This is a genomic window from Pseudarthrobacter sp. NPDC058196 (assembly GCF_042882685.1).
GTDB lineage: Bacteria > Actinomycetota > Actinomycetes > Actinomycetales > Micrococcaceae > Arthrobacter.
This window is the reverse complement of the sequence record NZ_JBHVVN010000001.1, coordinates 397810-589191: the sequence shown is the minus strand read 5'-3', so window position 1 is coordinate 589191 and position 191382 is coordinate 397810. Positions and strand designations below refer to the sequence as shown.

General features: G+C 64.2%; 182 protein-coding genes (1 of these 182 only partly in view). 64 read left to right on the top strand and 118 right to left on the bottom strand.

The genetic code is table 11. The features are described from left to right. Positions 1-42 precede the first annotated feature (42 nt). The 5 genes from ACFVVC_RS02750 to ACFVVC_RS02730 form a co-directional block, all read right to left on the bottom strand. Positions 43-390 (bottom strand): RNA polymerase-binding protein RbpA, encoded by a 348-nt coding sequence (locus tag ACFVVC_RS02750; protein WP_018761356.1) that lies wholly within the window; start codon positions 388-390, stop codon positions 43-45. A gap of 236 nt (positions 391-626) precedes the next feature. Beyond that, positions 627-1571: an SPFH domain-containing protein gene (locus ACFVVC_RS02745; RefSeq protein WP_387448839.1), complete on the bottom strand. Its 945-nt coding sequence runs from the start codon at positions 1569-1571 to the stop codon at positions 627-629. Positions 1572-1593: 22 nt separating this feature from the next. Beyond that, a complete protein-coding gene (locus ACFVVC_RS02740; RefSeq protein WP_018761358.1) occupies positions 1594-2067 on the bottom strand; it encodes an NfeD family protein in 474 nt (157 codons plus the stop codon). 128 nt (positions 2068-2195) lie between these two features. Next, entirely contained in the window at positions 2196-3077 is an 882-nt protein-coding gene (locus ACFVVC_RS02735) for a methyltransferase domain-containing protein (RefSeq protein WP_387448835.1), read from the bottom strand. A gap of 69 nt (positions 3078-3146) precedes the next feature. Then, a complete protein-coding gene (locus tag ACFVVC_RS02730; protein WP_387448833.1) occupies positions 3147-3827 on the bottom strand; it encodes a peptide deformylase in 681 nt (226 codons plus the stop codon). 52 nt (positions 3828-3879) lie between these two features. On the opposite strand from ACFVVC_RS02730, the gene ACFVVC_RS02725 reads away from it, so the two are divergent. Then, the gene (locus ACFVVC_RS02725) at positions 3880-4290 is read left to right on the top strand and encodes a nuclear transport factor 2 family protein (RefSeq protein WP_387448831.1); all 411 of its coding nucleotides are present in this window, start codon (positions 3880-3882) and stop codon (positions 4288-4290) included. Between the two features lie 22 nt (positions 4291-4312). On the opposite strand, the gene ACFVVC_RS02720 is transcribed toward ACFVVC_RS02725, so the two are convergent. Genes ACFVVC_RS02720 through ACFVVC_RS02710 form a run of 3 tightly spaced genes read right to left on the bottom strand, consistent with a single transcriptional unit; the run spans position 4313 to position 7401 of the window. Then, positions 4313-5470, bottom strand: a complete 1158-nt coding sequence (locus tag ACFVVC_RS02720) for an FAD-dependent oxidoreductase (RefSeq protein WP_387448829.1) — start codon at positions 5468-5470, stop codon at positions 4313-4315. After that, complete coding sequence (locus ACFVVC_RS02715) at positions 5463-6149, bottom strand: class I SAM-dependent methyltransferase (protein WP_387448890.1); 687 nt, start codon at positions 6147-6149, stop codon at positions 5463-5465. The genes ACFVVC_RS02720 and ACFVVC_RS02715 overlap by 8 nt, the downstream gene beginning before the upstream one ends. A 22-nt stretch (positions 6150-6171) precedes the next feature. Continuing rightward, positions 6172-7401 carry a type III polyketide synthase gene (locus ACFVVC_RS02710; RefSeq protein WP_387448826.1) on the bottom strand — a complete coding sequence of 410 codons (1230 nt, stop codon included), beginning with the start codon at positions 7399-7401 and terminating at the stop codon, positions 6172-6174. Positions 7402-8005: 604 nt separating this feature from the next. On the opposite strand from ACFVVC_RS02710, the gene ACFVVC_RS02705 reads away from it, so the two are divergent. Beyond that, the gene (locus ACFVVC_RS02705; protein ID WP_387448823.1) at positions 8006-8407 is read left to right on the top strand and encodes a DUF3054 domain-containing protein; all 402 of its coding nucleotides are present in this window, start codon (positions 8006-8008) and stop codon (positions 8405-8407) included. 129 nt (positions 8408-8536) lie between these two features. Further along, positions 8537-8818, top strand: coding sequence for an Lrp/AsnC family transcriptional regulator (locus ACFVVC_RS02700; protein WP_018761366.1), 282 nt, complete (start codon positions 8537-8539; stop codon positions 8816-8818). A 6-nt stretch (positions 8819-8824) separates the two neighbouring features. On the opposite strand, the gene trpD is transcribed toward ACFVVC_RS02700, so the two are convergent. Then, positions 8825-9880, bottom strand: coding sequence for an anthranilate phosphoribosyltransferase (gene trpD, locus ACFVVC_RS02695; protein WP_387448820.1), 1056 nt, complete (start codon positions 9878-9880; stop codon positions 8825-8827). 208 nt (positions 9881-10088) lie between these two features. Between trpD and ACFVVC_RS02690 the strand changes: the two genes are divergently transcribed. The 4 genes from ACFVVC_RS02690 (at position 10089) to ACFVVC_RS02675 (ending at position 14360) form a co-directional block, all read left to right on the top strand. Next, positions 10089-10667 (top strand): heme-copper oxidase subunit III, encoded by a 579-nt coding sequence (locus ACFVVC_RS02690; protein ID WP_081624118.1) that lies wholly within the window; start codon positions 10089-10091, stop codon positions 10665-10667. 86 nt (positions 10668-10753) lie between these two features. Continuing rightward, on the top strand, positions 10754-11542 hold the full coding sequence (locus ACFVVC_RS02685; protein ID WP_387448817.1) for a cytochrome c: 789 nt from the start codon (positions 10754-10756) through the stop codon (positions 11540-11542). A gap of 99 nt (positions 11543-11641) precedes the next feature. Beyond that, positions 11642-12712 (top strand): ubiquinol-cytochrome c reductase iron-sulfur subunit, encoded by a 1071-nt coding sequence (locus tag ACFVVC_RS02680; protein ID WP_285246119.1) that lies wholly within the window; start codon positions 11642-11644, stop codon positions 12710-12712. Beyond that, positions 12690-14360: a cytochrome bc complex cytochrome b subunit gene (locus tag ACFVVC_RS02675; RefSeq protein ID WP_387448812.1), complete on the top strand. Its 1671-nt coding sequence runs from the start codon at positions 12690-12692 to the stop codon at positions 14358-14360. The genes ACFVVC_RS02680 and ACFVVC_RS02675 overlap by 23 nt, the downstream gene beginning before the upstream one ends. Positions 14361-14474: 114 nt before the next feature. Here ACFVVC_RS02675 and ACFVVC_RS02670 read toward each other — a convergent pair whose 3' ends face one another. Further along, a complete protein-coding gene (locus ACFVVC_RS02670; protein WP_387448809.1) occupies positions 14475-15245 on the bottom strand; it encodes a GntR family transcriptional regulator in 771 nt (256 codons plus the stop codon). 161 nt (positions 15246-15406) lie between these two features. Here ACFVVC_RS02670 and ACFVVC_RS02665 point away from each other — a divergent pair, with 161 nt between their 5' ends. After that, positions 15407-15709: an HPr family phosphocarrier protein gene (locus ACFVVC_RS02665; protein ID WP_387448806.1), complete on the top strand. Its 303-nt coding sequence runs from the start codon at positions 15407-15409 to the stop codon at positions 15707-15709. 62 nt (positions 15710-15771) lie between these two features. Here the strand turns inward: ACFVVC_RS02665 and ACFVVC_RS02660 are convergent, their stop codons facing one another. The 5 genes from ACFVVC_RS02660 to ACFVVC_RS02640 form a co-directional block, all read right to left on the bottom strand. Further along, positions 15772-16173 (bottom strand): cytochrome c oxidase subunit 4, encoded by a 402-nt coding sequence (locus tag ACFVVC_RS02660; RefSeq protein ID WP_018761374.1) that lies wholly within the window; start codon positions 16171-16173, stop codon positions 15772-15774. Continuing rightward, the gene (ctaD, locus tag ACFVVC_RS02655) at positions 16170-17897 is read right to left on the bottom strand and encodes a cytochrome c oxidase subunit I (RefSeq protein WP_387448803.1); all 1728 of its coding nucleotides are present in this window, start codon (positions 17895-17897) and stop codon (positions 16170-16172) included. Before ctaD ends, ACFVVC_RS02660 begins: the two co-directional genes overlap by 4 nt. Before the next feature lie 10 nt (positions 17898-17907). After that, positions 17908-18780 carry a cytochrome c oxidase subunit II gene (gene coxB, locus ACFVVC_RS02650; RefSeq protein WP_387448800.1) on the bottom strand — a complete coding sequence of 291 codons (873 nt, stop codon included), beginning with the start codon at positions 18778-18780 and terminating at the stop codon, positions 17908-17910. 186 nt (positions 18781-18966) lie between these two features. Continuing rightward, on the bottom strand, positions 18967-19356 hold the full coding sequence (locus ACFVVC_RS02645; protein ID WP_133831571.1) for an iron-sulfur cluster assembly accessory protein: 390 nt from the start codon (positions 19354-19356) through the stop codon (positions 18967-18969). Positions 19357-19514: 158 nt separating this feature from the next. Then, complete coding sequence (locus ACFVVC_RS02640) at positions 19515-20960, bottom strand: dipeptidase (protein WP_387448797.1); 1446 nt, start codon at positions 20958-20960, stop codon at positions 19515-19517. Between the two features lie 93 nt (positions 20961-21053). On the opposite strand from ACFVVC_RS02640, the gene ACFVVC_RS02635 reads away from it, so the two are divergent. Continuing rightward, on the top strand, positions 21054-21656 hold the full coding sequence (locus ACFVVC_RS02635) for a DUF3043 domain-containing protein (protein ID WP_387448794.1): 603 nt from the start codon (positions 21054-21056) through the stop codon (positions 21654-21656). A 68-nt stretch (positions 21657-21724) separates the two neighbouring features. On the opposite strand, the gene ACFVVC_RS02630 is transcribed toward ACFVVC_RS02635, so the two are convergent. Next, complete coding sequence (locus ACFVVC_RS02630) at positions 21725-22792, bottom strand: quinone-dependent dihydroorotate dehydrogenase (RefSeq protein ID WP_387448791.1); 1068 nt, start codon at positions 22790-22792, stop codon at positions 21725-21727. 93 nt (positions 22793-22885) lie between these two features. On the opposite strand from ACFVVC_RS02630, the gene ACFVVC_RS02625 reads away from it, so the two are divergent. Further along, positions 22886-23845 (top strand): alpha/beta hydrolase, encoded by a 960-nt coding sequence (locus tag ACFVVC_RS02625; RefSeq protein ID WP_387448788.1) that lies wholly within the window; start codon positions 22886-22888, stop codon positions 23843-23845. Here ACFVVC_RS02625 and ACFVVC_RS02620 read toward each other — a convergent pair. The 3 genes from ACFVVC_RS02620 to leuA all read right to left on the bottom strand — a co-directional run bounded on the left by ACFVVC_RS02620 (position 23836) and on the right by leuA (position 27268). After that, positions 23836-24687 (bottom strand): isoprenyl transferase, encoded by an 852-nt coding sequence (locus ACFVVC_RS02620; protein ID WP_387448786.1) that lies wholly within the window; start codon positions 24685-24687, stop codon positions 23836-23838. The genes ACFVVC_RS02625 and ACFVVC_RS02620 overlap by 10 nt on opposite strands. 2 nt (positions 24688-24689) lie before the next feature. Then, positions 24690-25442 carry a DNA repair protein RecO gene (gene recO / locus ACFVVC_RS02615; RefSeq protein WP_387448783.1) on the bottom strand — a complete coding sequence of 251 codons (753 nt, stop codon included), beginning with the start codon at positions 25440-25442 and terminating at the stop codon, positions 24690-24692. A gap of 86 nt (positions 25443-25528) precedes the next feature. Further along, positions 25529-27268, bottom strand: coding sequence for a 2-isopropylmalate synthase (leuA, locus tag ACFVVC_RS02610; protein WP_387448779.1), 1740 nt, complete (start codon positions 27266-27268; stop codon positions 25529-25531). 252 nt (positions 27269-27520) lie between these two features. Here leuA and ACFVVC_RS02605 point away from each other — a divergent pair, with 252 nt between their 5' ends. After that, on the top strand, positions 27521-29473 hold the full coding sequence (locus tag ACFVVC_RS02605; RefSeq protein WP_387448776.1) for a M13 family metallopeptidase: 1953 nt from the start codon (positions 27521-27523) through the stop codon (positions 29471-29473). Between the two features lie 103 nt (positions 29474-29576). On the opposite strand, the gene ACFVVC_RS02600 is transcribed toward ACFVVC_RS02605, so the two are convergent. From ACFVVC_RS02600 to ACFVVC_RS02580, 5 genes are all read right to left on the bottom strand, one after another. Continuing rightward, positions 29577-31163, bottom strand: coding sequence for an LCP family protein (locus ACFVVC_RS02600; RefSeq protein ID WP_387448773.1), 1587 nt, complete (start codon positions 31161-31163; stop codon positions 29577-29579). 96 nt (positions 31164-31259) lie between these two features. Beyond that, entirely contained in the window at positions 31260-32219 is a 960-nt protein-coding gene (era, locus tag ACFVVC_RS02595) for a GTPase Era (protein ID WP_387448770.1), read from the bottom strand. Then, on the bottom strand, positions 32203-33534 hold the full coding sequence (locus tag ACFVVC_RS02590) for a hemolysin family protein (protein WP_387448767.1): 1332 nt from the start codon (positions 33532-33534) through the stop codon (positions 32203-32205). The genes era and ACFVVC_RS02590 overlap by 17 nt, the downstream gene beginning before the upstream one ends. Continuing rightward, on the bottom strand, positions 33531-34004 hold the full coding sequence (ybeY, locus tag ACFVVC_RS02585; protein WP_387448764.1) for an rRNA maturation RNase YbeY: 474 nt from the start codon (positions 34002-34004) through the stop codon (positions 33531-33533). The genes ACFVVC_RS02590 and ybeY overlap by 4 nt, the downstream gene beginning before the upstream one ends. Continuing rightward, positions 34001-35089 carry a PhoH family protein gene (locus ACFVVC_RS02580; protein WP_026264475.1) on the bottom strand — a complete coding sequence of 363 codons (1089 nt, stop codon included), beginning with the start codon at positions 35087-35089 and terminating at the stop codon, positions 34001-34003. The genes ybeY and ACFVVC_RS02580 overlap by 4 nt, the downstream gene beginning before the upstream one ends. Positions 35090-35508: 419 nt before the next feature. Between ACFVVC_RS02580 and ACFVVC_RS02575 the strand changes: the two genes are divergently transcribed. Next, positions 35509-36393, top strand: a complete 885-nt coding sequence (locus ACFVVC_RS02575; protein ID WP_387448886.1) for a GerMN domain-containing protein — start codon at positions 35509-35511, stop codon at positions 36391-36393. Here the strand turns inward: ACFVVC_RS02575 and ACFVVC_RS02570 are convergent. From ACFVVC_RS02570 to hrcA, 3 genes are all read right to left on the bottom strand, one after another. Continuing rightward, positions 36380-37156, bottom strand: coding sequence for a 16S rRNA (uracil(1498)-N(3))-methyltransferase (locus ACFVVC_RS02570; RefSeq protein WP_387448760.1), 777 nt, complete (start codon positions 37154-37156; stop codon positions 36380-36382). The genes ACFVVC_RS02575 and ACFVVC_RS02570 overlap by 14 nt on opposite strands. 2 nt (positions 37157-37158) lie before the next feature. Continuing rightward, complete coding sequence (gene dnaJ / locus ACFVVC_RS02565) at positions 37159-38286, bottom strand: molecular chaperone DnaJ (protein WP_387448757.1); 1128 nt, start codon at positions 38284-38286, stop codon at positions 37159-37161. A gap of 84 nt (positions 38287-38370) precedes the next feature. After that, positions 38371-39384: a heat-inducible transcriptional repressor HrcA gene (hrcA, locus tag ACFVVC_RS02560; protein WP_387448755.1), complete on the bottom strand. Its 1014-nt coding sequence runs from the start codon at positions 39382-39384 to the stop codon at positions 38371-38373. Between the two features lie 171 nt (positions 39385-39555). Here hrcA and ACFVVC_RS02555 point away from each other — a divergent pair, with 171 nt between their 5' ends. Continuing rightward, positions 39556-40407: a DUF3097 domain-containing protein gene (locus tag ACFVVC_RS02555; protein WP_387448752.1), complete on the top strand. Its 852-nt coding sequence runs from the start codon at positions 39556-39558 to the stop codon at positions 40405-40407. 119 nt (positions 40408-40526) lie between these two features. Further along, on the top strand, positions 40527-40937 hold the full coding sequence (locus ACFVVC_RS02550; protein WP_387448749.1) for a DUF4870 domain-containing protein: 411 nt from the start codon (positions 40527-40529) through the stop codon (positions 40935-40937). 2 nt (positions 40938-40939) lie between these two features. Here ACFVVC_RS02550 and hemW read toward each other — a convergent pair whose 3' ends face one another. Beyond that, positions 40940-42169 carry a radical SAM family heme chaperone HemW gene (gene hemW, locus ACFVVC_RS02545; RefSeq protein WP_387448747.1) on the bottom strand — a complete coding sequence of 410 codons (1230 nt, stop codon included), beginning with the start codon at positions 42167-42169 and terminating at the stop codon, positions 40940-40942. Between the two features lie 25 nt (positions 42170-42194). Continuing rightward, complete coding sequence (lepA, locus tag ACFVVC_RS02540) at positions 42195-44051, bottom strand: translation elongation factor 4 (protein WP_387448744.1); 1857 nt, start codon at positions 44049-44051, stop codon at positions 42195-42197. Between the two features lie 178 nt (positions 44052-44229). On the opposite strand from lepA, the gene ACFVVC_RS02535 reads away from it, so the two are divergent. Further along, positions 44230-44721 (top strand): type II toxin-antitoxin system PemK/MazF family toxin, encoded by a 492-nt coding sequence (locus ACFVVC_RS02535; protein ID WP_387448740.1) that lies wholly within the window; start codon positions 44230-44232, stop codon positions 44719-44721. Positions 44722-44890: 169 nt separating this feature from the next. Then, positions 44891-45151 (top strand): 30S ribosomal protein S20, encoded by a 261-nt coding sequence (rpsT, locus tag ACFVVC_RS02530; protein WP_285242965.1) that lies wholly within the window; start codon positions 44891-44893, stop codon positions 45149-45151. Between the two features lie 165 nt (positions 45152-45316). Here rpsT and holA read toward each other — a convergent pair whose 3' ends face one another. The 3 genes from holA to ACFVVC_RS02515 all read right to left on the bottom strand — a co-directional run bounded on the left by holA (position 45317) and on the right by ACFVVC_RS02515 (position 50019). After that, on the bottom strand, positions 45317-46333 hold the full coding sequence (gene holA, locus ACFVVC_RS02525; protein WP_387448736.1) for a DNA polymerase III subunit delta: 1017 nt from the start codon (positions 46331-46333) through the stop codon (positions 45317-45319). 181 nt (positions 46334-46514) lie between these two features. Next, positions 46515-48869 carry a hypothetical protein gene (locus ACFVVC_RS02520; RefSeq protein ID WP_387448733.1) on the bottom strand — a complete coding sequence of 785 codons (2355 nt, stop codon included), beginning with the start codon at positions 48867-48869 and terminating at the stop codon, positions 46515-46517. 322 nt (positions 48870-49191) lie between these two features. Beyond that, the gene (locus ACFVVC_RS02515; protein WP_387448730.1) at positions 49192-50019 is read right to left on the bottom strand and encodes a ComEC/Rec2 family competence protein; all 828 of its coding nucleotides are present in this window, start codon (positions 50017-50019) and stop codon (positions 49192-49194) included. Positions 50020-50283: 264 nt separating this feature from the next. Between ACFVVC_RS02515 and ACFVVC_RS02510 the strand changes: the two genes are divergently transcribed. Beyond that, a complete protein-coding gene (locus ACFVVC_RS02510) occupies positions 50284-51810 on the top strand; it encodes a recombinase family protein (RefSeq protein ID WP_387448728.1) in 1527 nt (508 codons plus the stop codon). Between the two features lie 62 nt (positions 51811-51872). Continuing rightward, on the top strand, positions 51873-52103 hold the full coding sequence (locus ACFVVC_RS02505; RefSeq protein WP_387448726.1) for a hypothetical protein: 231 nt from the start codon (positions 51873-51875) through the stop codon (positions 52101-52103). A gap of 513 nt (positions 52104-52616) precedes the next feature. Here the strand turns inward: ACFVVC_RS02505 and ACFVVC_RS02500 are convergent. After that, positions 52617-53582: a 3'-5' exonuclease gene (locus tag ACFVVC_RS02500; protein WP_387448723.1), complete on the bottom strand. Its 966-nt coding sequence runs from the start codon at positions 53580-53582 to the stop codon at positions 52617-52619. A 3-nt stretch (positions 53583-53585) separates the two neighbouring features. Next, positions 53586-55082, bottom strand: a complete 1497-nt coding sequence (locus tag ACFVVC_RS02495) for a UvrD-helicase domain-containing protein (RefSeq protein ID WP_387448720.1) — start codon at positions 55080-55082, stop codon at positions 53586-53588. Positions 55083-55594: 512 nt separating this feature from the next. Between ACFVVC_RS02495 and ACFVVC_RS02490 the strand changes: the two genes are divergently transcribed. Continuing rightward, on the top strand, positions 55595-56410 hold the full coding sequence (locus ACFVVC_RS02490) for a hypothetical protein (protein WP_387448718.1): 816 nt from the start codon (positions 55595-55597) through the stop codon (positions 56408-56410). A 90-nt stretch (positions 56411-56500) separates the two neighbouring features. On the opposite strand, the gene ACFVVC_RS02485 is transcribed toward ACFVVC_RS02490, so the two are convergent. Beyond that, positions 56501-57202, bottom strand: coding sequence for a DUF6308 family protein (locus tag ACFVVC_RS02485; protein ID WP_387448715.1), 702 nt, complete (start codon positions 57200-57202; stop codon positions 56501-56503). 65 nt (positions 57203-57267) lie between these two features. After that, the gene (locus ACFVVC_RS02480) at positions 57268-58062 is read right to left on the bottom strand and encodes a DUF6994 family protein (protein ID WP_387448712.1); all 795 of its coding nucleotides are present in this window, start codon (positions 58060-58062) and stop codon (positions 57268-57270) included. A gap of 258 nt (positions 58063-58320) precedes the next feature. On the opposite strand from ACFVVC_RS02480, the gene ACFVVC_RS02475 reads away from it, so the two are divergent. Both ACFVVC_RS02475 and ACFVVC_RS02470 read left to right on the top strand, forming a co-directional pair. Continuing rightward, the gene (locus ACFVVC_RS02475; RefSeq protein ID WP_314191776.1) at positions 58321-58620 is read left to right on the top strand and encodes a DUF4193 domain-containing protein; all 300 of its coding nucleotides are present in this window, start codon (positions 58321-58323) and stop codon (positions 58618-58620) included. Beyond that, complete coding sequence (locus ACFVVC_RS02470; RefSeq protein WP_387448709.1) at positions 58592-59008, top strand: hypothetical protein; 417 nt, start codon at positions 58592-58594, stop codon at positions 59006-59008. Before ACFVVC_RS02475 ends, ACFVVC_RS02470 begins: the two co-directional genes overlap by 29 nt. Positions 59009-59417: 409 nt before the next feature. On the opposite strand, the gene ACFVVC_RS02465 is transcribed toward ACFVVC_RS02470, so the two are convergent. Further along, positions 59418-59741 carry a hypothetical protein gene (locus ACFVVC_RS02465; protein WP_387448706.1) on the bottom strand — a complete coding sequence of 108 codons (324 nt, stop codon included), beginning with the start codon at positions 59739-59741 and terminating at the stop codon, positions 59418-59420. Positions 59742-59929: 188 nt separating this feature from the next. After that, on the bottom strand, positions 59930-60223 hold the full coding sequence (locus tag ACFVVC_RS02460; protein WP_387448704.1) for a hypothetical protein: 294 nt from the start codon (positions 60221-60223) through the stop codon (positions 59930-59932). Between the two features lie 277 nt (positions 60224-60500). Here ACFVVC_RS02460 and ACFVVC_RS02455 point away from each other — a divergent pair, with 277 nt between their 5' ends. Continuing rightward, positions 60501-61733 carry a hypothetical protein gene (locus ACFVVC_RS02455; RefSeq protein WP_387448701.1) on the top strand — a complete coding sequence of 411 codons (1233 nt, stop codon included), beginning with the start codon at positions 60501-60503 and terminating at the stop codon, positions 61731-61733. A gap of 153 nt (positions 61734-61886) precedes the next feature. Here ACFVVC_RS02455 and ACFVVC_RS02450 read toward each other — a convergent pair whose 3' ends face one another. Further along, positions 61887-62387 carry a DUF6998 domain-containing protein gene (locus ACFVVC_RS02450; RefSeq protein WP_387448698.1) on the bottom strand — a complete coding sequence of 167 codons (501 nt, stop codon included), beginning with the start codon at positions 62385-62387 and terminating at the stop codon, positions 61887-61889. A gap of 170 nt (positions 62388-62557) precedes the next feature. Here ACFVVC_RS02450 and ACFVVC_RS02445 point away from each other — a divergent pair, with 170 nt between their 5' ends. Then, the gene (locus ACFVVC_RS02445; RefSeq protein WP_387448696.1) at positions 62558-65830 is read left to right on the top strand and encodes a hypothetical protein; all 3273 of its coding nucleotides are present in this window, start codon (positions 62558-62560) and stop codon (positions 65828-65830) included. A 53-nt stretch (positions 65831-65883) separates the two neighbouring features. Here the strand turns inward: ACFVVC_RS02445 and ACFVVC_RS02440 are convergent, their stop codons facing one another. The 12 genes from ACFVVC_RS02440 to ACFVVC_RS02385 form a co-directional block, all read right to left on the bottom strand. Further along, complete coding sequence (locus ACFVVC_RS02440) at positions 65884-68958, bottom strand: hypothetical protein (RefSeq protein WP_387448693.1); 3075 nt, start codon at positions 68956-68958, stop codon at positions 65884-65886. A gap of 149 nt (positions 68959-69107) precedes the next feature. Next, on the bottom strand, positions 69108-70142 hold the full coding sequence (locus ACFVVC_RS02435) for a hypothetical protein (protein WP_387448691.1): 1035 nt from the start codon (positions 70140-70142) through the stop codon (positions 69108-69110). Between the two features lie 154 nt (positions 70143-70296). After that, positions 70297-71028 carry a nuclease-related domain-containing protein gene (locus ACFVVC_RS02430; RefSeq protein WP_387448688.1) on the bottom strand — a complete coding sequence of 244 codons (732 nt, stop codon included), beginning with the start codon at positions 71026-71028 and terminating at the stop codon, positions 70297-70299. A gap of 763 nt (positions 71029-71791) precedes the next feature. Beyond that, positions 71792-74140 (bottom strand): hypothetical protein, encoded by a 2349-nt coding sequence (locus ACFVVC_RS02425; RefSeq protein WP_387448685.1) that lies wholly within the window; start codon positions 74138-74140, stop codon positions 71792-71794. A gap of 150 nt (positions 74141-74290) precedes the next feature. Beyond that, positions 74291-74767: a PIN domain-containing protein gene (locus tag ACFVVC_RS02420; RefSeq protein ID WP_387448682.1), complete on the bottom strand. Its 477-nt coding sequence runs from the start codon at positions 74765-74767 to the stop codon at positions 74291-74293. Continuing rightward, complete coding sequence (locus tag ACFVVC_RS02415; RefSeq protein WP_387448679.1) at positions 74764-75942, bottom strand: ImmA/IrrE family metallo-endopeptidase; 1179 nt, start codon at positions 75940-75942, stop codon at positions 74764-74766. Before ACFVVC_RS02415 ends, ACFVVC_RS02420 begins: the two co-directional genes overlap by 4 nt. 214 nt (positions 75943-76156) lie before the next feature. Next, the gene (locus ACFVVC_RS02410; protein ID WP_387448675.1) at positions 76157-76327 is read right to left on the bottom strand and encodes a hypothetical protein; all 171 of its coding nucleotides are present in this window, start codon (positions 76325-76327) and stop codon (positions 76157-76159) included. A 10-nt stretch (positions 76328-76337) separates the two neighbouring features. Then, entirely contained in the window at positions 76338-77189 is an 852-nt protein-coding gene (locus ACFVVC_RS02405) for a hypothetical protein (protein ID WP_387448672.1), read from the bottom strand. Between the two features lie 118 nt (positions 77190-77307). Next, positions 77308-78399 (bottom strand): hypothetical protein, encoded by a 1092-nt coding sequence (locus ACFVVC_RS02400; RefSeq protein WP_347896317.1) that lies wholly within the window; start codon positions 78397-78399, stop codon positions 77308-77310. A 3-nt stretch (positions 78400-78402) separates the two neighbouring features. After that, a complete protein-coding gene (locus tag ACFVVC_RS02395; protein WP_387448669.1) occupies positions 78403-79611 on the bottom strand; it encodes a GIY-YIG nuclease family protein in 1209 nt (402 codons plus the stop codon). Beyond that, the gene (locus ACFVVC_RS02390) at positions 79608-81593 is read right to left on the bottom strand and encodes a DEAD/DEAH box helicase (protein WP_387448666.1); all 1986 of its coding nucleotides are present in this window, start codon (positions 81591-81593) and stop codon (positions 79608-79610) included. Before ACFVVC_RS02390 ends, ACFVVC_RS02395 begins: the two co-directional genes overlap by 4 nt. Further along, positions 81590-84307, bottom strand: a complete 2718-nt coding sequence (locus ACFVVC_RS02385) for a DNA methyltransferase (protein ID WP_387448662.1) — start codon at positions 84305-84307, stop codon at positions 81590-81592. Before ACFVVC_RS02385 ends, ACFVVC_RS02390 begins: the two co-directional genes overlap by 4 nt. Positions 84308-84656: 349 nt before the next feature. Between ACFVVC_RS02385 and ACFVVC_RS02380 the strand changes: the two genes are divergently transcribed. Beyond that, positions 84657-85829 (top strand): hypothetical protein, encoded by a 1173-nt coding sequence (locus ACFVVC_RS02380; RefSeq protein ID WP_387448659.1) that lies wholly within the window; start codon positions 84657-84659, stop codon positions 85827-85829. On the opposite strand, the gene ACFVVC_RS02375 is transcribed toward ACFVVC_RS02380, so the two are convergent. Further along, positions 85810-86301, bottom strand: a complete 492-nt coding sequence (locus tag ACFVVC_RS02375; RefSeq protein WP_387448656.1) for a helix-turn-helix domain-containing protein — start codon at positions 86299-86301, stop codon at positions 85810-85812. The genes ACFVVC_RS02380 and ACFVVC_RS02375 overlap by 20 nt on opposite strands. Before the next feature lie 443 nt (positions 86302-86744). On the opposite strand from ACFVVC_RS02375, the gene ACFVVC_RS02370 reads away from it, so the two are divergent. The 21 genes from ACFVVC_RS02370 to ACFVVC_RS02270 all read left to right on the top strand — a co-directional run bounded on the left by ACFVVC_RS02370 (position 86745) and on the right by ACFVVC_RS02270 (position 118310). Further along, a complete protein-coding gene (locus tag ACFVVC_RS02370) occupies positions 86745-87128 on the top strand; it encodes a hypothetical protein (protein ID WP_387448653.1) in 384 nt (127 codons plus the stop codon). Positions 87129-87300: 172 nt separating this feature from the next. Beyond that, positions 87301-88602 (top strand): hypothetical protein, encoded by a 1302-nt coding sequence (locus ACFVVC_RS02365; RefSeq protein ID WP_387448650.1) that lies wholly within the window; start codon positions 87301-87303, stop codon positions 88600-88602. Between the two features lie 58 nt (positions 88603-88660). After that, the gene (locus tag ACFVVC_RS02360; protein ID WP_387448647.1) at positions 88661-90940 is read left to right on the top strand and encodes a phage tail tip lysozyme; all 2280 of its coding nucleotides are present in this window, start codon (positions 88661-88663) and stop codon (positions 90938-90940) included. A 160-nt stretch (positions 90941-91100) separates the two neighbouring features. Next, complete coding sequence (locus ACFVVC_RS02355; protein ID WP_387448644.1) at positions 91101-92054, top strand: hypothetical protein; 954 nt, start codon at positions 91101-91103, stop codon at positions 92052-92054. A 14-nt stretch (positions 92055-92068) separates the two neighbouring features. After that, complete coding sequence (locus ACFVVC_RS02350) at positions 92069-92773, top strand: hypothetical protein (RefSeq protein ID WP_387448641.1); 705 nt, start codon at positions 92069-92071, stop codon at positions 92771-92773. Positions 92774-92846: 73 nt separating this feature from the next. Continuing rightward, complete coding sequence (locus tag ACFVVC_RS02345) at positions 92847-93653, top strand: hypothetical protein (RefSeq protein ID WP_387448638.1); 807 nt, start codon at positions 92847-92849, stop codon at positions 93651-93653. After that, positions 93650-94375 (top strand): hypothetical protein, encoded by a 726-nt coding sequence (locus ACFVVC_RS02340; RefSeq protein WP_387448635.1) that lies wholly within the window; start codon positions 93650-93652, stop codon positions 94373-94375. Before ACFVVC_RS02345 ends, ACFVVC_RS02340 begins: the two co-directional genes overlap by 4 nt. Positions 94376-94427: 52 nt before the next feature. Then, a complete protein-coding gene (locus tag ACFVVC_RS02335) occupies positions 94428-94970 on the top strand; it encodes a hypothetical protein (protein ID WP_387448632.1) in 543 nt (180 codons plus the stop codon). Next, a complete protein-coding gene (locus ACFVVC_RS02330) occupies positions 94970-95986 on the top strand; it encodes a hypothetical protein (RefSeq protein WP_387448629.1) in 1017 nt (338 codons plus the stop codon). The genes ACFVVC_RS02335 and ACFVVC_RS02330 overlap by 1 nt, the downstream gene beginning before the upstream one ends. Positions 95987-96079: 93 nt before the next feature. Then, positions 96080-98356, top strand: coding sequence for a relaxase MobL (gene mobL / locus ACFVVC_RS02325; protein WP_387448626.1), 2277 nt, complete (start codon positions 96080-96082; stop codon positions 98354-98356). A gap of 161 nt (positions 98357-98517) precedes the next feature. Beyond that, positions 98518-99060, top strand: a complete 543-nt coding sequence (locus ACFVVC_RS02320) for a hypothetical protein (RefSeq protein ID WP_387448623.1) — start codon at positions 98518-98520, stop codon at positions 99058-99060. An 88-nt stretch (positions 99061-99148) separates the two neighbouring features. Next, the gene (locus tag ACFVVC_RS02315; protein WP_387448620.1) at positions 99149-99904 is read left to right on the top strand and encodes a hypothetical protein; all 756 of its coding nucleotides are present in this window, start codon (positions 99149-99151) and stop codon (positions 99902-99904) included. Positions 99905-99929: 25 nt separating this feature from the next. Continuing rightward, entirely contained in the window at positions 99930-100202 is a 273-nt protein-coding gene (locus ACFVVC_RS02310; protein ID WP_387448617.1) for a hypothetical protein, read from the top strand. Between the two features lie 154 nt (positions 100203-100356). After that, positions 100357-102123 carry an AAA family ATPase gene (locus tag ACFVVC_RS02305; protein ID WP_387448613.1) on the top strand — a complete coding sequence of 589 codons (1767 nt, stop codon included), beginning with the start codon at positions 100357-100359 and terminating at the stop codon, positions 102121-102123. A gap of 136 nt (positions 102124-102259) precedes the next feature. Further along, on the top strand, positions 102260-104320 hold the full coding sequence (locus ACFVVC_RS02300; protein WP_387448610.1) for a hypothetical protein: 2061 nt from the start codon (positions 102260-102262) through the stop codon (positions 104318-104320). A gap of 126 nt (positions 104321-104446) precedes the next feature. Next, positions 104447-108538: a type IV secretory system conjugative DNA transfer family protein gene (locus ACFVVC_RS02295; protein WP_387448607.1), complete on the top strand. Its 4092-nt coding sequence runs from the start codon at positions 104447-104449 to the stop codon at positions 108536-108538. A gap of 165 nt (positions 108539-108703) precedes the next feature. Then, positions 108704-114256, top strand: coding sequence for a hypothetical protein (locus ACFVVC_RS02290; RefSeq protein ID WP_387448603.1), 5553 nt, complete (start codon positions 108704-108706; stop codon positions 114254-114256). Then, the gene (locus ACFVVC_RS02285; RefSeq protein ID WP_387448601.1) at positions 114228-115970 is read left to right on the top strand and encodes a hypothetical protein; all 1743 of its coding nucleotides are present in this window, start codon (positions 114228-114230) and stop codon (positions 115968-115970) included. The genes ACFVVC_RS02290 and ACFVVC_RS02285 overlap by 29 nt, the downstream gene beginning before the upstream one ends. 30 nt (positions 115971-116000) lie before the next feature. Further along, positions 116001-116366, top strand: coding sequence for a hypothetical protein (locus ACFVVC_RS02280; protein ID WP_021473611.1), 366 nt, complete (start codon positions 116001-116003; stop codon positions 116364-116366). A gap of 106 nt (positions 116367-116472) precedes the next feature. Further along, positions 116473-116844, top strand: coding sequence for an HU family DNA-binding protein (locus tag ACFVVC_RS02275; RefSeq protein ID WP_387448597.1), 372 nt, complete (start codon positions 116473-116475; stop codon positions 116842-116844). Between the two features lie 347 nt (positions 116845-117191). After that, positions 117192-118310: a hypothetical protein gene (locus ACFVVC_RS02270; protein WP_387448594.1), complete on the top strand. Its 1119-nt coding sequence runs from the start codon at positions 117192-117194 to the stop codon at positions 118308-118310. Position 118311: 1 nt separating this feature from the next. On the opposite strand, the gene ACFVVC_RS02265 is transcribed toward ACFVVC_RS02270, so the two are convergent. Continuing rightward, a complete protein-coding gene (locus tag ACFVVC_RS02265) occupies positions 118312-118686 on the bottom strand; it encodes a hypothetical protein (RefSeq protein WP_387448591.1) in 375 nt (124 codons plus the stop codon). A gap of 150 nt (positions 118687-118836) precedes the next feature. Here ACFVVC_RS02265 and ACFVVC_RS02260 point away from each other — a divergent pair, with 150 nt between their 5' ends. Beyond that, entirely contained in the window at positions 118837-119844 is a 1008-nt protein-coding gene (locus tag ACFVVC_RS02260; protein ID WP_387448883.1) for an ATP-dependent DNA ligase, read from the top strand. Between the two features lie 16 nt (positions 119845-119860). On the opposite strand, the gene ACFVVC_RS02255 is transcribed toward ACFVVC_RS02260, so the two are convergent. The 16 genes from ACFVVC_RS02255 to ACFVVC_RS02180 form a co-directional block, all read right to left on the bottom strand. After that, positions 119861-120103, bottom strand: coding sequence for a hypothetical protein (locus ACFVVC_RS02255; RefSeq protein WP_387448588.1), 243 nt, complete (start codon positions 120101-120103; stop codon positions 119861-119863). 11 nt (positions 120104-120114) lie between these two features. Further along, positions 120115-120426 (bottom strand): hypothetical protein, encoded by a 312-nt coding sequence (locus ACFVVC_RS02250; protein ID WP_387448586.1) that lies wholly within the window; start codon positions 120424-120426, stop codon positions 120115-120117. Positions 120427-120511: 85 nt separating this feature from the next. After that, positions 120512-121018, bottom strand: a complete 507-nt coding sequence (locus ACFVVC_RS02245) for a hypothetical protein (RefSeq protein ID WP_387448583.1) — start codon at positions 121016-121018, stop codon at positions 120512-120514. Continuing rightward, on the bottom strand, positions 121011-121382 hold the full coding sequence (locus tag ACFVVC_RS02240) for a hypothetical protein (protein WP_387448580.1): 372 nt from the start codon (positions 121380-121382) through the stop codon (positions 121011-121013). The genes ACFVVC_RS02245 and ACFVVC_RS02240 overlap by 8 nt, the downstream gene beginning before the upstream one ends. A 153-nt stretch (positions 121383-121535) precedes the next feature. Beyond that, positions 121536-122033, bottom strand: a complete 498-nt coding sequence (locus ACFVVC_RS02235) for a hypothetical protein (protein ID WP_387448577.1) — start codon at positions 122031-122033, stop codon at positions 121536-121538. A gap of 310 nt (positions 122034-122343) precedes the next feature. Then, positions 122344-122607 (bottom strand): hypothetical protein, encoded by a 264-nt coding sequence (locus tag ACFVVC_RS02230; protein WP_387448573.1) that lies wholly within the window; start codon positions 122605-122607, stop codon positions 122344-122346. A gap of 3 nt (positions 122608-122610) precedes the next feature. Next, the gene (locus ACFVVC_RS02225; RefSeq protein WP_387448570.1) at positions 122611-123312 is read right to left on the bottom strand and encodes a hypothetical protein; all 702 of its coding nucleotides are present in this window, start codon (positions 123310-123312) and stop codon (positions 122611-122613) included. 72 nt (positions 123313-123384) lie between these two features. Continuing rightward, on the bottom strand, positions 123385-124332 hold the full coding sequence (locus tag ACFVVC_RS02220; protein WP_387448567.1) for a hypothetical protein: 948 nt from the start codon (positions 124330-124332) through the stop codon (positions 123385-123387). Between the two features lie 62 nt (positions 124333-124394). Beyond that, the gene (locus ACFVVC_RS02215; protein ID WP_387448564.1) at positions 124395-125015 is read right to left on the bottom strand and encodes a hypothetical protein; all 621 of its coding nucleotides are present in this window, start codon (positions 125013-125015) and stop codon (positions 124395-124397) included. A 105-nt stretch (positions 125016-125120) separates the two neighbouring features. Next, the gene (locus ACFVVC_RS02210) at positions 125121-127910 is read right to left on the bottom strand and encodes an AAA family ATPase (RefSeq protein ID WP_387448561.1); all 2790 of its coding nucleotides are present in this window, start codon (positions 127908-127910) and stop codon (positions 125121-125123) included. Positions 127911-128242: 332 nt separating this feature from the next. Continuing rightward, positions 128243-128449, bottom strand: coding sequence for a hypothetical protein (locus tag ACFVVC_RS02205; RefSeq protein WP_387448558.1), 207 nt, complete (start codon positions 128447-128449; stop codon positions 128243-128245). 107 nt (positions 128450-128556) lie between these two features. Next, positions 128557-130491, bottom strand: a complete 1935-nt coding sequence (locus ACFVVC_RS02200) for an AAA family ATPase (RefSeq protein ID WP_387448555.1) — start codon at positions 130489-130491, stop codon at positions 128557-128559. Between the two features lie 147 nt (positions 130492-130638). After that, entirely contained in the window at positions 130639-132330 is a 1692-nt protein-coding gene (locus tag ACFVVC_RS02195) for a hypothetical protein (protein WP_387448552.1), read from the bottom strand. A 105-nt stretch (positions 132331-132435) separates the two neighbouring features. Continuing rightward, complete coding sequence (locus ACFVVC_RS02190) at positions 132436-133680, bottom strand: AAA family ATPase (RefSeq protein WP_387448549.1); 1245 nt, start codon at positions 133678-133680, stop codon at positions 132436-132438. A gap of 219 nt (positions 133681-133899) precedes the next feature. After that, complete coding sequence (locus tag ACFVVC_RS02185) at positions 133900-134931, bottom strand: hypothetical protein (RefSeq protein ID WP_387448547.1); 1032 nt, start codon at positions 134929-134931, stop codon at positions 133900-133902. Positions 134932-135070: 139 nt separating this feature from the next. Then, positions 135071-136027: a hypothetical protein gene (locus ACFVVC_RS02180; protein WP_387448544.1), complete on the bottom strand. Its 957-nt coding sequence runs from the start codon at positions 136025-136027 to the stop codon at positions 135071-135073. A 172-nt stretch (positions 136028-136199) separates the two neighbouring features. Here ACFVVC_RS02180 and ACFVVC_RS02175 point away from each other — a divergent pair, with 172 nt between their 5' ends. Beyond that, on the top strand, positions 136200-136757 hold the full coding sequence (locus ACFVVC_RS02175) for a LysM peptidoglycan-binding domain-containing protein (protein WP_387448541.1): 558 nt from the start codon (positions 136200-136202) through the stop codon (positions 136755-136757). Between the two features lie 71 nt (positions 136758-136828). On the opposite strand, the gene ACFVVC_RS02170 is transcribed toward ACFVVC_RS02175, so the two are convergent. From ACFVVC_RS02170 to ACFVVC_RS02140, 7 genes are all read right to left on the bottom strand, one after another. Next, entirely contained in the window at positions 136829-137170 is a 342-nt protein-coding gene (locus ACFVVC_RS02170) for a hypothetical protein (protein WP_387448538.1), read from the bottom strand. Next, on the bottom strand, positions 137163-137465 hold the full coding sequence (locus ACFVVC_RS02165) for a hypothetical protein (protein ID WP_387448535.1): 303 nt from the start codon (positions 137463-137465) through the stop codon (positions 137163-137165). Before ACFVVC_RS02165 ends, ACFVVC_RS02170 begins: the two co-directional genes overlap by 8 nt. A gap of 217 nt (positions 137466-137682) precedes the next feature. Next, positions 137683-138210 carry a hypothetical protein gene (locus ACFVVC_RS02160; protein WP_387448532.1) on the bottom strand — a complete coding sequence of 176 codons (528 nt, stop codon included), beginning with the start codon at positions 138208-138210 and terminating at the stop codon, positions 137683-137685. A 170-nt stretch (positions 138211-138380) separates the two neighbouring features. Beyond that, on the bottom strand, positions 138381-138788 hold the full coding sequence (locus tag ACFVVC_RS02155; protein ID WP_387448529.1) for a helix-turn-helix domain-containing protein: 408 nt from the start codon (positions 138786-138788) through the stop codon (positions 138381-138383). A 134-nt stretch (positions 138789-138922) separates the two neighbouring features. Continuing rightward, positions 138923-139561, bottom strand: a complete 639-nt coding sequence (locus ACFVVC_RS02150) for a hypothetical protein (protein ID WP_387448526.1) — start codon at positions 139559-139561, stop codon at positions 138923-138925. Continuing rightward, positions 139558-140679: a hypothetical protein gene (locus tag ACFVVC_RS02145; protein WP_387448523.1), complete on the bottom strand. Its 1122-nt coding sequence runs from the start codon at positions 140677-140679 to the stop codon at positions 139558-139560. Before ACFVVC_RS02145 ends, ACFVVC_RS02150 begins: the two co-directional genes overlap by 4 nt. Then, a complete protein-coding gene (locus tag ACFVVC_RS02140; RefSeq protein ID WP_387448520.1) occupies positions 140679-141236 on the bottom strand; it encodes a hypothetical protein in 558 nt (185 codons plus the stop codon). The genes ACFVVC_RS02145 and ACFVVC_RS02140 overlap by 1 nt, the downstream gene beginning before the upstream one ends. A 240-nt stretch (positions 141237-141476) precedes the next feature. Here ACFVVC_RS02140 and ACFVVC_RS02135 point away from each other — a divergent pair, with 240 nt between their 5' ends. Together ACFVVC_RS02135 and ACFVVC_RS02130 are read left to right on the top strand one after the other, a co-directional pair. Next, a complete protein-coding gene (locus tag ACFVVC_RS02135) occupies positions 141477-142052 on the top strand; it encodes an SDR family oxidoreductase (protein ID WP_387448517.1) in 576 nt (191 codons plus the stop codon). A gap of 2 nt (positions 142053-142054) precedes the next feature. Continuing rightward, positions 142055-143140: a hypothetical protein gene (locus ACFVVC_RS02130; RefSeq protein ID WP_387448515.1), complete on the top strand. Its 1086-nt coding sequence runs from the start codon at positions 142055-142057 to the stop codon at positions 143138-143140. A 20-nt stretch (positions 143141-143160) separates the two neighbouring features. Here the strand turns inward: ACFVVC_RS02130 and ACFVVC_RS02125 are convergent, their stop codons facing one another. From ACFVVC_RS02125 to ACFVVC_RS02005, 25 genes are all read right to left on the bottom strand, one after another. Beyond that, a complete protein-coding gene (locus ACFVVC_RS02125; RefSeq protein WP_387448512.1) occupies positions 143161-143826 on the bottom strand; it encodes a class I SAM-dependent methyltransferase in 666 nt (221 codons plus the stop codon). 160 nt (positions 143827-143986) lie between these two features. Next, positions 143987-144334, bottom strand: coding sequence for a hypothetical protein (locus tag ACFVVC_RS02120; protein ID WP_387448509.1), 348 nt, complete (start codon positions 144332-144334; stop codon positions 143987-143989). Between the two features lie 28 nt (positions 144335-144362). Further along, complete coding sequence (locus ACFVVC_RS02115; RefSeq protein WP_387448506.1) at positions 144363-144689, bottom strand: hypothetical protein; 327 nt, start codon at positions 144687-144689, stop codon at positions 144363-144365. A gap of 2 nt (positions 144690-144691) precedes the next feature. Next, positions 144692-145981 carry a replication-associated recombination protein A gene (locus ACFVVC_RS02110; protein ID WP_387448503.1) on the bottom strand — a complete coding sequence of 430 codons (1290 nt, stop codon included), beginning with the start codon at positions 145979-145981 and terminating at the stop codon, positions 144692-144694. 32 nt (positions 145982-146013) lie between these two features. Then, positions 146014-146424, bottom strand: a complete 411-nt coding sequence (locus tag ACFVVC_RS02105) for a WhiB family transcriptional regulator (RefSeq protein ID WP_387448500.1) — start codon at positions 146422-146424, stop codon at positions 146014-146016. Between the two features lie 191 nt (positions 146425-146615). Further along, on the bottom strand, positions 146616-146960 hold the full coding sequence (locus tag ACFVVC_RS02100; protein WP_387448497.1) for a hypothetical protein: 345 nt from the start codon (positions 146958-146960) through the stop codon (positions 146616-146618). Further along, positions 146957-147442 carry a hypothetical protein gene (locus ACFVVC_RS02095; protein ID WP_387448494.1) on the bottom strand — a complete coding sequence of 162 codons (486 nt, stop codon included), beginning with the start codon at positions 147440-147442 and terminating at the stop codon, positions 146957-146959. The genes ACFVVC_RS02100 and ACFVVC_RS02095 overlap by 4 nt, the downstream gene beginning before the upstream one ends. Further along, positions 147442-147783, bottom strand: a complete 342-nt coding sequence (locus tag ACFVVC_RS02090) for a glutaredoxin family protein (RefSeq protein ID WP_387448491.1) — start codon at positions 147781-147783, stop codon at positions 147442-147444. Before ACFVVC_RS02090 ends, ACFVVC_RS02095 begins: the two co-directional genes overlap by 1 nt. A 49-nt stretch (positions 147784-147832) precedes the next feature. Beyond that, positions 147833-148042 (bottom strand): hypothetical protein, encoded by a 210-nt coding sequence (locus tag ACFVVC_RS02085; RefSeq protein ID WP_387448488.1) that lies wholly within the window; start codon positions 148040-148042, stop codon positions 147833-147835. Positions 148043-148193: 151 nt separating this feature from the next. Beyond that, a complete protein-coding gene (locus tag ACFVVC_RS02080) occupies positions 148194-148508 on the bottom strand; it encodes a hypothetical protein (RefSeq protein ID WP_387448485.1) in 315 nt (104 codons plus the stop codon). A 102-nt stretch (positions 148509-148610) separates the two neighbouring features. After that, positions 148611-149129 (bottom strand): hypothetical protein, encoded by a 519-nt coding sequence (locus ACFVVC_RS02075; RefSeq protein ID WP_387448482.1) that lies wholly within the window; start codon positions 149127-149129, stop codon positions 148611-148613. 92 nt (positions 149130-149221) lie between these two features. After that, a complete protein-coding gene (locus ACFVVC_RS02070) occupies positions 149222-149521 on the bottom strand; it encodes a hypothetical protein (protein WP_387448479.1) in 300 nt (99 codons plus the stop codon). Next, positions 149518-149691: a hypothetical protein gene (locus ACFVVC_RS02065; RefSeq protein ID WP_387448476.1), complete on the bottom strand. Its 174-nt coding sequence runs from the start codon at positions 149689-149691 to the stop codon at positions 149518-149520. Before ACFVVC_RS02065 ends, ACFVVC_RS02070 begins: the two co-directional genes overlap by 4 nt. Positions 149692-149809: 118 nt before the next feature. Beyond that, the gene (locus tag ACFVVC_RS02060) at positions 149810-150865 is read right to left on the bottom strand and encodes a hypothetical protein (protein ID WP_387448473.1); all 1056 of its coding nucleotides are present in this window, start codon (positions 150863-150865) and stop codon (positions 149810-149812) included. A gap of 97 nt (positions 150866-150962) precedes the next feature. After that, positions 150963-152834, bottom strand: a complete 1872-nt coding sequence (locus ACFVVC_RS02055; protein ID WP_387448470.1) for an SNF2-related protein — start codon at positions 152832-152834, stop codon at positions 150963-150965. A gap of 39 nt (positions 152835-152873) precedes the next feature. Beyond that, a complete protein-coding gene (locus ACFVVC_RS02050; protein WP_387448467.1) occupies positions 152874-153704 on the bottom strand; it encodes a hypothetical protein in 831 nt (276 codons plus the stop codon). Next, complete coding sequence (locus ACFVVC_RS02045) at positions 153701-154120, bottom strand: dATP/dGTP diphosphohydrolase domain-containing protein (RefSeq protein WP_387448464.1); 420 nt, start codon at positions 154118-154120, stop codon at positions 153701-153703. Before ACFVVC_RS02045 ends, ACFVVC_RS02050 begins: the two co-directional genes overlap by 4 nt. Then, positions 154117-154446 (bottom strand): VRR-NUC domain-containing protein, encoded by a 330-nt coding sequence (locus ACFVVC_RS02040; RefSeq protein ID WP_387448461.1) that lies wholly within the window; start codon positions 154444-154446, stop codon positions 154117-154119. The genes ACFVVC_RS02045 and ACFVVC_RS02040 overlap by 4 nt, the downstream gene beginning before the upstream one ends. A 6-nt stretch (positions 154447-154452) precedes the next feature. Continuing rightward, complete coding sequence (locus ACFVVC_RS02035; RefSeq protein ID WP_387448458.1) at positions 154453-154887, bottom strand: hypothetical protein; 435 nt, start codon at positions 154885-154887, stop codon at positions 154453-154455. 163 nt (positions 154888-155050) lie between these two features. Beyond that, the gene (locus ACFVVC_RS02030; protein WP_387448455.1) at positions 155051-158275 is read right to left on the bottom strand and encodes a hypothetical protein; all 3225 of its coding nucleotides are present in this window, start codon (positions 158273-158275) and stop codon (positions 155051-155053) included. Between the two features lie 299 nt (positions 158276-158574). Then, positions 158575-158811 (bottom strand): hypothetical protein, encoded by a 237-nt coding sequence (locus tag ACFVVC_RS02025; RefSeq protein WP_387448452.1) that lies wholly within the window; start codon positions 158809-158811, stop codon positions 158575-158577. 7 nt (positions 158812-158818) lie between these two features. Then, complete coding sequence (locus tag ACFVVC_RS02020) at positions 158819-160660, bottom strand: phage/plasmid primase, P4 family (protein WP_387448449.1); 1842 nt, start codon at positions 160658-160660, stop codon at positions 158819-158821. Positions 160661-161853: 1193 nt separating this feature from the next. Next, a complete protein-coding gene (locus ACFVVC_RS02015; RefSeq protein WP_387448446.1) occupies positions 161854-162264 on the bottom strand; it encodes a hypothetical protein in 411 nt (136 codons plus the stop codon). A gap of 173 nt (positions 162265-162437) precedes the next feature. Beyond that, a complete protein-coding gene (locus tag ACFVVC_RS02010; RefSeq protein ID WP_387448443.1) occupies positions 162438-163250 on the bottom strand; it encodes a CPBP family intramembrane glutamic endopeptidase in 813 nt (270 codons plus the stop codon). Between the two features lie 19 nt (positions 163251-163269). Next, positions 163270-165195 carry a DHH family phosphoesterase gene (locus tag ACFVVC_RS02005; RefSeq protein ID WP_387448440.1) on the bottom strand — a complete coding sequence of 642 codons (1926 nt, stop codon included), beginning with the start codon at positions 165193-165195 and terminating at the stop codon, positions 163270-163272. Between the two features lie 205 nt (positions 165196-165400). On the opposite strand from ACFVVC_RS02005, the gene ACFVVC_RS02000 reads away from it, so the two are divergent. Then, a complete protein-coding gene (locus tag ACFVVC_RS02000) occupies positions 165401-165736 on the top strand; it encodes an Lsr2 family protein (protein ID WP_387448437.1) in 336 nt (111 codons plus the stop codon). Between the two features lie 113 nt (positions 165737-165849). Here ACFVVC_RS02000 and ACFVVC_RS01995 read toward each other — a convergent pair whose 3' ends face one another. Together ACFVVC_RS01995 and ACFVVC_RS01990 are read right to left on the bottom strand one after the other, a co-directional pair. Continuing rightward, a complete protein-coding gene (locus ACFVVC_RS01995) occupies positions 165850-166341 on the bottom strand; it encodes an SLOG family protein (RefSeq protein ID WP_387448434.1) in 492 nt (163 codons plus the stop codon). A gap of 156 nt (positions 166342-166497) precedes the next feature. Next, positions 166498-166833, bottom strand: a complete 336-nt coding sequence (locus ACFVVC_RS01990; RefSeq protein ID WP_387448431.1) for a hypothetical protein — start codon at positions 166831-166833, stop codon at positions 166498-166500. A gap of 2145 nt (positions 166834-168978) precedes the next feature. Between ACFVVC_RS01990 and ACFVVC_RS01985 the strand changes: the two genes are divergently transcribed. The 3 genes from ACFVVC_RS01985 (at position 168979) to ACFVVC_RS01975 (ending at position 171116) form a co-directional block, all read left to right on the top strand. After that, on the top strand, positions 168979-169437 hold the full coding sequence (locus tag ACFVVC_RS01985) for a hypothetical protein (RefSeq protein WP_387448428.1): 459 nt from the start codon (positions 168979-168981) through the stop codon (positions 169435-169437). A 48-nt stretch (positions 169438-169485) separates the two neighbouring features. Then, positions 169486-170799: a hypothetical protein gene (locus ACFVVC_RS01980; RefSeq protein ID WP_387448425.1), complete on the top strand. Its 1314-nt coding sequence runs from the start codon at positions 169486-169488 to the stop codon at positions 170797-170799. Positions 170800-170885: 86 nt separating this feature from the next. Next, a complete protein-coding gene (locus ACFVVC_RS01975) occupies positions 170886-171116 on the top strand; it encodes a hypothetical protein (RefSeq protein ID WP_387448423.1) in 231 nt (76 codons plus the stop codon). 106 nt (positions 171117-171222) lie between these two features. Here the strand turns inward: ACFVVC_RS01975 and ACFVVC_RS01970 are convergent, their stop codons facing one another. The 5 genes from ACFVVC_RS01970 to ACFVVC_RS01950 form a co-directional block, all read right to left on the bottom strand. Beyond that, positions 171223-171945 (bottom strand): hypothetical protein, encoded by a 723-nt coding sequence (locus tag ACFVVC_RS01970; RefSeq protein ID WP_387448420.1) that lies wholly within the window; start codon positions 171943-171945, stop codon positions 171223-171225. 147 nt (positions 171946-172092) lie between these two features. Continuing rightward, positions 172093-172314: a hypothetical protein gene (locus ACFVVC_RS01965; protein WP_387448417.1), complete on the bottom strand. Its 222-nt coding sequence runs from the start codon at positions 172312-172314 to the stop codon at positions 172093-172095. Between the two features lie 36 nt (positions 172315-172350). Then, positions 172351-172731, bottom strand: a complete 381-nt coding sequence (locus ACFVVC_RS01960; protein WP_387448414.1) for a hypothetical protein — start codon at positions 172729-172731, stop codon at positions 172351-172353. A 5-nt stretch (positions 172732-172736) separates the two neighbouring features. Continuing rightward, positions 172737-173135 (bottom strand): hypothetical protein, encoded by a 399-nt coding sequence (locus tag ACFVVC_RS01955; RefSeq protein WP_387448411.1) that lies wholly within the window; start codon positions 173133-173135, stop codon positions 172737-172739. A gap of 8 nt (positions 173136-173143) precedes the next feature. Continuing rightward, positions 173144-173383: a hypothetical protein gene (locus tag ACFVVC_RS01950; RefSeq protein WP_387448408.1), complete on the bottom strand. Its 240-nt coding sequence runs from the start codon at positions 173381-173383 to the stop codon at positions 173144-173146. 239 nt (positions 173384-173622) lie between these two features. On the opposite strand from ACFVVC_RS01950, the gene ACFVVC_RS01945 reads away from it, so the two are divergent. The 4 genes from ACFVVC_RS01945 to ACFVVC_RS01930 all read left to right on the top strand — a co-directional run bounded on the left by ACFVVC_RS01945 (position 173623) and on the right by ACFVVC_RS01930 (position 176154). Then, positions 173623-173841 (top strand): hypothetical protein, encoded by a 219-nt coding sequence (locus ACFVVC_RS01945; protein WP_387448405.1) that lies wholly within the window; start codon positions 173623-173625, stop codon positions 173839-173841. Positions 173842-174195: 354 nt separating this feature from the next. Beyond that, complete coding sequence (locus ACFVVC_RS01940) at positions 174196-174507, top strand: hypothetical protein (protein ID WP_387448402.1); 312 nt, start codon at positions 174196-174198, stop codon at positions 174505-174507. 260 nt (positions 174508-174767) lie between these two features. After that, positions 174768-175709 (top strand): hypothetical protein, encoded by a 942-nt coding sequence (locus ACFVVC_RS01935; RefSeq protein WP_387448399.1) that lies wholly within the window; start codon positions 174768-174770, stop codon positions 175707-175709. Between the two features lie 52 nt (positions 175710-175761). Further along, on the top strand, positions 175762-176154 hold the full coding sequence (locus ACFVVC_RS01930; protein ID WP_387448396.1) for a hypothetical protein: 393 nt from the start codon (positions 175762-175764) through the stop codon (positions 176152-176154). A 101-nt stretch (positions 176155-176255) separates the two neighbouring features. Here the strand turns inward: ACFVVC_RS01930 and ACFVVC_RS01925 are convergent, their stop codons facing one another. The 8 genes from ACFVVC_RS01925 to ACFVVC_RS01890 form a co-directional block, all read right to left on the bottom strand. After that, positions 176256-177830 carry a DUF4407 domain-containing protein gene (locus ACFVVC_RS01925; protein ID WP_387448393.1) on the bottom strand — a complete coding sequence of 525 codons (1575 nt, stop codon included), beginning with the start codon at positions 177828-177830 and terminating at the stop codon, positions 176256-176258. Continuing rightward, entirely contained in the window at positions 177827-182014 is a 4188-nt protein-coding gene (locus tag ACFVVC_RS01920) for an FtsK/SpoIIIE domain-containing protein (RefSeq protein ID WP_387448390.1), read from the bottom strand. The genes ACFVVC_RS01925 and ACFVVC_RS01920 overlap by 4 nt, the downstream gene beginning before the upstream one ends. Positions 182015-182412: 398 nt before the next feature. Further along, positions 182413-182688 (bottom strand): WXG100 family type VII secretion target, encoded by a 276-nt coding sequence (locus ACFVVC_RS01915; RefSeq protein WP_387448387.1) that lies wholly within the window; start codon positions 182686-182688, stop codon positions 182413-182415. Positions 182689-183067: 379 nt separating this feature from the next. Continuing rightward, entirely contained in the window at positions 183068-183661 is a 594-nt protein-coding gene (locus tag ACFVVC_RS01910) for a hypothetical protein (RefSeq protein WP_387448384.1), read from the bottom strand. A gap of 146 nt (positions 183662-183807) precedes the next feature. Next, positions 183808-184146 (bottom strand): hypothetical protein, encoded by a 339-nt coding sequence (locus ACFVVC_RS01905; RefSeq protein ID WP_387448381.1) that lies wholly within the window; start codon positions 184144-184146, stop codon positions 183808-183810. 43 nt (positions 184147-184189) lie between these two features. Continuing rightward, positions 184190-184837 (bottom strand): thermonuclease family protein, encoded by a 648-nt coding sequence (locus tag ACFVVC_RS01900; RefSeq protein WP_387448378.1) that lies wholly within the window; start codon positions 184835-184837, stop codon positions 184190-184192. 58 nt (positions 184838-184895) lie between these two features. After that, positions 184896-185153: a hypothetical protein gene (locus ACFVVC_RS01895; protein ID WP_387448375.1), complete on the bottom strand. Its 258-nt coding sequence runs from the start codon at positions 185151-185153 to the stop codon at positions 184896-184898. A 17-nt stretch (positions 185154-185170) separates the two neighbouring features. Further along, positions 185171-185479 carry a hypothetical protein gene (locus tag ACFVVC_RS01890; RefSeq protein WP_387448372.1) on the bottom strand — a complete coding sequence of 103 codons (309 nt, stop codon included), beginning with the start codon at positions 185477-185479 and terminating at the stop codon, positions 185171-185173. A gap of 419 nt (positions 185480-185898) precedes the next feature. On the opposite strand from ACFVVC_RS01890, the gene ACFVVC_RS01885 reads away from it, so the two are divergent. The 5 genes from ACFVVC_RS01885 to ACFVVC_RS01865 all read left to right on the top strand — a co-directional run bounded on the left by ACFVVC_RS01885 (position 185899) and on the right by ACFVVC_RS01865 (position 188683). Then, positions 185899-186561, top strand: coding sequence for a hypothetical protein (locus ACFVVC_RS01885; protein ID WP_387448369.1), 663 nt, complete (start codon positions 185899-185901; stop codon positions 186559-186561). Between the two features lie 277 nt (positions 186562-186838). After that, complete coding sequence (locus tag ACFVVC_RS01880; RefSeq protein WP_387448366.1) at positions 186839-187213, top strand: hypothetical protein; 375 nt, start codon at positions 186839-186841, stop codon at positions 187211-187213. Between the two features lie 37 nt (positions 187214-187250). Further along, on the top strand, positions 187251-187835 hold the full coding sequence (locus ACFVVC_RS01875) for a hypothetical protein (protein WP_387448363.1): 585 nt from the start codon (positions 187251-187253) through the stop codon (positions 187833-187835). Between the two features lie 120 nt (positions 187836-187955). Then, positions 187956-188273 carry a hypothetical protein gene (locus tag ACFVVC_RS01870; RefSeq protein WP_387448360.1) on the top strand — a complete coding sequence of 106 codons (318 nt, stop codon included), beginning with the start codon at positions 187956-187958 and terminating at the stop codon, positions 188271-188273. Between the two features lie 206 nt (positions 188274-188479). Next, positions 188480-188683, top strand: coding sequence for a cold-shock protein (locus ACFVVC_RS01865; protein WP_387448357.1), 204 nt, complete (start codon positions 188480-188482; stop codon positions 188681-188683). 140 nt (positions 188684-188823) lie between these two features. On the opposite strand, the gene ACFVVC_RS01860 is transcribed toward ACFVVC_RS01865, so the two are convergent. Further along, the gene (locus ACFVVC_RS01860) at positions 188824-188955 is read right to left on the bottom strand and encodes a hypothetical protein (protein ID WP_387448354.1); all 132 of its coding nucleotides are present in this window, start codon (positions 188953-188955) and stop codon (positions 188824-188826) included. Positions 188956-189497: 542 nt separating this feature from the next. Between ACFVVC_RS01860 and ACFVVC_RS01855 the strand changes: the two genes are divergently transcribed. Together ACFVVC_RS01855 and ACFVVC_RS01850 are read left to right on the top strand one after the other, a co-directional pair. Beyond that, complete coding sequence (locus ACFVVC_RS01855) at positions 189498-190268, top strand: hypothetical protein (protein ID WP_387448351.1); 771 nt, start codon at positions 189498-189500, stop codon at positions 190266-190268. Between the two features lie 87 nt (positions 190269-190355). After that, positions 190356-191006, top strand: coding sequence for a hypothetical protein (locus tag ACFVVC_RS01850; RefSeq protein WP_387448349.1), 651 nt, complete (start codon positions 190356-190358; stop codon positions 191004-191006). 15 nt (positions 191007-191021) lie between these two features. On the opposite strand, the gene ACFVVC_RS01845 is transcribed toward ACFVVC_RS01850, so the two are convergent. Further along, on the bottom strand, positions 191022-191382 hold the 3' portion of the coding sequence (locus ACFVVC_RS01845; protein WP_387448346.1) for a DinB family protein. Its footprint extends 227 nt past the window's final position; the window shows 361 of its 588 coding nt (coding positions 228-588); the start codon falls outside the window, past its right edge; the stop codon is at positions 191022-191024.

Below are 191382 nucleotides of genomic sequence, written 5' to 3'. Positions count from 1 at the left end.
TCCCCGCACTTATGTGCGGGGACGCCCCCTTTGTCGCGTGGCCTAGGCGGAGCGGCGCTCTCCACGGCGTTCGCGCAGAATGGTCAGGCGGTCCTCGAGGATCTGTTCCAGCTCAGGAAGCGAACGGCGTTCCAGCAGCATGTCCCAGTGGGTGCGGACTGCCTTGTCGTTGCTCGTATCCGGCTTCTCGCCGTCTACCAGGAGCGCTTCCTTGCCGGTCTTGGAGACCCATACCGGAGGAATTTCCGCCTCGGAGGAGAACGTCACGAAGACCTGCTCGCCATCCTCGCAACGGTACTCGACCCGCTGGCGCGGAGCCGGCTCAACTCCGGACTCGGTCTCCATGCTCTGCGCACCAAGGCGCATGCCCCGCAGGCTGCGATCGCTCATGATTTCTCCCTCTGGTCGGTTCGCGGATGAAAACTCCGCGACAGCCGGTGGTGACGATGCGCCGCCGGACTACTGTGTGCACTGTGCTGCATCATAGGATTCAACGCATTGCGAAGCTGTGTTGTTCCAGCCGGTGTTATCCTGCCGGACAAATACCCAATTGTACGGGCCTCTTGCCTTTCGGACCAAAACAGTGAGGACCCGCGCCGCGGGTCCCTCACTGTTTTACTGCGTGGTTACGGCTCGGTCCGCTGGGCCGGAACGTCGTCAAAGAGTCCGCTGGCCGCCTGTTCAGGCGCGGTGCCACCCAGGGCGTTCCCGATTCCCTTCAGGGCCTCGCCCACCTCACTGGGGATGATCCACAGCTTGTTGGCTGAGCCTTCGGCCAGTTTCGGCAGCGTCTGGAGGTACTGGTAGGCCAGGAGCTTCTGGTCCGGGTTTCCCTTGTGAATGGCATCGAAGACCTTCTGGATGGCCTGCGACTCGCCATCTGCACGGAGGATGGCGGCCTTGGCATCGCCTTCGGCCTTGAGGATGGCGGCCTGCCGCTGTCCTTCAGCGGTAAGGATGGCGGACTGCTTGGTCCCCTCGGCGGTAAGGATGGCGGCACGCCGGTCACGTTCGGCACGCATCTGCTTCTCCATCGAGTCCTGGATGGAGTGGGGCGGATCGATTGCCTTCAGCTCAACCCGGGACACGCGGATACCCCAGCGGCCTGTCGCCTCATCAAGAACGCCGCGAAGCTGCCCGTTGATCTGGTCACGGGAGGTCAGGGCCTCTTCGAGGTTAAGCCCGCCCACGACATTGCGCAGGGTTGTAGTGGTGAGCTGCTCCACCGCCTGGATGTAGTTCGCGATCTCATAGGTGGCGGCGCGTGGATCGGTGACCTGGAAGTAGACCACCGTGTCGATGGACACCACCAGGTTGTCTTCCGTGATCACCGGCTGCGGTGGAAAGGAGACCACCTGTTCACGCAGGTCCAGCAACGGCAGGAGCCGGTCCACAAAAGGAATCAGGATGGTCAGCCCCGGGTTGAGCGTCCGCTGGTATTTGCCCAGGCGTTCAACGACGCCGGCACGTGCCTGCGGGATGATCCGGACCGACCGGACCAAAACGATGACGACAAACACGATCAGGACCACCAACACAACGGCCAGTGCGGTTCCGCCTGCGTTTTCCATAAAACTCCTTATCCCCCAAATGTCAGGCTGTTTCAGGGCCGGTGGCCGCCGCCGGCGGCACCGAAACCACTGCTGTTGCACCATCAATGGCCGAGACGACCACTTTTTGGCCTGCGGGAAGTACTCCCGCAGCGGAGCGTGCGCTCCAAATATCGCCGCCGATTTTCACCAAACCGCCGTCCGAGGTCACGGCCTCCATGACGATGGCGGGTTCACCGATGAGGCGGTCAACGTTAGTCCGCTGCTCGGACGGGCCCTTCTTCAGATGCGAGAGCGCCACCGGCCGCACGAACGCGACCATGAGCAGGGATACGATGCAAAAGACCACCACCTGGAGCCACGGTTCGGCGCCGGCGAAGTCAGCTGCCAGGGCGGCAAGAGCGCCGCCACCAAGCATGATGAAGAACAGGTCAAGGGTGATCATCTCGATCACGGCAAACGCCAGGAACGCCGTGAGCCACAGCGCCCACCAGTTTTCCCCAAGCCACTCGAACATCCTGTTTCCCCCTTCGTCACGGGGGAGCCGCGTCTGCGGACCCGCCTGCAACTGTCTTTTCATCCTAGTCCGGGGACCGGGCAAGCGCGCCGGACGCAGGCGCCGGCCGGGGGATAGTGGCCAAGTCGTTACGCGGTGCCGTGTTTCCTGGGCCGGAAGACCAGCAGCCTGAACCGTGCGCCGGCCGTCACCGGTTCGGGGAGGCCCTCCAGCCGTTCTGCGATGTGGCCATGGTCCAGGTGGTGCCCCGCCGGTCCCATGAATGCCAGGTCCGCCGCGGCCGCGCGGCTCAACGTGAGGGCTATGTCGACGTCGAGGGAGCTGTCCAGGTCGAAATAGCCGGCCATGCCCTCCGCCAGGCGGTCATCCTTTCCCACTTCGATGCCGAGCATCCCGGTGACCGCGGCGACTTCCGCGAGGTGGCCGGGGCGCGGCGTCACCACCACCAGCACCCCGCCGGGGCGGAGTACCCGGGCAAATTCGGCCGGGTTCCGCGGGGCAAACACCACCGTGACGGCGTCCACTGAGCCGCTGGCCACCGGGAGGGGCTGCCAGATGTCGCAGACCATGTTGATGGCTTCCGGGTTGAGCCGCGCGGCGCGGCGCAGCGCAAACTTGGAAATATCCAGGCCGACCGCGGCCACGTGCCGTCCGTTCGCGGCGGCGGCGTCGAGTATCTCCCGGAGGTAATGGCCGGTTCCGGTTCCGGAATCCAGCACGGCCGCGCCGGCGTCCGGAAGATGAGGGACGACGGCGGAGGCTACGGCCTGTGCCAGCGGCAGGTAATGGCCGTTCCCCAGGAAGTTGACGCGGGACTGCACCATGGCGGCGCTGTCCGCCTCAAAGGACGTTCCTTTGCCAACCAGCAGGTTGAAGTAGCCTTGCCGGGCTGCATCAAAGTGGTGCCCGGCAGCGCAAGCCAAGCGGGGTTGCGTCCCGGCGCCAGGTCCGAGGAGATCCAGCGGATCCGAGCAGACGGGGCACAGGAGGGGGAAGTCCGCGGATGGCATGGACACCAGTTTATGGCGGCCTGCCTGTCCCACTGCCTCCTTACTTGGCAGGGGCGGGCGCGCCCGCACTCAGCCGAGGGATATTCCCGCGGGCCCGGCGTCGAACCCCAGCCCGGCGCTGGCCCTGCCGATGCCTGCTTCCGCCCAGTGTGCCGCGTACTCTGCGTTGCTGCTGAGGGAACGGAGCTGGGCACGGTCGATGTAGAGGATGCCGTTGAGGTGGTCCGTCTCGTGCTGGACGATGCGGGCCTGCCAGCCGGAGAACACACGCTGCTCCGCCGCGCCGTCGGGCGTCACGTACTCAAGCAGCACGGTGTCCGGCCTCGCCACCACGGCCTGGAGCCCGTTGAGGGAGAGGCATCCCTCATAGAAGGCTGCCAGCCCGGCCCCTTGCGGGGTGTAACGGGGGTTGAGGATCGCCAGGAATTCCAGCGGGCTCCGGTGCCGCAGTGCTGCGGCGTCGGGGTCGACGTCGTACAGGTCTTCCAGGACCGCGAGTTGCAACGGGATGCCAAGCTGGGGCGCGGCCAGGCCCACACCGGGGGCTTCGTGCATGACCTGGCGCATGACCTCGATGAGGCGCCCAAGCTGCTCCGCCGAAAGTTGACCATGGAACTCTGCGGCCTGCTGGCGCAATGCGGGGTGGCCGGCCTGGACGATCGGCGGCAGGGAACCGGCCGACAGGATCCGTTCCACGGCCTCGCGGATTTCGTCGGGCCCGGCGGTGGCAGGGGGAGCACTCTGGGTCATGGTGACAGCCTACTGGGGGACGGCCTGCGGAACCTCGGCTAGGGTCGATTGCATGGTTGATGAGTTGGCGCAGGGCTCGCCGCTGGAGCGTGTCCTGGAATTTATCCGTGTCCTCGAGGCGGGCGGTGGCGCCGCTGAGATCCGCCCGTTCCTTTCCGAGGGATTCCTCCTCACGGAGGCGCCGCACCTGCTGGCACCGGAGGGGTCCACCCGGACGTTGGAAGGCGTGCTTGCCGGTGCTGACCAGAGCCGCCAGGTGGTGGAGGACCAGGAGTTTGTGGTCCGCCGGACTACATGCGAGGGCGGCCGTGTGGCCGTGGAAGCCGATTGGTCAGCCACCCTGCTAATGGATCTGCGGTACTGGGATCGCGGCGAAACTATCCGGGCCAGGACGTCCTCTGTCTTTGAGGTGAAGGACGGCCTTATTGTGAGCCAGGACAGCTACGACTGCTATTTCCGCTAGGCACGCCCCGGCCCACCATGGTTCATTGCATGGTGAACCTCCTGCCTGCCCACCGGTTAACTGCTGGAATGGAGGCGGCAGTTCTGAGTGCGGCCGTACGGATTCGGAGCAGCGGAGCCGCCAGGGGCCGGCCGAGTGCCATATTGATTTCGGCCTGGCGGCGCGCGCGGACGGCTGCCCTTCGCCGGGCCCTTTCGAAGTCGCTGAACTGGCTGTGCGCAGGGCCGCCGGCAACGGCCAGGGAGACCAGCGGGGCGAGTGCTTCGGCATCAAACCAGCCCAGGTTCATGCCCTGGCCGCCGATGGGACTGATCTCGTGGGCCGCGTCGCCCAGAAGGATTGTCCGTCCGGCCACTGCGCGGCGGGCGATTGCCGAACTGACGCTGAAGGCGCTCAGCATGGAGGTGGTGGCCGGGTCGGGGCGGATTCCGGTCCGCCGGCGTACCAGGCCGGCCAGGTCGGCGGCCGTCGCGGCGCCGGCCGGGCAGTTGAGCCGCACCACCCACCGGCGGATTCCGCCGGGGAGCGGGAACGATTCCACGATTCCCTGCTGTTCGAGGAAGAGGGCAGCTTTCTCACCCAGGCCGCTGTCGTCGTCGAAATCCCCCATGAGGTAATGGTCCGGATACGTCCTGCGGGAGGCAGTCACGCCCAGCGTGGCCCGCAGTCCGGAGCGGGCACCATCGGCGGCCACCAGCAGCGCGGCCGTAGCCCGGGCCGGCCCGTGCGATGAATGTTCCGTGGAGTCGAACGCGACGGTGACCCTGCCGCCGTGGTCAGTGAGTCCCGTAACGTTCGCACCCCTGACCAGCGCGTCGGGGTCCAAGGCCCGGACGCGGTCTTCCAGGATTTTCTCCGTCCTGAATTGGGGAAGGGCAAGGACGAAGGGAAAGTCGGCAGACACGGTGCCGAAGTCCATGGTTCCCACCGTTTTTCCCCCGCTCAGTGCTACGCCCTTACGGATGCGGACACCCTCCTGAACCATGGTCGATGCCACGCCAACCCGGGCGAGTGCCCGCAGTGCCGGCGGGTGGATGCCGATGGCCCGGGTGTGCTGGTTCCGCGACTGGCGCTGTTCGAGGACCTTGACGGCGACGCCCTCCTGGAGCAGGAGCGCGGCAAGGAACAGTCCAACAGGGCCGCCGCCGGCAATGACAACATCGGCCGCCAGCTCAGCCACGGCGCCAGGTGAGGACTTGATGGAATGCTGACGACCGTTCCACGGACCAGCCCGGGGGAGCGGCTGCGGACAATTCGGCGGGTTTGTAGCTGCGCCGGATGGAGGTGAGGCCGTCCTCGCGGATGAAGGACTGCCGGAACGGCAGCGCGGCAACGCTGAAGAGGGCGAAGGCTGCCGGGCTGCGGATGAGGTCGTTGTGCAGCGATGTCGTTTCCGCCAGGATTTCCGAATCCGCCAGCAGGTGCCGGAGCTCTCCCGGGGACAGGTGGTGGAGGACATGGTTGGAAATGACGACGTCGAACCGGGCCCCTTCGCGGACGAGGTCGCTGCTGTGGGCCTCCCGGAAGTCCACGCCGGAGTCAGCAGCACGCTGCCGGGCAAAGCGGGCTGCGCGGGGATCCGGGTCGATTCCCGTGACGTGCATCGGTTTCCCGTCCCGGGCGGCCCAACGGGAGAGCATGACGGCGAGGTCGCCGCCGCCGCATCCAAGGTCCAGGATGGTCAGCGGGCGTCGCTGCGGTGGAACGATGGGCCGAAGCTCCCTCGCGTAGAGTCTGCGCCATCCGGACAGGACCTTGTTAATGATGCCGAACTGCCGGTAGGTGTTTTCCAGGAGCCGCGCGTCACAGTCGGGGCGGTCCATCTGCTCCACGGCAGCCGCAGCGCGGCGACCCAGCATGAACTGCATTGCCCGGTCCCGTTCAGCCGGCTGTCGCTGCCTCGGCGATCGCCCGCCCGGCACTGAGGCCGTCACAGGTGGCTGCATCCGAGGTCTTTCCAGGTCCCGCAACGGCCTGCCGGAGCTTGGTAAACAGGCCTGTTTCCACGGTCAGGCCCGGGCCAAAGGCCATGGAACAGATGCGTTCACCCCCGCCGGTTCCGTCCCGGAGCGGTTGTTCCAGGATGTACTTGAGGACGAACAGAACCGTGGCGCTGCTCATGTTGCCGTAGTTGCGAAGGATTTCGCGGGCCGGCACCAGCTGCTCCTCCGTAAGGTTCAGCCGCGACTGGACCTTGTCCAGGATGCTGCGGCCGCCTGGATGGATGGCCCAGTGGGGGATTGAGGTGTAGGGGAGTGCCGCCAGCTCCGGTTCCCGCGCCAGGAGGGGCTCCAGGGCACCCACGATGTGGTCGTCGATGATGTGGGGCACGTAGTTGCCGAGCACCATTTCGAACCCGTTGTCGCCGATGTTCCAGGCCATCGAGTCTTCGCCCACAGGGGTCAGGACCGTTTCGAAGTGGTCCAGCGCCAACAGTCCGGTGTCCCGGGCTCCGGGACGGGCCGTGACGACGGCGGCAGCGGCTCCGTCGGCGAACAGCGCCGAGCCCATGATGGAATCAGGATCGTTGGACGTTCGCACGTGCAGGGAACACAGTTCCGCGCAAACGACCAGGACGACGGCACTGGGATCGGCCGCACAGAACAATTTTGCGGCCCGCAGTGCGGGAAATGCCGCGTAGCAGCCCATAAAGCCCAAGTGGTAGCGCTGGACAGCGGGGTTCAGGCCAAGCTCACGGACCACCTTGTAGTCCGGGCCGGGATTGAAGAATCCTGTGCATGAAACGGTGATGAGATGAGTTATGTCAAGTAAATCAACATCTGGGACGGCCGCCAGGGCAGCACGGGCCGCCTCAATGAAGAGCTTCGTGGCTTCCCGGGCAAAGATATCGTTGCGGACCTTGGTGCTCGGATTCAGCAGGAGTCCGGATTCCTGGTCGTAGAACTGCGGGTTGTCTGAGCGGGACGTATTCGTCATCTCCTGTACGGCGGTGAACCGTGTCTCGATGGCTGCACCGTCGAAGCAGGTGTTTACCAGCCGTGAACCCAAACGCGACAATCCCGGCTGTGCAGCGAAGACATCGCGGGCTTCGGACTGGATGAGCTTGGTCGCCGGGACTGCAGTTTCCAGGGAACACACGTAGGCCGTCATTGGTTCATTCTTGACGCGCGCCGCACCAAAGACAATGGGCCCCATGGGGATTGACCAGCCGATTCGCAGGATTGGGATCCGGCGTCGGGGCCATGGCCATCCGCTCCGCTCCCGGACATTACCATTGCGCCGATAACCTACATTATGTCAAGTAATGTTTGGGAGAGCCCGGACAGGAGTGCCTGACGGCCCTCTCCGGGCTCTGACTTTGTCGGCGGTTCAGTGGCGCCGGCGTATGGAGGCCCCAAACACGCCTCCGACGGCGAGTCCAACGGCGCAACCCCAGAAAGGGCTCTGAAACAGGGCCAAGCCCAGGCTGAACCCCAGTGCGGCACCGACCAAGGTGCAGATCCAAAACGGTTTGTTCACTATCTCTCCGGATGCAGGGAGCGATGACGTCGATCCCTGCTGACACTACTGCATAGCCCCATATCCGTTCCCCAGGTGATTCCCTGCCGCCCCAATGTGTTGCAGGTGGCCTCATTCCGGTAAGGAAGCTGTGTCCGGCGCCCGTCCGAACCACCTTCTGGAGCTTCCCGCTCCCCCGGCCAGTGAACCAGGTCGCCGGACGGGAGTCCCGCCCCGGACGGCTAAGCTGAAAGCCATGGATTCCCTCAAAACGAAGTCGGCACCGTCAGTTGTGGCGCGAACCGTCATCCTGGCCGCTGCGGCTGACCTCATTCTTATCCTGGCGTTTGCGGCAATTGGACGCGATGCCCACCATCGGGAAGAACCCGTCCTGGGTGTCTTGCTCACAGCGTGGCCGTTCCTCGCCGGCGCAGCCGCCGGCTGGATGGCCGCACGGGCATGGCGGAATCCCCTGTCAACACTCCGGGCAGGCGTTCCGGTATGGCTTGGCAGTCTGATCGGTGGGATGCTCCTCCGGGCGTTGACCGCCCAGACTGTGGTCCTCCCCTTTGTCATAGTGGCCACGTTGGCCCTGGCAGTACTTCTGGTGGGCTACCGGCTGCTGCTCGCCGGCGCGGCCCGCCTGCGCCGCAGGTAAGGGCTCAGCCTCAGGCAGGAAATCCCGGCCTGCAACGCATCCGGAAGTGGCCCGCCCGTGTAATAGGCTGGCAGCAGAGAAACAGCTGCCGGGCTTCGCCGCGGCGGAACTGATTGAAGGGGTACAAACGTGGTCACCGCATTTGTTCTGATCAAGACTGACGCCGCGCGCATTCCGGAGACGGCAGAGGAAATATCGGCCATTGAGGGCATCAGCGAGGTGTACTCCGTCACCGGGGAATGGGACCTGATCGCCGTGGCGAGGGTGCCCCGGCACGAGGACCTCGCAGACGTCATCGCTGACAAACTCTCCAAGGTGCCCGCGGTGGTCCACACAACCACCCACATTGCCTTCCGCGCCTACTCGCAGCACGACCTGGACGCCGCGTTCTCGCTTGGCTTCGAACAGTAAGGAGTCCTAGGCGCGGGACAGCGAAACCCAGCGGTCCAGCACCGCAGCGGCTGCGCCGGAATCAATCGACTCCGCCGCCCGTACGAAAGCCGCCTGCATACGCGCCAGGAACGGGCCGGCTGCGTCGAGATCAAAGGCGACCAGGCCAGCAGCCGCGTTAACCAGGACTGCGTCCCGGGCAGGCCCTTGCTTGCCGGAGAGCACATCGCGGACAACACCGGCATTGGCAACGGCGTCTCCCCCGCGTAGCTGCTCCACGGTGGCGAGGCTGATGCCAAGATCGTCGGGTGAGAAACGGAGTTCGCTGACGGCACCGTCGCGGACTTCCCAAACATTGGACGGACCGGTCGTGGTCAGTTCGTCGAGGCCGTCGTTCCCCCGGAACACCAACCCCCTGCTCCCCCGGCGCGCCAGGACGCCGGCCACGAGGGGCGCCATCCGTGCATTGGCGACGCCGACGGCCGACGCCTGGACGTTGGCGGGATTCGTCAGCGGCCCCAGGAAGTTGAACGCGGTGGGAATAGCCAGCTCGCGCCGGGGAACGGCGGTGTGCCGGAACGATGGGTGGAAGACCTGGGCAAAGCAGAACGTGATGCCGGCTTCCTCCGCATTGCGTGCCACCCGGTTAATAGGCAGGTCAAGACGGACGCCCAACGCCTCGAGCACGTCCGCGGATCCAGACGACGACGACGCCGCCCGGTTGCCGTGCTTAACCACCTTGGCGCCGGCACCGGCCGCGACCAGGGCGGCCATCGTCGAGATATTGACAGTGTTAAGTTGGTCACCACCGGTGCCGACAATATCGAGCTTTTCCCCGGAAATGGCCACAGGGTTGGCGTGGGCCAGCATCGCGTCCACCAGGCCGGAGAGCTCGTCCACCGTCTCCCCTTTTGCGCTGAGCGCCACGAGGAAACCGGCGATCTGGGCTGGTGTCGCTTCGCCGGACATGATGGTATCCATGGCCCACGACGTGTTGTCCGCCGTAAGATCGGCGCCCTTGATCAGCGCCGAGATGAGCCGGGGCCAGGTGTTGCCGGACGCTGCAGATGCCTGTGAAGTCACCTGCTGATGCTATCGAGCGATGGTGCGCGCTGACCAATATGAACGGCGGCGGGAACTTTTCGGGGCGAATTCGCGTCTTTGTAGAAAAAGTCCCCCGAAAAGGCGGTTTGCGTTGGGCAGCACGGACTTTTGCAGACATAATGTCTATGTGACATCTGCGACCCATGCCCCCAGTACCCCGGCGCACCCCACGCTGAACCGCCCCAATATGGTTTCTGTCGGAACCGTAGTGTGGCTGTCCAGTGAGTTGATGTTCTTCGCCGGTCTCTTTGCCATGTACTTCACCCTGCGCTCCACGAGCGGTCAGATGTGGGCGGAAGAGACAGCCAAGCTCAACTTTCCCTTTGCGCTCGTAAACACGATCGTCCTCGTGGCCAGTTCCTTTACTTGCCAGATGGGCGTGTTCGCCGCCGAGCGGCTCCAGCCCCGCCGCGCCGGTGGAGCCCTGCAGTTCGCCCGCTGGGGAATGAACGAATGGTTCACCCTGACGTTCCTCATGGGCGCGTTCTTCGTTGCCGGCCAGACCACCGAGTACGCGATGCTGGTTTCCGAGCACGTCTCGCTCTCTTCCAACGCCTATGGCTCGGCCTTCTACATGACTACTGGCTTCCACGGCCTGCACGTCATCGGCGGCCTGATTGCCTTCCTGCTCATTATGGGCCGGTCCTTCGCCGCGAAGAAGTTCGGACATTTCGAAGCAACGTCCGCAATCGTCACCTCTTACTACTGGCACTTCGTTGACGTCGTGTGGATCGGCCTCTTCCTGGTCATCTACGTACTCAAGTAGCCAGCTTTGATTCTTTTTCTACAAGAGGCAGAATTTCAGGTAGCGGCTCCCGGAGCCGGCGCAGGATCGAATAAAGGAACCACCACGTGAAGGCACTCTCACAAAAGCGGCGTCACCCACTTGCAGCAATAGCGCTGCTCCTGATGGGGCTCCTCATCACTGGTGGGCTCTACGCCGTGGCCACCACCATGAACGAGGCCAAAGCGAGCACCACCACGGCAAGCGCGAGCGATGTCGAAGAGGGCGGCAAGCTTTTTGCAGCGAACTGCGCAACGTGCCACGGCATGGGTGCGAGCGGTTCCAAGGACGGTCCCTCGCTGGTGGGCGTCGGCGCGGCTGCTGTTGACTTCCAGGTGGGCACCGGGCGCATGCCGATGCAGATGAACGGACCCCAGGCGATGAAGAAGCCTGTCCAGTTCAACGAGCAGCAGACCTCACAGCTTGCAGCCTACGTCGCTTCCCTGGGAGCCGGCCCGGCTATTCCTGCAGAGGACCTGACAAATGGTGGGGGCGACGCAGCAGCGGGTGGAGAGCTGTTCCGCACCAACTGCGCCATGTGCCACAACGCCGCTGCTGCCGGCGGCGCACTGACCCGCGGCAAGTTCGCACCTGCTCTTGCCGACGTAACCGGCAAGCACATCTACGAGGCAATGGCCACGGGACCGCAGAACATGCCGGTGTTCAACGATGCCAACATCACCCCCGAAGGCAAGAAGGACATCATCACCTTCCTGAAGCAGATCGAGTCCACCGGTTCCCCGGGTGGCGCCGACCTGGGATCCCTTGGCCCGGTAGCCGAAGGCCTGTTCGTATGGGTTGCCGGTCTCGGCGTCATCATCGCCTTCACCATCTGGCTGACCTCCAGGACTTCCTGACGTCCTGCTGGACACACAAAACTTCTGCTGCCCTGTCAGCAGCTTGAAATTGGAAACTAACCCGGCAACTGCCGGGACGAGAGAAGGATGAGGCGAATTATGGGCAACCATAGTGACGGCAGTCCGAACCACTCGGGCACCGTAGCTACGGCTGGTCAGAATGAGGTGGAGAAGTTCCAGGATCCTGGAATTCCCCCGCATCGTTTGCGCCTGGCTGACACGGACCCGAGAGCAGCAAAGCGGGCAGAACGGCAGGTCGCCTTACTGTTTGGCATTTCTGTTGTTGGCACCCTGATCTTCCTGGTGGCGTACTTCGCCATCGATCTGGGTGATGACTCCAGCATCGCCACCATCCGGCTCCAGAACGCTCTGCTGGGCATCGGCACCGCCTTTGCCATGCTGGGCATCGGAACCGGCATCGTGCACTGGGCCAAGGCCTTGATGCCCGATCACGAAGTCTCCGAAGAGCGTCACGCGATCCGTTACGAAGAGGACCGCCAGGCTGCAGTCCGCATCGTCGACGACATCGTTGAAGAGACCGGCATCAAGCGCCGCCCGCTGATCCGCAACACCCTCCTGGGTGCGGTGGCTCTTGCTCCGCTTCCTGCGATCGCCATCTTCGGCGACCTCGGACCCCGCCCTGACGACAAGCTCGCACACACCATGTGGGCCCCCCAGGACGGCAAGCGCAAGCGCCTGACCCGCGACCCCGACGGAACGCCCATCAAGGCCTCGGATGTCACTATCGGCTCGGCGTTCCACGTCATCCCCGAGGGACTCAACGAACTCAGCGAAGGCAAGCTCAACGAGAAGGCCAAGTCTGTTGTCCTCCTGATGCGCCTCGATCCCGCATCGCTGAATCCCTCCAAGGGCCGCGAAGAGTGGGGCTACAACGGCATCGTTGCCTACTCGAAGATCTGCACCCACGTTGGCTGCCCCGTTGCTCTCTACGAGCAGCAGACGCACCACCTGCTGTGCCCGTGCCACCAGTCCACCTTTGACCTCACGCAAGAGTGCAAGGTGATCTTCGGCCCCGCCAGCCGTCCTCTCCCCCAGCTGCCCATCGCAGTTGATGACGAGGGCTACCTCGTCGCTACAAGCGACTTCCATGAACCCGTAGGACCAAGTTACTGGGAGCGTGATTCGCATGAGCGCAGCATCAACAGCTGAGCCGGCTTTCGTCGCCAAAACCAAGACAGGCCGGATTACCGACTTCGTCGACTCGCGTGTTGGCGGTTCCGGGATCCTCCGCGAGTTCGGCCGCAAGGTCTTCCCCGATCACTGGTCATTCATGTTCGGCGAAGTGGCGCTGTACTCCTTTGTCATCCTGCTGCTGTCCGGAACCTTCCTGACGTTCTTCTTCGACCCGTCCATGGCGGAGACCCACTACGACGGTTCCTACGTCCCCCTCAAGGGCGTGGAAATGTCGGTGGCGTACAGCTCATCACTGAACATCTCGTTCGACATCCGCGGCGGCCTCTTCATGCGCCAGGTCCACCACTGGGCAGCGCTGTTGTTCGTGGCGTCCGTGGCCGTGCACATGCTCAGGGTCTTCTTCACCGGCGCGTTCCGCCGTCCGCGTGAAATGAACTGGGTTGTCGGCTGCGTCCTGCTGATCCTGGCAATGGCCGCCGGCTTCACCGGCTATTCGCTTCCCGATGACCTGCTCTCCGGCAACGGTCTGCGCATCATCGACGGCGTGATCAAGTCCATTCCGGTCATCGGCACGTACATCTCCTTCTTCCTGTTCGGCGGAGAATTCCCGGGGACGGCCATCATCAGCCGCCTGTACATGCTCCACATCCTGCTGGTGCCGGCCCTGATCCTGCTGATGATCGTCATGCACCTCTTCATGGTTGTCGTCCACAAGCACACCCAGTACCCCGGTCCCGGCCGCAACGACAACAACGTCGTCGGCTACCCCCTGGGTCCTGTGTATGCCGCGAAGGCCGGTGGATTCTTCTTCATTGTCTTCGGCGTGATCGCCCTGATGGCCGCGTTCTTCACCATCAACCCGATCTGGAACTACGGACCTTACGATCCCTCACCGGTATCCGCAGGTACCCAGCCTGACTGGTACATCGGGTTCGTTGACGGCGCCCTGCGGCTTATGCCAGGAACCCTCGGCAACTGGCACGTTGAGCAGATCTTCTTTGGTCACGTGTTCACGTTCAACGTGCTCCTGCCCGCACTGGTACCGGCCGGGATCCTCTTCACCGTGATGTTCACCTACCCGTGGATCGAGCGCTGGGTCACCAAGGACGACCGCGAACACCACGTCCTGGACCGTCCGAGGAATGCTCCGACCCGTACCGCCATCGGCATGGCTGGTTTCGTCTGGTACTGCGTCATGTGGGCGGCCGCAGGTTCCGACCTCATCGCAACCCACTTCGGTGTTTCCCTGAACGACGTCACCTATTGGCTGCGTGCACTGTTCTTCGTTGGTCCGATCATTGCGTTCGTCGTCACCAAGCGAGTGGCTTTGGCCTTGCAGCGGAAGGACCGCGAAATCGCCCTTCACGGCCGCGAGACCGGCCGCATCGTACGGCTTCCGCACGGTGAGTTCATCGAGGTGCACGCACCGTTGGACGAATACAAGCGGTACAAGCTGGTCGGCTTCGAATCACCCCAGGTCCAGCAGGCTGTGCCCAACGAGCACGGCGTGGTCACCCGCAAGGAAAAGCGGCGCGCGCTGCTCTCCCGCTGGTTCTTCGAGGACCGCGTTGCCCCGGCAACCCCCGCAGAGTTGGAAGCAGCACACGGCCACGGCCATGAGGCTGTGGAAGCTGCAGAGGGAACGAAGAGCCTGACGCACTAGGCACTGCGACCCGACACGAAGGGCCCGATCCACACCGGATCGGGCCCTTCGTTTGCCTTCCGGGTTTTTAGACTCTGCGCAGTGCTGGAGGCCGGCAGCAGTGCCCCGCATGCTTCAGTGGTTGCGAGTCCTGCGGGCACCAGGGCGCTGCAGGGGAACCCACAGCTTGTACCGGTCCGCGCGGTAATACGAGACGGAGTAGTCCACCATTGCGCGGGCCACAAAAGCATGCCGCTGAATCTTCAACAAAGGCGCCCCAACCTCGACGTTCAGCAGCCGCGCCGTGGAGGGTGACGCAGCCGTAGCCTCGATCATGTCCTCGCCCCACTCCATCACCAGGCCAAACTGTTCACTGAGGACGTTGTACAACGACGTGGGGGGTTCATGGTCCAGCAGGCCAGGGACCCGGTGGGCCGGGATGAAGTTCTCGTCCACGCTCATGGGCTCTCCGTCCGCCAGCAGGAGCCGGCGGAAGCGCACCAGCGGGGTTCCCTCGTCGAGCTGGAGTTCGCGGGCCAGGAAGGCACTGGCGCCTATCTGCTCGAAACTGAGGACTTTTGCCGCCGGAACCATGCCGCGGCGTTGCATCTCCTCGCTGTAGGAGGTCAGCTTGACCTGCAGGTCAAGCTTCGGCCGCCGGACGAAAGTTCCCAACCCCACGACACGTTCGATGACCTCCTCCCCCACCAACGCATCGATGGCTTGCCTGACGGTCATCCGGGCAAGCCCGAATCGTTCGGCAAGGTCACGCTCAGACGGAAGCGCCGATCCGGGAAGGCAGGATTCTGCGATGTAGGCCCGGAGGATCTCACGGAGCTGCACATAGATCGCGGTGCCGCTGGTGCGGTCTATTTCGCCGGTGATGGCGGTGGCGCCAGCTGCCATGGTCCCTCTTCCTGCCGTTGGTGGTCCTCCCTAATTTTAGGACGGTCTAGACCAGCGGGAGACCGCTGACCGTTTTGGCGCTGCTGGTTGCCGGCCCGATATATTTGGTTTGGAAAATTTGACCGTCGACGGATGGGGCCGTCGTGACGAAGGAGTCCGCTTTGCCAATACTGAAGGCCGTGGTGACAGCTCCTGAGGGCCTGCATGCGCGATCTGCCGCCGTATTCGTCCGTGCCGTAACTGACACAGGGCTTCCCCTGACCATCCGGAAAGCCGACGGCGTTCTTGTAGACGCACGTTCCCTGCTTCAAGTGATGGCAGCGGACTTCCAGCAGGGCTGCGACGTGGAGCTGGCGGTCAGCGACGACGCCCTGGACGGCGCGCAGGACCATCGGCGGGCTCGGGAAGCACTCAGGGGCCTTGGCAGGCTCCTGGAGTCCCAGGGTGCCACCCAGAGCGTCTAGGGAATGCAAAACGTCGGGCCCCACCGAAAGGTGGGGCCCGACGTCGTTATTGCTGCAGCTGCCTAATGCGCGTGGTCACCGCGGCTGTACTCGTACACCCAGCCGACGAGGGCCACAACGGCGATGCCGCCGGCGATGAAGACGATCCAGAAACCGACTGCCATGCCGAGGAAACCTGTGGCGCAGGCAATGCCGAGAACCAGGGGCCACCAGCTCCAGGGGCTGAAGTGTCCCTGCTCGCCGGCACCTTCGTGGATCTCGGCGTCGCTGCGGTCCTCAGGCCGCAGGCCGACCCGCTTGCCGGTGAATCCGAGGTAGGCGCCGATCATGCCTGCCAGGCCGCCGACGAGGAGAATGCCCAGGATGCCAACCCACTCGCTCCAGTTGGTCAGGAAGCCGTAGACCAGGGCGACGGGGACGAAGAAGAAGACTCCAGAGCCAAAGATCCAGGATTCGATTTTCACTGTGCGGTGTCCTTCTGGTCAGCGTTGCCGAGCACTGCGGCTGCGGGGGCAGGCGAATCAACGGTGTGTACCTGCCGGAGTTCCGGGTGGTGCAGGTCCAGCGCGGGACGTTCTGAACGGATCCGGGGCAGGGACGTGAAGTTGTGGCGTGGCGGCGGGCAGGAGGTGGCCCATTCCAGCGATGCACCAAAGCCCCAAGGGTCATCCACCTGGACCTTTTCGGCTTTCCGCCACGTGATGTAGACGTTCCAGAAGAACGGAATCAGGGAAGCGCCGAGCACGAAGGACGCAACCGTGGAGAACTGGTTCATCCAGGTGAAGTTGTCCTCCGGCAGGTAGTCGGCGTAGCGACGGGGCATGCCCATGACGCCGAGCCAGTGCTGGATCAGGAAGGTGCCGTGGAAGCCCAGGAACAGCAACCAGAAGTGGATCTTGCCCAGGCGTTCGTTGAGCATCTTGCCGGTCCACTTGGGCCACCAGAAGTAGAACCCGGCGAACATGGCGAACACGACGGTGCCGAACACCACGTAGTGGAAGTGTGCAACCACGAAGTAAGAGTCCGAAACGTGGAAGTCCAGCGGCGGGGAAGCCAGGATGATGCCGGTCAGGCCACCGAACAGGAATGTGATGAGGAAGCCGATGCTCCACAGCATTGGGGTCTCGAAGGTCAGCGACCCCCGCCACATGGTGCCGATCCAGTTGAAGAACTTCACGCCGGTGGGCACCGCGATGAGCATGGTCATGAACGAGAAGAACGGAAGCAGGACCGCGCCGGTAACGTACATGTGGTGGGCCCAGACCGTCACCGAGAGGGCAGCAATGGCGATGGTTGCGTAAACCAGGCCCTTGTAGCCGAAGATCGGCTTGCGGCTGAAGACGGGGAAGATCTCAGAGACGATACCGAAGAACGGCAGCGCGATGATGTACACCTCGGGGTGTCCGAAGAACCAGAACAGGTGCTGCCAGAGGACTGCACCGCCGTTCGCGGGATCGAAGATGTGCGCACCGAACTTCCTGTCAGCGCCCAGGGCGAAGAGGGCTGCGGCCAACGGCGGGAAGGCCATGAGGACCAGGATCGCCGTGATCAGGGTGTTCCAGGTGAAAATCGGCATCCGCCACATGGTCATGCCCGGGGCACGCATGCAGATGATGGTGGTGATGAAGTTGACCGCGCCGAGGATGGTGCCGAAGCCGGACAATGCCAGGCCGAAGACCCACAGGTCACCGCCGATACCCGGGGTAAACGTGGTGTCCGAGAGCGGCGCGTAGGCGAACCAGCCGAAGGACGCAGCACCCTGGGGGGTGATGAAGCCCGAGACCGCGATGGTGGAGCCGAAGAGGAAGAACCAGAACGCCAGGGCGTTCAGGCGCGGGAACGCGACGTCGGGGGCACCGATCTGCAGCGGCATGATCACGTTGGCGAACCCGGCAAAGAGCGGGGTGGCGAACATCAGGAGCATGACGGTCCCGTGCATGGTGAACAGCTGGTTGTACTGTTCCTTGGTCTGCAGGATCTGCATGCCGGGTTCGAAGAGCTCGGCGCGGATCAGCAGCGCCATCACGCCGCCGAGGCAGAAGAACACAAATGATGCGATCAGGTACATGTACCCGATGGTTTTGTGGTCCGTGGAGGTGATCCAGTTGACGACGATCCGTCCCTTGGATTTTGGTACCACGGGCGCCGACAGGGCTCCCGCGGGTGCGGATTGGGTGTACGTAGCCACGTCGCTCCCCTTACTTGGTTTCGTTCAGGTTCGGGTTGCGGTCGTACTCAGCACCAAGCAGGCCGGTGTTGCCTTCAGCCTTGAGCTGGTCCATGTGTGTCTGGAATTCGGTTTCCGACACCACCTTGACGCGGAACAGCATTTCGGAGTGGTACTCGCCGCAGAGTTCGGCACACTTGCCGTCGTAGGTGCCCTCTTTAGTGGGGGTGAACCGGATGTAGTTGGTCTTGCCGGGGATCATGTCGCGCTTCTGCAGGAAGGCGGGAACCCAGAAGGAGTGGATGACATCGCGGGAATTGAGTTCGAGGTCAACGGACTTGTTGACCGGGAGGTACAGCGTGGGGAGCCGTTCCATGTCGATGTTGTTACCTGTCAGGTGCGCCTGGACGCCGGCCTCGTGGAGGTCTTCCTGGATCACATCGCCGGACTTGTAGTTGAAGTCCCACGCCCACTGCTTGCCGCGGACGTCAACCACAACGTCGGCAGGCTGCGAACGGTCATCGATCGCCTGCTGGTCACGGTCGGTGAAGTAGAAGAACACCAGGACCATGAAGATCGGGATGGTGAGGTAGAAGACCTCGAGGGGAAGGTTGAAGCTGGTCTGCCGCGGGAAGCCTACGGTTCCCTTGCGGCGGCGGTAGGCCACCAGGCACCAGATGATCAGGCCCCAGGTAATAGTGCCCACCACGAGCGCAGCAATCCATGAGTTGACCCAGAGGTCCATGATGCGGTCGGTGTTGCTGGTGGTGCCACGTTCAGTGGGCATCCACCCTTTCTCTACCTCTGGCGAACATCCGGTCAAAACCAACGCGCCGGCAATAGCCAAGCTTGAGATCGTTGTGATCGTTTTGCGTCGGCTGCCGGTTCGGTTCTGCGAACTCACAGACGGCCCTTCCTACTTGTTGCTGTTGTCCGGGCTGCCATGGGCGCTCCGGGCACACTAAAAGTTTTACTACTCGGTGTAGAGCTTACCGCTCTGCCGGGCGTTTCGCCCACATGTCGGCGCCGAGCCTCCGTGCCGTTTTTGACGGCGGGAAACTCGGCGCGGACATCGGGCGAAATAACCGGGTTAGTGGAACGAATCACCGCAGGCACAGGAGCCTCCGGCGTTCGGGTTGTCGATGGTGAAGCCCTGCTTCGAGATGGTGTCCTCGAAGTCGATACTGGCTCCGCTGAGATACGGAACGCTCATCTTGTCCACGACGACCTCAACCCCGTCGAAGTCGCGCACGGCGTCGCCGTCGAGGAGCCGCTCGTCGAAGTAGAGCTGGTAAATCAGCCCCGAGCAGCCGCCGGGCTGCACAGCCACGCGGAGCCGCAGGTCCGTGCGGCCTTCCTGCTCGAGGAGGCTGCGTACCTTGCCTGCAGCGACGTCGGTCAGGTCAACCTCGTGAACGGGCAGTTCTTCACTGGCCGCAGCGGTGGTCGCGGTGCTGTTTTCGTTGGTTGCGGTGCTCATTGGCCTACCTTCTTAGGACGGTCTGGCGGCGCCGCCTCACGACGCCTGCCCCTACGGATACGGTATGGGCTATAGCTACATGCTACGCGCGGCAGTCCTGTAGCTCTAACTCCTGACGTAACCGTCAAAACCTGCCGGTTGTTCCCTGGGAGCCCCGCCTAGGCAAGGCCTTCACTGTTGAGCCGGGCCAGCATCAGCGCTTCAGCCAGGACTGCGTTGCGGAAGTCCCCGATGTGCAGGGATTCATTAGCGCTGTGGGCGCGGGAATCAGGATCCTCCACCCCCGTCACCAGGATCTGTACGTCGGGGTAAACCTCGGTCAGGTCGGCGATGAACGGGATGGAACCGCCGATCCCGGTTTCGACGGCCGGAACTCCCCAGGCCTCCCCCAAGGCCCACATGGCCAGTGAAGCGGCGGCCGAGGAGGTGTCGGTGCGGAAGGGATTCCCGGCCTCCCCCGGCGTGAAGACCACCTTCGCGCCGAACGGGGCGTTGGCTTCCACATGCCGGCGGACCGCCTCCATGGCCTCCCCCGGCACCTGCCCCGGTGCCAGCCGGAGGCTGAACTTGGCCCGCGCCCGCGGAATGAGGGTGTTTGAGGCAATATCGACGGCGGGGGCGTCAAACCCGATGATCGACAACGCGGGTTTGGTCCACAGCCGTGAGGCGATGCTTCCGGTGCCGGCCAGGCGCACGCCGTCCAGGACAGAGGCATCGGCCCGGTAGTCGGCCTCCGGCATGTCCACGGACGCTGTGTCGGTGGCGACGAGCCCCTCAATGGCGACGTTCCCGTCGTCGTCGTGGAGAGTGGCAATCAGGCGGGACAGCAGGGTCGGCGCGTCGAGGACCGGGCCGCCGTACATGCCCGAATGCACGGCGTGCTCGAGGACCTGGACCTCGATGACGCCGTCAACCAGTCCACGGAGGCTGGTGGTCAGGGCCGGTATGCCGACTTTCCAGTTGCTGGAATCCGCAACCACGATGACGTCCGCACGCAGCAAATCGCGGTTGGCTTCCAGGAAGGAACGGAACGTTGGCGAACCGGCTTCCTCCTCCCCTTCGATGAAGAAGGTCACGCCGAGTCCAAGGGCGCCGGAAAAGACCTCGGAGACTGCAGCATAGGCGGCAATGTGCGCCATGATGCCGGCTTTGTCGTCAGCGGCGCCGCGCCCGTACAGCCGGCCGTCCTTCTCGACGGCGGTAAACGGCGCGGTCGCCCACAGGGCTTCGTCCCCCACCGGCTGGACGTCGTGGTGGGCGTACAGCAGGATGGTCGGCTTCCCTTCCGCGGCAGTGCGGCGGGCGACGACGGCGGGGCCACCGGGGGTGCCGTCCGCCTTGTTGACGGCCAGGATCTGGACCTCGGGCAATCCTGCTTCGCGGACCAGTGCAGCGACGGCGTCCGCGCTGCGTTCGAGCGGCGTACGGTCAAAACTTGGCCAGGCAATGCCCGGGATGGCCACCAGGTCCTTGAGCCGGGCGAGGGTCTGGTCGAAGGAGCGGTCTACCGCCGAACGGAGATCGTCCGTCCAGCCGGCAGCGGCAGCGCCCTGTCCTGGTGTTTCTGCAGTGGTGTGCGGGGTCGCCGCAGGTGATGAAGTCATGGCCAAAACATTACCCCCGTCACATTCGGCCGCAGGCCGCCGGCAGCCGGGCGGGCAGCCAGCGGGCGGCCTCCCGCAAGGTATTCTGGTCAGGTGTTCGGACGTAGAAAAGAAGCGCCCTCGGCGCAGGAAACAGTAGACCAGCAGGCGGCGGAAGCGGCAGCCCGGCAGGACAGCGTGGTGGGCAAGGGTGCCCCGACCCCCACCCGGAAGGCCCAGGAAGCTGCCCGTAAGCGTCCGCTGGTGCCGGAGGACCGCAAGGCCTCGAAGGCCGCCGAACGCCAGGCGGTCCAGGACCAGCGCTTGAAGATGCGCCGCGCGCTGGACACAGGAGACGAGAAGTTCCTCCCGCTGCGTGACAAGGGGCCGCAAAAGCGCTTTGCGCGCGACTACGTGGATGCGCGCTTCAATCTCGGTGAATACCTGATGTTCGGCGCGCTGCTGTTTGTCCTGGTGTCCTTGGTGGTTCCCGCCTCCAGCGACATGATGATCTACGTGCTCGGCGCGTTCTGGGTGATGTTCCTGGCAGTCTTCGTTGACGTTTTCATCCTCTCCCGCAAGCTCCGGAAGAGCCTGGCCCAGAAGTTTGGTGAGGTGGAACGCGGCACCGTCTGGTACGGCTCGATGCGCTCCCTGCAGTTCCGTAAACTGCGCCTGCCCAAACCGCAGGTTGGCCGCGGACAGTACCCTTCCTGACGCGCCAGACCACCTAAACGCAGGAACCCCGGCGGGCTGACCACCGGGGTTCCTGCGTTTAACTGTGGTCAGCGGCGGTGCTTCGCCAGCTGCCTGTTGATCCGCGCGGCCCAGAAAGGTCCTTCGTACAAGAACGCGGTGTATCCCTGCACCAGTGTGGCTCCGGCGTCGAGCCTGTCCTGTACGTCCTTGGCGGACTCCACGCCACCGACTGACACCAAGGTGAGCGCATCATCTGTGGCGTCTTTGAGCCGCTTCAATACCTCCAGTGCGCGCCGCTTCAGGGGAGCTCCGGACAGTCCGCCGGCGCCGCACTTTTCCACGTCGTCGGCGGCCGAGGAGAGCCCCGTCCGGGCGATAGTTGTGTTGGTGGCGATGATGCCGTCCAATTTGAGGTCCAGTGCCAGCCGGGCAACGTCGTCGATGTCTTCATCGCTCAGGTCCGGGGCGATCTTCACCAGCAGCGGGACGTGACGCCCGGCAGCCCGGTCGGCTTCCTGCCCCACCGCAACCAGGAGTGGGCGGAGCGTTTCCACGTCCTGGAGCAGGCGCAACCCCGGAGTGTTGGGGGAACTGACGTTCACCACCAGATAGTCGGCGGCAGGGGCCAGGCTGCGGGCGCTGACCAGGTAGTCGTCCACCGCGTCAGCCAGTTCCACCACCTTGGTTTTGCCGATGTTGACGCCGATGACGGGACGAACTTCCGGGTACCGGCGCTGAAGTGCTGCGCGGGCGGCCTTGAGCCGGGGCGCGACGGCTGCGGCGCCGTCGTTGTTGAATCCCATCCTGTTGATCACGGCCCTGTCCTGGACCAGGCGGAAAAGCCGGGGCTTCTCATTGCCGGGCTGTGCCTGGCCGGTGATGGTGCCAACCTCCACGTGGCCGAATCCAAGCTCGCTGAGGGCTTCGATACCTAGCCCTTCCTTATCGAACCCGGCAGCCAAACCAAACGGCGAGGGAAAAGTAACGCCAAAAGCGGTGGTCTGCAGCGACGGCGCCGGGGCGGTCAGCTTCTGCAGGACCCTTCCCGCGCCTGTGGCATGCGCGAGCCGGATCCCCTTGAATCCGATCTTGTGGGCGCGCTCGGCGTCCATCCATGAAAAGGCCAGCTTGAAGAAAGTGGGATAAACGCGCATGCCTCCAGTTTCCCGTCTGGTGGCGTCCCACACCAAAACGGAGAAGCGCCCTGGCAGGCGGCCGTACCCGCCGCGCCGGATTAGCATGATGGCATGCACTGGCAGCAGGACATCCTGGGTGGGGACTTCGAGTCCTGTTCCTTCGTGGCCACAGGTTCCGACGGCGTGGAGCGGACGGCAACCCTGGTCCGGCTCCGGCCGGCCGGCGATGGGGACGCAACGGACAGCGCCCGCCGGTCAGTGCTGTTCCTTCACGGGTGGAGCGACTACTTCTTCAACGCAGACCTGGCCTATTTCTGGGCGCGGGCCGGATACGACTTCTATGCGCTGGACATGCACAACCACGGGCGCAGCCTGCGGCCGGAATTCCCGGGCGGATATGTTGGCGACCTGGCCGCCTATGACGCGGAAATCCAAGAGGCATGCCGCCTCATTGCGCTTGCGGGCGGGCCCGGGCCCGTGGCACTGATGGGTCACTCCACCGGCGGGCTGGTGGCGGCCCTGTGGACCAGCCGCCACCCGGGGGCCGTGTCGCAACTGATCCTCAACAGCCCTTGGCTGGAGATGCACGGGAGCGCACTGGTGCGCCGCGCCGCATCAGGCATGGTCGGGCCGGTGGCCCGGTTCCGGCCCCAGGCAGTGCTCCGGCTTCCCCAGCGGGGCCACTACTGGCGCACCATCAGCAGTGCGGCCGACGGCGAGTGGCCGCTTGACGAGCGGTACCGCCCACGCATGGCTTTCCCGGTGCGTGCCGGCTGGCTGAGGGCCGTGCTCGCCGGCCACGCCCGGGTGGCCCAGGGCCTGGGAATCCAGGTGCCCATCCTGGTCCTGCTGTCCGCGGGAAGTGCCAACGGGCTGTTCTGGTCGGAGGACATGCGACGGACCGATGCGGTCCTGGATGTGGCGATCATCGGCGCGCGAGCCCTGGCTCTGGGCACCACGGTGACCGTGGAACGAATTGACGGCGCCCTGCACGACGTCTTCCTCTCCCCTGAGGCAATCCGGACCGACGCCTACGCTCGGCTGGCACGCTGGCTGCGGGCTTACGGGTGAGGCTGGTCCGCCTCTGAATCGGCCGGTGCGGGTGCCGCATCGACAGCCCCGCCGTAGCGGCGGTCCCGGCTCGCATATTCCTCGACGGCGGCCCACAGGGTTCGCCGGTCCACGTCCGGCCAGAGCGTGTCCATGAAGACGAACTCGGCGTAAGCGGACTGCCAGAGCAGGAAGTTGGACAGCCTTTGCTCGCCCGAACTGCGCAGGAAGAGATCCACGTCCGGCAGGTCGGGCTCATCAAGGTACTTCTGGATGGTCCGTTCCGTGATGGAACCGGGCTTGAGCCTGCCCGCGGCAACATCCGCGGCGATCGCCGACACCGCGTCAGTGATCTCAGCCCGGCCGCCGTAATTAACACACATGGTCAAATTACAGGTGCTGTTGGCCGCCGTGAACTCCTCGGCTTCCTCCAGTTCGCGGATCACCGACCCCCACAGCCGGGGTCTCCGGCCTGCCCAGCGGATCCGCACGCCCCACTCGTCCAACTGGTTCCGCTGCCTGCGCAGCACATCCTTGTTAAATCCCATCAGGAACCGGACTTCCTCCGGAGACCTGCGCCAGTTTTCCGTAGAGAACGCGTAGACACTGACGTACTCGATCCCGAGTTCGATGGCACCGGCCATGACGTCAAGAAGGGCCGGCTCGCCCGCCTTGTGCCCTTCTATCCGCGGGAGGCCCCGCTGGTTGGCCCACCGGCCGTTGCCGTCCATCACGATAGCCACGTGCCGGGGAATGAACTCCGCCGGGATGGAGGGCGCCACCTCGCCTGAAGGATGCGGGTAGGGCGCCGCTACGGGATTGGTCCGCCTGCGGGCTGCATTGTTCTTTTTACCCAGGGCCACTGTCAGGTACGCTCCACGTGTTTGAGGGATTTCAGGACTCGTTCCAAATGCCATTGCAGGTACGCCGCCACCAAACCCGCCGCTTCCTTGCGGTGTGGGGCCAACGATGCGTCCGCCGTCGTCCAGTCCCCCGTCAGGAGGGCAGCCAGCAGGGTGACTGTCTCGGGCGCCGGGGCGGGCGACCCGGGGGGCCTGCACTGGGCGCAGACCATGCCGCCAAGGGGCGCCGAAAATGCCGAATGTGGCCCCGGGGCGCCGCAGCGGGAACAATCAGTGAAGCTCGGCGCCCATCCGCCAGTGGACAACGCACGCAGGAGGTAGGAGTCCAGGATCAGGCCGGCAGCGTGTTCATCCCGGCTCAACGCAGCCAGGGCACCCACCAGCAGGTTGTACTGCGCCGTCCCGGACTCGCCGTCGACGTCCGTCAGCTTCTCCGCCGTCTCGGTCATGGCGGCGGCCACCGTATACCGGCCGTAGTCCGCTGCGATGCTGCCGCCGTAGGCTCCCTTCGCCACCGCCTGGGTGACGATATCCAGGGTGCGCCCGGACACCAGTTGCAGGTCAGCCACCATGAACGGTTCAAGCCGGGCACCGAACCGGCTGCTGGTGCGGCGGACGCCCTTGGCCACCGCGCGGACCTGTCCGTGGTGCTTCGTCAGGAGCGTGATAATCCTGTCTGCCTCGCCCAGCTTGTGGGTGCGGAGCACCACGGCGTCGTCCCGGTACGCCCGGGAGGCAAAAGACTGTTGGACCACGCTCTATCTTCCCATCCTGCCCGGCCGTACGTCGCCAGGACGCGGTGGTGCCGCCGGCGGAACCGGCGGCACCACCCTTGCAGGTGTCAGGCCTGGGCGTCGCGAATGGCGCGGTTGACGGCCGAAATGACGGCCTTCAACGACGACATGCTGGTGTTGGCGTCGATGCCGACACCCCACAGCACCCGCTCTCCCACAGCACACTCAACGTAGGCGGCGGCCATGGCGTTGCCACCTTCGGACAAGGCATGTTCGCTGTAGTCCAGCACCCGAACGTCCACGCCGTCGTCGTGCAGGATGTTCAGCAAGGCGGCGATCGGCCCGTTGCCGGTGCCGGTGCGCTGGACCTGCGCGCCATCAATGGTGAGCGAGGCGTGAAGCGTCATGCCGCCGTCGTTACCTGTCTCCGTCTTGACGGCACCCAGCGAGTAGCGGCCCCACTGCCCGTCGGCCTGGCCGGAGGGCAGGTATTCGTCCTGGAAGATCTGCCAGAGCTGGGCGCCGCTGACCTCCCCGCCGACGGTGTCGGTGCGGCGCTGGATGACGCCGGAGAACTCGATCTGGGCACGGCGCGGCAGGTCCAGGCTGTGCTCGTTCTTGAGCAGGTAGGCAACGCCGCCCTTGCCGGACTGGGAATTGACCCGGATCACGGCCTCGTAGCTGCGGCCCAGGTCCTTGGGATCCACCGGCAGGTACGGTACCTGCCAGGTGAAATCGTCCACAGCCTTGCCGGCCGCAGCGGCGTCCCGCTCAAGGGCTTCGAAACCCTTCTTGATGGCGTCCTGGTGGGAGCCGGAGAAGGCGGTGAAGACCAGGTCGCCGCCGTAGGGCGAACGCTCCGGGACGGGCAGCTGGTTGCAGTACTCCACGGTCCGGCGGACGTCGTCAATGTTGGAGAAATCGATCATGGGATCGATCCCCTGGACGAACAGGTTCAAGCCCAGCGTCACCAAATCCACGTTGCCGGTCCGCTCGCCGTTGCCGAAGAGGCAGCCTTCGATGCGGTCGGCGCCGGCCATGTATCCCAGCTCCGCGGCGGCGACACCGGTGCCGCGGTCGTTGTGCGGGTGCAGCGACAGGATAATTCCCTCGCGCGGGTGCAGGTGACGGCTCATCCACTCGATGGAATCGGCGTAGACGTTGGGCGTTGCCATTTCCACCGTGGCGGGGAGGTTGATGATCACCTGCCGGTCAGCGGACGCCTCGAAAACATCGGCGACGGCGTTGCAGACGCGGACGGCGTATTCGAGTTCCGTGCCGGTGAAAGACTCCGGGGAATACTCGTAGGTCACGTGCGTATCAACGAGCGTTTCCTCGTACTTCCTGCAGAGCCTCGCACCCTGCAGTGCGATGTCCAGGATTCCGTCCTCGTCCTGGTTGAACACCACACGGCGCTGCAGGACCGACGTCGAGTTGTACAGGTGCACGATGGCCTGCTTGGCGCCCACCAGGGATTCGTAGGTCCGCTCGATCAGGTGCTCGCGGGCCTGGGTCAGGACCTGGATGGTGACATCGTCAGGGATGTGGTTTCCCTCGATGAGCTGGCGGACAAAGTCGAAGTCCGTCTGCGAAGCGGACGGGAAACCGACCTCGATTTCCTTGTAGCCCATGCGGACCAGCAGGTCGAACATCTTCATCTTGCGGGCCGGGCTCATGGGATCGATCAGGGCCTGGTTGCCGTCGCGGAGGTCCACCGCGCACCAGCGCGGGGCCTTGGTGATGACCTTGTCCGGCCAGGTGCGGTCCGGCAGTTCGACCTTGATCTGATCCTGGAACGGGGTGTACCGGTGGGCGGGCATTCCGGAGGGCTTTTGTGCGTTACGCATGATGTTCGTGGCCTTTTCTATCGATCTTCAGTGAAAGGGTGGCCGGGCAACACAAACTCCGCAGCGAGGGTGGGCCGTGCGCTAGATAGCGTCTGTGGCCTCGCCGCGGCAGCTAAGGAGAAGGAGCTCTGCACGCACACTTTGAGGGTAACACGGGTGCGTAAGATGAAAGGGCACTACCGTCCGTAAAGTCCAGCATGCAGACGCCTCCGTGTTCGCCCGGCAGCGGCGTCGCAGCAAAAAGGAGTTGCAGTGCCCATTTCGGGGATCGATCTGTCCACCATTGATCACACAGTCCGGCCGCAGGACGACCTTTACCAGCATGTGAACGGCGCCTGGGTGAAAGCCACCGAGATTCCCGACGACCGGCCCCTGGAAGGTACGTTCACCGGCCTCCGCGACGGGTCCGAGATTGCCGTCCGGGACATCATCGAGGAAGCGGCGGCCAAAGGCGCGGATGCCACGGGGATCCAACGGAAGATCGGCGACCTCTACAACAGCTTCATGGACGAGGCGACAGTTGAGGGCAAGGGCATGGACCCCATCCGGACCCGGCTGGCCGACGTCTTCGCCACCGGGTCAGTCGAAGAGCTCATTGCGCTCGCGGGCCGGCTCTTTCGCGCCGATGTGGGCGGCCTCTTCTACATCTACCCTGCACCGGATGCGGGAAACCCTGACCGGGTCCTCCTGTACACCGGCCAAGGCGGCCTGGGCCTGCCCGACGAGTCCTATTACCGCGAGGAGAAGTTCGCCCCCATCGTGTCGGCCTACACGGGACACGTGGAGAGGATCTTCGACCTTGCCGGCGTGGCTGATCCGAACGGTGCCGCCGCCCGGGTGGTCCAACTGGAAACGAAACTCGCGGCGCACCACTGGGACAACGTCACCCTGCGGGATCCGCAAAAGACCTACAACCTGAAAACGGCAGATGAAGCCGCTGCGCTGTTCCCGCTCCTGGGCACCTGGTTTGAGGCAGCCGGCATTGAGCCGGCCAAACGGGCCGAAATCGTAGTGAGCACCCCTGACTTCTTTTCGGGGGCCACGGCGCTCCTGGACGAAATACCGCTGTCCACGTGGCAGGAATGGCTGGCAATGCGGGTGGTCAGCGCCGCTGCACCGTATTTGTCCTCGCCGTTCGTGGACGCCAACTTCGCCTTCTACGGCACCACGCTCAGCGGGACCCCCCGGAACAAGGACCGCTGGAAGCGCGGGGTTGCCGTGGTCGAATCAGGACTGGGCGAGGCCGTGGGCCAGATCTACGTGGCGCGGCACTTCCCCGAAACCCACAAGGCCCGGATGCAAACCCTGGTGGCGAACCTGACCGAGGCGTACCGCCGGAGCATCAACGACGTTGACTGGATGGGTGAGGACACCAAAGCGGAGGCCCTTCGCAAGCTTGCCGCCTTCCGTGCCAAGATCGGCTTCCCGGACGAGTGGATCGACTACTCCGCCGTAGAGATCACGCCCGATGACCTGCTGGGCAACGTGGAGCGCGCCCACAACGCCGATGTCGACAGGCACCTGGATGAAGTGGGCAAACCGGTTGACCGCAACAAGTGGCTGATGACGCCGCAGACGGTCAACGCCTACTACCACCCCATGATGAACGAAATTGTGTTCCCGGCAGCCATCCTGCAGCCGCCGTTCTTCACGGCCGACGCCGACGACGCCGTCAACTACGGCGGCATTGGTGCGGTGATCGGGCACGAGATTGGTCACGGTTTCGATGACCAGGGCTCCCAGTTCGACGGCGGCGGGGCGCTCCGCAACTGGTGGACGGACGAGGACCGCCATGCATTTGAAGCCCTGACGGCCCGCCTCGTGGCACAGTATGACGCCCTGTCTCCCACCGCTGCACCCGGCCACCACGTCAACGGCAGGCTCACGTTGGGCGAGAACATCGGCGACCTGGCAGGGCTCACCATCGCTTACAAGGCATACCTGATCAGCCTGGACGGCAAGGAGCCGGACGTCCTGGACGGCCTCACCGGGCAACAACGTTTCTTCGCCTCCTGGGCCGCGGGATGGCGCCAGGTCATCCGCCAGGAGGAAGCCGTCCGTCGCCTGGCCACGGACCCGCATTCCCCCAACGAATTCCGCACCAACGCGATCGCCAAGAACCTTGATTCATTCCATGAGGCATTCGAAGTGACGGAGGCTGATGGCATGTGGATGCCCGCCGCTGAACGCGTCAGCATCTGGTAGAGGCCACACCAAATTCCGGGAAAGAAGCAGGCCCCGCCGGTACCGGCGGGGCCTGCTGTATGGTTACGGGCGCCTTGGACACCCCCGGGCAAGGTGCTCCCTGCTACTGCCGGACGATCAGCGCAGGGTTTGCCTGCTGGCAGACCTTGTCCCCTGCGGTCTGGTTGACAATGTCGGACGGCAAGGCTGGCGCGCCGGAACCGAAGGCCGTGCCGGTGGTGAAGTCGCTGCCCACATACACCTGCACGCCTTGGATGGCCGGCAGCGGAATCATCTGTTCGGCGGGAATTCCCAGCAGGGTGGCGACGTCGGTGGCCACATCCGCGAAATCGGGGCCATAGTACACGGCCGTCTTTGCCACCGGCTGGGCCTGGAACTGTGACGTTGCGGCGAAGCCGCCGTTCACCAGGGCCTGGACAAGCTCCTGCGCCCGTCCGGGTACGCCACTGCCATTGGCCACGGTGACGGGCTGGACCGCCTTGTTGTAGGGCGGTACCGGCACCGCCGTCTGGGTCGGCGAGGGCGACGGCGACGCGGACTCGCCAGGTGTCGGCGCGGTGGTGGTGGGGGCCGTCGGGTCGGTCAGGTCAACGTTCTTCCGGAGGGCGGAGAAAAGCTGGGCGCCCGCAGGTTCGGCGATCACCAGGCGGTTGGGGTCGGTGGGTGCAGGCGTGGTGGGCACGGCGACGAACGCAACCTTGCTGATGTCGATGTTCTTCAGCCGGTTGCCGATGGTGAGGAGGGCCGGAACGGAGGCAAGCCCGTTGTCCACGGTCAGGTTCTGGGTGACGACGTCGGCGATCTTGAGCATCTTGGCTGGGTCGGACAGCGTCCCCTCGTCCTTGATCTTGCGGGTCAGCGAGGACAGGAATCCCTGCTGGGCCTTGATCCGGCCCAGATCCCCGCCGTCGGCGAACGCGTGGCGGGTACGGAGGTAGGAAAGGGCCATTTCACCCTGGACGGACGACGTCCCCGCGGGGAGGCGAAGCCCCGAGTCGGGGTCGAAGACGGCGTCGCTGATGCATACATCCACACCGCCGACGGCGTTGGAGAGTTCCTTGACGGCGTTGAAGTCGGCCATCATGAAGTGGTCCACCTGCATGCCGGTGAGCTTGTTGACGGTATCCACGGCACAACCGATGCCGGCCTCGCCCATGGCCTCATTGATCATCACGCCGCTGCGGGCAGGATAGACCTTGTTGGTCTTCTGGTCGGTGCACTGCGGGATATCCACCAGGAGGTCGCGCGGGAAGCTGATGACGTTGACGCGCTTGTTGTCCTCGGAGATGTCCATCAGCATCATCACGTCCGACTTGCCGTAGCCGGTGGAATCGTCGGCGGTCCCGTACTGGGAGTTCTTGCCGTCACGGGTGTCCGAACCGAGGATCAGGATCTGCATCCGGCCCGTGGCATCGTTGGCGGGCGATTCGGTGCTGCCGCCACCGGCGTTCAACGGCGCCTTCGAAATGTTGCCCTGAAGCCGGAAAAACCAGAAGCCGGCAAAAGCGATCCCGCCTACCAGGACTATCGCCACCACGCCGGTGAGGATCTTCAGCCACAGGGGCATGGTGCGGAGCGGCCCAAGGTGGCGGGCCGCCCCTGCGGCACCGCCATCCGCGTGCCGGGATACCGGTCCCGGTCCGGCTGAGAGGTCAGCCTCGTTGTCGCGTTTGTCGCGGCCTCGACCCACGTGGTGAACCTTCCTCTTAATACAAAATCCGGTCCATTTTAGTGGTCCAGGCTGGACATGTGGCGGGACCGCTCCATTGGGCGCCCTGTTGGCGGGTCAGAAACCCAGTTTGACCAGCTGCTTCGGGTCGCGCTGCCAGTCCTTGGCTACCTTGACGTGGAGGTCCAGGTAGATGCGCGTCCCCAGTAGCGCTTCGATGCCCTTGCGCGCATTGGTGCCCACTTCACGCAGTCGGCTGCCGCCCTTGCCGATGATGATGGCCTTCTGCGAGGGCCGTTCCACGTAAAGGTTGACCCGGACATCCAGCAGCGGGTTGTCATCGGGACGGTCTTCCCGGGGAACGATCTCTTCGACTACGACAGCCAGGGAGTGCGGAAGCTCGTCCCGGACGCCTTCCAGCGCCGCCTCCCGGATCAGTTCGGCCACCATGACGGCCTCGGGTTCGTCCGTGAGCTCGCCGTCCGGGTACAGCGGAGGCGACGGCGGCATGTGGCTGATCAGCACGTCGGCCACGGTGTCCACCTGGAAACCATCGGCGGCTGAGACGGGGACGATGTCCTTCCAGCCGTCCTCCCCCATCACCTCGCGGCCAAGGGCCGCAACGGCCAGGAGTTGCTCGGTCAGTGCCTGCTTGTCCACCAGGTCAGCTTTGGTGACGATGGCGATGACAGGTTTACGCCCGACGGCGGCAAGTTGTGTGGCGATGAACTTATCACCAGGGCCGATCTTCTCGTTGGCCGGCAGGCAGAATCCGATGGCGTCGACTTCGGACAGGGTGTCGGCGACGAGGTCGTTGAGGCGCTTGCCCAGCAGGGTGCGTGGCCGGTGCAGCCCAGGGGTGTCGACAAGGATCAACTGGGCGTCCTCACGGTGCACGATGCCCCGGATGGTATGCCTCGTGGTCTGCGGTTTGGCTGACGTGATAGCCACCTTCTTGCCCACCAGCGCGTTGGTCAGCGTGGACTTGCCGGCATTCGGCCTGCCGACGAGGACCGAAAACCCTGCGCGGAAGCCGCCGAAATCGTCCGGCGCCGCATCCTTATTTTTCTTGCTCACGTGGAACTCCCTGCTGGGTTGATTCGGCCTCTTCCAGGAGGCCTTCAAAGTCAGTTTCTACTCTTGGTACGGCCGCCGCAATGATGTGGCTGACCCTGTTGCGCCGGCCTTCCAGCCGCTCAGCGCGCAGGGACACTCCCTGGACTTCCACGCTGCTGCCGACGATCGGGACCCGTCCGAGGGCCTTGGCCAGCAAGCCACCGACGGTGTCCACCTCGTCGTCGTCGAGCTCCAGGTCGAAAAGTTCGCCGAGATCGTCGATGCCCATCCTGGCGCTGACCCGGTAGGAGCCATCACCCAGAGCCACGGCCTCGGCGCTCTCGGTGTCGTATTCGTCCACGATCTCGCCCACGATTTCCTCGATCAGGTCCTCCAGCGTGACCAGCCCGGCGGTACCGCCGTACTCGTCAATAACGATCGCCACGTGGGTGGATTCCTTCTGAAGCTCGCGCAGGAGGTCACTGACGGGTTTGGACTCCGGCACGTAGCGCACTTCCCGGGCCAACGCCTCGACCACGGGTGGCTCCTCACCGGCTTCCAGCTGGTGGATGACAGCTGCAACATCCTTGAGGTAGATGATGCCCAGGATGTGGTCGGTGTTCTCGCTGATCACCGGGATGCGTGAATATCCCGATCGGAGGAACAGTGACATCGCCTGGTGGAGGCTGGAGCCGGCGTCGATGCTGACGATATCGGTCCGCGGCACCATCACGGCCCTGACCAGGGTGTCGCCGAAGTCAAAGACCGACTGGATCATCTCCGCCTCGGTGTCCTCGATCATGTCGGATTCACTGGCCCGGTCCAACAGCTCACGGAATTCCTGTTCACTGAAGAAGGCGTCGTCCCCTCCCGGGGCTCCCGGGGCCGCAGAACTGCCCAAGGCCACGAGCCAACCGGGAATGGGGCCCAGCACACTGGTGAGGAACCGGACCATGGGGGCAGTGAACCGCACCACGGTTGTTGAATGCAGCCTACCGAGCTGTCGGGGTGAGACCCCTACGATCACGAACCCGAGAACGGCCATGATGCCGGTGGCCACCAGGCCTGCCAGCCAGACGTTGTCCAGGAGGCTGGCCACCAGGACGGCCACGGCCACGGCCGAGGCCATCTCGAACCAGACACGCCAAAACCGGAGTGCCCGGGTGTGTGCCACCGGCTCCGCGAGGATACGCCGCATGGCTGTTCCGCGGCTCTTGTGCAGTGCCGCTTCCGCATCGTGCCGGGGAAGGAAACTGAAGGCGGCCTCGGCCGCTGTCAGCAAGGCCGCGACGGCAAGGAATACCAGTGCCACCGCGACCAGGAGCAGTTGCGTCACTGGGTCGTCTCGGCGGGTGCTTCTTTGCCGGTGAATCCGGTCAGGAGTTCGCGCTGCAGGCCGAACATCTCCGCCTTCTCCTCCGGTTCCGCATGGTCGTAGCCCAACAGGTGGAGGATTCCGTGCGTGGTCAGGAGCAGCATTTCGTCCTGGAGCGAGTGGCCGGCGTTCTTGGCCTGGACCTTCGCAACCTGCGGGCAGATCGCGATATCGCCCAGCATGCCCTGGGGCGTGGGCCGCCCCGGGGTGCCGGGCGTAAGTTCGTCCATGGGGACGGAGAGCACATCCGTGGCGCCGGGCTCGTCCATCAGTTCAATGTGCAGCTTTTCCATGGCCGGTTCATCCACCAGGAGGATGGACAGCTCTGCCTGGGGATGGATGTAGAGCTGTTCAAAGACGTACCGCGACAACGCTATGAGTTCGGCTTCTTCGACGTGGACGCCGGACTCGTTGTTCACCTCGATGCTCATGCGTGTTCCCCCCGCTTTTCCCTGTTGACTGAGTGTTTGACGCGGTTCCGCTGGGCTTCGTCCCAAACGCTGTAAGCGTTGACGATGTCCCCCACCAGCCGGTGCCGGACGACGTCCGCGGCGTCCAGGACCGAGAAGTTCACATCCTCGATGCCCTGCAGGATTTCCTCCACGATCCGCAGCCCGGAACGCGTACCAAACGGCAGGTCCACCTGGGTGACGTCTCCCGTCACCACCATCTTGGAGCCGAACCCAAGGCGGGTGAGGAACATCTTCATCTGTTCCGGGGTGGTGTTCTGGGCCTCGTCAAGGATGATGAAGGCGTCGTTGAGTGTCCGGCCGCGCATGTAGGCCAGGGGTGCCACCTCGATGGTCCCGGCGGCCATCAGCCGAGGGATGGACTCGGGATCCATCATGTCGTGCAGGGCATCGTAAAGCGGCCGAAGATACGGATCGATCTTGTCGCTCAGCGTTCCGGGCAGGAACCCAAGGCGCTCCCCTGCCTCTACCGCAGGGCGGGTCAGGATGATGCGGCTGACTTCCTTCTGCTGCAGGGCCTGGACAGCTTTGGCCATGGCCAGGTACGTCTTGCCGGTACCTGCCGGTCCGATCCCGAAGATCACCGTGTTGGCGTCGATGGCGTCGACGTAGTTCTTCTGGTTCAGCGTTTTGGGGCGGATGGTCCTGCCGCGGCTGGAGAGGATGTCATGGGTGAGGACGTCCACCGGGTTCTGCAGTGACTGGGTGCGCAGGAGCGCCACCAGTTGCTGCAGCACGGCGGGGGTGATCACCGTGCCGCGGGCCACAAGGCCACGGACCTCCTGGAGGAGCCGCATGATCCGGGGGACGTCGCTGGCCGGCCCGCTGATGGAGAGCTCGTTGCCGCGCACGTGGAAATTGACGTCCGGGAATTGGACTTCGATGAACCGCAGCGCTTCATCGTGGCTGCCAAGTGATTGAACCATCTGGTCCGAGTTCTCGAACAGGACGACTTCGGTCCTGGTGCCCGGCAGTGAGTGGGGAAACTCCCCCGGGCTGCCGTCGCCTGTGTTGAGCCGGCGCTTACCATTTGCTGATTCAGTCATGGTGCTGGCCCGCAGGCCTGTGGTCCCCTCGAAGTTCTTCAATCCAATTTTCCGTGCCGGAGGGGGTGCCCGTTGCACGGTGCTCCTCGCCCAGCGATCCTTTCATCTTACGCCAGCAGGGGGCGGCGACGGGTACGGCGGTTCGCTGCATATCCCCGCGGGCACGGCGGTTTGGTATCAACTTCATATCGGCCTCATATCGTTCCCGTTGCAGTTGGGGCGGTACGGCCACAGAACCGCTGCGCGGCCGTACCGCTGTGTAATGCTGGAAATCCAGCAACTGCTGGAACTCCAGGCCGCCAGGGGATCGGCCCGCCACGCCACGAAAGGACAAGGGCAAGACAGTGCCGGATACCTCTGTGCCCAAAAGGACAGGCCAAACGAAGGGCCGCTTGCGCCCGGCTGTCCTGGCAGGAGTCCTGGTGCTGGTTCCCATTCTGGCGGGCTGCACCGCAGAAGGCGGTCCATCGCCCACCGGCACCCTTGCTTCGGTTCCGGCGACCGGCGGGAGCATGCCGGACGCACCGTCCACGAGCGCCCCGCTGGAGACCACCCAGTCGTCCAACAAGGCGCCCGTGTACTGGATCGGCCGCAGCGGCGGCAACATCTTCCTGTACCGCGAATTCCGCGACGTCCCAGAGCAGGACAACCCGGTAACGCGGGCCTTGCGCGCCATGATGTCGGAGAAGCCGCTCGACCCCGATTTCTTCACGCCATGGCAGAACCCGGACAAGCTGGCCACCTCGATTTCAGGCAAAGACGTGATCACCGTGGACGTGTCGGCGGACGCGTTCAACAGCAACCTGGACACCGACATGGCTGCCCGCGCTATCCAGCAACTGATCTATACGGCCACCGCGGCGGCCGCGAGTTCGGGGCTGGTCGACACCAGCCAGCAGGTCCGGGTCAGGATCCTCGTGGACGGGCACACGGACTACGTCGCGTTCGGGAAGGTCCAGTTGGGCGCCCTGATGACGCGCGCCGCAGGCCTGGTGGCGCCTGTCTGGATCATCGATCCGCAGGAGAATACCGAGGTCCCGGCCGGCAGCGTGAAGATCTCCGGCCGCAGCACGTCGCCGGGAGCCAAGCTCCACTGGCAAATCCTGCAGGTTGCGGACAACGGCGGGGGCAAGACACCTTTCCTGACCGGCGAAACGACGACGGCCGCTGAACAGGGCCAGGCGGGGGCCTTCACGCTGGCCCTTAGCCTGCCTGCCGGTGACTATGAACTCCACGTGGCGCAGGCCGGATCCGGTGGAGAGCCGGACCGGAACGAGGACACGCGGTCCTTTAAGGTGCGCTAGCCCAGCGCCCCAGGATGTCGCTGGCCAGCACGACGGCGGCCGGGCCGGCAGTGGAGGACCGCAGGACGTGGTGCCCCAACAGGGCCGTCACGGCGCCGTTGTCACAGAGTCTCGTCACCTCGCGGGGACTGATGCCGCCTTCGGGCCCAACGATCAGCAGGACCTCGCGGGGCCCGATACCGGTATTCCCCTGCCATCCTTCAAGGACAGTGCGCAGGGGACGGACAGCGTCTTCGTGCAGGATGACGGCCAAGTCCGCGGCCGCCACGGCGTTGCAGAGCCCGGAAGTTTCGACGGCGTCCCGGACCTCTGGAATCCAGGCGCGGCGGGCCTGCTTGGCGGCAGCGGCAACGGCCGACTGCCATTTGGCGTGGGCCCGGGCGGCCCGGTCCCCTTTCCAGCGGACGATGGACCGTTCGGACTGCCAGGGTATGACGGCATCGATGCCCAGTTCCGTTGCTGTCTCAATGGCCAGTTCGTCCCGGTCGCCCTTGGCCAGTGCTTGTGCCAGCACCAGCCGGACCTCTGGCCTGTCTTCGGCCGCCACGGAACCGCACTCCACTTCCAGTGCGGATGACGATGCTGACGCCACCTTGCCGGTCATGCGGGCGCCGGCGCCGTCCACTATGTCCACGGCCTCCCCCGGCGACAAGCGCTTCACAGTGACTGCATGCCGGGCTTCAGGTCCCTCCAGGACGAAGACCTGACCGGGAGCCAGGCCGTCCAGCGAGCCGGGGCTGGTGAAGAATACGGGGTTGCTCACCGCTACAGGTTACCGAGCCGGTCCCGGAGCTTGGCGAACATGCCGCCGCTGGCAGCGAGCTTACCCTCGGTGATCTGTTCTCCGCGAAGCTTGGCAAGCTGGCGCAGCAGGTCCTCTTGCGCTGCGTCGAGTTTGGCGGGAGTGTCGACCTGGAGGTGGACTTTCAGGTCACCGCGACCGTAGCCCCTCAGGTGGGTGACCCCCAGCCCGCGGAGGGTAATAATCTCGCCGGACTGTGTACCGGGCTTGACGTCAATCTCCTGGCTGCCGTCGAAAGTTTCCAGGCTGACGTCCGTGCCGAGGGCGGCCGCGGTCATGGGGATGTGCAAAGTGGCGTGCAGGTCATCGCCTTCGCGCACGTAGGTGGCGTCGTTGTTGACCCGGATCTCCACATAGAGGTCGCCCGCCGGGCCACCGGCCGGGCCGGCTTCGCCCTGGCCGGAGAGCTGGATGCGGGTTCCGGTGGCAACACCGGCGGGGACCTTGATGGTCAGCGACCGGCGGCTCCGGATGCGGCCCTGGCCGCTGCATTCGTTGCAGGGATCCTTGATGACCGTGCCGAAGCCTTCGCAGGTGCCGCAGGGCGCCGCCGTCATGACCTGGCCAAGGATGGAGCGGACGGCCCGCTGGACCTGGCCGCTGCCGCCGCAGATATCGCAGCGCTCGGGGTGCGTGCCGGGGCGGCAGCATGATCCGTCGCAGGTGGGGCAGACGACGGCGGTGTCCACTTCGAGCTTTTTGTTGACGCCAAAGACGGCGTCGCGAAGGTCGATCCTGACGCTGATGAGCGCGTCCTGGCCCCTGCGCACCCGGGACGCCGGACCGGACGTGCCGCCGGCGCCGAAGAAGGTGTCGAAGATGTCCTGGAACGCGAACCCCTGGCCCGCGTAGCCGGCGCCGCCGAAGCCGTTGTCCGTTCCGTTCTCATTGCCGGTGGTGTCATAGATGCGGCGCTTCTGCGGGTCGGAGAGGACCTCGTAGGCGTGAGTGACTGCCTTGAAGCGTTCGGACGCGTCCGCTCCGGGGTTTACGTCCGGGTGGAGGGTGCGGGCCAGTTTGCGGTAGGCCTTTTTGATCTCTTCGCCCGTAGCTTCGGGGGAGACTCCAAGGACGTCATAGTGGCTGCTCAAAGTTCGTATCTCTTCCTTGTTGTACTGCGTGCAGTTGGCCCCGGTGTCCGGTCCGCCAGCCGGAGGTGCTCCGGCAACGGAGGATCAGGGCCCCAAAATCCTGGAAAGGTAGCGGGCTACGGCCCTGACGGCGGCCATGGTGGTGGGGTAGTCCATCCGTGTGGGGCCAAGGATCCCTACCTTGGCGGCGCTGTCAGGGCCGTAGCCTGTGGCCACCACGGACGCCTCAGCGAGGCCATCGTAGGGGTTCTCCCGTCCAATGCTGACGGCCACGCCGCGGTGGTCCTGGGCCATTTCGCTCAGCAGCCGCAGCATCACCACCTGCTCCTCGAGGGCTTCGAGAACCGGGCCGATGCTGAGGGGGAAGTCTACGTTGGATCGGGCCAGGTTGGCCGTTCCGGCCATGACCATCCGGTCTTCCCGGCTGCTCTGGGCCAGGACCTCCAGCCCAAGCGCCAGTGCGTGCGCGGCCTGGCGGTGAGGGTGCGGCGTGGCGGCGACGACGGCGGGCAGGGCCTGGGCGAGGCGGCTCAGTGACGTTCCGCCCAAGGCGCCGAGGAACCGGGTCCGCAACTCCGCCAGCGCCTCGTCGCCGAGGTCCTGGCCGACGTCGATCACGCGCTGCTCAACTTTGCCGCTGTTGGCAATCAGCACCACCAGTACTTTACGCGGGGCCAGCAGCACGAATTCGATGTGGCGGACCAGGGCCCTGCTCAGGTGCGGGTACTGGACCACTGCCACTTGGTTGGTCAGCTGGGACAGGAGGCGGACCGTGCGGTCCAGGACGTCGTCGAGGTCGTCCGCGCCTTCCAGGAGTGACTGGATGGCACGCCGCTCTGCTGCCGACAGGGGCTTCACCGCCGAGATTTGGTCCACAAACAGGCGGTAGCCCTTGTCCGTGGGAATACGCCCTGCGCTGGTGTGCGGGGCGGTGATCAGGCCCTCATCTTCCAGTGCCGCCATGTCATTGCGGATGGTGGCGCTGGAAACGCCGAGATGATGACGCTCCACCAGCGCCTTTGAGCCGACGGGCTCGCGGGAGTGGACGTAGTCCTCCACGATTGCCCGCAGCACTTCCAGTTTGCGTGGCTCGCTCACTCTCCACCTCCATCCAGGTCCGGGCTCGTGCCCCGTCCGGTGCCGCCCAGGGGTTAGCACTCGACATGCCTTAGTGCTAACAGTCTATTATGCCTCGCCCCGTTGTTAGCATTGGTACCGCTCCGGGCGAAACTCGGGGGGTGAGGACCTAGTGCGAGGCGGATCGAATCCATGGATTACCAGAATTGGGGCCCCCGCGGGATTTCCGCCCCTCCCCGGACCGAGCTGCCGGAGGTTCCCGTGGAGCGCGGCATGGTGCTCGAGGATGTCCAGTCCGGATGGGTTGGAGCTGTCACGCGGGTGGAGAAGTCGGGCGGAATGCATGTGGTGGCCTTGGAGGACCGGCGCGGAAAGTCGCGTTCCTTCCGGCTTGGTTTCGGGTTCCTCCTGGAGGGCCAGCCGATCCGCCTGATGCCGCCTGCGCCCGCCCGCGCTGTTGCCGGTCCCGCCGCAGGGCGGACCGCTTCCGGGTCGGTGCGGGTTGCCGGGCAGCGCGCCCAGGTGGCAAAGGCCAGCCGGATCTGGGTGGAAGGCAAGCATGACGCCGAGCTTGTGGAGAAGGTGTGGGGAGATGACCTTCGGCTGGAAGGCATCGTCGTCGAACCCCTGCACGGCATCGACGACCTCACGGCGGCCGTGGCGGCCTTCAGGCCGGGACCTGGGCGGCGGCTTGGGGTGCTCGTGGACCACCTGGTGCCCGATTCCAAGGAATCGCGGATTGCCGACGCCGTGATGGCGTCCCCAGGCGCCGCCGGAAATGTCCTTATTGTCGGCCACCCCTACGTGGACGTGTGGCAGGCTATCCGCCCATCTGTCCTGGGCATCCAGCAGTGGCCGACGATTCCCCGCGGGCAGGACTGGAAGACCGGCATCTTGAAAGCCTTCGGCTGGCCGCACTCCACGAAGGAAGATATTGGCCTGGGGTGGCAAAAACTCCTCGGTGCCGTGCGCTCGTACGCCGACCTGGAAGCATCGCTGCTGGGACGGGTTGAGGAAGTGATCGATTTCCTCACCGTGCCCTGAGGGCTGCTCCTGCCCCGCGACCCAGTATTCTGGATACTGCGATGCCTTGTTTTTGGCAGCGTTGCACCGACCCCTCATTAGTCATCAGCACCACTTGCACCCCAGAAGGAAAACAGACTGTGGCAGAAAACGCACGTGATCACAGGGATGGCCAAGGCCGTTCCGAGTACCATGGCGTCCCCGCCAATGCGCTCCCGCTCACGGCCAGCGAAGACCGCCAATGGGCCACGCTGGCCCACTTCGGCGGGATCCTGGGGTGCGTTCCTTCCCTGCTGATCTACCTGATCTTCAGGGACCGGGGACCATTCACCGCGCAGGAATCGAAGGAAGCGCTGAACTTCAGCCTGCCGCCCACCATCGCCGCGGTCCTGGCCAACATCCTGGTGTTCATTCCCTATGTGGGCAACATCTTCGCTGTCATCGCCACGCTGATCTGGGTTGCGCTGACCTGCTTCTCGGTGGCCGCAGGGATCCACGTCAACCGGGGCCAGCCGCACCGCTACCCGTACAACCTGCGTTGGCTTAAGTAGCGCTAGTCGGGAAGGATCCTGCGGACCACGGCGTCCGCCAGGAGCCGGCCCTTCAGGGTGAGGACCAGCCGTCCGTGGAACGCCGCGGCCGGTTCCACCAGGCCGTCCGCGATCAAGCCCGCCACTTCATGGCGGCCCAAAGTGCTGAGCGTCGAGACATCGAGCCCTGACTGCAGCCGCGCCTCCAGCATCACCCGCTCCAGCCTCCTGGTGTCCGAATCCAGGGTTTCCCGGCCCGCAGCCGGCGAAAGGCCCTGCGAGAGCCGGTTGGCATAGGCCACGGGGTGCTTGACGTTCCACCAGCGCACCCCGCCCACATGCGAGTGTGCGCCCGGCCCTATCCCCCACCAGTCGTCGCCCCGCCAGTAGGCCAGGTTGTGCCGGCAGGCCTGCTCCGGTGTCCGTGCCCAGTTGCTGACCTCGTACCAGCCCAGCCCGGCTTCGGTGATGAGCTCGTCGGCGAGCTCGTACTTGTCGGCGTGGTCGTCGTCGTCGATTCCCGGGACCTCGCCGCGCCGCATCTGTGCGGCGAGCTTGGTGCCGTCCTCGACGATCAGCGCATAGGCGCTGATGTGGTCGGGCTCGTAGGACAATGCTGTTTCGAGGGAATACCGCCAGTCGGCAAGGGATTCCCCGGGTGTGCCGTAGATCAGGTCCAGGCTGACGGCAAGTCCCGCCTCCCGCGCCCACTGGACCACTTGCGGAACCCGGCTCGGGGTGTGGGTGCGGTCCAGGACCTTCAATACGTGCGGGACGGCGGATTGCATGCCGAACGACACCCGGGTGAAGCCGGCTTCCTTGAGGATGGCCAGGGATTCGGGCGTGACAGAATCGGGATTGGCCTCGGTGGTGACCTCCGCGCCCTCCTCGATTCCCCACTGGTCGATGGCGGCACGAAGGATCATGGCGAGGTCGTCGGCCGGCAGGAGCGTAGGCGTGCCGCCGCCGAAGAAAACGGTGCTGAGCTTGCGTGCCGGGACGCCGGAACCCTTCAGTGCCTGCGCGGCCAGCGCCACTTCGGCGACCGCCGTTCCCGCGTAGGCATCCTGGGAGGCGCCGCCGCCGAGTTCCGTGGCCGTATACGTGTTGAAGTCGCAGTACCCGCAGCGCACGGCACAGAACGGGATGTGGACATACAAGCCGAAGGCCCGTGCCGCCGCACCGTCCGCTGCCTGCGCAGGCAGCAGGCCGTCCGACGGCGCCGGGTCGCCAAGGGGAAGGACGCTGGGCATCAGCGGGTCCCCCGCTGCGCGGTGGTCACTTCTTCTTGGCCTTGTCCTTTGAATCGTCCGTGGTGAGGGCCGCGATGAACGCTTCCTGCGGAACTTCCACCGTGCCCACCATCTTCATGCGCTTCTTGCCCTCTTTTTGCTTCTCCAGCAGCTTGCGCTTGCGGGAGATGTCGCCGCCGTAGCACTTTGCCAGCACGTCCTTGCGGATGGCGCGGATGCTTTCACGGGCGATAATCCTGGAACCGATGGCCGCCTGGATGGGCACCTCGAACTGCTGCCGCGGGATGAGTTCGCGCAGCTTGCCGGTCATCATCACGCCGTAGGCGTAGGCCTTGTCCTTGTGCGTGATGGCACTGAACGCGTCCACCTGCTCGCCCTGGAGCATGATGTCGACTTTTACCAGGTCGGCTGCCTGGTCACCGTCAGCCTTCCAGTCCAGGGACCCGTAGCCGCGGGTCTTGGACTTCAGGATGTCGAAGAAGTCGAACACGATCTCGGCCAGCGGGAGGCGGTAGCGGATCTCCACCCGGTCCTCGGACAGGTAGTCCATGCCGCCCAGGACGCCGCGGCGGGCCTGGCAGAGTTCCATGATGGCGCCGACGAATTCGTTGGGCGCCAGGATGGTGGCGGACACCATGGGTTCGCGCACCTCGGCGACCTTGCCGGTGGGATACTCGCTGGGGTTGGTCACCTGGACCACCTTCTTGTCCTCCAGCGTGACCTCGTACTCAACGTTCGGTGCGGTGGAGATGAGCGCCAGGTTGTATTCGCGTTCCAGGCGCTCACGGGTGATCTCAAGGTGGAGGAGACCCAGGAAACCCACGCGGAAACCGAAGCCCAGGGCGGCTGAGGTTTCCGGTTCATACACCAGGGCGGCGTCGTTGAGCATGAGCTTTTCGAGGGCGTCACGGAGTACCGGGTAGTCGGCCCCGTCCAGCGGATACAGGCCGGAGAACACCATGGGCTTGGCGTCAGCGTAGCCGGGCAGGGACGTGGCCGCCGGCTTGGCCAGGTTGGTGACGGTGTCGCCCACCTTGGACTGGCGCACATCCTTAACGCCGGTGATGAGGTAACCCACTTCACCGACGCCGAGGCCCTTTGACGGCGTGGGTTCCGGGGAGCTGACCCCGATTTCCAGCAGCTCGTGCGATGCCCTGGTGGACATCATCTGGATGCGCTCACGGGGGTGCAGCATGCCGTCCACGACGCGGACGTAGGTGACCACGCCGCGGTAGGTGTCATAGACGGAGTCGAAGATCATGGCACGGGCCGGCGCATCCGGGTCGCCCTTCGGGGCGGGCAGGTCGCGGACGATCTTGTCCAGGAGGGCCTCGACACCTGCGCCGGTCTTGCCGGATACGCGCAGGACGTCCTCCGGGTCGCCACCGATGAGGTTGGCCAGTTCGGCTGCGTATTTCTCCGGCTGCGCTGCCGGAAGGTCGATCTTGTTCAGCACCGGGATGATGGTGAGGTTGTTCTCCATGGCCAGGTACAGGTTTGCCAGTGTCTGCGCCTCGATACCCTGGGCTGCGTCCACCAGGAGGATCGCACCCTCGCAGGCCGCCAGGGACCTGGAGACCTCGTAGGTGAAGTCCACGTGGCCCGGCGTATCGATCATGTTCAGCGCGTAGCTGACCCCGTCCACTTCCCATGGCATCCGCACGGCCTGGGACTTGATCGTGATGCCGCGCTCACGCTCGATGTCCATCCGGTCCAGGTACTGGGCCTTCATGTCGCGCGCCTGGACAACCCCGGTGGACTGCAGCATCCGGTCAGCCAGCGTGGACTTGCCGTGGTCAATGTGCGCGATGATGCAAAAGTTCCGAATAATTGCCGGATCTGTCGCGGCGGGCACCGGTGCGGTGCGGGCCATGGGAGACACGCAGGGTCCTTACTGTTGGCATTGTTCGCAGCCAACCGGCAGGCAACCCCAAAGGTGCCGGGCGGTGTGGCCGCACATCTTGAACACCCAGTGTCCCACGTCCCGGGCCGCGGCACCGCATCCTGCCGCGCCACAGCGGGCCCATTCCGCCGGCCGCGCATGGCTATAGGGTTTCAGGATGGCTATCGACCTCCGCTCCCTGGCTAACGCCGTCCGCCGCGGCCTGCGCATGCTGCAGTTACGACCCCCCACCGAGGCTCCCCCCGTGTCCGCCTATCCAGGTGACTTCACCGGCAGGTCCGCCGTGCGGTACGCACCCCGGCCCGACGGCGACCCGGACCCCGGTGAGGTGGTGTGGACCTGGGTCCCCTACGAGGAGGACCACAGCAAGGGCAAGGACCGGCCCGTGCTGCTGGTGGGACGGCACGGGCCATATCTACTGGGCCTGATGATGACAAGCAGGGACAGGGTGGCGCCAGGCACGGCCTCCGACCTTTACGTGGACCTTGGATCCGGCGCATGGGACAAACAGGGCAGGGCCAGCGAGGTCCGCCTGGACCGGGTCCTGCAGATCAGGCCGGACAGCGTTCGGCGTGAGGGCGCCGTCCTGGACAAAATGCGTTTCGAGAAAGTCGCATCCGGGCTGCGCCGGCGGCACGGCTGGACATAGGCGCCGGAAATGGCCAGTCCCGGCCCTGACCTGCTATTCTTTATTGCTGTGTGTCCGTGCAGGTCGACGGTCACTGATGGTTGGCCGCCATAGGTATCCCCACGCCGCTCAGTCAAGGCCAGCTGGAAAGCCCTCTAGACCATTTCCGCATTACAAAGAGAGTTCACACGTGGCGAATATCAAGTCCCAGAAGAAGCGCATCCTGACCAACGAGAAGGCACGCCTGCGCAACAACGCAGTCAAGTCTGAGCTGAAGACGGCCATCCGCGCCGTCAACACCGCCGTTGATTCCGCTGACAAGGAAGCTGCTACTACTGCGCTCGTTTCTGCCAGCCGTAAGTTGGACAAGGCTGTCAGCAAGGGTGTTCTGCACAAGAACAACGCAGCGAACCGCAAGTCGGCGATCTCCAAGAAGGTCAACGCACTCTAAGGTTTCCAGTTCCCGCGAACTGATGGTGTGGCCGGTACCGCAAGGTGCCGGCCACACGCGTTTAAGCGGCGGCCTGCCAGGCAGCGGGCATAGTGGCAGGCAGCCTGCCCTGCCCGCCGGGAGTGGGATGTCCAGGTGCGTCGCCGGCAGTTGGATATGCCGGCGCTACCTGCCTTGGACCGACATGGCGATTACGGTCACGGCATGTTCCACAGCGTAGACAGGGTCCCGTGACAGGCCCTTGACCTGGGCATCGGCCTCTGCCGTGGCCTGGATGGAACGCACCAGGCCTTCGGGGGTCCAGCGGCGGACGTCCCGCTGGGCCTGTTCAACCAGCCAGGGCTGCATTCCGAGTTCCGCAGCAATCTGCGCGGATGATCCTGACGCGCCGGCCACCCGCGCCACCGTCCGCAGTTTTGCGGCGAGGGCGGCCACCAGGGGTACCGGATCCGCGCCCGTGGCGAGGGCGTGGCGCAGCGTGGACAGCGCCAGAGGCGCGTTTCCCGCCATGGCGGCGTCGGCCACCTTGAAGGCGGTGGCTTCGATGCGCCCTCCGTAATACCGGTCCACAGTCTCTGACGTGACGGTAGTGGTGGCGTCAGCGATGAGTTGGCTGCAGGCGGCAGCGAGTTCGGACAGGTCTGCACCCACTGCGTTCACCAGGGCCTGAACGGCGTCCTGGTTGATCCGGCGGCCCGCTGCCTTGAATTCCGCCGTGACGAAAGAGATTTTGTCAGCGTCCTTCTTCATGGGCTGGCAGTCAACGACGGGCCAGCCCCCCTTCTTGACGGCGTCGAGCAGCTTTTTTCCGCGGGCGCCGCCGGCATGTCGCAGCACGACGACGGCATCCGGCTCGGGATGCTGCAGATAGTCCAGCGCGTCGGCCAGGAAGGCTTCGTTCATGGCTTCCACAGACTCGACTTCAATGAGTTTGCTCTCGCCGAACAGCGAGGGACTGACCTGCATGGTCAGGGCCCCCGGCTCATAAGCGGCGGCGTTGATGCGGCTGAGTTCGACGTCCGGCGCCGCCGCCCGGACTTGCGACCGGACCCTGTCCATGGCACGGATGCCAAGGTATTCCTCCGGCCCGGTGACCAGGACGATCTGCGCCGGGGTGACGTCCCGCCAGGAGGCAGCGTTCGACGCCTGAGAGCGGGTGTCGCGTTTTTGCGCAGCGGCCATCGAAGGTCCCTTCCGGAGGTTTAGTGCAGTATCCCAGCCTGCCATGTCCGCGCCTGCGCTCCAAGCTGCTGAAGATATGGCCGATGCCCCTACCGGAGGCCCGTCCTGGTAACCCGGGAAAGGCCTCCGATGCGACTGGCCTACACCGCTGCCGACGGCACGGCCGCGCACACGCTTCCCTCTAATAACTGCTGTAAGTGAGCTTTACCTTGCCGTCCTCAAGGGAGACATTGGCACTCATCGAAACTGAGGTTGTATCCGTCGCCGGCTTCCATTCAGCTGTTCCGAAACCGTATGAATTGTCCCGTTCGTAGCTGACAGTCGCTTTCCCCGGAGTCTGTGTACGAATACGCCAAGGGGAAGGCCCATAGGGATCCTTGCTGATACTGAACGTGGGTTTCGACGTGAGTGTCCAGTGGAAGTTCCGTGAATAGCGCGAGGAACTGTAGTTGTCGAGCGGGCAATTGGCCGGCTGGGCCTCGGTGGACTTCACACACTCGGCAAGATAGGCGTCGATCTGTGCCATCGCTTCAGACTTCAGGGCGTCAGAGGCGTCCACCTTGAGGCTGGCGGTAGGCGGCGCCTGAGCGCCCCCGATGTCGACCAGCGCAGTCGATTTTTGTGCCTTCAGATATCTCTCCGACGACGGCAATTCCACCGTGTACTCCCCAGGTAAAGCAGGCAAAGTCACACTTGAAGAGGCGGAACTACCTCCAGCCAGACCAACGTTCAGCTCCTGCCCGTTGACCAGCACTGAACTGACGGGGGTGTCCGAGGTGATGGTCAGGCTCCGGAGCGGGGACGACTCCAATTTCCAGTGGTCGTCCAAGAGCTCAGGGTTCGCCTTGCGGAGTTTGAAGGCAGTCTGTTGCCTGCGTCCGTCCTGGCGCACGTCGGCAACAACTGTGGCGTTGTCCTCGGAGATCTTCGTGGAAGTAATTTCGAAGCCATCAATCCGCTTGCCGGCCTTGGCGTAGATCTGGTCCGAAAGCAGGATCCTTTGATCGTTGGCCAGACCGGGATCGGCCAGTGCCATCGCTTTGGAAGCCTCGCCGTTCTGAAGTGCCTGGAGGTAGCTGTTCACAGCCACATCGGGCCCGTTGTTGCCCTTGATCACGTTAACGGTAACTATTGCGCCGACGCCCAGGACCACCACAAGACCGACTGATCCCAGAATGAGTCCAACCTTGCGTTTCGTGCGGACGGACATCGGCTCCCGCGGCGCCAGCGCAGGCTGGTCGCCAGCCGTTGCATACCCGCTTGAACCAGCGGCCGGGGCAGTTGCGCTCTGCGCAGTCGCAGCCGGCTGAGCGGGAGCGATCCTGCAGGCGACAGCCAACGGGACGTACCTGCTCAGCTGTGGTGCTGCATAGCGCGCTGACGCCTCCGTTGCACCGCCCCAGAGCAGCAAGAAGAACGGGGTCCACCACGCCGGCGCCATGCTGCCGGCGCCCGAGGCGAGCGAACCTGCGTCGAACGTTCCCATAACACTGCTGAACCACGTCATCAGCGTTCCGGCAACGAGGAATGCGGCGGGCAGCATCGCCCAGTCCGCGATCTTGTTGCCCACCAGCGGTCCGCGGCGCAGGTACCAAAACACGGAAGTTACCAGGATTGAAATCAGGGCCAAGAGCAGCAGCAGCCAGCCAGCCCAGCCCGGGATGCCGTACTGGGCCAAGGCACTTCCAAAGCCGAAGCTAATGTCTGAACCTGAAGTATTCGACGATGAAGCCACTGAGGAGCTGAAATTCCAGGTGCGGCTGACAGCACTGAGATGACCCAGGCCAAACATAGAGAAGCCAACCGTCGGTGCCCACAGCGGAGCTGAGAGCGTGGCCTGCCAGCCGGACTTGACGCCGAGGATAACCACGACAACGGGGATGGCAATGGCCAAAAACACGCCGTAATGCACGGCAACGGCTTCAAAAGCCCGGCGGAATGCTGCGCGTTCCCCAACGCCTGTAGCGGTACGGGGCCGGACAGATGCCCGCCCCGCAAAGGTTGCGAGCACTCCGATGACCAACGCAAACAGGACCGAACCAAATGTCACTGCCCCGATCGGGCTGACCTTCACTCCTGCTACCGGAAAGGATATGGCGAAGAGTGCCCCGCTCACATTGACCAGGAGAGTGAAGACCAGGCCCGTAACTGCCGCCTGGATCCAGGCTCCGGCTCTCGAATGGGCCGCGGACCGTTTCGCGGCGAACCGTCCACCCAGAAACAGCACCGCAATCGACACGGCCGTCAGCAGCAAGGGGACAGCGAAGAAGGAAGCTGATCCGTGCACGTTCCCCATGAACGGGATGGTCGCGTCGATGCTTGAACCGAGAGCGCCAAGCTGGCTCATGACGACCACTTGGACAGCCAGTTGGCCCATCAGGGACCACGGCGAAGGCATTGTGCCACCACTGGGAAGCATGGAATTTGACGGTAATTCGGTGTTCCCACCGTTACTGGCGCTGATACCGATCAGGGCCAAAATCAGGAAAAGGACTGCGGTGATCAGAACCGTTATATAGGAAATGGCCCCGCCCAAGGCCCCGGGAATCAAAGTTTTGTAGTCGAAAGACTTCAGCAGTGTGGACGCCGGTGCAGCGCCCGTCCCAGGTCTTGGAAGGCCAGCGTTCCCTGCGCTGGCAACTGGCCGCCCGTCAGGCGCCTTATTGATTGGGCCGGCTGGCCCGGTCTGCGGATAATGCGGTTCAGTCACAACAAATTCCCCCTGATTGAAGTTGCATTCTCATGGTGCCACAGCCTGAATCTTGTTTCGCGGGATTCCCGTACCTTGTGGATATCCTCGGCATCCGCACCTTTCAGAACAACGCCGTATCTCTTGACGCGCTTTTACGCAGCCCACATCATGAATCGCTTCCCGAGGTTTTAGTGCGCGAGTCGGGGCCGCCATGTCCGCGCCCGCGCTCCAAGCTGCCCGCATTGCGGCCCCGATGAATCCGGGTTTCGAGCAGTTCGATCACCGATTCAGTCCCCGTGTGTGCCTCCTGGATTCGGCGAATGAGATGGCGCGGCCGGGCGGCAGCCCAGACCAGGGCGAACGTGAGGACTGACAGCAGCAGCATGGAGAGCAGGCCCGGTACTCCTTCCGGCCACGGCAAGGCGGATCCGGGCAGCTGCGCCGCGAACCTCGCCGTGGCGGCAACCCCTGAACTGAAGGCCCCCGCCACGGCAATCAGGACCGTGGCGGCCCAGGGCATCAGGGCCACCAGGGGCACTGCGGCGGTCCCCAGCAGCGTTACCGGGGCAACAAGGGGCGAGGCCAGCACATTGGCCAGCAGGGCATATGTGGCGAATTGGGGCTGCAACAGGACGATGACCGGGCCGCACAACAGCTGGGCGGACAGTGGAACCGCTACCGTGGCGGCCAGCCACCTCGGCACCAGCACGGGAATCCAGTCGATGATCGGCCGGCCCAGGAGGATGATGCCCAGCGTGGCCAGCACCGATAAGAGGAAGCCGAAGCTGGTTCCAAGTGCGGGATCGGACAGCAGGAGACCGATGACGGCCATGCAGAGGAAGCTCAGCCCTCGTCCTGAACGTCCCCCGGCGAGGGATGCAACCCCGATGGCACCCATCAATGCCGCGCGCAGGACGCTGGCGTCCGGACCTACAAGGATCACGAACAGTGCCAGCCCGGCAAGGGCGACTGCTGCGGCGGGCGCACGGGGCAACCGGAACCGCCGGCACAGCACCAACAGAGCCCCCAGGACCAGGCTGCAGTTTGCCCCGGTGAATGATGAAATAGGAGGTGTGTGCCCCTCTATTCACGTTTTCCCATGTCAGAGGCTGTTTCTTAGGTGACTGACGAAACTTGAGGCGGGCGATCGTTGCCTAAATCGAAGGCCAAGAGTCTCATCTGCCCGGGACCGAGAGGTCTGATGCTATAGACCTCTCGCATGGTTTTGTGGGACAAAGATGAATGGGAAGATGGGTGCATGATTGACCTCGCAAACGTCACTGTCAGGGAGTACCTGCGCGTATCCCAAGACCGTTTGGGCACTGGCAAGAGCCCAGATCAACAGCATGACGAGATGGAGCGCGAATGCCGAGCACGCGGCTGGCGGCTGCACTCGGGGCCATATCGGGATGAAAATCGTAGCGCTAGCCGTTACGCCCGAAAGAACCGTGAGGGCTTCCTCGATCTCATGGCCGACCTCAAAGCGGGGACTTTCCGGGCCGACCTGCTGGGTATCTGGGAATCTTCCAGAGGATCCAGACGCACGAGCGAGTGGCTGGAACTCATCGATCTGTGCATGGAGCGGAACGTCAAAATTTGGGTCCTCACCCACGGCCGCGTCTATGACCCGAACAATGCCCGCGACCGCCGAAGCTTGCGCGAGGACGCCTCCGACGCTGAGTACGAGAGTGACAAGTCGTCCGAACGACTGCTCCGCGACGTCAGAGCCAACGCCGAGAAGGGTCGCCCACACGGCAAGCAGATCTACGGATACCAGCGGATCTATGACCAGGAAACACGACAACTGATCGAGGTCATCCCTCATCCCGAGCAGGCACCGATTGTCAAGGAGGCCGCGCGGCGGGTGCTGGCCGGTGAGACGTTCTACATGATCGCCAAGGACTTCAACCGGCGCTCCATCCCGCCGCGTCGGAAGGCGTACAGACAACAGCGCCAGAATCTGGGATGGTCGGCAGTCGCGATTAAGCAGATGCTCGGGATGCCAGCCTACGCCGGATTGCGGCAGCACCAGGGCGAGATCCTTGGTAATGCAATCTGGCCGCCACTCATCGACCCGACTGCCTGGCGGAAGCTGCAGGTGATCATGAACCCGGAGTGGCGTAAACAGACAAACGTTTGGCCCGCGAAACACTTGCTCTCGGGCATAGCAGTGTGCGGCGTGTGCGGAGCAGGCACTAGGATCGGCAAGCAGAACCAGGGCAGGCAGCAGTTAGACGAAGACGGCAATCTTCTCCCCCGAAAGCACTACAGCACCTATATCTGTGTCGGCGTGCCCGGCAGGACCGGTTTTCATGTCGCGATGAAGGAGACACACCTAGACGCCATCGTGATTGAGCTTGTACTTGCGTGGATCGAGAGGTCTGACTTTATGGCTCGCATTGGGCAGCAGGATCGGGACGTTGATTCTGAGCGCAAGTCATTGCTGGACGAGATCGCGGACCACAAACGATGGCTCGAGCAGGTACATGCTGAGGCCGAGCGCCGCCGGGACCTTAGCTACCTCACTCGGCAAGAGGACATCGTGCAGCCGAAGATCGACGCGGCCGAGGCCAAACTGATGCTCCTGGCTGACGTCGATCCCGTAGTGCTGGAGTTGGCCCGCTCGGGTCGCGTCCGTGAGATCTGGTCGGAGCGGGAGGAGGCCGGCGACTTGGACTGGTGCCGCCACGTGATCCGTGCGGTGGCTACACCAAAGATCATGCGGGCCGCGAAGAGGGGCACTCGAGGCGTGGATCCTGACAGGGTGGTGATGGATTGGCGCTGACACTTTCCGACTGATTACCAGTCGTTTGCCTATCGACTCATCTATCGAATACGATTCATAACATGAGCACGAAAGCGACTGATAGGGCCGAATTGCTGCGCGACGTTCACGTTGCGAGCACTGGCGAGTCATTCGCTGAATGGTGCAAACGGACAGTGGCCGAAGCCCCTCCAGTGACTGACGTTCAGGTTATACAGCTGCTCGGGCTTTTCACGCAGGCGGTGGACAAACCAGTCGTAGTCGTGGAGGGCAATCATGCGCAGCTCGACAACGACGCCCGCGCGGCGGCCTGAGGTCAGTCAGCAGTTACTCGACCCGGCAGTCGAGTCGAGTTCTCCTCAAATGGCAGGCTTATCTTTTCACCGCCGAAGTCAGCGAGCGATCCCGGCGGCGCTGATCGCGGGTTGCCCTGGCACAGCGCTTCGGCCGCATGTTCGTCATAGGCGTCGGATAGGCACTCGCCAGTGGTCCCTAGGACCTGCTCCCAGTTGAATCCCATAGGCTCGACTTTGATGTTTAGCCGTACTCGAGGAGGATCTTGGCGACACGAGCATTGAGCTCGTCTGCCCGGCTGAGGATTCGGCTTCTTTTTACGGACTGTTGTGTCTGGCTGGCGGGACCGGAGCTGGCTCGGTCTGCCAGAACTCGACGACAGGGCCTCGGCGAACGGCACGCGCTGCTCCCCCACATCGCCATACTGCCGTTGCAGTTGACCTGGCGTGGGAAATGCGCCTGGAGGTTCTGCAGAACTCCGAGCACACCCGCGGAGCTTCGCGGACACGGCAGCCTCGGTATTAAGCGACGCGCTAAGCATCCGCGAGTTTCATCGTTCCTTTGCAAGTCGGATAGCCTGTGCAGCCAAAGAACCGGCCGTAGGGCCCTTTGCGTTCTCTCATCGTGTGTTTCTTGCATTTCGGGCAGACCACGGGGGTGACATCGTCTCCTGTCGCCGATCGGATTTTGACGACACGATCTCCGACCAGCTCGAGGAGGAACACTGATTCCCTACCGGCGCGCGTCACCAAGAGCGCTGAACGCTTGGCACGGGTCAGTGCGACGTAGAACAGGCGTCGTTCTTCTGCGTGCGGGTAGGAGTCGGGGGCGGCCATGGCCAGTTGCAGGAGAGCATCATCCTCGACAATGCTGGGGAATCCGTTCCTCTCAAGGCCGAGCACAACGACGTAGTCTGCCTCCTTTCCTTTCGAGGCGTGCACGGTGTTGAACTCGATGGTCAGGTTGACGTATCTGGCTTCCAGCGCCGAGGTGACATCGTCCTTGGACCGGGAGTACCGGCCGAGCAGCAGCACAGTGGCTGGCCCAGTGAGCTCTGAGTCAAGGGTTGCCAGGTACTGCCGAACGGCCGATCCGTAGTGGCTGCGCTCCCGTACACTGACAGCGCATACGGTCTCGTCAGCCTCCGGCGCTGAAGATCGGACGTTCTTGGAGATTTGATTGGGGTTTTTCATCACGAACCCACCGGCGACATCGCACAGGGACTGCGGAGACCGGAAGGTGCGGTCCAGCCAGATGGTGGACGCTGTCCCGAACCATTTATCGAAGCGGGTCATCACACTGAGGTCTGAGCCCGCGAACCTGTTGATGGACTGCCAGTCGTCGCCGACCGCGTACAGGTAGTTTCCAGGAGTCTTCATCAGCGCCCGAACCAACACCGCGCGTGCGGCGCTGGTGTCCTGCATCTCGTCGACCATGACGAGCCGGTATGGACTCGTCCACCGGCCCGACTCGACGTGATCGATTGCGAGATTCAGCATGTCCTAGAAATCGATCTGGCCCGCAGCGCAGAGCTGGCTGTCCCACTCGGCGAGGATGACGCCGTACAGGCGAGTGAAGAGCCTGGCCCGCAAAGTCCGGCCGGCCCGCTCCGCCAGCAGATCAGGGGTGAGTCGGTTGCCCTTCGCGTGTGACATGAAGGACCGCGTCAGCGCCAGCATCGCCTGGTCGCTGATCGGTGGCTCCCCGGCTGCTTCCCGGTAAGGGTCTTCGTTTAGCTGGATTCCGTGCCGGCGCAGCTCCTGCTCGAGGTGCTCGAACCCGGACCCGTCCCGGATGGTCGCCGAAGTTGTCTCGATCAGTCGAGTGCCGTAACGGACGTGAGTGTGACGCCGCCACTGCATACTCTCGGCATACCCGTCAAAGTGGGGCGGCGGGGTGCCGTCGGGACCGAGCGCCCAGTGCTCATGCCACACATCGATGTCCGGGTAGTAGAAGTCGGGCTGGTACTGCCGGTGGTGTGCGTCCGCGACGTCATGCGCGTAGGGACGTTCGTATTGGTAGCGGACACCGTTCAGGAAGAGCCAGTTGGCGATCATCACCTCTTCCTGGCTCTTGACGATCTCCCCTGCGAGAGTACCGAAGCCGCTGGTACCTGTGTTCCTGTCCGACTTCTCAGGATCGGCTTCATCACCGAGATCCGGAAGCTGCCGGCCGAAAACGAGCCGGAAGAGGTCCCAGTCCCGCCGGAAGGCCTGGTCCTGGTCGCGGAGGACATCCACGATCCTCGCGAGCCGCCCGATCCCGTTGTCCGCGGTCAGGTCGTCGGGAAGGGACGGCTTGCGGTCAGTGGCCTCGCCGATGATACGCAGCCCGAAGGCATGGAACGTGCTCGACGCCACGCCGGCACCATCATTGCCGAGGCGGGACACGAGACGGTCCGAGAGTTCGCCGGCTGCCTTTTTGTTGAAAGCAAGTGCAAGAATCTCGGTCGGCTCTGCGATGCCGCGCTGGATCGCGTAACCGGCGCGCGCCACCATCGTCGAGGTCTTCCCCGAGCCCGCGGCCGCGATAACGCGGACCCTGTTGTCGAAGCAGACCGTCGCCCTCGTCTGCTCTTCCGTCAACGGCGACTTCTCGACCGTGCGGAAGAAGTCCGCCAACTCATTTTTCTCCCACTCCAGGAATGCTTCATTCCGCTGGACAGTCCACGCAGATAGGTCAGTGGTACGGCAAGCGTCGACCGCTTCACGCTGGTCCTCGCGTTTATCCTCGGGAAGCCCGGAGAGCCTCGAATCGCTGTCGGCAGCCAACCACACAGCTACGTCTGGACGGGAGCCTTCGAGCGTGGCGATCGTGTCCTGGTCCGCCCACCTTGGTCGGTCCATCACTTTCCGGACCCGGGACCACCACTGGCGTGCCGCCTCGCCCTGTTCCTCAGCTTTGGATAGTAGGGCGGCGAGATGCCGTCGCTCGTCGAGCTCGAAGTGGTACGCAGCGGCGACCTCGCGCAACGCGCGTCGAGAAAGCCCGTTGAGCACCGATTCTGTTCTACTGACGTGCGTGATGATGAGCTGTCTTGAACCCTCATCGACAGCGACGCGGTGAACATCCTGTACATCGGCATCGACCTCTCGGGGGATCCCGCGGACTTGCAGACGGCCCTCGCCTATCGACAGCCACCATGACCCCGCGCCCCTAAACGCTCGCGCCCACCAGCCTGGCTTCCATTCCGTCATGTTCCCCCTGGACATGTTCAATAACCGGCCATTTGCCATTTTTCCAAGGTATCAGCGCGAAATTGTGTGTCGTCGGGTCTTCACCGGATTCGTGCTGATCCGCAGCCTACCGGTAGCACGACCAAACCGACGTATTAGAAGGACTTGCCGCTTCAAGCGGCTCCAAGGAACGGAGAGTAACGGCGCGCTGCCCGTTATCGTGTGAGGGGTACTGGACTCGGCGAGCTTGCCCGTCAACCCTTCGATGGCAGGGTGGAGGTGGACCTCCCCATCATGGAAGGATATGGCAGAGGTCTTGGCAGAAGGAACGGGTTGTGAGCACCACACACGAAGAAGTGAAAGCCGACCACGGGGCGCAAAAGAAACGTCCGCTCGTCCGCGTTGAGCCGCAAAGCCACCGCGAGGACGGGTCGCCCATCGCAGGTGAAGGTCAGGCGTATGTGACCCGGTCGGGCAAGCTGTTCCACACTCAATGGTGCTCGATCATGGACGGTCACTGGCGGGCCGTCAATGGAGGCATCTACGTGACCATGATTGCGGACGTGGGCCTGCGGGGACGTTGCCCGCAATGCGACCAGGACCCTGAAGGGAAGAAGCGCTCCAAATTGGAGCGGGCGGAGAAGCGGGCAGAGAGGCTGCGACTCAAAGAAGAAGCGAAAGCCGAGCACCGCGCAAAGGAACGTCCGCTCGTTCGCGTTGAGCCGCAAAGCCACCGTGACGACGGGTCACCTGTGGCAGGTGACGGACAGGTGTACGTCACTCGAACCGGGAAACTGTTCCACACTCAGTGGTGCTCGATCATGGATGGTCAGTGGCGGGCGGCCCAAAGAGGTATCTACGTAACCATGATGGCTGATGTGGGCCCGAGGGGACGATGCACGCAATGCGACAGGGACCCTGAAGCCATGAATCGCTCCAAATCCGAGCAGGCAGAGTGGCGGCGACTCAACCAGGAATTGGACCAACTGGGCAGGACCATAGCGCGAACCCTCGTGGTGAAGGGACCGGAGGGGGTCAACACATTGGGCCCACACGTGATCCGGTTCAGGGAAACAGAGGCAGAACTGACTGCATTGTCCGGTCGCGTCGGGGGCTCGTTTCCGTACTCGTACGAAGCTCCGAACTCGTAGCTATTCCTTCATCGGACGACATCGGCGGGCTGCGAAGCTGGCGCGGGCGGTTGCGAGATTCGACCAGGGTTGTCGTGGCTTCGCTGTGCTTCAGCCGGTGATTCCGAGTTTGCCGGCTCGCCCGCCCTTGATGCCATGGTCCTTGCCGTAGCGCCACAGGATGGCGTCCATGATGCGCAGTTCGGAAATGGGTGTATGGACCGTAGAAAGCTTTTGAATGCGCCCCAATCGTCCAGCAAGGTCGTGGTCTTCCATGAAGAGGTTGTGCCAATTCAGCCATTGGCCTTCAGAGGTGTCTTTGCCCACGACTGCCCCAATTACTTTGTCCCAGATGGGGATGAGATGCGGTCGCTTCCTCGCCATGATCTTGCTGGCTGTGGTGGCCCCGACATCCCAGCGCGTTTTGGGTGTGCGTCTCAGCTCCTGCCAGAGCAGCCATGCGGGGCTGCCCTCCCCGAGAGTGGCTTCCGCTTCCGCGACCGTGAGGTCGCTCATCTTCACGTCGGTGGGTATATCAGCCAGGAGATCCTGTATTTTCCCCGCCAACAGCTCCTCCTGCAGTCCGATGATGGCCTGGGCCGGCACTTTGACGCTGAGCATGGACACGGCGACAGCGTCGCTGTCGGTGATCCTGTCCCTCACCTGCGGGTTGTCGCCGCGGTTCGCCCATTCATCAAAGTAACTGCCGGTACTGAGCAGCCCCGTCTTTCTGGACGGTTCAAGGTAGTAGCGCCGGAGCAGTTCGGCTGCGGCTTCGACGTTCTCTTCTTTCAGGATGGCTGGTAGTTCCATGAATCCCCCTATGGCTTCAATGCGCAGACTATGACCCTGACTGACCCTGCGACGTCGCTGGGTAGTCAGTCTGTATGGCGAACCTCAATCCCGGGGTGGTTCTCCATGACCCAGGCGGCCATCCGACGGTTCCGTGCCGAGATGAACTCCAGCGTGGCCTCCCTGTACGTTACGTACTCGTCTTTTGTGGCCGGCATCCCGGAACGCTTGAAGTTGTCGAAGGGAAGGTAGAACCGAACCTCTTCGTAGTCGGGTGTCACGAGGTCTTGAAAGTGGAAGAACTCCACAAACTCCTTGAACCCGTCGAAGAGCGCAAAGAAGTCCGCGTACGCGTTGATGACATCGGCCAGAGGGCTCTCCGGTTCTCCTGCGTAATGACGCCGGATGCACTCCAGGGTCAGATCCATCCGGTCGGCGATGAGCGACCTGAACCCCCGGGCCTGGTTCATCGTGGGTCGGTCCTTCTTCCTGACGGGCCAGATCATCGCGCTGCCGATGGTGTACGGCGGATTCAGGTAGCGGGACCCCTCGTCCTCGTTCAGCGAGGCGATGGCGTTCGCCAGAGACGCCGTACGTGACCGGGGTGGGCTGTATGAGCTCGTGATGGCGTCACTGCCGTACCAATGCCTCGTCTCGGAGGGGTCAGTGAAGATGAGGTAGCCGTCCCCACGCTTCGGCGGCGCGGTCGGTTCGAAGACGACGCCGGGTCGCAGCTCCTTGGTCCACAGCAGCTCGTGGTCCGCCCGGAGATTCGGACTGCCACTGTCCGGGTCAGTCCCTGGAGGGGTGTCGGTCATGTAATTGAACGAAGTATCGAAGACGCGCGGCTGTTGCTGCTGCGGGTATTCCGGATCACTCAAGTTTCCCCCAAAGACCAGAGTTATAAGACGCACGAACCGGTGGTTGGGTCCTCAAATGTCGCGGCCATCGGCTGTGTCCCAGACTAGGTGTCACTTCCTGATATTGAAACCCCAAGTGGCCGACTGACTCTCGGCAATGCCCATGTTCCCTGGGGTTCTGATTGTGTGCCCATGCAGCCGCTTTTTTATGGAATTCTTTCTGTGTCCTGTACGTAGCAGGATCGGTAATCCCCATCAACAGAGAAGAGATGCACCTCCGTGGCAACCGATTACGATGAACTGCGCACCGACGTCAAGGAATCCCAGGAAAACTCCCTGGAGGCCCTGAAGTCCGCCAAAGCCCCGGATGCGAAGTCCGTGGTTCAGGAGCTCGACGAGGCAGACGCCTTGGACGGCCTGACCCCTGGCGGGGAGTTCATTGCCGAAGAGCTGGTCGTCCAGGTCATCCCGCAGGCTGACGATGAGTTCACCTGCTGGTCCTGCTTCCTGGTCCGCCACCGTTCGCAAAAGGCGAGCGAGAAGGACGGCCATGCCTACTGCGTCGAGTGTGTTGGCTGAGCGGTTTTGGCCGGCTGTCCCGGAGCATGTCTGGAACAGCATCCGCGAAGAATTCACCCTGCCGACAGCGGCAGACCTGGAGACGCATTTCCAATCCCTCGGCGACCCGGAGGCCATGCGCCGGGCAGTTCGGGTATTCATCGGCGAAGGAACCTTCTGCCCGCGCTTCCAGCTCAAAGATGGGCTCTTCCACGAACCTGTGCTGCGCCTCTTTGACCAGGCGATGAGCCTGAAGATTCCTCATAACGTGTTCGCCGCCTGGATGGTCAGCCCATTGCCTGCGCCGGCTGGCCCCCGGCCCGTGGACATGCTCGGCAACCTACCGCTGCTCCAGAGCTCCTTGGTCGCCTTTGGTAACAGTTACCGGCCGGCCGAAAAGCCCAACTAGCGGCTTGGCTCTGCCGTATCCGAAGTCAGATGGCTTCGTGGAAGGCATGGATAAATGGCTGCACATGTCCCCCTATCTAGCGGCCATCCTGCCCGGAGCCCAGAATCTGACGGACCTCGCGAAAAGCTTCGAAACGGCGGTTGGCCCGAGCTTCCCGAACTGCCGGATCAGGATCTCTAAGCGCAGTCCTTCCAGGGTGATAAGTTTCCACTACTGCATATCGGGCAGCGACACGGGGGTGTTTGCGAGCGAACCGCTTCCACAGGGTCTGCGCTTCGCCGCCTTGGAGGAGTACGACTTCGAGCTTTGGCATCAAGTCGATCAACCGGGCCAAAGGGTTCAGCCCTTCCGTGATCTGCGGGCTCCTCAGACCGCTGGACTGATCGTGGCGGTACCACGGGTAGGCGTTTCAAGGGGTCAGGTCAGCAGGCGTCAGGGCCACCGAGGCGAGCAGTTGGCATTGGAGGGCTGCGGAATCGTCGTCGTTCTCCACGCACAGCATTCCGGAGCCCATGGTCTCGTGCGTCATCGGCCCGGGATCACGCAAAATGCTCAGGATCCTGGCCTCCGAGCCCCCATGAAGAGGCGCGACGTACGGCACCCACCCGCGGCCGGTCGAAGGCTCAGGCTCCCGGAGGGACTCGACCAACTGGTTCACCGCGGTGACGTGTGGAAGGTGCACACCGGCGAACTGCTCAGCTTTGAAGGCCGCGTCCCTCATCTGTTTGACCATCCTTGGATACTAGCCGCCGTCCAGCCCCATCCCGGACCGTAGCATTGTCGTGTTTCCGCCCTCACGGAACTGCTAGAACAAGCCACCCGGAATGGACGCTGCACCAGCGAGATAGTCAGGGGCATCCAGGAAGCCGCCTACGAAGCGGCAAGATCTTAGTGTTCTGGCTAGCCGCCAAATGTACGAAGTCAGGCCTGCAGTGGTTCGTCGCAGGCTTTGCATGCCTTCCGGCCGCCAACACCGGACTCCTCGACGATCAGGAGCCGTTTGGGGTTTTCGTCCCAGACATTGCCCACTGAGTTACACCAGGCCCGGTGATAGACCTTTCCCGAGCTCACCGCGTAAACCTGGCCCGGGCCTACCTTGGGTGAACCATCGCTGCGACGCGACGCTGGTTCAACCGCGTGCAGCTCCCCCAATTCCTTGGACTCCTGCTTGGCTTTTGCTGCCGCCTGCCAGGCACGGCGTGGACGTGGTGTCATCGATTGATTAGTTTCTGTTGAGGCCGAATTGTCGTGTCATCAGCGCGTCCTTGTAGTGCGACGCCGCTGAATCCCCTTCCGCGGAAGGTGTGCTGGGTCCGAACACGGGCAACTACGTCGAGAGCAAATCAGACACTGCAACACCCTATGTCATAAGCCGGGGGCGGAAGCTTCGACAGCGGACCTCGGAACCTCAGCCAGCACGCGGGGCAGGCCTATATGTCGGCAGTGCCAGTACGCTTCATTTATGTGTCCAGAGCCTGAAGAAGAATCCGAGATGCCTGGAGAGGTCGAATTGATCAGCGATGGCGAAAATCTGCTGGTCATCGGCGATGATCGGCGCACCGTTGAACAATTCTTGCGGGCGAGAGGCCTGCTCGGAAAGGCCCGGGAGTTTACCTCCCAATCGCTAGGCCCCGTTCTTCGATCGTCAGCAGAAATTTTTAGTACAGTCTCGGAGTCCGTCGCGAATTCGGGTCTATGGGTGAAGCTTACGCCGGAGTCGGCGGAGGATATGAAGGAGTTCGGGCTCACGGACAGCGGTGTGCCTGGAGTTGCGTACGCGGTGGCTGGCACTCGCGGCTCCATCAAGAAGTGGCTCAGGATCGACACAACCGCCGGTGCAAAAGTGGCAAATCCTGCCATCCTCTCGGGAGTCGCAGGTGCCCTGTCGCAGGCCGCGCGACAGCAGGAGGCGGCGCAACTGCGGCAACTCTTGGAAACGATTGACCAGAAGCTGGACCAGATTCTTCGCGGGCAGCGGGACGAAATCCTGGGTGACCTTGCCGGCATCGAGGGCGAGATTCATGCGGCCCTCCTTGATCGGGAGATCGAGGGAACTATCGACGCTCACACTTGGTCGAATCTCTCTGGCGTATCCCTGGAAATCAGGAAGGTGCGGTCTAAAGCTTTTTTGAAACTGGGCGGCATCGCCGATGACCTTGCGCAACACAAGTGCATCGGTGATCTCAATGGCCGCCTACCGGAGGCCAAACGAGAAGTCCAGCAGTGGCTTGGGGTCATCGTTCGATGCACCACGGCATTGGATGAGCTCGCCGTCCTGGAATTGGACTATTACGCTGCAATCGAACCCAAACGCGTGAACACGAGGCGACTGTCCCTCGATGCTTCACGCCAGGACGATCAGGTCAAGCTGCATGAAGGCCTCTCGGTGCTCATGCAGCGCATGGACGCCGCTGCCGAACTGGCAAATCAAAATGCCATTCTCCACGCAAAGGGTCTACCTGCTGTCATCAGGTCCATCGACGATACGCGGAGTCTCATAAAACGTTTCTATGAGGCGTTGAGCATAGAAGTCGATTGGGATTCAGTGGACCCGACTCAGTGGCGCATCGCCATCCGGGAGTGGCAACAGTGGAAGAATGCTTTGGCGGAAGCCGGATCGGAAGCATGGGACAAGGGCAAGCCAGTCTTCGCGGCCGTCGCCTTTTCCGCCCTCGGAGCGTTGATGAAAGACAAGATCAAACTACCCCTGAAACACGGAGGCTAGCACGCCGGGGCCACCTTGTGCCGGACGCTCAACAACTCAAAGCATTGATCCCCTCGACAGCGATTCTCGATGTGTGCTTGGTGACCTCCAACCGTAAGCGAAGGGGCCATTCCGCATTCGCGCGGGCAACGTGCTGAACGCCGGGGTGCTAGGTCAACCCTCCATGCCACAGAGTGCCTCATAAGCCAGCCTGAACTTCGCCGTCACGTCCGTTCCGTGCTTAAGCGCTCGACCTGTCGGAAGCCGAGGTCCCTCTTTGTGTGGGCTCACGAGCCCTAAGAGCTCTTCCCGCGGGTACTCCCGCGCCCAATCCAACGCATTCGTTTCGCGGTCGAATCGGATGCACAGCGCGAGATCGAAATCGATTGAGTCAACGAGCGCAGAGTCAAACTGGAATATGCGGTGCACGCCCTTCGGCAGAGTGCGCGTTTTCACCTGGATTTTGCGGCCCTGTGCGTCAGTCAGGTCGTATCCCTTCGTCCCAGGGGGCGCGAGTACACCACCGTAGACCGCCAGTGCCAGGGCTTCGCCGATTTCACCTTGAATACTGCCGGATGTCCGGGAGACACCGCGACGAACAATCTCCTGTCCAATTCGCGATTGCAGTTGGAGCAGCTCTGAAAGAGTAAGCACACCGATGTCCGGAATCGTCACGGTTTCATCTTAGAGTCCAGGAACATCTGCAGGTCAGTATCCAGAGGGCAGTGGCCCGAGGAAGAAGAGAGCGACAAGATACGTCAGCCGGCCTGACCTTCTCGTGTCGGAGGGTCGACGTACGCTAAGGGCATGAACCAAAGGCCAAGTTTCTTTGAGCGTGACCAGAGTTGAGCCTCACTGACTGTTTGCAGGATTCCGGCTCGCCGGCGCGGGCCTACCTCGAGCGGGTCTCACCGCGCCTTGAGGCCTCGGCCGGCAACACGGGCGGCGCGCGGATTGCCGCCGCCGAACTTGGCCTCACCGCGCTCGTTGACGCGGATGTCGTTATCCCGCGGGCCGCCGGAGTTGATGGCACCCTTTCTGGCACTGCCTTCGATTTCCGTGCACGGATCGAACTCGGTGGTTTCGATCCGCGGCAATCAGCCGCTGCGGCAGGTATAGCCCGGGCAGCCGAATACGCTTCCTGGGTCGAGAATGGTCACCATCGGGTTGCGGTGCTCGCTGAGTCGTTTGACGTCGCGCAGGCATTGCTGCGCCATCCGGCGAATGATACTGATCTTGACCGGGCCTCAGTCCTTCTTGCCCATTGCGAGCGAGTCCTGCGATCCGGGGCACGGGCGCTGAGCGGCAGAACCGGGAAGCTGCTGGACAATGCCAGCGACGGGCCATCTTTCGCGGACCAGGTCAGCCCGATGATGCTGGCCGACATCGGTTCTCTCGTCGAGGCGGGCCGGATGCAACTTGAGGAGTGGTGCGGCGAGATTGCAGACGGAACAGGTTTTGCGTCGAATCCCTGTTTCGCGGGATCGGAGCTCGTGGGCGGTGCGGACGCTGATTGGATCATCGGCGACACCCTGATCGACTGCAAGGTGTACAACCGGCTCAGCGTGTCCGAGCTACGCGGCTTCCTGTTGCAGCTCCTCGGATACGTCATGCTCGACCTCGACGACCGTTTCGGCATCCGCAAGGTCGGGATCTGGCTTCCACGCCAGGGGCTGATGCCGACGTGGAGCCTCACACGGCTGCTTTCCGGGGACCCGGAGATGCTCCTTCCCTCCTTGCGGGAAGGCTTTGTGCGCGCCACCGGAAACCAGCAGATCGCGCTCAAGGAGCCGGTGCCCGAGCGCCACAGACACCAGATCCTCGCCGAGAATCGACACACGCACTTTGAGAAGCTGGACAAACTGGCCCTGAGCAAGGACCCAAGCATCCGGAGCCGAGTCGGGCGCAACACTGTCACACCAGAGGCAACGGTGCGTGCGCTTGCCGCGGACCGCGCATGGAGTGTCCGCAAAGGCGTTGCGATGAACGAAGCGGCACCTGCTGACATCCTGCTGACTCTTGCGCACGACAAGAGCGTCGCGGTCCGCCGCGCTGTCGCCGCGAATCCAGGTGCGAAGCATGAAGTCATCAAAGCCCTGGCGTCGGATCCGGACGCCAGCGTGCAGTGGACGGCGCGCTCGAACGACGGAGCGGTCGTCCTGTCGTCTCAGTCAGGAGCGCGCCCTTCTGGGATGCCCGCTCCGGCGGGCACCATCATGAGCATCGACAGGGCCCCTGGCAGCCCGACGTCGGACGCAACGTGGCTCTGCAACTTCATCATGATGATCAACGGCGCGTCAGCGATATGGGCAACTAGACTGCCGATTCCGGACGCGAGCTGGCGCTGGGGTATGCAGACGAAACGCCGGCTCGAGGTGCCTGCATGGCTCCGGGCAGGACTGCCGAATGACATCGCATCGGATCTGATGAGCGCCGACCGTCCGGCGCAGCTGCGGAGAGCGGCAGCATGGCAACGACCTGTCGATCATCACGGAATACGTGACACCCTGCTGCAGGATCCTGACCCCGCCATCCGCTGGCGCGCCCTCTACCGGACGGTGCACCAGGTCGACGACCATCTTGCACCCTTGCTTACTGAACTCGGGACTTCACGAGACGCGCGGCTGCGGTTCCGCACACACGGGTCGAGCGATTACAAGTACATGGATCGTCAGGACCGGGCACGGTACAACGACGAAGTGCTCCAGGTTCTTGCGTCGCACCGGTCCACTCCCCCTGACGTGCTGGCACAGCTTCTTGCCAGCCCTTCGCCGGCAATCCGAACGCACCTGTTGGCGAATCCGACGCTCAGCACCGAGGACCGGAGCTTAGTGATCGAGAAGATGCTCAAGAGCCGGGATGCAGGTTCACGGGTGTCCCTTACGGAGCTTGATGACCTTCCGCTCGACGTGCTCGTGCGGCTGGCCGCAGATAACGACTTCGATGTCCGTCGCGCCGTCGCACGGCATGAACGGCTCCCCCATAGCGCTATGGTTGCTCTTGCAGCTGACCCGGAGTGGGAGGTGCGCCTTGAGGTTCTTCAGAACCCGAGCACGCCCACGGAGCTCATCGCTGATACGGCGGCCTCGGTTTTGCACGACGCGCCGGACTGGCGTCTTCCTGGTTTGCTCGCCGCGGTTATCGATCTGGCGTCTTCGGAGGTACCGGGGGGCGTGATCGAGGAGGCTCTGGTCCGTCTGTCCAAGAGCCGTCATCGGGACCCCGATGTCCGCGAAGTTGCAGCGAGTCACGAGCGAACACCGCCCGCTGTGCTGACCAGGCTCGCCCGCGTCGCGGACAGCGGTATCCGCGCGGCCGTCGCGGCAAACCCTCGCACGTCGGCCGACGCTCTGGAGGCGCTCTCGACGGACCCGGACGAGTACGTCCGAACACGGGTTTCAGGGAATGAGTCGACCCCGCCGGCGGCGATCATTGCACTATCGCATGATGCGTCGCCCGAGGTGCGTCAGGGAATAGCGGACCGGGCCAATCTCCCTCTCGACGTACTGGAGCACCTGCTGAATGACGAATCACAAGAGGTGCGGGAAATTGCATTAGCGAATCCTGGAGCACGAGAGGTGTTCCACCGCCGGGGTGAATCGTTCCATGATGCCGTTGCCGAATTCAACCAGAAACAAGCCCCGACAGCGACAAACCGCGCCATGCTCCTTGAAATGGCTGCGAACAGCCGGGCCCAAGTGCGGCTGCTGGTGGCCTTTGACCCGAACGCAGACGCGGACATCCTCTCCTTCCTCGGCGGAGAACGACGAAGCACACAGGTGCGACGAGCCGTGGCTGCGAATCCCCACTCGCCGGCAACCCTGCTCGCTTCCCTCGCCGAAGACAGCGACGAGCTTGTTCTTCAGGCAGTCGCCTTCAACGGCGCTACGCCTGCCGGTGTACTTCTTAATCTGGCGGCACGCAGCGTCGACTTGGCATTGCTCGTTGCACTGAATCCTGACACGCCCGATGAGGTTCTGGACGTGCTGACGAACGATGCCGAGCCGCTGGTCCGGTTCGTGGCGAACGGCATGAGCAAAAGGCGGCTGGCGTCGATTTCTGCAGGCACATCACGAGCGTCGCTCCCAACAGCCGGCCACCCGCACAGCTGTCAGTAGCTGACGGGCTGAACAGGGTCTGGCCGGAACAGGAGACGCATGCGACAGGAAGATCAGCGCGGCGTCGTGAAGATCGGGGCATGGTCAACGTCGTCGTCCCAATAGTTGAAGCGGTCGCCCAGGAGTCCCAGGAACGATCGCGGGACCACGCGGTTGAGGCGCACCTCCAGTCCCCACTGACGTACGGTGGTGAGCGCGGCGTTCGCGAGGTGAAACCACATCGCGTCCTCAGTAAAAATCTTCAGCGGCGGCTTCGGGTCTTCCGCGCGCTCCTCCTCCTGCATGAGCAAACGGAATCGTTCGACGTCGGCCTGGCTGATCGGGGAGGTCATATTCAGGCCGCGCTGCGCTGCCCGACCATTGATCACGATGTTGACGACGGCGATGAGAAGGTGCCAGTCCTTCCACCCTTGGGCGCGCAGCGATGCCACGAGTTCCATGAACGCCGGATCGGCGGCAAGCAGCGGAAGCGTCAGCCGCACCGGTGGCAGCATCGACTCATATCGTGCGGCGATCGCATCAAGGGACGTTGCATGGTCGTAGGCCGACGCATGTTCCGGAAGCTTCCTGCGCAGTCCGGTGGCGGGCTTTGGTGACCGCGGTCTGTCGGCTCCTATGGGACCCTCTGGCAATCTGCTGAGCTCGTCGTAGAACGAGTCTTTGTGGACGTCGACGAGGTCGTCGTAGGGACGCACGCAGGTCAGCATGTGCGGAAGCCCGCGTTCGAAGGTCCGCTCCATCACGGCGATGAATGCCGGTTGCCCGAGGAGCGACTGGGTGACGATCGCTTGGAGCGCCGCGGAGGTGACCTCCAGCTGGTCCGCGTCGGGTGCCAGGGCTCCCGAACGGGAGAGGGTCACCAGATGCCCGACTGCGCCACGGCCGCGCTCCGACTCCGCGGTGAACACTGATCCCGGCTTGATGGGCCGGTCCGAGACTTCGACCTCGACGCGGATCTCACCTGGCACGAGGAGGAGGTCCTCGCCGGCGAGGTCAGCGAGGGTGATCTGCACAGCAGCCACGAACCTCTCGGCCGCGAGCACATGGGCCCGATCGTTCGGGGCGGTCACGACCCACACGTTGCCGAGCGCGGCCCAGCTGTACTCGCGCACCGGGCCGGCATCGGAGAAGGGCCGTCCAAGGCCACCACGGTCCGCCGCGTCGGCGGTCTCGTCCTCTCCCGGGGGCTCAATGTGAGCGACCGAGGCCAGCATCGGAGCGACGAGTTCGTCGAGCTGGGTGGACTGGATCGCGGCTTCGATGGCCGGCAACAGCCCGGGACGAAGCGAAGACGCGGCCCGCAGGATGTGGCATTGGTCGATCAGCATGTCCATAAAGTACGGATAGCGCTCGAAGCTCCACGGATCACCCGCTAGTTGTGCCTGTGCCCAGATCCCGATTCTGAACGTTTCGGTGGCGGTTAGCCACTGGCCGGCCTGGTGCTCGTACGTCGCAGTCAGGATGATGCCCCGGGCCACGAGTACGGCGAGATGGGGGCCGCCGCTCATTCTTGCGACCGATACCGCGCTCATCGCGTACTGCTTCGCGGCCAGCGGAAGTCCGAGATCGCTGTATACGGCCGACGCGAGCAGCATCATGATGGCCGCGCCCTCGGCAGCGTCGCCGTTGAGCCAGCTGAACTTCGCGGAATGAATCTCACGAAGGGCGTCCAAGGCCCGGCCTCCTTGGAGCAGAGCCATGGCGCGACTTTGCGCCCGATCTCCTGCCGAAGCCCGCCCCGAGCGCTCGATCGTTACATCGTCCAGCGCTTGGCGCACCTTGAGATAGTCAGGGTGGTCGATCAGGGCGGGCGATGTGAAATCGAAGATCGACATGAGTTCATCCAGGGGTACCATCGGAGCCTGCGGCAGGGTCTCCACGAGGTCGACCAAATGCTTCATTCCTGCCTCGAGGTCGCGCAGCTCCGCGTCGGACGGCAAACCCGGAAGCCCGCGTCCTTCCCGCTTGGCGGCGCTCAGTTTCTGGTGGATCTCCGACATCAACGGACCAGATCCGGAGACTTCGTCGAGCTCCTCCGGCGTGAAGCCCCGGGGACCGAGAGCGAGGATCGCGCCGGCTGCCAGCAGGCCCGCCTTCGCATTCATCCCCGGCGCTTCACGCAGCTCTGCTTCAAGCACCCTCTCCAAGTCCTCGGTCCATGCTTCCGCTTCATCCGATGTGATGGTGGTCCCGCCTCGCGGCAACGTCGCCTGCACGAGGCGCAGCAGGGTGATGGCGTCGACCAGCACGCCGGAGTCGGATGCTTGGGAGGTTAACTGCCCGAAGTAGCCGCGGAGGATCCCGTCGACCGGCTTCAGTGTGTTGAGCCCGAACCCGTTTGCGAGGACGATTTCGTAGTCGATGCGGTTGAGAACACCGTTCTTTCTATGTGCCTCATCTCTCAGTGCCCGCGCCGAAGCGAGCCAGTCGGGCAGGTCGGCACGCGCCTCCGGATTCAGGCTGGAGAACCGAAGGCCTTCCCGCAGGTCGATGAACTCCCCCATCGAGCCCGAGCGGTCTGAAGGTGTTCGCCAGCGATTGCGTTCCTCGATATACCAGTCAGGGAGCTCATCACGGGACTCTTCACGCGCGGGCGCGAGGGAGGATGGCAGATGGAGGAAGTCGACGGCGAGGTAGAACAGGTCCGCACTGGCGATCTCGTTCGCGATCGCCTGCGCATCCCAGATCTGCAGTGCAATCGAATGCAGTTCGCGCGCGTGTGCCTGGAGCTCATGCCTCTTCGCCGTGTCGACAGGCGCGACGGTGAAATAGATGACGCGGTCGACCGGCTCCCCCTTGCCGCAGATCTTCGCCAGATCGGACCGGATCTTGGACGGAACGTTTTCGCGCTGCGCAGTCACTGCGAGAACAACCGCGTCCTCAGTGGCGAGAGCCGTGAAGAGGGACGTGTCCGGCAGCTCCTTGGCCACAATGCTCCAGAAGCTCTCGGCGTCACGCCCTCCGTCGCCGCCGGCTGAGACCGGCCCCGTCGCAGGCATGACATTGCTGACGATCCGACGGCGGGTCAGACCAAGGCACAGCTGCTCGAACGGGTGGTGAGCGTTGGTCTCACCGAGGGTCTCGAGGTAGAAGCGGATCATCGTTGCGAGCTGGGTTGGAGAGTTCAACGTCGAGGGCTCCTGGATTGGTGAGGACTTCTTCCTGCGATCACCTGGCGGGCACCATCCCCCGGCTCAGCGATCTGCTTGCAAAGCGGCCCGGGAAGCACTTTTCCACGCGGCTACAACCGCAAGCTGCTGGGTGCGGCCAATCACCACTATAAGTTGACGTGATCGAACTCGATTGATTCGATGAGCCTGCCGTAGGCTTCTTCGCCCAAGTCTTCCTCTGAGATTTCATAGCTGGAGGCGGGCAGGTGGCCTTCGCTTAGTTCGTCTGTTGCAAATAGTTCCAGCCTGCACACATTGCATGCGTAGGTCTGGGGATGGAAGGTAAGTTTCCAATCGACGCCGGCGAAGACTGGTTCATAGAGACCATTCCCGAGTGGTTCGACGTCCCAATCGGCTTGCGGATCACCCTCGACCCTGCCGAACAATCGTCCTTTTGAACCACATTCAGGACACGCCTGATCCACGCCGTAGAAGCCGCTCCCGAAGTCCTCTGGATCGAGCAGTTCCGCAGCCTGCTCCTCAAGTTTGTCGGTGGTCTCCCGGAACAGGAGCTCTCCAAGCCGAGCCTCGAGGGCATTGAGGTGATTGCGCGCACGTGCGCGTTTTGCGGCGACTCGGTGACCGGCTTCGGAGAGTTTTTCCTCCAGGAGAGAGCGTGCGGTCCAATAGTGATCACCGTAGAAGATCTTGGGATCCTCCTTTAGTCGTTCCAGAAGCGGTTTACATAGCGCCAAGGAGTCCAGCAGTACGTGTCTGGACTCGCTCGGGGACCCGACATGCACAGCCCCGTTGCGGATTTCCACCATGCGCCCGCATCTCTTCTTGTCGATTGGCAGCACGCCAAGAATTTGCTCCAGGCGTCGGAGCAGCACCGCGAGACTGATAGTTCGGAGACGAGGGTCCGAAATGTCAGGTTTGGTTGCCAGGCTGATAAGGGAGTGTTCTGCATCCTGGCTTAGTGGAACAATAAGGACCGGATTTGTCCGCCAAAGGGTCGCTTTGCCCAAGTGCTCGACAGCCAACGGCGCAAGCACGGCCACTTTCGCGTAATCGTCTTCCGCCCAGGCCTTAAGGGCATCGTCCATCCATCTGGAAGCCGAATTCATCAAGGTGGCCACTGCCGGATGTATCTTGACCTCTGCTGCCGCTTGAGCTGCCTCTTGATCAGAAGGATTCGCCATTTGCGCAGTATCTCAGTATCAGGGCCATGGATGGGAATTCATATGTGCGTTGGCTGCCAGTACTGCGCAGCGGTGGGCGTGTTATATCCACTTCCGATGGACATATCACGCCGAATTGAATCGCGAGGCAACCGTCTCACGCATCCTCGCCACGTCAACGTCGCCGGCGCGCTCTTCTACAAGCACTTTTGCCAGCCGTTTCGGCGAGTACATGAACGCCATGGGTCGAGAATGCGCCCCCGATCAGGGGCCAGTCGGCATCAACAAAGCACAGCGCCCCGGTGACCGGAACATCCCCGATAAGGTCTCGCACGACGTCGACCTGTTTGAGTACCCCATCGACCAGTTTCGTGCAATCCCGTCGGCCGACGAGGAGTTTCTCGACGCGGGGGCGAAAGATGCCACCCTCGATCTTCAGTTCAGGCCGTCCCTTGTACCTTTTGGCGTCGATGACCCAGATTCCACTGCGAGTGATGGCAATGTGGTCGATGTTGGCTTTCGAGCCGGGAATGCGTCGGTCGTGAAGGACGGCCAGGCCATCGGCGGCCAGGGCATCCAGCCGAGCGCCGAGGCGTTCCTCGCCAATCGCACCTCGATCCCAGGACTTCGTGCTTTGGCGTTCGTCAGAGAGGACGACTGCGATGCCGCCGAATGGACCCCACTTCTCGCGGAGCTTTTCCTCGTCTTTCGCTTTGCGACGCTCATACTCGCGTCGGGCTGACGACCCGGCTACTCCAGACTCATTGGCTGGCAACGCCTCACAAGCCGGTTCGAGGTCGTGGGACGTGGATTCGGCAGCCTCGGTGGCACACTCCAAGCAGCGGACGGTCTTTGTCTCGCTCTCATAGATCGCTTCCGTCCCGGCCGGAAGAGATGTACCGCACATCCTGCATCCTCCGGAGTACCGGAGCCTCATCTGCCTCATGAGGACGCGGGATAGATCGCCGAAACGAACAGAGTCTGCGGGTAACTTACGACGGTTATTCCGCGGATACGCTTTGTCATAAGCTTCATCTTCACCCACAGCCAGGAACTGTGCTGGACCTGTCGCGCTCACGGCATGCCAAAGACCGCGCGAACTGCCACGCGACTTTAGTGAAAATGTTGACCGCCGTGCTCCACTGAGCTGCAAAAACCACGGGCGACATGCCGCTACGTCGTCGGCTGGCTGTCGGTATCCGGAAATTCACGGAGTGCGCCCGCTACGGCTCTGACCGCCACCGGGTCTTCCGTCCAATGTCGGCCTGTGCGCGTACAAGCGTGAAAATTTGTCACTTTCGAGGCCTTGGCAGCCTCAACGAGTTCTGCCCACGCCACCCGCAGTTCCTCCTGGAGCTCCGGTGACGTGAGCGCGTCCGGGACTGGGGCTGCCGGCCCAATGGGACTCGTGCGTGCCGCGGATACGGGTTTTCGCTGAAAAAGACTTCTAAGACCCATTTCTGTGTTCCCCCCTTTTTCGCCCCAATCCAGAGTATCAATGCTTTCTCAACGCGTACGGGACTCCAGGGCATAATGAAGCTTAGCCTGGTGGCCGACGCACCAGGACCACAAGTTGATTCTGCTGCGCGGCCGATCAGTTGCCCGTACCAGCCGGGTGCTGACAATTACCCGAAACTACTCACACCTGAGGACATACATCCGGGGGCCTGCTATGGAGCTGGTTCGGCTATTTCGTATCCTGCGCGTTTCGCGAGGTCATCGAGGTCGGGATTCGGCTGCCATTGTTCATCGTTGAACACGAAGACGTCAAAGGTCTCAGTGGCGTCCCAAACGCCAATCGCCGCCAAGTAGTCGAGACGTAGGGCGTGTTTCCGCAATCGCACGCGTAAGCTGGCCTCCCGGAAGGCTGCGCCCCGGGTGACGCCCCGAGCGAAGCTGAGGAACAGTATGCCCCGACGCTTGCCCGGTCCCGCAATTCCGAATCCGACAAACTTTGTGTGCATCTTTCCGTCCATACGGCTCTCCCGACGCAGTGTGAGGAGTAGATCCCCAATTTCTCGCCGGAGTGGTCCGTCGAGGTCAAGAAGGTCGATGCTGGTTGAAAGCCAACCGTAGGGGCGGTGTTCGTTGAGCGAGTCAAGCAGGTCCGCGAGGCCCGCCGGGATCGGCTGTTGGGGCTTCTCGGCTGCAACTGCCCGGTCTCCACGAGAGTACTCGTACCAGGCGTCAAGCCTGTCGGTCTGGCTCGGCAGCATAGCGATTCCGGCCTGTCCAGGCTCTGTATAGAGGCCCGTGGTGAGATACCTCATGAAGTAGTCGAGTTCTTCCGAAGCCCGGAATGAGCCGGAGATGTTCATTTCGCGGCGGCGCAGAAGGTAGTGAATGAACTCAGATGGGCGCTCAAACACCTCGGTGATGATTTCCAGATCATGCTGGTTTACGATCCAGGGCGGGTCTTCTGGCCCGCTCAACAGTCCGCTACGGGTCAGTTCCTCGACGACGGTCGAGACTGCGTTTAGGTTGTCGAGGGAGAGGGCGATCGTGAGGACTTCCCTCCCTGGAACGACTGGGATATGGACGTCCTGCACTAGGGAATGCGGCTGCCCCTCAGAGTTCAAGAGTGTGGCCCGCCTAAGAGCAAATTCCAGCCCGTCGTTTAGGAGTGTGCGCAGTCGCCCTGCCTGCTCATCTGCGTCCAGGACTATCTTCTTGAGGTCCAGAAACATTCGGCCGGGGTTCCCCCTAAGTGACGCGGGGGAAAGAGGTTTGCTTTTCATCTCAACGATGATTGCGAAGCGATCGATGAATAGCAGTCCATCGCCCTCAAATTCCTGGGTTTCATCACGGTCTGGGTAGTAAACCGATTGGTAAGCGACATCCGGCTTGAGCACTTTGACCAGTTCGGCGAGGCCCTTCGATTCAAGGAGTTCACCGCGATGGTCGGTGTACGCAGTCGCTGATCGGCTGCGCTTGAGTGCATTCTCCAGCGCCGGACGAATCGCGTAGAGCATGGATGTGGGCTGGATGAGAATCCAGCGCCGTTCGCCATCTACAAGGCGGCTGGCAAAGGGCTTCCTCTTGACGAGGTTGTCCCCGGCGAGGAATGCGGACACGAGATTCTCCGACTGAATTTCGAGGTCAATGGAGAAATCGGACAGCATCTTCACCAAACGGGCAGCGTTCATGGTGCTCTCGTCAGCCAACTCTTCAGCTGAGAAAGACCCATAGCCCGCTATTTGCTGGAACACGGCAACCTGGACGAGTTGGTCAAGTGCTTCGGCATCCCCCAGTCCACTTGCTTCAATGACTGCCCGAAGGTCCTCATTTACTGCCAGTTGCTCCTCCAGAAAAGTCCTGGCCTCTTCGCCTGAATCAACTAACTTCCTCCGTAGCCAGCCTGCTGTTGAATCGAAGAGCTCAAGCGCATCCGCGACCCCGTAACCGAGGATTTCGCGGATGGCCAAGTCGATTGCTGGCGGCGAGAATAGCTGCAACAGCAGTGTCCGTTCCTTGTCCATGTACTGCCGGTTGCGCATATGGAGCTCGGCCGAGACGATCGACAGACGCATTCGTGATTCGATACGCGACGGGACAACATCCGTTGGGGTTTCCTGCCCGTTGGTGAACACTTCATCCGTTGCCTGCAATTCAACATGCAAGCGTATGGTTTCAAGATCAAAAAGAGCCCGCAGCTTCCCATGTAAATTTTCCAGCTCCTGGCCCGCAGTCTGCGTCACATCACCCACAACTCGCGGCTCGCGCTCGGCAAGCAGCAATGCCGCGAGTTCGGTGAGGCTCGGCAACGACTCATGTTCACTTTCAACGTAGGAGTCAATGTCGGTAGGCAGCGACACCAAGTACAGGTTCGCTATGACATCGAACGCATCCAGATGCGCAACTATCCCCCGAAGTTCCTCGATTGCTTCATCACGTTGCCGGGTAATGTTCTCGAGTGCTTCTTCCAATGATTCGGACGCTTCATAGAGCCGTTCAAGTGCCGTCAACTGTTGTTCGAGAAGACGAGCGAACATTGAGCCGCTGGCGGAGGAATCTGTCATGATGCTAGTTTGACTCGTCGTCGGCAATGACATCTTCCATCCTGCCAGATCCGGAGGTCCGAAGTGGGTTGGGGCGGACAAACCCCACCAGCCTCCTCACACCGCCAGGACGACTCATCGCCGTAACATCGCGCAGCTGACTGCAATCTGTCACGCACCTCTGCGAGATCCTTCCTGTTCGGCCCCAGCTCCGTCGATGAGCGCTGCGAACTGAGAGTTGCTGAGCACCTTCAGTCCGAACTCCTCTGCTTTGTTGCGGACTGCCTCGTCGCCAGAGACGACGAACCACTCCGGTGCCATGAGGTACTGGCTGTCGTGCTCTCGGCCCTCCAAGGCACATGCGATGACCAGCGGGTCGGCGTTGCCCAGGTTGGCATAGAGGTTGACCAGCCGCGTGTCAGTGTCCGGCACTGTGGCCATTACTTCGACCAGCAGTTGAAGCATCCTTGGCGTCGTCGGATGGACGTTGTCGTGCAGAGATTGGAGGTCTGGAAAACCATTGGCCTCACTCAGTACAGCCTCTGGTATGACGGCACTCTCCAGAAAATACTCGCTCGCTCGTCGCTGCTTCCCAAGCTGACTGAGAGCGTTCGTGTCGACTACGTACCGCCGCCCGAAGCCGCTCATCCGAGAGCCCGCCTGAGGTCCCCGATCTGAGATGGCTTGAGGTGGTTCAAACAAACTGCACGGCAGAACTCTCCTGGCGAGATGCTCTGGCTATCAAGCGCATGCAGCATCCGCCGGCTGAGTTCTCTCCCGCTGTACTTGCGAACTGCGTTCTCAGGGAGAATCTGACTTCGAGGACCGCCCTTAGGGAGGCTCTGGAACTCCTCCCGCAACCGTGCAAGGTAATTGCCCGTGGTCTCGGCATTAATCATTCCCAGCCTCATCGCGCGCACCGCTACGGCGCTCGTAGTGACCTTGAATTCGTCCGATGCGATTCTCATGTCGTCGAGCGACGTGGGTCCCATTGCCTTAAACCGCTCGCGGGGCATCAGCATTGCACCGGCGATATCGTACTCTCGCCCGGGATCCGTGTAGGCGCTGCCACCGTCCCACGTCATTGGAGCAAATTTCCTTCGGGCTACCAGCACCGTCAGCAGTGCCAGGGTAAAGATGGTCCGACCGGCCGGCTCCTGGTCGTCCCCGTGGTCGCCTCCCGCCAGAAAGATAAACGGGACCTTGTTGTCTCGGATCGTCATGCCACTGAACTTGACGTGCGTCAAGCGCTGCGGCATGTAGTGCTGGACACTTCGCGACACCAAGACCTGGTTGGCTTCGAGACGGCCGATCATGAGATCGAGCGCCTTCTCCTTGCTCCTGCAAGAACGGACCGCCTCGTGAGAAAGGCCTATGGCCGCCATAAGCCGTGCTGCGTCGGCCTCGACCGATGACCGGTCATCACGGAGCAGGCCTACAATCTTGTTCGGCTGGAGCGACTTATCGTGCTTCCGGACGAGCTGCTGTTTTCGGATCAGGTCCTTGACGATCAGTTCGACGTCCCGCAGCTCCACCTTGGCGCGCGACCCTATCGAGAATGTGTCTCTACTCAGTCCGGCGAGCAACTTCTCGGTCTTCTTCTTCACCTGCTCCTGCACCAGCGCAAGCGGAGCGAAGAAAAGGGAGTATGGGATGTCGCCTTTGTCCGCAAGCCGCACGAGGTCGGAGAACTTAATTCGGCGTGAGTCTAGCGCATTCTCATAGTCCCTATAGGTTCCCGCCACAGAATTGTCGAGCAGCACCCTGAACACGGCCTCGTCAATCGGGACGGCCTCTCCATCCAAAAGGACGTCAATCGCCATCTCCGATCACCCCTCAAGTGAACATCGTATAACTCGCCGCGCATCTCCATGAGTTCCGCTTTGAGTCGAGTGTCGGGATGAGCCTATATCGATTGCTTACATCACCTGCATGTTTTAGGGCATACACCCGGGGGACCGCACACCTAAGCGTGCATGGGCGCTGACATGTGGTTATGTCCCAAAACGGACATCCCCGCGTGGGAGTTTTAGAGGCTCAGCTCTCGTCGAACGGCAGGCGGACGACCTCATCACCCGGGTCTTGGGGACTTGCTGGCGGAGCCGCGCTCGGGTGGTCCTGGTACAGCGCGTCCGAGGCGCTCTGGTCGTAAGTGTCGGAGAGGCCTGTACCTTTGGTCCCGAGGACCTGCTCCCAGTTGAATCCCATAGACACGACTTTATCGGCCGGTATCAAACTCACGAAGGATCGCCTCGACGCGCGCGGTGAGTTCGTCGGCGCGCTTGAGGATCTGCTCCTCCTCCTCATGTGACATCTGCCGCCGGGGGCTGGCCTGCATCGCAGCCGCAGCAGGCCTCGGCCCAGGTGCGGGCTCCGGACCGTCGAGCAGCAGGGCCGCGGCGCTGATGACCGCCGACAGCGAGGATGGATGCATGGAGCGGTAGGCATCGATCCATCCCCAGCGGTCCACGGCTGGCAGCATGCCGACGCAGAGGTGCCAGTCCGGATTGGGATCCGGCCGCAGGTGCCGGTGCGCGGAGCCTACTTCGTCGCGGCGGTGCCCCAGAGCCCGGACGGAGCCGTGCGACCACCCGCTGTTGGTGCCGATCACATCGAGCCACGACCAGGTGGCGCACGCCGGACAAGCATCCGGTTCCGGGGTGACGCCGATCTGCCCGCGCACCCGGTTCATTCCGTCCGGCCGCAGTCCCAGCGCACCCGCCCTGTCCAGCCCAAGGCCTCCGTGGGAGCGCGGTGCCAGCAACACCGCAGTGAACAGCATCCGGCGCAGCCGCAGCCGGAAGACCCAGTGAGTGCCCGGGTGCTGGATGATCGTCGTCCCGCGCCGGATCAGCAGCTGCAGGGACCCGGTGTCCTCCCGGTGTCCGCGGGGCCACGCGGGGGCCACAGGATCTCCGGGAGCCAGCAGTCGGCGAAGTTCTGCGAGCACAGCCCGGGACGGCTGCGCTTGCCTTGCGAAGCGCGAAAGCACAGCCTGGTTGATCTCCCTGGCGGGCACGCCGATGACCGAGCACCAGTCGATCCAGAGGTCGGGAAGTGCCGTCGTCATCCTCACGATTCTTCCACGGCGGACTGGTTCGACAAGAGCGTCGCCTCAGGCGAGGGTCAGGCCTGCTATTCGCGAACGCTCTCGTCCGCATAAGTCTCGATAGGCCATCCGCCCAGGCTCAGTCATCAAGACCGAAGGCAGCAGTGAGGTGCTCGATCGTAAACTGGCTGCGCATCTTTGTAGCTGTGTTCTGGTTGGCGTAGAGCCCGGTCTTCCGCACTCCCTGATCACGCGGAACGGCGCGTGTCCATTCGACCGGTACTGCCCATTCTGCATTGTCGTCGTCCTCGTCGCCGTCATGATGATAGTTTCCTGCCAAGGCGAGATCAGTGAGCTTCCGCTCGATTCCATCTACGATGACGGTGGTTTCGTCGAATCTCTGGGCCTCGCCCGCGACAGTACCAACTCCGACGTATCCGATTTTGGGGATGTAGGTGAAGATTCGGGCACCGAGGGGCAAGTTTTTCAGCGTTTGTGAATACTTCTTGCCGCCGCCGCCTGAGACGAAGCCGTACTTCATGCCGTCGACCCATTGCCGGCCTGTTGGCTCGTCGCCAAATGAGACGTACCAGTCAGACCCGTTCCAGGGTTCACGTGTCTTGTTCTTCCGTGAGGTCGCGGCAATGGACGACTTGGCTTGTTCGCTCTGATCGACCAGCCAGCTGCGGGCAAGATACGAAGATCCGTTGTCCTGAAAATGTCTGAAGAAGACGACGTTGATGGGGACATCGAAGTCTTCATTGAGGAACCGCACGATGCGCTCGGTAGCGGCGTCAACACTGGCGGCAACGATTCTAAATTCTTGTGCAGTGTTGACCTCTTCAGGAAGAGTGTCGCCGAAACGATCGGCAAACGCTTCTTCAAGAGCAAGGCCTGGACGGTAGGTGGCGAAGATATTGTCGATATCGCTTCGGCCTAGGGTTGCTGCCCAGGAGCCATAATCGAGGGTTTGAGCGGCAACATCGCGTGGAGTTTTGTCGCGTTTGAGTTCGATTACGTGCAGCGACGCCGTTTCGTCCAGCGCGAGCAGATCTACGAATCCCCCGTGCGCGGTCGGAACCTGCCGGCCAATGACGAGAAGCGGCTCGCCAAGCACTGACGGGTCAGACTCGATGTAGCCCTCCAACTGGGATTCCAAGCCGATTGATGTCGGCACTATCCGGCTGAGTTGGCCGCCCTCTGCCCGCCACAAGCCCATCTCAACAGCCATTCGTCATTCCCATCCTGCCTTTTGTCGTTCGACGAGTTTCTTGCGCTGAGCGTCGTAGACATAGTCGGTGATCTCGCCGGACATAATCATTGCGACGGCCTTGTTGATAATCTCCAGCGGCACCACGAACCACTCCGAGGGGTCGTAGTCGCGTCCCTGCCGGTCGACCTGCGTCAGGTCCAGACGCACCTCGGCAAACACGCGGTGCAAGAGGTGCTCCAGCCACGATGCACGCACGTTGTAGAGCCGGTAGTCCGCTAGCACCTTCACGGGTGCCATCAGGTAAGTTGGCGAATTCGTCGCGTTCTTGATGCGGGTCTCGACCTTGGTGGTGGAGAAGCCGATCTTGTGAAGGTTCTTCATTCCCGCGATTTGGGCGTCGTCGCTCAGCGACTGCAGCACGTAGATGTGACCGCTCTCTACGTCCGCATCGAGGACCTCGCCCGCATCGTGCTCCGTCCGTGCCAGGACCTGGCCCTGCGCCTCGTACATGCGGGTCATGAGGCTCTGCTTGTACATCGCCGACTCAGTGCCGTTCTCGAAGACGACGCGCAGGCGCTGCTTCTGCCGGGGCTTGCCACCGACGACCAGGTCCACGTCCTCGCCGACCTCAGCCACGAAGCACATGACGCCGCTCAGCACGAAGAACACGCCCTCGCGGATGAGATCCATGCCAGTGAATGGCATCAGCTTGTACGTTCCCTCGGCCAGCTCGGCGTGCTTCGCCTTGAACAGCGGCTCGAACAGGTCGAAGTCTTCGGCCTTCACCCGTTGAGCCACTGAGTCAGGCGACTCCGGGCGTTTGATTACCGGCAGGTCTGAGACGTCGAGGATGCCGGAGTCGTCGCCGAGCAGATCGTCCAGGTCATCGCTCTCGAGAAGGTCGTCCAGCGACTCAGGCGCTGCCTCTACGGTCAGAAGTTCATATTCTGTGTCGAGGTGTTTGAGCGCCGCAATTTTCTCGTCGTTGGCGAGGATGCCTTCGAGGCGGGCCCCAAGCTTTCGCTCGGCGATCTCCCGGGTCGCCGAGCTAGGCAGACGCCCGTGCGTCCGGCGGAACTCCACGATTTCAAGAAAGGCCCGCTCGAGCCGGTCGGACGAGGAAACTTTCCTAGTCTTCTCAGGTGCGTCAAGCAGGCCGTCCAGGTCGTTGTCGATGAGGTCCTGCAGGGAGGACGGCACTGCTTCGAGGATGTCGTCGTTATCGCTCATTCGCTCTCCACCATCTCAGTCGCGCGCTTCTGCGCTTCGAGCTTCTGCTTGGCCCGCTGGAGCCACAGCAGCGCGTCAGCGTACCGTTTCTCAGTCTGATCTTCAGCACGCGAGTCCGGACGGCGGCCGTTGACCTTGATCCAGTTCTTGATGCGGGGAACGAGTGCCAGCGCCTCTTCCTCGGTGAACTCGATGCGAGTGGCCGTGATCTGGTCCTGGATGATCCGGAGTACCGAGGGAGTCACTGACTTGGAGATAACCTCGAAGGCGCGCTGGAATGGGTTCACCGAGTCGATGAGGTTGATGTTCAGCTCGTCGATGTTGACAAACTTCTCGGCCATCTTGATGAACCGCTTGTCGCCGACCGTGCGCACTTCGCCGTTCTTGATCACGGAGTCCACAACAACCTGCTGGCGGACCTCCTCGACCTGCGCCTCGGTGAGGTCCGGGTACTTCTCCCGGATGATCTTCGGGATCAGCACCTTGTTGGTCGTCTCGGCATCCACTGAGCCGGCGGCAGCCCGCGCGAAGGTGTCGTCTTGGAGGATCGTCGCCTTCAGGTCGTTCAGGTCGGTCTCCACGATCTGCTTCACGCGATCGCTCGACGGCTCCTTGAAGCCCTTGATCTTCAGCTGCCCCGGCACCACGGAATCGTCACCGTCGAACTTCTTTGTCTTGAACGTGAAGTTCTGCGCGAGGACCTGCTCCATGAGGAGCGAAGCAGTGATGGCCTTGAGCATGTTGTTGACCGAGACCTTCACTTCGCCCTGCGAGGCGTCGGGTTCGGCGATGAGGTTCGTGAACTGGGCGTGGGACTTGCCGGGGCTGTCGCGGGTGACCCGGCCGATGATCTGGATGACCTCGGTCAGCGAGGCCCGGTACCCGACGGTGAGGGCGTGCTCGGCAAAGGGCCAGTCAAAGCCTTCTTTGGCCATGCCGAGGGCGATGATGATGTCGACCGCGTCGCGGTTCTTGGAGGCTGTGTGGGCCAGGTAGTGGAGGGTGTCGCCGCGTTTCTTTTGGTCAGTGTCGTCGACGAGGTCCGCGACGCGGACGATGGTTCCAGTGTCCTGCCGGCGCACGCTGATGATGCCCGTGTCGGGGTTGGTCTCCTCGACGTGTCCGATGACATCGATGATGCGGCCGATCTCTTCGAGCTTGTCCTTTGTGGATTCACCCGAGTTGACGTTCGGGATGTGCACGATGGTTTTCTTGTCGAGGTCCAGCACTTCGACGATCGCGTCGGTGTAGCGGCCCTGGTAGAAGTGGTGGCCGATGCCGAGCGAGTGCAGGTGCTCGTATCCGTTGAGCTGGTCGTAGTAGTTGAAGGTGACCGGCGTGAACTTGGCCTCGTCCTCCGGCGAGAGCACCGGGACGGAGTCCCCGCGGAAGTAGGAGCCCGTCATCGCGACGATGTGGACGTCGCTGCCGTTCATCACGTCGCGCAGGAGCGCGCCGAGGCGGCTCGACTCGACGTCCGCGGAGACATGGTGGAACTCGTCGATCGCGAGAACCGTGCCGTTGAACGACTCCGGTGCCAGCCTCTCGAACGCGAAGCGGAGTGTCGCGTGGGTGCACACGAGCGTTGCATCGGGCCCTTTGAGGAAGCTGATGAACGCGTCGACCTTGCCCGCTGAAGAGCCGGCATCACAGAGGTTGTGCTCCGGCTTGATCTCCCAGTCTGCGAAGAAGCCGAATTTGGACAGTTCCGTCGAGGCGAAGGACGCGCCAATTGAGCGCTCCGGGACGGCCACGATGACCTTCTTGCGTCCCTGGTTGTACAGCTTGTCGAGGGCAACGAACATCAGCGCACGGGATTTGCCGGACGCTGGCGGGGCCTTGACGAGGAGGTGTTGTGCGTCACGCTTCGCGAAGACCCGCTGCTGCATGTCGCGCATACCCAGCACATCCGTGTTCACCGAAGCTTTCGTTTGGGCATACGTGACGTCAACGATGTTTATGGGCTTCTTGATCGCGTTCACTTCGCGGTCCTCCGGGTCTTCTTCACTGGGGCCCTTGCGGTCTCGGCGTTTGTCATCTCCTCATACATAGCAAAGAGGGCAGACAGTCTTTGCTCATCGGTCTCGTACTCCCGCTTGGAATAGATCGAGTCGACCAGCGCATCGACATCTGCGTGGGCGACGCGCAGGTCCTCCGGCATCTTGTCGGGGTCATAGAGCTCTGCGAGAGTCTGCTCGCAGTGGTACTCGCGCACGTCGAGCACCCTTAGCGCAGCAGCAGTGAGCTTCTCCTTTTTCGCATCCGACAGCGGAGGGACCGGGAAGTTGTTGTAGACGATTGTGTTTGAGTAGCGGAAATCAGTTTTCATGCGTCCGCCGACGGCTCTAGTCCAGGCCATGTGCATCGCAGAAGTGAGTAGGGCGAACACCCACGGTTCTGCGTCATATGCGGCATACGCCTGGTCATTGATGACGTATCCGTCATCCAAGTAACCCATCGGGATATATGCACGGCGCTCCGACGAGACTCGCGGCACGAAGATCGAGTTGGATGGCTTGTACGCGACTTGCTTGAACCGGTGCGGTCGCCCGGCGAAGTCCACAGTGCTCTGTGCTTTGCTCTCGAGTCGCCACGCAGTAAGTCGGTCCAGCCGGTCGGCAATGGGCGGAATCTGGCGCGCAGCGCTGGCCTCGCGGTCCGGTATCCACAAGCAGTACCGCTCGATGTCGTTGATGTAGTCGGCCGCACCGACGTAGCGCTTCACGAACTTGGCGGCCTCGGGATAATCGGCGAGCAACGTGTCCTTCTCAGCTGGCTCCAGCACGAGGTAGCCGCCATCGGTTGGCTTCGAGCCGAAGGCCATCGGCGGAAGGCCCACTGAGATCGGCTTCATTTGACGATCCGCGATGATGCTTGCAGCGTCAGCGAGATAGCCGTTGATGTTTTGGGCGGCGATCTGAAGATCGTCTGTGAAGATGTACTTTGGCTCATTCGACTTATTTCGAAGACTGATAACCGCAACGGTAACGCCCGCGTTCCGTTTAGCGTTGTTTTCCCACCTGAATGAGGTGTAGGCAAACCCGATCTCGATTCCCATGTTGAAGATCATCGGGAACATCAGACTCACGTGTTCGCCCTGCGCGACTGAATTGGTGGTGACGAACGCGAGCTTAGCCCGAGTTCCAGCGATGTATTCGGAGCCTTTGACAAACCAAAGAGCGATGTAGTCGAGGTTTTTCGAAAACGGTCGACGTCCAAATACGAAAGAAAAGTCCGCCTTCTGCTCGATCGACTGCATGCTCGAACCCACATATGGCGGGTTGCCGATCAAGTAGATCTCGCCGCCGTCATTTGGGCAGACGTGGTTCCACTCGACACGAGCCGAGTTGCCCTGCTTGATCTGGCCCGTCTCCTTTAGCGGGATCAGCGGGATCGAAACGTTGAACTTCTCCTTGAACTCGGTGTTCATCTGGTGCTTGGCAATCCAGAGGGAGAGGATCGCGACCTCTACGGCGAAGTCGTCGATCTCGATCCCGAAGAAGTTCTCAATATTAATCCTCGACTCGGCGAACAGCACTTGGTGCTTGTCGTCCAGCTCGGCAAGGCGCTCGAGGACAGCGTGCTCGAGCTTGCGCAGCTCCTTGTAGGCGATGATCAGGAAGTTGCCGGAGCCACAGGCCGGGTCGAAGACCTTGATGGTGCTGATCCGGTCGAGCAGCCCTTCGAGCTTCTTCACGGAGTCGAAGCTCTCGTCGAGCTCGTCCTTCAAGGCGTTGAGGAAGAGTGGCTCGATCGTCTTGAGGATGTTCGGGACCGAGGTGTAGTGCTGACCGAGGTCACTGCGTTTGCCCGGTGTGACGATCGCCTGGAACATCGAGCCGAAGATGTCCGGGTTGATCTCGCGCCAGATAAGTTTGCCGGCGTTGATGAGTTCTTCCCGCGCCTTCTTGGTGAACACCGGCACCACGTGGTCCTCGGACATCGTGAACAGCCGACCGTTGACGTAGGGAAACGCCGCGAGGTGTTTGGGCTTGTCGGAGGCGTCTGCGGTGTCCAGCGCCGTGAACAGGTCTGTTAGGAAATCCGCGGTGTCCGAGCCGTCGTCCAGCGTGTGAGACCCGACGGCATTGGTGAACTGGCTCTCGGCAAAGATCCCTGTGTCCTCGGCGAAGTAGCAGAACAGCAGGCGAGTGAAGAACAGGTTGAGCGCGTGGCGTCCACGTGGCTGCCCAAGAAGATCAGGGTTCGCCTGCAGCAGCTCATCGAACAGCTTGCCCATGCGCTCGGCAGCCTTGACGTCCGCATGCGTTTCGGCGACATACTGCGCCTTCTCCATCCCCGCCCAGGGCAGGAAGAAGGTGAAGTGCTGGTCAATGTCCCTGATCGGGAATCCGATTGTCTCGCCCGTCTGGGTGTCCGTGGCCACCAGCTCGACGTAGTCGGTGACTATGACGAACCGCGTGCTGAAGCGCACGACGTCCGGGGATTTCTTCAGCTCCTCCAGTTCTTCCAGGGTGTCGCCTGATGTCTCCTTAAAGTAGACGACCTTCTTCTGCGCGACCTCAGTGACCTTGTCGACAGCCACGTTCAGATCGCCATTGCGCAGGCGGGTGATGCTGCTTTGGGGCTTTCCGTAGGCGAGCAAGAGATCAAAGATGAACTCGCGGTCGTACGACTCACGGCCTCCGAGCGGAGCGACGCGCTCTTCGATGGCTTTCAGATTCAGCTTCGCCACGTACGAATTCCTTGTGCGTATGCAATACCGTCAATGGTCGCTGGGCGTTTGATATTCATGCGCCTGTCCTCGAGGCAGGCTGAAAGACCGTCGGTCCACGGTTTACACACGTTGCTACTCCTTACACGGCAGGGCGTACGCGCACTGCCTCCCCGTGATCTTATCCGGGACCCGACCCCTGCTGATTTTCGCTCACCACGTCACGCGAGGGCAGTGTTCCTCCATGCCCCGATAAGCGCACTTACCAGAGACGCGGTTCGAGGTGGTCCCGTCGATCGCGGGCAAGGGGAATCGTCCCGAAAGACCATTCAGACTTGGATTCTTCGGCCAGTGAGTCGACACTGGAGTCATGGCAGTACAGGCGAGGCTTGCGGCGCTCAGCGCTCCCACGGTTCCGCCTGAACCGGAGGTGGACGACGAGCTGCGCGAGCTCGAAGAAATTTCGCGCTCCCTGGAGGGACACACGCTCTCTGCTGCCACCCGGCGCGCCTACGCCACCGCGTGGCGTATGTTCGAGGACTTCTGCTCTGGCCACGGTTTGGAAGCGCTGCCGGCGCATCCGGAGACCGTGCGCTGGTACGTCGCCTGGATGTCAACCCAGATCAATGACGACGGCCTGCCCCGGTTCTCTGTCGCGACGATCCGCCAGCGCCTGGCGGGCATCGGGGAGAGACATCTGCGGGGAGGCTTCCTGGATCCCACGGCCCACCGCGGTGTCGTGGACCTCGTGCGGGGGCTGGCCAAGCTGCGGGCCACCAGACCCCGGCGGAAGCGCCCGTTGCTGCTGGATGACGTGGTCCGGATCATCGCGGCGATGGAGCATGACACTTATCCGGCAGGTGTGTCAGCCGCCAGGGACACGCTGGCGCTGTGGCTGGGCTTCGCCGGGGCCCTGCGCAGGAGCGAGGCTGCGGCCCTGACATTGGACCGGCTCGAGCTGCACTCCGTCGACGGCGTCCACGTCCATGTGGGGGCGTCGAAGGCGGACCCGGAGAACGCCCTGCCGGACGTGGTGGTGCTGCCATTCGGGAACTCACCGGCGTCCTGTCCCCCGTGCGCCGTCCACCGCTGGGTGGCGCTGCTCGGGCTCACCCGGCAGGATGACGCACGCGTGCGGCGTCGCGGGATGATGCAGCAGCTGTTCTCGTACAGCCTCGAAGAACACGTCTGCGGGACCACGGGCTCGACGGCGCTCGTCAGCAGTACGGACCTGGACTCGGGCGTACCCCTGCTCCGGGCGACGTACCGCAACAGGAAGGACGCCCGGATCCATGCACGCGGAGTGAGCGGCGATGCGCTGCACACGATGCTGCTGTCCAGGATGGTCGAGGCAGGGATGAACCCGGCTGCCTACGGCTTCCACTCGCTGCGTGCCGGGCATGTTACCCAGGCGCGGCGCAACGGCGCGAGCACGGAGGAGATCATGCGCGCCGGCCGGTGGAGCCGGGCCGCGACAGTGGATGTCTACGACCGCGAGTTCAACCCGGCGGCACGCAACAGCGTCATGCGCCTGGGGTTGTAGACCCTTCGATACCAGGCGCGACAGGGTGCCCGTCCTTGTCGTCCTCCTCGACCGGGACGCGGGCGTCAATGCTTTCCAGGAGGCGGAAGTCGACCGCGCCCTGCAGATGCGCGCCGCCGCCGAGTACTTGGATGGCCTTGGAGATCCGCAACACCTCCAGCCGGCTCTTCTCCCACTCGCGCTGGGCCACGGCAAGGTCCGCCAGATACTGCTGCAACTGGGCCTCGGTCTCTGCCTGGGGGTCCTCGGCGACCAAGATCGCCAGCGGGACATCCAGGGCCTTGGCAGCCGCGACCGCCTCGTCCAGGCGCACCGCACGGATCTGCTGCTCTATCCGGGTCACAGCGGAGGGGTCAACGTTCGTTCCGAGGATCTCGGCGATCCTGCGGGCCAGCTCGGCCTGGCTGATGCCCAGGCGTTCCCTCTCCTGTCGCAGTCGGCGGGCGAAGAGGTCTCCGGGCAAAGGATTCATCTGGTTCGGACTCCTGGTCGGGTATATGGGCGCGAAAGGCTCAACAAAAATCCTATGCCGGGCCGTGCCGGAGCCGCACACCGCGCGCCCCGTCATGTGAAATCTACACGTTTTTGAGCAGAACGTCAGTCCTCCCGCCTCGAGCCTGTTTGCGCTGGTCTTCGAGGACATTCGACACTCGTATCCGACTCATCGCCGATACGACTATGACTGATGACTCGAATGATGTAGATTGGTGACTGAAGATGTGCACGTATACGAGTCCCAAGAGGGGGGGTCCGGGGCATGGTCGCAAACACACCTGCCAGCTTTTCGGGGACTCACGTTACATCGGCATAGACCATTGATAGGGCCCCATGCTCTATCTGGGCGAACCGGCTGGGCCAGTCGCCTCGTGACACATGTCATGCAAGCGACCATTCGATACGCGAGAGGAAAGAACCATGACGAAGATTTACGAGGCGGCACTCGAGCGGGCCACCCTGCCCACTGCGGCCTGGGACCTGACGAGCTTCCTGGAGAACGCGAAGTCGCAGATCCAGCTCTGGGGCGGGCTGCTGCTCATGCTCCTGGGTGCGGTCGGGCTGATCTGGGGCGGCGTGCTCCTGATCAAGAAGCTGATGGCCACCCCGCAGTCCGCGGGCCAGCAGCAGGGCTGGGGCACGGTCGCCCTGCTCATCCTGGTCGGCGGCGCGCTCGGCACCGGCGGATGGTCGCTGATCAACACCATCGGCTCCGGCGGCCAGAAGACCCTCGAGGACCTTGGCGGCGGCTCGATCCTCGTGCAGACGGTCGGCCACGCGTTGACCAGCGGTCTTCTGGGCTAGGCCCGGCGCGCCAGGAACCAACGGCCGGGCACACAGAGCGTCGACGGACCGCACCGGGTCGGTTGAGGTCACCAGGCCTCTTCCGGCCCGGTGCGTCGTTTCCGGGGCCGGACGGCGGCGCTGACAACGGGCAGGGCAGGCAGAGCAAGAAACAGGACGAACGGGAACGGATATGGGGATCAAGGATAAAGCGCTGGCCTTCGGTAAGCGCTTCAAGCTCGACTCGCACCACGCGATCGAGCGCTTCGGGGCGTTCTTCGGCATCTTCGCGGTGCTGGGGCTGGTCGTGGTGGCCGGTTCGGGTGCCGCCGCCCTCAAGGCCGGCAACGATGCGCTCTCTCGTACCGCGCTCTACAACACGGAGTTCACCTCCTCGAAGACCCAGCTCAAGGGCACGGTCGACGGGGTCTACACCAATCACACCGGCACCAAGGCGCTGGTCATGATGCATTTCCCCGCCAGCGCGGCGATTTCTTACAACGCGGCGGATTACAAGGCCTTCCTGCAGGGCACCAACGACAAGTTGCAGACCGAGAAGGTCAGCACCAGCGGGATCCGGGGCACCTTCCACGTCTTCGGCTCGACCGGATACATCGGGGTGCTCCTGGACGCGGACCGGCCCTTCGACCAGCAGGTGCTCAATCTGACCGTACGCGCGAACGCTCAGCTGACGTATGACGAGCGGCAGCAGAGCAAGGGCGACCAGGTCGCGGGCGATTCGAGCTTCAAGAAGTACGACCAGTGGCGCGTGATCGTCAATCCCGGCGCGTCCGGCACCACCGAGATCCCGGCGCTTGACGCGGCGAGCTTCGATCCGGCACGCGCCTACTACGACGTCGTGCTCAAGGCCCAGGAGCAGCAGACGCGCGACAAGCTCGACCAGAAGCTGTTGGCGATGCGCACGAGCCTGAAGCAGATCGAGTCGTACACCTCGGACCTGGCAACCACCAAGGTCGACGGGCTTTTTCTGCGTCCGCCGGCCGTGCCGACCTCCATCGCCGGCGACAAGGTGACCGGTGCCTCGGCGGCAGAGGCCAAGGACGGGAAGGCGATGCTGGAGCTGACGACGGGCCACGTCGTGCCGGGCGGGTTCGACTTCAACTGGCGCGGGGGCAACATCTACGACGGCTACCTCGACACGCTGGTGCCCGCCGGGAAGGGCTACGTGCAGTTCCTCGGCGACAAGCGCGCCGAGGGCACCGACAACACGAGCCAGCAGGTCTCTGACATGAAGTGGGTCCTCTCCGACGGCACCGACCTGAAGAAGGACTACCGGTCCTCCGATGTGACGATGCGCCCGCTCACGAACGTGATGAACAACCTCTCCCAGGCCTACCAGGACTACGGCAAGGCCAAGTCGGAGTACCAGTCCGGGCTTCTGCTCGAGCTGCTGGGCCTGGACGTGAAGCTGCGCGACGTGCAGTCCAACAGCACCGCCAACTCGGCCGGGGATGCCCTGACCGTCTACCACTGAGCGCGCTCCACCGAGCGGGCCGTCATCACCAAGGCTTCGAGCCGGAAAGGACAAGCTCATGGCCACCGAGAAGCCGCCGCGCCGGGATGACCCGGCACGGCACGGCGCATCGCCCCGCGGGGACCGCAGGTCCGCCGACGGGGGCGCGAAGGAGGGGCCGCAGCCCCCTCGCGGGGAGGGGTCCGGCGCACGCAACGCCGGACCCCGCACCGGAGCGGCTTCCGCTTCGCCTGCTTCCGGGGATGCGGCCAAGGGCCTGCAGAAGACCCCTGGGGCCGCTTCCGCACCGCCGTCCCCCCGCTCGATGCCTGCGGGACGCGGGTCCAAGCGCCTGGGAGACGCACCGGCCCCGGACGTTGTTGCTGCGGGCAAGGCTGCAGGTACGGCCGACGCGGCCAGCAAAGCCCACAGGGCCGCGAAGAGCCTGGACGGTGTCGCCGCGGCGGCGGCCGGAGGAGCTGCCCGGAAGGCGGTCGAGGGCGACGGCAGCAGCGCGGCGCGCCGCGGTGCAGGCCGGTACGCGGGGGCGGCTGCTTCAGGGGCTGTCGCCGGGGCACGGGTCGGAGCCGCCGCCGGCGGTGTCGGCGCACTGCCCGGCGCTGCGGTCGGTGCTGCGAAGAACGTGGGCCTGCAGACCGGCAAGGACGCCGCCGACGGCGCATCCAAGGTCACCGGTGGCGGCCCGGACGCCGAGCCTGCGGACCAGCGGCTCGGTGCCGGGGGCACCGGATATGAGCGGACCTCGCAGAAGGAGAAGGACGGCCAGCTGCTGTCCAGGACCGCCAAGGGTATCGCCGTCGGTGGCACCGCGGCGGCCGCTCCCCCGGCTGCAGGCCTGATCATGCTCCTGGCGTTCCTGAAGTGGCTCAAGACCATGTTCTTCGCGATGCTCGCGATGGCCGCCAACGCGGCCAGCATGATCTGGGGCTTCATCCTCGGGATCGCCAAGGCGGTCGGGCACATGATCGCTGCTCCGTTCATCGCGCTGGGCGGTCTGATCGGCAAGGCGGCCGGAGCCGTCTTCGGGGTCACCGTGACGGCCACTGTCGCCCCGGTGGCCACAGCTGCTTCGGGCGTGGCTACGGCTGTTGCCGCGGTGGCTGTTATCAGTTCGGTCTTGACCGGCGTGCTCGACCAGGCCGGCCTCGACGGCGGCCGCGGCTCCACCTCGACCAACTGCATCGTCAACGCCAGCCGCAACGGTTCCGGTGCCGACGTCCCGGCGAACACCGAGGCGAACGCACGGGCTGTCTACTCGGTGCTGAAGACCTGGGGCATGCCCGAGGAGAACATCGCAGGCATCCTGGGCAACTGGTCGCAGGAGTCGGGCGTAGACCCCACCAGTGTGGAGGGCATCTACAACGAGGCATACCTGATCGGCCCGCGCAAGCAGACCGCCTGGGACGGGAACTTCACCCACATCCCCGGCCAGTCACACGGCGGCATCGGTCTGGGGCAGTGGTCGAACGGACGCACCACGATGCTGCTGGACTACGCCAATTCCAAGAACCTGGACTGGTACACCGTCAAGGCCCAGCTGGCGTTCATGGTCGAGGGCGACAGCCCAGGTGACGTGGCTGTGTTCAAGGACATGATCAAGACCTCACAGGGCTCCCCCTCTGCCGCCGCACTGCACTTCCACGACAAGTGGGAGCGCTCGGCTGACAACGCCTCGCAGCTGCAGGAGCGCAAGGCCGACGCCGAGATGTGGTTCGGCAAGATGAGCGGCTGGACCGTCGACACCTCGGTCGTCGGCGGGGTCCAGGACATCGTGGGCGGCATTGTCGACACGGTCGGCACCGGCATCCGCGCGATCTTCGGCAATTGCGACAGCGACACCAAGGTGCGTCCTGGAAGCCTCGTCGACGGCGGCATGAACCAGGAGCAGGCCCAGGCGCTGATTGACCTGTACAACCAGGAGGGCGACAAGTTCCTGGACGACAAGTACGGCGCTGGCGGGCCGGGCTCCTGCGGCGACAACCACGCCATGAACTGCGTGTCGTTCTCGACCTACTTCGTGAACAAGTACACCTCGTTCCAGCAGTACCCGTCGGGAAACGGCATCGAGACGGCACACACCATCGCGTCAATGACCGGCAGGCAGGTCTCGAGCACGCCGACGGCGTACTCGGTCGGTTCCGGGCCGGGCTCGGGCCCCGAGGGCCACACTCTCGTCGTGCTGGGCGTGCAGGGCGACAAGGTCATCCTGGGTGAGGCCGGCTACTGCGCGTTCATGGGCCGCCTCCGCATCGACAGCGCGGAGCGGATGAAGTCCGAGGGGTGGGTGTTCGTCGACGTCACGGACCTCATCACCAAGGGCGGCAAGCTGCCGGCGTAGCCGTCGGCAGTGGGGCCGGTGTCCGGATGCTCCGGGCACCGGCCCCTTCTATGTCAGGCGTAACGACGACCTGCCGAATGGTATTTACTCGTCATTGAATGACCATTGCCGATAGACTTGGGAGTCATATATGGGGACAACGCGAGAAGGGACGGGCACCGTGACAAGTGCGGATAATGACGCGCGTGGCAGGGACGGCGGCACGGCCGTGGACGGGGATATTGCAGAACCCGTCGAGGGCGCGCCGGAGAAGCTGAAGGCTCCCGCTACCCGACGGCGGCTCAGCGGCGTCGAACTGGAGGCCCGGTTCGAGGGATGGCGCGGAGAGCGGCAGGAACTTACCCCGGAGGAGTCAGCGCGCCGGACCCGCCTGGCCCTGAGCGCCGTGATGGGCGTCGCCATCCTCGGGCTGGCAGCAGCCGCAGGAGTGACCGGTAAGGGCTTTGAGTCCGAGCACGCGGCCAACGCCGAGCGGATCGCCGCCCTCCAGGTCCAGGTCGAGGACGCCAGGGCCATTCCGGTCCCCACGGACCTGGCCGGGAAGATCACACGACTGACGGAGGCCGCCGCGAAGGACGCCAAAAAGGTCGCAGAGGCCCAGCAGCACTTCGCGCAGCTGAACCACGATGCGGCGACCCAGCCCAGCCCGGGCAACGGCACGCCGAACGCGGCGACACTGCAGATCGCCGAGCACCGCCGGACGCTGGCACCGTTGTTCAGCCCGCGCTCGTTCCTGACCGACGAGAAGGGGGCTTACATCTGGACCTCACTGACGCCGTTCGACCCGAGCACGCAGATTGATCCGAGGTTCGCGTGGTACGTGCGCTACGACGGGCTGAAGGCATCCGCCCCCGACGCGTACACCTGGTCGGTCGAGTCAGTGATGCCGGATCTCGCCGTCCAGGACGCAACAGGCACCACGCGCACGGCCCGGGTGATCTGGCTGTGCCGGGACACCGCGGGCGGACAGGTGCTGGCGTGGGCGAACGCGGCCTACACCTATGAAGGGAAGGCCGGGACCTTCGACAACCTCAAGGTCGTGGTGACCGCGGCCGGCGCGGAGCACCAGCAGGCCGCATCGACAACGGGCAACCGAAGCGGAGAGGGCCGATGATGCAGGAACAGCAGATGGGCAGCACGGACAAGGGTGCAGAGGCAGGGCCGGGCTTTGTACGGCGCAATGCGCTGGTGGTGGGCGTTGTGGCACTCCTGGTGACCACCGGGACGGTGACCGGCCTTACCTGGGGGTCCCAGCGCAGCGCACTGGACGCGCAGCAGCAGACGATCACCGGCTTCCAGGGCCAGCTCACCTCAGTCAAGACCGCGAAGAGCGACCAGGTCGGGCAGGACGTCCTGCAGTCGCTCGGCGTGAGCGAGAGCCGGATCCACGACGACGCCCAGATCGTGGACCGTCTGGCGAAGACGGCGTTCACCTGGGGCTCCGGCCAGGCCTACGAGGCGGCGCGTCAGGAGCTGAAGGAGCGCTACCACCTCTCCGAGGACGAGCAGTTCCTGAAGCAGTTCATGCCGCCCGCGCGCTTCAACGAGGACGCCTCGGGCAAGCGGTACTACTACATCGACACACAGGGGCTGAACTCCGCGCTCAACGCCGATACGGACCTCGAGGTCATGAAGGTCACCGCGGATGAGTACACCTATGCGGCGCAGGTCGAGATCGCGGTCACCTCCGACGCGGTGTCGCAGAACAAGGTGGCACCGGACCGGGTCAAGTCGTACCGGACCGTGCTGATATATCTCACCGTGAACGCGCAGGGGAAGGTCTCGGGCCTGTCCGCCATTCCCGCCGGCGGTTTGACTCGTCATTCGAGATGATCCGACTCCCTTTCGACTCATCTTATTGATAGAGTTGTACTGGTATTCGAGACGAAGAGCGAGTTGAGGGTCAATGGCATCGACAAAGATCGGCGAGTCGGGCGTGCAGGCTGAAAAGCCTGCACGCAAGACGCGCTTCGTGGCCGCACCGGACCCCGGCGCTGCACAAGCCGACGTCGACCCCACCGGGGATGGCGGCGAACCCGGCGCGCTGATGAGCCGCCGCGCCGCCATCGGCGGGGTGTGCATGGGAGCGGCGTCACTGCTGTGCTTCGTGGCCGGCGCGGGGCTCTCCGGGGCAGAAGTCACCGTCAGCCACTCCAAGTCCCAGGAGATCGTCTCGCTGCAGGAGCAGATCCGCACCGCGGAGGTGCGAACCGGTGCCCTCCCCCAGGCCAGGGACGCCGACCGCGCCCTGGTCACAGCACAGGCCGCTGCCGGGCAGATCGCCCGCCTCCAGAACGAGTACCGTCACCTCACGGGTTCAGTGGCGGACAACGGCGGGACGCGGGACCAGGCCGCTGCCGAGCCAACGCGCCGGAACCTCACTCCTTACTTCACCCCCGACGTCGGGCAGGCAGCGCTCCAGCCCTGGTACCTGCTGGCTTCAGACAAGGACGTGGCCGCGGGCAACGGGATTCCGATGAGCTTCAACTCCGGTTTCGAGTGGGTCGCCCAGCGCCCCTACTCGGTCGAGGTGGACGGCACGGTCAGGGTCACCTGGCTGGCGGTGCAGACGAGGCCGGCTGCCGGACAGACCCCGGCGGTGCTCGCCTGGGCCCGTGCCGACTATGACATGACCCGCAAGAGTTTCTCCGGGGTCCAGACCGGAACGACGACCACGGGTGAGGCCCTGCGGCAGGAGGTGAAGGCACCGTGATCGAGGACATGAAGGACTGGGTGCGCGGGAGGGCCGAGAAGGTTCTGGTTGGCACCACTGGAACGCTGATGGCGCTGTCGCTGCTCTCCCTGGTCCCGGCACTGCTGGCCGACGGCCCGGCGGAGGCAGATGCCACGGCCGACCAGAGCATCGTTCAGCTCCAGGGCAAATTGGAGGACGCGCAGGCGGCACTCCAGGCCAGGCACGCGCAGCTGCTGGCCGACCTGCCGGGGATGGACGCCGAGCGGCCCGACCAGGACCGGGTGACGGCACGTTCGGTGCTGCTTAGCCTGACGGATTCCTCGGCTTCGTCGCGGACCGTCAAGGAGACACAGGTTGCCCTTGACGCCAGGTACGGGTTCCTCGGGACCTCGTCGCGGACCCTCACCGAGTTCATCCCGGAGTGGATGGCAACGACTAGTTCCGGGCAGGGCGCAGGGACGGCATACCGGCTGGCCGACTTCGACGTCGACGTGACGGCGGTGAAGGGCCTGGACTACTCCTACACCGGAGTGGCACGCCTCGACCCGGTCTCCGCCGACGACAGGCCCACGGTCAAGAGCGAGTTCGTGGTCTTCACCTTCACCACCGGCCAGGACGGCACGGTCTCCTCGTTCGAGGCGTACCGCGCCTCGGGCCGCACTCGTGACCAGCTCGCCGCGCCGGCGGCCTCTGCTTCACCGGCCGCGACCGCCAGCCCCGGAGCCAGCCACAGCGGCTGACCGGCGGCACACACGCAGACAGACAGACACGACAACAACGAAGGACGAGACGATGACGATCCAGACCCTGGAGAAGACCGGCAGCGCGACCGAGGTGGACGAGGCCCGTGTGGAGGCCGGTACTGCGGCCACCACCACTGGGAAGGCCGCCGCGAAGCCGAAGACCGGGCCCGGCTCCTCGAAGCTGGCCGGCGCACTGCGCCGCCTGACTCCGGGGAAGGGCTCCGGCGGATCGCCGGTGCTGATTCGGGCGGTGTTCTTCCGCTCGGTCGTGCTCATCGCCGACTACGTGCTGGCCTCGATGACCGCGATGGTCGTGATCCCGATGCTGGGCGCATGGCTGCACCGGCAGTCCGGCGCGGCCAGCGGCGACCTGACCATGGCCGGGACCGTCGCGATGTGGGTCGCCCCGCTGCTGTTCGTGGTCCTGCTGCTGGCTGCCGCGGAGATCGCCGCGATGCGCGGGATGTGGCGCTGGTCCACCCGCCGGATCCAGTCCGTCCGCGACGCCCGCACCGGAACGCAGACCACGGTGAGCGCCACCCCCAGGACCACCCGCCCGAGCAAGAAGACCAACCGCAAGAGGAGCAACTGATGCGCACTGCTGGACTGATGATGAACGACGTGTGGGCCGCCCGGGCCCTGCGGGAGCGGGGCGTGCAGGCGCACCGCTATGACGGGCTCAACGCCCAGATCGGGGTGCTGGTCGACTCGGTCGAGCTCAAGCACCGGGGCAAGGCGGAGAATTACCGCCCCTACCTGCACGTCGTGGGCGAGCTGCGCTCTATCACCCCCGCCGAGCCGCTGCCGTACGGCATCACCCAGGTGACCTACACGCACGGCCAGGGCGAGAAGGTCGACGCCTTCTACGAGTTCGACGACGAGCAGCTGGTCGCACTGGCGGCGAAGGGCTACTTCAGCCCTTCGTTCACCGTGCCCGACCAGCTCACCGGGATCGAGTGGGAACTGCCCGCCTCGGTCGATGCCCTCGTGCTCACCCCATCCGAAGACCAGGCTGATGCCCCCGTGGTCTTCATGAATGTGCACCGCATCGCGGACCTGGAGATCGACCTGGCCTCCACCGAGTACGACCTGGCCGCCTACTTCGCCGACCGCTCCAGGGAAGGCCACGGCCCGGTCGAGGCCGTGGTCGACCACCGGGGCTTGCGGGCCCGCTCCGACACGATCAACTCGCTGTTCAGTGAAGACGAGCTCGATCTGGCCGCGCGGGCGGAGAACCTCCAGCGTCCCGAGGCGCAGCAGCCTGCCGCCGAAGGTGTCACCGCCCAGCTGCAGGCGGTCGAGGCTGAGATCGCTGCGGAACGCGAACGCTACCAGGCGGAGCGGGAGCGCACGGAAGGCACCCCCGAGCACCTGTACCACGAACGCGTGGCCCCGGCCCTGCGCCTGGAGGGTCAGGACGATGCTCCCGCCCCTGCCGACGCCGAGCTGGATGCCGGCGTGTCCCACGACCTGGACTTCGGCCTGGACACCGGGGACACCGGGCAGGAAGAGCCCGCGCCGACGCTCGAGGAACGCAAGCGCGCGGCCTCCCGCCGCGCAGCCGACCTTGACTTCGGCGAGGACGACGGGCACGGCCTGGGCCACTGAGGCCGAGGCGGGCACAGCAGTACGGACGGGACCCGGTCGCTGGAGGACAGCGGCCGGGTCCCGTGCACTCACGATAGGAAGGGATGAGGCGGGATGGGCCTGAAGCAGTCAGTGGTCATCGTCAACGAGTTCAGCGTGCCGCTGCAGGGCGGCAAGGGGTCCCGGGGCGGCACCCCCGGCGACTACGTCACCCGTTACATGGCGCGCGAGCAGGCCACCGAGTCGCTCGCGCCGATCCAGCGGCTGCGCACGGATGACTTCATTCTGCGTTACATGGCCCGCGAGAGCGCTGTGGAGCGCGCCGGGACGAGCAGGATCGAGGCCAAGACAGCGATGCGCCAGGCGCAGGGCGACGGCGGCGTCGCCTTCGGCTACGGCTCCGTGTCACTGTCCGACGACCAGCTGCGGGCTGCGTCCCGGGACATCCAGAAGCACTTTGAGAGCGGTAAGACGGTGTTGAAGACCGTCCTCTCCCTCGACGAGGAGTACCTGAAGAAGCACCGGATCGTCGGCGAGGACTTCCACTGTGAGGGCCGCGGGGACTACCGCGGCCACATCGATCAGATGAAGCTGCGGATGGCCATCATGCACGGGCTGGAGCGCATGAGCTCGGGCACGAGCGGCTTCGATGACCTGCGCTACGTCGGCGTGATCCAGGTCGATACCGAGCACGTCCACTGCCACCTGGCGATGGTTGACGCCGGACACGGCCATCTGGCCAAGGACGGCACGCAGCGGGGCAAGCTGCTCGACCGGCACAAGTCCCGGCTGCGGCGCGGCGTAGACGCCTGGCTGGACGAGAAGCAGGCCGTTGCGCACCTTTCCAGCGCTGTCGGTTATGAGCGCAGGAACGTCACGACCTTCATCAAACGCTGGGCTCATGAACGTATGCGCTCCGAGGCCCTCCCCCAGTTCCTGCTGGCCTGCCTGCCCGCGGACCGCTCGCTGTGGCGGGCCGGAACCAATGATCTGCGGATGCGCAAGGCCAACCGCCTGGTCTCCGAGCTGGTGGCCGAGCAGCTGGAGCGCTCCGGCTCGCCGCTGCCGGCGACGATGGAGAAGGTCGTGGCGTATGCCAACCAGCGTCGCGAGGTCGAGGGCCTGTCCACGGACGAGTGGCAGCGCCTGGTCGATGCAGGGCGGGCGCAGATCTACGAGCGGGCGGTCAACGGTGTCTACCAGATGCTGCGTGCCCTGCCCGAGGATGAGCTGCGGGTACGGACGCCGATGCTCGAAGTGATGGGCATGGACTACGCCGAGATGGCGGCCCTTGCCGCCGAGCGCCAGCAGCAGCACGGCAGCGCCGATGAAGACGTCGTCTCCTTCGGCTTCCGTCTGCGCAGCTACGCCACCCGGCTGCAGCACCACAAGTCCAAGGCAAGTGCTTACCGCGACCTCGCGCGGCAGTGGGAGCGGGCCGAGAAGGCCGACGTGGCAGTGGAGGACTCCCGGCCGCTCTACGACTTCTACTGCCATGAGGAGGACTGGCACCGGCGTGTGATGAGCAAGTACCAGCACTTCCTCCCGTTCGCCGGCGACGCCAGCCAGTGGTACGTCCAGCAGCAGGAGGTCGCCGATTACGGCCAGCGCCTGCTCTCGCTCATGGCGCTGCGCCAGGATGCCTCGCTGCAGCGGATGAGGGACGCTGACAAAGCCGAGGAAATGGGCCGCGAGGTTTACGGCCAGCCGGGCGGACGGCACCTCACTGCGGGCAGGGCGGGACGGGCAGTGCTGGACGCCCGCATCGCGACGATGAAGCAGGTTTACGACGAACGGCTCCAGGATCTGCGCACGGACCTGGCCGACTCCGGACTGGTGCTCGTCGCCGCTTCTGCAGACCAGCGCAGCGCCGCCGCCGAAGGGGAGCCGGAAGTCCCTGCCCGGCTGTCCATCGAGGCCGGGACGGTGCACCCCTTCGACGAGGTCAAGGCGCTGGACCTGCACCACCTGGGCTACGACTTCGTTGCCGACGTCGAGATCGGCCAGCGGGCCCGGCGGGAGTTCTCCGCGGCAGCCGCCGAGCGCCGCCGGCTGCTGCTGGCTGCCATGGAGTACCTCGATCAGTCGGGCCAGTCCGAGGCGATCGCCGACCTCCCGGTCGACGACGTCGCCGAGATGACCCGGGTCTCGCGCGAACTGACCTCGTCCCAGGACGGATCCCCGGGGCCGGTGCTGCGTTCGAGGATCGCCGCTTTGCGGGAGGAGCAGGAGCAGGCAGCCCGGATGCGCCGTTCGAATGCCTCCTCGCTCGACGCGGGCCTGGTGGTGCGCGTCCAGCAGCGGGTCGATGCCGCGGTGGCCGGAATTGGTTCTCTCCCCGCCCTCGAGCAGGAGGCCTCCGGTCGGTCCGGCGTGATTCAGCACGAGTAGGTATACGAGTGAAAAGATGAGTTAAATGGTTGCGGAATGATCTATAGGAGTATTAGTGTATAGATCAGTTCGGCAGGCGCTTCAAGGGCTTTGTTCGGACGACGTGAATGATCAAGGCCGTTCTGCCGAAGTGGTAGACGGAACGACGAAAGGACGAGATCATGGCACTTCTCAAGGGCAAGGGCGCAATGACCGGGGTCAACCTCATCGCCAAGGTCTACGACAACGGCGCGACCAAGGACGGCAAGTCTCACTACGCCGACATCCAGGTCGACGCCCGTGACTCGCGCGGACCGGAGCAGAGCAACCTGCACCTGAAGTCCGAGCGCGTGAAGGGCCCGGACGGCAAGGAGCGCTTTGCCAACACTGCACCCTACTCAGTGGGCCAGCTGGAGGAGATCGTCAAAGCCGCCGGCCCGAACACGGAACCGCTGTGCAACAAGGACGGCGAGAAGGTCGGCACCGTGTACGGCTTCAAGGGCAACGTGATGCCGGCCTCGCGCGGCACCGGCCTGGTGGTCAACACCAAGTCCGTGGAGGCCAGCGACTTCAAGGTCGACGCCAACACCCTGGACAACCAGTTCGCCTCCATGAAGGCGGCCAAGGAGGCCCAGGCTGCTTCCAAGCAGAACCAGGCTGCCGGTCCGGAGCAGTCCACCCAGGCCGAGCAGGTCGTCGAGGCCGAGGCACCCGCGGTCGGCTGACGCTGAACCACCAGCCCAGCGCAACCCATTGAAACGCCCCCGGAGAGACTTCTCCGGGGGCGTTTCGCATAGAGAGGAACGAATCAGCATGGCAGATTTCAGCAACGGCCCCCAGAGCGCGCCGGACTACAGCCAGCGTCCGACGTCGTACACACCCGAGCCGCTGGCGGCGATCAGCGAGGCCACCCCCGGTGCCGGAACGCAGCGCGGCCCGAGCTCGCAGGCTGGCCTTGGCGCGGTGCTTGGTCCCCGGTACAGCGTGCCCTCCTCCCCCGCTCCCGGCCAGCCGGGCTCGAGGTTCAACCCCAATGTCGTCGAGCGTCGGCCGCGGCCGCAGGCCGAGCCGGCACCAGGGATGATCACTTCTGCGGACGTGCCGACGCCGGGACAGTCCCGCACGGTTCAGGGCCCGGTGAAGGTCCCGCTCATCCAGCGGGCCGCCCAGTCGAGGGTTGGACGGGTAGTTCAGTCCGAGGGCTTCCGGGAGGGAGCTACGCGGGTCGGCACCGGGGCGATACGGGACGCTGTGACCCATGCCGCCCAGGCCCGGCAGTCCGGAGCGTCGGTCACGGGCGTGGCCGCCAGCGCCGTCAAGGGTGCTGGCATGGGCGCTGCCCGCGGGCTGCACAAGGAGCTGTCCGGACATCGCGGGCAGAAGGTCCCGCAGGGCTCTGCTGCCGGGACGGGCTTGGTCGGCCGGATGGGTTTGGTTGTCGGCCGCGATACTCGGGAACAGAAGCCGACCACCGCGCAGCAGGGCCGTAAGCCGGTCAGCGTGGCGTACGACTACCAGTTCGAGGGCCAGGATGGGCCCGAGGGCATCGAGCAGCAGCGCGGGGCTTGATTCAGGCACGGACGAGGACAAGGCGATGGCAACGATTGATCCCAGTCCGCTCAGCGGCACAAGCCTGCTGGAACTGGGCCTGGACGAGATCACGGCCCCGGACGAGGGCAAGGACCAGTGGGCGGAGGCCGGGCGTGCCCTGGTCGACCGGGTGGGTGCCACGGTGCGCCAGCAGCGCGAGGCGAACGAGCGGGCACGGCGCGACCGGGAGTCCCACAGGCCGCTGAGCGAGCGGTACGACTACCGGTTCGAGCAGGACGGATCTTCGTCCCAGGAGGACCGTCAGCAGGGGCTGTGACGGCCGCTGAACGGCGAGAATGGCCAAGAGGCCCCCGAATATGAGTCCGGGGGCCTCTCGCCGTCCTATATACGTCTTATTGAAATGGCGTCATGATAGACTTTCGACTGATCTATCAGATGAATCAAAGTCTTGGCGAGAGGTCTTCCACGGCATGTTCCACGAAGCGCACCTGAATGAGGGCTATCCGCTCCTATCGAAGCTGTCGGACCCACTCAAGAGGGCCGAACGTGAGATTGTCGGCCGCGAGCACGAGAAGCTTCAGCTGCTGGCCTCGATGAGCCGGCCGGAGTTGTGCAACGCCCTGCTGCTCGCTGAGGCCGGTACGGGCAAGACGGCGCTCGTCCAGGCGACGATGGCCACGGACGCCGGCCGGCGCTACCTCGAGGTCGATCCATCCCGGATGATCTCCGAGGCTGGTGACTCGGACCGCATGGCCGCCATGCTCAAGGGCTTCTTCGACGAGGCTGAGCGCTTCGTGGCGAACGAGAAGCAGGAGCTGGTGCTGTTCATCGACGAGTTCCATCAGATCATCCAGCTCTCCGATGCAGCGGTAGAGGCAATCAAGCCAGTGCTGGCGGCGTCCGGGGCGCGTGGCATCCGCATCATCGCCGCTACGACGTATAACGAGTTCCACAGGCACATTGCGCCGAACCAGCCGCTGGTCGAGCGCCTGCAGCGAATCAACCTGACGCCGCCGGACCAGGAGACGACGATCCGAATCCTGCAGGGCATGGCTGAGCATTATGACGTCGCCGACCAGTTCTACGACGACCACATCTACCGCCAGATCTACGAGTACACCGAGCGCTACATGCCGGCGAGTTCGCAGCCGCGCAAGTCGATTCTGGTGCTTGACAGCATGGTCGGCTGGTACCGCCTCACCAAACGGACCCTGGACCGCGCGCTGCTCTCGGACGTGCTCCAGGAGTCCCTCGGCGTGAACGTGGCCTTCAAAGTCGACGGTGCGAAAATCAAGGAGGAGCTGGACTCGAAGGTATTCAGCCAGGACCTGGCCACCCGCGCGGTCGCGAGGCGGCTGCAGTTATCGGTAGCGGATCTCAATGACAAGGGTCGGCCGGAGGCCTCGTTGCTGTTCGCCGGTTCCACAGGTGTGGGCAAGACCGAGCTTGCCAAGCAGCTGGCGCAACTGCTCTTCGGCGACGACCAGCGCCACCTGATCCGCTTCGACATGTCCGAGTACTCCCAGGACTCCTCGATGGACCTGTTTCGCTCCGAGCTGACGAAGCGGGTCTGGGACCTCTCGCATGCCGTGCTGCTGTTCGATGAAGTCGAGAAGGCCTCGGGGATGGTCACGCGCCTGCTGCTGCAGGTGCTCGATGACGGGCGGCTCTCGGACGACAACAACCGCGAGGTCAGCTTCCTGAACACCTACATCGTCATGACGACGAATGCGGGCTCGGAGATCTACAAGACCATCGCGCAGTACGCGGCCGACGACAAAGGCTCGGGCGAGCAGCTGTTGAAGTATGAGAAGCTCATCCGCCGCTCGATCACGGAGACGCAGTCCGACAACCGCTTCCCGCCAGAGCTCCTGGGCCGCATCGACGCGATCGTACCCTTCCAGCCGTTGTCACAGGAGACCCAGCGCAAGATCGTGCGCACCAAGCTGCGCCACATGGTGCAGGAGGTCCTCATCAAGCACAACGTACGGGTGGACATCGACCAGAGGGTCCTGCAGTACCTGATCGACGACAAGGGCGACACCGACTCCAATGCCGGCGGTGCTCGTGGCGCGGTGGCGAAGATGACCGACGAGGTCACAACCGGCGTGGCCACGTTCATCAATGAGCACCCCTCCGAGCGGCGGATCCGGATTGACGTCGTCGGCGAGCTGGCGAGTGACCACAAGGACATGCTCACTTCCGACGCCCGCATCGAGGTGAGCGCCGTGCGCTGATCTGCGCCGCGGACCATTACGGGCCATTCGGCGTTGTATTGAATGGCCTATCATTGCACCTATTGACTCATGGCCGATAGAATACTCGTATACCAGGCGAACTGCATTTTCATCATCATCGAAGGGATCGACACCAATGGGCATTCTGGGCACGGCATCGGGAAGCCGTAACAAGGATCGGAAGAAGAAGCCTGACGAGCTGCTGTCGTCCGTGGTCAGGGAGACGGCGATCCCCGCGGCAGTCGAGCTGCTGCGGTCGAACGCGACGTTCGTCTTTCCCAGCGGCACGGCATGGGTCATGCTCGTGCTGGCCGCCGAGTCCATCGGCGGGCTGAGCAAGCGGCACGGCCGCGACGAGGCGAAGGGCTCACTCATCGAGCTCATTGACTCGGACCAGATCAAGACCGTCGCCACGGCAGAGATGCTCGGCGAAGAGGTCTTCGGCATCATCCCCAACGCGGAGACGCTCGCGCGCATGGAGGAGTATTCGCTCCTGACGGGGGCGGACTACTCCTGGGCCGTCGTGTGGCAGAAGCCCAGCGGCGAGCTGCTGGTGGACCTGGTCGCCGAGGCCACGTTCAAGCAGGCCCAGGAGGTCGCTTCCGGCGTGCTGAGCCTCGAGGAGGCTGTCGGAGCGCAGGCCTGGCGGGATCACAGCGGCGTCGCCACAGACGATTCCGGGACCCTTCCCGCAACAGACGCCGCTGCTGCGGACACTGCCGACGAGGGTGACCCGATCTTCGATTCGATCCCTGGCGGGGACGAGGGTGCCGGCGACGAGCCTGTCTTCGACGCCACGGGCGACGAGCCCGTGTTCGATGATGAGGTCGCCGATTTCGGGGACGAAGACGCAGCCCCGGTCGCGGTGGAGCCGGAGCCCGGCTTCGACGGGACCGCCGGCTTCGATGAGTTAGACGAGGGGTTCGGCCCTGCGGCCGCCGACGCCGAGGTCCACGCCCCGGCTACGGAGGACGGTGTCCTGCTGGAGAACCAGGAGCAGGTGCGCGAAGTCATCGCCCGCCGTTTCCTCTCCGAGGACCTGGACCTCGACGTGCGCCTGGACGAGTTCAACGCGACCTTCGCCATCGGCGCGCCGGTCGTGCAGATCGATGTCCCGCAGGGTGCGACGGAGTGGCTGGGCGATCAGGTCGCCCAGCTCAACCGGCAGGCCAACGCCGACCTCGCACAGCTGCGGTGGGCGCACGAGGACGAGCTGCGCACCCTGTACGTGAACCTCATGTCGGCCCACGTCGAGCAGGTCATCCGCGACGTCGCCACCGACCGCGAGGGCTCGCGCTACAAGGCGCTCAAGGACGGCACCGAGGCAGCACACCGGGAGCGGGAGTCCGAGAAGGACCAGCGGATCCGCACCCGAAAGGCACAGATTGTCCAGGACTACGAGGCCCAGGCGAAGAAGCTCGCCGAGCAGGCCGCACTCCAGGCAGAGATCCAGTACAAGGAGCGCAACCGCTCCCGTATGGAGCGCGAGCGGGCCGACGCGGTTGCCGAGATCGAGCGGGTGCTCGAGAACGCCTATTCGCACGACCGCCAGGAGATCCTGCGCGTTCGCCGCTCTGACGCCGCCCTGAAGATGCAGGTCGGCACAACGCGGATCTTCGAGGTCCTGGCCGAGAAGCAGAAGGCCTACCTTGAAGCCGAGGAGCAGCGCCTGGGTCAGTGGAAGATCGAGATCCAGCGGATCGTCGACGACAACCGCAAGGCGGACATCGCCCAGGCCGAGGCCCTGGCCGAGCACCAGCGCACCACCGACGAGATCGGCGTCGTGCGCCGCGAGCAGGAAGCGCTCCTGGAGTCGATCCGCAACGAGCACGCCGACCGCATCCGCCGGATGGAGGACGAGCTGGACCGCAACCGCAAGGATGCGATCACCCAGATGCAGGCCCGCGAGGCTGAGTGGCAGCACAGCTTGTCCCTCGAGAAGGAGAAGACCGACTCGGCCACGCAGCGCAACACCGACCTGCTGCAGCAGATGGAGGTCGTCGAGGACTCGGTCAAGCGCCGCTACGAGGCACGGCTGGAGGAGATGGCGGCGGACAAGGAGTCCTACGCCAGCGAGCTGGCCCGGGCCTCGGAGATCCAGAGCCGCTACAACAAGATGCTCATCGCTCTGATTGTCGCGCTGCCCATGCTCGGTGGCCTTGCCGGGTTCATCGGCGGGGCGGCCATGGGCGGCTGATCAGGCTTAGAGATCGACGGGGGTCTGACGGCGCACGGGGCTCGCACCCCGTGCGCCGTCGGCGTTTTCCGGGACCACGACAGGCGCACCACACACAGATAGACGCGGGAACAGGCAGGGAGAACCATGGCAGGCAGTAAGCGCAGGGCAGCACGGCCCAAGGCCAGCGGCTGGGAGAAGATCTCGGCCCGCCGGCCGGAGGAGACGCTGACGAACCGGGACGTGTACGATGACCAGCAGCTGGACCGCGGCGAGAGGCTGAGCAAGAAGTCGAACATGCCGGGACTCGTGCTCGCCGGCATCGTGGGCCTCCTGGTCGCGGTCGTGGCGTGGGTGCTGTACTCGGTCATCGCCACGGCGGTGCTCACGCTCGGGGCGACGATGGGTGGCGGCCTGGGCGGCAACAGCACCAAGCCGAGCTCTTATTACGCCGAGGACACCACGACAGGCCAGGGCGGGGGCCCGATGACGTGCTACCGCGCGGTCAACGAGAAGGGCAACCCCGAGATCGGCTCGAAGTGCTATCCGGACCTCAAGGACGTCCCGGTGCCCGCGTGGTGGACCACCGCAGGCAGCGCCGCCCGGGATGCTCCGAAAACGGACCAGACCGCCAAGGGCAAAGCAACGAACGTCGGCGAGCAGCTGGGGTCCGTCACCGGGTTCAAGCTCTTCCTGACGCTGGGCGCGGGCGCACTGGTCATGATCGTGATTTCCACCTGGACCGGACGCCAGGTCGCCAAGCACAACGCAACGGTTGACCACACGGACATCAACGACCACCGCAATGACCAGCACATCGCCTTGCCGGAGGAGGTCCAGCAGAACTACGACTGGTTCCCGGACGCCGGCGCGCACTCGGGAGTGCAGGTCAGCTCGATGATCAGCCACATGATGCTCAGCAAGAAGGGCCTGGGCACCGTCAAGGTCTCCCGTCGCGCTGGGGCCGACGTGATCGACCAGGACGGCACCATCGTCTACTACAAGGGTGAGGTCATGGACGGCGACGACGGCGAACCGCTGGTCGAGACCCTGCCGCTGATCGACGAGGAGTTCGGCGACGCGCTCTTCGACGCTTCAGGCCTGCCCCGGGACAAGCGGCTGCGCAGGAAGTATGAGGCCACGGTGATCCCGTACAACCCGCCGACCGAGGAGAGCCGCCGCAAGGCCAGGGAGGCGAAGGACCCCGGCAAGCTGCAGGGCGCGAACCGTGACAAGCTCGGGCCGTACAGCACGGTGGCAGACCTGATCAGCGACGACTGGGAGTTCCCGGCGTACGAAGTCCAGCGCCCTGCCGGTGCCTACATCGTCGACACCGCTCCGGTGAACACGATGGTGCTGGCCATCACCCGCGCCGGTAAGGGTCAGACCTACATCGAGCCGATGATCGATATGTGGTCGCGGGAGAAGAAGCCCTCGAATATGGTCATCAACGACCCCAAGGGTGAGCTGCTCGTCAAGAACTACATCCCGCTGGTCACGCGCGGCTTCGAGCCGGTGCAGTTCAACCTGATCAACGCGATGAAGACCGACATCTACAACCCCCTGGGCATGGCGGCCGACGCTGCCCGCGAGGGCGACTCGACCAAGTGTGCGCTATACATCGAGAACATCGGCGAGGTCTTCTTCCCGCTGGACGGCGGCGAAGACCCGGTCTGGCCGAACGCGGCGAACAACGCCTTCAAGCGGGCTGCCTACGGCCTCATCGATTACTACCTCGAGGAAGAGCGCGAGCTTCGCGAGTATGCTGCGGCCACCGGCATGGACCCGGGCACGCTCGAGCAGCGCCTTGACGACATGTGGGGCAAGGTCACGCTGTACAACTGCTACCAGCTCTTCGTGCAGCTCACCTCGAAGAAGTGGAAGAACCCGGCCGCCGAGCTGGAGAAGCGCATCAAGAACGGCGAGTTCGAGGAGGACGAGGAAGCGCTGGCCGAGGAGCAGGCCAAGGTTGCCGAGAAGGACTTCCTGTGGGAGGGCAAGGCTGAGCAGGACCTGCTCACGCTCTACTTCAACGCCACCCAGGCCCTGCCGCGCAACTCGATGCGGACGCTCGTCGGCAACGCCCACAACGCCCTGGTCGCCATGGCCGGCGCGGAGAAGATGATGTCCTCGGTTTACGGCATCGCGATCACAGGCATGAGTTTCTTTACCGACCCGACGATCTCGACCCTGACCTCGGGCAAGCCGAGCCAGAACACCGACCTGGCGGGCCTGTCGTTCCCGCGGCGGCTGGGCGTGCGGTTTTCGCCGAACTTCATGAAGCGCGACCACCTGCTTGGGCAGATGGCGAGCTGGTCGGCGTACGCCGACCCGATGTTCACGCAGAACCTAGGCAAGGACTTCGAGCACTCTGAGATCGTGGGCCGCGTGGGCTGGGCGCGCTACAACTTCAAGGGCATCTTCCCCGGCGACGAGGCGTGGCTGAAGCTGGAGCTGAAGAACCCGCAGAGCGGCATGCTCGTGCGCACCTTCTACTTCCACTTCCGCAAGAGCTACCAGCTCTCCCTCAACGGCCGGCATTTCGTGGTCGAGCCGGTCACCGGCAAGAAGATCGTGAAGAACGGCGTGCTGCGAGAGCTGCGGCCGGTGCGCGAGGGCGGCACCCGCGACGGGAAAATCTTCTCGTTCCAGCCGGGTGACACGACCTTCCCGAGCCGCAAGCTGGACTTCTCCGGCGGCGGACACCCCGAGGAGGTCGAGGTCCAGGCACGCGCGGTCACACAGACGATGGCACGGTACTCGGAGTCCCCCAAGGCGGTCTTCCTGGTCACTCCCCCGCACCTGATGAAGTACGCCAAGCTGATCCTGATCCTGGTCAAGCAGCTGGTGGACGTCTCATTCGACCAGTCGTACATGACCAAGTCGAACCAGAAGCCGCTCTACCGCACGCGGTTCATGCTCGACGAGCTCGGCAACCTGCAGTCCGACGGCAACGGCATCGCCGGCTTCGAGACGATGCTCTCCATCGGCCTCGGGCAGGAACAGCAGTTCACGCTCATCCTGCAGACGCTGCAGCAGCTGCGCGACGTCTACGGCGAGTCCGTGGACAAGATTGTGCAGGGCAACACGAGCAACATCGTCTTCCTCAAGTCGACCGACGACTCGATGATCGAGACGCTGGAGAAGATGAGCGGTAAGACCCACCGCACCCACGCCAGCTCCAAGCAGATCACGCAGAACCTGGACAAGGTGGTCGGCGGAAAGACGGACGGGGCGATCTCGCGCACCTGGTCGACGGAGGAGGAGCCGCTGATCAAGTACAACGACTTCGCCTTCCTCTCGCCGCGCAACTCGATCGTGCTGCGCGCCGGCGATGCTCCGGTGTGGAACCGCAACGAGACGATCCTGCCGATGTCGTTTAAGCTGCTCGGCAACACGATCACCCACCCGGGGCACGAGTACTCGCTGCAGACGATCCCCACGCTCAGTTCTGCCATGGACTTCGACGTGCGCATGAACCAGCCGGACTTCGTCAAGATGCTCGACAAGCGCATGGCCCAGGCGGTCCGGGCAGCCGATGCCAAGACGCTTTACCAGGAGACGTACGACTACAAGGACGTCGACATTGAGCGCCTCGACCCGGACGTCTACTCCGATGAGGTCATGGAGGTCATCACGCGCATGGTCTTCACCGACGAGAGCGGCGACCCGAACGCTCCGGTGGTCGTGGACCCGGACGACTACGAGGCCATGATGCTGGGCAACGACGAGGAGTTCCTGGAGGACGTGGAGGTCGCCGCGACCGTAGCCGCCCACCAGGCGACTCAGAAGGACCACAAGCGCCTGGTCTACGCCGAGGGCACGGTCAGCAAGGAGATGCTGATCAATCTGGACGGCTCGGCGAAGGTCAAGGCCCTGGACCTGGAGATCGGCGAGGCGTATAAGACCGCGTTGGTGGAGATGCAGCGGGATCGTGCGCACTTCTCGGTCGGCGGGAACGGCGAGCTGCGCAGCGCCGACGAGTCGAAGACCTACCTCAGCCAGGTCCGCTCGGAGGCCTACGCCGACGCTGCACGGCGGATCAATGGCCAGATCGGTGACGAGGGTTCGCGGGTGTTTGCCGAGCAGGACGTGACAGAGGACGACCTGCGGTCACTCGCCACGGTCAAGGTGCACGCGGCCTTCTACACTTTCCTGGCCTCGCTGCCGAGCTGGGAGGTTCTCGCCGACGGAGCCTTTGACCGGGCTATGGCGGTCGAGATGAAGTCCCGGGGATAGGGCCTCGGGCTTCTTCCCTCCATGCCGGGGCAGTCGAGTTGCATCGACTGCCCCGGCATTCTTCTTTTGTCTCATTTCTGATTTATCTATCGCTTCCATTCGACTCGTAAGGATATGATCTATACATAGTTATGTCCCCGAGCGTCCACAGGAGGCTGAGTAGCAATGAAGAAGGCACACGGACTGAGGCGTTACTTTTACGAGTACGTCTTCTACAAGGCAGTCGAGCAGGCCCGGGAGCAGAGCGGGGAGATCATTCCGATCTCACAGGCGAAGGCCATCCGCGCACGGGTCGACCAGATTCTCGGCCGGCGCGGCACTGCCCTGGCTGATCCCGGGCTCGGCGTCACCGCGTGCCTGACCGCGATCGACACGGCCTTCGCCGAGCGGGTCCCGGATTACGAGCCGCAGTTCGGCGACCACTCCCCCGCCAACGAGCGCTACCAGACGCTGCAGCGCGAGTTCACCCGCGCCACGGGTGTCGGCGCGGAGATCGACCCGCGCTCGGCGCGACTGCCGATCAGCCCCTATGACCCGGCCTGGTCTGGGCGTGCGACGGTGAAGCGGGCGGGCACCGAGCTGCTGTACATCCCCGATGGGACCATCGTGAAGAACGCCGGCGGCGAGGTGGAGTCCTTGTCCGAGCCGCGCCGCGGGAACATGACGCTCTGGCGGCTCGACGATGACGGCAAGCCTTACGAGGCAGGTCGCGCCATGACCAACGACGACGCTGCGGGCCTCACCTCGCTCATGGACAAGATGAGCCGCCAGGAGTACGACCAGGTCCGCGAGTGGGTCGTCGACGGCGGGCGCGACCCGCAGACCGGCCGCGTTGACCGCAACCGCTTCATGTCCCAGCGTGCCGTGGCGCGCTCGGCGGCGCTGCTTGAGGAGCTGAAGTCCCAGGGCGTGGCCTACGAGGTTCTGCGCGACCGCGAGCCCGGGCAGATCAAGGCCCGTATCCCCGGGACAGGCATGGAGATCCGCCTCACCGACACGCGCCAGGAAGAGTACGCCGGGGCGCGCATCTACGACAACGGAACGGTGCTTCGCTACAGCACCAACCACCGCGTGCCCGGCGGCATGGCGGTGCCGGCCCCGAGTCCCGAGGACGCTGTCCGGCTGCTGCGCTTCGCACAGGGCCTGCCCATCGAACGCGAGGACCTGCCGGGCACGGCGGTCGGCGTGGTTGGCTCCAGCCACCCGGAGCACGGCCGCGGCCGCTCCCTTATCGACGTGCCGGACAGCTACCACGTCGATCGCGAAAGCATGTTCGTGGTCGCCGACTACGTCGTCCCCGGCGAGAGCGCCCCGCACCCCGGGTCCAAGGTCATGCTGCGCCGTGACGCCAAGAACCGCTCCCTGCCGACCTTCTTCGTGGACGCCGAGCCGGCGGAGGTCTATGGCCGTGAGGCTGTAGAGAGTGCGCGGGAGAACCTGCGCGCCGCTCTGGGCGTCGAGGAGCTGATCCTGCGTGCGGAATTCGAGCTGCAGCGCACCGAAGGCGCGCTCGACGAGGTCGAGCCCCCGGAGTACGCCTCCGACCCCGAGGTCGCGGCCATCCAGCGCTCCTACTGGGACGTGCTCACCGGAGCGCGCAGCGAGCTGCTGCGCCCGGGTGCGACGGAGGAAATGTACCAGGAACGCCTGGAGGAGATCGGCGAGCTGCAGGCCGGCGAGCTCCCGGACCTGGGCAACCTCGTCTACGGCGGCACCGCCGCCGACAAGGTCCGGGCCCACGCCGATGACGTCCCGTTCGAACTGGTCGGCACCTGGGACGCCGAGCCGCACCTGGTCGACGGCGAGTGGATCGACCAGCGCTGCGATCCCGCGCGCGTCGCCAAGTACATGACCAGCCCGACCGGCCAGTGGTCGAACCTGGACAACCTCGCTTCGGCGCTGCGCCGCTGCGGGGTGCCTCCCACCGAGCTCATGGGCACCAGCTTCCAGGCGACCCGCTTCAAGGACCGGATCGTCTCCTTCGACGCGGCCACCGCCGCCCCGATCGCCGCACACCCTTCGGAGTTCATGCGCCGGATCGGCCAGACCGTCCGGGAGAGCATCGAACGCAACGCCGCGACGCCGGGCGAGATCCTGGTCGACGCACAGGGCGTCATCAGCTGGAGCGCGGAGAAGCTCCGCCGCGACGGCAAGGCTCAGCCGGTCTCCGGCGAGATCGGCCAGGTCTTCGACGTCGGCAGCCACGGGGAGATCATCACCCGCTTTGCCAGCGGCGAGAACGCGCTGATTGTTCCCGGCTACGAGGCGCGGATCAAGGCCCAGACCCCGGGCGAGGCCCCCAAGTCGGTCGAGGAGCGCACCGTGCTGCGCGGCTACGAGCAGCTGATGCACGAGCGCATCCAGTACCAGCTCGCGGGCGACCTCGTCTCCGGCCGCAGCCGGACTGGGGAACCGGCCTCACTGAACGCGGTGTACTCGCAGCTGTACGGGACCAAGCACCCGATCGACTTCATCGAGCGGGCCACGACATACGAGGTCGACCCTGCCACGGGCAAGGCCACCGCGCGGCTGGACGAGTGGACGGCCTCGATCCTCGAGACCGAGGCCAAGCGTGTCCGCTACTCCAACGAGATCAAGCAGGGCTCGACGATCTACGCCGAGTACCGGGCCGAGCGCGACCGTACCGACCCGGCCGACGACAATGTCTTCGACGCCTGGCGGCTCACCGGCGGGCGGAACATGACGGTGCTCACCGGCACGGACCGCAACCGTGTGGCGGCCCCCGGCGGCTTCTTCGACCCGGTCATGACCGGCGGCGCGACTAACCAGGGCATCGTGCGCTACCTGACAGAGGATGCCGCGGTGCGCCCGGACGGCACCATTGAGCCGGGCGACCCGGAGACCGTGACCGGCTCCCGCGCGCCGCTGATGAGCCGGCCGGAGCTGGAGACGCTGCGCTATGACCCATTTGACCGCCAGCAGATGACTGCCTCGACGATCATGCAGTCATCTGAGGTGACGAAGCCGACGGGCACTGCGCTGATGACCTTCGGCGGCTGGACGGCCGATGACCCGATCGTCGTGTCCAGGGAGTTCTCCGAGCGGCACCGCATCCGCGGGGCCGGTGGCCGGCTGCGCGACCTCGTCGTCGGCGACAAGATCAGCGACCTGCACGGCAACAAGGGCGTCGTCTCGCTCGTGGTCGACCGCCACATGGACCCGGACGAAGCACGCGCCCACGGCCTGGAGCAGGAGGTGGCCTGGTTCCGGGAGAACCCGGCCATCGACGTGGTGATGAGCCCGTTCTCGCTGATCTCCCGGCGCAACGCCGGGTCGGCCCGTGAGCTGATGGGCGGTGCGGTCGGCAACATCCGCCGCCCGGCCGCCCAGGGCGGTCCGGTCGCCGGCGGGCTGGGTGAGATGCGGTTCGTGGTCACCCACATGGCCGTCGACGAGAAGACCAAGATCTACGACGACGAGCAGGTGCGCGCAGGCAAGGGGCGCAAGGCCTCCTCGCAGCTGGCCTGGGCGCTGCAGTCCCAGGACTGCCCGGCGATCATGCGGGAGTTCTACGGCCACAACTCCGGTGCCGAGTCGAACCTGCGTGAGTACCTGCTGGTCGCGGGACTCGACATGGAGGCCGACGGCACCCTGCGCGTCGTGGGCCAGGCCGAGAGCGTCGATGAGCGGCCCGAGCGCCGCCTCATCCCGATGCCGGAGCTGCTGCGCACGCAGCCGCGTACCGAAGGGTCGGCCCCGGGGCTGAACACCACGGCGATGCGCAAGTCCTTCGGCGACCTGATTGGTGACCGGGGCGGTGACATGGAGATCCCCTTCCCGCTGACCTACCCGACCGGCGAGCTGACCGGGACGGTCAGTGCGACCTCATGGAAGCTGCCGGTGCTCTCTTCGCACCTGCGCAGCGGGCAGGAGTTCGACGACGGCACCTCGGTCACGCACGACTACACGCGCAGCTACCAGGACGTCTTCGTCGAGGCCTGCCGCTACCGGTACATGGCCGAGCAGTTGGAGGACCAGCGCCTGTCACCGGACAAGCGCGCAGAGGTGCGCCGGGGTATGAGCGAGTCCGTATCGCGGGCCCAGCGCGCCTTCGAGGCGATCACCACCGACGTGCAGAACCGCGTGCTGACCGGCAGGAACAACATCTTCAAAACCGGGCTGATGAGCTCGCGCCTGTCCGACTCGGCCACGATGGTCTGGACCGCCGACCCGCGACTGGACATCGACCGGATTGCCCTGAGTTCGGTCAAGGCCGAGCAGCTGGGCCTGGCCGAGGGCGACCACGCGCTGGTCTGGCGTGACCCGGTCCTGCGCGACGCCGGCGTGCGCTACATGCGCGTGGCGATCGATGACCGGCTCACCGGCGCGGCAATCAACCCCGTGATGGACCAGTGCTTTGACGGCGACTTCGACGGCGACGCGGTCGCCGTGGTGAAGCTGCACAGCGACGCTGCCAAGGCCGAGGCGATGGACAGGCTCTCGGTCGGGGCGAACCTGCTGGACACCGGCGTGGTGAAGGCCGACGGCTCACATCCGCTGGCCATGCAGGTTTCCCTGGACACCCAGGTGGCCCTGTCGAAGAACCCGGAGCTGGCGGGGAGCCTGGAGAGCGCAGTGAAGGAGGCGAACCGCCTGCGGTTCGTCAGCGATCCGCACGAAGTGGCCGCCGGCCACGAGGTCCTCGTCGTGGAGCTCAGCGACATCTACCGCTCCGCCCAGCGCGGCGAGTTCGGCTCGGCACTGACCTTCAGCAGCCGGGACGTGCACCTGCAGAGTGTCCGCGAGGTCTGCGTCGACACCGGGGCCAAGGGCAGCGAGAAGAAGCTCGGGGACTACGCCCGCAACCTCGGCGACGAGCAGGGCACGCCGGGTATCACCCAGGAGGACCAGGAGGCCTCGATGTTCGCCACGGCGATCAAGGCCCACGGCACCGGTCTGGGTGGCTCCTTCTCCCAGCGTGCGGTGCGCGCCCTGCGCGGCGCTGACCTGAAGGCGGTGCTGGAGGTCACCTACCCGGTGACCCAGTCGATCCTGCAGGCCAAGCACGACGCTGCAGAGGCCCGGCACAAGTACGAGATGCTGCAGGGTCCCGGGCGCGACCTGTGGCGCGGCCGCAAGCTCGAGCACACCGGCCCCGGCCAGTGGCGTCCTGAGTTCGCCGACGGCGAGGCGGTCCAGGCAACTGCCGAGGAGTGGGAGGCCCAGTTCATTGAGTTCTACGAGGCCAAGGACGGGTTCAATGTCTCGGTCAACCCGGACTGCGTCGCCCGTGTGGCCCGCGCGCTGGAGGATCCGAAGACGGGGCTCGTCCGCAACCTTGAGGAGGACCCCTCCCTGGCTGGCACCGTGATGGACCGCATGGCCTACGGGGGCGACTTCGAGGCGCTGGTACAGGCCGCGAAGAACCGCGAAAGTGTCTTTGACGGCGAGAAGAACGAGCAGTTCGCTTCGGCGGGCACCCGCCGTGCGCGGGCCGTAGCGGCGCGCCAGCTGGACGCTTTCGAGGTGCACGGTCTCGATGGGCTCGAAGGCCTGGACTCCGCGGATGCCGCGGTGGACGCCTCGGTTCTCAAGCGCGACGTGCTCGCACAGACCGCGGAAGGGACCGCCAGGGCGCGCGGTGCCAGCCGGCGCTCCGCCCACGCCGTCGGGGTTGGAGGCCGCCGCCCGGTTTGGACGCCGAGCTACGACACCGGGCAGCAGCAGAATGATGACGACTACGGACTGGGAGGCTGACATGGCGCAGGACACGGAACGTGAGATGAGCCCGGGCGGCAGGGGCCGGGGGCGCAAGGCGCTGCCGGTCGACCCCTCCGGCGCTGCCTATCCGGCCAACGGGACCACTGGTCCCGAGGAAGAAATCGTCGACGCCGAGATCGTCGACGAGACGGACGTGCAGGACGGGCGTGACACCTCGCGCGGACAGCGCGAGCGGCTGCGTGACAGTGCCCGCGGCTTCTTCGGGGCCAAGACGCGGGAACGGACTCAGGCCCGGGACCGCCAGCGCGACCAGGACCGGGGGCGGGCTGCTTCCGGCGACGAAGGGCTCAATGACCGGGAGCGGCTATTGAAGCTGCGGGCCGAGACCCGGCTGGCGGGCGAGGCGTACATGCAGACGCTGCGTGACTCGAAGCTGCTCGTGCCCGGCTTCAACGACGGGGAGCGCGCCAAGGAGTTCGACGCGATGCACGCGGTCTACATGCAGATGATGATGCAGAGCTGCCTGCGCCCGCTCACCCGCGGCGTGAACCCGAACTCGGTCATCCAGGCCGCCGGCATGATGATGGCGATGCGGATGCTGGCCCCTGACTTCAGGAAGGAGATGGATTCCTACCTGCAGCCGTTCAAGGACAAGGTCCAGGACCGCATCGATGCGAAAACCCGCCACATCGGCGAGAGGGCCGAACGCCAGGCGGCCCTGGTCGGGGACCTGTTCGGCGGTACTCCGGAGGCAAAGGGAGTCGCCGGGGGCCCCAGCAGGGACGACTTCCTCTCCAACCGCTGGCGCACCCGCCTGGAGGACCTGGAGCGGCGCGAGCGGGGCAACCGCGAGCTGTTCACCCCCGAGTCGGCTGCCATGACCGAAGTCGCGCTCATGGAGAACGCCTTCTGGAAGATGCGCGACCCCGAACAGGACAGCAAGCAGATCAACGCCAGCTACAAGGCCCTGCGCAAGCGCCTGCGCCAGCAGATGGACGACGACGGGCTCGACCGTGCAGAAGTCGTCAAGCGCGCCCGGACGATCATCGGCGAACGGATGGAGTCCGAGCCGGAGCTGCGCCTGATGTTCAACGGCCTCGCGCACGGCCGCATGGTCAAGGCCCCGCCGCACGAGGCACGCCTGGCTGGCTCGGACCGGGTGCGCAAGGTCTGGACCGGGGAGTTCGACGACCACCTGGGCCGGCGGATCCCCGACGAGGGGATGTTCACGCTGCGCCTGCCGATGGAGCCGGACGAGCACCAGGTGCAGCTGGCGGAGACCATGAAGGCGGCGATGCTGGACGGCGTCCAGCGCGGCGACCGGCAGGCCCTGGGCGGCAGGGTGATGGGCTACATGATCGGCTTCGCGGCCAAGAAGCAGGGCCTGGATACGCGCGGGCTGCCCGAGGATCTCCAGCAGCGCTTCGACCAGTCCGAGAGCATGCTCGCCAGCATGGAGATCGACGGCCTGTCCGACGAGGAGCAGCAGCGCGTCTACTCGAACGCCTACGTGGACGCTATCGAGGAGCTGAGCAAGGAGGACCCGGACTTCGAGCACGAGCTCAAGCTGGCTCTTGGTGACGACTGGCAGGACAGGATGCGGGCCGCGGTGGACGATCCCGGCACCTTCCTCGCCGCGCAGCGCGTGCGGCCCCAGCCCTTCCGGCAGGGACCTGGTCCCTCCGCCCGGCCGGGGCCGGAGGGCCCGTGGAGCCGTGACCGCGGGGCCGAGGACTACCAGCCGGCCTAGTCCGGAAACCAACGAGAAGGAGGCAGTACCATGAGCGATGACCAGCAGGTGGAGCAGCAGGAGCGGTACGGCTCCCGGCTGGCCCAGATGTTCGGATTCGTCACGCCCGAGGACCGCGGCCGCTGGGAGCAGCAGCGCGCGCAGAACAAGAAGAACGTCAACGCGACCAAGCAGGGCGCGAAATCATCAGTGAGCTCGATGATGGAGTTCGGCGACAAGAACATCAACGCCAAGCTCAACGCGGCCCACCGGATCGCCGACCAGCAGCGGTTCGACGAGTCCCACGACAAGATCGTCAGCACTCGGCGCGACCCGAAGACCCGGTCGATCATCGAGTCGGTCGACTACGAGTACAAGGACGACCGTCAGTCCATTGATCCGGATTTTGAGCTTTAGAGAGTAATTGCCGACAGGTCTGTCAATCGCTTTTCGATAGGCCTGTCCGATAAACTGGTTTTCAAGCAGAAACGGACGACGAGGGACGATAGGACATGGTGTGGGCATGAAAACGACGGTTCATCCGCGGATCAGCAAGCGCGGGTTCATCTCAAAGGTGGCCAGCCGCAGCGGACAGCCGATAAGGGTCGTGAGCGAGGTGTACGAGTCGCTCATCGCGGAGCTCACCGATGCCGTGCGCCGTGGAGACACCGTCGTGCTCACCGGCTTCGGCCGCTTCGCGCGGCAGACGCACAAGGGCCACAAGGTCCGGTTCGGCAAGAAGGACGTGGACGACTACTCGGTGCTGAAGTTCTCCGCGTCCCGCAGCATCAACCGGCGGCTCGACCCGGACGCCGACCTGAGCAGCCCGGAGGCCTTGAGGCTGATTGACGAGTTCGATGAGGCCGAGGAGAGCCTGGTCCGGGCCGCGGGATAAGCGACGGACACCTGCTGACAGACAAAAAGAGAGAACCCCGATGATGCATGTGCATCACCGGGGTTCTCCACGTGTCAGTGGCTGAAGGCGCGGGCTGGAGAATGCCGCTAAATACCGTCGCTCGGGGCGGCACTGTGGCTGGGGACATTCTTCCGGTAGACCCTGCCGCGCTGGGATTGAAATTGTCCCCTGTGTGCCGCCGGCCGGGCTTTGGGGAGTGGTTTGAGGATTCTCCAGACGGACCCGAATGGCAATGGCAATCGGAAGCGCCAGAATGAAAGCCGCGGCAACGAATGTATCCATGTAGAGCATTCCCCCCTTATTGACCCTGATACTAGCGTGGAGACTTGGCGATCCTTGTGCACAGCACATCGTCAGGGGTCGCTTATGATCGCTCGGTGATCTCGTCTGAATTCCTTACCTGCGCCTCCCACGTGCCGCTGCTCCAGTCAGTGCTGCAATGCGATCCACTAAGCGTGGTCGTCAGTTCGCCGGAACAGAACTCCTGGGATCCGAGTACTTTGTTGTCCGCCCTCAGCCAGGCTTCCGCTGTGCTGGTCGCCATCATTGGAGGCTTTCTCGTCAGCCGCCTTGTCGCGATCTCCAGCGAACGCGAGGGAATCCGGAGGCTTGTGGACGCAGCAGTCGGGCGCATCTCACACATCGAGACGGATCTGGAAGAGGCGCACCGGGTTCGGTTCGACAGGGCGAAGAGCAACTTCTACGGAGTGGCAGTGGAAAAGCTGCTTGAAGAGCCGGCTTTGGATCTTGATGCCCTGATCCACGACTACCTGCCACGGGGAACGACAGAAGAAGAACTCAAACCATATGCGGTGTCGCTCCGGCAACGGCTGCAAAATGCAGTGCTGGCCATCAATTTGAAGGTCAGAAAAGGCGATACCAGGGATCTTGACCTTGAAGATCTAGTCGAGCGCGGTTTGGAAATCGCGGATGCCGACCATGATCTTTATGAACAGGCATTCAAGCGCCGGCGTGCCTTCCTGCCGAATCCTCCCGCAATAGGGATCTTGGGATCCAGTGACCTCTTCAACTACTCAAATCTGGCAGCGGCGTTGAGACCTGAATGGGCGATCGCAGCCGAAGTGCGGCAGCGGGATGATGAAATCCGGGCTGAGGCAGATTTGAAGACACAGCTGCGGGCTGCCGTTGCCGAGCGGGACCGCCTGGACGAAGAGCTGGCCCGCGTGGGCAAGCCTGTGGGTGTAGCTGCTGCCATGTGGATGCTGGGCCTTCTCTCACTGGGAATCCTTGTACCTTTGATCATGATGGCCTTTGAACCCAAGGGTATGGACGTCGTGTCGAAAATTTTGCTGCTTGGCATCTTTGTCGTCGGGCTGGTGGCGGTTCTTTGGTATGTCGGTTGGTTCTGGCTGAAGATCGGCAATGCCAAAGCATCAGCCGCACCAAAAGCTCCCCGCCAGCCCCGCCCCGGCAAGAGCGGGTAGTTCACACGATTTTGATGGCGGCCTTTTGCCGGCGTTTCGCGGTCACCGTGCGAGCCTCGGCAGCAATGCTCCAGGCAGCCGTTTCGGCAGTTCCGTTGGCCGGATGCACAAGGACACCGCGTGGGCCTGTGATGCTTTCACCTGTACGGGTGCTGGCATGCACGCAGTACCGGCGCTGGTTGTGAACGGTGTACGTGACTTCCAGCTCGAGCTCGACATCCCAGATGTGCTGCTGGTCGCGCAGGGCTTTCTTTGTCGCCGCCAGGAACATCAGGGCCGCTGCATCGTCAATCTGCTGCGAGGTGGGTTCCTTGTAGCGCCGGCCACCGGCAGTCCCGGCAGACCCGGCGGCGTTTGGAACAGCTTCAGTGGACATGACGGCTCCCGTTTCGAATGTGATTGGTTTCCCTCGTCGAAGAAGGACCCGGTCACAGCTTCGCTGTGACGCTTCCCGGTGTTTTGCTGTATCCAGCCGGGAGGAAGTTTATTTCCGCCCCTGCTTCGTTGGGCTTACGCTGTGCCCACGATGTTCGAAGGTTTGCCGGCCGCTCTGCATCCTCCGCTTGACCTGGCTTTGGCCAAGGCCGTGGAGGGGATTCCGCGTGGCGACGTACTGACCGGCGGCTCCGTTTTTGAAATGAAGTTCGACGGCTTTCGGGCAGTGTGCCTGGTCGGTTCAGACGGGGCGTGGCTCTACAGCAGGCAGGGCAAGGATTTGAGCCGGTATTTTCCGGACGTCCTGGCTTCCGTCCGTGAGCACATCCCGCCGGGCTGCGTCATCGACGGCGAAGTGGTGGTGTGGTCCGAAGGCCGGCTGGACTTTGAAGCGCTGCAGATGCGCCTGGTGAGCTCCAGGGCCGTGCTCCCGGAGCTCATACGAAAGAGCCCTGCTTCCCTGATCGCCTTCGGCGTCCTGGCCGTGGCCGGGCAGGACACCCGCGGGCTTCAGTTCCGGGACCGCCGGGCTCTGCTGGAGGAACTGGCGCAAGGGTGGGCTCCACCGCTGCATCTGTCTCCGGTGACCCGCGACCGGGCACTGGCCGCCACGTGGTTCAACGAGATGACGGCCACCGGTGTTGAGGGAATTGTGATCAAGGGTGAGGGGCAGACGTATGAGCCCAGGCGCATCTGGCTAAAGGCCAAGAGTAGAAGCACCGTTGACGTGGTCCTTGCGGCGGTCATAGGTCCCATGGAGCAGCCGCGGGCCGCGGTGGTTGGTCTACCGGTGGGCGGACAGCTGCGCATTGTCGGCCGGTCAGCTTCCCTGGCAGCCCGTGCGGGAAAGGACCTGGCCCGGCATCTTCGCCCGCCGCGGGGGAAGCATCCGTGGCCGGAGGAAATCAGCGAACGGATATTGGATCGCTTCACCAAAGAGAGCGGCCCGGTCTCTCTGACGCTGGTGGAGCCGTTGGTGGTTGAAGTCTCGGCCGACGTCGCGTGGTCGGGCCGGGCATTCCGGCATTCAGTCCGTCTCACGCGGGTCAGGCCTGAACTGCCGCCGTCTGAAGTGACCCTGCCTGAAGGCTTTGGCTGAGCCGCAGTCCATTACATCAGCTGTCGGCGACCGCGAAGATCACAACGATGATGATGATCGGGATGAGCAGCACCCCCGCGCCGGCGGCGAGATGCTCCCAGCTGAACGGCGAGTTGAGGAAGGCGATGAGCCCCTCCCACAGGCCGCGGACGGAGCCCATGACCCAGGCGAAGAAGCCGGTGGCCCAGCCGATGATAGTTGTCAGCGAGACTCCGCTGACAACGCACAATCCCACGATCGTCCTGGTGTTCCTGAACATGACCAATCCCCTCATTTCCGGTCCTCGAACAGCAGGTAGTAGAGCCCTATATGCGGGATGACGAGAATGGCGAACGCCATCCACGCCCGTTTCGGGTCTTCGATCACCCAGGCGATCCCGTCCTTGACGGGCTCAGCGTAGGCCAACACCGGCGCGAGGACATCGGTGCGGAAGACCACGTGAAAGATGCCGCAGGCCATTCCCAGGGCGATCGCCAGGGCAAGGCTCCGGCGGATCGTCAGCTGCACCCGTGGGTTCATCCTCCGGCGCGGCTCATCGGCGGCCACAGCCCGGTCCTGGTGGTCTGTGTCGTATTCGTACATCGCCTCATCCCGTCGTCCATCGAATCATCATTCCTTTCCATTCTATGAGAAAGGCTGAATGACGAACAGAAACGGGACCGAATGGTCAGTCGAACTCGGGCCCTGCGCCGACGGGGGCGGGTACGTCGACTCCCCTGCCTGCCTGCGGGGCGTGGTTCTTCTCTGCAGACGCGCGGCGCTGGGCGGCCAGTTGTTCGAGGGTGACTCCGATGGGACGCCCGAGGCGCTGACCGGCGGTCCGGTAGACCTCACTGTCGCGGCGTGCGCCGATGGCGACGATCTCCCGCCGGGTGACGCCGCCGGGCGGATCGGGCCGGATGTCGCGCGAGACGATGCGCAGCGGTGGCTTCTCGTATGGATCCGCTCCAACGTAGGTCGTATCGCAGTCGGAAAGGTCGGCGAAGCGGGAGTCGTAATCCAGCGGCTTGGTCGGGTGGCGGCGGCCGTTGAGCCGGTGCAGCATGACGATGGTGGCCTCCAGGAGCGCCTCGTCCCGGCTGTGCGGGTTCTTCAGGGCGCGCTGGTTGAGCCACTCAATGTCCTGGCGGGCCCCGGGGCTGAGATGGACTTTGATCCTCAACCCCTCAGTCATCGTCGAGCGCCTTGCGGATCATGGACCGGGCCGGCTCCCCCAGCTCGTCGCCGAGCTCTTCGAGGGTTAGGCCGGGTTCCTCGGAGGCGTCGGCGGCGCGGATGCGGCGGGAGAGCTCTGTCTGGAAGGCACTCTCGTCGGCATGGACCCGTCGGAGCAGGTCGACGAAGTCCGGGAACGGGATCACGGCGGCCTCGGGGACGTTGCCGTCGCCGAAGATCAGGGGCTCGGCGTCCCCGGCGCGGAAGCGCTCGAGCAGGGTGCCCAGGTCGGCGGTGGTGATCTTATTGGTCGGGGCGACGTTCACGGAGAACTTCGGCAGGGAGTCCTCGCGCGGGGCTTTGGGGGTCTTGTTATCAGTCATGGTTCCAGTCTATTCGTGGTCGAATGAGATGCCAGTGATTCGTATACCACCATTCCCGATGAATATTGAGTCGCCGTGGAATGGTGTTGCGCGGCGGGAAAGAAACAGGCCCGCGCCCTGCTCCCACTGCGGGTCGAGGGCGCGGGCCGCGCGTTAGAACTCGCCCCATCCGGGCTGGACATCGAACACCGGCACGCCAAGGGCCTGCCAGGCGCGGATCACTCTGGGCCGGTCATCCAGCGCGAGCCGGACGTCCCACCGCCCGCGGATGAAGGTTTCGTAGATCTCGGTCTTCACGATGTCGTCCTGCCGTCGGTCACCCTGCCCGCGCATGAACAGCGGGCAGCGCAGGGTCCACTCCCCTACGTGCTCGATGAGCCAGGCGTAGGTAGCGCGCCCGACGTCCCAGCCGTTGTCGTCCAGGACCGGCCTGCCGGAGCAGAACACGATCTCCAGCCCTGCTGCATGCAGGGCCCGGACGGTCTCGATGACCGGAGGGTTGGGCAGGTCCCAGGGAACGAGTCGGTACTCGTGGTGCCCCCGAATGAACCGCCCGTCGGGGAGGGCGTGCGTGGCGACCGTGCCGTCGATGTCGACGATCACGGCCGGCTGCAGGACAGTGGCCGAGCCAACCGTGTCAGTCTGTGTCATGCCTTGGTCCCTTCTTTCAGGCGGCACTGCTACTCAGCGGCCCGGCGCACGGCCTGGACCTCGAGTGGGACCATCGTTCCGAATGGGCCTGCTGCATGCTGTGATCCTTGCGGGGCTGCCAGTGGGTCGGGGCCATCAGGCATGACGCCGGATTCTCCGCATTCGGGGCACGTCCACGTCCAGGTGGCGGGCACATGGACCACAAGGCCCTCGGTGATGACTCAATCGAAGCGGTCGACCCAGTCTTCGCGGCCCAACGGCTGGCAGAGGTCGGCGTCGAAGAGGGCATCGGGCACCGGGGCATGGCTGCTCATCGCACTCCTGCTTCGGCTGGCACGGGCCCGGGCCGGGCAACCCAGTACTCCTCGAGGGGCTGGATCATTCCGCCTTCGTGGCCATGGCAGCGCAGTTCGAGCGAGCCGTCCCATTCATGGGGACCCTGCGTGACCGCGGTGCCGGCCGGAACCTGCAGCCCTGCGTGGTCATGGCCGTGGTAGTCCCGACAGGCGGACTCGTCGTCATTGGTCAGCTTGAAGGCGCAGCACGCGCAGAGGATGAAGACGCCGCGGGCCATGGCTCAGTCCCTGCCTTCCTGGTCGTCGTACTTGCTGACGTATCCGATCAGGAAGCTGTCGTTGACCGGATCGAAGCCGTGCTGCTCGGTGAACTCCACGTGATATTCGGCAGGGTCCCGGTCTCCGGGGTGCGACCGGACAGTACCCACTGCATTGGCGATCCATTCCAGCTCGTCAGCACCGGACCACTCCGGCTTGGTGCCCAGGCCGAGTGCGATGGCATCGACGATGTCGGTGTCGGTCACGTGCCCCGGGTTGCCGTTGGTGCGGGACAGCGGCCTGCTGCAGTCGGGGATGAAGCCCATGGCGAGCAGGACTGCCACCGGCAGGTGGTAGGCATTCCAGATGGCGGCGGCGGCGTCAGTGGGGGTATCTCCGGAGGAAAGTCCGCCGGAGATGTTCAGCCGGTAGCCCGCGACCTCGATGGTGTCTGTCTCGCTGGAGCCCAGCGCCTTTTCGAGTTCGTCGATGATCCTGCGGCCGACGGTCTTGAGGACCTCCGGAGTTGGCTCGCCGTCGGCGTCCAGGTGCACGTCGGGGTCGAAGTCCTCGATCAGCTCTTCGAGCTGTGACTCGGGGTCGTCAAACCGGAATGATTCAGGGTCCGCGGTTTCCTCGACCATCCGGCGGCCGCGCTCGAAGTCGATCGGCTTCTTGCGGTCGGCCGGGACGGCGATGGCGGCGGTGAGCATGTCGGCGCTCATGGGTTCTCCTTGGGTCGTGATGCAGGTGGGTGTGCTGCGCAGGCAGCCTGGGAACAGAGAGTCGACGGGTGCTCAGCCCAGCGAGTCGGCCTGCTGGCGGTAGAGCCGCACGGCGAGGTCGATGCAGTAGCAGGTGAACAGGAAGTGGATATCCCAGTCGCGCAGATCCCACTCCCAGGTGTCGGAGCCGACGGTGTCCTCGTGCTCGGCCAGCCACGTGTGGGCCTCCGACTCGCTGTCGGCATGCCAGCGGGCGTCGTCAAGGATCTCCGCGCACCGCTCAGCCGGCGACTGGCGGGGCACGTCGAGGTCTGCCAGCTCGTGCCAGTCGTGCTCTGCGATCAGCTCGTCGAGCTGTTCATCCGTGAGTCCATCGGTGCTCCACAGGTCGGCGAGGGCCGACCTGGATGCGGTCCTGTTGTCCTGGTCGCGCACGGCCGAGTACAGCGTCGAGGGCGGGCGGTAGGAGGCTTCAGCGCTCACGGCTGCCCAGTGCGCCTCGAAGAGCGCCGTCCGGGCCTCCTCGTCGAGGCCGCGCAGTCCGTGCAGGCGCTTCAGCAGTGCCAGCTGCTGCTCGTGGAACGTCTGGGCCTCGGTGCCGAGCTCTTCGCTCTGCTCAAGGTGCTCGCGCACCAGCTTCAGGAAGAGATCCTGGCTGTATTCCTTGGCCTCGCGGGAGCGGCCGCCGCAGAGCTTCTCGGCCCAGTAGCGGAAGTCGATGCCTGGCGCACCATCGGAGTAGTAGCTCTCGCTCTTGCCTGCTGAAGCGAAGAAGCCGATCATGTCCGGCTCGCGGGTGAACATGTAGCCGTCCGCGATGTCGCCGCTGGTGGCCAGGTGGCCGGGCCAAGTGGTGACGTCCCAGGACCACATGCGGGTTCCGGGGGCCTGGATCCTGAAGTGGCGGTACAGGCCCTCGGCGTGCAGGACGACGAGGCCGTGCTCCCGGGTCTGGGCGAGGAAGTCGGCGTAGGTTCGGGCGTACGGGTTCTCGGGCCGGGCGGTGTCAGTTGCGGGCATGGCGGGTCCCTTCCGGGTCGGCTGGTCAGGGTCGTGGCCGGAGCCGTCGGCCCGGGTTGGTCTCAGAGGATCGGAAGCGGCCGGCCGGAGGGCTTGTAATGGCCGTCGGCCTCGTCGAGCACGGCTTCGGTGAGGAGAACGCTGGCGGGCATGAGGAACGCGCCCACCAGCGCGGCGAGGCGCTGCTCGTCCGCCAGCACCCGCTCCGGAATGCTGCCCCGGGTACTGAAGAACATGTCGGCGCGCTCGATGAGACTGGCCCGGCGAGCCTCTCTGGAGGTGAAGTGCTCCGCGACAGTCTGTCCGGGGCTGTACTCGGTGATCACCGAGTACAGGGTGGCGGGGGCTTCTGCCCTTTTGCGGGTCGTGCTCACGTAGACCTGCACGCCCCATCGGCGGCAGAGCTTGGCAATGGCGTTGACCACGGTGTCCGGGGCGCTCTCCCACTGCGTGCAGTGGGACAGGTACAGCTCGTGCACTTCGTTCGCGGCGGAAGCGCCGATCGCGTCAGCGACAACGTCCGAGGCGGTCAGCAACTGCGCGCACATGCGCAGCCGGAACGCGGGTGAGGGGTAGTGGTCGTGGAAGACGATCCGGTCCTCGTGGCAGATGACCAGGTCATAGGCGGTGTCGGGGCCCGGCACGAGCTCCTCGGAGCCGGCCTGGATTCCAGTGGCGGTCATGGCGTGCTCCTTCGAAGCTGCGCTGGATGTGTGTGGAATGGGAAGCAGGAGGCGCGGGCGCTCCGACCTCTCGTGGAGGTGGAGCGCCCGCGCCGGTGCCGTCGGTCAGACGGGTTCTGCGACCTGCTGGTGGTCGCCGGCGGTACCGGCGTCCTCGTCGTCGACCAGGAGGGTCGGGTCGATGCCCGCAGCGCGCTGAGCATTCTTCTCGTCACGCTCGGTGAGGGCGTTGACGATCTGCTCGTAGCTGCTCTGGATCGGCGGGTTCTTCGCCGTACCGTAGGAGAGCACGTACTGGCTTTTCATGGCGCGCGTGAACGCGACGTAGAACATCCGCTTGGTGTCCTGGGTCATCTTGGCGTCCTCCTTGTAGAGGACGACGACGTTGTCGAACTCGAGGCCCTTGGCACCGTGGATCGTCGAGACGACGAGATCGGCCTTGGACTCGAGGTTCTTCCGCTTGCGCTCCTGGTTCTTCTGCTTGTTCACGTTCAGCTTCTGCTGGTTGCGCGTGATCTCGAAGGACAGGAGGTTGTCGCGGAGCCGGTCGAAGAACACGTTCGCCGGCAGGCTGCCCTGGTTGCACAGGCCCACCCAGCCGTTGATCGTGGCGCTGTTCTCGACCCACCATTCGGAGATGGTGCGCAGGATCGCTTTCTCGACGTTGGCGTTCCCGGCGTTCTTCGTCAGCTTGCCCATGTTGTCCTTGATCCCCTGGGAGACCACGAACGAGGCATTGGCCGGCTGCACCTGCAGGACGTCGTTCCAGAAGAACTTGATGTACTTCGAGAAGATGTCCGTGGCATAGACCCGGTCGCTGACGAGTGAGGCCACGTGCTTGTTCGGGTAGGCCTTCTCAAGCACCTCCTGGATCAGCGCCACCTCACGGCGGGCGTAGGCCAGGAAGGCCACCTGCTCGCCGCGGTCGAGGCAGGCCTGCACGTACTCCGGGATCACCGTGTTGCGCAAGATCGGCTGCAGGTCGTTGGCGATGAAGCCGGACAGGCGTGCGACCTCGTGGTAGTCGAGTTTGACCTTCTCCTTGAAGGAGTCGGCAGTGGGCACCGCCAGGGAGTTCGCCTGCAACTGGATGTTGGCGAACTGGTTGGTCTCCAGGCCTCCGAGCACGACGTTGGCGAAGTCCAGGATCTCCTGGTTACTCCGGTAGTTCGTCGTGAGCCGGAAGGTCGCGAAGACCCCCGAGCCCTCCAGTGTGTTGAGCGCCCTCGGGTTGGCCGAACGGAACTCGTACAGCGTCTGGCTGGCGTCGCCGACGATGAACAGCGACTGTGCGTGCTTGGTGATGTACTTCAGCACGTAGATGAACTCGAAGACCGAGTTGTCCTGGACCTCGTCGATGATCAGGTACTTGCTCTGCACGTGGGCAGGCTCGGACATGTCGTCGATCTTCTGGTAGCAGATGATGATCTGCAGCTCCAGCGAGGTCTGCTCGATGCGGTCGAGCAGCTCGATCACCTCGTCGAAGTGGTTCTCGACGAAGGTGTTCAGGGCCGTGAACGCGCCGGTCTTGTTCTGGTCGACCTCCAGCAGGCGGTGGCGGAACGTCGCCGCGAACTGGCTGTTCGGGTAGAAGATGTCGATCGAGTTGATGATCGTGTCGATGGCCGAAACCTTGTGGGTCGGGTGGTTCATCGAGTAGATGTCGATGATCATCTTGGCGATCGTCATCGAGCCGACGGCCGGGTTCTTCTCCGTGATGTTGTCGGCCGCGGCGTTGGTGAACGACAGGACGGTGATGTCGCTGGCAGGCACCCCGCAGGTCTCGAGGTACTTGATGCGCTCCAGGATCACAGTTGACTTGCCCGTACCCGCGCCGGCCTGCGTCATCACGAGCGGCTCGTGCGTGCTGAGCGCGTCGAGCTGCTGCTTGGACAGGTGGGGCGGGAACACCGGGGCCGTGGCCGGCTGCGGCGGCGTGATGAGCTGGGTCTTCATCCGCTCCAGGTGGTCCAGGGTGTGGTTCATCAGCAGGCTGAGGTTCTGCTTGGACAGCTTCGCAGCGATCGGAGCGGAGAACGTGGTGTCCAGCTGTTGGTGGATCCGGCGGTAGGCCTCCAGCGGGACGTTGTAGTTCTCCAGGTACCGCAGCTGCACCGCGAGCATGTTCAGCTGCTCCTCGGTGGGGCTGGCCGGCATGTCCTGCACGTACTGGCAGACCGTGTCGGAGATGGCTTCGGAGTCCCAGATCTGCGCCAGGCGCGTGATGCGCTCATAGATCGGGTACTCGTCCATCCAGTCGGCGAGCTTGTCGAGGTTGGCGGCGCTCAGCCCGGCGGCGGAGAGAACGTCCTCGATGAACTCGCGGGCACTCTCGGCGGGGCTGGTGTCCCACTGCAGGAACACTGCCGCGTCGTGGTTGCCGTAGCCGATGGAGCGGGACACCGAGACGGCGCGCTCGGGCTCGGCCACACCCTGCTTGAGGAAGTAGAGCTCCAGGCGGTACTGGATCACCAGGTCGCGGCGGATCTTGTCCCCGGCCTTGTCCTCGTACACAGTCAGGGCCTGGGGGGTCATGTCGAAGTACACGTCCCAGGAGTTGGACGGCGTGGGAATGTCCAGCGAAAAGCGGTCATCGACGTGCGGTACCGGAAGCGTGAACGAGCCGCCCGAAAGCAGCGAACGGCGCGTGATCGGGGCCAGCGGCACCAGCGCGGTGGTGATGTCGTGGTGGGTCGAGCTCTGCTTGACCTCGATGTCGCGGTCCACCGCGTAGGCGGTGTTCGTCGCGGTGTTGATCGGCCGCAGGCTCTCGTTCAGCAGGCCGGTCTTCTTGCCGGACCCGGTCAGACGAGAGGAGAAGAACTTCGGGTCGACGGTCTTCTGGGCAGCGACGGCGGCTGCGGAAAGGTCGATGTCATCAAGCAGGATAGGCATGGTGTCGTCTTTCTTCGAACGAATCTAGGCAGGTCGAGAGGGTTTATCGAATGGTAGCCGCATAGACCATTCTCACGGGAGACGAATGGTTAGTCGAATGCTCGTAGACGAGCGCTTGGGTAACGGGCGCGGGCATGAGAGCGGGAGGGCTCGCCTCTGGCGACGAGCCCTCCCGCGCTCCTCTCAGCCCACCCGTCAGGGGCCGTGAGGCCCCTGAATCCGGGGCACGGCGGCGTCAGCCGCGCGGACCCGGACACCGCGCGCTACCCAGGCGCGCGGTCGTCCATTGCAGGCTCACCCCGTGGGCGGCCTGTCGAGATTGGGAAGCGCCTTCAGTCGGCGTTCCAGGGATTGGCCTTGGTGACAGACCCCGAGGGGTCCACCTCGACAAGGCCGAGCATGAGTGCGAGATCGCGGCAGTCGGCCGCGTCCGCGGAGTGGGCGGAGACCAGCAGCAGTGCGTCGTCGCAGATCTGCTCGCTCCTGTCCCCGGGCTGTGTTGTGCGGATTGTTGCGGGGGTGGTGGTCGTGATGGTCATGGCAGTGACGTCCTTCTTCCTGTGTTCGAACGCAGTGCGCGCACGCACGAGCGCCCCCACCCCGGAGAAACCGGGACAGGGGCGCTCGAACGCAGCGTGGTGCCGGGTCAGTCGACGGCCAGCGCCCCCGGCTCGTCGGAGACGGCGGCTGCAGGCGGCGCGGACGGGGCCGGCGCTGCCTGGGCGGTGAGCAGACGGTCTTCGATCCAGATGCGCACGGCCTTGCCGGCCGGACGCGCCCCCTGGGAGTCGACGTAGGTCTCCTCGGCGACGGCGCGCAGCTCGTCGTCGGGCATCGACGCGGGCAGCACCTGGCCCAGGCGCGGCCTGGCGTCCAGGATCCGCTCGCGCTGGCGGTCGTACTCAGCAGCGAGGATCTCCCGGTAGGCCTGCTCGTCGACAGGGTTGTAGCCCACCACGAGCGAGAACCGTCCGAGCAGCTCCGCGTCGAAGAACTGCGCCAACTCCTTGGTCAGGGACCGGTGGGAGACCGTCGGCGGGGCCGAGCCGAAGCCGACCTGTTTACGGTTCAGGGCTTCCCTTGCTGCGTTGGTCGTGCAGATCACCAGCGCCTTGGAGAAGTCCAGCACCTTGCCGTGGGCGTTGCGGATGTAGCCCTCGTCGAATGCCGAGAGGAACAGCCGCTGCACGGCCTTGTCCGCCTTCTCGAACTCGTCGAGCAGGATCACCCTGTGGGGATTGGACTCGAGCGTGTCGAACCGCAGCTCCCGGTTGGAGTCCGAGCCAACGTAGCCCGGAGGTGCACCGACGATCTTCGCTGTGTCCGACGGAGTGTGGAACTCCGTCATGTTCAGGATGATCGGCTCGGTGCCGGTCATCTGCTCGGCGATGATCTTCGCGGTCTCGGTCTTGCCCACACCCGAGGCACCGGAAAGCATCCAGGTCATCGGCGTCGAGGTCGGGAACAGGTCCAGCTCCTCGCGGGCCAGGCGGTCCACGAGCTTCTCGAGCACGTCGTCCTGTCCACGCAGGCGGCCATGCAGGGTCGCCCGAAGGGTCGCGACGTCGAACTCCGGGCGCTGGGCGTTGCCGGTCATCAGGCGCTTGGCCACGTCCAGGACCCGCTTGGCGGTCAGCGGCACCTGCGGGATCGACCGCAGGGTGTTCACGAGGGCCGTGTCCCCGGCAGCCTCGGCCTGGACGATGAGCTTCTTTTGCTCCAGCACGCGGTCGGCCATCGCCCGGTCCAGCAGCGTGATGGCGCTGTCGGGGCGGTGCTGCCCGGCACGGGAGTTCTCCTCGGCGATCCGGACCGTCTCGGCCAGGACGTCGTCGGAGACGGCGATCTGGTGGCGGTAGTGCGCCACCAGGCCCGGCCGGACGCTGCCGAGCACCGTGAGGGTCTGCTCCACGGTCAGCTCGTCGACGATGAGCGGGGTGAACCGCCGCGCGAAGGCGGGGTCGTCGTCGAAGGCCCGGGACTCGGTGGAGGTGGTGGCACCGATGACGCGCATGTCCCCGCGCGCGAGGGCAGGCTTGAGCACCTGCGAGACCTTGCGCAGCACGGAGTCCGTGTGGGAGGTCGATCCGCCGGTGATCTGGTGGATCTCATCCATGAACAGGATGGCCTTGTTCTTTGGGTCAGAGGTGAAGTCGATGACTGCCTGGACCTTCTCCTCCAGCTGGCCGACGATGCCGGAGCCGGCGACGAGGTTGGTGATCGGCAGTTCGTAGACGGTGAAGCCCTTGAGCTGGTCGGGAATGAGTGTGTCGCCCAGGGCGATCCGGCGGGCGATGTCCTCGACGATGCGGGTCTTGCCGACGCCGGCGGATCCTTTCAGGAGCACGTTCGGCTTGTTCCGGCTGATCAGGACGGAGAGGACCTGCTCGATGAGCGCGTCGCGGAACATCGTCGGGTCGGCGTTCTTGAACTTCTCGTTGTAGTCGACGAGGAGCTCCTTGACGGCGTCATCGGACTGGCTGGCCTGGCTGGGCATGCCGCCCATGGGCGGGAAGCTCGGGGGCGTGCCGCCGCTGTTGGTGTCGTCGTCGGAGCCTGACGTGAAGTTGTTGAGGCCCATCGCGGGGTCCCTCCTTCGGTGGGGGTTCGCCGGGGGGCGCTGGGTGGGCGCGCCGGAGTGCCTGGCGTGGTTACGGGTAGGTGTGAGGGAGGAGGAGACGCCGGCCGGTCAGGCCGGTCGGCGTCTCCCCCGTGGCCGGAGGCAGGGTCAGAGGACCATGCCCAGCAGCTTCTGCCGGATGCTCGGGTCGATGTGCTGCATGCCGTTCGCGTACGCCTCGGCGGAGCGGACCATGTACTTCCAGTCCATGGCCGAGCACGGGGCGTAGTAGAGGTTCGGCGGGTGCTCCTCGCGCCTCGAGGGCGGGTACCACTCGAAGTCGGTGATCATCAGCGACAGCCGGCGCTTGCGCACCGCGGAGGCGTTGATGTAGTCCCAGACCTGCTTGAACTCGGTGCCGCCGGTGACCTTGGGCACCTTCCGGAACTCCTGCCAGATCTGCCGCGTCGACTTGTTCTCGACCTTCAGCAGCGTCTCTTGGGAGAGCATGTGGCTGAAGGAGTTGAAGTACAGGTTGACGTTGAGCTTCTTGGCGATCCGGATGAGCATCAGCACCGCCTCCTGGTAGTTCTCCTCGGAGATCGACCCGGAGGTGTCGATGAAGACGTGCAGGTCGGGCATGTACTGCACGGAGGTGATCCGGCCCGGCTTGTTGAAGTCGTCCGGGTTGCGGCGGTTGGCCTTGAGGAAGGTTGTCTTCGTCGTCCTGTAAACGTTCTGGGACTTGTTGACCTTGCCCATGCGCTTGAGCACCCGGGTGATGTCCTTGAACAGGTCCAGCTTCGTGGGCGGGGCCTTGCGGAACTTCACCTGGGCCGAGCGCGAGCCGGGCTGGCCCGGCAGCTGCCGTGCCCCCATGGCCGCCGCACGTGCGGCCGCGCGCGGCAGCGAGGTGAGCTTGGACAGCGCGGCGTTGGAGACGACCTTCACGGGCGAGGCCAGGGACTGGTTGATGAGATTCCACTCCCCCGTCACCTTCGCAGAGGTGGCCCGGGCGTGGGCCTCGACGTTGACCAGGACCAGCGACCGCGGGCAGAACAGCTCCCCGACGGTGAACGGCATGATGCCGGTGTCGAGGGCGGATGCGCCTGTGGCGGCCGCCTTGCGCTGCTGCTCGACGTAGGTCATCAGCATGCGGATGACCAGCCGGGCGAAGGAGAACTCGTCGTTGCCGTCGGAGTCGTCCTTGCGCAGCAGCAGCGACTCGGTCAGCCCCTTCAGCGAGAGGTTCGCGAAGTCGTTCAGCAGCCGGAGGGTGTCCGCGGGCATCGCGTTCGCGCCGGCCATCGTCTGCACCTGCTGGTTCAGCCAGATCTTGAAGCCGTCAAACGCAGCCGAGGACTGGAACCAGAACCCGAGGGTGTTCGGGTGGTAGGCGTAGGCGACGGAGGCGAAGAAGGCGCTTTCGTCGGCGGAGCCGGCGAGCAGGCCCTTGGCTGCGGGGATGACGTCGTTCTGGGCCGTGTAGAGCACCCGGGCCGACGAGGCAGGCCATTTGTTCTGCTGTCCGGCCTGGACGGCGAACAGCTCGCCCACCGGCAGCGGGGTTGCCTGGTCGTAGCTGACCATGGTTTGTCCCAGCAGCTCCTTGGCGTTCTTTTCGGCGGCGGGGTCCATCGTCTCGCCGAGGCAGCGCATGACGATGTCCAGTACGTCGCCGGTGATGTCGTGGCCGGACCCGTCGACGATACTCGCCGGGGACCGGGGGTTCAGCGGCTCCAGCAGCGGGTCGACCAGGACTTTCTGGATGGCCGGCATGGGGTCATAATCGCCGGTGCACGAGATCGTGTGCAGGGCGTCGAGCACCGCCGGCTTCTGGTTCGTGACGGTGATCGTCATCGTGGTCTCCTAATGCGGTCTGAGGCGACGGGGTGTCGTTGGATGGCGGGGGATGCTCCGGAACGGAGTCGGTGGCATCCCCCCGCCACCCGGTGCCGGGTCGGCTCAGAGGAAGGCCGACAGGGACGGCTTGACCGCGGCCACGATCGGCGAGTCGACCTCGAGGAAGGACTCCAGGTTCTGGCGGTCGAACTGCCCGGTGGTGACCAGCTCGAACAGGGTGCGGGTGTGCTCCGGCTCGATCTGGACGGCCGCCTGGGCCAGCTGTTCGATGAGGCGCGAGTTGTCCTCGTTCTCCTTCATCGCGTACAGCAGCGAGCCGGAGACCTCGTTCTGGGTCAGGCCTGCGATCTGCGAGGCGAGGTCAGTGACCGTGCCTGCGTTCTTGAGGGTCGCGTAGCAGTTCGGCTTCGGCACGTTGACGCGGTTGTTCGCAGGGCCGCCGGAATTCGAGGCCAGGTCCTCGGCGATGACCGCCACCAGCTGGGTGGTGAACATGGTGTCGCCGGTGAAGGCCTCGATTGCTTCGTTGAGCAGCGAGGTTTCGCGGCCGCCGATCTGAACCGGGGTCGCAAGGTGACTGGCCAGCTCCTGGCGGTCGACGCGGTTCAGCCACCGGGAGAGGTGGTCAATGGTGCGCGGCGTGGTGAGCTGGTTCATCTCCTCGCCGCCGTCGAACAGCTCGGCCATGGTGACGTTGCCGTCGTCATCCTCGTCGTCGCGGCCGTCTGCCACGATGGCGTTCGGCGTCGATTTCTGGAAGACGAGTGCGGGGTGCTGGGTGAGGACCTTCTTCACCCACGGGTTCAGTGCATCGCCCAGGATGGACATGAGGGTTGTCGCATCGGGCTCGACGTGGAAGATCGCGAAGCGCGAGAGCGAGGCCTCGTCGAGGGTGGTGACGTTACCCTTGTCGTTGCCGGCCACAATGATGCGGACGTTGTCCGGCAGCACGATGTGGCCCATGCGGCGCAGGGTCACCAGGGTGAGCGAGCCCGAGGTCACGTCGGAGGTCGTGCGGTTGATCTCGTCGAGGAAGAGGATCGGCCACTCAGGCGGGTTTTCCAGCGCGTAGTCGATGCATTCCTGGATGACCTGGTGCGGGTAGAAGACCTGCTTGTAGGACTGCGTCCCGTCGGCCTTCTCGTAGGGCACCAGGCGCGCGCCGGTGAGGTCGGCCTTGTCGGCGAGCTGGTTGCAGGGCAGGACGAAGGCTTTGGTGCCCATCGAGTAGGCAAGGGCCTCGACGAAGGAGGACTTGCCGATGCCGGGCTCACCCATGAGCGCGGGTGTGGCCCCGACCTCGAGGGACTGCTGGATCAGGGTTGTCAGGGTGTCGTTGAACTTCATGGGAATGTCTTTCTGGTCGTGGGTGAGCTGTGAGCAGGTGAGACGGGAGACGGACCCACGGCAGGGCTGAGCGCCGTACGGGACATGTCGGAAGCAGGGCCACAGGGCCCGGTGACGGGGGCGGTCGGGCTCAGAAGCCCACCGCCTCCCCATCCCCGATCGGGCTCCGCCCGATCCAGTACTTGTTCCACCACCAAACCGATGGGCAACCCCGCAGGTTCACCCCGCTTCGGCGGAAGCTTCCCGTGCTGCCACCAGGGCAGCAGCACGGTCCAGCAGGAACGGCCTGCCGTTGCGCATCTGGGCGTGTTTGGGCCGGGGCTCGATCACCGCCAGCGACGTCTTGTAGAGCAGCCACGCCTCGTCACCGGGGGAGAACTGCGCGCCGAAGGACCGGTAGGTGCGCAGCGGCAGCTGCAGGCCGGTGTAGAGGACACCCAGGACGGAGAACTCCCACCGGGAGCGGTCGTTGTCGAAGTCCTCTGGCGTTTTCAGCCGGTCGCGGGAGCCTGCCAGTGTCTGCTCGACGATGGCCTCGGCGTACGGAATATCGGGCATCTCGCCATCGGTGCCGACGGCGGTGGAGGGGATGCTGATGCTCGGCTTTGCCTTCGCTGCCAGTTCCGCGTACAGGTCCTCCACCGAGGAGAACCTGCCGGAGGCTGGCCTCGCCGCGACGTGCTCGACGATGCGCTGCGGCACCGGGTTGCGGGTGAACGTGCACCAGTGGTCCAGGAGGATCTCGTACCAGCCGTGTTCCTCGCGCAGGACGCGCTTGTCAGCAGCCACCGGGAAGTCGTGGAGGTTGGCAGGCAGCGGGGCGACAAGGTGGAAACCCCGGCCCGACATCGACAGCTCCGAGTACAGGATCCCGGGCAGGCGCAGGATGTCCGCGGCCACGTCCGCCGGGCAGCCTGGCTCGACGTCGATCACGACCAGGCCGTCGGAGGGGGCCTGCAGGTAGAAGGCGGCGTTGGCTGCATTCGGCAGTGCGTCGGCGAGCTGGTCGAGGGTGAGCAGGCAGGTCGCGTCCAGGGCGAACGCCCCGCGCAGCGGGCCTGCGTGGCGGCAACCCGGATTGCAGCCATCGATCAGGTGCCGGACGTCGATCGGTGCCTTGCGGCCGGAGTCCTCGTCGTCGAGCTCGCCGAGCCGGCCGGAGATGGTCCAGCGGCAGGCGGTCGCCAGGGCGCGGATCGAGGGGTTGTCATAGAAGCTGGGAAAGATCGCGCGGGGATCGACGGCGGTCACATCAATGCCTTCTTGTCGGGAGCGGGTGGGGACGGGACCGGGTCGCACTCCGGCCCTGAAAGACGAAACCCCCGTACAGGCGTTCATGCCGGCACGGGGGTCTCGTCAGTGGGATTCGGTCGGTTGGTTCAGCCCCGGATCAGCCCTGGTAGGTGATCCCGGCCTGCTGGCTGTCACCGGAGCCGCCCCACGGGCCCTGGCCGGCGGGAGCACCCACGGCCGAGCCTGCGTTCTTCAGCTCGGCGTTCTCGCGTTCGAGACGGGCCAGCTTCTGCTCAGGCGTTTCCTGCTGCGGCTGCACCGCGGGAACCGGAGCTGCGGGAGCCTCCGGAAGCACCGCGACCGGTGCGGTGGCGACCTGCGCGTGCACCTGGGCCGGGGCCGGTGCCGCTGCCGCGACAGGGACCGCAGCCGGAGCCGCGACGGCGGGCTGCGGGGCCGGGAAGGACAGGCCGTCTTCGACATCGGTGCCGACCGGATCCTCGCCGTTGCCTACGGCGGAGTCCGTGCCCGGCTGGGCCTGGACCGCGCGCGGCGGGGCATTGAAGACGATGCCGCGTGCCGCGAGCTCACCGGTGGCGACGCCGCCGGCGTTGTAGTAGCGCGGGGCCTCGTGCACGATCACCTGGTCCAGGGACAGGCCGCGGTTGGCGAAGTTCTTCGGCTTGTAGACGCGCAGCACGAGCGTCACGTCCAGGCCCTGGGCCAGTTCCTGTCCGGAGGTGTCCTGGTCGTAGGTGCCGTCATTCTTGTCGGACGGGATCGCAATGATCGGCAGGTTGGTGCCCTTGGAGTCGATCGAGTAGTTCGCGCCCGAGGCGGGGTTCTTCTTCGAGGCGTAGCAGCGCTCGGAGACGAACTGTTCCTCGACCGTGGGGTTCGCCGGGTCGGCGAACTGTACTTCGGCCTCGGTGATCGTCGCCGTGGTGTGCGGCTTGCCCACGGGGCTCATGCCGTTCTGGACCTTGCGCTGGTCGCTGGCGGCGAGGGCGGCACCCTCGATGAGGCTGGTGAGCCGGGCAAAGGCGAGCTTGCCGCGGATGAAGACGCTGGTGCCCTCGGTGAGCTGGTTGGCGGAGATGGAGTAGCTGGGCATGGTGGCGGGGTTCCTTCTGTTGATTGGTTTGATGGTCGGTGGTGGCCTGTCGGACTGATCTTTGACTCGTCTATTCCTTCTCCTATTCTATCAAGATGCACTGGACTACGAGTAGAATGTGCATCAGGACTCGAATGGTTGGAAATGGCGAGCTGGATAGATAGGGGCAGGGATGACGGATACGATGCACAGGCCCGGGGAGAAGGTCGCCGAGGCGGCTCCCCCGGCCCGGGCTGCGCTGCAGCGGCGGGACCGGCTTGGGCCCCTGGGATACGGCAGCGGACCGGTGCTGGCGGCCGGGATCATGGCCGGCGGAGCTCTGCTGTTCGCAGGCTGGGGTGCGACGCAGCTCCTCACCTCGGACCGGAGCCCGGCAAGCGAGGCGGCAGCTGTTTCGCCGCACGAGGAAGGCACCGTGACGCTGACCCTGCCGGACCGGAACCGCAACGGCGTCCCGGACGCGTTCGAGGACAAGCCCGGCAACGGTGGCTCCACGGACAGCCGGGGGCAGGGCACTTCGACGTCGGGCAGGGGCGACGAGGACAAGCCGGCGCAGGTCCCCGAACCCACGCCCCAACCGGTCGTGTACGTGATCCAGCGGGGTGACACCCTCACCGCGATCTCGCAGGAGAGCGGAGTGCCGATCGGTGTCCTGGTCGAGGAGAACCGGATCCAGGACCCGAATTTCATCTACGCCGGAGCCTCGCTGCTCATCCCGCCGAAGGCGTGAGAGCTGGCCCGGGGCCCGGACGACGCTGACCTTCAGCGCAGTCCGGGCCCTTTGCTGTGCCCGGGGAACGGTCAGCCGGAGGGTCCTGCGAGCATCTGCTGCAGCGACCGCAGCCGTATCAGTTCCGCCTGCATGCGGGCGACGTCGTCCGGTTCGTAGTCCTGGGGGTAGTCGAGCTTGTACTCCCCGAGCAGCTCGATCTTGGCTTCGAGGAGGTCCGGCACCCCGAGCTCCTCGATCAGGGTCCGGGCGAAGGCCCGGAACGCGTCCTCGTAGCTGATGGTCGTGCCCTGGGCCCAGCCAAGGGCTGTGACGGCAGATTCCCCGGCCTCGTGGGCGAGGCCGCGGGCTGTGACGACAGCGGCGGCCGCCTTCTCGGCGAGGTCCTCCATCGTCCCGGTCAGGTCAGTCATCGGCACCACCCTTCTCCCCCGCGGCGCTGCTGCCGTCCGGGGGTGTCGGGGTCTGGATGTCCAGCCAGACCTGCATGGCCTCCAGGCTGTTCGAGACCCCGTCGTGCTCGTCGAGCGTGATCAGCCCGGTCCACCCGGACTGCGTCAGGGTTGTGACGGCGAACTCGCCTTTGGCGGCAGTCACCTGGTACAGGCCCGAGCCGGCGACCTCGTAGATGGCCCGGCCGTTCCGGGCGGAGCCTTCGGCCCGCTCGTACTTGACGGGCAGCTGTGCTGCACGGAGAGGGACGGTCATGGGCTACTCCTGTGGGTCGAGGATCTCGAAGGACAGACGATTCGGTGGCGGTGGCCGCGCCGCGCACCGCGCGGCTGCGACCACCACGGAACGACCCCCGGGACCGGCGTGAGCCGGTCCACGGTTTTTCCACCGATTCCCCAGGGACGCAAAAGACCCCGCCTCGGCCGAAGCCGGGCGGGGTCGTTCAAGCGCCGGAAGAAGGGCTGTGCCGCGCTCAGGCGGCGTCGGTACCGGCCTCTCCGGAATCCTCGGAAGCGTCATGCTTGCCGAACAGGAAGCCGCGGGCCTGGCCGCTGGCCATCATGTCCCCGAGGTGCGCCAGGAGCACAGCACGCTGGGTGGTCCGGCGGTCCTCCAGCGGGTCATAATCGCGGAGGGCGTCCATGTTCACCACCCAGCCGTTTTCGCGCGTTATGGCCTCTTCAAGGTCGGATCCGGCGGCGACGGCCATGCCGGTGAAGTCGTGGTCGAATTCGGGGGTGACGTCTAGTCGCTGCGTTGGGTCGTCAATGTAGAGCGTGTCACCGAACAGCAGGCCGCCGGAGCGGTCGAAGGCGGTGAGGAAGACGCGGTCTGCGCGGGAGGTGTTCTCGACGTGCACGGCGGCGACGGTGTCGTTGACGAGGAAGTCCGTCTGGCTCAGACGGGCATGGGTGCGTGAGCGGGCCTCGTAGCACCACATGATCGACCGGGCCTCATCGAATCCGCGAAACTCGTCGGAGGGGGGTTCCATATTGACCATCTGATGCTCCTTCACGGGCGTGATCACTTCAGTACGGCGGGACATCACGGTATACGGAAACGCCGGGCTGTGGTTCCCATCCTGCCACAGGAGTGTAAAAGTTTCCACTCACATACCAAGTCCGGCACGTGGACGCGGTAACGGCAGGGCGGTGACGCCCCGCGGCAGGATCAGTTTTGAGTAGGGCCGGGGCCTTTGGGTGGGTCGTCGAGTTGCTCGCTCTTGCGGGCCAGCTCCACGATGGCCCGGATGCTGGCCAGTGCGCCGTCACTGAGCCCGTGCACGCGCAGGGCAAGGGTGCGCTCCTGCGGGGTCAGCTCCTGTTCGGTGGTGCTGCCGGGCTCGTCCTCTTCCAGGAAGTAGGACAGGGGGACGTCGAAGGCATCAGCCAGGGCTCTGAGGTGCTGCAGCCGGGGGTTGTGGGCTTCTCCCTTGCGCAGCTGCTGCAAGTAGCTAAGCGACATCGAGGAGATGCCGCGCTGCTCCATCCTTTGGACGATTTCCTGCAAAGTGACGGGGCGACCATGCGGTCCCGCCGTTTCCGCGAACAGGCGCTCTAGGCGCTGGGCGATGGTCACGGAGCCTCCTCGTGATGTCAGACATGGAGTCATCCCGGCGAACGGTGCACGCGACGACGCCTCCATACTAGTGGAAGATCTTCCAGTGCCGTGGCATCTGCAGATTTTGGGTTGCGCCGGAGCCGCAGGCAGTTCTAGCCGGCCGCGGGCATGAAGGCGCTGGCCCCGAGCATCACGACGGCTGCCAGGCCGGACCCGAGTGCGAGCTCCAAGCGGGTGTGGTGCTTCAGCTTCAGCCGGGCGAAGGCAACCAGGGGCAGCAAAACCGGAAGGGCCAGCAGCCACCAGGGCGAGAGCAGCAGCGCCGCGAGGATGACGAGGGACGTGAAGCAGAATGCATGCATGGAGACTTTGGGCCCCAGGAGCGTCACTCCCCCGGCAAGGACGAGCCCGGCGACCATCGTCGGCAGGATCCACAGCAGTGTGTGGGGTGCGCCCAGCAGGGCTGCCGCCGTCATGCCGCAAAGCACGGACCCCACGCAGACCAGGAAGACCCACCAGCGCTGATCGCGTCGCGTGACGTGCCGGTCGGTGAGCCGCTTGCGGCGTACCGCGAGATGGATGACCGACATCGGGATGACTGCGCAGAAGATCCCTGTCACCAGGCCCCAGAGCAGGCCCGGCGCAGTCCAGGAAGTTCCTGCAGCGCCGCACAGGACGCACATAAGGAAGACGGAGACCGCAGGCGCGAATAGGTCACTAAGGACCCGGGCGGCCCTGGTCGCAGGATCGCCGGTCGCGGGGATGCGGAGTTTCGTCCCGTTCTCGGTCATCGCCCTTCCATACCATTCATGGCACTCATCGCTACACGGATCTCGTAGAGGCTCTGCACAGAGGCGGCCAGGGTTTCGTCGTCTTTCAGCTTCAGCGTGCGAAGCCGGCTCAGGGCGAGTGTGAACCACCCGAGGCTGGGCACGGCATTCTCACCGCTGAGGTGGCGCACCAGCCCCGCCGAAAGGTGCGGATCCTCGGGGTGCTGCCTGTGTAGGGATTCCAGTGCGGGGTCGTGGTCCTCGCGGATGAGTCTGAGCGCGTCGTGGGTCTCGATGGTGAGCCTTGATAGCGTCATCAGCTGATCAAACTCCTGCCGGTCTTCGGGCGGAAGCTTTACGTCGGGGTGAAGTGTGGTGGTCGTTCGCCACAGAGGTACGACAACCTCGTGCGCGAGGCGGAGCGCGAGCCTCAACTGCGTTTCTATGCTGATGCGGCGGATGACTCCTGTTGCGAGCCCCATGAAGAAGAAGCTCACGACGGTGACGAGGAGCTGTGTCCTCACTTCAGTTCCACCGGCGACCGGACTGCCAAAGAGGTCCAGGAGTGATGAGCCGATGAATAAGGCAGATCCAATGGCTCCGGTAAATACGAATCCGACCGGAAGACGGGCGGAGAAGGGTTGGTTCTTCTGCGTCATGGTCCGCCAACAGCCGACGGCAACTACGACAGTGGCCGCGGCGAATGCGGTGAGGTACAGGAAGTTGTAGGAGATAAGAGCCCAGGCCTGGCCTTGAGCAACGGCGGCATCGATGTCGACTCGGTCGTAGATGGTGCCGTCGGCATGGACCGGGATGAACCACACCAGGACGGCCTCGCCCAGGGCGATGATCCCGGCGAAGAGGTACATGAAGCGGGTTGCACGTCGCGATAGCGGATTCGCGCGGAACGTGAGGATGAGCAGCGCCACCGATACCTGTGCAGCCAGGATGGCAAGGCGCTTGAGGAGGTCGACGGCAGGTCCGTCCCAGGGCGGCTCCACGCCACGGCAGACCGTGGCCACGAAGAGGGTGATACAGGTGACCCTCAGAAGGTTAACCCGGCGTCGGCGTCCTTGATACAGGGCGGAGACGATGATGATCAGGCCCATGGTGATACCGACAATGATGATCTCACTCATCAGAACTCGCCGTCCTCGTTCGATCCGGACAGGAAGGCGAGGACCTCGCTGCGTTCTTCCGATGCCCGCCGTTTCCGGTGCAGAGCAGCCATCAGCCGCATGCCGGTGGTCTCGGCGCGCTTCTCCACCGGATTGTCGAACATGCTGCGCAGATGGGTGCAGTCGGTGTGGGCCCGGACGTCGCCGTGCAGGATATGGGCGAACTCGTGGAGAATGGTCTGCTCAATGTTGAGGGGCGGGAGCTCGGGGTCGTAGAAGACGTGGGCCACTCGTCCGATCACAGTTGTTAGGCCGCTGACCTCATGATGGCGCATCTCATTCGGGATGGGCCGGATCACGATCTCGAGGCCGCAAGCTGAGGCAATGGCTTTCCCGAGTGCTTCGAGGCTCAACTCGTCCGGCCAGTCGAAGAGGTCGAGCTGAGCAGGCTTTGCGGTGCAGCTGGTGGCACCGACCTTAGCAGCGCTCCTGCGCATCAGTCGGGCGAACAGGGGGTGACGTGGCTGGTCGTTTGGAGGCGTATCGGCGGTCGCAGCGAATGGAATGAAGGCAGTCATCAGCGTTCCTCTAAATAGCGAGAAGAGCGGACACCGCCTGTCGTTTGCCAACGAAGGGGTACAAGTCCAGTAAAGTTCCGTGTCACAACTTTACAACCCGGGAGGGTCAGAAAAAAATGAACGACATGGGTAGAACTGCCCTAGTGATCGGCGCAACCCGCGGGATCGGGGCCGCCACGGCCCGAGGCCTGCTCTCCGCCGGCTACCGGACGGCGGGTACGCATCGTACAGGGGGGGACCGTGCCCGAGGGGGTGCTCCCCTTCGAAATGGACGTCCGTGACGGTAAATCGATCGCGGCTGGCGTCAAGGCGGCTGCCGCCGATTTGGGTGGTCTGGATGTGCTCGTCGTTGCAGCAGGGATCACTCGCGACAAGCTGCTCATGCGGATGAGCGAGGAGGTTCTGAGCGAGGTTATGCAGGTCAACGCGATCGTGCCGATGCTGGCCTGCAAGGCGGCCCTGGGGCCGATGCTGCGGCAGCGCGGGGGATCGATCGTACTGGTTTCATCCATGTCCGTGAAGTACGGCGTTGTCGGCCAGTGCAATTACACTGCGTCGAAGGGGGCACTGGAAGCGTTTGCACGATCGATGGCCAGGGAGTACGCGGCTCGGAGCATCCGGGTGAACGTTGTTGCTCCCGGGGCAACTGATACGGACATGATGGCTGATGTTGCTGAGGAGGCACGGATGGCAATGCTGGAAGGAATCCCGCTGGGTCGGTTCGGGACTGCAGATGAGGTCGCTTCGGCGATCATTCACACCGCGGAGAATACCTCTATGTCGGGGGCCACTGTTCAGGTCTCAGGCGGTATTTGATCATGCAGGTCCAGCTGGATGTAGGTTCCTGGGGCCTTTTCTGCGGAAGCGACGGCAAACAGCTGGTTCTGGTGGACGACAAGCCCTGCGGTCCGGTCTCCGCCCGGAAGCCCACGCGTGCAATTCCCAGGCGTCTTCTTCTTGATGAGAATCGCATCGCCCAGGTGATGCGCAGTGGCAATGTAATTTCCGAGACAGTCCCCCATTCGGACGAGCAGTGGGCAGTTGAGGTGCGGCCCGTCTTCTCTCCGCGCACCTCCACGGTGATCGGTGTCCTCGCCGGCGTGGCCAAAGCGTCCGATCCGCTTCCGGACCCACCGTTGGTCGGTGGATGGGAATGGGAGATCGAGCGTGACACCGACGGGCAACCAACACTGCGCCGGCGCACGTACTGGGACCGAAACCTCTTTCGTATCTATAACGTCGACACAAGCGTCGCTCAGCAGCGCAGTGGGCATTGGGAAGCCGGGGAATGGGCGAGCGAACTCATCGACCAGTCCGACCGGATGCGCGTGAACAGCCTCATCCGTGACGGCATCCAGGACGGGCTCATGGGCGTAACGGGCAAGGTCCGGTGCCTGACCTACAACATCGTCACAGGTTACGGCACGGCTTCACAGGACCGTCGGCACATGCGCCTGGTTGGCGTGATTCCGCCGATCGAGCCCGGTCACGACAAGATCTATCTGCAGGGCTTCAGTTACGAGGCCCCCGAGACCTTTCACGATATGGCCTTCGAGCAAGACGCTAATGCGGGGCGCGTCGACGACGTGCTTCGCGGAGTGATGGCCCTGGCCAAGGAACCGATGGCCGTCGTCGACTCTGCAACGCTGGATGTTCTGATGACGTCGCCATCGTGGCGTCGGGAAGACTTTGGGTATGTCGGCGGCCTTGGTGAATTTGCGATTGACGCTTCAGGTGAATTGCACAGGTTCATCGCGGCTGCGGCGAGGGATACCGCTCGTTCTCAATCGATGGGCCTGGCGCTTCGCCGGGTCGACGGTTCCGTGCAGAATGTGCGCATCACCGCCACCGGAGTCAGGTCAGGGGCTGAAGGGCGGGATGCAGTCATCAGGCTCGACTTTTAGCCGAGTCCACCTGCCCCGCCTTATCGCAATGGATTTCGAGCGCTGAACACCGCCACGGTACCGATGACGTCGACCTTCACTTGGTCGAAGCTTCGGCGCAGTGCAGCCTCAAGTCCTGCGGCGTCGTCTTCGCGGTTGTTGAAGATGCCAAGGCGGTTGTACAGGGCCATGAAGCCGCGGCCGATCAGGTTGTGGCTCACGCCGCTGCCCAGGATGGTGCTGCCGAACAGGACACCGTCAGCAGCGAGCCGCTCCCCCAGGTGTTTGAAAGCTACGCCCTTGTCCGTCCAGGAGCCGGGAACGCAGTGGAAGACGTAGTTCGCCGCGATGGAATCGAAATGCCCGAGCGCTTCGGGGATCGGTTCGAGGACGTTCGCGGTCACACCTCTGGTGCTTACGTGGGTGTGCGCGAGTCTGGACGCTGCGTGCTTCACGCTGTTTTCGTTGAGGTCCATGAGTGTGATCTCAGCAGACTCGGGGAGGTCGGCATGGGTGAGGTACCAACCAGTGCCGGGACCGACATCGAGATGGCGGGTGCTGATGCAACGGTTGTACTGGTCCAGCATGAGCTGGCTTGGGCATCGCCAGGCAAGCGAATTGGAGAACTTTACGACGAGCAGGTCGTAGAAGCCCAGCACGGGCTTGCTATAGATACCTGCGCCGCGGCGCACTTCCTGGTCGTTCATGTGATCGGAGCCTATCGGTCGAGGTCGGCGCAGTAAGGGTGAGCAGGGTGGTTTCACGAAGGAGCAAGGACGGCTATGCTGCAGTCCGTGTCCAAGAGGTAGCTCTGAGATTGCATCCTAGTGGAAGTAGTTCCACTGGTGAAGTCGAGCGGGAGCGGCGTCAGCCGAAGACCAACTCGCCATAGCAAGCGGTCTGAAGGATGATGTCAAGGTCCTGGACGCAACCAAATCCCAGTTGTTCCGACTCTATGTCGGCGGTGCAACAGAGGTTGTACCCCTTCCCCTTGGCCTTGCGGAAGGCCTCCTTGATCTGAGAGGCGGACAGCTCGTAGTCCTTGGTCTGGGATTCGTCGTCGGCTTCGGGGTCGTCCAGGGTGACGAGCACGCGCGAGCCATCCTCGGTCAGCTTGCTGCCGTGGTACCAAGGCAGTGCGCCGCCGAAGTAGAACTCGTCAACATCCTGCAGGACGGAGTCGGCGGACTGGGTAAAGATGCCGGTGTTGGTCATAGTTCCACTCCTTCTCGGTGAGGTGTAATCAGGGCAGGATGACCTCGCGGGAGGCGAGGTCGGAGAGCGTCAGCTGGTCCGGCACCCGGGCGTCGATGCGGTCCTCTTCGCAGAGGTTCTCAATCAGTGGGTGGCCGTTCAGGGCGCGACGGGCTTCTTCCGGTGTAGGGAAGACGATGGCGGCATTCGGATGATGTTCGCGGTTCATGAGCACATAACCGAGTTCGGCAGTCTCTCCGTGCTGCATGCGTAGGAGGTCAAGGTGGAACATTGCCTGCTGTTCGACGGCGGTGACGTCAATACCGAGCTCTGCCGAGAGCCGGTCGTCCACAGTCTGGGGCTTGTCGGTGGTCATGGTCAGCACACCTCGGTAATCTGCTCGATCGCTGCCAGCCGTCTGGCGACCGTTTGCTCGAAGCCGTTGGTCGTCGGCCGGTAGTACTGGGTGCCGAAGGTCCCGTCGTGCAGGTACTGCTGGGCTACGACGCCGTGCTCGTGGTCGTGCGGGTAGCGATAGCCCTGCCCGTGCCCGAGCCCCTTCGCGCCCGGGTAGTGCGCATCGCGCAGGTGCACCGGCACGCTCCCGGTCCGGCCGCGCCGGACGTCATCCAGCGCCTGATCGATGCCGCGGAGGATGGCGGGCGACTTGGGGGCTGTGGCGATCGCGACAGTGGCCTGGGCGAGGTTGATCCGCGCCTCGGGCATGCCGATCAGCTGCACAGCCTGCGCGGCCGCCACCGCAATGCCCAGCACCGATGGATCAGCCATGCCGACGTCCTCGGAGGCGTGCACCACCAAGCGCCGGGCGATGAACCGGGGGTCCTCCCCTGCCTCGATCATCCGGGCCAGCCAGTGCAGCGCAGCATCCGGGTCGCTGCCCCGCATGCTCTTGATGAAGGCGCTGACGACGTCGTAGTGCTGGTCCCCGTCACGGTCGTAGCGCTGCAGTGCCGAGCCGGTGACCTGCTCCAGCACCTCGCGGTCGATGACGCTCCTGCCAGCCCCCTGGGCAGTGGCGACGGCGGTCTTCAGCCGGTTCAGCGCCTGGCGGACGTCGCCGCCGGACAGCTCGGCGATGACCTGCAGCGCGGAGTCGGCGAAGCCGATGCCGGTGGCAGAGAGGACCGGATCCTCCTGCAGCGCCCGCGAGAGCAGGTCCACCACCCCGCGGTCCTCCACGGGACGCAGCACCAGCAGGATTGAGCGCGAGACCAGCGCCGAATTGACCGAGAAGCTCGGGTTCTCAGTGGTCGCGCCGATGAGGGAGATGACGCCGGCCTCGACTGCGGGCAGGAGGACGTCCTGCTGGGCCTTGGAGAAGCGGTGGATCTCGTCGATGAACACCAGCGTCTGGGTGCCGTCGTCGTCGAGCGCCTTCCGGGCCGTGGCAAGGGCCCTGCGGACATCGGCCACGCCCGCGCTGGTCGCTGAGAGCTCGACGAAGCAACGGCTGGTCTGCCGGGCGATCACCGAAGCGATGGTGGTCTTGCCGACGCCGGGAGGGCCCCAGAGCAGGACAGAGGTCGCGCCTTTGCCGTCGGCGAGCAGTTCGAGCGGCGACCCGGGGAAGAGCAGGTGCTCCTGGCCCACGACCTGGTTGAGGGAGGTCGGCCTCATGCGGGCGGCCAGGGGCTGGGTGGGGCTCATGGTGGCGGTCCTTTCGTTCTTTGGTGCCGTACTCAGGCCGAGACAGCGTCCTGCCGCTCTCTGCGCCGGGCGAGCACGCGGTAGACGGTGCGGTCAGTGACTTCGGCTGTGTCTGCGATGGCCCGGGGGTGGGTCCCCCGGCCGGCCATGGCGAGAATGAGCGCGTCACGCTTCTGCCTTTGCGCCTGCGCGGCGCTGCGGTGAGTGGACGGTGAGTTCTTGATGAGGCGGTCGCGCTCGGCGGTGCTGAGTCCGCCCCAGACACCGAAGCGTTCGTCAGCGTTCAGCGCGTAGTCCAGGCATTCCGCGCGCACCTGGCACTGGCCGCATACCTTCTTGGCGTCGGCGGTATTGCCGCCTTTCTCAGGGAAGAAGGTGTCGGGGTCGTTGCCTGTGCACAGGGCGTCCCTGCGCCACTGCTCATCGGGGTCCTCGCCGCTCATGAGGGTGCGGCCGGGAGTCGGGTGTTGTGCGGTGGGTGCACCATGGCTCCTCCTGGAAGTGTCGTCGTGCGTGTGTCGGATCCGTTTCCGGGATCTGCGGGTAAAGAGCCCCGGAAACGGATCCTCCGGGGCTCTTTACGCCAGGCTTTCCGCCCCGGGCTCTGGGGCGGCTGCGCTGCCCGCCGCTCCTGTCAGTCGCTGAAAAGGTGGGCAAAGCGTTCGTCACTGAGGTCAATCTCGACGCGCCGGCCGTCACGGGAGACAGTGAAGATGCACCCGTCATGTGCGCCGGGCTGCCATGGACCGCGCTGGAAGACCTCCCGCCAGACCTTTCTGGCGGCCTCGGCGGGCGAGGCGGCGTCCTGGTCGATTGCCCATCCGACGAGGTACTCCTCGCTGCCGGTACCCTCAAGCGGGTCAAGCTGATCGCGGGGAAAGACCTGGTCGAGCGCACGCTCGAAGTCTTCCCGGGTGGCATCAGCGCCGGAAACCGCTCCGTGGACGAGGTCGGCAAGGCTGTCGATGTGCAGGTTCATGGGGTTGCTCCCTGGGTTTCGGTCCGGGCGGGGTCTGCTGCGACCAACGCGGCGACGAGCTCGAGGTCGCTGCCACTGTCGGGGTCGATGAGTGTCCCGGCGGATGTGATGTCGGTCAGTGGCTGTTCGTGGGTCCTCCCTGCGCCGTCCCGGTAGACGAGTGTGACGCCGAACAGGTCGACAGCGGCGGTGCTCTGTGGGGCAGGCCCGAAGGCCTTGAACGCCGGCCGGATGGCCTCGATGAGATCGATGATCTGCTGGACTTCGGCTTTCCGTTCGAGCAGCGCCATGCGCTGAAGCGCGCGCTGCTCGAACCGGGCCAGATGTGCGTCGCAGCAGGTGTCGGTCTTGCCGGGCTCGTTCTTGGGGTAGGACAGCAGGTAGTTGTCCGTCTCGACGGATCTGGTGCAGAGCGCGTCGAGCAGGATGTCGGCCTGCCCGGCAGTGATGCTGAGGGCGAGGCGCGGCTGCGCCGCGGCCATCAGGAGGCCACCTTCCGGTCCTCGGGGACGATGCCCTTGGTGCACAGCCTGACGAGGGCGGTGAGCATGTCCGGGCGGTGCCCGCCCCAGTGGACAGTACGTCCGGAGGGCAGCTCGACGACGATTACGGGTGCCTGGGCGTAGCCGAGGTCCTCGGTCACGTGGCGGTGATTCGCATCGCCCTGCTCGATGTCGACCTTGGTGTACTTCATCGCCGGCTGCTGCCGGTCGAACAGGCTTTTGGCCTTGTCACAGTTGGGGCACTCCGCCGGGCCGTAGATGGTGATCTTCGGCGCGGTGTGCGCGGTCCGGGGCAGGTCGGCAATCGTGGTGGGGGTCATGGGATGTTGTTCCCTTCTCTCCCCTGCTCGGGGGACGTTGTGGTGTCGGTCACGGCTGGTCTCCCCGGTATCGCTGCTGGTCGCGGATCGCCTGGCGCTCCCGCTCGCGGCGGGTACCCTTGCGGGGCTTGGGCGTGTGCCGCTGGGCGGAGGAGGAGCTGCGCAGCTGGTGCATCCAGTGAGCCAGCTCGGGATTCGGGGTTCCGCGGAAGCCCGAGGCGGACTCGCGCGATTTCTTCGGGTACCTGCGTCGGCCCATCCCGGGCCTCCTCTCTGGTTTTGCTGCTCGGTCAGCGGCGCTGATCTGGCGTCAGGTCAGGGCCTGTCGTGGGCGCGGCCGTCTTCATTGATCTCCTCGCGCAGCGCAGCGATTTCAGGGGTGTCGTAGCGCGTAGCGCTGTAGATGCGCGTCATCGGTTCTCCTCGGCCACAAGGGCGATGTGCCGGGCGCAGCCGACCGCCCACGTACGGGCATCGGAGGTCTGCGCGTTGGTCACCGCTTTGTCGGCACGGTCGGCGTCTATGGGCAGTCGGTGCCTGATGAGCAGCGCCAGGGTGATGTCGAGCATCACGGCGCGCTCGTGGGCGCTTAGCTCCGACGGCTCGGAGCGCCCGTGCACGTCGCTGTCTTCGTGCAGGGCCCGGTCCGCCCGCGAGTCGATCAGGGTCTGCTCGATCTCGGAGACGACTTCTTCTGCGATGGTCGTGGTGGTTTGGGGCGTCATGCGGTTCTTTCCGCCGGGCCGTTGGCCCCGGATCTGGAGTTCTGTCGCGCGGCCGTCCCACAGGGACCCGGCCGCGGCAAGGCTGCGGTCGTGTGGTCTGGGTCAGTCCTTTGAACCGTCGCGGGACTGGAGGTACTCCCGCAGGGTCGGCGCGTCCGTGCCGGGCAGCGAGATCCCATCGAGGGCCCTGTGCAGATCCCCATCGCCGATCTTTCCGTTCTCGTGGGAGAGGACGGCCTGGGCAAGGCGGGTAAGCAGGGCTTTGGTCGCTTCAGCGCGCTCCGCCTCCGCGGCGCGCAGGTGCTTGATGTCGATGAGGCGCTTCTCGCAGAGGCTCTTGAGGTAAAGCGCACTCTTGCACCACTGGAGGAATTCGACCAGCGGTTCGTTCTGCGCCTCACGGGACAGCCGCTGGATCTCGGCTTCGTCCTGGCGGAACGCGAGCTGCTGGCTGATGCTTATTGCCGTGCTCTTGAGCCAGTGCTCGGCCTTTGCGATGCCGTCCGCGGTGGTGGTGACCTCAGCCCAGACCGTGTCATCGCGCAGGCCACTGCGCATGACGGGGTCGAAGGGGTCTTGAGGCCGTGTTGTTGCAGGGTGGGCAGTGGTCGTCATGGTCATGGCGGGTGTCCTCGTCGGTCGTGTCGTTGATGGTCCAGGAGCGTCAGCCCCCCGCTCTCCTTGTGTGTCCGGGGCAGCTGACCGGCGGGCGCTCAGTCTCTGGTGCCGAAGCGCAGGTCGGGCCAGATCGGCTCGACGGCGACGCTCAGCAACTGAATCCGTGGGTCACGGTCCTTGGTGTGCTTCCAGGCCCGGCGCACGGCGGCGGCTTTGTTCCGGGCCTTCTTCTGATCGGCGAACGGCCCGATCAGACGCGAGTAGGTCTGCGTCTTGCCGGATTTCAGGCTCTCGGCCTGCATCATCACCACGACGCCGTAACCAGTAGCCTCCTCGGCCACCAGATCCTCCCAGGAGTCATAGGTGCGACCGGCTTGCGTGCTGTACGCCTTCATTGCGGGACCTCCTGGTCGTTGCGGTGGATGTCGATGGGCCGCTCCCAGAGCGGCATGGCGTCCTCGCCTGTCCCGGTTGAGAACGCAAGGCGGACGCCAGGCTGGTCGACATGGGTACCGAAGTCGTGCCAGCCCGCGGGCGGGAGATTGTAGACGGGCAGCTCAGCCACGGGACTGCCTCCTTCGGGTTGTGGTGTCGTGGCGGTGAGGGGGGAACGGGCCGAAGCCCGACCCCCGACATCACTGCCACGGCACCCGGGTCGGCCCTGCCGACCCCGTCACTTGATGTCATGTCTTCTGCCCTTCGGCGTTCTGCTGGCGTTCGGCAGCCCATGGCAGCCGGGACTCATGGTCCGCCGAGCACCAGAGCAGGCCGAGCGAGGTGCTGCGGTGGGCGTGGGGCAGGTGGTCCTCCCGGTCCCCGCACAGTCCGACGGGCAGCCCCGAAGGGTCTCCAGTCAGCTCGGCGAAGCGCAGGAGGTACTCGAGCTCGGCGACATCCGGGCCCCAGGCCTGGATGTCGACGCCGAAGGGCTCCCCTTCGATCTCCCAGTCCCCTGCCGGTTCACCCAGCAGCGCCGAGCGCTCGTCGAGCAGCATCCGCGAGTCGGCCTGCTTCACCTCGGCGGGCATGGTGGGGTCGATGCTGAACCTGGCGGCAATGGCGACCATGACGCCGTTCTCGACAGCCCGGTACTCGGGCATGTGCAGTTTCAGCGGACGGACCATGTCCCCCACGTACGCCTCCGTCGCGTCATGCAACAGCGCCCAGAGCGCGTGCTCCGGGGCGACGAGGTGCGAGAGGAGCACACAGTGCTCGGCGACGGACATGAAGCGGCGGACGTGGCCGTTGTAGCGGCACTGCATGGACAGCGCATGCGCGATGTCGGTGATGTCCACGTCCTCGGGCCGTGGGTCCAGCGGGTAGAACTGGCGACCTGTGTAGGTCTGCATCCAGTTGCCGCGCGGCACCGCGGCTGTGGCGGTCCGGGCTCCGGTCTTCCCTGCTCGGTCATCGCGAACGATGCTCTTTGTCCCCCGGGCGGGGTCGAAGCTGGCCGGCAGCTCGCGGTCGAAGAGCTCCTCGAGCAGAGCGCTGGCGGGGTCGACGGGTTCACGCTCTGCGCTCTGGAGCCAGTAGGTCCCGTAGCGTTCCCCGGTCTCGCGCAGGAGGACGTCGTGGAGCGAGTCGTCGGTGTTGTCGATTGTGTAGAACGTGTTCGGCCCGAGGGCAGGCGCACGAAGCGGCTTCGTTCCGGGCTGTGCCTGCATGGCTTCTCTGGCCTCGGCGGTGAAACACACGCGCGTGCCGTCGGGCCAGGCCTGGCGCTTTGGGTCATTCATGGATCAGTCCTCCTCGGGCCTGGTGACACTGGGGTTGGGGTGGTGCGCCGCGGAGCGCCGGCTTGTGGCTGGCGCTCCGCGGCGACGGGATGGGCCGTCAGACCCGTTCGGAGACCCACAGGTCGTTCAGGTCGTCCTGGATTTCTTCCTCGAGGGCGACGAGGATCGCCTCCTCGCCGGACACGGCCGAGATGAGGTTGTCCTGGATCTGCTGCTTCTCCGCCAGGACCCCGGGCATCCGCTCGTCCTGGGTGCCCTTGGTGATGATCCGGTGGATCACCACGGGCTTGGTCTGCCCCGTGCGGTAAAGACGGCCGTTGGTCTGCAGGTAGTGCTCGAGCGAGAACGGCAGCGTGTACCAGATCATCGTCGAGCCGCCGTCCTGCAGGTTCAGGCCGTGGCCGGCCGCCGCGGGGTGCAGCAGCATCACCTGGATCCGCTTGGCATTCCACCGGCGGACCATCTCCCGCGAGCCGTCGAAGACCTGCGCGTCGATGCCCGCCTTCTTGAAGCGCGCCATCAGCTGCTCGAGGTCTGAGCGGAAGTGGTACGCGACCAGGACGGGGTCGCCGCCGCTGTTGCGCACCAGGTACTCGGCCATCTCCAGCTTCTTGTCGTGAATGACCTCGTACTGGCCCTTCGTTGCCGGGTCCTCGGGGTCGGCCGTGTAGAGCGTCCCAGAGGCGAACTGCATCAGCTTGCTGGTGAGCACCGCCTGGTTCTCGGCGACGATCGACTCCACGCTCTGGGTGAGAGTGCCGTCCTTGTCCTGGTAGGTCTTTACGACGTCGAGCACAAGGTCGCGCCTGAACTCCTTGTAGGCCTGCATGAGGTCCGGCGGGAGGGTGACGCTGGCGTCCTGGATCGTCAGGCCCGGCAGGTTGAGGTTGGTGTTCTGCGCACTCATCACCAGGTGCCGGATGGCCTCATGGATTTCGGCCTCGGCGTTTGGGGTCGGGATCCACTTCGCCGGCGTGGTGGTGCCGGGCACCATTTTCGGGACGAACCACCGGTTGCGGAACTCCGTGATGGTCCTGCCCAGGGCCTCGCCCTGGTCGAGCAGGTAGATCTGGCTCCACAGGTCCTGCAGGCCGTTCGGGCTCGGCGTGCCGGTCAGCTCGATGAGCCGCGTGATCGCCGGGCGGACGGCTTTCAGTGCCTTGAACCGGGCGCTGCTGTGGGACTTGAAGCCCTGCGACTCGTCGATGATCACCGTCTGGAACGGCCAGATGAGGGTGTCCTGCCCGTTGATGGACTGGACCGGCATCTGGTCGACAAGGCCGTAGCGGCACTGGGCACAGCCGTCACCGCCGCAGCTGCGGCAGTCGTGGATCTCACGCTCCAGCGCGCCGCGGGTAACGAGCTCACCGATCGCCGCCTTGACCGCGGTCTTGGTGGGAGCCTTGGCTCCAGGCTGCGCGGCAGCAGCCAGCTGCAGGAAGTGCCCCATGAGCTCTTCCTGGGCCATCGGCCCGACCGTCTGGATGAGCCCGCGCAGCTGCGCGGCCTCGGGTGAGATCCCCGCGGCAATAGCATCGCCGGCGGGGTCATCAGTCATCTGGAGCAGGCGTGCGCCCTGGGAGGGCTGGGTCAGCAGTTCCTGGTTGACGAAGTACATGGTCGGCGGGTCAGAGAAGACCTCCTGGAAGCGTTCGAGTCGCTTTTCCTTGGGCAGCTTCCGGTCGTTCTCGTTGACGATGAGTGACTTGGTGCGGATGGGGAAACCCCACTTGTCGATCTCGTCGAGCCAGGTCGAGCGCGCGATCGCGATCGGTGCGACCACAAGGATGTGGCCCATCGGCCGGACCGTCTGTAGGACACTGAGGGTCGAGAGCGTCTTCCCGGCCCCCACTCCGAGCCAGGCCCCGGCGAAGGGGCGGCTGACGAGGAAGTCGTGGATCTGCTGTTGGTAGGGCTTGAGCACGATGGGCGCGTGCGACGGCTGCGGTGGTGCGATGGTCGTGGTCATGGCGCGCGGCCTCTTTTCGTAGGTTGTGGGTGCTCGGAATCAGGCATGGAAGGCCTCACGGATGAGGCCCAGGCGGACCTCAGCGTCATCGGCCCGGCGGGTCTGGTCGGCCAACTCGGCCTCCAGCGTGGAGATTCTGAGCTTCAGGGCGGCGACACGCGGGTCTTCGCCCAGCGCAGAGCGCACGCGTTCGAGGACCGCCTCCGGTGAGGCTTCCTCCGGTGCCGGGTCCGGCGCATGGGCCTGGAACGGGGCTTCTTCGCGTGCCTGCGCGGTCATGTCGTCCTCCACTTCCTGCCCGGGCTCGGGCGCGATCATCAGATGTCCCCGGCGGTGGGTGCGCCGGACAGTCGCGGGCTCCGGCTTGTCCGGCTCCCGTGCAATGAGCTGTGCGGGTACGTCGAAGGGCACGGCCTGGAAGACCGGCTCGCAGGCCTCTTCGAAAGAGACCTCGATGAGCTGGTCCGCAGGCAGGCCCTGGGGCTGGGCGTCGAACCAGCGGGAGAAGGCGGATGGATGTTGGACGAAGGCCGCTGCCACAGTCATCTGCGCTCTCCCCCGTGGCGTGCGGTCTGCAGTGGATGCTGTGTCTCCGGACCTGTGCCCGGTGAGCAGCCGCTTTACGTCGGCACGGGCGTTCTGTGCTGTGCGGTTGGGCGAGGTCATGTTGCGCGGCACCGCGACTGATCCGCCGGCGTTGTTGCGCAGGATGGCGTGGCCCCGGGACGAGACACGTCCAACGCAGCCGGCCTGCATCGCTTCGAGCACGAGGTCGGTGGCCTCGCGGTCGAAGGTGACGAGGTCCGCCCGGGTGAGCCGGCGGAATGCCGAGGTGGCCTGGCCGTTGCCTTTCGTGACGCGGCCGCTCATCGGGCGGCCTCCGGGGTCCCGGCGTCGCCGCGGCCGATCAGCGTCCTGGTACTCTCCGCGGCCAGGACATTGAACACAACGGCAGCCGCATGGTCCTCGTCGTCCTCACCGCACATCCACTGCATGAAGTGGCGGAACGCGCTGGCGCGGAACTCCTCCATCTCGGCGGCGGTGCTGGCCTGCTCCCAGTCCCGCGAGTCGTACTTGCGCGCTCCGCGCTCCACGAGGGCGGCGGTCCTGGTGAGCAAGTGGTCCTGGTAGGGAACCTGCAGCGGCACTAGCAGGTCGAAGCGGGGCTGGCCCGGCTTCACCTCGCGCTGCATGCCGGAGGCGGTGACCCGGCGTGATCCGGAGTCTTTGGTCTTGTAGTCGCGGTCGGCCGTCTGCAGGTCTGCGGCCGTGGCTGTTGCGGTCATGATGCTGCTTTCTGCTGGGTCTCGGTCCTGCCGTAACCGAGCACATGGGTGATGAAGGCGTCGACGGCCTGTTCGTCGTCCACGACGTGGATCTCGGCACCGAAGCGGCGCATCTTGGCGTGCATGACGCGCTGGCGCTTCTCGAGGTCTCCGCCGGGCCGCTTGACCTCGACGAAGACCGTGCCGGTGGGAGTGAGGACGACTCGGTCGGGGACTCCGCCGCGGGCCGGGGACACGAACTTGAGGCAGAACAGGCCGTGCCGGCGGCACTGCGTGAGCAGGTACTGCTCGACGGCCTTCTCCCGCTGGTTCTTCTTCCTCGGCATGGGGTCTCAGTCCTCGTCGGTCCCGGAGGCATCGGAGGCGTCGCCGTCAAGGAAGTGACCGAAGCCGACGATGTCCTCGTCGTCGATGTACGCGGCGATGGCGTCGGGGTCGTAGACGAAGCTCGGGTCATCCGGGTCGACCGCGATCCAGCGCTTGGCCGCGTTGCCGTAGGTGGGGAAGCCATCGGCGTCGGCGGCGGTCACCAAGCCCTGGTGGGCCAGCTCCTTGAGCCGGGTGCGGACGCCGGAGTCCGAGGCGCGCGGCACTTCACCGAGGCTGGTGACGACGCGGTCGTCATAGGCGGCGATGAGCTCGTCGTGGGTGAGCGGGCCCTTCTCGCGGACGATGTCGAGCACGATGGGACGGATACGGGATGCGCCGAGGGCAGCGTAGGAGGTCTCTGGGTCACTGGAGCGGACGGGGAGCGTTGACTGGGACATGATGGCCTCTCGTGGTCGTGTCGTAACGAGTCGTAATTGCCTTTCGTACTCAATTATGACTCGGAGTAAATGCTCTATGAGGCGCCACTCGGAGTGGTGCCGAAAGTTGAACAAGGGGGCCGCGGCATTCACGGCTCCCTTGTCCGGGCTGAGGCGGATCGGCTCAGGCGGCCGCGTTCATCCAGTTCTTGGTGAACGTCTCCTCGAGCATCCGGACGTAGATGTCCAGGTCCAGCGAGGCGATGAGCCGCTCGATCCGGTCGGCCGGCAGCTGGTGCAGGTCGTCGTTCACAACGACCATCGACCAGGTCGGGTCGATGGCGTTGATGCGCCGGACGACGACGTCCTGATCATCCGGGAGCACCGCGAGCCCGTCGGACATGCCGGCCTCGGCCCGGGAGCGCGCCCAGCCGTGGTGGCGCAGGACCTCCAGCGCGACGGGGTCGCGCTTGGCCCGGCCGCTGCCTTCCTCGCAGCGCTTGGCCTGGCTGGCCGCGGTGACCTTCCAGGCACCGGCGTTAAGCAGGCTCCGGGCGTTCTCGGTACCTTCACGGACAATGAACACCCGGTTGACCATCTGCAGCACCTGCAGGTCGCGGACATTGGCCACATGGCCCTGCTCGCTGTACTTCACGCCCACGGCGGGGTCGATGGGCGCAGCCGAGAAGGGGTAGGTGATCGAGCCGCGGGAGGCGGCGATAACGTTCTGGAACAGCAGGAGCGACCGGATCGGGTCATCCTCCAGGACCGCTTCTTCAATCACCTTCCGGCCCAGCATCAGGTCGAAGGGCTCCGCGATCGCCGACTCTCCACGGCTTGCCACCGTCTGCAGGTAGCGGGCCAGGGCAAAGTCGATGACAGCCGGGTGTGCCAGCGACTTCGTCGGAGTCGGGCCTGCGTGGCATGCCAGGGTGCCGCCACCGGCGGCGATGATCGGGCTGTCAGCCACGGACCGCCCCGGCTCCGGGGCCTCCAGCTCGAGGCGGTTGTTCGAGTCCTTGCTGATGAGGAACATCAACTCAGGCTCGATGTCGACGCCGATCGCAGCCTGCTGCTCGGCGAGCACGCGGTTGTTGGTCGCTTCGTCGAAGCCGTTCTCGCCCCCGACGACCGAGTAGAGGCCGTCGGTGTTGGTCGAGATGATCCGCGCACCGGCCAGGGTCTGAGCCTGTCCGATCCGCCAGCTGAACAGCTGGCCGAGGATGCGCATCGAGATGATGCGGTTGTTCATCCGGATCGGCGTGCGGTGGCCGGCGTCTCCTGCGCCCGAGGCCGAGTTCAGGATCAGCTTGGTACCGTTGCGCAGCACGCCGACCCCCGCGATCTGGGCCTTCAGCCGTGCAGCTTCAGGGCTGTCGCCCGGAAGCTGTGCCAGCTGCTTTTTCAGCGTCTTGATCTCCTGGCCGTAGCGCTCCTTGTCGAAGAAGATCTTTGCGTAGCGGTCCTCACCCAGCTCGGGGTTCCAGAACGCCCGCATGTTGCGCAGCAGGTTCGGGTAGTAGCTGGTGAAGTCTTCATGGATCACCAGCCCGGCCGAGGTGCGTGCGAACTTCGGATGCAGCTTGTCGGAGCCGTCCTCTTTGGCGATGAACAGCTCCGGCTTCTTCCTGGCCGGCTCGTCGCGGTACGCGGCATTGGTGGCAGTGCTGTTGGCCAGCACGACCTTCCCCTCCAGGACGCTGCCGTCGGCCAGGGCGACGTTCAGCGCCTCCGCCTCGGGCCGCTGGGCAGCCAGCAGGTCCGCCGGGTCCGGCACCAGTGCCTGGGCACGGACGAGCTCCGCGGCCTGGTCATGGTCGTCCTTCTTCGGCTTGCGGTACTTGACCTTCTCCGGGTCCGAGCCCAGCAGGACCAGACGCTTGTCGACGAAGGTGCCGTCGGGCAGGCGGAGCATGGCGTGCTGGCGCTTGGCCTCGGCCACGAAGTCCCTGGCGTCGGGGAAGACTTGCAGCGCCCGGCCGAGCATCGCCGCCTGGTCCCTGTACTCGACCTTCTCGGCGTCGAACACCGACAGGTCAGCCTCGGCTCCGTGGATGCCTCCGGTGGAGAACGTGGCGAAGCAGGACGACGGTGAGGCGTCAGCCCGGAAGTACGGCACGTTGTTCGGGGTCTTGGGGACATCACGCAGCGACTTGGCCGGAAGGCTGAACTTGTCCCGGTACTCCTCGGAGTCGTTGAAGTTCTTCCCCTCGATCGAGCGGTAGTACGCCACGACCTGCATGAACTGCCGGTGAGCCTCGCGCTGGGCATCGGTCACGTGTGGGTGGGTGGCCGGGTTGGGCGCGACGTTTTCTTCGAAGAAGCGCACGCACTCGTCGAGCACGTTGACCGGCTCGATCCCGCGCTCCCTGGCGACCTCCGGGTGCGGATACACGAAGGACACCGCCTCGATGTCATCCAGGGAGGCGTAGGGCGCGAGGATCCGGCCCACGAACTTCGCAGATGAGGAGTCAACGGCGAGCCGGTCCTTGCGTACCGCACCGTTCTTGGTGAACACCGTCTCAGCGAACTGGGCGAGCAGACCGGCTTTGAGGTCGAAGTTGCCCGCGTACGCCGGGTGCCGGAACAGCTGGGCCAGGCCCAGGCAGTCCGAGACGTTGTAGGCCAGCAGCTCGTAGAGGTCCTTGACCGACTCGACGCTCGTGTCGTGGCTGAGCTTCTCGGACTCCTTGATCTGGCGTCCGAGCATCCCGAGCAGGCGCTTGAGGCTGACCTTGGACTGCAGCTCGTTCAGCCGTGCCACGTCCAGGTGCCTGCCGGAGTGCAGCATGGCACGGCGGATCTTCGCAGACGGTCCATCCCAGCCGAGGTAGCCGGGCATGTACTCGATGTGTTTGTCGGAGAAGAGCTGGTCGTTGTGGTCGCGCAGGGTGCGGGCCGTGGTCGGCTGAAACGGCTGTGTGCTGCCGGGGGCCGGGAACGCCTCATTGAGGTACAGCGCGACCATGGTCGTGTCGTAGTTCATCGAGTTGTAGCCGGCAAGGAACGGGTGCACTGCCGGGTCGTGCTCCGGGTCGGTGTCGCAGACCGGACGCAGGGCCGTGGGGTACCCGCCGGGGTCGGAGCGGTTGCAAACCTGGTCGGCGTTCGACAGGCCCATCAGCTCGGCGAGCCGAAGGCTGCCCCGTTCGCCGCCGAGGTTCCACAACTGGACGCTGACCGCGGGCAGGCCCGGGTTGGAGCGGATCACGGTGTCATAGAGGGCCTGGGGGTCAACGGAGGCGACCAGCGACGGGTCGTCGGCCAGGAAGAAGATCTCCAGGTCATGGACGGCACGGCCCGGTCGCGGGGTGTAGGCGCACAGCGTGAAGACGTTCGACAGCGACTCGATGTCGTAGAACGTGAAGAGCGCTGTCTCAGCTGTGACGGGGGTGCGCTGGATGGTCATGGGGTCTGGCCTTTCGGTCGTCACCGGCCGTCACGGCCGGGGTATGCAGTTACCGGGTTGAAGTGCCGGGAGCTGTCATCGACGGCTTCAGCCGGCGCTTCCTCCTGGTGACGGGCGGGGTAACAGGCCGGGCACCACGGGCCCATCGACCGCCCACCAGGGAGTAGCCGAAGTCTTTGCGCTGGACAATGCAGTCGGCGCATTCCTTACCGGGCGGGACGCCGTCCCCTGCACATCCGTCTTTCCAGTCCGGTTCGTTCGGGTGCTGCTTGGCCATGGCTTGAGTTCCGTTCCTGTTGTTACTTGATGCGGTTGTGTGGAGAGCGGCGGCGCGGGGCGTCCATCCGGCTCGAGGCCTCAGCCACGAGCCGCCGCTTCTCCTCCGGGTCGGCGCTGATCTGCGAGCGGACGATCAGGTTGGTGATCCGCTGCTCGCGCGCGACGTCGTTCAGCGCAGTGCATGTCCTGCCCTGCTGCTGGGCGAGATCGGCCACCGCCCGGGCGAGCTCGGTAATGGCCCTTGCGATTGTGTGCATGGTCGGATCAGTCCTCTCCTGGGGTGTCCTCGTCGTCGGCGTCCGCCTGGGCGGCGGGGCCGGTGTGCCGGAGCAAGCCGCGGTAGTTGGCCTGCAGGGCCGGCTGCGACTTCTTTTTCGGGTCCGAGCCGCTGTAGTGGGGGTTCATCCACTTCTTCAGCTCGTACTCGGCGATCACCGTCTCCGGGGTGCTCATCATTTGGCCTGGACGGATCTTCTTGTTCTTGTCCGGGCAGTGCCACAGCGGGTCAGGCCGTACGATCGCCACCAGGTCGGTGATGAACTGTTTGTTGCTCACCGGCGAGCCCGAGGGCGAGACATCTGCGAACCAGGCCTTGTAGAGGTCGTAGACGAAGGTGAAGGGCACCAGGTCCCACACCAGCCGCTCACGGAACTCCTCCCAGAAGGCGCGGACCGGGTCGTTGGCTTCCTTGTACTCGGCCAGGACGTCCTTGGTCGCCACCGGCTCGGAGAGCTGGTAGTAGTTGCCGGGATCGGCTGCGCCGGCGCGGTTGAGCACGTACCAGAGGGCATACTCCAGGACCTCGCGGCGCTGGAGGTAGTCGTCCTTGATGTACTTGCGCTCCATCCCGGTGAAGCTCTTGTTGAACGGCACGAACAACTGCCTGCGGTAGAAGCTCTCGGACTTGTCCTTCACGCGCGGGAACTCGTTGAGGCACTGGACCATGAAGCCGAAGAACTGGTAGGCGATCGGCATCCGGTACTTGCGATTGATCTGGATGACGTCATTGGTGACGATCGCCTTCAGGTTGGCCGCCTTGTCGATGAAGGTGCCCACGTCGTTCTCGTCGACGATGATCGCGTTGGCGCGCACCAGTGGCTCAAGCGCGAAGTCCTTGCCGAAGTCGCTCAGCGGGATCGAGGTGTGCGAGCGTGGCCCGCACAGGTTGCGCATGAGCGAGCACAGCGTGCCCTTACCGTTGTTGCCCTGCTCGGAGTAGAACCAGGCGGTCTTGCCCCAGCTGACGTGCGGCCGGATGATCGCGCCGATGATCTCCCAGAGCAGCTCGGGGATGGCCTCCTCGTCGGAGAGCTCGCGGACCCAGGATTCGATGTCCCAGACCGAGCCGTCGACAGGGTGGATGATCACCGGGTTGTCCGGGTCCTCGACGTAGTCGATGTGGCACTTGGCCAAGAACACCAGTGCCGGGTCGAAGGGTACGAGCGACTTGGGCTCCAGGTGGAAGTCCTTGCTGCCCTCGTGGATGTCCCGGGCCTGGCGGCCGTAGTGGAACACCCCGTTGTTCACGGCGATGAGGTCTCTGTGGCTGCACTGGTGCCGGCGCGGGCTGTCCTCACGGAGCACTGCCAGGACCTCGGCGAACTCTTTGAGCGTCAGCTGCGTGTTGTACCGGCGGGCCGTGGTGCGGATGTCGTCCTCGCTGGTGGTGTACGTGCCGCGGCCCGGGCCCGTGGCCTGGTACATCGCCAGCAGGTCGTACTCACGGTCGGTGTCCTTGGCGTTGGGGGCGATGCGGATCACGTGGTGGAGGCTCAGCAGGATCTGCGCCACCTGCCAGTAGGTCAGGTGCCGGGCCAGGGGGAGCTTCTCGGCTGCCACTTTGGTCTTGCTGTTTTCGGCCTTGCAGACACCGTTGACGATCGCGAGCAGCTGCTTTTCAAGCAGGCGCGGTGCCGGCGGGTCCGAGGGGTCGACGAGCCGGAGGTAGACCTCGGTCGCGCGGGTGACGATCTCGTTCTGCGGGGCGATGTCGCCGCCGTCAGCGAAGTACGCCATGACCTCGGTGAAGGCGTCGGCGACCGGGTTGGTCGACGGGGTGTCGAAGTCCTCGTCGAAGACGGGCGTGGGGTCATCAGGAGTCGTCATGCTGCTGTCTTTCTCGATCGCGTCAAGCACCTGCCGGCAGTAAGTGGGAAGCCGATTGGTCTCGTAATCGAATAGGAACGTGCTCACGACTCTATGTCATCCGAATGGTCTTTCGCAACGAGTCGATAGATATTTGACTCGTGAACCGATAGAGGTCCCGGGCTGCGCCCGGGAGGGGCTCGGAGGGGTCGCGCGCGGGACCCGGAGGCCACAGCGACACGACGAGAGCGTGCGGTCTGGAATGAGAAACAGTGGCTCCGGGGGCGTATGCCCCACGGAGCCACTGGCTTCTCGTGCTCGAGCACTCCCCCGCGGGCGGCGTGAGCCGCCCGACCTCCTGGTCGGGGGCCGGGGAATTCTTCCGACCAGCCGGCCGGGGGCCTCCAGGACTGGAGGCCTCCTGCAGCAGAAAGCAGGTATACCCCCAAGGGGTACCGGCAGGTGTACCACTTGACGTGGTACACCTGTTTCCCCTGGTCAGCCTGGGATTTTGGGGGTTCTTAGAGAGGGGTGTACCACGTGGAGATTTGCACGTGGTACAGGCGTTTGCCCCGGTGTGACGGGCTTTTTATACCCCCCGTACCACTTGTACCACTAAATAAAGAGTAGATATATGCGCAGGGGGATAAGAGCTCTTACTGGCTTGACGACCGGCCGGAGGCGTCCTTCACGCGCACATGTAAACGGTCGGAATTTGGCGGTACTCGTGGTACATCGGCTGAAAACGTTGATCTATCAGGCAAAGCGGCGTACCACGTCCGCTCGCCCACGTGGTACGCAGTCCCTCGGCCACGACCGTCCGAACCCGCCGTTTCCCGCGCCAGCACTGGGATCGGGTGCTGTACCACGACACGTGGTACAGCCCGGCCCGCATCCTCCTCCCGGTGCTGTCCCCAGGCCCTGACGGTCCTGACGGGAGTGATCGCGATGGATCCGGCGTCCCGGTCGACCGGGCTTGCGGATCATTCCTGACACATCATCGAGTGAGCCAAGGAATGGAATACCGATTGCGTTGCACATGATGAATCGCACCTGTAGAGTGGGCATTGGTGTTAGGGTCAGGAACTGTCACCGGGTGTTGTTGTCACAGGAACGTGAAAACAAAAAGGCCGGAGAAGCATCCCCGTGGGAAGGGAGCTCTCCGGCCTTTTTGCGCGTTCACGCTGGTGCGAGGCACCGGGCGCGCCGGACGCCTAGAAGGCGACCGCGCTGCGGCCTCGCCGGTATCCCGCATTGGGGGACTCGGGACTGTGGGTACGGACCCGATGGCCGTCTTCGACGGCGTACAGGATCTCGTAGGTGATGGAGACGTTGCGGTTGCAGGGCATCACACCCTGCCTCCGGCGCATCTCGAGCTTGCGGTAGCCGGTGACGGACTCGGCGCGCTCGAAGAAGCGGGCGAGCATCTCGTGGGCGCGTTCATGCGCCTGCTCTGCCGTGCGGCCGCTGGTGCTCATGATGAAGAAGTGCACCGACCCCCGATCGAAGGTCGGCCTCTCACCGGTGTCGAAGTCGCCGGCGAACCGCGCGCGGCGGATTTCGCTGTCGCTGGGGCGCATGAGCCGGCCGCGTGCGTCGTACGCACATGTGTTGACGACTGCCATGGTGGATCCTCCTCCTCTCAGGTTTTGGCTGATGAATATCTTTCAGCCAATCCCCCGGTGACCGGATCACCCCGGTCACCCGAAAGCAGGCCCTCCGGAGCGACCTCCGGCCCACGGCCGCGAGGTCGCCCGGAGGGCACCAGCGTCAGTCCCGCACATGATGAGCCCGGCCGCTATGCGGCCTGTGGCTCGCTTTCCCTGCCGCCTTCCTGTCCGTCCTGTGCAGGCACGGGCCCCGGTGCTGCCATGCGGTACACCGCCAGGGCGCACCCGAGGAACGCCGCGGTCATCAGCAGCGCTGAGACAGGGTTCGCCAGTGCCCCCAGCAGCTGGGCGGGGACCAGGACGGCCGCGAGGTTGAAGGCCAGGTGGAGCAGCACTGAGGGCCATAGGACGCGGCTGCGTTCGTAGACCAGCGCCAGCAGCACCGCCAGGGGCAGCGTGGCAGCGAACTGGACGACGTTGGCGTGCAGCAGGCTGAATCCGGTGGCCGTGATGAGCACCGCCGCCACAATGCCGACCCTGCGCCGCAGCAGCGGGTAGAGCAGGCCGCGGAAGAGCATCTCCTCAGCCACGGGGCCCGCGACCAGGGCGAGCAGGAGGGCCACGACGGGTCCGACGTCCGCCCTGGCCCGGGTCGACTCGTCGAATCCCGCCGAGCCGCCCAGGGTGTAGAGCCACAGGGCAAGGGACTGGCCGGCGAGGAACGCCAGCACCAGGCACCCCAGTACCGTCCGCGTGAAATGCGGTGTCCCGGCCACCGGCCGGACAGCCGGCGCGTGGGCGAACCACCGGGGCCGGAAGAGCCTGGCAGCGCCGACGAGCAGCGCCACCAGGCCTCCGAGTACCGCGGTGCCCATGACGGGCTCGCCGACCATGGGGATCACGGCGAGGCCGAGTCCCAGGTAGGTGGCGAGCACGCCGAAGGGCACGAGGATGCACCACGCGATGGAGACCAGACGGGATGTGATCGGTGGAGCGGGCATCCCCGCCTCCTTTCCGTGGTCAGGCAGATGCGGGGATCTGCTCTTCGATGACGGCCTGCACGCGGGTCTCGCCGCGGAAGGTGTTCAGCTGGAGCTTCGCGATGAAGCGCAGCGTCCCGACTTCGGTGCGGCTGGCCGACCGGGTCAGGTGCACGATCTCCGGCTCCTTCTCCTCGGCGACGTTCCACCACAGGCAGGACAGCCCCGAGCGGGTGACCAGGCGCAGGTGCTTCTTGCACAGACGGCACACGCGGTAGCCGCGGGCATTGGTCATCAGGTTGGTGTCGATGCGCTCGTGGCCGCAGTCGGCGTCGGAGCCGATGCGGTCCACCCGCAGCCCGAGGGGTTCGACGGCGATCTCGACGACCGGCTCGACGAAGCCGTGGCCGAAGGGCCGCAGCGCCTCCACGCGCCGGACAAAGCCGACCAGCGGTTCGAGCTCGTCCAGCCCCGCGTCGCAGTCCTGGTCAGGCCCCAGGACCAGGTCAGCGCGCCGCTCGTCCTGGACGACTGCCAGCAAGGCCACCTGGGTGGCCTCCCGCAGGACCTCGACCAGACCGTCGAGCAGTTCGGCCCGGTCGACCTTGACGCCGCAGGCCTGCTGGTGGCCGATGGCGCGCATGCCGTCCTGGTGCTCGAGGGCATTGATGATGCCGAACCACGAGGGTGCACGGCCGGAGCCGCTGACGTAGTCGTCAGGGCCGGAGGGACGGTCGAGCACGACGACCGGGTGGCCGTGGCGCTCCATCATCCGGTTGGCAAGCAGCCCGTACATGCCCGGGTACGCATCGGAGAAGTAGATCCAGGGGGCCAGCGGCTGGTCCCCTTCGTCGAGCTCCCGGGTGTGGACCTCGACGAGCTCCTTGCGCCTCTCGTTGGTCGCGATGACCTGGTGTGCCGCTTCGAGCATCGCATCCTGGCCAGAGGCGGTGAACACTCCGAAGCACGGCGCGAGCGGGTCGCCGGTGCGGCGCGGGGAGTTCATCGCCGGGGCGAGGTAGAACCCGTAAAAGCCCTCGTCGATGCTGTCGATGTCGCGGACCTTCCCTGCCTGGCCGAAGGCCTTCAGCAGGACCGCGAAGCCTTCGAAGGCCCGGACGAAGGCCGGGTGGTGCGGGTCGACGCGCAGCAGCTGCATCAGCGTCGACTGCCCGACGTCGATCGCCTCGGGGTCCGGGTCGAAGCCCCAGGGGGTCGGGACTGTGCGCGGCGCGGGGGCGTACAGCAGGCGTGCAATGGACAGCGAGTCGCGCACCAGCTGCCGGTTCTCGTACAGCACGGGCATGACGTCGGAGACCGTGCCCAGGCCGGCGAACAGGCGCAGCAGGCGGATCTCCCAGAGCTTCTCGGGCCGGTGGACGCGGGCGTAGGCCTCCAGCACCTGGTAGAGCACGTGCGCGCCGCAGATACCGGTGTTGGCGTAGGTCTCATCCATCCGGCAAGGGTCGACGGTGACGTCAGCACTCGAACCGGGTTCGAGCTCCTCGTGGTGGTCGGTGACCAGGGTCTTCCACCCCAGGGCCCGGGCGGCGGCGATCCCGCGGTGGGAGTTTACTCCCCCGTCGCAGGTCAGAAGCACTTTGGTGTCCGGCCACGTCGCGGCGATCTCAGCGATGTCCTCGGGCGTGAGGTCGTGGCCGCGGCGGTAGTCGGGCAGGTGCAGCTCGACGTCGAAGCCGAGCTCGGACAGGCCGGCGTAGCCCAGCACCCCGGAGGAGATCCCGTCCATGTCGAAGTCGGGGGCGATGGTGACCTTGTGGCCGGCAACCCGCGCCTCCTCCAGGGCCTCGACCATTTCGGCCAGGCCCCGGAGCTCGTCGTGCTCGGCGGACTCGATCTCGCGGAGGTATTCGTCGGTCCAGCCGCGGCGCTGGCACATCAGGGCGAACAGGTCAACGCCGTCATCCGTGAGGGGATGGTCGTCGACGGTCTGGAGAATGGTCATGGCGGGGGCCTCTCGATCGTGTCGAATGGTCGGATTACAGGGGTGGGAAAGGCACCCGCTGACAGTGTGATTTTAGCAGTGGAACTTATTGGTCATGCTGGTATAGCAGCGTTTTCGGCTTATGATGAAGGCATTCGAAAGATCTGTCGCTTTGGCGCGCCCAAAGACTTCTCTAAGACGGTTCGGATCGTCTAACATTCACAACATGGCTATTCGAAATATTGTGGAGTCGGACATCAGTGGCAAGCCGGACGCTGCCACAGTCACCTTCGGACTGGGCGATACCTGGTTCGAGATAGACCTGACCGACGAAGAGCGCAAAGAGCTTGAGAAGAATCTCAAGCAGTACATCAGCAAGGGCCGAAAGGCTACCAAGAAGGGCGAGAAGAAGCGTCTCGTGCCCGACACAACGCCCGAGGAACGCGAGAAGATCCGCGAGTGGGCACGCGAGAACGGTCTCGAAGTGCCCGAATTCGGACGTATCCCGAAAGCGGTCATGAAGGCACACGATGAGGCACACGGCATCGAACGGACTGTCTAGTCCTATCTTTGGCGTTTCCTTTCAAACTCTGTCCGTAGACAGCTTCCGGCACCCATTCGAATAAGAGCAACAGCCCTGCAGGACCCGCTGCAGGGCTGTTGCCATGTCCGGGGTCAGGCGTGGCGCAGCGGAGCCTGCAGGACGTCGAACACCTGGATCCCGGCGGCAAGGGCCTTGGCCCTGCAGTGGATCGTGCGGTGTGAGAAGTGACCCTCGACCGCGGGCAGCAGCTGCTGGCGGCGGCCCTGCCTGCACCGGTCCTTGGTGCATCGATCCAGGAAAGCCGTGCAGAGCACCGGGATGCCCTGCTCCTGCAGTGACGGCGCGAGCCGCACCATCTCCGTGTTGCGCTCCATCCCGGCCTTCACGCCATGCTTGTCCCAGTCGGCAGGGATCTCGAGCACCTGGAAGCCGGCTGCGCGCCAGAGCCGTTCCGCCATGGCGTCGGCACCCTTCGGACAGTGTCCGGAGATCAGCAGGGGCCGGGTAACCGTTGAAGGTCCCCACGTGCGCCAGGCGCTGTTGAAGGCATCCTTCATGGCCGCCTCGTCGCCCCAGGTACGGGCACCGGTGACGAGCAGGGCGTGGGTGGTTCCTTCAATCATCCCGATGCCTCCCGGCTGATCATCTGTACCGGCCTCTGTGAGGACCCTGGTGTGGCGGACGGAGTCGTGACGCCATCTGATCGCCGCATCATTCGCGTCCTCTTTCGCCGCAATGCTTTCCGAAATAATTCCCTACGAATCCTCACAGTCGGCAGGTCACTGGTCTGCATCTGCGGCGGCCTTGGTACTGCTCATCCGGGCGCTGCCACACTCGTAGTTGACCTCCACCCGGATCTCCCGGTCCTCGCACATCGGCGTGACGTGGAGGGTGTATCCACCGTCCTTGTCGCGCTCAAGGTAGGCGACACAGACGGTGCTGCCCTCGTCGTCCTCGAAGTCGACCTTGCCGAAATTCTCCGCCGGTGTCGCCTCCGTGACGCGCTCCCCATAGGGGATCCACGGCTTAGCCTCGCACCGGGCTCCGGTGTCGTAGGGCGAGAGCTTCGGCTCTGGCCGGCGTGCAGACCTGGATGTCTTTCCGGTGGGTGTCATGGTGATGCCTCTTCCATTCTCGGGGTGCAGGTGTCGGGCATCGAGTGCAGGTCCCGCCCGGGATCCCCGGCGGCTCGATGTACGGCCCAGCTCCCGTGCCAGCTCCGCTGGCCCTGACGGCCCACTGGTCCCAGCGTGTCGGGACCTGCTCCGAGTGGGCCGCGCAGCGGCCCGGCCGACGGGCCGTCCTCCCCGGACGAACCTGGTGCGCAGCGCCAGGTGATCCACCGCCTGGCTGCACCTCTTGCCGCGTCGTCCACCTGTGGACAAACGCGGCGGGGCAGGCGGCGGGAATCCTCCCCTCAAGCGCAGCGCTGGGCATGGCCGGAGGGAGCGCAGCGACCGACGGACCGGCGAGCGAAGCGAGCGGTGGAACCTTTCGGCCATGCCGACCAACAGCGTCTCGAAGCGCAGCGAGAGACCGGAGCGAAGCGGAGGGTCCGAAGGACCGCTGTTGCCAGGTTCCCTTATGCCCTTTTCCTCTCTTGCCGCCATTTCGCCATTCCACGGCTGGAGCGTTAGAGGAAGCCTGGAATATCAAGGGAAACGACCCGTACACCCTTGACCCGTACACCCCCTCTCCATCCGCGCAGCGGGTGTACGGGTCACGTCGTTTCCCTTGGATTCTCGGGCTTTTGGGTGTACAGCCCTATTGCCGTCCGCTGCAACGCCGTACGGGCGCATCTTCCGCACCACCTTGAGGCACGAGCGGGTACCCGTACGGGTCCTCACACGTAGCGTCAGCGACGCCGGGCGCAGCCCGTTCTGCACCCCTGGTGCACCCTGCTGCCGCAGGCGCATCAGACGCCGCGCGAAGCAGTCCACCACTCCCCGCGACCTGTCGCGTCAGGCTGTGGAAAACTCTGCTGCTACAGCACTGCACTGATCTGTTGGTGCGCTTGCCGCACCGGCGTGCGTGCGCTCATTCCGGCTCTGTTTCACCGTCGCGCCAGCACTTGTCGCACCGCGTCCGAGGCGGGCCCACAGCGCTTCTTTGCCGGGGCCTGTACAGGCCTGAATGCCGCTCCCCCTGGTGGCAGCTGCACGCATGGACGAGCGCCGGCGAGTCCTCGACGTCCACCGCCAGGCCGGTCCCTCGTGGACGCACCAGAAAAGGAGCTTGCCCGGGAAGCATGAAGCTTCCCTGGATCCACCGGAGCCCCTGGTTCCGCAGCGTCGCCGAGCCGCCCGGGTCTCCACCAGGTGTAGCTTCCCGGAGAGCCTCACGGATCCACACCCTCTGGACTGCCACCGTCCGTGAGGCACGGATGGATGCGGAGCTCTCACCCTCTCGCTCCATGCGTGGGCCCTGTTACCCGGTTCGCCCTTTCCCTTCGCTCCCTTTGCGGCCCCCGGGCGGGTCGGTGACGCCATCCCGCAGCCACAGCTGCTCCACGTGTACCGATAGCTCACCAGACCGCTCCGCCGGCGCTCCAGGACTGTCTTCAGGTGCCGCCGGCGGGTGTCCCAGGCACTGATTCAGTCCCGCACAGCTGGACTCCTTCTGGTCCCGGAGTGGACAGATCATGTCCCAGCATGGCCCCACAGGGACACAATTAGGACCCACACAAGACCCGAAAGAGTCCAGACAGACCATTCAGACCCCATTGAGTGCCGGATGGCGCACCTCGGGGCTGTCTCGGGCGCTCTTCTGGTCTTGTGGTGGTCTTCTTCGGGTCTGCTTCGGCTGTGTCCCAGAGGCGGCCTTTTGCGGGTCTTTTCGAGGACTCGGCTGTGCCCCCAGAGGGACCACCACACGCCCGGCGATGTGCGGTGGCCTGTTTCAGGTCCCCTGCTGGTCCTTGTCGGACCGCGTGCCTGTCCCGGGCGGGACCTTGATGAGTCCAGCATCTTCTGGCGCGCCCGTCAGCCTGTGGCCCTTCTGCGGGTCCTGCCGGTGGCTCCGACGGGTCCCGCCGCGGCCAGGTGTCACCGACAGCGATCCACCTGCGATTCCCTGGTGGCCTTTTGCTGGTCCCGGCGTGGTCCTTGCAGAGACCATTGAAAGACCAGTAGAATGATGACTGATAAATGAGTCAAAAGGTACCCGACTGGCAGCAATGCCTCGGGGGACCGCGCAGGAGAGGGGGCCGCGATGACCGGGGACAGTGTCCATCAGTACAAGGGCGTGAGGGGGTACGCACGATGACCGACAAGGCCGAGCCGCGCCGTCTGCGCTGGAGCGTCCCGCGGGCCGATGAGTCGACGAACCGCTGGCTGGATGAGCAGTACGACATTTCGCGTTCGCTCCAGCTGCTGATCCGCGAATCCATCCAGCGCGACGGTTACATCGACGTGGTGAACCGTCCGGTCGAGCAGCTGCCCCGCCGCGGACGCCCGCCGCAGGGCGAACAGGATCCCGGGCGCAGCGGGGACCAGGACTCTGACGAGGACAGCCGCGAGGACAATGGCCCAGCCGACAACCCCAGCCGGGACGAGAGCCGCGACGAGGCTGTTGTACCTGTTGTTGCTGCTCCTCCGCAGCCCGTACAGCGCGTCGTGCCCGCTGAGCCGCCGCCTGCTCCTCCTGTACGCGAGCCCCGCCCCGTTCCCGCCGAGGAGCCTTCGGTCCCTTCGGGGCTGGACGCCTTCCTCACCCGTTGATCCGCACCGCACTTCCTGAGACACCGACTTCCTGAGAGGGACACAACCATGAGCAACACCCGCACCGCCGAGAAGACCATCCAGCTCACCGGCGGCATCGACGTCGGCAACGGCTACGTCAAGGGCGTCATCCGCGGCGAGGTCCACGGCAAGGAGGTCTTCGACACGATCGACCTTCCCTCCGCCGTGGTGAGCACCTCGCGTTCCACGCCCAAGGTGCCCGAAGCTGACGCCGACGCCTTCAAGACGATCGTGGAGGACGATTTCTTCAACCGCGTCGCCGCCTCGTTCACCACTCCCCTGATCGGGCACTCGGACCTGCGCACCTTCGGCCGCGCGGCGCTGAGCACCCCTGGGTCGAAGTTCACGCAGTTCGAGGTCGTCGGCTCCCGCTCGAAGGCCGACCAGGAGCTGAGCTCGGTGCTCGTTCTGGGCGTCTTCGCCGCCAAGGCCCTGCGCGACTACGTCCGTGAACACGGCGCGCTGCCGGACCACGAGCTGCGCGCCACGGTCCGCGCCGGCCTGGCCCTGCCCATCGCCGAGTACGTGCAGCGCCGCAGCGGCTACGCCGCACAGTTCATCGGCCTCCTGGGCGCGGCGGACCCCACGGTGCACCTGGTGACCGTGAAGAACTTCTCCACGCCGGTCACTGTGCGCCTGCAGTTCCAGGACGTGCAGGTTCTGCCCGAAGGTGCGTCCGCGCAGTTTGCCATCACCGACAAGGGCGCGCCGCTGGCCCAGGCTCTGCTCGATGACCTGCGGGCCTCGGACCCCGAGGAGGCGGCACGCCTGCAGGGCGTCACCGCTGAGCTGCTGGTCGGTGTGCGCAACACCGTCGGCGTCGACGTCGGCGAGGGCACCGTGAACTTCCCCGTCTTCACCGACGGCACATTCAACTCTGAGGCGGCCAGCACGCTCGACCAGGGCTACGGCACCGCGCTGACGAACGCGTTGGACCGCATGAGCACCAGCGGGGACAAGGACCTGCGGTTCAAGAACCGCAAGGCGCTGGCCGACTTCCTGCAGCAGGAGCCCAGCGTGTTCCTGCAGGGCCGGTTTGATCGCGCCAAGGGCTACGTGGACGAAGAGGCCGAGTACCTGGCCGAGGAGATCGGTGCACGCTTCGAGGACGTCCTCGCCGAGGTCGGCGGCACCACCGAGGTGGTGTACGTCTACGGCGGCGGCTCCGGCCCGGTCAAGGAGATCCTGCGCCCGGTTCTGCAGAAGGCCGCCGGCGGGATCCCGGTGCTCTACTTGGACGCTGCATACTCCCGGCACCTGAACCGCGAGGGCCTCTACCTGGCAGCCAAGGCCGTCGAGGTCCAGAAGCCCGAGGGCAAGCGCAGCAGGGCGGCGGCGTGACGATCGTGCACCCGTAGCTAGGTCCCGCGAGGACTGCGGACCGGCCAGCAACAGACCAGCAACAGACCCGAGGAGGCATCAGCACTATGACTGACCACGACGAGACCAACGACGGACCCCAGAAGGACCCGAGCGAGACCCCTGAGAAGCCTTCGGGTATCGTCGCACGGCTCCAACACCTGTACGAGGACCGACCTGTGGCCTTTGCCGTGCTCGTGATGGTGGTCTCCGGGCTGGTGTTCCTGCTCGGCGGAGTCCTCACCGGAGCCGCGGATCTCATCGGCATCTCGTTGCTGCCGATGGACAACATGCCGTAGCGCCCGGCAGGCCCAGCGCAGGCGAAAAAAGAGACCTCCCCGGCGGCAGCTGATGCTGCACCCGGGGAGGTCTTTGCTGTGCTGGTGATCCAGATCAACAGGATGGTCAGTCAATGCCATGCTCGGCCGACAGAGTCCTGAGATCGTGGCCGAGAGTGTCCATGGCGGCGATGGCGGCCACGGTGCACTGCTGGGTGGCGGGGCAGCAAAGCGAACGGCGAAGTCCTGCGCCCACGATCTCGACAGCGGGCATGTACTTGAAGAGCATCCGGTACATCCGGGAGTCCTGGCCATGGCCAAGCTGGTGGCGGATGGATCCAGCGTTGTCCTTCAGGTCGCTGGCCTTGATGAGCAGCGCGCGGGAACTCGAGCCGGCCAGCAGCATGAGGTGCTCCTCGTAGGAAATGCTCCCACCAGGATTCGTCACCGCGCCGACGAGCATTGCGACGCGCCGGCCGTAGAGCCGCGTCAGACAGGCCAGCGGGTCTTCCCCCGGCAGGCCGAACGCAGCCAGCAGTTCCTTGCTGCAGTCTTCGACGACATCATGCAGCAGTGCCGCGGCAATGAGCTTGGCATCAGTGGCATCCCAGCGCAGGAGGCGCAGTGCCACGCGCAGCGGATGCTCGATGTACGGCACACGGGGCATGTCTCCCCTGACGAAGCGGGTCTGCTTCCGGTGCAGGAACGAGGCCGTCGCAGCTGCGCCGGTCACAAGCTCCGCGTTGGCAGCGCCGGGGATCAGGCGCTGGGTCTCCCGCTCGAGTTCGAACACGAGCATTGCCGGGTCCATCTGCTTGAGCTGGACACGCGTGGTGGGCAGGGTAGTCATGGCTCTTCCTTTTTTCGGGACGGTTCGTTTCCTGCGGCATGGCACCAGGCGCTGCCCCGCAGCGCTGATCCGTCTACGCAGCAAAGCAAGAGCCCCGTCCCCCGCGCCGCAGCGCAGGAGCCGGGGCTCTCTGTGGAGGTCCTCTGGTTATTGGGACTGGCTACGCTGGGTGCGCCGCCCAGCAGCCCAGACTGCGCCCGACAGGACCACCAGCACGACGCTGGCGATCCATTGGTCGGTCCAGGCGCTGGCCACGATGGCTGGCAGCAGCACCAGGACGTTCAGCACGATTCCCGTAACCAGGAGCGTCTTGCCGGCGGTCCGGAGGATCCGCTCGCGGCGGCCGGTGGTCTGCATCGTGTCAGGCATGGTAGTTCACGCTCCTTCGTCGTGGGATGTGGTCTCTCAGAGCTCGATCCGCTTGCCGCGGGCGAGCTCGGCAGCGGGGATGCTCAGCCGGTAGCCGCCGACCGGGTAGCTGGGGTGGTCGCTGGCGACAACCGCACAGGTCCACCACCCTGCGTGGCGCTTGCGGGGACGGGGTTCTTCCTCACCCTCGGTCCGGGCCTCGCCGCGGTACTCGATGGGCACCACGACGACGCGGTGGCCGGAGCCCCGCTCGGTGGCCTTCCAGGGCAGCTCGATGAGCAGGTCCTGGGGCCACTCGATGATCGTGACCGGAAGTTTGGACAGCTCGTGGTTGGCCGAGCCCTCGGGCGACTGCGCGAGGCGCTGCTGCTCCTGCTCGGCGGTTTCGATGAATCCGAGCTTCTCAAGGAAGGACATGGGGATCAGTGCTCCTGGTTCGTGGGTCGTGAAGAAGTGTGGGTCGGCGCTGTCTCAGTGCTGGACTGGCCGCGAACGAGGTCGGCCAGCGCCTGGGCGTAGGCCTCTTTGGCGCGCTCGACTGCAGCCTGCTCGTAGAGCGAGTGGATCTTCTCGCCGGCGGCGATGCGGTCCTCCACTTCGTCCATGGCCATAACGGCGGCCGCGAGCTGGACTCTGGCCTGCGCCTCGGCACGCCGCAGGTCGGGGTGGAAGGCTTTGCTCATCGCGAGCCGGTGGACGGCTGCAACGCGTTGAGCTTCAGCCTCGAGGCCGGTTTGGGGCTCTGGGGTGGTGGCAATGGACACGGTGATCCCCTCCTGTTTGATGAAGTCGTCTGTACGCTGCGGGACCTGGATCTGCACCGCACCCCTCAGCTCCCGGCCAGCCGGCGGGCGGCTGCCTGGAAGTCCGCGAAGGTGATCTCGCTGTCCTGTGCCTGTGTGGCGTCGACCTGGAACGCAGCGCGGCACCATCCGGTGAAGTAGCGCTGGCACAACTCGCGGTCGGCCTGTCGCGCCTGCTCGTCATAGACGGGCGCACTGGCGACCAGCACATCAGAGCCAAGGTCGAACGGCAGCGCGTCCTGCATGGGTGCGGCGATGGTGCTCATGGCAGTGCTCCTCGGAATCCGGTGGTGGCGCGATGTCTGCGATGCAGGCCGCCCTTCGTCGATGACTCCTCCGTGACAGCTCCGCTGTCACCTCCACTGCCTGCATCTGGAAAACGAAGAAGAACAAGAAGGTTCCGAAGGTCCGCACAGGGGCAGCGCCTGCGGTCCCGAACCGGCCTCTGCACACACCCTGCGATAGGCTTTCGGCGAAGTTCAAAATTCAAAAAAGGGGGGGACTCGTGTCGGGAAGCGCGGTCTATGGCAAGGGGTATTACGCAGGCAAGCAGGATGCCCGTACGGAGGACTTGATCGCCGCGGGGGCCTTGGCAGCTGCCGGTCTCGCTACCGCCGGTGGTCTGAAGGTCTACCGGAAAGCCAAGCAGGCCCACGCAACGCGGCTGGAACAGCGGATGAAGGGCCTCGACGACGGAAACAACGCCGAGGATTCCGGCCAGTAACAGGCCAGGACCGCGTAAAAAGAGACCGCGCCGCGGGAGCACACGCTGTTGGATAGCGGGGCTTCCTGTGCTGAGCCTCGTCGCCAGGTTCAGATAGCGCCGCCCTTACTGTCATCTGCAAGCCACGACGCGGCCGGCAGAACAGGAATCATGTCTAGGTCGACGGAATGCAAAGTCCGCCAGAATTCGGTATCGCTGGCTTTCCCTGGGAACTGGTCCGTGGGTAAAAGGTGAAAAACCCCATCGTTGACGGAATATGTCTTAGCCCGGATCGTGGCGCGGTGAGTCATAACATATGCTTCAGCCAAGCCCCAGAGGTTTCGAAAGGGTTCCGGCGCTAACTGCGGAGGAAATATGGCTCAAATTCTGGAAGTTGATCCAGCACAACTGTCGGCCCTGGGCCAGGCGGTATCGACGGCTGGAGTTAAGCTGCTGCTGGCAAGTAATCACAGTGACATGGGAGGCGATCAGCTCAGTTCCCGGCTTCATCAGACCGGTTGGGGCACCAACCTGGCCACGAGTCTGGGAGCCTACAAGGAGGTTTGGGGTTCTGACGTCTCCCAGACGAAGCAAATGTGCTCCAACGCGGGGTCCTTTATGGATTCATTTGCAGCGGAAGTCTCCCAAATCGACAGCGCTGGTTCATCGAGCTTTCAGCGGTACTAATCATGTATTTCCGTCCGGATCCCCCATCCCAGCACGAAGTCCTGGGATCAGCTCAGCGGTACCGCGACGCGCAGAACGAGTTTAGGGCACAGTCCGATGTCCTTCGACAAATCGCGGGTCAAATTGGACACACTTCTGTTTGGGCTGGTGTATCGGCCGAACATGTCAGCTCGGCTCTCGGAACCATCGCGGACGCAACTGACGGTTTCGCTTCGGCATCAGGGTCAGTCGCTTCAACCCTCGAGGTTCTTGCTTACGCCGTGAGTCCGCTGATCGCCCAACGCCAATCGGTTATCGCGCAACTCAAGCAACAAGCCGGGGAACCGGGCCTCTCAGCCACTCTTGTTTTCTCGAAGCTCAAGGGTGATCTCATCAGTCTTGAGTCCCGTATCCAGCGTTGCTTCGAGCAAGCCAGCGACGACGTGAGGGCCGCGGCCACGCACGCGGCGGCGTGGAGAACAGACATCAACGTCAATCCACAGGCCATGCGTCAGGCGATAGGTGAAGAGATCGGCAAGTCTTTCGCTTCGTTTGCCGGCGGAGTTGTCGACGGCGTCTGGGAGCCGGTCGCCGGCACTTGGAACCTTGTGACCCATCCCGAGTCAGTTGTAAACCTCGTACGCGCCTTCCAGGCTGACGGTCCCGGAACGCTGAAGAAGATGTGGGACGGAATCATTGACGCCGAGACGTGGCAAAAAGACCCCGCCAGGGCCATGGGTAAAATAGCTCCGGGAATTATCGCGACCATACTCACCGCAGGCGAAGGCGGGGCCGCATTGGCTGCAGGAAGAGCCACGGGGAAGGTCGAGCGCTCAGCTGCAACTTACAGCGAAAAAATAGCCACACGTTTCCCCCAGCCCGAGACGCCCGCCTTTGGTGGTCCGTCTAGGGGAGACTACCGCCGGACGTTTTTTGATGCTAATCCCGGAATAGATCCGAGTGCAACAATCGTACATCATGCAGTGGAGCAACAGGTTTCGCGACTTTATCCGGGACTTTTTTCAAGGGATGAGATAAATTCATTATTCAATCTTCGGGGCATTCCTAAAGACATCAACTCTGATTTGCATCTTAGTCAACTGCGGATGGATTGGAACGACTTTTACGAAATGAACCCAAATGCTAGCCGGGAGCAAATTTTGGAGTACAAGAATAAACTAGACAAAATCTACGGCAACCAATTCACACCCAAGGTAAGGTAGTTTTATGGGTTTCTATACAATTCGACCAGCGGTCGACGGAAGTCTGGGCGAGATGAGTGAGTTCGAGCCAGGCTCGAACAAGCGCCGACTCATCAGCTTTCATCTTGTTCTCGAAGACTGGCTTGGCGATGACTTGGTAACGATGACGCCGGGTTTTGCTGTCACTAGGCATCTTGCAGACCGGCTCTCTCGCAGCGGACTGTCTGGGTTTGAGCTCAAGGACATGTATCTGAGCATCTCAGTTGAGGGCACTGAGGCTATGAGGAGGAAGGGCACGCCTATACCCGATCTCGTTTGGATAGATCTAGTGGGCTCGCCGGGGGTCGACGACTTCTCCCTCGCTCCGGACATACCACGTATGGTAGTCAGCGATGCCGCCCTGTCACTTCTCCAAGAGTTCGACATCAAGCGGGCGCGAATTGAGGAGTACCCTCCGGCCGCCTGATCCTGGGTCGACTTATCCGCCCGGGTGGACGCCCGGTACGCGCGCTTCACCAGGCCCCCCCAAGACGCGAGCAGCAGAAACCCAGCTGGCTGGGGACGCCGCTACTCGTACAGGCTGTTGTCGTTCTCTACCACCCTCGTGCGGGTCTTGCGCCTGCCAGAGCTGCTGGTGCTGGCATGCTTGAGATGGTCAAGGAGCTCGGCTTCCTGAACGGGTGGCTCCTCTGTCAAGAACGGTTCTTTGCCCGCATCAGGAGAGGGCGTGTCGGCTTTCCGGTTGCGCTGGAAGTAGTCCCACAGCCGATACTTGATGCGTTCACGGGCGTTGGCGCGCAGCATCACTTCCTTCTCGGTCGCCAGGAACTCACTGACGATGCGGCTCTCCGTCTTGAACCGTTGAAGGCGCTCATCACGCTCCAGTTCGGCCTCTTCGACCGCGATCCAGCCGCGAATCCGAGCCGCTTCCTCCCGGGAGGCGATGGAGCTTGCGTACGCGGTCCGCGGAGTGATGGAGCGCGTAAACTTCATCATCACTGGAAGCAGCTCAAAGAGCAACAAAAACCAGCGGAAAAGGGAGTGAAAGAAATCAGCACCGGCATTGTAATTGCTCGAACCCTCGGACTTGTCGGTTAGTTGAGACAGTGCTTCTTTGCGCTCGAGCAACCCGTCTTTGGCAGTTGGGGCTTGGGCTTCGAACTTCTTGCGGACATCCGAGTAGACAGTTGCGGGAACGGTTCCGTCACTCTTTGCCGGTGGGTTCGGGTTCAGGTAATCGTTGATGTCTTGAATCTTGGCGTTGAGTTCATCGATATGTGCCTTGGTGCTCGGAGCGTCGCCCGTTAGACGGTCGCGCTCGTCCAGCAGGTTCTGGTAATCGGTAGTTCGGCAATATGTCCACCCAAATCCGTTGAGGTAGCAGCTGTAAAACTTGCCGTTACGGTCGGCGAGAGCCTGGATCCGCGCGTCCACATCTGCGATCGCCTTCGTCGCGGTGGAGCTGTCACCGTTGGCCTTATCAATTTGCTGCTGGAGGCTGTTGCGTTCATCAACCTTCGTCTGTATCTGCTTGGCAATTTCAGCATCAATCGTGGCGTTATATTGGGCTACCGCCGTCGCCTGGTTAACCTTAATCTGCTCGCTGATGGCGGAAGAAAAAACCACCATCATCAGGATGTCCGCGAAGAGGAGAGAGCCCACCACCACGAGGCCGAGACGGGGTGCCATTTTGAGGAGTTCAGCAGAGAGGTTGAGCAGCCAGGAGAAGACCGTTCGCCACCACGACTTCCGTCCCTTGACTTCGAACCCGGCCTTTTGATCGCTGACGATCCACCTGTCCAGGAACAAAATAACCAGGAAGTAGCCGGCGAACACCCATGACAGGACGTTAAAGTCCGGGGTCTTCATGTCCGTGAAAATGACCGTGGCAGTCGTGAGGCTCGCCGCGGCAACGGTGGCGGCTACGATGAGTCCCCAGCCGAGACCGACGAACCACCCGCGGTCCCCGAAGGCACGTACAGTTTTTACGTCCCCGCCTGCGAGGTTGATAAAAAGGTCCGAGGGTCGCCAGCTCTGTGGTCCAATGGGCCGCTGGAGGGGGTCGTCCCGGAGATCGCTCGAAGGCGGGACAGGACTCTCCTCAGGATCCAGGGTCTCATCGTCGATCAGCTCAGAACTCATGATTCATTCCTTTCTGAGCGGGCGTGAGGAATCCAAATAAACCGTTGTCCGGATTCATCCACAAGAATTCCTTGACCTGGAAGGTATTTTGACCTGGGCCTGTGGATCAACGGCTCTGCGTAGAGACTGCTGTTTTCGGCAACGACCAGACGGGGATTTGGAGCGAGATACAGGTGAATACTCTGTGTGCGCACAGAGTCGAAACCGGCGACGCTCGAACGGTCCGGCTGAGACGAGCTCTTGATAGTGCAGGCTATGACAATTCTTCGATACCTATGAAGTAGGTTTAATCTTGTGCGAATTGTTAGACCGACTCCGAAGGTTTCTTCCTCATCAAAGAGAAATACCGGCCGGCCGTTGATGCATGCGGCCTCGGGGTACGAAGCGGCCAACCATTTCTCCGCCTCCTGCAATTGCTCGTGCTCGATTTGCGAGGCACCGGTCGGGGCGTCGTATTGAAGCGGGTCTGTCAAAAAATACGCTGATTCTCCCTCAATCTGTTTACCGCAAAGTATCACCCTTTTCCCGGTTCGTTCATAGAGTTGGGCTGCAATAACCCTCAGAACGTTGGTCCTCCCGCTGCGTGCTCTACCGGAGATCAGAAGCGTGTGCTTCGTAAGATCGATAGATCCGATCTCTCCAAGAATGTCGTCACGACCTAAACCAATGGAGTTACTGTTTTCCCACCCCGGGTATACCAGCTCAGGCAGGCTTGGCTGCAACCAAGGCTTGAATTTCGACGACTTACTCAGCCCGGGGGTTGACTCCTCATCGAGGAAATAGAGCTGGATCAGCTGGTCTTGGTCGTTCAAGCCATAACCTGGAAGCCACTCGCTGCGTGGAACACGGTGCTCATAAAAGTTCCGTCCAAGCCGTAACGTGACCCCGATGTCTGACTGGAAGACTTTGTCCGGCTGTTCAGAGCCGATGCTGATAGCCATGTGGATCCCTGCCGCCCGCCCATACCGGGTGAGGTCGATAAGGCGTTCAAGCCAGAGTCCTGTTCTCTGATTCGACTCGAACAGCATCTGCAGACGGTCAAATCCATCGATTATCAGAAGCCGGGGTGGAACGGAGCCGTCGCCCGGTGTTTCCGCCGCCGACCATAGCTGATCAATAACCCTTGTCAGTGAAGCTGCGTCTCCGATGGACGTGATGTACCAGTTGGAGTGCTGACGAGTTCCTGCGAGCTTCGTCAGCTCAGTCTGCGCGTCGAGGACAAAGACCTCGCCAGCGGGATGCTTAGCCAGCCATCCCTCCGCGAGCGACAACAGGCCATGTGTCTTCCCGGTACGAGGAGGTCCTTGCAGAACAAACATCCCCGCCTCCATGTCCACGTCCAGGGACTGGATGCACTGGTTCGCCGGATCGTCAACGACGCCAATAACGATCGGGCCATCGCCAGGAGATTGACTGATTGTCCTTTCGCCGGACCTCTGGACGTCTGGATTTATTCGTCGCGGCTCCTCAAACAGTGATGCCGGCAAAACCGCAACGTCGCGCAGTTCCCGGAAGCTGACTTCCCCTGATCCACTAACTTGAAGCCGGTGAGCTTCCTGATATGAATCTCTGATGGTCTTCACCACATGATCTATTTCCGTCGGCCCGGACGGTGACTTGCCGGTGGCATCCCGATCCGTACTCAGGCCTTGGGACCACACACCCGCTCTCAGAGGGGCCAAGGTCACTCTTTTCCCGCCAGCACGGCCGGGCGGGTTGTACTCCCTGCTCACGATTGGCGATTGGAACTCCACCAGGTTTGACCCACCAGTGCTGAGCAGCGCACGACCGGGGAGACTGCGTGGAATTTGCGCGGCGTCGGGAGCATCAATGATGACGCGGGAGTCCTCGTCGCTGAGTGTGGCAAGCGCGATTTTGGCCCTGATGTTCGCCCTCGTGTCATCGCGGATAACCTTCCTTGAAGGGCGCTGGGTCGTGAGAATTACGTGGATGCCAAGCGATCGCCCACGTTGAGCGATGTCCTCGACGGCTTCAAGCACACTGTAGTCAGCACCCCGTTTGCCTTCGGTCTCTCGAACAAGGGTGTGAAATTCATCAAAGACCACAACAAGCCGTGGCAGCTGTTTGGCCCCCGGTCGGGTAGCAATATTGGCTCGATACTCCTCAAATTCCTTGGCATCACCGGCCTCGAGAAAGGCCGATAGCCGTCGGCGAATTTCGGCTTGAAGGAACTTGATGGCCCGATCGATATTTGCGCCTTCCAAGTCACTGATAAAACCGATTGTATGAGGAACTTTGGCGACTTTCCGGAAGGTTTGTCCGCCCTTGTAGTCGACAAGGAACAGAGAAACTTCATCGGGATTGTATTCGAGGGTGAGACCGAGAACGAACGACCGAAGGAATTCACTCTTACCAGAACCCGTGGTCCCACCTATCAGCATGTGGGGTCCATCTTCGACGAGATCGATGACGAGATCATTGTCCGTCGAGGCCCGTCCAAGCCTGGCAATGAGCTCCTTCGAGGCTGAGCGGGAGACTATGTCGCCATCCTCGTTTGCGATTTTCCAGTGAACGGCTTCAATGTTCCAGACGGTGGACGCCCTGACCGACGGTGGAATGCTCGCACTTGCACCGGAAGCTCTTGGATCGTACAGAGGCGCAAGGCTGAGCGCTGTTCGATCGGGTGAATGCGTATGCTGTACGGGCTCAAAGTCGTCTATTGTCGCGCTGGGCAGCGTCAATGAGGCTCTGGGCTCAGGCTGTCCAGCAAGTGACAGGGCATGGTCCGCCGGAATCTCCAGAAACGCGTCGATGAATTGAGGGATTCCGTCGCGGCTGGACCCGATCCATAAGACATGAAACAGGCCTGGCGTGAGCGAGAGGATCTCCTCTAAGAGGGCCACATCAACGTCCGCGCTTTCATGCAAAATGAAGAGAACATGATGTCTTGCAGTCACCTCGGGCCGCAGGAGGTCCTCCCTGCTCTTCAGGACTTTAAGGACCTCACGAAGGAAAACTGTTGAGGACGTTCTTCCCAGGACCATCCGATTGAGTGGGAGGAATATGGAAGGCGCGGTGACTTGCGGCAACCATTTCATCCAGTCATACGAAGAGCCCAACTCCCCTTCCGGAATAAAAGTTGCAATAGCGAGCTCGGTCGGTGAATGGCTGCAAACCAACTGCAGAAGGATGTCGATGGTGCTGTTCTTGACCGATTGAGCGGGACCTACGATCGCCAGGTTGTGGCTCTTCAGATCGACCAGGACTGGCGTGTCATCGGCTACCCATGACGTTAGATGGTCACCCTCGCGGGTTCGCTTTCCATCCTTGAGCACTGATTCCAGTTCAATCTCATCAAGCTCAACGCCTGCTTCAAGTTCGACGGTTTGGTGGCTACGAAAGCTTCCATTCCCGACAACAACGTGCATAAAGCTTCTGTCCCGGTGAGAACGTCCCCAGGTAGATGCACGGCGTCTGTAGGTTTGCGCCTTGAGCCATTCAGAATCGGGACCAAGTTCCCGAAGTATGTCTTCCTCTTGTCCAGTTAACCGCGTCTGTTCAGAAAGCGACTTCCGGCTCTGTTCGAGCCATACATCGAGGTTCTTTTGATAGACCCTCTCCTGATTACGGCGGTTGCGGAAGTACGAGACAACCATGGGGACTGCCAGCGGAGCAGCCAAAATCAGGGAAAGCCCGTTGTTTGTTACGGCAAAGAGAATTGCCCCGACGCCGATGGGAGTTACTAAGTTCTCGAATTGAAAGTCGGGATTCCTGGGCTTCTCTGGCCGGCGGGAGATCTTTCTGTATCTTTCCCTCAGCGTTGGAGTCTTTGGCACTGCGGTACGCGCCTTCGGCTCGAGCCGCACCTTTCCCAAGGGTGCCTTTCCAATCAGGGAGGCACCGGAGGCTATCACCCATTCAGCACGAACAGGATCGACTTCATCATTCATATCGATGAAAGCAAGGCGGACCCCCGGGGTGAGCCTGACAATAGAACTTGACGGACGCTCACCGCCGACCAGCATCCTTGACATCAATCCATCGCTGAACGCGACTTCCGCGGCATTGCCCTGCCGCTGGATGACCATGCGCTCTCGCCCGAACTGACCATCGTCGACGACAACCTGCGCATCAGAATCCAGGGCGGAAAACACGACAGGATCTCCCTCACGAAGGAGAGTGACACGGCCTTTTCTCGTACCGGCCTCGTCCACGACATACATTTCGTCAGCTTTAAGGTCACTCCCCCGCCCCCGCAGAGGCATGGGGAGCTGGCCCGCGTCCGCAATAATTTCGAGGATGTCACCATCAATAAGGTCATGGACATCGACAGGCGTCGCATGATCAAGGTAGCCGTGCACCGCGGTTTGCACGCCCCGTGCGTCACGGTACCTCACGAGTTCCCGACGGAGAATATGGTCTCCAGGTCCGACAAGGCCTTGGGCCTTGAGCCCATCCGTCAGATCCCGAACAGTGGACGCAGGTCCAAACTTAACTATGAAATCTGTATGTGCTGCCTCGGATCTGCCGGGGAACGAGACTCGCAGTTTGACCTCACGCTCACCCTGCAAATTACGTCCAGTCGCTAAGGGCAGCGAGCCTCAACGGAATTACCATCTGATCATCCGAAGTTAGTCTCGTCGACGATTCGAAAGTTCTCCGCGATGTTCTTGACTTCCCTGCCGAGTTCCTCGAGCGCCTGGTGCACGTTAAGCTGAGCTTGCTTCCATCGGTCAATAGCCGCTTGGTAACTCTGTGACGCATTACTTGTCCAAACTGCAGAGGGGTCGAAGCGGGCGGCCAGAGAATTTACTTCAGAGAATCCGTCTTTAGAGGCAGCCTCAATTGCTTGGCCAATAGCACGCACGGAATCAACGTCAATACGAATGGAGCCCACAATTTCTCCTAGCTGCTAAACACGCCAATCCGCGCGTTGTGCGCGTGATGATAAAGCTATCGGATCGCTCTGTCATGTCAAGAAGGTGGGTAATGTTACGGAGGGACCAGATGTGCTTATTCCTTTCAAGGAGTATGCAGAAGCCACCTCTTGATATAGCGTGCCGTCCACCTCTGATTCCTTGGGCAGAGAACCTTCGTTCGAACCGGACGCGCGCGTCATCCCCTTTCGTGAGTCCATCGCAATGCCTGGTCCGTCCGCAATTGCCGCTGTGATGAAGCGACTAAATGCGAGTCCCTACGCCGGGCGCGTTGCGTATTGCCGTCGTCGATCGGATGGTCCTGGCGGGCAGTGCACCTGCTCCTGCGTGAGGTCTTCTTCAGGCAGCAGCCCGGTGCGTGGCGAAGTGCCCGTGCACGGCCTCGCGGGCCGCTGGGTACTCCTCGTGGGGATCCGGGTACGCTGCATCGAACCGGGCAGCAGTGGTGACGCCCTGGAAGCGCAGCAGCTCCAGGAGATCCGGCAGGTCCTGCGCGCGGCCGGAAAACTCAGCAGTGTCCGCGGCGATGATCTTGGCGCGGGTCAGCGTGGGAATGCTCGCCAGCTGCAGCTCGATGCACTCGTACGCTGTGTCATCGGCGATCCAGCGTGCCTGGTACATCGAGGCGACCAGCTCCGGGTCCCCGCCGTCCATCACGTTGTCGTTGTTGATCCAGTCGCGCTCCAGGTTCAGCTCGTCGGCGACCTCGTGGATTGCCGCCATCACCTCGGGTGCGAAATCACGAGTGACAGAGTCGATGTCGACGGTGAACGCGCGGTCGGCAGCGCGGATGCCGTACTTCATGAGTGCGAAGCCGCCGATCGCACGGATCTGTACGGGGGCGTTCAGCTGCAGGCGCTTCAGCTTGGTATCGAGCACCTCGAGTGCCCGTTCCAGCTGGGCCAGGCTGCACTTGTGGTCGTCGTGGCTCATCGTGCTGCTCCTTCTGGTCGGGAAGGAGCGCGGACCGTCCTTCGAGGCCAGATCCGGATCGGCTGTGCCGATCAGCGAAGTACCGATGAGAAAGAGAGAAGGGCACGGCACCAGGGGCTCTCCCCCGGGCCGGGCCCTGTTCAGGCTCAGTGCATGCGTTCGATCCGCGTGGATCCGGATCCGTCCTGCAGGCCGGTGGCGCAGTCGTACCAGAAGCCGCTGGGCAGGCGGACCAGCGTGTGCGCCTCGCGCCCCGGCCAGTTGCCGGCGGCTGCGATCGCTGGCACCGCACGGCGGTCCACCACGCTGCTCACACCCAGCTCCTCCACGACCTGCGGGTCGCGGACGTACCTCGTGGTGGAGCCGTTACGGGGATCGCACGGGACCTGCTTCATCCAGGCGGGGTGGTCGAGGACTCTCTTGACGAGGACCTTGTCGCCGATCTGGAGCTCGCGCTCTTCAACAAGTGCTGTGGGGATGGCCATGTGATTCTCCTGGTTTGTAGTTTCTGGGGCCGCGAAAGGCAGCTCAGCTGCGGCCGATGGGCGCGCACTGGGAGTGCGCGCCGGCGTGCAGGGCCACGGCCCTGTCGGCTGCCGTGCGGTATTCGGGGATGCGCTGGGGCTCCGGCTCCCCCTTCGGGAACCAGGGCATGGCGTAGCCGTCAGTGACCTGCTGGCGTGCGGCGTCGTTGTGGGCCGGTGTGATGACGTAGGCCAGAGACCGGCCATAACGGTCGGTTCTGTCTGACCTGGGGTCGAACTCGATGGTCACCGGCATGGTCTGCGGCAGGATGCCGCCGAGGTGATCAGTGGCTGCCTTCGCGCCGCACTCGGGCCCGATGTCCTTTCGGTAGTTCATCTCCGGGGCGTCGATGCCCAGGAGCCTGACTGTGTGTTCTGGTACATCGCCGCGGGTGTCAGTCACGCTGAGCGCGCCGGCCACCGGCTGCACGGCGACGGTGTCGCCGTCGATGACGCGGATGACCTTGGTCTCCACGCTCGCCGGTGTGCCCGGGGACACCTGGGCCGGGTCCTGTGCTGACACAGTGGTGGTCGACGGCGTGCCCGGGAGGCCCGGGGCCATCGGATGGTCTTCGCAGCCGGTCAGCGTGAGGATGCAGAGCACGGAGGCGATGAGGCCGCCCAAAACAGAACGGGAGAGGGTGCGCTTCATGGTGTGGTTCCTTGCTGGAGTGAACGGTGGTTCGGTGGCTGACAGGGGTGTCATGACCTCATTGCTCACGGGGGCCGCGTGTCAGCTCCACAGCGAGCCTGCTCAGGGACTGGGCGTGACCGAGCGCGGTGCCGGCCCAGGCGCGCCGGCCCGCGTCGATATGCCCTGCGGCCTTCTGCGTTTCCCGTGCAGCACCGAGCGAGGCGATGTGGGCAAGCGTGCTGCGCACCTCGGGGCTGAGACTGCCAATGAGTGCGTTGCGCTGCTCCGGCGTCATGTTGAGCCGCATCCCGTTGCTGATGGGTCCTTTGTGCATGGTTGTTTCCTTGCTGGTCAGTGCTGCCGGGGATCGCGGGTGACGATCACCAGGCGCGAGCCGCGGACGAGGTGGGCCTCCCCGCCCGCGGTGAGGACGTGGACCGTGCTGCCCACCGAGGGCCTCACCTGCGCGACGACGGCTGTGCCTCCGTCCAGCTCAGGGTTCAGGTCACGCAGGGCGACCCGGTCGCCCTGGCGCAGCATGCGCGCGCTCTTGCCTCCGAGGATCCGGTGGCGCTCCGTGGAGCAGCAGAGTGTCTCAGCGACAGCCGCGCCGCCGTCTTTGACGATGTCGAGGAAGGCAGGCGTGATGGTGTCAGACATGGCAGTGCCCTCCTGGGCTGGTGGGTCAGGATGAATCAGGACAGGGTGGATCTGTGGCGCTCACGGGAATCGAACCCGTGACCTCCCGTGCGTCGCCAAAAGGCCTGTTGCCTGAATCTGCCCTCCCGGGGATGCCTGCGCGCGCCCCAAGAAAAGGGCGCAGGCACAGGCGCTGCGGAGTTGAACCGCGGGCAGTCAGAACGCCGGGTGCTCTGCCGCTGAGCTAGAGCGCCGAAGACGGCTTTCCCTGCCAGAACCGGATCGGCTGTGCCGATCGAAACGCAGCCCTCCACCCATGGGGAGGGTGCGTAAAGGACATCAAACCGGGTCCGGAACGAAAGTGACGGTGACAAACGGCGGCGCGGAAATCGAGTCGGCTCAGATGCAGCATCCCTTGCCCAGTCGGCGATCATTTAGGTATGAGAGATCCGCGCCACGATTTGGGCATTCCAGAGGACAGAGCGGCAATCTTCCATCACGCCGGGCTAATCCTTAGCCAAGCGAACTTGATCGACGCGCGACTCGTCCAGCTTGGATCATTGCTTTCTGATCCAAAGGACGCAAACGCCAATCGAGCCCGCTGGGCCAAGATGAATCGCGCGGTCGAAGAGCGCAAAGCGATTGCGAGAGAGCTGCCAGAGTCGTGGCAGCATGGCGCACCGCTCGTCGAAGGGGTGCGGCGCTGTTTCGACTACCGGAACGCCTTCGCGCACGCTTCTCTTGACTTCGAGCTGGGTGGGCCACCGGAATACCACGTGAAGTGGTCCTGTCACTCGGTAAGCAACTCAGGCGCAGTCAAGGTCACACCGATCGATCTCAGCGTCTTTCGTAAATGGGAATTACGTTTCGAAGCACTGAATCAGGCGCTCAAATACCTCTTGGGCCCGGGTCGATTTTTTGTCGAAACCCAAGATCTGACACTCGCTCCGATCGACCTTCGAGGGGCCCTCCTGCAGGGCGAACATGACGACTGGTCCCTCGTCCCTGACGATCAGGTGGACTTGTGGCAGGAGACCGTAGAGTGGCTTTTCCCGACAGCCGTCTATGCCGACGCGGAGTACAGGCGGCCTGGCAGTTCCTGATCGATCGGTCAAGGTTCGAACACCGGGCCGTCAGGTTATGTCCTTGATGACCCGGATGCCGCCCCAATCTTCGACGACCGGGTCGTCGGGTGGCTTGAGGACCCCAGCCGGAGTGCCCATGAAAAGAACAGCACCGTTACAGATGGAAACGCCACGACGCTGATGACCGCGCATAGCAGCTCGCTTTCGGACGGCCCCTCTATCGCCCGGCGGTAGGACGTTGCGTCCTTGAACTGTCAGGCATAGTCTCTGACCACTACGACGTCGAGGGGGCGGCTTGAGCTGGAGCGTATTTCAAAAAGCCTTCTCCTGCGCCGCTGCGGCACTGGTGGTGCTGTGCGGCTGCGAGTCACCTGCCGCCATGCTCACCGCTGTTACGAGCAGCCCAGCCATTTCGACCTCAGCAAGCATCCAGATCAACCTCTACACGCACTGCGGCATAAATGAGATGCGGATACAGGACACCTACTTCGTTGCGGACGAGCCACTTGACGATGGCCACGGTAATCCGCCCCCAGGCTGGGGAAACCCATACCAGGCGGGCTCCGTCACAGTAACAGGTTCCTCAGCCGTCTTCCGCGACGACAACGGACACACCGTGGCCTTCCACGCGCGCCCAGGCGCTGCAGGATTCCTCAAAACCTGCTCTTGAAACTTATGGTTGCCAACATTAAAAATCAGGGGCTGCGATGAAGGCGCAGGAACGTCAATCGAGGCGGATCCCTCGAATCAGGATCACAGTTCTCGAACTGTTTCTTCTGCTCACGGCAGTCGCTTTCGCTGCCATAAATCCCACGCCGGGCCAGCTCACGATCTCCGCAGTACAGCTCGCGGTGGTCGGAATCGCAATGACCGTGACCAACCTGAGGAAAGAACCGGCACCGCCCGAAGTTTTTCTTGAGGAGGAGCACTTCGACGGCGGCGGGACCATACCGGTGAAAAGCGGAGCCCTGTCCAAGATGTGGGGAAACCAACCGGTGGTCTTTTCGGTCTCTCCGCAGTTTCGGATGCTGGTGCTGAGCCCGACGCCGGAAGCTTTGGAATTCAGCCTGTCATATGGCCTGGGACGGCTCTTCGGACCCTGGATCCTTAAGCGGGAAGACGTAGTGGAAATCCAGCATGTACGGACATGGTTAGCTCCCTACCAAGGTGTCAGAGCCATTCCCGCGGTCGGTCGCCCATGGACATTCGTAACTCGCGAACCCGCCACCGTGCTCGCGTGCTTGGAGGAACTTGGCTACCCCAAGGCCACCGATGCATTCAGTCTGTTCTGAACCGTGAATAGAATCCTGATCTATGTATTCGCTGCCTTTGTTGGCCAGGCTGGGGCCTACTGGGGACGGTACAGGAATCCCGCTCTGAAGAGGGGGTCACGGATGGACAGAATCCTTGGCGTGATCAACGCCTTCTGCAACGCGGGCCTTTGTCTGCTGGCAATGATTCTTCCCCTGACTACCGATTTCGTCGGAATACCGGCGCTGGCCTTCATCGCGGCGGCGCTCCTTCTATCCTCGCTATTCCTATACCGTCTCAAGGTCATGGACCTGCGGACCAGACTCGCCAGCAATGACGGGCGCAGGGCCCTTCCAGCAGATGCTCAAGCTAAAACGAGGTGGCCCTACACGCTGGTCTACGTTCTCGGATACGCCTTCATGGCCGCCTACATCGCGACCATCAACGGGACCATCCCCCTCGAAATATCTCGTCGCTAGCGGCTTTGTCTATCTGCTGTTGGGCATGTGGTTCATTATTGGCTGGCTCCGCGGCAGACGGTCCGCTTCGGATCCATCCGCTGACCCATCGGCAGCGGGCCTACATAACTTGCCGGGTGAGCCGTCTACTTCTAGGCTGTGCCTCACGGCCAGCAGGACGGTCCCGAAAAGTGGGGTCGCGGAGCGGGCCCAGAAGGAACAACAGCATGGCTACAGGCACGGTCAAATGGTTCAACGCCGAAAAGGGATTCGGCTTCATCTCCCCCGATGACGGCAGCAAAGACGTCTTCGCGCACTACTCGGCCATCTCCGGCGGCGGATTCCGCAGCTTGGAAGAGAACCAGAAGGTCAGCTTCGACGTCGAGCAGGGGGCCAAGGGCCCGCAGGCGCAGAACATCCGCGCTGTCTAAGCTCTGAACCGGGAACGCCTTGGTGCCCATTAGCGGGGCCCCAGGGCGTTCTTCATTGCGGCGTAAGAGGGCTGCGGAGGCGTCGATCCCACAGTTGGTTTTTTGTGGAGTCGAACCAGATGAAGCCCTCGACGCTAGGGTCATCCGTCACACCAGTGGTTCAAGTAGTAGACGACGTCGCTGATCGAGGTCACCTTCGAGTTGGCACCCTCGGTCTCTGTGGAGGCCGTCCCGATGACCAGGATGTCGCAGAAACCATGCGATCCGATCATTCCTGATTGCTTGTGCAGCCCGATCGTTCGCAAGCCTATGCCGGAGCAGCACCGCACCGTTGCCGTCCCGCTGCATGCGTGGCGGGTTTTCGACACGACTCCCCTTGGCAGTGTTCCTGCTCCGTCGCTATCGTGAGCCATGGCCGGTTCCGATGCGTACAAAGACCTTTCCCCAAAGATGAAGCGCTTTGCTAAGGCCAACCTCTGGGCATTTACGGGGGCCATTGTTGCATCCGGGTTCATTCGACCCTGGTTGGGGTTCTGGCCGACAACAATCCTGGTGGCATTGGTCCTGCTCGCAGTAGTGGTGCCTTTCGGCCTTGCCGCCAGGCGGGAACGCGAGGAGTCGGAGGCGCAACGCCCTCCTGACAACTGAGGCGCGCCCCGAGGCCCATCAGCCTGAACCATGCTCTACCGGAAAACAACAAAGTCTTGCTCGTTGAGGGATCCTCCACCAGGCACGCCGCACCCCAGATTCCGGGTCTAGGATGCAGCTAGGCAGCATGAGGGGGTGTTGTCCCAGCTAGGGAGGAACGGCTTTCATGCGGGTGATCCGTAACGCGAAGCGAGTCTCTGTCCTGGGCGGTGGAGTTGTAGTAGTTGCCGCCGGCATTGGCCTGTGGCGGGCCGCAGTGCTCCTGAACGGAAATTCACACAGCCGGGCAGCCGGGCTGACTTTTGTGTTCGCTTCTGCGGCGTTCATCCAAGGCTGCGTCATCTTGTTGTGGGACCGCAGATCCACTCCCAGCGCGCTAATGCGGCCGCAGGCCGCGGATGCGCTCATGGCGATCTTTCCTCTGACGGTAGCTGGGGCCTTCTTCCTGCCATTGCCCGAAGTCCGGGACCCCGCAAGTCCCCCTTTTTGGCTGCTGCTCCTGGCTCTCTGTTCGATGACGCTTTCGGTGAAACCAGCAGACAGCGCTCCGCTCTCGGAGATTCCACCGCTCCACTCAATGAACTTTGTGGACTGGATACGAATCCAGAATTTCGGTGCCAGAACGCTTGTCATCACGATCTGGCTTACGGTCCTGTACCTGAGTTCTTCCCTACGGGTGGATACCTGGACACCCCTGGTGATCGCTGTCGCAATTGTCCACGCGGCAGTGAGCATCTGGCGTCTCGTGGAACAGCATCAAATGTCCAAAACAGGACTTCAACTCTCTGGCATGCAAATTATCTGGTTGCGGGCAGTCCACGTAAGCCAGGGACAGGCCGCAGCCATCAAGGAGTTCCGTGTCATGTATCCGAAGATCGGTATCACGCAGGCCGAGAGGGTCATCGAAAACCTCTACCGAACTCAGGAAGTTCACTAGTGCATCATGCGAACTCACACCAACACCCGTGGCAGCCTCGCTGGTGCCGCGTCTGGCTGCGTTAGGAATACCCAGGGGAAGAAGACGATGAGCGGGATCGACGACCTCATGGCAGCACGCAACGAGCGTTGGACAGAGGCCATGAGGCGAGCCAAGGGTATTCAGGACAACGGACTCGGTGACGCCATACGAACCTACTACACCCGCTATTTCCCGCCTATACTGGTCGTCTCCGTTGCTGTCGGCTCAGCCGTCGGAGCCTTGGCTTTTCCTGATATTGCCCATGACGGCCGGACCCTCGCGGGGTTTGGGATTGCCCTTGCGGCCCTCAGCGCCCTCATTGGCGGACTGATCTACAACGCGAAGAAAGTTGTACCTGCCGCCCAGTCGGGCAGGATCGACGTGCTGATCTCATTGGAGGACGACGAGCGAAAGCACGTACGCCGGCAGATCGCAGGAAAAGCACCCCTGGACACAGCCCACCTTCCACTCATTCGGGCCGCCGCCGTGCAACTCCGAAAAAACCTTGCCACGGCACTTCTCGTGCAACCGATGATGCCCCTTTTCTTTGTTCCCCAGGCCCTGAACTTCGCCGCGCATGGCGACAGCCTGTTCGGCTGGGCGATGACCGTCGGCGCGGCCGTTCTACTTACAGGGATTGGCTTTCTCATACGTGATTTTCGGCGTGCAGGGCGTTTCCTGATGAATACGCAGCAGCCAATCGGATCAGAGAGTTAGAACGGCTTCCCACTCTTATACGCGGTCGGCCAGATCTTGCGTCCGCAGGCGCTGCTCTTCCCACTGATCCGGTGTGAGGTCCGGAATGTTCGGCGCGGTTGGGCGTAAACCGATGAAACCGTCCAATTGCTCGCGGACGATGTCCAAGTGTCCGGCATGTCGGTGGGTCTCGGTGATCATATGCACCAGGAGGCGTTCCACCGTCGTGTGGCGGTGTTTTGTCCACCACGGCACCACCGCCGGTGAATCAAGCTCCAGTCCGTCCAGCACTGCGTCGGCTGCGGCTGTGGTCCCGCGGTACATCGTGACCACGTTCGCCAGCGTCATTGTCGGCGGCGGGAGGAAGTCGGCCTGGGCGTCCCCGGATGCGATGACG

Bases quoted from the DNA above. Each gene is read 5' to 3' on its own strand.
- ACFVVC_RS02750 (WP_018761356.1), bottom strand. From the start codon at position 390: ATGAGCGATCGCAGCCTGCGGGGCATGCGCCTTGGTGCGCAGAGCATG.
- ACFVVC_RS02745 (WP_387448839.1), bottom strand. From the start codon at position 1,571: ATGGAAAACGCAGGCGGAACCGCACTGGCCGTTGTGTTGGTGGTCCTG.
- ACFVVC_RS02740 (WP_018761358.1), bottom strand. From the start codon at position 2,067: ATGTTCGAGTGGCTTGGGGAAAACTGGTGGGCGCTGTGGCTCACGGCG.
- ACFVVC_RS02735 (WP_387448835.1), bottom strand. From the start codon at position 3,077: ATGCCATCCGCGGACTTCCCCCTCCTGTGCCCCGTCTGCTCGGATCCG.
- ACFVVC_RS02730 (WP_387448833.1), bottom strand. From the start codon at position 3,827: ATGACCCAGAGTGCTCCCCCTGCCACCGCCGGGCCCGACGAAATCCGC.
- ACFVVC_RS02725 (WP_387448831.1), top strand. From the start codon at position 3,880: ATGGTTGATGAGTTGGCGCAGGGCTCGCCGCTGGAGCGTGTCCTGGAA.
- ACFVVC_RS02715 (WP_387448890.1), bottom strand. From the start codon at position 6,149: ATGCTGGGTCGCCGCGCTGCGGCTGCCGTGGAGCAGATGGACCGCCCC.
- ACFVVC_RS02710 (WP_387448826.1), bottom strand. From the start codon at position 7,401: ATGACGGCCTACGTGTGTTCCCTGGAAACTGCAGTCCCGGCGACCAAG.
- ACFVVC_RS02705 (WP_387448823.1), top strand. From the start codon at position 8,006: ATGGATTCCCTCAAAACGAAGTCGGCACCGTCAGTTGTGGCGCGAACC.
- ACFVVC_RS02690 (WP_081624118.1), top strand. From the start codon at position 10,089: ATGGTTTCTGTCGGAACCGTAGTGTGGCTGTCCAGTGAGTTGATGTTC.
- ACFVVC_RS02680 (WP_285246119.1), top strand. From the start codon at position 11,642: ATGGGCAACCATAGTGACGGCAGTCCGAACCACTCGGGCACCGTAGCT.
- ACFVVC_RS02675 (WP_387448812.1), top strand. From the start codon at position 12,690: ATGAGCGCAGCATCAACAGCTGAGCCGGCTTTCGTCGCCAAAACCAAG.
- ACFVVC_RS02670 (WP_387448809.1), bottom strand. From the start codon at position 15,245: ATGGCAGCTGGCGCCACCGCCATCACCGGCGAAATAGACCGCACCAGC.
- ACFVVC_RS02645 (WP_133831571.1), bottom strand. From the start codon at position 19,356: ATGAGCACCGCAACCAACGAAAACAGCACCGCGACCACCGCTGCGGCC.
- ACFVVC_RS02640 (WP_387448797.1), bottom strand. From the start codon at position 20,960: ATGACTTCATCACCTGCGGCGACCCCGCACACCACTGCAGAAACACCA.
- ACFVVC_RS02630 (WP_387448791.1), bottom strand. From the start codon at position 22,792: ATGCGCGTTTATCCCACTTTCTTCAAGCTGGCCTTTTCATGGATGGAC.
- ACFVVC_RS02625 (WP_387448788.1), top strand. From the start codon at position 22,886: ATGCACTGGCAGCAGGACATCCTGGGTGGGGACTTCGAGTCCTGTTCC.
- leuA (WP_387448779.1), bottom strand. From the start codon at position 27,268: ATGCGTAACGCACAAAAGCCCTCCGGAATGCCCGCCCACCGGTACACC.
- ybeY (WP_387448764.1), bottom strand. From the start codon at position 34,004: ATGAGCATCGAGGTGAACAACGAGTCCGGCGTCCACGTCGAAGAAGCC.
- ACFVVC_RS02580 (WP_026264475.1), bottom strand. From the start codon at position 35,089: ATGACTGAATCAGCAAATGGTAAGCGCCGGCTCAACACAGGCGACGGC.
- ACFVVC_RS02555 (WP_387448752.1), top strand. From the start codon at position 39,556: ATGGATTACCAGAATTGGGGCCCCCGCGGGATTTCCGCCCCTCCCCGG.
- hemW (WP_387448747.1), bottom strand. From the start codon at position 42,169: ATGCCCAGCGTCCTTCCCCTTGGCGACCCGGCGCCGTCGGACGGCCTG.
- ACFVVC_RS02535 (WP_387448740.1), top strand. From the start codon at position 44,230: ATGGCTATCGACCTCCGCTCCCTGGCTAACGCCGTCCGCCGCGGCCTG.
- holA (WP_387448736.1), bottom strand. From the start codon at position 46,333: ATGGCCGCTGCGCAAAAACGCGACACCCGCTCTCAGGCGTCGAACGCT.
- ACFVVC_RS02510 (WP_387448728.1), top strand. From the start codon at position 50,284: ATGATTGACCTCGCAAACGTCACTGTCAGGGAGTACCTGCGCGTATCC.
- ACFVVC_RS02505 (WP_387448726.1), top strand. From the start codon at position 51,873: ATGAGCACGAAAGCGACTGATAGGGCCGAATTGCTGCGCGACGTTCAC.
- ACFVVC_RS02500 (WP_387448723.1), bottom strand. From the start codon at position 53,582: ATGCTGAATCTCGCAATCGATCACGTCGAGTCGGGCCGGTGGACGAGT.
- ACFVVC_RS02485 (WP_387448715.1), bottom strand. From the start codon at position 57,202: ATGGAACTACCAGCCATCCTGAAAGAAGAGAACGTCGAAGCCGCAGCC.
- ACFVVC_RS02470 (WP_387448709.1), top strand. From the start codon at position 58,592: ATGCCTACTGCGTCGAGTGTGTTGGCTGAGCGGTTTTGGCCGGCTGTC.
- ACFVVC_RS02465 (WP_387448706.1), bottom strand. From the start codon at position 59,741: ATGGTCAAACAGATGAGGGACGCGGCCTTCAAAGCTGAGCAGTTCGCC.
- ACFVVC_RS02460 (WP_387448704.1), bottom strand. From the start codon at position 60,223: ATGACACCACGTCCACGCCGTGCCTGGCAGGCGGCAGCAAAAGCCAAG.
- ACFVVC_RS02455 (WP_387448701.1), top strand. From the start codon at position 60,501: ATGCCTGGAGAGGTCGAATTGATCAGCGATGGCGAAAATCTGCTGGTC.
- ACFVVC_RS02435 (WP_387448691.1), bottom strand. From the start codon at position 70,142: ATGGCGAATCCTTCTGATCAAGAGGCAGCTCAAGCGGCAGCAGAGGTC.
- ACFVVC_RS02430 (WP_387448688.1), bottom strand. From the start codon at position 71,028: ATGTGCGGTACATCTCTTCCGGCCGGGACGGAAGCGATCTATGAGAGC.
- ACFVVC_RS02425 (WP_387448685.1), bottom strand. From the start codon at position 74,140: ATGACAGATTCCTCCGCCAGCGGCTCAATGTTCGCTCGTCTTCTCGAA.
- ACFVVC_RS02420 (WP_387448682.1), bottom strand. From the start codon at position 74,767: ATGAGCGGCTTCGGGCGGCGGTACGTAGTCGACACGAACGCTCTCAGT.
- ACFVVC_RS02415 (WP_387448679.1), bottom strand. From the start codon at position 75,942: ATGGCGATTGACGTCCTTTTGGATGGAGAGGCCGTCCCGATTGACGAG.
- ACFVVC_RS02410 (WP_387448675.1), bottom strand. From the start codon at position 76,327: ATGGGATTCAACTGGGAGCAGGTCCTCGGGACCAAAGGTACAGGCCTC.
- ACFVVC_RS02405 (WP_387448672.1), bottom strand. From the start codon at position 77,189: ATGACGACGGCACTTCCCGACCTCTGGATCGACTGGTGCTCGGTCATC.
- ACFVVC_RS02400 (WP_347896317.1), bottom strand. From the start codon at position 78,399: ATGGCTGTTGAGATGGGCTTGTGGCGGGCAGAGGGCGGCCAACTCAGC.
- ACFVVC_RS02395 (WP_387448669.1), bottom strand. From the start codon at position 79,611: ATGAGCGATAACGACGACATCCTCGAAGCAGTGCCGTCCTCCCTGCAG.
- ACFVVC_RS02380 (WP_387448659.1), top strand. From the start codon at position 84,657: ATGGCAGTACAGGCGAGGCTTGCGGCGCTCAGCGCTCCCACGGTTCCG.
- ACFVVC_RS02375 (WP_387448656.1), bottom strand. From the start codon at position 86,301: ATGAATCCTTTGCCCGGAGACCTCTTCGCCCGCCGACTGCGACAGGAG.
- ACFVVC_RS02370 (WP_387448653.1), top strand. From the start codon at position 86,745: ATGACGAAGATTTACGAGGCGGCACTCGAGCGGGCCACCCTGCCCACT.
- ACFVVC_RS02365 (WP_387448650.1), top strand. From the start codon at position 87,301: ATGGGGATCAAGGATAAAGCGCTGGCCTTCGGTAAGCGCTTCAAGCTC.
- ACFVVC_RS02360 (WP_387448647.1), top strand. From the start codon at position 88,661: ATGGCCACCGAGAAGCCGCCGCGCCGGGATGACCCGGCACGGCACGGC.
- ACFVVC_RS02350 (WP_387448641.1), top strand. From the start codon at position 92,069: ATGGGCAGCACGGACAAGGGTGCAGAGGCAGGGCCGGGCTTTGTACGG.
- ACFVVC_RS02345 (WP_387448638.1), top strand. From the start codon at position 92,847: ATGGCATCGACAAAGATCGGCGAGTCGGGCGTGCAGGCTGAAAAGCCT.
- ACFVVC_RS02335 (WP_387448632.1), top strand. From the start codon at position 94,428: ATGACGATCCAGACCCTGGAGAAGACCGGCAGCGCGACCGAGGTGGAC.
- ACFVVC_RS02330 (WP_387448629.1), top strand. From the start codon at position 94,970: ATGCGCACTGCTGGACTGATGATGAACGACGTGTGGGCCGCCCGGGCC.
- mobL (WP_387448626.1), top strand. From the start codon at position 96,080: ATGGGCCTGAAGCAGTCAGTGGTCATCGTCAACGAGTTCAGCGTGCCG.
- ACFVVC_RS02320 (WP_387448623.1), top strand. From the start codon at position 98,518: ATGGCACTTCTCAAGGGCAAGGGCGCAATGACCGGGGTCAACCTCATC.
- ACFVVC_RS02315 (WP_387448620.1), top strand. From the start codon at position 99,149: ATGGCAGATTTCAGCAACGGCCCCCAGAGCGCGCCGGACTACAGCCAG.
- ACFVVC_RS02310 (WP_387448617.1), top strand. From the start codon at position 99,930: ATGGCAACGATTGATCCCAGTCCGCTCAGCGGCACAAGCCTGCTGGAA.
- ACFVVC_RS02305 (WP_387448613.1), top strand. From the start codon at position 100,357: ATGTTCCACGAAGCGCACCTGAATGAGGGCTATCCGCTCCTATCGAAG.
- ACFVVC_RS02300 (WP_387448610.1), top strand. From the start codon at position 102,260: ATGGGCATTCTGGGCACGGCATCGGGAAGCCGTAACAAGGATCGGAAG.
- ACFVVC_RS02295 (WP_387448607.1), top strand. From the start codon at position 104,447: ATGGCAGGCAGTAAGCGCAGGGCAGCACGGCCCAAGGCCAGCGGCTGG.
- ACFVVC_RS02290 (WP_387448603.1), top strand. From the start codon at position 108,704: ATGAAGAAGGCACACGGACTGAGGCGTTACTTTTACGAGTACGTCTTC.
- ACFVVC_RS02285 (WP_387448601.1), top strand. From the start codon at position 114,228: ATGATGACGACTACGGACTGGGAGGCTGACATGGCGCAGGACACGGAA.
- ACFVVC_RS02280 (WP_021473611.1), top strand. From the start codon at position 116,001: ATGAGCGATGACCAGCAGGTGGAGCAGCAGGAGCGGTACGGCTCCCGG.
- ACFVVC_RS02275 (WP_387448597.1), top strand. From the start codon at position 116,473: ATGAAAACGACGGTTCATCCGCGGATCAGCAAGCGCGGGTTCATCTCA.
- ACFVVC_RS02265 (WP_387448591.1), bottom strand. From the start codon at position 118,686: ATGTCCACTGAAGCTGTTCCAAACGCCGCCGGGTCTGCCGGGACTGCC.
- ACFVVC_RS02260 (WP_387448883.1), top strand. From the start codon at position 118,837: ATGTTCGAAGGTTTGCCGGCCGCTCTGCATCCTCCGCTTGACCTGGCT.
- ACFVVC_RS02255 (WP_387448588.1), bottom strand. From the start codon at position 120,103: ATGTTCAGGAACACCAGGACGATCGTGGGATTGTGCGTTGTCAGCGGA.
- ACFVVC_RS02250 (WP_387448586.1), bottom strand. From the start codon at position 120,426: ATGTACGAATACGACACAGACCACCAGGACCGGGCTGTGGCCGCCGAT.
- ACFVVC_RS02245 (WP_387448583.1), bottom strand. From the start codon at position 121,018: ATGACTGAGGGGTTGAGGATCAAAGTCCATCTCAGCCCCGGGGCCCGC.
- ACFVVC_RS02240 (WP_387448580.1), bottom strand. From the start codon at position 121,382: ATGACTGATAACAAGACCCCCAAAGCCCCGCGCGAGGACTCCCTGCCG.
- ACFVVC_RS02235 (WP_387448577.1), bottom strand. From the start codon at position 122,033: ATGACACAGACTGACACGGTTGGCTCGGCCACTGTCCTGCAGCCGGCC.
- ACFVVC_RS02230 (WP_387448573.1), bottom strand. From the start codon at position 122,607: ATGGCCCGCGGCGTCTTCATCCTCTGCGCGTGCTGCGCCTTCAAGCTG.
- ACFVVC_RS02225 (WP_387448570.1), bottom strand. From the start codon at position 123,312: ATGAGCGCCGACATGCTCACCGCCGCCATCGCCGTCCCGGCCGACCGC.
- ACFVVC_RS02220 (WP_387448567.1), bottom strand. From the start codon at position 124,332: ATGCCCGCAACTGACACCGCCCGGCCCGAGAACCCGTACGCCCGAACC.
- ACFVVC_RS02215 (WP_387448564.1), bottom strand. From the start codon at position 125,015: ATGACCGCCACTGGAATCCAGGCCGGCTCCGAGGAGCTCGTGCCGGGC.
- ACFVVC_RS02210 (WP_387448561.1), bottom strand. From the start codon at position 127,910: ATGCCTATCCTGCTTGATGACATCGACCTTTCCGCAGCCGCCGTCGCT.
- ACFVVC_RS02205 (WP_387448558.1), bottom strand. From the start codon at position 128,449: ATGACCATCACGACCACCACCCCCGCAACAATCCGCACAACACAGCCC.
- ACFVVC_RS02200 (WP_387448555.1), bottom strand. From the start codon at position 130,491: ATGGGCCTCAACAACTTCACGTCAGGCTCCGACGACGACACCAACAGC.
- ACFVVC_RS02195 (WP_387448552.1), bottom strand. From the start codon at position 132,330: ATGACGATCACCGTCACGAACCAGAAGCCGGCGGTGCTCGACGCCCTG.
- ACFVVC_RS02190 (WP_387448549.1), bottom strand. From the start codon at position 133,680: ATGAAGTTCAACGACACCCTGACAACCCTGATCCAGCAGTCCCTCGAG.
- ACFVVC_RS02180 (WP_387448544.1), bottom strand. From the start codon at position 136,027: ATGCCCAGCTACTCCATCTCCGCCAACCAGCTCACCGAGGGCACCAGC.
- ACFVVC_RS02175 (WP_387448541.1), top strand. From the start codon at position 136,200: ATGACGGATACGATGCACAGGCCCGGGGAGAAGGTCGCCGAGGCGGCT.
- ACFVVC_RS02170 (WP_387448538.1), bottom strand. From the start codon at position 137,170: ATGACTGACCTGACCGGGACGATGGAGGACCTCGCCGAGAAGGCGGCC.
- ACFVVC_RS02165 (WP_387448535.1), bottom strand. From the start codon at position 137,465: ATGACCGTCCCTCTCCGTGCAGCACAGCTGCCCGTCAAGTACGAGCGG.
- ACFVVC_RS02160 (WP_387448532.1), bottom strand. From the start codon at position 138,210: ATGGTCAATATGGAACCCCCCTCCGACGAGTTTCGCGGATTCGATGAG.
- ACFVVC_RS02150 (WP_387448526.1), bottom strand. From the start codon at position 139,561: ATGACCGAGAACGGGACGAAACTCCGCATCCCCGCGACCGGCGATCCT.
- ACFVVC_RS02145 (WP_387448523.1), bottom strand. From the start codon at position 140,679: ATGAGTGAGATCATCATTGTCGGTATCACCATGGGCCTGATCATCATC.
- ACFVVC_RS02140 (WP_387448520.1), bottom strand. From the start codon at position 141,236: ATGACTGCCTTCATTCCATTCGCTGCGACCGCCGATACGCCTCCAAAC.
- ACFVVC_RS02130 (WP_387448515.1), top strand. From the start codon at position 142,055: ATGCAGGTCCAGCTGGATGTAGGTTCCTGGGGCCTTTTCTGCGGAAGC.
- ACFVVC_RS02125 (WP_387448512.1), bottom strand. From the start codon at position 143,826: ATGAACGACCAGGAAGTGCGCCGCGGCGCAGGTATCTATAGCAAGCCC.
- ACFVVC_RS02120 (WP_387448509.1), bottom strand. From the start codon at position 144,334: ATGACCAACACCGGCATCTTTACCCAGTCCGCCGACTCCGTCCTGCAG.
- ACFVVC_RS02115 (WP_387448506.1), bottom strand. From the start codon at position 144,689: ATGACCACCGACAAGCCCCAGACTGTGGACGACCGGCTCTCGGCAGAG.
- ACFVVC_RS02110 (WP_387448503.1), bottom strand. From the start codon at position 145,981: ATGAGCCCCACCCAGCCCCTGGCCGCCCGCATGAGGCCGACCTCCCTC.
- ACFVVC_RS02105 (WP_387448500.1), bottom strand. From the start codon at position 146,424: ATGAGCGGCGAGGACCCCGATGAGCAGTGGCGCAGGGACGCCCTGTGC.
- ACFVVC_RS02100 (WP_387448497.1), bottom strand. From the start codon at position 146,960: ATGAACCTGCACATCGACAGCCTTGCCGACCTCGTCCACGGAGCGGTT.
- ACFVVC_RS02095 (WP_387448494.1), bottom strand. From the start codon at position 147,442: ATGGCCGCGGCGCAGCCGCGCCTCGCCCTCAGCATCACTGCCGGGCAG.
- ACFVVC_RS02090 (WP_387448491.1), bottom strand. From the start codon at position 147,783: ATGACCCCCACCACGATTGCCGACCTGCCCCGGACCGCGCACACCGCG.
- ACFVVC_RS02085 (WP_387448488.1), bottom strand. From the start codon at position 148,042: ATGGGCCGACGCAGGTACCCGAAGAAATCGCGCGAGTCCGCCTCGGGC.
- ACFVVC_RS02080 (WP_387448485.1), bottom strand. From the start codon at position 148,508: ATGACGCCCCAAACCACCACGACCATCGCAGAAGAAGTCGTCTCCGAG.
- ACFVVC_RS02075 (WP_387448482.1), bottom strand. From the start codon at position 149,129: ATGACCATGACGACCACTGCCCACCCTGCAACAACACGGCCTCAAGAC.
- ACFVVC_RS02070 (WP_387448479.1), bottom strand. From the start codon at position 149,521: ATGAAGGCGTACAGCACGCAAGCCGGTCGCACCTATGACTCCTGGGAG.
- ACFVVC_RS02060 (WP_387448473.1), bottom strand. From the start codon at position 150,865: ATGAATGACCCAAAGCGCCAGGCCTGGCCCGACGGCACGCGCGTGTGT.
- ACFVVC_RS02055 (WP_387448470.1), bottom strand. From the start codon at position 152,834: ATGACCACGACCATCGCACCACCGCAGCCGTCGCACGCGCCCATCGTG.
- ACFVVC_RS02050 (WP_387448467.1), bottom strand. From the start codon at position 153,704: ATGAGCGGCCGCGTCACGAAAGGCAACGGCCAGGCCACCTCGGCATTC.
- ACFVVC_RS02045 (WP_387448464.1), bottom strand. From the start codon at position 154,120: ATGACCGCAACAGCCACGGCCGCAGACCTGCAGACGGCCGACCGCGAC.
- ACFVVC_RS02040 (WP_387448461.1), bottom strand. From the start codon at position 154,446: ATGCCGAGGAAGAAGAACCAGCGGGAGAAGGCCGTCGAGCAGTACCTG.
- ACFVVC_RS02035 (WP_387448458.1), bottom strand. From the start codon at position 154,887: ATGTCCCAGTCAACGCTCCCCGTCCGCTCCAGTGACCCAGAGACCTCC.
- ACFVVC_RS02030 (WP_387448455.1), bottom strand. From the start codon at position 158,275: ATGACCATCCAGCGCACCCCCGTCACAGCTGAGACAGCGCTCTTCACG.
- ACFVVC_RS02025 (WP_387448452.1), bottom strand. From the start codon at position 158,811: ATGCACACAATCGCAAGGGCCATTACCGAGCTCGCCCGGGCGGTGGCC.
- ACFVVC_RS02020 (WP_387448449.1), bottom strand. From the start codon at position 160,660: ATGACGACTCCTGATGACCCCACGCCCGTCTTCGACGAGGACTTCGAC.
- ACFVVC_RS02015 (WP_387448446.1), bottom strand. From the start codon at position 162,264: ATGGCAGTCGTCAACACATGTGCGTACGACGCACGCGGCCGGCTCATG.
- ACFVVC_RS02010 (WP_387448443.1), bottom strand. From the start codon at position 163,250: ATGCCCGCTCCACCGATCACATCCCGTCTGGTCTCCATCGCGTGGTGC.
- ACFVVC_RS02005 (WP_387448440.1), bottom strand. From the start codon at position 165,195: ATGACCATTCTCCAGACCGTCGACGACCATCCCCTCACGGATGACGGC.
- ACFVVC_RS02000 (WP_387448437.1), top strand. From the start codon at position 165,401: ATGGCTATTCGAAATATTGTGGAGTCGGACATCAGTGGCAAGCCGGAC.
- ACFVVC_RS01995 (WP_387448434.1), bottom strand. From the start codon at position 166,341: ATGATTGAAGGAACCACCCACGCCCTGCTCGTCACCGGTGCCCGTACC.
- ACFVVC_RS01990 (WP_387448431.1), bottom strand. From the start codon at position 166,833: ATGACACCCACCGGAAAGACATCCAGGTCTGCACGCCGGCCAGAGCCG.
- ACFVVC_RS01985 (WP_387448428.1), top strand. From the start codon at position 168,979: ATGACCGACAAGGCCGAGCCGCGCCGTCTGCGCTGGAGCGTCCCGCGG.
- ACFVVC_RS01980 (WP_387448425.1), top strand. From the start codon at position 169,486: ATGAGCAACACCCGCACCGCCGAGAAGACCATCCAGCTCACCGGCGGC.
- ACFVVC_RS01975 (WP_387448423.1), top strand. From the start codon at position 170,886: ATGACTGACCACGACGAGACCAACGACGGACCCCAGAAGGACCCGAGC.
- ACFVVC_RS01970 (WP_387448420.1), bottom strand. From the start codon at position 171,945: ATGACTACCCTGCCCACCACGCGTGTCCAGCTCAAGCAGATGGACCCG.
- ACFVVC_RS01965 (WP_387448417.1), bottom strand. From the start codon at position 172,314: ATGCCTGACACGATGCAGACCACCGGCCGCCGCGAGCGGATCCTCCGG.
- ACFVVC_RS01960 (WP_387448414.1), bottom strand. From the start codon at position 172,731: ATGTCCTTCCTTGAGAAGCTCGGATTCATCGAAACCGCCGAGCAGGAG.
- ACFVVC_RS01950 (WP_387448408.1), bottom strand. From the start codon at position 173,383: ATGAGCACCATCGCCGCACCCATGCAGGACGCGCTGCCGTTCGACCTT.
- ACFVVC_RS01940 (WP_387448402.1), top strand. From the start codon at position 174,196: ATGGCTCAAATTCTGGAAGTTGATCCAGCACAACTGTCGGCCCTGGGC.
- ACFVVC_RS01930 (WP_387448396.1), top strand. From the start codon at position 175,762: ATGAGTGAGTTCGAGCCAGGCTCGAACAAGCGCCGACTCATCAGCTTT.
- ACFVVC_RS01925 (WP_387448393.1), bottom strand. From the start codon at position 177,830: ATGAGTTCTGAGCTGATCGACGATGAGACCCTGGATCCTGAGGAGAGT.
- ACFVVC_RS01920 (WP_387448390.1), bottom strand. From the start codon at position 182,014: ATGTATGTCGTGGACGAGGCCGGTACGAGAAAAGGCCGTGTCACTCTC.
- ACFVVC_RS01910 (WP_387448384.1), bottom strand. From the start codon at position 183,661: ATGAGCCACGACGACCACAAGTGCAGCCTGGCCCAGCTGGAACGGGCA.
- ACFVVC_RS01905 (WP_387448381.1), bottom strand. From the start codon at position 184,146: ATGGCCATCCCCACAGCACTTGTTGAAGAGCGCGAGCTCCAGATCGGC.
- ACFVVC_RS01900 (WP_387448378.1), bottom strand. From the start codon at position 184,837: ATGAAGCGCACCCTCTCCCGTTCTGTTTTGGGCGGCCTCATCGCCTCC.
- ACFVVC_RS01895 (WP_387448375.1), bottom strand. From the start codon at position 185,153: ATGCACAAAGGACCCATCAGCAACGGGATGCGGCTCAACATGACGCCG.
- ACFVVC_RS01890 (WP_387448372.1), bottom strand. From the start codon at position 185,479: ATGTCTGACACCATCACGCCTGCCTTCCTCGACATCGTCAAAGACGGC.
- ACFVVC_RS01885 (WP_387448369.1), top strand. From the start codon at position 185,899: ATGAGAGATCCGCGCCACGATTTGGGCATTCCAGAGGACAGAGCGGCA.
- ACFVVC_RS01875 (WP_387448363.1), top strand. From the start codon at position 187,251: ATGAAGGCGCAGGAACGTCAATCGAGGCGGATCCCTCGAATCAGGATC.
- ACFVVC_RS01865 (WP_387448357.1), top strand. From the start codon at position 188,480: ATGGCTACAGGCACGGTCAAATGGTTCAACGCCGAAAAGGGATTCGGC.
- ACFVVC_RS01860 (WP_387448354.1), bottom strand. From the start codon at position 188,955: ATGATCGGATCGCATGGTTTCTGCGACATCCTGGTCATCGGGACGGCC.
- ACFVVC_RS01855 (WP_387448351.1), top strand. From the start codon at position 189,498: ATGCGGGTGATCCGTAACGCGAAGCGAGTCTCTGTCCTGGGCGGTGGA.
- ACFVVC_RS01850 (WP_387448349.1), top strand. From the start codon at position 190,356: ATGAGCGGGATCGACGACCTCATGGCAGCACGCAACGAGCGTTGGACA.